Origin of the sequence: Paenibacillus polymyxa (genome assembly GCF_001719045.1) — a bacterium.
GTDB classification, from domain to species: domain Bacteria; phylum Bacillota; class Bacilli; order Paenibacillales; family Paenibacillaceae; genus Paenibacillus; species Paenibacillus polymyxa_B.
On the sequence record NZ_CP015423.1, the window covers coordinates 1,441,787 to 1,672,472 of the forward strand.

202 protein-coding genes, 2 tRNA genes, 5 pseudogenes, 2 riboswitches and 1 other annotated feature (1 of these 212 only partly in view) are annotated in these 230,686 nt (G+C 46.2%); of the genes and pseudogenes, 68 read left to right on the forward strand and 141 right to left on the reverse strand.

Going from position 1 to position 230,686, the window contains the following annotated elements:
- Positions 1 to 7: 7 nt before the first annotated feature.
- The 34 genes from AOU00_RS06485 to AOU00_RS06650 all read right to left on the reverse strand — a co-directional run bounded on the left by AOU00_RS06485 (position 8) and on the right by AOU00_RS06650 (position 39,136).
- On the reverse strand, positions 8 to 1,192 hold the full coding sequence (locus AOU00_RS06485; RefSeq protein ID WP_069290209.1) for an Rne/Rng family ribonuclease: 1,185 nt from the start codon (positions 1,190 to 1,192) through the stop codon (positions 8 to 10).
- 48 nt (positions 1,193 to 1,240) lie between these two features.
- Positions 1,241 to 2,119 carry a M50 family metallopeptidase gene (locus AOU00_RS06490; RefSeq protein ID WP_069290210.1) on the reverse strand — a complete coding sequence of 293 codons (879 nt, stop codon included), beginning with the start codon at positions 2,117 to 2,119 and terminating at the stop codon, positions 1,241 to 1,243.
- Positions 2,112 to 2,957 (reverse strand): peptidoglycan DD-metalloendopeptidase family protein, encoded by an 846-nt coding sequence (locus AOU00_RS06495; protein ID WP_069290211.1) that lies wholly within the window; start codon positions 2,955 to 2,957, stop codon positions 2,112 to 2,114. The genes AOU00_RS06490 and AOU00_RS06495 overlap by 8 nt, the downstream gene beginning before the upstream one ends.
- A 340-nt stretch (positions 2,958 to 3,297) precedes the next feature.
- Positions 3,298 to 4,095, reverse strand: a complete 798-nt coding sequence (minD, locus tag AOU00_RS06500; RefSeq protein ID WP_061828810.1) for a septum site-determining protein MinD — start codon at positions 4,093 to 4,095, stop codon at positions 3,298 to 3,300.
- Between the two features lie 3 nt (positions 4,096 to 4,098).
- A complete protein-coding gene (minC, locus tag AOU00_RS06505; protein WP_013311597.1) occupies positions 4,099 to 4,761 on the reverse strand; it encodes a septum site-determining protein MinC in 663 nt (220 codons plus the stop codon).
- Positions 4,762 to 4,843: 82 nt separating this feature from the next.
- Positions 4,844 to 5,374 (reverse strand): rod shape-determining protein MreD, encoded by a 531-nt coding sequence (mreD, locus tag AOU00_RS06510; RefSeq protein ID WP_069290212.1) that lies wholly within the window; start codon positions 5,372 to 5,374, stop codon positions 4,844 to 4,846.
- Positions 5,374 to 6,195 carry a rod shape-determining protein MreC gene (mreC, locus tag AOU00_RS06515; RefSeq protein WP_043882320.1) on the reverse strand — a complete coding sequence of 274 codons (822 nt, stop codon included), beginning with the start codon at positions 6,193 to 6,195 and terminating at the stop codon, positions 5,374 to 5,376. The genes mreD and mreC overlap by 1 nt, the downstream gene beginning before the upstream one ends.
- Positions 6,196 to 6,250: 55 nt before the next feature.
- Positions 6,251 to 7,285: a rod shape-determining protein gene (locus AOU00_RS06520; protein WP_013311600.1), complete on the reverse strand. Its 1,035-nt coding sequence runs from the start codon at positions 7,283 to 7,285 to the stop codon at positions 6,251 to 6,253.
- Positions 7,286 to 7,390: 105 nt separating this feature from the next.
- The gene (gene radC / locus AOU00_RS06525) at positions 7,391 to 8,083 is read right to left on the reverse strand and encodes a RadC family protein (protein WP_025722728.1); all 693 of its coding nucleotides are present in this window, start codon (positions 8,081 to 8,083) and stop codon (positions 7,391 to 7,393) included.
- Between the two features lie 13 nt (positions 8,084 to 8,096).
- Positions 8,097 to 8,705, reverse strand: coding sequence for a Maf family protein (locus AOU00_RS06530; protein ID WP_061828812.1), 609 nt, complete (start codon positions 8,703 to 8,705; stop codon positions 8,097 to 8,099).
- A 22-nt stretch (positions 8,706 to 8,727) separates the two neighbouring features.
- Positions 8,728 to 8,970: a DUF4321 domain-containing protein gene (locus AOU00_RS25675; protein ID WP_023989955.1), complete on the reverse strand. Its 243-nt coding sequence runs from the start codon at positions 8,968 to 8,970 to the stop codon at positions 8,728 to 8,730.
- Between the two features lie 121 nt (positions 8,971 to 9,091).
- On the reverse strand, positions 9,092 to 10,285 hold the full coding sequence (locus tag AOU00_RS06540) for an SPOR domain-containing protein (protein ID WP_069290214.1): 1,194 nt from the start codon (positions 10,283 to 10,285) through the stop codon (positions 9,092 to 9,094).
- A 166-nt stretch (positions 10,286 to 10,451) separates the two neighbouring features.
- Complete coding sequence (murC, locus tag AOU00_RS06545; protein ID WP_069292014.1) at positions 10,452 to 11,831, reverse strand: UDP-N-acetylmuramate--L-alanine ligase; 1,380 nt, start codon at positions 11,829 to 11,831, stop codon at positions 10,452 to 10,454.
- 6 nt (positions 11,832 to 11,837) lie between these two features.
- A complete protein-coding gene (locus tag AOU00_RS06550) occupies positions 11,838 to 13,214 on the reverse strand; it encodes a bifunctional folylpolyglutamate synthase/dihydrofolate synthase (protein WP_069290215.1) in 1,377 nt (458 codons plus the stop codon).
- 36 nt (positions 13,215 to 13,250) lie between these two features.
- Positions 13,251 to 15,917 carry a valine--tRNA ligase gene (locus AOU00_RS06555; RefSeq protein WP_069290216.1) on the reverse strand — a complete coding sequence of 889 codons (2,667 nt, stop codon included), beginning with the start codon at positions 15,915 to 15,917 and terminating at the stop codon, positions 13,251 to 13,253.
- Positions 15,918 to 15,970: 53 nt separating this feature from the next.
- Positions 15,971 to 16,255 (reverse strand) — a binding site (T-box leader).
- A 71-nt stretch (positions 16,256 to 16,326) separates the two neighbouring features.
- Positions 16,327 to 17,658, reverse strand: coding sequence for a LysM peptidoglycan-binding domain-containing protein (locus AOU00_RS06560; RefSeq protein WP_069290217.1), 1,332 nt, complete (start codon positions 17,656 to 17,658; stop codon positions 16,327 to 16,329).
- 126 nt (positions 17,659 to 17,784) lie between these two features.
- On the reverse strand, positions 17,785 to 18,699 hold the full coding sequence (locus tag AOU00_RS06565) for an RluA family pseudouridine synthase (RefSeq protein ID WP_069290218.1): 915 nt from the start codon (positions 18,697 to 18,699) through the stop codon (positions 17,785 to 17,787).
- Positions 18,696 to 20,000 (reverse strand): glutamate-1-semialdehyde 2,1-aminomutase, encoded by a 1,305-nt coding sequence (gene hemL / locus AOU00_RS06570; RefSeq protein WP_025722720.1) that lies wholly within the window; start codon positions 19,998 to 20,000, stop codon positions 18,696 to 18,698. Before hemL ends, AOU00_RS06565 begins: the two co-directional genes overlap by 4 nt.
- Before the next feature lie 30 nt (positions 20,001 to 20,030).
- Complete coding sequence (gene hemB, locus AOU00_RS06575; RefSeq protein ID WP_028541574.1) at positions 20,031 to 21,029, reverse strand: porphobilinogen synthase; 999 nt, start codon at positions 21,027 to 21,029, stop codon at positions 20,031 to 20,033.
- 47 nt (positions 21,030 to 21,076) lie between these two features.
- A complete protein-coding gene (gene cobA, locus AOU00_RS06580; RefSeq protein ID WP_061828814.1) occupies positions 21,077 to 22,633 on the reverse strand; it encodes a uroporphyrinogen-III C-methyltransferase in 1,557 nt (518 codons plus the stop codon).
- A 4-nt stretch (positions 22,634 to 22,637) separates the two neighbouring features.
- Complete coding sequence (hemC, locus tag AOU00_RS06585) at positions 22,638 to 23,564, reverse strand: hydroxymethylbilane synthase (RefSeq protein WP_061828815.1); 927 nt, start codon at positions 23,562 to 23,564, stop codon at positions 22,638 to 22,640.
- Position 23,565: 1 nt separating this feature from the next.
- Positions 23,566 to 24,237, reverse strand: a complete 672-nt coding sequence (locus AOU00_RS06590) for a precorrin-2 dehydrogenase/sirohydrochlorin ferrochelatase family protein (RefSeq protein ID WP_335582235.1) — start codon at positions 24,235 to 24,237, stop codon at positions 23,566 to 23,568.
- The gene (gene ccsA / locus AOU00_RS06595; protein WP_061828817.1) at positions 24,222 to 25,049 is read right to left on the reverse strand and encodes a cytochrome c biogenesis protein CcsA; all 828 of its coding nucleotides are present in this window, start codon (positions 25,047 to 25,049) and stop codon (positions 24,222 to 24,224) included. Before ccsA ends, AOU00_RS06590 begins: the two co-directional genes overlap by 16 nt.
- 16 nt (positions 25,050 to 25,065) lie before the next feature.
- Positions 25,066 to 26,460 carry a glutamyl-tRNA reductase gene (gene hemA / locus AOU00_RS06600; RefSeq protein WP_069290219.1) on the reverse strand — a complete coding sequence of 465 codons (1,395 nt, stop codon included), beginning with the start codon at positions 26,458 to 26,460 and terminating at the stop codon, positions 25,066 to 25,068.
- A 249-nt stretch (positions 26,461 to 26,709) separates the two neighbouring features.
- Positions 26,710 to 27,108 (reverse strand): adenosylmethionine decarboxylase, encoded by a 399-nt coding sequence (speD, locus tag AOU00_RS06605; protein WP_025365654.1) that lies wholly within the window; start codon positions 27,106 to 27,108, stop codon positions 26,710 to 26,712.
- Positions 27,109 to 27,375: 267 nt separating this feature from the next.
- Entirely contained in the window at positions 27,376 to 27,963 is a 588-nt protein-coding gene (locus AOU00_RS06610; protein ID WP_069290220.1) for a non-ribosomal peptide synthetase module, read from the reverse strand.
- 288 nt (positions 27,964 to 28,251) lie between these two features.
- Positions 28,252 to 28,863 (reverse strand): ribosome biogenesis GTP-binding protein YihA/YsxC, encoded by a 612-nt coding sequence (gene yihA, locus AOU00_RS06615; protein ID WP_061828820.1) that lies wholly within the window; start codon positions 28,861 to 28,863, stop codon positions 28,252 to 28,254.
- 18 nt (positions 28,864 to 28,881) lie between these two features.
- Positions 28,882 to 31,218 (reverse strand): endopeptidase La, encoded by a 2,337-nt coding sequence (gene lon, locus AOU00_RS06620; protein WP_061828821.1) that lies wholly within the window; start codon positions 31,216 to 31,218, stop codon positions 28,882 to 28,884.
- A gap of 110 nt (positions 31,219 to 31,328) precedes the next feature.
- Positions 31,329 to 33,056 (reverse strand): ATP-dependent protease LonB, encoded by a 1,728-nt coding sequence (lonB, locus tag AOU00_RS06625; protein ID WP_061828822.1) that lies wholly within the window; start codon positions 33,054 to 33,056, stop codon positions 31,329 to 31,331.
- A 215-nt stretch (positions 33,057 to 33,271) separates the two neighbouring features.
- Positions 33,272 to 34,390 (reverse strand): flavodoxin-dependent (E)-4-hydroxy-3-methylbut-2-enyl-diphosphate synthase, encoded by a 1,119-nt coding sequence (ispG, locus tag AOU00_RS06630; protein ID WP_025718670.1) that lies wholly within the window; start codon positions 34,388 to 34,390, stop codon positions 33,272 to 33,274.
- 110 nt (positions 34,391 to 34,500) lie between these two features.
- Positions 34,501 to 35,757, reverse strand: coding sequence for an ATP-dependent protease ATP-binding subunit ClpX (clpX, locus tag AOU00_RS06635; RefSeq protein WP_013311623.1), 1,257 nt, complete (start codon positions 35,755 to 35,757; stop codon positions 34,501 to 34,503).
- Positions 35,758 to 35,769: 12 nt separating this feature from the next.
- Positions 35,770 to 36,360 carry an ATP-dependent Clp endopeptidase proteolytic subunit ClpP gene (clpP, locus tag AOU00_RS06640; protein ID WP_016324659.1) on the reverse strand — a complete coding sequence of 197 codons (591 nt, stop codon included), beginning with the start codon at positions 36,358 to 36,360 and terminating at the stop codon, positions 35,770 to 35,772.
- A 410-nt stretch (positions 36,361 to 36,770) separates the two neighbouring features.
- Positions 36,771 to 38,084, reverse strand: coding sequence for a trigger factor (gene tig / locus AOU00_RS06645; RefSeq protein ID WP_028541569.1), 1,314 nt, complete (start codon positions 38,082 to 38,084; stop codon positions 36,771 to 36,773).
- 143 nt (positions 38,085 to 38,227) lie between these two features.
- Positions 38,228 to 39,136 carry a hypothetical protein gene (locus AOU00_RS06650; RefSeq protein ID WP_013311626.1) on the reverse strand — a complete coding sequence of 303 codons (909 nt, stop codon included), beginning with the start codon at positions 39,134 to 39,136 and terminating at the stop codon, positions 38,228 to 38,230.
- Positions 39,137 to 39,393: 257 nt separating this feature from the next.
- Here AOU00_RS06650 and AOU00_RS06655 point away from each other — a divergent pair.
- Positions 39,394 to 39,467, forward strand: a tRNA-Arg gene (locus tag AOU00_RS06655).
- Between the two features lie 403 nt (positions 39,468 to 39,870).
- Positions 39,871 to 40,635, forward strand: coding sequence for an exodeoxyribonuclease III (locus AOU00_RS06660; protein WP_069290221.1), 765 nt, complete (start codon positions 39,871 to 39,873; stop codon positions 40,633 to 40,635).
- A gap of 87 nt (positions 40,636 to 40,722) precedes the next feature.
- Here AOU00_RS06660 and AOU00_RS26975 read toward each other — a convergent pair whose 3' ends face one another.
- From AOU00_RS26975 to AOU00_RS06675, 5 genes and pseudogenes are all read right to left on the reverse strand, one after another.
- Entirely contained in the window at positions 40,723 to 41,658 is a 936-nt protein-coding gene (locus AOU00_RS26975; protein WP_237166293.1) for a hypothetical protein, read from the reverse strand.
- Positions 41,659 to 41,675: 17 nt separating this feature from the next.
- Positions 41,676 to 42,275, reverse strand: a complete 600-nt coding sequence (locus tag AOU00_RS26980; protein WP_237166295.1) for a hypothetical protein — start codon at positions 42,273 to 42,275, stop codon at positions 41,676 to 41,678.
- A 179-nt stretch (positions 42,276 to 42,454) separates the two neighbouring features.
- Positions 42,455 to 42,994 carry a hypothetical protein gene (locus tag AOU00_RS26985; RefSeq protein ID WP_231109394.1) on the reverse strand — a complete coding sequence of 180 codons (540 nt, stop codon included), beginning with the start codon at positions 42,992 to 42,994 and terminating at the stop codon, positions 42,455 to 42,457.
- A gap of 230 nt (positions 42,995 to 43,224) precedes the next feature.
- Entirely contained in the window at positions 43,225 to 44,571 is a 1,347-nt protein-coding gene (locus tag AOU00_RS06670) for a GH1 family beta-glucosidase (RefSeq protein ID WP_061828825.1), read from the reverse strand.
- A 23-nt stretch (positions 44,572 to 44,594) separates the two neighbouring features.
- Positions 44,595 to 45,095, reverse strand: a pseudogene (locus AOU00_RS06675) (carbohydrate ABC transporter permease); the annotation flags it as partial.
- 295 nt (positions 45,096 to 45,390) lie between these two features.
- Here AOU00_RS06675 and AOU00_RS06680 point away from each other — a divergent pair.
- Positions 45,391 to 46,431 carry a LacI family DNA-binding transcriptional regulator gene (locus AOU00_RS06680; protein ID WP_061828826.1) on the forward strand — a complete coding sequence of 347 codons (1,041 nt, stop codon included), beginning with the start codon at positions 45,391 to 45,393 and terminating at the stop codon, positions 46,429 to 46,431.
- Positions 46,432 to 46,515: 84 nt separating this feature from the next.
- On the opposite strand, the gene glpK is transcribed toward AOU00_RS06680, so the two are convergent.
- On the reverse strand, positions 46,516 to 48,009 hold the full coding sequence (gene glpK / locus AOU00_RS06685) for a glycerol kinase GlpK (RefSeq protein WP_061828827.1): 1,494 nt from the start codon (positions 48,007 to 48,009) through the stop codon (positions 46,516 to 46,518).
- 32 nt (positions 48,010 to 48,041) lie between these two features.
- Positions 48,042 to 48,866, reverse strand: coding sequence for an MIP/aquaporin family protein (locus AOU00_RS06690; protein WP_061828828.1), 825 nt, complete (start codon positions 48,864 to 48,866; stop codon positions 48,042 to 48,044).
- A 317-nt stretch (positions 48,867 to 49,183) separates the two neighbouring features.
- On the opposite strand from AOU00_RS06690, the gene AOU00_RS06695 reads away from it, so the two are divergent.
- From AOU00_RS06695 to AOU00_RS06715, 5 genes are all read left to right on the forward strand, one after another.
- A complete protein-coding gene (locus AOU00_RS06695; protein WP_061828829.1) occupies positions 49,184 to 50,665 on the forward strand; it encodes a PTS transporter subunit EIIC in 1,482 nt (493 codons plus the stop codon).
- A 196-nt stretch (positions 50,666 to 50,861) separates the two neighbouring features.
- Positions 50,862 to 52,145 (forward strand): ABC transporter substrate-binding protein, encoded by a 1,284-nt coding sequence (locus AOU00_RS06700; RefSeq protein ID WP_061828830.1) that lies wholly within the window; start codon positions 50,862 to 50,864, stop codon positions 52,143 to 52,145.
- 32 nt (positions 52,146 to 52,177) lie between these two features.
- Positions 52,178 to 53,053 (forward strand): carbohydrate ABC transporter permease, encoded by an 876-nt coding sequence (locus AOU00_RS06705; protein ID WP_061828888.1) that lies wholly within the window; start codon positions 52,178 to 52,180, stop codon positions 53,051 to 53,053.
- A gap of 22 nt (positions 53,054 to 53,075) precedes the next feature.
- Positions 53,076 to 53,903 carry a carbohydrate ABC transporter permease gene (locus tag AOU00_RS06710; RefSeq protein WP_061828831.1) on the forward strand — a complete coding sequence of 276 codons (828 nt, stop codon included), beginning with the start codon at positions 53,076 to 53,078 and terminating at the stop codon, positions 53,901 to 53,903.
- Positions 53,904 to 54,051: 148 nt separating this feature from the next.
- Positions 54,052 to 55,224, forward strand: coding sequence for an iron-containing alcohol dehydrogenase (locus tag AOU00_RS06715; RefSeq protein WP_061828832.1), 1,173 nt, complete (start codon positions 54,052 to 54,054; stop codon positions 55,222 to 55,224).
- Between the two features lie 57 nt (positions 55,225 to 55,281).
- On the opposite strand, the gene AOU00_RS06720 is transcribed toward AOU00_RS06715, so the two are convergent.
- Both AOU00_RS06720 and AOU00_RS06725 read right to left on the reverse strand, forming a co-directional pair.
- Positions 55,282 to 56,700 carry an alanine/glycine:cation symporter family protein gene (locus tag AOU00_RS06720; protein ID WP_061828833.1) on the reverse strand — a complete coding sequence of 473 codons (1,419 nt, stop codon included), beginning with the start codon at positions 56,698 to 56,700 and terminating at the stop codon, positions 55,282 to 55,284.
- 158 nt (positions 56,701 to 56,858) lie between these two features.
- A riboswitch (glycine riboswitch) is annotated at positions 56,859 to 56,953 on the reverse strand.
- 263 nt (positions 56,954 to 57,216) lie between these two features.
- Positions 57,217 to 58,674: a glycoside hydrolase family 1 protein gene (locus tag AOU00_RS06725; RefSeq protein ID WP_069290222.1), complete on the reverse strand. Its 1,458-nt coding sequence runs from the start codon at positions 58,672 to 58,674 to the stop codon at positions 57,217 to 57,219.
- 216 nt (positions 58,675 to 58,890) lie between these two features.
- Between AOU00_RS06725 and AOU00_RS06730 the strand changes: the two genes are divergently transcribed.
- From AOU00_RS06730 to AOU00_RS06745, 4 genes are all read left to right on the forward strand, one after another.
- Positions 58,891 to 59,862 carry a LacI family DNA-binding transcriptional regulator gene (locus AOU00_RS06730; protein ID WP_069290223.1) on the forward strand — a complete coding sequence of 324 codons (972 nt, stop codon included), beginning with the start codon at positions 58,891 to 58,893 and terminating at the stop codon, positions 59,860 to 59,862.
- Between the two features lie 233 nt (positions 59,863 to 60,095).
- Complete coding sequence (licT, locus tag AOU00_RS06735; RefSeq protein ID WP_023990001.1) at positions 60,096 to 60,938, forward strand: BglG family transcription antiterminator LicT; 843 nt, start codon at positions 60,096 to 60,098, stop codon at positions 60,936 to 60,938.
- A gap of 232 nt (positions 60,939 to 61,170) precedes the next feature.
- On the forward strand, positions 61,171 to 63,027 hold the full coding sequence (locus AOU00_RS06740; protein ID WP_069290224.1) for a beta-glucoside-specific PTS transporter subunit IIABC: 1,857 nt from the start codon (positions 61,171 to 61,173) through the stop codon (positions 63,025 to 63,027).
- Positions 63,028 to 63,165: 138 nt separating this feature from the next.
- A complete protein-coding gene (locus AOU00_RS06745) occupies positions 63,166 to 63,681 on the forward strand; it encodes a thioredoxin family protein (protein WP_069290225.1) in 516 nt (171 codons plus the stop codon).
- 197 nt (positions 63,682 to 63,878) lie between these two features.
- Here AOU00_RS06745 and AOU00_RS06750 read toward each other — a convergent pair whose 3' ends face one another.
- Complete coding sequence (locus AOU00_RS06750) at positions 63,879 to 65,237, reverse strand: sugar phosphate nucleotidyltransferase (RefSeq protein ID WP_069290226.1); 1,359 nt, start codon at positions 65,235 to 65,237, stop codon at positions 63,879 to 63,881.
- 159 nt (positions 65,238 to 65,396) lie between these two features.
- On the opposite strand from AOU00_RS06750, the gene AOU00_RS06755 reads away from it, so the two are divergent.
- Positions 65,397 to 66,092 carry a response regulator transcription factor gene (locus AOU00_RS06755; RefSeq protein WP_069290227.1) on the forward strand — a complete coding sequence of 232 codons (696 nt, stop codon included), beginning with the start codon at positions 65,397 to 65,399 and terminating at the stop codon, positions 66,090 to 66,092.
- A gap of 42 nt (positions 66,093 to 66,134) precedes the next feature.
- Here the strand turns inward: AOU00_RS06755 and AOU00_RS06760 are convergent, their stop codons facing one another.
- From AOU00_RS06760 to AOU00_RS06770, 3 genes are read right to left on the reverse strand one after another with little or no spacing between them, the layout of a single operon-like run.
- A complete protein-coding gene (locus AOU00_RS06760) occupies positions 66,135 to 70,565 on the reverse strand; it encodes a hypothetical protein (protein ID WP_069290228.1) in 4,431 nt (1,476 codons plus the stop codon).
- Positions 70,566 to 70,615: 50 nt separating this feature from the next.
- Positions 70,616 to 72,349 (reverse strand): ATP-binding protein, encoded by a 1,734-nt coding sequence (locus AOU00_RS06765; RefSeq protein WP_069290229.1) that lies wholly within the window; start codon positions 72,347 to 72,349, stop codon positions 70,616 to 70,618.
- Entirely contained in the window at positions 72,346 to 72,795 is a 450-nt protein-coding gene (locus tag AOU00_RS06770) for a hypothetical protein (RefSeq protein ID WP_069292015.1), read from the reverse strand. The genes AOU00_RS06765 and AOU00_RS06770 overlap by 4 nt, the downstream gene beginning before the upstream one ends.
- 45 nt (positions 72,796 to 72,840) lie before the next feature.
- Here AOU00_RS06770 and AOU00_RS06775 point away from each other — a divergent pair, with 45 nt between their 5' ends.
- Complete coding sequence (locus AOU00_RS06775; RefSeq protein WP_069290230.1) at positions 72,841 to 73,545, forward strand: response regulator; 705 nt, start codon at positions 72,841 to 72,843, stop codon at positions 73,543 to 73,545.
- On the opposite strand, the gene AOU00_RS06780 is transcribed toward AOU00_RS06775, so the two are convergent.
- Genes AOU00_RS06780 through AOU00_RS06795 form a run of 4 tightly spaced genes read right to left on the reverse strand, consistent with a single transcriptional unit; the run spans position 73,513 to position 77,985 of the window.
- Positions 73,513 to 74,424 (reverse strand): glycosyltransferase family 2 protein, encoded by a 912-nt coding sequence (locus tag AOU00_RS06780; RefSeq protein WP_069290231.1) that lies wholly within the window; start codon positions 74,422 to 74,424, stop codon positions 73,513 to 73,515. The two genes, AOU00_RS06775 and AOU00_RS06780, sit on opposite strands and share 33 nt — an antisense overlap.
- Entirely contained in the window at positions 74,384 to 75,610 is a 1,227-nt protein-coding gene (locus AOU00_RS06785) for a glycosyltransferase family 4 protein (protein ID WP_069290232.1), read from the reverse strand. Before AOU00_RS06785 ends, AOU00_RS06780 begins: the two co-directional genes overlap by 41 nt.
- Complete coding sequence (locus AOU00_RS06790; protein ID WP_069290233.1) at positions 75,594 to 76,859, reverse strand: polysaccharide biosynthesis protein; 1,266 nt, start codon at positions 76,857 to 76,859, stop codon at positions 75,594 to 75,596. Before AOU00_RS06790 ends, AOU00_RS06785 begins: the two co-directional genes overlap by 17 nt.
- Positions 76,860 to 76,863: 4 nt before the next feature.
- Positions 76,864 to 77,985: a glycosyltransferase gene (locus tag AOU00_RS06795; RefSeq protein WP_061828845.1), complete on the reverse strand. Its 1,122-nt coding sequence runs from the start codon at positions 77,983 to 77,985 to the stop codon at positions 76,864 to 76,866.
- A 397-nt stretch (positions 77,986 to 78,382) separates the two neighbouring features.
- Between AOU00_RS06795 and AOU00_RS06800 the strand changes: the two genes are divergently transcribed.
- From AOU00_RS06800 to thiE, 5 genes are all read left to right on the forward strand, one after another.
- Positions 78,383 to 80,104, forward strand: a complete 1,722-nt coding sequence (locus tag AOU00_RS06800) for an NAD-dependent malic enzyme (RefSeq protein WP_069290234.1) — start codon at positions 78,383 to 78,385, stop codon at positions 80,102 to 80,104.
- A gap of 92 nt (positions 80,105 to 80,196) precedes the next feature.
- A riboswitch (TPP riboswitch) is annotated at positions 80,197 to 80,299 on the forward strand.
- Positions 80,300 to 80,437: 138 nt separating this feature from the next.
- Complete coding sequence (tenA, locus tag AOU00_RS06805; protein WP_069290235.1) at positions 80,438 to 81,127, forward strand: thiaminase II; 690 nt, start codon at positions 80,438 to 80,440, stop codon at positions 81,125 to 81,127.
- A 74-nt stretch (positions 81,128 to 81,201) separates the two neighbouring features.
- Positions 81,202 to 82,044, forward strand: a complete 843-nt coding sequence (thiM, locus tag AOU00_RS06810; RefSeq protein ID WP_172828269.1) for a hydroxyethylthiazole kinase — start codon at positions 81,202 to 81,204, stop codon at positions 82,042 to 82,044.
- Positions 82,041 to 82,871, forward strand: coding sequence for a bifunctional hydroxymethylpyrimidine kinase/phosphomethylpyrimidine kinase (gene thiD / locus AOU00_RS06815; RefSeq protein ID WP_069290237.1), 831 nt, complete (start codon positions 82,041 to 82,043; stop codon positions 82,869 to 82,871). The genes thiM and thiD overlap by 4 nt, the downstream gene beginning before the upstream one ends.
- Positions 82,868 to 83,581: a thiamine phosphate synthase gene (gene thiE / locus AOU00_RS06820; RefSeq protein WP_069290238.1), complete on the forward strand. Its 714-nt coding sequence runs from the start codon at positions 82,868 to 82,870 to the stop codon at positions 83,579 to 83,581. Before thiD ends, thiE begins: the two co-directional genes overlap by 4 nt.
- On the opposite strand, the gene AOU00_RS25680 is transcribed toward thiE, so the two are convergent.
- The 3 genes from AOU00_RS25680 to AOU00_RS06830 form a co-directional block, all read right to left on the reverse strand.
- Positions 83,526 to 83,693, reverse strand: a complete 168-nt coding sequence (locus AOU00_RS25680; RefSeq protein ID WP_080682975.1) for an aspartyl-phosphate phosphatase Spo0E family protein — start codon at positions 83,691 to 83,693, stop codon at positions 83,526 to 83,528. The genes thiE and AOU00_RS25680 overlap by 56 nt on opposite strands.
- A 298-nt stretch (positions 83,694 to 83,991) precedes the next feature.
- Positions 83,992 to 85,428: a helix-turn-helix domain-containing protein gene (locus AOU00_RS06825; protein WP_420488437.1), complete on the reverse strand. Its 1,437-nt coding sequence runs from the start codon at positions 85,426 to 85,428 to the stop codon at positions 83,992 to 83,994.
- A 140-nt stretch (positions 85,429 to 85,568) separates the two neighbouring features.
- Positions 85,569 to 86,543, reverse strand: a complete 975-nt coding sequence (locus AOU00_RS06830; protein WP_061828852.1) for a LacI family DNA-binding transcriptional regulator — start codon at positions 86,541 to 86,543, stop codon at positions 85,569 to 85,571.
- Between the two features lie 185 nt (positions 86,544 to 86,728).
- Here AOU00_RS06830 and AOU00_RS06835 point away from each other — a divergent pair, with 185 nt between their 5' ends.
- On the forward strand, positions 86,729 to 88,072 hold the full coding sequence (locus tag AOU00_RS06835; protein ID WP_069290240.1) for a 6-phospho-beta-glucosidase: 1,344 nt from the start codon (positions 86,729 to 86,731) through the stop codon (positions 88,070 to 88,072).
- Positions 88,073 to 88,235: 163 nt separating this feature from the next.
- Here the strand turns inward: AOU00_RS06835 and AOU00_RS06840 are convergent, their stop codons facing one another.
- From AOU00_RS06840 to AOU00_RS06850, 3 genes are all read right to left on the reverse strand, one after another.
- Positions 88,236 to 89,138, reverse strand: a complete 903-nt coding sequence (locus AOU00_RS06840) for a PhzF family isomerase (protein ID WP_069290241.1) — start codon at positions 89,136 to 89,138, stop codon at positions 88,236 to 88,238.
- 333 nt (positions 89,139 to 89,471) lie between these two features.
- Positions 89,472 to 90,395, reverse strand: a complete 924-nt coding sequence (locus AOU00_RS06845; RefSeq protein WP_061828855.1) for an IS4 family transposase — start codon at positions 90,393 to 90,395, stop codon at positions 89,472 to 89,474.
- A gap of 413 nt (positions 90,396 to 90,808) precedes the next feature.
- Positions 90,809 to 90,882, reverse strand: a tRNA-Arg gene (locus AOU00_RS06850).
- A gap of 174 nt (positions 90,883 to 91,056) precedes the next feature.
- On the opposite strand from AOU00_RS06850, the gene AOU00_RS06855 reads away from it, so the two are divergent.
- Positions 91,057 to 91,350, forward strand: a complete 294-nt coding sequence (locus tag AOU00_RS06855) for a magnetosome magnetite crystal formation protein family (protein ID WP_016324668.1) — start codon at positions 91,057 to 91,059, stop codon at positions 91,348 to 91,350.
- 319 nt (positions 91,351 to 91,669) lie between these two features.
- Here the strand turns inward: AOU00_RS06855 and AOU00_RS06860 are convergent, their stop codons facing one another.
- Positions 91,670 to 92,029, reverse strand: a complete 360-nt coding sequence (locus AOU00_RS06860; protein ID WP_069290242.1) for a hypothetical protein — start codon at positions 92,027 to 92,029, stop codon at positions 91,670 to 91,672.
- A gap of 163 nt (positions 92,030 to 92,192) precedes the next feature.
- Between AOU00_RS06860 and asnB the strand changes: the two genes are divergently transcribed.
- Entirely contained in the window at positions 92,193 to 94,037 is a 1,845-nt protein-coding gene (asnB, locus tag AOU00_RS06865; RefSeq protein ID WP_069290243.1) for an asparagine synthase (glutamine-hydrolyzing), read from the forward strand.
- A gap of 169 nt (positions 94,038 to 94,206) precedes the next feature.
- Here the strand turns inward: asnB and AOU00_RS06870 are convergent, their stop codons facing one another.
- From AOU00_RS06870 to AOU00_RS06880, 3 genes are all read right to left on the reverse strand, one after another.
- Positions 94,207 to 94,839: an XTP/dITP diphosphatase gene (locus AOU00_RS06870; RefSeq protein WP_013311674.1), complete on the reverse strand. Its 633-nt coding sequence runs from the start codon at positions 94,837 to 94,839 to the stop codon at positions 94,207 to 94,209.
- Positions 94,839 to 95,600 (reverse strand): ribonuclease PH, encoded by a 762-nt coding sequence (rph, locus tag AOU00_RS06875; protein ID WP_013311675.1) that lies wholly within the window; start codon positions 95,598 to 95,600, stop codon positions 94,839 to 94,841. The genes AOU00_RS06870 and rph overlap by 1 nt, the downstream gene beginning before the upstream one ends.
- A 92-nt stretch (positions 95,601 to 95,692) precedes the next feature.
- Positions 95,693 to 96,751 (reverse strand): GerMN domain-containing protein, encoded by a 1,059-nt coding sequence (locus AOU00_RS06880; protein WP_069290244.1) that lies wholly within the window; start codon positions 96,749 to 96,751, stop codon positions 95,693 to 95,695.
- A gap of 152 nt (positions 96,752 to 96,903) precedes the next feature.
- On the opposite strand from AOU00_RS06880, the gene AOU00_RS06885 reads away from it, so the two are divergent.
- Positions 96,904 to 97,461 (forward strand): phosphatidylglycerophosphatase A family protein, encoded by a 558-nt coding sequence (locus tag AOU00_RS06885; protein ID WP_039272599.1) that lies wholly within the window; start codon positions 96,904 to 96,906, stop codon positions 97,459 to 97,461.
- Positions 97,462 to 97,538: 77 nt separating this feature from the next.
- The gene (locus tag AOU00_RS06890; RefSeq protein WP_069290245.1) at positions 97,539 to 97,973 is read left to right on the forward strand and encodes a GNAT family N-acetyltransferase; all 435 of its coding nucleotides are present in this window, start codon (positions 97,539 to 97,541) and stop codon (positions 97,971 to 97,973) included.
- A gap of 147 nt (positions 97,974 to 98,120) precedes the next feature.
- Here the strand turns inward: AOU00_RS06890 and AOU00_RS06895 are convergent, their stop codons facing one another.
- The 5 genes from AOU00_RS06895 to AOU00_RS06915 all read right to left on the reverse strand — a co-directional run bounded on the left by AOU00_RS06895 (position 98,121) and on the right by AOU00_RS06915 (position 102,408).
- On the reverse strand, positions 98,121 to 98,912 hold the full coding sequence (locus tag AOU00_RS06895; protein WP_061828858.1) for an SDR family NAD(P)-dependent oxidoreductase: 792 nt from the start codon (positions 98,910 to 98,912) through the stop codon (positions 98,121 to 98,123).
- Positions 98,913 to 99,017: 105 nt separating this feature from the next.
- On the reverse strand, positions 99,018 to 99,656 hold the full coding sequence (locus AOU00_RS06900; RefSeq protein WP_061828860.1) for a TetR/AcrR family transcriptional regulator: 639 nt from the start codon (positions 99,654 to 99,656) through the stop codon (positions 99,018 to 99,020).
- A gap of 220 nt (positions 99,657 to 99,876) precedes the next feature.
- On the reverse strand, positions 99,877 to 100,512 hold the full coding sequence (locus AOU00_RS06905; RefSeq protein ID WP_039272774.1) for an NAD(P)-dependent oxidoreductase: 636 nt from the start codon (positions 100,510 to 100,512) through the stop codon (positions 99,877 to 99,879).
- Between the two features lie 77 nt (positions 100,513 to 100,589).
- Complete coding sequence (locus AOU00_RS06910) at positions 100,590 to 101,600, reverse strand: MBL fold metallo-hydrolase (RefSeq protein WP_069290246.1); 1,011 nt, start codon at positions 101,598 to 101,600, stop codon at positions 100,590 to 100,592.
- Between the two features lie 22 nt (positions 101,601 to 101,622).
- A complete protein-coding gene (locus tag AOU00_RS06915; RefSeq protein WP_069290247.1) occupies positions 101,623 to 102,408 on the reverse strand; it encodes a class I SAM-dependent methyltransferase in 786 nt (261 codons plus the stop codon).
- Positions 102,409 to 102,751: 343 nt separating this feature from the next.
- Between AOU00_RS06915 and AOU00_RS06920 the strand changes: the two are divergent.
- Positions 102,752 to 103,096, forward strand: a pseudogene (locus AOU00_RS06920) (DUF72 domain-containing protein); the annotation flags it as partial.
- Between the two features lie 342 nt (positions 103,097 to 103,438).
- On the opposite strand, the gene AOU00_RS26215 reads toward AOU00_RS06920, so the two are convergent.
- Together AOU00_RS26215 and AOU00_RS06925 are read right to left on the reverse strand one after the other, a co-directional pair.
- A complete protein-coding gene (locus tag AOU00_RS26215; protein ID WP_155765230.1) occupies positions 103,439 to 103,606 on the reverse strand; it encodes a hypothetical protein in 168 nt (55 codons plus the stop codon).
- 1,026 nt (positions 103,607 to 104,632) lie between these two features.
- Positions 104,633 to 105,628 (reverse strand): DGQHR domain-containing protein, encoded by a 996-nt coding sequence (locus AOU00_RS06925; protein WP_069290248.1) that lies wholly within the window; start codon positions 105,626 to 105,628, stop codon positions 104,633 to 104,635.
- A 147-nt stretch (positions 105,629 to 105,775) separates the two neighbouring features.
- Between AOU00_RS06925 and AOU00_RS06930 the strand changes: the two genes are divergently transcribed.
- The 3 genes from AOU00_RS06930 (at position 105,776) to AOU00_RS06940 (ending at position 109,086) form a co-directional block, all read left to right on the forward strand.
- Positions 105,776 to 106,147, forward strand: coding sequence for a helix-turn-helix domain-containing protein (locus tag AOU00_RS06930; RefSeq protein WP_237166297.1), 372 nt, complete (start codon positions 105,776 to 105,778; stop codon positions 106,145 to 106,147).
- 1,143 nt (positions 106,148 to 107,290) lie between these two features.
- The gene (locus tag AOU00_RS06935) at positions 107,291 to 108,589 is read left to right on the forward strand and encodes a tyrosinase family protein (protein WP_069290249.1); all 1,299 of its coding nucleotides are present in this window, start codon (positions 107,291 to 107,293) and stop codon (positions 108,587 to 108,589) included.
- Positions 108,586 to 109,086: a hypothetical protein gene (locus tag AOU00_RS06940; RefSeq protein ID WP_069290250.1), complete on the forward strand. Its 501-nt coding sequence runs from the start codon at positions 108,586 to 108,588 to the stop codon at positions 109,084 to 109,086. Before AOU00_RS06935 ends, AOU00_RS06940 begins: the two co-directional genes overlap by 4 nt.
- A gap of 999 nt (positions 109,087 to 110,085) precedes the next feature.
- Here the strand turns inward: AOU00_RS06940 and AOU00_RS06945 are convergent.
- On the reverse strand, positions 110,086 to 111,873 hold the full coding sequence (locus AOU00_RS06945) for a S8 family peptidase (protein WP_237166298.1): 1,788 nt from the start codon (positions 111,871 to 111,873) through the stop codon (positions 110,086 to 110,088).
- 1,018 nt (positions 111,874 to 112,891) lie between these two features.
- On the opposite strand from AOU00_RS06945, the gene AOU00_RS06950 reads away from it, so the two are divergent.
- The 3 genes from AOU00_RS06950 (at position 112,892) to AOU00_RS06960 (ending at position 118,856) form a co-directional block, all read left to right on the forward strand.
- Positions 112,892 to 116,521 (forward strand): P-loop NTPase fold protein, encoded by a 3,630-nt coding sequence (locus tag AOU00_RS06950; protein ID WP_069290252.1) that lies wholly within the window; start codon positions 112,892 to 112,894, stop codon positions 116,519 to 116,521.
- 772 nt (positions 116,522 to 117,293) lie between these two features.
- Positions 117,294 to 117,764 (forward strand): hypothetical protein, encoded by a 471-nt coding sequence (locus AOU00_RS06955; RefSeq protein WP_069290253.1) that lies wholly within the window; start codon positions 117,294 to 117,296, stop codon positions 117,762 to 117,764.
- Positions 117,765 to 117,839: 75 nt separating this feature from the next.
- Entirely contained in the window at positions 117,840 to 118,856 is a 1,017-nt protein-coding gene (locus AOU00_RS06960; RefSeq protein WP_069290254.1) for a patatin-like phospholipase family protein, read from the forward strand.
- 650 nt (positions 118,857 to 119,506) lie between these two features.
- Here the strand turns inward: AOU00_RS06960 and AOU00_RS06965 are convergent.
- Genes AOU00_RS06965 through AOU00_RS06980 form a run of 4 tightly spaced genes read right to left on the reverse strand, consistent with a single transcriptional unit; the run spans position 119,507 to position 125,386 of the window.
- The gene (locus tag AOU00_RS06965; RefSeq protein ID WP_069290255.1) at positions 119,507 to 120,202 is read right to left on the reverse strand and encodes a hypothetical protein; all 696 of its coding nucleotides are present in this window, start codon (positions 120,200 to 120,202) and stop codon (positions 119,507 to 119,509) included.
- Positions 120,192 to 121,841 carry a hypothetical protein gene (locus AOU00_RS06970; protein WP_069290256.1) on the reverse strand — a complete coding sequence of 550 codons (1,650 nt, stop codon included), beginning with the start codon at positions 121,839 to 121,841 and terminating at the stop codon, positions 120,192 to 120,194. The genes AOU00_RS06965 and AOU00_RS06970 overlap by 11 nt, the downstream gene beginning before the upstream one ends.
- Entirely contained in the window at positions 121,838 to 124,144 is a 2,307-nt protein-coding gene (locus AOU00_RS06975) for a hypothetical protein (RefSeq protein ID WP_069290257.1), read from the reverse strand. The genes AOU00_RS06970 and AOU00_RS06975 overlap by 4 nt, the downstream gene beginning before the upstream one ends.
- 15 nt (positions 124,145 to 124,159) lie before the next feature.
- The gene (locus tag AOU00_RS06980) at positions 124,160 to 125,386 is read right to left on the reverse strand and encodes a hypothetical protein (RefSeq protein WP_237166300.1); all 1,227 of its coding nucleotides are present in this window, start codon (positions 125,384 to 125,386) and stop codon (positions 124,160 to 124,162) included.
- 183 nt (positions 125,387 to 125,569) lie between these two features.
- Between AOU00_RS06980 and AOU00_RS06985 the strand changes: the two are divergent.
- Positions 125,570 to 126,124, forward strand: a pseudogene (locus AOU00_RS06985) (DUF72 domain-containing protein); the annotation flags it as partial.
- On the opposite strand, the gene AOU00_RS06990 reads toward AOU00_RS06985, so the two are convergent.
- The 5 genes from AOU00_RS06990 to AOU00_RS07010 are packed head-to-tail and all read right to left on the reverse strand — an operon-like array spanning position 126,116 to position 131,155.
- Complete coding sequence (locus tag AOU00_RS06990) at positions 126,116 to 127,231, reverse strand: tetratricopeptide repeat-containing glycosyltransferase family 2 protein (protein ID WP_069290258.1); 1,116 nt, start codon at positions 127,229 to 127,231, stop codon at positions 126,116 to 126,118. The pseudogene AOU00_RS06985 and the gene AOU00_RS06990 sit on opposite strands and share 9 nt — an antisense overlap.
- Entirely contained in the window at positions 127,228 to 128,103 is an 876-nt protein-coding gene (locus AOU00_RS06995) for a class I SAM-dependent methyltransferase (RefSeq protein WP_069290259.1), read from the reverse strand. Before AOU00_RS06995 ends, AOU00_RS06990 begins: the two co-directional genes overlap by 4 nt.
- Positions 128,096 to 129,445 (reverse strand): nucleotide sugar dehydrogenase, encoded by a 1,350-nt coding sequence (locus AOU00_RS07000; protein WP_069290260.1) that lies wholly within the window; start codon positions 129,443 to 129,445, stop codon positions 128,096 to 128,098. Before AOU00_RS07000 ends, AOU00_RS06995 begins: the two co-directional genes overlap by 8 nt.
- A gap of 2 nt (positions 129,446 to 129,447) precedes the next feature.
- Entirely contained in the window at positions 129,448 to 130,428 is a 981-nt protein-coding gene (locus tag AOU00_RS07005) for a polysaccharide biosynthesis protein (protein ID WP_039272612.1), read from the reverse strand.
- A gap of 19 nt (positions 130,429 to 130,447) precedes the next feature.
- Positions 130,448 to 131,155, reverse strand: coding sequence for a glycosyltransferase family A protein (locus AOU00_RS07010; RefSeq protein WP_069290261.1), 708 nt, complete (start codon positions 131,153 to 131,155; stop codon positions 130,448 to 130,450).
- A gap of 216 nt (positions 131,156 to 131,371) precedes the next feature.
- Between AOU00_RS07010 and AOU00_RS07015 the strand changes: the two genes are divergently transcribed.
- Together AOU00_RS07015 and AOU00_RS07020 are read left to right on the forward strand one after the other, a co-directional pair.
- Positions 131,372 to 132,085: a GT-D fold domain-containing glycosyltransferase gene (locus tag AOU00_RS07015; RefSeq protein ID WP_069290262.1), complete on the forward strand. Its 714-nt coding sequence runs from the start codon at positions 131,372 to 131,374 to the stop codon at positions 132,083 to 132,085.
- A gap of 259 nt (positions 132,086 to 132,344) precedes the next feature.
- Positions 132,345 to 133,472: an SGNH/GDSL hydrolase family protein gene (locus AOU00_RS07020; RefSeq protein ID WP_039272615.1), complete on the forward strand. Its 1,128-nt coding sequence runs from the start codon at positions 132,345 to 132,347 to the stop codon at positions 133,470 to 133,472.
- Between the two features lie 218 nt (positions 133,473 to 133,690).
- On the opposite strand, the gene AOU00_RS07025 is transcribed toward AOU00_RS07020, so the two are convergent.
- A complete protein-coding gene (locus tag AOU00_RS07025; RefSeq protein ID WP_039272616.1) occupies positions 133,691 to 134,107 on the reverse strand; it encodes a hypothetical protein in 417 nt (138 codons plus the stop codon).
- A gap of 164 nt (positions 134,108 to 134,271) precedes the next feature.
- On the opposite strand from AOU00_RS07025, the gene AOU00_RS07030 reads away from it, so the two are divergent.
- The 5 genes and pseudogenes from AOU00_RS07030 to AOU00_RS07045 all read left to right on the forward strand — a co-directional run bounded on the left by AOU00_RS07030 (position 134,272) and on the right by AOU00_RS07045 (position 139,143).
- The gene (locus AOU00_RS07030) at positions 134,272 to 136,251 is read left to right on the forward strand and encodes a methyl-accepting chemotaxis protein (protein WP_069290263.1); all 1,980 of its coding nucleotides are present in this window, start codon (positions 134,272 to 134,274) and stop codon (positions 136,249 to 136,251) included.
- Positions 136,252 to 136,307: 56 nt separating this feature from the next.
- A complete protein-coding gene (locus tag AOU00_RS07035) occupies positions 136,308 to 136,484 on the forward strand; it encodes a YjfB family protein (RefSeq protein ID WP_069290264.1) in 177 nt (58 codons plus the stop codon).
- A gap of 190 nt (positions 136,485 to 136,674) precedes the next feature.
- Positions 136,675 to 138,030, forward strand: a complete 1,356-nt coding sequence (locus tag AOU00_RS07040; RefSeq protein ID WP_069290265.1) for a dipeptidase — start codon at positions 136,675 to 136,677, stop codon at positions 138,028 to 138,030.
- 243 nt (positions 138,031 to 138,273) lie between these two features.
- Positions 138,274 to 138,405: pseudogene (locus tag AOU00_RS27570) on the forward strand (putative RNA methyltransferase); the annotation flags it as partial.
- Between the two features lie 123 nt (positions 138,406 to 138,528).
- Complete coding sequence (locus tag AOU00_RS07045; protein WP_237166301.1) at positions 138,529 to 139,143, forward strand: methyltransferase domain-containing protein; 615 nt, start codon at positions 138,529 to 138,531, stop codon at positions 139,141 to 139,143.
- Positions 139,144 to 139,213: 70 nt separating this feature from the next.
- Here AOU00_RS07045 and AOU00_RS07050 read toward each other — a convergent pair whose 3' ends face one another.
- The 4 genes from AOU00_RS07050 to AOU00_RS07065 all read right to left on the reverse strand — a co-directional run bounded on the left by AOU00_RS07050 (position 139,214) and on the right by AOU00_RS07065 (position 141,129).
- On the reverse strand, positions 139,214 to 139,600 hold the full coding sequence (locus AOU00_RS07050; RefSeq protein ID WP_172828333.1) for a hypothetical protein: 387 nt from the start codon (positions 139,598 to 139,600) through the stop codon (positions 139,214 to 139,216).
- Between the two features lie 63 nt (positions 139,601 to 139,663).
- Positions 139,664 to 139,927: a hypothetical protein gene (locus tag AOU00_RS07055; protein WP_069290267.1), complete on the reverse strand. Its 264-nt coding sequence runs from the start codon at positions 139,925 to 139,927 to the stop codon at positions 139,664 to 139,666.
- Between the two features lie 85 nt (positions 139,928 to 140,012).
- Entirely contained in the window at positions 140,013 to 140,504 is a 492-nt protein-coding gene (locus AOU00_RS07060) for a hypothetical protein (RefSeq protein WP_013311697.1), read from the reverse strand.
- A gap of 142 nt (positions 140,505 to 140,646) precedes the next feature.
- Positions 140,647 to 141,129, reverse strand: a complete 483-nt coding sequence (locus AOU00_RS07065) for a hypothetical protein (RefSeq protein ID WP_069290268.1) — start codon at positions 141,127 to 141,129, stop codon at positions 140,647 to 140,649.
- Positions 141,130 to 141,620: 491 nt separating this feature from the next.
- On the opposite strand from AOU00_RS07065, the gene AOU00_RS07070 reads away from it, so the two are divergent.
- Positions 141,621 to 141,881, forward strand: coding sequence for a hypothetical protein (locus AOU00_RS07070; protein WP_023990050.1), 261 nt, complete (start codon positions 141,621 to 141,623; stop codon positions 141,879 to 141,881).
- Between the two features lie 175 nt (positions 141,882 to 142,056).
- Positions 142,057 to 142,278 (forward strand): hypothetical protein, encoded by a 222-nt coding sequence (locus tag AOU00_RS26990; protein WP_230585105.1) that lies wholly within the window; start codon positions 142,057 to 142,059, stop codon positions 142,276 to 142,278.
- 593 nt (positions 142,279 to 142,871) lie between these two features.
- Here AOU00_RS26990 and AOU00_RS07080 read toward each other — a convergent pair.
- Positions 142,872 to 143,099, reverse strand: a complete 228-nt coding sequence (locus AOU00_RS07080; RefSeq protein WP_007431813.1) for a helix-turn-helix domain-containing protein — start codon at positions 143,097 to 143,099, stop codon at positions 142,872 to 142,874.
- 306 nt (positions 143,100 to 143,405) lie between these two features.
- On the opposite strand from AOU00_RS07080, the gene efeO reads away from it, so the two are divergent.
- Genes efeO through AOU00_RS07095 form a run of 3 tightly spaced genes read left to right on the forward strand, consistent with a single transcriptional unit; the run spans position 143,406 to position 147,501 of the window.
- Positions 143,406 to 144,284 (forward strand): iron uptake system protein EfeO, encoded by an 879-nt coding sequence (gene efeO / locus AOU00_RS07085; RefSeq protein ID WP_039272625.1) that lies wholly within the window; start codon positions 143,406 to 143,408, stop codon positions 144,282 to 144,284.
- A gap of 4 nt (positions 144,285 to 144,288) precedes the next feature.
- A complete protein-coding gene (efeB, locus tag AOU00_RS07090; protein WP_039272627.1) occupies positions 144,289 to 145,653 on the forward strand; it encodes an iron uptake transporter deferrochelatase/peroxidase subunit in 1,365 nt (454 codons plus the stop codon).
- Between the two features lie 24 nt (positions 145,654 to 145,677).
- Positions 145,678 to 147,501 (forward strand): FTR1 family iron permease, encoded by a 1,824-nt coding sequence (locus AOU00_RS07095; protein ID WP_069290269.1) that lies wholly within the window; start codon positions 145,678 to 145,680, stop codon positions 147,499 to 147,501.
- Positions 147,502 to 147,590: 89 nt separating this feature from the next.
- Here AOU00_RS07095 and AOU00_RS07100 read toward each other — a convergent pair whose 3' ends face one another.
- From AOU00_RS07100 to AOU00_RS07155, 12 genes are all read right to left on the reverse strand, one after another.
- Entirely contained in the window at positions 147,591 to 149,003 is a 1,413-nt protein-coding gene (locus tag AOU00_RS07100) for a type III PLP-dependent enzyme domain-containing protein (protein ID WP_061828864.1), read from the reverse strand.
- 83 nt (positions 149,004 to 149,086) lie between these two features.
- The gene (locus tag AOU00_RS07105) at positions 149,087 to 150,175 is read right to left on the reverse strand and encodes a Gfo/Idh/MocA family protein (RefSeq protein ID WP_061828866.1); all 1,089 of its coding nucleotides are present in this window, start codon (positions 150,173 to 150,175) and stop codon (positions 149,087 to 149,089) included.
- On the reverse strand, positions 150,172 to 151,332 hold the full coding sequence (locus AOU00_RS07110) for a hypothetical protein (protein ID WP_061828868.1): 1,161 nt from the start codon (positions 151,330 to 151,332) through the stop codon (positions 150,172 to 150,174). The genes AOU00_RS07105 and AOU00_RS07110 overlap by 4 nt, the downstream gene beginning before the upstream one ends.
- 17 nt (positions 151,333 to 151,349) lie before the next feature.
- Positions 151,350 to 152,882 carry a hypothetical protein gene (locus AOU00_RS07115; protein ID WP_061828869.1) on the reverse strand — a complete coding sequence of 511 codons (1,533 nt, stop codon included), beginning with the start codon at positions 152,880 to 152,882 and terminating at the stop codon, positions 151,350 to 151,352.
- Between the two features lie 49 nt (positions 152,883 to 152,931).
- Complete coding sequence (locus AOU00_RS07120; RefSeq protein WP_061828870.1) at positions 152,932 to 153,744, reverse strand: ABC transporter permease; 813 nt, start codon at positions 153,742 to 153,744, stop codon at positions 152,932 to 152,934.
- Between the two features lies 1 nt (position 153,745).
- A complete protein-coding gene (locus AOU00_RS07125; RefSeq protein WP_237166303.1) occupies positions 153,746 to 154,570 on the reverse strand; it encodes an ABC transporter permease in 825 nt (274 codons plus the stop codon).
- On the reverse strand, positions 154,542 to 155,534 hold the full coding sequence (locus AOU00_RS07130; protein ID WP_061828872.1) for an ABC transporter ATP-binding protein: 993 nt from the start codon (positions 155,532 to 155,534) through the stop codon (positions 154,542 to 154,544). Before AOU00_RS07130 ends, AOU00_RS07125 begins: the two co-directional genes overlap by 29 nt.
- Positions 155,535 to 155,605: 71 nt before the next feature.
- Positions 155,606 to 156,691 (reverse strand): hypothetical protein, encoded by a 1,086-nt coding sequence (locus AOU00_RS07135; protein WP_231109395.1) that lies wholly within the window; start codon positions 156,689 to 156,691, stop codon positions 155,606 to 155,608.
- Positions 156,692 to 156,728: 37 nt separating this feature from the next.
- Positions 156,729 to 156,974, reverse strand: a complete 246-nt coding sequence (locus tag AOU00_RS07140; RefSeq protein ID WP_013311710.1) for an acyl carrier protein — start codon at positions 156,972 to 156,974, stop codon at positions 156,729 to 156,731.
- A gap of 17 nt (positions 156,975 to 156,991) precedes the next feature.
- The gene (locus AOU00_RS07145) at positions 156,992 to 158,368 is read right to left on the reverse strand and encodes a preATP grasp domain-containing protein (RefSeq protein WP_061828874.1); all 1,377 of its coding nucleotides are present in this window, start codon (positions 158,366 to 158,368) and stop codon (positions 156,992 to 156,994) included.
- Between the two features lie 55 nt (positions 158,369 to 158,423).
- A complete protein-coding gene (locus AOU00_RS07150) occupies positions 158,424 to 159,617 on the reverse strand; it encodes a radical SAM/SPASM domain-containing protein (RefSeq protein WP_061828875.1) in 1,194 nt (397 codons plus the stop codon).
- Positions 159,618 to 159,666: 49 nt separating this feature from the next.
- Positions 159,667 to 159,945 (reverse strand): acyl carrier protein, encoded by a 279-nt coding sequence (locus AOU00_RS07155; RefSeq protein ID WP_013311713.1) that lies wholly within the window; start codon positions 159,943 to 159,945, stop codon positions 159,667 to 159,669.
- Positions 159,946 to 160,302: 357 nt separating this feature from the next.
- Between AOU00_RS07155 and AOU00_RS07160 the strand changes: the two genes are divergently transcribed.
- Genes AOU00_RS07160 through nagA form a run of 3 tightly spaced genes read left to right on the forward strand, consistent with a single transcriptional unit; the run spans position 160,303 to position 163,116 of the window.
- Entirely contained in the window at positions 160,303 to 161,169 is an 867-nt protein-coding gene (locus AOU00_RS07160; RefSeq protein WP_069290270.1) for a MurR/RpiR family transcriptional regulator, read from the forward strand.
- Position 161,170: 1 nt separating this feature from the next.
- Positions 161,171 to 161,899, forward strand: a complete 729-nt coding sequence (gene nagB / locus AOU00_RS07165) for a glucosamine-6-phosphate deaminase (RefSeq protein WP_069290271.1) — start codon at positions 161,171 to 161,173, stop codon at positions 161,897 to 161,899.
- The gene (gene nagA, locus AOU00_RS07170) at positions 161,896 to 163,116 is read left to right on the forward strand and encodes an N-acetylglucosamine-6-phosphate deacetylase (RefSeq protein WP_081330687.1); all 1,221 of its coding nucleotides are present in this window, start codon (positions 161,896 to 161,898) and stop codon (positions 163,114 to 163,116) included. Before nagB ends, nagA begins: the two co-directional genes overlap by 4 nt.
- A 105-nt stretch (positions 163,117 to 163,221) precedes the next feature.
- Here nagA and AOU00_RS07175 read toward each other — a convergent pair whose 3' ends face one another.
- Complete coding sequence (locus AOU00_RS07175) at positions 163,222 to 164,217, reverse strand: YhcN/YlaJ family sporulation lipoprotein (protein WP_069290273.1); 996 nt, start codon at positions 164,215 to 164,217, stop codon at positions 163,222 to 163,224.
- A 195-nt stretch (positions 164,218 to 164,412) separates the two neighbouring features.
- On the opposite strand from AOU00_RS07175, the gene AOU00_RS07180 reads away from it, so the two are divergent.
- A complete protein-coding gene (locus AOU00_RS07180) occupies positions 164,413 to 165,990 on the forward strand; it encodes an esterase/lipase family protein (RefSeq protein ID WP_069290274.1) in 1,578 nt (525 codons plus the stop codon).
- Positions 165,991 to 166,105: 115 nt separating this feature from the next.
- Here AOU00_RS07180 and AOU00_RS07185 read toward each other — a convergent pair whose 3' ends face one another.
- Genes AOU00_RS07185 through AOU00_RS07190 form a run of 3 tightly spaced genes read right to left on the reverse strand, consistent with a single transcriptional unit; the run spans position 166,106 to position 167,367 of the window.
- Positions 166,106 to 166,771, reverse strand: coding sequence for a hypothetical protein (locus tag AOU00_RS07185; RefSeq protein WP_069290275.1), 666 nt, complete (start codon positions 166,769 to 166,771; stop codon positions 166,106 to 166,108).
- Between the two features lie 54 nt (positions 166,772 to 166,825).
- Positions 166,826 to 167,017 (reverse strand): helix-turn-helix domain-containing protein, encoded by a 192-nt coding sequence (locus tag AOU00_RS25695; protein ID WP_237166305.1) that lies wholly within the window; start codon positions 167,015 to 167,017, stop codon positions 166,826 to 166,828.
- Entirely contained in the window at positions 167,011 to 167,367 is a 357-nt protein-coding gene (locus tag AOU00_RS07190; RefSeq protein ID WP_069290276.1) for a hypothetical protein, read from the reverse strand. The genes AOU00_RS25695 and AOU00_RS07190 overlap by 7 nt, the downstream gene beginning before the upstream one ends.
- 192 nt (positions 167,368 to 167,559) lie before the next feature.
- Between AOU00_RS07190 and AOU00_RS07195 the strand changes: the two genes are divergently transcribed.
- Entirely contained in the window at positions 167,560 to 167,757 is a 198-nt protein-coding gene (locus tag AOU00_RS07195; protein WP_223822138.1) for a YvrJ family protein, read from the forward strand.
- A gap of 73 nt (positions 167,758 to 167,830) precedes the next feature.
- Here the strand turns inward: AOU00_RS07195 and AOU00_RS07200 are convergent, their stop codons facing one another.
- Genes AOU00_RS07200 through AOU00_RS07215 form a run of 4 tightly spaced genes read right to left on the reverse strand, consistent with a single transcriptional unit; the run spans position 167,831 to position 171,997 of the window.
- Complete coding sequence (locus AOU00_RS07200) at positions 167,831 to 168,769, reverse strand: DUF4340 domain-containing protein (RefSeq protein WP_069290277.1); 939 nt, start codon at positions 168,767 to 168,769, stop codon at positions 167,831 to 167,833.
- Positions 168,766 to 170,157: a GldG family protein gene (locus AOU00_RS07205; RefSeq protein ID WP_069290278.1), complete on the reverse strand. Its 1,392-nt coding sequence runs from the start codon at positions 170,155 to 170,157 to the stop codon at positions 168,766 to 168,768. Before AOU00_RS07205 ends, AOU00_RS07200 begins: the two co-directional genes overlap by 4 nt.
- Before the next feature lie 5 nt (positions 170,158 to 170,162).
- Entirely contained in the window at positions 170,163 to 170,885 is a 723-nt protein-coding gene (locus tag AOU00_RS07210; protein WP_069290279.1) for an ABC transporter permease, read from the reverse strand.
- Entirely contained in the window at positions 170,882 to 171,997 is a 1,116-nt protein-coding gene (locus tag AOU00_RS07215) for an ABC transporter ATP-binding protein (RefSeq protein ID WP_069292019.1), read from the reverse strand. Before AOU00_RS07215 ends, AOU00_RS07210 begins: the two co-directional genes overlap by 4 nt.
- 437 nt (positions 171,998 to 172,434) lie before the next feature.
- Here AOU00_RS07215 and AOU00_RS07220 point away from each other — a divergent pair, with 437 nt between their 5' ends.
- The 4 genes from AOU00_RS07220 (at position 172,435) to AOU00_RS07235 (ending at position 177,363) form a co-directional block, all read left to right on the forward strand.
- Positions 172,435 to 173,781 (forward strand): NTTRR-F1 domain, encoded by a 1,347-nt coding sequence (locus tag AOU00_RS07220; RefSeq protein ID WP_155765231.1) that lies wholly within the window; start codon positions 172,435 to 172,437, stop codon positions 173,779 to 173,781.
- Positions 173,782 to 173,972: 191 nt separating this feature from the next.
- Positions 173,973 to 175,064: a glycosyltransferase gene (locus AOU00_RS07225; protein ID WP_069290280.1), complete on the forward strand. Its 1,092-nt coding sequence runs from the start codon at positions 173,973 to 173,975 to the stop codon at positions 175,062 to 175,064.
- Positions 175,065 to 175,122: 58 nt separating this feature from the next.
- On the forward strand, positions 175,123 to 176,217 hold the full coding sequence (locus AOU00_RS07230) for a tetratricopeptide repeat-containing glycosyltransferase (RefSeq protein ID WP_069290281.1): 1,095 nt from the start codon (positions 175,123 to 175,125) through the stop codon (positions 176,215 to 176,217).
- 51 nt (positions 176,218 to 176,268) lie between these two features.
- On the forward strand, positions 176,269 to 177,363 hold the full coding sequence (locus AOU00_RS07235; RefSeq protein ID WP_069290282.1) for a glycosyltransferase family 4 protein: 1,095 nt from the start codon (positions 176,269 to 176,271) through the stop codon (positions 177,361 to 177,363).
- A gap of 83 nt (positions 177,364 to 177,446) precedes the next feature.
- On the opposite strand, the pseudogene AOU00_RS07240 reads toward AOU00_RS07235, so the two are convergent.
- From AOU00_RS07240 to AOU00_RS07255, 4 genes and pseudogenes are all read right to left on the reverse strand, one after another.
- A pseudogene (locus AOU00_RS07240) lies at positions 177,447 to 179,299 on the reverse strand (beta-glucoside-specific PTS transporter subunit IIABC).
- Between the two features lie 5 nt (positions 179,300 to 179,304).
- Positions 179,305 to 180,414, reverse strand: a complete 1,110-nt coding sequence (gene eutH / locus AOU00_RS07245) for an ethanolamine utilization protein EutH (protein ID WP_069290283.1) — start codon at positions 180,412 to 180,414, stop codon at positions 179,305 to 179,307.
- Between the two features lie 11 nt (positions 180,415 to 180,425).
- The gene (locus tag AOU00_RS07250) at positions 180,426 to 181,460 is read right to left on the reverse strand and encodes a Gfo/Idh/MocA family protein (RefSeq protein ID WP_069290284.1); all 1,035 of its coding nucleotides are present in this window, start codon (positions 181,458 to 181,460) and stop codon (positions 180,426 to 180,428) included.
- 33 nt (positions 181,461 to 181,493) lie between these two features.
- Entirely contained in the window at positions 181,494 to 182,774 is a 1,281-nt protein-coding gene (locus AOU00_RS07255) for a glycoside hydrolase family 140 protein (RefSeq protein ID WP_069290285.1), read from the reverse strand.
- A gap of 244 nt (positions 182,775 to 183,018) precedes the next feature.
- On the opposite strand from AOU00_RS07255, the gene AOU00_RS07260 reads away from it, so the two are divergent.
- Positions 183,019 to 184,047 carry a LacI family DNA-binding transcriptional regulator gene (locus AOU00_RS07260; RefSeq protein WP_069290286.1) on the forward strand — a complete coding sequence of 343 codons (1,029 nt, stop codon included), beginning with the start codon at positions 183,019 to 183,021 and terminating at the stop codon, positions 184,045 to 184,047.
- A 112-nt stretch (positions 184,048 to 184,159) separates the two neighbouring features.
- On the opposite strand, the gene AOU00_RS07265 is transcribed toward AOU00_RS07260, so the two are convergent.
- Both AOU00_RS07265 and AOU00_RS07270 read right to left on the reverse strand, forming a co-directional pair.
- Positions 184,160 to 185,065, reverse strand: a complete 906-nt coding sequence (locus tag AOU00_RS07265; protein WP_061830055.1) for an NAD(P)/FAD-dependent oxidoreductase — start codon at positions 185,063 to 185,065, stop codon at positions 184,160 to 184,162.
- A gap of 105 nt (positions 185,066 to 185,170) precedes the next feature.
- A complete protein-coding gene (locus AOU00_RS07270) occupies positions 185,171 to 185,575 on the reverse strand; it encodes an Rrf2 family transcriptional regulator (protein ID WP_061830056.1) in 405 nt (134 codons plus the stop codon).
- 158 nt (positions 185,576 to 185,733) lie between these two features.
- On the opposite strand from AOU00_RS07270, the gene AOU00_RS07275 reads away from it, so the two are divergent.
- The 5 genes from AOU00_RS07275 to AOU00_RS07295 all read left to right on the forward strand — a co-directional run bounded on the left by AOU00_RS07275 (position 185,734) and on the right by AOU00_RS07295 (position 191,329).
- Entirely contained in the window at positions 185,734 to 187,659 is a 1,926-nt protein-coding gene (locus AOU00_RS07275) for a BglG family transcription antiterminator (RefSeq protein ID WP_081330689.1), read from the forward strand.
- A 168-nt stretch (positions 187,660 to 187,827) separates the two neighbouring features.
- Positions 187,828 to 188,151 carry a PTS lactose/cellobiose transporter subunit IIA gene (locus tag AOU00_RS07280; RefSeq protein ID WP_043882570.1) on the forward strand — a complete coding sequence of 108 codons (324 nt, stop codon included), beginning with the start codon at positions 187,828 to 187,830 and terminating at the stop codon, positions 188,149 to 188,151.
- Positions 188,152 to 188,169: 18 nt separating this feature from the next.
- Positions 188,170 to 189,465 (forward strand): PTS sugar transporter subunit IIC, encoded by a 1,296-nt coding sequence (locus AOU00_RS07285; protein WP_069290287.1) that lies wholly within the window; start codon positions 188,170 to 188,172, stop codon positions 189,463 to 189,465.
- Positions 189,466 to 189,535: 70 nt separating this feature from the next.
- Positions 189,536 to 190,972, forward strand: coding sequence for a glycoside hydrolase family 1 protein (locus AOU00_RS07290; RefSeq protein ID WP_069290288.1), 1,437 nt, complete (start codon positions 189,536 to 189,538; stop codon positions 190,970 to 190,972).
- Between the two features lie 30 nt (positions 190,973 to 191,002).
- Entirely contained in the window at positions 191,003 to 191,329 is a 327-nt protein-coding gene (locus AOU00_RS07295; protein ID WP_061830059.1) for a PTS sugar transporter subunit IIB, read from the forward strand.
- A 68-nt stretch (positions 191,330 to 191,397) separates the two neighbouring features.
- Here the strand turns inward: AOU00_RS07295 and AOU00_RS07300 are convergent, their stop codons facing one another.
- From AOU00_RS07300 to AOU00_RS07310, 3 genes are all read right to left on the reverse strand, one after another.
- On the reverse strand, positions 191,398 to 192,330 hold the full coding sequence (locus tag AOU00_RS07300; RefSeq protein WP_069290289.1) for an NAD-dependent epimerase/dehydratase family protein: 933 nt from the start codon (positions 192,328 to 192,330) through the stop codon (positions 191,398 to 191,400).
- 131 nt (positions 192,331 to 192,461) lie between these two features.
- Positions 192,462 to 193,088 (reverse strand): DUF1796 family putative cysteine peptidase, encoded by a 627-nt coding sequence (locus tag AOU00_RS07305; protein ID WP_069290290.1) that lies wholly within the window; start codon positions 193,086 to 193,088, stop codon positions 192,462 to 192,464.
- Positions 193,081 to 193,728, reverse strand: coding sequence for a DUF1796 family putative cysteine peptidase (locus tag AOU00_RS07310; protein ID WP_069292021.1), 648 nt, complete (start codon positions 193,726 to 193,728; stop codon positions 193,081 to 193,083). The genes AOU00_RS07305 and AOU00_RS07310 overlap by 8 nt, the downstream gene beginning before the upstream one ends.
- 235 nt (positions 193,729 to 193,963) lie before the next feature.
- On the opposite strand from AOU00_RS07310, the gene AOU00_RS07315 reads away from it, so the two are divergent.
- Positions 193,964 to 194,311, forward strand: a complete 348-nt coding sequence (locus AOU00_RS07315) for a hypothetical protein (protein WP_069290291.1) — start codon at positions 193,964 to 193,966, stop codon at positions 194,309 to 194,311.
- A gap of 25 nt (positions 194,312 to 194,336) precedes the next feature.
- A complete protein-coding gene (locus AOU00_RS07320) occupies positions 194,337 to 194,732 on the forward strand; it encodes a hypothetical protein (RefSeq protein WP_069290292.1) in 396 nt (131 codons plus the stop codon).
- Between the two features lie 86 nt (positions 194,733 to 194,818).
- Here AOU00_RS07320 and AOU00_RS26545 read toward each other — a convergent pair whose 3' ends face one another.
- From AOU00_RS26545 to AOU00_RS07335, 4 genes are read right to left on the reverse strand one after another with little or no spacing between them, the layout of a single operon-like run.
- Positions 194,819 to 194,992 (reverse strand): hypothetical protein, encoded by a 174-nt coding sequence (locus AOU00_RS26545; protein ID WP_172828270.1) that lies wholly within the window; start codon positions 194,990 to 194,992, stop codon positions 194,819 to 194,821.
- Positions 194,993 to 195,024: 32 nt separating this feature from the next.
- Positions 195,025 to 196,245: a glycosyltransferase family 4 protein gene (locus tag AOU00_RS07325; RefSeq protein ID WP_069290293.1), complete on the reverse strand. Its 1,221-nt coding sequence runs from the start codon at positions 196,243 to 196,245 to the stop codon at positions 195,025 to 195,027.
- A 33-nt stretch (positions 196,246 to 196,278) separates the two neighbouring features.
- Positions 196,279 to 197,505, reverse strand: coding sequence for a sialidase family protein (locus tag AOU00_RS07330; protein WP_069290294.1), 1,227 nt, complete (start codon positions 197,503 to 197,505; stop codon positions 196,279 to 196,281).
- On the reverse strand, positions 197,505 to 198,779 hold the full coding sequence (locus AOU00_RS07335) for a sialidase family protein (protein WP_081330769.1): 1,275 nt from the start codon (positions 198,777 to 198,779) through the stop codon (positions 197,505 to 197,507). Before AOU00_RS07335 ends, AOU00_RS07330 begins: the two co-directional genes overlap by 1 nt.
- Positions 198,780 to 198,906: 127 nt before the next feature.
- Here AOU00_RS07335 and AOU00_RS07340 point away from each other — a divergent pair, with 127 nt between their 5' ends.
- Positions 198,907 to 199,293, forward strand: a complete 387-nt coding sequence (locus tag AOU00_RS07340; protein WP_237166308.1) for a hypothetical protein — start codon at positions 198,907 to 198,909, stop codon at positions 199,291 to 199,293.
- On the opposite strand, the gene AOU00_RS07345 is transcribed toward AOU00_RS07340, so the two are convergent.
- The 18 genes from AOU00_RS07345 to AOU00_RS07430 all read right to left on the reverse strand — a co-directional run bounded on the left by AOU00_RS07345 (position 199,286) and on the right by AOU00_RS07430 (position 215,746).
- The gene (locus AOU00_RS07345) at positions 199,286 to 200,488 is read right to left on the reverse strand and encodes a glycosyltransferase (protein WP_069290297.1); all 1,203 of its coding nucleotides are present in this window, start codon (positions 200,486 to 200,488) and stop codon (positions 199,286 to 199,288) included. The two genes, AOU00_RS07340 and AOU00_RS07345, sit on opposite strands and share 8 nt — an antisense overlap.
- Before the next feature lie 28 nt (positions 200,489 to 200,516).
- On the reverse strand, positions 200,517 to 201,233 hold the full coding sequence (locus tag AOU00_RS07350) for a glycosyltransferase (protein ID WP_061830068.1): 717 nt from the start codon (positions 201,231 to 201,233) through the stop codon (positions 200,517 to 200,519).
- Positions 201,230 to 202,228 (reverse strand): SDR family oxidoreductase, encoded by a 999-nt coding sequence (locus tag AOU00_RS07355; RefSeq protein ID WP_069290298.1) that lies wholly within the window; start codon positions 202,226 to 202,228, stop codon positions 201,230 to 201,232. The genes AOU00_RS07350 and AOU00_RS07355 overlap by 4 nt, the downstream gene beginning before the upstream one ends.
- Complete coding sequence (locus AOU00_RS07360; protein WP_069290299.1) at positions 202,189 to 203,043, reverse strand: dTDP-4-dehydrorhamnose reductase family protein; 855 nt, start codon at positions 203,041 to 203,043, stop codon at positions 202,189 to 202,191. Before AOU00_RS07360 ends, AOU00_RS07355 begins: the two co-directional genes overlap by 40 nt.
- Entirely contained in the window at positions 203,040 to 204,026 is a 987-nt protein-coding gene (locus AOU00_RS07365) for a polysaccharide biosynthesis protein (RefSeq protein WP_069290300.1), read from the reverse strand. The genes AOU00_RS07360 and AOU00_RS07365 overlap by 4 nt, the downstream gene beginning before the upstream one ends.
- Positions 204,019 to 205,110, reverse strand: coding sequence for a non-hydrolyzing UDP-N-acetylglucosamine 2-epimerase (gene wecB, locus AOU00_RS07370; RefSeq protein WP_069290301.1), 1,092 nt, complete (start codon positions 205,108 to 205,110; stop codon positions 204,019 to 204,021). The genes AOU00_RS07365 and wecB overlap by 8 nt, the downstream gene beginning before the upstream one ends.
- A 120-nt stretch (positions 205,111 to 205,230) precedes the next feature.
- Complete coding sequence (locus AOU00_RS07375) at positions 205,231 to 206,892, reverse strand: glycosyltransferase (RefSeq protein WP_069290302.1); 1,662 nt, start codon at positions 206,890 to 206,892, stop codon at positions 205,231 to 205,233.
- A 60-nt stretch (positions 206,893 to 206,952) separates the two neighbouring features.
- Complete coding sequence (locus AOU00_RS07380; protein WP_069290303.1) at positions 206,953 to 208,086, reverse strand: CgeB family protein; 1,134 nt, start codon at positions 208,084 to 208,086, stop codon at positions 206,953 to 206,955.
- Between the two features lie 33 nt (positions 208,087 to 208,119).
- On the reverse strand, positions 208,120 to 209,211 hold the full coding sequence (locus tag AOU00_RS07385) for a CgeB family protein (RefSeq protein ID WP_061830075.1): 1,092 nt from the start codon (positions 209,209 to 209,211) through the stop codon (positions 208,120 to 208,122).
- Between the two features lie 180 nt (positions 209,212 to 209,391).
- Positions 209,392 to 209,751: a FliH/SctL family protein gene (locus AOU00_RS07390; protein WP_061830076.1), complete on the reverse strand. Its 360-nt coding sequence runs from the start codon at positions 209,749 to 209,751 to the stop codon at positions 209,392 to 209,394.
- Positions 209,699 to 210,049: a hypothetical protein gene (locus tag AOU00_RS07395; RefSeq protein WP_013311763.1), complete on the reverse strand. Its 351-nt coding sequence runs from the start codon at positions 210,047 to 210,049 to the stop codon at positions 209,699 to 209,701. The genes AOU00_RS07390 and AOU00_RS07395 overlap by 53 nt, the downstream gene beginning before the upstream one ends.
- Positions 210,049 to 210,381: an alpha-helical endospore appendage domain-containing protein gene (locus AOU00_RS07400; protein WP_029518277.1), complete on the reverse strand. Its 333-nt coding sequence runs from the start codon at positions 210,379 to 210,381 to the stop codon at positions 210,049 to 210,051. Before AOU00_RS07400 ends, AOU00_RS07395 begins: the two co-directional genes overlap by 1 nt.
- A gap of 29 nt (positions 210,382 to 210,410) precedes the next feature.
- A complete protein-coding gene (locus tag AOU00_RS07405) occupies positions 210,411 to 210,698 on the reverse strand; it encodes a hypothetical protein (RefSeq protein ID WP_013311765.1) in 288 nt (95 codons plus the stop codon).
- Positions 210,699 to 210,817: 119 nt separating this feature from the next.
- Positions 210,818 to 212,278 (reverse strand): glycosyltransferase family 2 protein, encoded by a 1,461-nt coding sequence (locus tag AOU00_RS07410; protein WP_061830077.1) that lies wholly within the window; start codon positions 212,276 to 212,278, stop codon positions 210,818 to 210,820.
- Between the two features lie 72 nt (positions 212,279 to 212,350).
- Complete coding sequence (locus AOU00_RS07415; protein WP_061830078.1) at positions 212,351 to 213,082, reverse strand: sugar phosphate nucleotidyltransferase; 732 nt, start codon at positions 213,080 to 213,082, stop codon at positions 212,351 to 212,353.
- Positions 213,079 to 213,879, reverse strand: a complete 801-nt coding sequence (locus tag AOU00_RS07420) for a glycosyltransferase family 2 protein (RefSeq protein ID WP_061830079.1) — start codon at positions 213,877 to 213,879, stop codon at positions 213,079 to 213,081. The genes AOU00_RS07415 and AOU00_RS07420 overlap by 4 nt, the downstream gene beginning before the upstream one ends.
- The gene (locus AOU00_RS07425; RefSeq protein WP_061830080.1) at positions 213,876 to 214,811 is read right to left on the reverse strand and encodes a glycosyltransferase family 2 protein; all 936 of its coding nucleotides are present in this window, start codon (positions 214,809 to 214,811) and stop codon (positions 213,876 to 213,878) included. The genes AOU00_RS07420 and AOU00_RS07425 overlap by 4 nt, the downstream gene beginning before the upstream one ends.
- Complete coding sequence (locus tag AOU00_RS07430) at positions 214,808 to 215,746, reverse strand: glycosyltransferase family 2 protein (protein WP_069290304.1); 939 nt, start codon at positions 215,744 to 215,746, stop codon at positions 214,808 to 214,810. The genes AOU00_RS07425 and AOU00_RS07430 overlap by 4 nt, the downstream gene beginning before the upstream one ends.
- Before the next feature lie 560 nt (positions 215,747 to 216,306).
- On the opposite strand from AOU00_RS07430, the gene AOU00_RS07435 reads away from it, so the two are divergent.
- The gene (locus AOU00_RS07435; RefSeq protein WP_069290305.1) at positions 216,307 to 218,085 is read left to right on the forward strand and encodes a M4 family metallopeptidase; all 1,779 of its coding nucleotides are present in this window, start codon (positions 216,307 to 216,309) and stop codon (positions 218,083 to 218,085) included.
- Positions 218,086 to 218,549: 464 nt separating this feature from the next.
- Positions 218,550 to 220,349 (forward strand): M4 family metallopeptidase, encoded by a 1,800-nt coding sequence (locus AOU00_RS07440; RefSeq protein ID WP_069290306.1) that lies wholly within the window; start codon positions 218,550 to 218,552, stop codon positions 220,347 to 220,349.
- A 130-nt stretch (positions 220,350 to 220,479) separates the two neighbouring features.
- Here AOU00_RS07440 and AOU00_RS07445 read toward each other — a convergent pair whose 3' ends face one another.
- On the reverse strand, positions 220,480 to 221,259 hold the full coding sequence (locus AOU00_RS07445) for a WIAG-tail domain (RefSeq protein ID WP_069290307.1): 780 nt from the start codon (positions 221,257 to 221,259) through the stop codon (positions 220,480 to 220,482).
- Between the two features lie 113 nt (positions 221,260 to 221,372).
- Positions 221,373 to 222,536 carry a glycosyltransferase family 4 protein gene (locus AOU00_RS07450; RefSeq protein ID WP_069290308.1) on the reverse strand — a complete coding sequence of 388 codons (1,164 nt, stop codon included), beginning with the start codon at positions 222,534 to 222,536 and terminating at the stop codon, positions 221,373 to 221,375.
- Between the two features lie 205 nt (positions 222,537 to 222,741).
- On the opposite strand from AOU00_RS07450, the gene AOU00_RS07455 reads away from it, so the two are divergent.
- Positions 222,742 to 223,869, forward strand: a complete 1,128-nt coding sequence (locus AOU00_RS07455; protein ID WP_069290309.1) for a YheC/YheD family endospore coat-associated protein — start codon at positions 222,742 to 222,744, stop codon at positions 223,867 to 223,869.
- An 88-nt stretch (positions 223,870 to 223,957) separates the two neighbouring features.
- A complete protein-coding gene (gene asd / locus AOU00_RS07460) occupies positions 223,958 to 224,755 on the forward strand; it encodes an archaetidylserine decarboxylase (protein ID WP_061830087.1) in 798 nt (265 codons plus the stop codon).
- A 169-nt stretch (positions 224,756 to 224,924) separates the two neighbouring features.
- On the opposite strand, the gene AOU00_RS07465 is transcribed toward asd, so the two are convergent.
- Positions 224,925 to 225,710: a helix-turn-helix domain-containing protein gene (locus AOU00_RS07465; RefSeq protein WP_061830088.1), complete on the reverse strand. Its 786-nt coding sequence runs from the start codon at positions 225,708 to 225,710 to the stop codon at positions 224,925 to 224,927.
- Positions 225,711 to 225,889: 179 nt separating this feature from the next.
- On the opposite strand from AOU00_RS07465, the gene AOU00_RS07470 reads away from it, so the two are divergent.
- Positions 225,890 to 227,188 (forward strand): aminotransferase class I/II-fold pyridoxal phosphate-dependent enzyme, encoded by a 1,299-nt coding sequence (locus tag AOU00_RS07470; RefSeq protein ID WP_069290310.1) that lies wholly within the window; start codon positions 225,890 to 225,892, stop codon positions 227,186 to 227,188.
- 101 nt (positions 227,189 to 227,289) lie between these two features.
- Here AOU00_RS07470 and AOU00_RS07475 read toward each other — a convergent pair whose 3' ends face one another.
- On the reverse strand, positions 227,290 to 228,567 hold the full coding sequence (locus tag AOU00_RS07475; RefSeq protein ID WP_061830091.1) for a sensor histidine kinase: 1,278 nt from the start codon (positions 228,565 to 228,567) through the stop codon (positions 227,290 to 227,292).
- Between the two features lie 206 nt (positions 228,568 to 228,773).
- Here AOU00_RS07475 and AOU00_RS26770 point away from each other — a divergent pair, with 206 nt between their 5' ends.
- Complete coding sequence (locus AOU00_RS26770; RefSeq protein WP_216637468.1) at positions 228,774 to 228,890, forward strand: YjcZ family sporulation protein; 117 nt, start codon at positions 228,774 to 228,776, stop codon at positions 228,888 to 228,890.
- Positions 228,891 to 229,006: 116 nt separating this feature from the next.
- Here AOU00_RS26770 and AOU00_RS07480 read toward each other — a convergent pair whose 3' ends face one another.
- Both AOU00_RS07480 and AOU00_RS07485 read right to left on the reverse strand, forming a co-directional pair.
- Positions 229,007 to 230,230 (reverse strand): ABC transporter permease, encoded by a 1,224-nt coding sequence (locus tag AOU00_RS07480; RefSeq protein ID WP_061830125.1) that lies wholly within the window; start codon positions 230,228 to 230,230, stop codon positions 229,007 to 229,009.
- 2 nt (positions 230,231 to 230,232) lie between these two features.
- On the reverse strand, positions 230,233 to 230,686 hold the 3' portion of the coding sequence (locus AOU00_RS07485; RefSeq protein WP_013311782.1) for an ABC transporter ATP-binding protein. Its footprint extends 293 nt past the window's final position; the window shows 454 of its 747 coding nt (coding positions 294-747); its start codon lies beyond the right edge, outside the window — the gene reads right to left on this strand; the stop codon is at positions 230,233 to 230,235.

Sequence of the window (230,686 nt, forward strand, 5' to 3'; positions counted from 1 at the left end):
CATCGCTCTACACGAGCGTCTTTTCCTCACGCACTTTTTTGCGGGTCATTTCCAGCAAACCTAACCGCGTCCAACCGACAACATAAGATTTGGTCCGATCCTTCTTCAATCTTGCTTCCAGCACAGAGGATACTTCCCGACGGTTCTCCTCTTGTTCCATGTCAATAAAATCAATGATGATGATACCACCAATATCACGCACACGTACCAGGCGGGCAATCTCTTCAGCTGCTTCAATGTTAGTCCGGGTCACCGTTTCTTCCAGATTACTGCCTCCCGTAAACTTCCCGGTATTCACATCAATGACGGTTAATGCCTCCGTATGATCAATGACAATGTATCCGCCGCCCTGCAGCCATACCTTTCGCGCAAAATCGCGTTCCAGCTGCTCATGAACGCCATAAGCTTTGAAAATTGTTTCTTCTGGACCACGAAATATACTTACATGAGCTTTCGCAGGACCAATCTGTTGTAGCATTATTTCTGCATCCTTTGCTTGCTCTTCACTGTCAATGACCAGTTCATCCTGTTCAGGTGTAAACACATCCCGAATCAACCGCTGAACAATACTTAAATCCCGGTGTAATTCGCACGGAGCCGAGTGTTCACCAGCTTTACGCTGAATAACCACCCACTGCTTACGCAGTTGATTTAAATCATTTTCAATCGCCTCTATACTCATGTCCTCCGAAACGGTACGGATTATGAGTCCTTCCTCACTTGTGCGTAGCTGCTCTCCCATTGCTTTCAAACGGGTACGTTCGCCCTCACGTTCGATCTTCTTAGATACGGCCACATAATCAGCACGGGGCATATATACGATCCAGCGACCCGGAAGTGAAAAATGAGTGGTGACCCTGGCTCCTTTACTACCAACAGCCTCTTTTAATACCTGCACTACAATTTCCTGCCCTACCTTTAACACTTCAGAAATGGATGGCTTTACCTCCGGCTGCTTGTCCAAATGAGCATGAAGTACGTCATCTACATACAAAAAGGCATTCTTTCGCTGTCCAATGTCAACAAAGGCGGCTTGCATACCTGGTAGCACATTGACCACCCTCGCTTTGAAAAAAGAACCTAGAATTCCCCGTTTTCGCGGTAGTTCAGCCGCATATTCAACCAATCGTCCCTCTTCCAACAGCGCCATTTGGGTCATCTGCTGCTGGCATTGTACAATCATTTGCTTCATGGTTTTTCAACCTCTCTGGATACAGCCTCTTCCTTAACTCATAAAACATTATTTGGGCTTGGGTTCTCCACCATCTGGCGGGCGTGTCGCAAAATAAGAGCGAATAAGACGTTGCTCCGGCAGTACGGCTACAATCCGTCCCTGTTCATTCATAACATAAACCATATGATACCGATCTCTTCTGAAAAGACGCAAAATATGCTCCAAATGTTTCACTGGCAGGGATACAATAGGTAAGGAAATACTTCCCTTAGCTACTTCGCGGTAAAAAAGCTCGTCCCTCCCCAGCAAAAACCGTATAAAACGGTAAGGGATATTCCGATAATCCACAATATTAGAATAAAGCAAAAAAATCCCTACCGCCAGCAGATTTAAATGGATAGGTCCATTTTGCCTTAACAACGGCGAAATACCATATATACAAAATAGCAAACTCGTTAAGATACTGGCTCTAAAAGTCCACACTAATGTGCGGTGATAAGAACAAGATAAGCTAATCAGTGCCTGCAATATTTTCCCACCGTCAAGTGGTAAAATGGGCAGCAAATTAAACAGTGCAATAACTGCATTCCCCTGAATGATATAATTTACATAATCATACTCCAGCCCACTCACATTTCTGAACCACAAAAGGATGATGATCATGATTCCGTTTTGTAGGGGCCCCGCTAGCGCAATGACAATCTCCTTCCACGCATTGAGCTTCCCCTGATCCTCAATGACCGCCACTCCTCCAAAGGGTAACATCTGTATGGAAAGCACCCGCGCACCCAACAACGAAGCAGCTGTCGCATGGCCTAGCTCATGAATAAACACCAATGTAAATAAAGTTATGATCTCGATAAAATGTCCCGTTAATATAGAGGTCAGCATAACCAATACAAACAGTGGATGTAGTGATAAGGTCACCCCTCGGACATTAATCAAGGGCTACCACTTCCGACGGGTCAATGTATTGCTCCCCTCTCTGAACTGCCAAAAACAAAGTTGCCGCCTCGCTGCCGCTGTGACTTGCTGGCAGTACACCGATCTCATCTCCCTCCTGAACCCAGTCGTTCACTTTTAAGGTAGAGCGGGAAAGCCTTCCGTAAGTTGCTGTGATACCGCCAGTGTGTCGAATTGTAATCGAAATCCCGCTTTTGGGATGATTTAATATGTCTAATACTCGACCTGCATCTATACTTTTAACAGCGATTGCCCCGTTATCGGTAACATTCGGCGTAATTTCTACCCCTTTAAGGCTCAGTACAAAAGGCTGTGTTATATTGCCTTCAATCGGTGGAGAGCCCTTTCGACTTGCGTCTACCTTGTGCGTTTCATGCTCCTCGCCAAAAATCGGCAAAAAGGAAGGTGCTCCGTCAAAATAAGTTTCATACCATTGTCCGACGGCTGCAAAATCCATATCCTTATTCAAGGCATCCGCAATAAACATTCTCAAATTCACTGCATAGGGAATATCCCAACGAAACATTCCCCATACCATTCCAAATAACACCGTTGCTATGACTGATCTTCGCCAAAAGGAAGTCCAAAAAGACGGACCACGATTCGTCCCAAAAGATTGCTGCCAGCGTTGCCGCTCATTTTTCCACTCAGTTTCTGGGTCTCTGGGCGAGTTGGCACTGACTATAGGCATCGACTTCATATCTTTATCCCCGTGCCTGTTCTGATATATGCCAGAGGGATACGTCTCCGCTTTGCTTCCCGCGATTAGCTGCTGTATACGTTCTTCTCTGCGCTGCTTGATTCCGGAATTTTTATTCATCCTGTTCAGCCCCCTCAGCGAGGTATGTTTGATACATCTTATGAGGACGGGCTTCAACTTATGTTGTCCGGTTCGGGATTACGCACCTAAAAATCAAAAAAACCGGCGCTAGCGCACCGGATATGTTTTGTATTTATGATATTTATGTAGTGACTCTAAATTTTGAGAAACCGTATTATAGGAACTTAAAAAGATAAACCAAAAACACTTAAATAAGATTATCACTTATTTAAGTGTCTAATATTACAAATGAATACGACTACAGTTCCTACCTTAGAACCAATGGAAAATTATGTAGGAAGTGTGGAAGCAATTTACCAGCCATAACTTCCTGTTTTCCTCATCCACCCATACCAAAAAACTTCTTAAAGCGTGTCATCACGCTTTTCTTTTGGTCCAGCTGCATGAGGGGCACTGTATCGCCTAAGATTCGTCTCGCAATGTTACGATAAGCAATCGCGGCCTGTGAATCTGGATTCATAACGGTAGGCTCCCCTGTATTAGCGGCTTTAATTACCATTTCATCATCCGGCACAATCCCAATAAGGTCTATGCTAAGCACTTGTAAAATCCCATCAATATCCAACATATCTCCGGATTTAACCATGCTATTGCGAATGCGGTTAACCACCAACTTGGGTGATACCACATGTGAGCTTTCCAGTAAACCAATTACCCGGTCTGCATCGCGTACGGCTGCATTTTCCGGGGTGGTCACAACAATGGCCTGATCGGCCCCGGCAATGGCATTTTTAAAGCCCTGTTCAATACCCGCAGGGCAGTCGATCAATATATATTCAAAATCCTTTTTAAGCTCCAAAATAATATCCTTAACCTGCTCCGGCGTAACAGCACTCTTGTCCTTGGTTTGAGCGGCTGGCAGCATATACAGCTCCTCAAAACGCTTGTCCTTAACCAGTGCCTGATTTAAACGGCAACGACCTTCCGCTACATCAACAAGGTCATAAATAATCCGGTTTTCTAGACCCATCACAACGTCTAGATTACGCAAACCGATATCCGTATCCACCAAACATACCTTTTTGCCGAGCAGTGCAAGTGCTGTTCCTATATTGGCTGACGTCGTCGTTTTGCCGACGCCGCCTTTTCCTGAAGTGACGACGATAGCCTCTCCCATGTGCTACACCCCTTTGAACACGTTAAAATCGCGGCCCAGACGCACAATATTGCTCATTTTATCTATTTGCATAGCGCCATCCTTGAGATACGCAAATTCCATACCGGATTCACGTGTCTCCCATTCGTCTGGTGGACGGCTGATCATTTCGGAAATTCGCAGCTGTGTCGGTGCAAAATAGGAAGCCGCAATAATCGCTTCACTATTCCCCTCCATCCCTGCATGCGCCATGCCTCGCAAAGCGCCGAGGACATAAATATCACCAGTACATGTTATAATTCCGCCCGGGTTTACATCTCCCAAAAAGAGTAGGTTCCCATTGTGATGAAGCACTTGACCAGAACGGATAATCCCTGTCACCGTGTGAATAGGGGGCTTTCCCTGCACTTCCACAGGCAGTCCAGGTGATTCTACAGACCTGATGAGCAGATTCCCCTTTTGCTTCAAGATCTCCAGAATACTTTCCTTCTGTTCCTCTGTCACTTCTCGGCTTCCCAGCTTAATATCCACATGAATGATCGGGCCTGTTAAAATATTTTGATGACTGTGCTCCAGCTTAAAACGCAGCTCACCTAGCAAATCCTCAAACTCGCATTGATCGTCCAGCAGGAATACCAGGCCATCTTTGATGCCTTTAATCGTGACATGATTCGATTTCACCGCCATTAGCCTGTCCCTCCTATCTCAATCATTTCGTCCCCGGGACGTCAAATCCCTGCTAACCCGGACAAAATGTGTGTAAAAAGACCTAGACGGCCTCTTCCTTTTTCACACGGGTACCCAAACGCTGCAATTGCTTGCGAACCGGGACATAAATGATGAGGGCGAACAGAAAATGGATAAATAAATCAGGAATCATATACTGAGCAAGTGCCCAATTGAAAGTCTGATGATTCAGCTGGAACAGCTGATCAATAGCAAAAAGCATAGAATCCAGCAGGAAACTACCAATCAACACGGCTGCCATCATAATAGGCATCGGCGCACGTCGAGCTGTAAAAACAAGCCCCAATAAGTATGCAGACAACCCCATTGCAAAAGAGTAAGGCCCAATGATAAACCCGTAGAACACTACATCATGAATAAGTCCAAAAACAATACCTAGCACCAATGCTGTATGACGACTGTAATACACAGACACAAACAAGATCACGACATATACAAAATTCGGAACCATTCTTGAATGCCAACTATCCGGAAGAAGCCACGGAAGAATCGTCCCTTCAGCTATAAACAGTACAAACAGCAGCAGTATTAGAACCTGACCGCGCATCTTCATTATTCCGGTACCTCAGGAGTATAAAGGATGAGCAGTTCTTTCCAATCCACAAAGCTGGCTGCCGGTTTAATAATCGCTGTCCGTGTTTTGCCAAATTCCCCAACCTGAATCTTCTCTACCGTTCCAATCATTAGGTTTTTGCGGAATTTCCCACCTGCACCAGATGTAATAATCTGATCGCCCTTTGCGATTGGGTCTTTTTCTTCAATGCGAGTCATTTGAAATCTGTTCGTACCCGGATCATAGCTTTCAATCATACCAAACGATTGATTCTCCTTGCCCAAGACTGTCGCTGCAATGGCATAAGAATTCGGATTTTTAGGATCCAATGTAGTCAACAACGTAACGGTGGACGTAAAATTCCCCGTACGACTAATGACTCCTACAAATCCTTCAAGCGAACTGACTTCCTGACCAACCTTCGCTCCGTCCTTCTCACCAATATCGATCACAAGCGTTTTGGAATCATTGCTGACGCTGTTCACTTGAGCAACACGATAATCATAATTATTTTTCGCCTTTTGCGTTTGGGTGAACTTCAGTTCATTCTGCAGTCTGGCATTTGTTTCAACATAATTATGGGTCTGAATCTGGTCACGAGTCAGCTTTGCCACAGCAATTTTTAATCGTTCATTTTCTTCGTAGATGCTGCGCATATTTCCGATATCTTCAAAGAAGCCCGCTATTGCTGAAGCGGGCCTGTAAAAGATACCTTGCACAAAGCCAATTGAATCTCTGGCGAACTTCTCGGGCCAGGTTAAGGAATTTCTCTGTCCAAGTGTAATCCCCATAAGGGCAATAAACAGAACGATTCCGATCAATAGAACAAATAGTCTTTTATTGCCAAACAGCTTAAACAGTTCCTACACCCCCGATTCAACGTTTGGAACGGACGGCAGAACTGCTGCGCGATTTGAACAAATGAATATTTTCCAGCGCTCTGCCTGTACCGATTGCCACACAATCCAGAGGATTTTCTGCTACGATCACCGGCATTCCGGTTTCACCTGCCAACAGCTTGTCCAGATTACGCAGAAGTGCTCCACCACCCGTCAGTACGATTCCTCTATCCATGATGTCCGCTGCCAACTCGGGAGGGCATTTTTCCAGTGTTACTTTGACCGCATCCACGATTGCATTGACTGTATCCGATAATGCTTCGCTAATTTCATCAGAAGTAATCGTAATCGTCTTCGGCAAACCTGTTACCAGATCACGTCCGCGGATTTCCGAGGTTTCCACTTGCTCTAATGGCATAGCTGAGCCAACTTCCATTTTCAGTTGCTCTGAAGTCCGTTCACCAATCATCAGATTGTATTGACGCTTTACGTATTGGATGATGGACTCGTCCATTTCATCACCTGCCACACGCACGGAGCGGCTTGTTACAATCCCGCCCAGGGAGATGACTGCCACCTCGGTTGTACCACCACCGATATCGACAACCATACTTCCTGTTGGCTCCCATACAGGAAGATCAGCGCCAATTGCTGCTGCAAACGGCTCCTCTATCGTATATGCTTCTCTTGCACCTGCTTGCTTCGTCGCATCTTCAACAGCACGCTGCTCCACTGCAGTAATGCCTGAAGGCACACAAACCATCACGTTCGGATGACGTGGAAACAAAGAGCGTTGGGCTTGCGCCTGACGGATAAAATATTTGATCATCGTTGCTGTTGTATCAAAATCAGCAATGACACCGTCCTTCATCGGACGAATCGCACGGATATTTCCCGGTGTGCGACCGATCATTTTTTTCGCAGATTCACCAACAGCCTCAATGGTTTTTGTATCTGTACGCAAAGCAACTACAGATGGTTCACGAACCACAATTCCTTTACCTCTTACGTATACAAGCGTGTTTGCCGTCCCCAAATCTATTCCCAAATCTTTTGTAAAGCCACCCAGCATGATGTAATCTCCTTTTCTCTTCCCTGAAATCTGTTATCCATGTATAAACGGTTTATTCAGGCCGGATTATCCGGTCGTGTTTAAATGTTTGATTTAAATATTATATTATATCAGACCTTGTTCCTTCAAACTTACAAAGGTCCCGTCCCCGATCACAATATGATCAAGCACGTCGATACCCACGATGTTGCCCGCTTCCATCAGGCGGCGAGTCAACTGAACATCCTCCGGGCTTGGCTTCGGATCACCGCTCGGATGGTTATGAGCGCAAATTATTGAAGCACTGCTGCATTTGATTGCTGCCCGAAATACTTCACGAGGATGCACGATGGCAGAATTCAGGCTACCCATAGATAGTGTTTCCTGAGCAATGACATGATTTTTAGTATTAAGGAACAAGCATACAAAATGCTCTTTCTGCAAATAACGAAGCTGCTCAAACAGCAGATCTGCCACATCCCGCGGGCAACTAATCACCGGGGTCTCCAAATGGCGAGACAATGCTAATCGACGCCCCAGTTCGATACCCGCTTTTAGCTGTATCGCTTTAGCATCCCCAATGCCCTTAATCTGGGTCAACTCGCTCAAGCTCATATCCACCAGTTGACGCAAATTTCCTGCCTGCTGCAAAATACGCTGCGCTAAATGCACCGAAGACTCATTTTGCGTTCCTGTACGCAGCAGTATTGCCAGCAACTCCGCGTTGCTTAAGGCATCCGCCCCATATGTCATCATGCGCTCTCTTGGTCGTTCTTCATGGGGGAGGTCGCGAAGCATCAGTATTGGCGACTCCAGCATATGTTTATCCCCTTTATGGACGCAACACATTCACTCCAAAATCGGACAGCATGTCCGACAGCAAGGAAAGCGGCAATCCTACGACGTTAAAATAACAACCCTGAATAGATTCCACCAGCGTAGCACCCATGCCTTGAATGCCATACGCTCCTGCTTTATCAGACGGTTCACCAGTATTCACGTATGCCACAATTTGCTCTTGACTCAGAGGCTTCATTGTAACCTCCGTTTGGCGATGTCTGACAAGCATTTCGCCGGTTCCGGTATGTATGCAGGCTACCCCGGTGTACACACGGTGTGTTCTTCCCTGCAATGCAGTCAGCATGCGAACCGCGTCCGCATGGTCGGCAGGCTTGCCCAGTACCGAACCATCCAGCACGACAATGGTATCACTGCCAATCACCAGTCCGGCTTCCTTCGACTGAGTGGCGGTGTTCACGACCGCTTCGGCTTTGCGTGCCGCAAGGGTCTCCACGATTTGCTGAGGCGTCCAGCTCTCAGGCGTGCTCTCATCCGCATGACTCGGCACCACCTCAAAGGGGAGTCTCAAAAATGCGAGCAATTCCTTCCTTCTTGGTGAAGTCGATGCCAGAATAATGCGGGGCGTAATTTTCCCGTCCATAAGGGAAGCTCCTTTTCATCAGTTAGAGCCTGCGGTACAGCCAGAACGCGGCAATGATGCCGATCAGACTAAGCAGGCTCAATTCAAAATTTATCGTTATGTTGTAGCTGATAATATCCAGGTCCGCTCTCGGCGACCAAGATATCCTAGTGGGGTGGGTCAGAAAGGAAAGGAATTTGATCGATTGAAGGGCTTTGGCAATCCATGCACCCAAGAGCCAACCGAGCAACAAAAACAGTATAAGCATTCCTACATTTTTTTTCATCCTGATCTTCCCTCGCCATTTTTTGACACCTTCATTATTATACGGTGATTTGTACTGCAATACAAACAGAAATCCGGCATGGGGAACTATTTCCAGTTCCTTGCCGGAAAATATGGCTAGTCTATTGTTTTATGAATTGGATAAATTCCTTCTCACGCAAAACATATTCCATCATGGAGGACTGAATCTCCCAAATGTGTTCCTTGGCTGTATTCTTATTATATTCCCCAAGTGCAGAGATCGCGCTGTTCATCGCCTTTTCAAGTGAGGTTGCGGAAGCAACCGCTTCCTTTGGAAGACCGGTAGGAAGTGCAGTGATATTTTGTGTCCACTGCTGATGCAGGTCGTTCAGCTCCTTCATGTCGGAGGCTGGCACCGTATTCGCACCTCCTTCTCCCAGCAAGGTTGAGGAAAGTCCGCTCAACTTACCCACCAATGAACTACTTAACTGAAAAAAGCCAGTGAGTTTATCGCCTTCGCCTCCGTAAGCCGCTTTTTCGAATCCAGGCAATTCAAGCTCACGAACATACAATTCGACTCCTTGTGTTTTCAACTGATTGCTGAGTAACTTAGCTTGCTCCCTATCCGGTGATATTCCTGCATATACCCGGTTTTGGTCCTCGGTATCCCCTCCTGCTGCAATGCCTGCCTTCAACAGTTCTTCTTTTGCTTGTAAGGCCCGTTCTGGAGTGCTGAAAACCCCATATTGCAGCAAATAGTAGGTTTGTGGAGGTACCTGAGCCTCTATGACAGTGACAGGGACAGAATTCTCTTTTGCAGATATTGCATCCACACCAACGGATTCTTTAAAGACCGGTACAGCCTCCTCTACTGAGGGATCTGCTCCCGGGACCATGCCTCCTCCGTTAAACAGTAACAACATAATATATCCAAACATCCCCCCGGTCACCAGTGCGCTGGCTACAGAACCAACCAGTTTCCATCTAGAAGGGTGGGGCGGACGTTTTCTGTACTCTTGGCCAGAATGATAAGCTTCCTCATTCTCTTCTAGGCTATCTGGTAGAACGTCCACATCTGACCAAGAAGCCGCCGAACGGCCAAAGGGGTCATCCCATCCCTCTTGTACTCTTAATGTCGGAGCAAAGTGCCGACTTGAAATACGTTTATTCAGATCCTCAGGCTCATTGAGCTCGGTTTCTTGCGTAGTTACAGCATTTTTATTCATTCCTCTAATCGTTTCACGCTGTTCGTTCGTAATCGACTCGTTTTTGTACGGAAGCACCTGTAGCTTATCCTCCCGGCTTGTCTCCGGCAACTGTTGGTCGAACCGGAATGTCATCTTGGTCTTGTTCATGGATGCACTCCCTCCTTGTCCCATACTTCCTCATAGTCTGTTGTATGAGTCAAGCTAAGAATATATGCCCCAGCATTACAAAAAAAGGTATCCCGAAACACAATCGTGTTCGGAATACCCTTGAATAAATGTAATTCATTGGCGTAACAGCTCTTTTTTATACGTATTACACTTGCTGTCCGCGAAGATGGCGCGCTAACGCGTCACCTGCTTTCCAGATATCTCCCGCTCCCATCGTCAGCACAAGATCACCCGGCTGTAATCGATCTTTCAACTCCTCGATCACGGCTTCTTTGGTCGGCAAATAGATTGCATTAGCATTGCTGTTTTGGACGATTAAATCCACGAGCTTGGAAGAATGCACGCCTTCAATCTGTTTTTCTCCCGCTGGTGAATAAATATCGGTAATGATGACTTCACTAGCCTCGCTAAACGCGCGGCTAAACGCATCGAGCAGGAAAAAGGTGCGGCTATAGCGTTGCGGCTGGAATACAGCAATAATACGCTTGCCAGTCGCTCTCGCTGCGCTAATCGTAGCCTCAATCTCTGTTGGGTGATGCGCATAGTCATCAATAATCAGTATGTCATTGCTTTCACCTAGTACTTGAAAACGACGCTTCGCTCCGTGAAATTCTACAATAGTAGCAGCGATTTGATCGAATGGAATCCCTGCTTCCAAACAGGATATCACAGTAGCCATCGCATTATACATGTTATGTTTACCCGGCACTGATAGTTCGATCGTTCCGAGTGCTGTTCCTTTACGGCTCATAGTGAAGCTTAATCGACGGTCACCTAATTGGATATCTGTCGCCATATAATCCGCTTCATGCTGCACTCCATAAGTAATGACCCGAGTCTGGAGCTGAGGCAACATTTCCCGGATGTTCTGATCATCTGCACATACAATAGCCGCCCCATCCGGTCGAATTTGACTCAAAAACTGTACATAGGCACTTTTCAGACGATTAAAGTCGCCATCGTAATTTTCCAAATGATCCGCTTCAATATTGGTTACAATGCCTTGCCAAGGATGATATTGCAGGAAAGAACCATCACTCTCATCCGCCTCAGCAACGACAAACTCGCTTTTACCTGCTTTGGCATTCGTCCCCAAATTCGTGATTTCGCCGCCAATAATATACGTTGGATCAACGTTACATCTTTCCATAACCAGAGCGATCATGGAAGAGGTTGTCGTTTTACCGTGCGCACCCGCAACAGCTATTCCCTTACGTTCGTTAAGCAAGCGAGCCAGCATCTGCGAACGATGCAGAGTTGGAATATTCAATTCCTCCGCTGCCACCCGCTCCACATTGTCACGTGACAATGCTGTTGAATAGACGACGATATCCGCGCCTGCAATATGCTCAGGTGTGTGTCCAATATATATTTTTGCGCCTTTTGCCGCCAGTTTTTCTGTCAGCTCCTGTGATGCCACATCTGAGCCAGTCACGGTATAACCCATCTCCAGCATGACCCGAGCAATCGCGCTCATCCCGTAGCCGCCGATACCGATAAAATGAACATGTTCCGAAGTAATCAACAAATTTCACCAACCTTTTTCCGAATCGGTTTGATACATAAGGGTAGCCCGTACATCCGCAATAAGGTACAGCGTGCCGGACACCACCCCCAGATCTTCCGCTTCCGTATGTGACTGAAGCAGGCCAAGAGCCTTTTTCCAGTCACCTTCTACAATTATTTTTAAATCCGTTTTGGCATAAGACGGCCGCAGCTTCTCCACGAGATGAGCCAATTCAGCGGCATTCATTTTGCGGCGAAAATCGGGCTCGGTCAGGATAAGCGTATCCACTAGTGGCAGTATATGCTGCAAGTATGCTTCATGATGCTTGTTTGACAGCATTCCCATCATTAAAACCAATTTTTTGTACGAATACACTTGAGGAAGACTCTTGGCCAGCGTCTGTGCTCCTTCTGGATTATGAGCTCCATCAAGGACAATCCTCGGCGAGGTACTGACTTGTTCGAGACGCCCTGCCCAGGCAGTTTGCCTAAAACCCTCCAGCAATTCTGCATCATCCAACACAAAAGCCATATACTGACGTAGGACCTCAAGTGCCATCATAGCTCCTGCCGCATTAGAACATTGGTGCTCGCCTAACAACGTGATGTCAATTTCCATATGTCGGAAGGGCCCCGCGAATGAAAAGGTCTGAGCTGTTTCATCCCCATTTAGCCGTTCATACGTAAACTGTTCTCCTGCCAGGTACAAGGTAGCTCCTTGCTTTGTCGCCGTTTCACGTATGACCTGAATAGCCTCGGGTTGGGAAACACAACTGACGACAGGTACACCCGGTTTGATGATACCGGCCTTTTCCCTTGCAATCTGTTCGAGCGTATCTCCCAAAATATCCGTATGGTCATAGCCGACATTCGTAATAACTGAGACGATTGGATTCACGATATTAGTTACATCCATCCTTCCCCCGAGACCTGTCTCCCATACCACAACATCTGGGAAAGATACCGTAGCATAGTATAAAATAGCCAATGCTGTCGATACCTCAAACATCGTAGGTGATCCCAATTCACTATCTGCGATTTCTTTCACCAACGGATACAAGCGATTGGCAAGCAAAACCAGCGTTTCATCGGGAATATCGGTCCCATTAAATTGAAAACGGTTCGTAAATCGGCTGATGTACGGAGACGTAAAAGTTCCGACATCGTACCCACATTTCAGTAGCACAGAGGTCAGAAAGGCACAAGTTGAGCCTTTACCGTTGGTTCCCGCAATATGCACAAATTTCAGATGTCGTTGCGGATCACCCAATTTACTCATTAGCTGTTCAATTCGTTCCAATCCAGGTCTGATACCAAACGGAATCAAGCCGTTAATCCATTCCACTGCTTCATCATAGCTTTGTAAAGGAGCCGTGTCTCCGCCCCTGATCGTATCTGACATCCTCTTCACCTTCAGGTCATTTTATTGTGAGTGAAATTATCCCTTGAGTTCTTCAATACGTGCGATAACTTTAGCGCGCTTATCTGAGTAATCGGCTTGCTTGGCCTTCTCTTCGTCGATTACTTTAGCTGGTGCCTTCGCCACAAAGCCTTGGTTAGATAACTTTTTCTCCACGCGCTCCACTTCACTGTTCAAATGCTGAAGTTCTTTTTCCAGTCTGCTAATTTCCTGGGCAATATCAAGCAGTCCGGCCAGCGGCAGGTAAAGCTCTGCGCCGCTAACTATAGATGTCATCGCTTTATCTGGAACGGTGAATTCTAATCCCGCGTCGAATTCAGACGTATTACAGAATCTACGTACATATTCCCCATTGCGGTTAATGATATCGAGAACGGCTTGATCACCGGGTTTTATGAGTAATTCAATTTTTTTACTCATCGGCACGTTGACTTCAGCACGGATATTGCGCACAGCGCGAATTACGTCGATCAGCAAATTCATTTCTGCAACTGCATCCTTATCCTCAAAAGAAGGATCATAAACAGGCCAAGCGGCCAGTGTAATCGTCTCTCCCTCATGCGGAAGATGCTGCCATATTTCCTCAGAGATAAACGGCATGAACGGATGAATCATGCGCAGTGTCCGATCCAATACATATGCAAGTACGGACTGCGTTTTCTTTTTCGCCTCTGCATTTTCGCCATATAGGGAAAGCTTCGCAAACTCGATGTACCAGTCGCACAAATCATCCCAAATAAAGTTATACAGAAGGCGGCCTGTCTCGCCAAATTCATAAGCATCTATTAGACGCGTGATGTCGCGTGAAGTTTCGTTTAGACGATGCAAAATCCAACGATCAGCAGTGCTTAAGTCACCAGTAATGTCTATATCTGCCGAAGTGACGCCTTCCAGATTCATCAGCGCAAAGCGTGACGCATTCCAAATTTTATTGGCAAAGTTACGGGCCTGCTCTACCCGCTCCCAGCGGAAACGAAGGTCTTGCCCAGGCGTGCTACTGGTGGAAATCATATAACGCATGGCATCGGTACCATATTGGTCAATCACGTCGAGCGGATCAACACCGTTGCCGAGGGATTTGGACATTTTTCTACCGTCCGCATCACGAACCAACCCGTGCATAAGTACGTCCTTGAACGGAATCTCTTCCGTAAACTCCAACGCGGTAAAAATCATACGCGATACCCAGAAATAAATAATGTCATAGCCTGTAACCAAGACATTAGTCGGATAGTAGCGTTTGAGGTCCTCTGTCTGCTCAGGCCAGCCCAGTGTCGAAAACGGCCACAAAGCCGAGCTGAACCAAGTATCCAGCACATCCTCATCCTGTTTTAGCTTTCTGCCAGCATACTCAGGCAAAGTTGTAGGGTCCTCCGCCGATACAATAACTTCTCCGGTCTCTTCATCGTACCAAGCCGGAATACGGTGTCCCCACCATAATTGACGGGAAATACACCAGTCACGCACATTTTCAATCCAATGCAGATAAGTACGTTCAAAGCGATCCGGTACAAAGTTTACCCCGTTGCCAGCCTTCTGCACTTCAATCGCTTTAGCTGCCAGAGGCTTCATTTCCACAAACCATTGTGTGGACAGATAAGGTTCAACAACTACACCTGTACGTTCGCTGTGGCCTACTTGGTGTACGTGCTCTTCAATACGAATCAGTACGCCCTGCTCTTTCAGATCAGCGACGATTTGCTTACGGCAATCGCTACGATCAAGACCCTGATATTTGCCTGCTTCGGCATTCATCGTTCCCGTTTCGTCCATCACCGTAATTTGTGGCAGCTGGTGACGTTGTCCCATTTCAAAGTCATTCGGGTCGTGAGCCGGTGTAATTTTAACCGCGCCGCTACCGAAATCTTTATCAACATAATCATCCGCAATGACCGGAATTTCCCGTCCGATGATTGGGAGCACAAGTGTTTTGCCGATCATTTGCTTGTAGCGTTCATCTTCCGGGTGTACAGCTACAGCTGTATCGCCCAGCATCGTTTCAGGACGTGTAGTGGCTACCGTAATAAATCCGCTACCGTCTTTCAGTGGATATTGCAGGTGATACAGATTTCCGTTCACCTCTTTGTATTCCACCTCAATGTCCGATAATGCAGTACGTGCAGCAGGGTCCCAGTTAATGATGCGTTTACCGCGATAAATCAGACCTTTCTTGTACAGTTTAACGAATACCTCACGTACCGCTTGGGACAGTCCCTCATCCAGCGTAAAACGCTCACGAGAATAATCGAGAGAAAAGCCCATCTTTTCCCATTGGTTATGGATATTATCTAGATAAAGATCCTTCCACTCCCACACTTTCTCCAAAAACTTCTCGCGGCCCAAATCATAACGTGTCAGGCCTTCTTCACGCAGCTTTTGCTCTACCTTTGTTTGGGTAGCAATACCCGCATGGTCTGCCCCTGGTAGCCACAAGGCATCATACCCCTGCATCCGCTTAGCGCGAATAATAATATCCTGCAAAGTAAAGTCAAGAGCATGTCCAATATGCAACATACCTGTAACATTCGGTGGTGGAATAACGATTGTAAAAGGCTCTGCCTCTGGATGTTGTCCAGCGCGGAAATAGCCCTTCTCCATCCACGTTTTGTACCATTTTTGTTCTGCTGATTTTGGATCGTACGTTGTTGGCATTTCCAAGGTTGTCTTGTTGTCTTGTTCTGACATATCAGGATACCTCCATGATTTTTCAATTGGCAAATAAAAAAAGCCTTTCATCCTCAAAGGACGAAAGGCTGTTCTCTCGCGGTACCACCTTTGTTTCACCCCTTGTGTATGTATCCACTGATCCATTACACATGGTGTGACACTTTATGCAGATAACGGTTGCGGACCGGCCTTATTCTACCGTGAGCCTCTTATCTTCCGTAGGAATTAAATGAGGAACCGTTCAAACAGGCGACTCCCGGGTGACTTCGGCCAGTAGCTTCCTGCGGAACCTCACAGCGCTGCAATTCCACTCTCTGAAGGGCTTGCTGCCTACTCTTCCCGATCTCAGTCTTTCAATAACTATACCACATCATACATTTCCCATTGACTATAGTCAACACCCGCCGTGCATTTTTCAGCAACCGGATCAAGGGATATACAATACCTGTCCTTCTTCCACATGATGCTCCGCCAATCTGTTATACAGTTGAAGCTCACGTGTGCTGAGCTGATAACGGTCAGCTATGGTTTCCAGTGTATCCTCGCGCTGTACAATGCATAACCGCACCTTGCGAAAAGGTGTTTCATCTTGTGTATGAAAAAAAAGGTTCTTCCACTTGGCATTCTCTCGCTCTTCTTCGGCTTTCTGATCCTGATTCTGCGGCTCCTGCTCCAACTGCTGCTGGTATTCGGCTTCCTTCACCGAACGGCTGGATTGGAGCAATGATGAGTAGACAACCGGGTCTGGCTCGTCTGCCCCTTCATCCTTTTTACTGTTGAGCGCTACACGCATCTCTGGCTTATCCTCAGTAAAGGTGTCATGGGCCTCGTGGTTAACCTGTTCTGACGCTTCAGGCCTGAAGTCGAAGTTATCTACTTGACTCGCTTCCAACTGTGTCTCCAGATAGACCTCGGACTCCGTGCCAGGATGCGGTTCAGACAGCAAAGGTTCATATACTATATTAGGAGATGCGGAAGATACTTTGGGCTCATTTCCCCCTGCCCATGCTTCCTCTTGCTGAAATCCCCACACTTCCGGAGACCCATGCTCATGCTTGACCTCGGGAGAGCTGTCTTCAACTGCTTTGCCCGTCCAAGGCTCATAGAATCGGTTAGGATCTACTGCCGACTCATAAGCTTGCTGTTCCGACAATGACTTCTGTTCCTCATGGTCCTCAGACGGCTGTTCCCAAGAAACGGACTCCTGTTGTGATGGCACTCTGTAGGAAGTTTCAGGATCTGTAACGTGATCGGAGGACGAGTCATTGGTAGAATAGGCCTCTGCATGATGATGCTCTCCATCGGCGGAAAGGGATTGAACCGGATGCTCAGGTGCATGCACTACGGTAAATTCCTCATCCAGCCAAACCGCCGTCTCCTCCGCGTGCGAGCTTTCCACGCCATGCAAAGAAAGAACGCCTGTAATGTTTAGACTACGTAAAGAAAGCAGGTCCACATCAAAATTTTCAATCTCGACAGAGATATCTTCCAATCTCCCTACGCGGTTTAGCGGAATGGTAATTTCCACAGGGATCAAATGATGAAGCTCGCTCGTGATCTGTTCAGGTGTGCGGTACACGCCCTCCAGCAGCAAATGCCCTCGCAAAGCGGCATGGTCGCCGTGGGTTACAACCTGAATGCGTGGCAGAAGCTCAATTTCCTCCAACTCAGCAATCCCGGCAGCTTCCTCCGTCAAATGAATGCGTTCATAAATATCAAAACGCAAGCCTTGCGGCTGATCATTCTGTTGTTTGTTCAAGGATGGCATCCTCCTTTGGGCAGTCTCCGCACATCCTCTGACTTCTGGTCAGGCGCACGGAAACTCCATATTGCAAACCGTTTCTAGGTTCAAGTATATGCGCCAAAATAGAAGGCATGCCATCTTTTATAGCTGTTTGTGTAGCTTTTGAAAATCATCCGGCCAAGCATCCTCCACGGTAATCGTTTCGCCACTCAGCGGATGACAGAAGGTAAGACGCTCTCCGTGCAGCGCCTGCCTGCCAAAATCAGTAGCCCGCCCCCCGTATAATACATCCCCAAGCAACGGGTAGCCAGCATGACTAAGATGTACGCGAATCTGGTGCGTCCGGCCTGTCTCCAGCGTCAGATATACGAGACTCACTGCACTTGGACCGCTTCCCCATACTTCCCCGAGTTCAATATGGGTAACCGCCTTTTGCCCAGTTGGAGATACACGACGGCGCTGCTTATGATGCCTGTCCTTGCCAATCGGCCAATCCAACGTTCGCAGCGATGGGGGTACTTTCCCTCGTACCAAAGCTACATACCTGCGGCCTATATCCTTAGCTCGCATTTGCTCGTCCAGCTTGAGCAACGCAAATTCATTTTTGGCATATAGCACTGGGCCCGTCGTATCCACATCCAGACGATGTACATGCCTTACCGCCGCATGAATGCTATTCATCTCATAGTAGGATGCGACAGCATGATCCAACGTCAGCGGACCATCCTGCACAGCGCCGTCCGGATGTACTGCCATACCTGCCGGTTTATGCACTACCAGGCAAAAATCATCTTCATACAGTACCTTCAAATCATACCAACGAGGGGTGATTCCAAGGTTCATTACAGGAAAAAGGGCCAGCCGCAGCCGGTCCCCTGTAAGTTCAATCTCTTTTGCATGACGCAGTCTGCGCCACAGCTTTTCCGGTAATTCCAAACAATTCAGCAACCACTGATCTACAGCATCAGCATTGTTTTTTTCCCCGTCTGTGATTTCCCGTCCTGGCGTGACTTCCAGCCACGGTCCTCTTCTTGTCCAGCCGCCTTGCCAGCTCATAGACGTTTGAGCGCGCGATAGTTCGCCTCAATGGTGGCATCAATATCCTCTACCGTATGCACGCCCGACACAAACATACCCTCAAATTGAGATGGTGCCACACTGACTCCCTCATTCACCATTTCAGTAAAGTAACGGCGGAAGTGGTCCTGATTACTCGTTTTAGCTGTGTCAAAATTGACAACCTTTTCTTCTGTAAAAAATGGACAAACCATGGAACCCACGCGATTGATCGTGACAGGGATACCCAGCTCGCTCGCATTACGTTCGAATCCGGCTTGAAGTCTTGCTGCCCTCTCTTCCAGGCGATCGTATACTTCTGGCGTCAGCAATTTAAGTGTCGAATAACCTGCTGCCATAGCCAGCGGATTTCCGCTAAGCGTACCCGCTTGATAAATTGGCCCCGATGGAGCAATCTGCTCCAGAATATCGCGACGTCCGCCGTAAGCACCTACAGGGAGTCCACCACCAATCACTTTACCCAGACAGGTAAGATCCGGCGTCACACCAAAGCGACCTTGAGCCGAATGAAGTCCAACCCGGAATCCAGTCATCACTTCATCAAAAATCAGCAGACTTCCGTACTGCTGGGTTACCTCACGCAAACCTTCCAAAAATCCAGGCTGTGGCGGTACAACTCCCATATTGCCTGCTACTGGCTCGACAATAATTGCGGCAATCTCTTCGCCAAATTTCTCAAAAGCTAGCTTCACCGAAGCCAAATCATTATAAGGGACGGTGATGGTATGGGTGGCTACGACTTCAGGTACGCCCGGACTATCGGGCAAGCCTAATGTCGCAACCCCAGAGCCTGCTTTAATCAGCAAGCTGTCTGCATGACCGTGATATGATCCCTCAAATTTAAGAATTTTACTACGGCTCGTAAATCCGCGTGCGAGTCGAATCGCACTCATAGTCGCCTCAGTTCCGGAGTTAACCATACGTACAATGTCCATAGAAGGAACACGCTCACATACGAGCTTGGCCATTTCGGTTTCTGCCAACGTTGGTGCGCCGAAGCTGGTTCCTTTTACAACAGCAGCCTGTAAAGCTTTAACCACTTCGGGATGTGCATGGCCCATAATAAGCGGTCCCCATGAACATACATAGTCTAAATAGGATTGACCATCAATATCATATACACGCGATCCTTCGCCATGGTCAATATATACAGGTGTAATCCCAACAGATTTAAAAGCCCGTACCGGGCTGTTAACGCCACCCGGAATGTATTGTTTTGCCTCATCAAAGGCTACTTTGGAGTTCGTATCCTTGCGCACTTTCCGTTGTTCGTCGATCAATCTGACCACTCCTATCTTCTGAAAATAGACTTATTGCTTCAACCATCTTGCCGCATCCTTGGCCGAATAGGTAATAATCATATCTGCACCCGCACGCTTCATGCTTGTCAGAATCTCCAGCACCATTGCTTTTTCATCAATCCAGCCTTGAAGAGCGGCTGCCTTGACCATGGCATATTCACCACTAACGTTGTAAGCCACCATAGGCAGATCAAATTGATCCTTAATCGTGCGCATCACGTCCAGGTAAGAAAGAGAAGGCTTCACCATCAGCATATCCGCACCCTCTAGCACATCAGACTCCGCTTCTCGCAATGCTTCACGTGCATTGGCAGGGTCCATCTGATAGGATTTGCGGTCACCAAACTGCGGCGCAGAATCTGCGGCTTCCCGGAAAGGACCATAAAAAGCAGACGCATATTTGACGGAATACGACATAATCGGAATATGTGAAAAGCCTTCCAGATCCAGCCCCTGCCGAATCGCTTGTACAAAACCGTCCATCATATTAGATGGCGCGATAATATCCGCACCAGCTCTGGCCTGAGAAACGGCTGTACGTACCAGCACCTCCAGAGATTCATCATTCAATACTTCACCGCATACCTCACCATCATGCTCATGCATGTGTACCATACCGCAGTGTCCATGGTCCGTAAACTCACACAAACAAGTGTCAGCCACAACCAGCAGTTCGGGATAACGAGACTTGATCAAACGAGTAGCTTCCTGAACAATACCATCGTCCACAAAAGCCGAAGTCCCTACACTGTCTTTTGTTTCCGGTATGCCAAACAGGAGCACGGCGGGAATGCCAAGCTCACTAATCTCTTTCAGTTCTTCCTCCAGCCGATCCAGAGAAAAACGGTATACACCTGGCATAGAGCTAATTTCCTGTTTCACCCCAGTGCCAAATGTTACGTAGATCGGTTGGATAAAATCAGCGGGATTTAATACCGTCTCACGCACCATACTGCGAATTGCAGCCGACTGGCGCAAACGACGATGTCTAGTAAAAGGAACACTCATGAATACAAACCTCCATTTTTTATACATTCATTAGCAAAAACAAAAAATTATAATGTCATAAGAGTACTTGATCGTTTCCAGTCACATAACGATTGAATCAGACTTTCAATGGTTGCCTTCTCTGACATAAAACTCACAGTCAAACCGGCTTGGGTAGCTGTCTCACCGGTCAAAGGACCTATCACAGCAATCGTAACTCCCTCCAGCAGCGACAACGGATCATGGATTCCCATTTGTCTGAGCGCTTCCAGAAAAAAGGTGACGGTTGAGGAACTCGTAAACGTAATCGCGTGAATGGCTCGTTCCTCAAGCAGCTTGAGGAGCTCGTCATCCTGTGTGTTGGCTGCCAGCACAGTTTGATACAAATCAGCCTCGGTCACATGAAGCCCCATCTCCCTCAGCTTTTCTGGCAGCCAAGGCCGAGCTAGATCACCTCTAGGTAGAAATACATTCTGCCCTGCCTGCAAATCCTGCTCAAACCCTTCGAGCAAACCTTCTGCCTGAAAAGGGCCTTCGATCTGTTCTGCCACAATTCCGTGTGTCCGAAGCGCAGCTGCTGTAGCTGGTCCGACTGCGGCAATACGAGCTTTGAACAGCATGCGTACGTCCTTGCCCTGTTCCTTTAAGTGCGTGAAAAAGTATTCAACTCCATTAACGCTAGTGAAAAACACCCAATCATATTCAGGTAGTCGCGCAAATGCCTCTTTAATCTCCTGTTTGGTTGGCTCGTCCGAGGGGGCGACCGTCTGAATAACTGGAAATTCATATGGCTCGCCACCAAGCTCCTCAATCCGGCGAACCAGACTGCTGGCCTGCGCACGCGCGCGAGTAACCAAAATCCGTTTGCCAAACAAAGGCATGTCCTCAGCCCATTTTAACTGTTCACGTTGATTGACCACTTCTCCGACAACGATGACGGCGGGAGGTTGAAAATTCGCGGCCTTCACCTTAGCTTCAATATCTGCCAGCGTACCCACCAGCGTATCCTGCTCGGCACGGGTCCCCCAACGGATCAAGGCAACAGGAGTATTTGACGGCTTGCCGTGTTTTATCAGCTGTTCACTGATATAGCCGATCTTGGCTACACCCATCATAAAGATCAGTGTGCCCGTTGCGTTCGTCACTTTATCCCAATGAATACTTTTGTCGAGTTTATCGGGACTTTCATGACCTGTAATGATAGACAGCGATGAGGCCATATCCCGGTGTGTGACTGGAATGCCCGCATAGGCGGGCACACTGATTGCTGATGTGATGCCGGGTATAATTTCATAAGAAATACCATGTTTACGCAGTAGCCCGGCTTCCTCGCCGACTCGTCCAAATATAGTGGGGTCTCCCCCTTTAAGACGAACAACTGTTTTTCCTTCCAAGGCCAAATCCACCAGCAGCTGATTAATTTCCTCTTGCTTCATGGTGTGACGATCTGGCAACTTGCCGACATAGATTTTTTGGGCACCTGGCTTCATCAATCCCAAGAGGCGCGGGCTTGCCAGTCTGTCGTATACAATGACATCGCCCAATTGAATGCATTCCCAACCCTTGACCGTAATTAATCTTGCGTCTCCGGGTCCTGCACCTACCAAATATACTTTTCCTGCCATGCTATCATCCCCTCACCTGCGCAAGAATCTGTTCCGCTCCTTTGGCTATCAAACTGGCCGCCACCGCTTCTCCCAGCTTTTGCGGATCATTTCCCTGGAGCGTTTCCTTCAAAATAACCTCGCCATCTGGCGAGCCTACCATGCCCGTGAGGCTGATTTCTTGACCAGCCCAGACCGCATGAGCCCCGATCGGCACTTGACACCCCCCATTTAACACGCCCAGAAAGGTTCGTTCTGCCGCAACGGTAGCCGAGGTATCCCGGTCGTTGTAAAGGCGCAGCAAGGCCAATAGTTCTTCATCGCTCGCACGACATTCAATACCTAGCGCTCCCTGCCCAACCGCCGGCAAACAGTCTTCTTCCGGTATATAGGATGTAATTCGCTCTTTCCAGCCCATCCGATGCAAGCCTGCTGCCGCCAAAATGATAGCGTCAAAACCTTCCGTCTCCAGCTTTTTCAGACGGGAATCAATATTACCCCGCACAGGCTCCAATTGTAGATCAGGTCGCATGGACTTGATTTGACTGGCTCTGCGCAGGCTACTCGTGCCCACCTTTGCCCCTTGAGGCAAATCCTCCAGGCTCTTGGCGCCCAATGTGATCAGGCAATCACGTGGGTCCTCACGGCGCGGCACAGCGCCGTTGACAAGCCCTTCCGGCAATTCGGAAGGCATATCCTTCATACTATGTACTGCCATATCAATCTCACCAGCCAGCATGGCCTGTTCAATTTCTTTGACAAAAAGCCCTTTGCCACCCACTTTGGACAAGGTTACATCCAATATTCGATCACCCTTGGTCAGGATTTTCTTTACGACAAATTGCAAATCCATTCCATGCTTCGCGCACAGCGCGTTCAAATCTTCAATGACATGCCCGGTCTGAGTTAACGCCAGCGCACTCTGTCTGCTGCCTACCACAATTGTTCGCATGTTATTCCTCCTGATTTTGCGCAATCCATAGGTCTATTTCTTTTTCGGTCCAAGCCATGAATTCATGACGCCGTATTTGATCCAAAATTCCGCTACTCGCCAAGCGCCTCAGTAGTTTGGTCCTTTGCTGTGGGGAACTTATCTTACGTTTGATGATCTGTCGCATATCGTGCATGAAATCCAGATATGGCTCGTATTCGCTACCAAACAACGTATTCAAAGCTGATGTAATATCAGTGGTCACAGCAGGGCCAGCCCCTTCTGTGGAAATACTAATCGTCAGTCTTCCTCGTCGAATGGTACCCGGCGTTATAAAGTCTCCCTCTTCCGATCGATCCGCCACATTTACCAGTATACCCCTTTGTCTGGCCTCATGCGCAACCTCATAATTCACTTCTCTCTGGTTCGTCGCCGCATATACAAGAAAGGCTCCCTGGAGGTCACCCTCGCGATATACGCGATTTACCCAGTGGAGCTGCTTGTGATCCGCCAGAACCTGTAAATCCGGCGTTATATTCGGGCTAATGACGGTAATGAATGCCCCACTTTCCATCATCCCCTTTACCTTTCGTTCCGCAATCCTACCGCCACCTACAACACAACAGATCTTATTCTTACAATTCAACGAAATCGGGACAAAATGCTGCAAAAGGCTTTTCACTCTCCCGTCCACTGATGAAATACAGACCAGGAATTCAGCAAAAAATTAAGAATCAATAGCGTGTAGCCCACCAATGCCCACTTTGCCATTACAAGCCCTGAACGCTGATTCAATCTTTTGCTCACTAAAAATATAATATACACGCACAAGGCAATCGCTGTCATCAGCACCTTGGTATCCAGCAAGAGACGCCAGCGTTCCTCGGCAATAATAGAAATAACGGCAACTACAATAGAGACTCCCAACAAAGGAGTACCAATCAACAGCGCCATATGCGTATACCGGTCCATCATTTCCAGACTCGGCAGGCGTCTGATCGTGTCATTCCATTTCTTTACTTTCAATTTACGATGCAAAAACAGATATAACCCCGAAAATACAGCTGCTACCGTCATTGCTACAAAACCAAGATTAGCCAGCGCAATATGAATCAGGAGCAGACCATGCACTGTATGCCAATTTCCAAGCGGGTTGTCGAGAGGCTCCATCCATATATTGTTGAGCACTAGCACTGCAAAACTAATAATATTAAGCAACAATACCGCAAATTCGGATCGCTGATAACGTGTCAGAATCAAAGAAATCAGTACCAAAATAACTGAGAACAGAAATAGAAAATCGTAGGTCACGAAAATAGGAAGATGCCCTTCATTCCAGGTTCTTATCCCCATATAAGCAAGCTGGAGCACCAGAACGACAACAAGAAGCCCTGTACCTGTCCGTTTAGCATTCGCATTGCGACGAATCCCATCCGAGAATACAAACAGAAGGCTCAGGGCAAAAACATAAATCATTGAATCATATATAAGCATGCCTGAAGCCACTTCTGTTCACCCACCTTTACAGGCTGGCCGGCGCAAACGACGCTGGCAAAGCCTGAGCCTGAACGGTTTTTTCATGAACACCGGCTTCCGGTTTCATTAACGCAGATGCATCGCTTTTATCTACTTTCTGAGCGGCGTCATCCAAACGATCCTCCAGAGCAAAAATATGGCTAAACATGTCTAGGGCCTCATTTCCCTGCTTTTGAACAGCCAGTTCTTTTACCCGATTGATCGGATCATGCATCATCTGATTCAGCATACTTTTCGTCAAGCGGCTAATCACTTTGCGTTGCCGTTCATCCAGCTCAGGAAGCTTATTGAACAAGCTTTCCAACGTATCCTGATGTACAGACTCCGCTTTTTCCTGTAATGCACGAATCACCGGACGCACTCCCATCGTTTTCAACCATTGATAAAACTCGCTAAGCTCATCTTCGATCATATGCTCGATTTTTGTAGCTTCAGTACGGCGCATTTCCAAATTGCTCTCCACGATCCCTTCCAGATCATCAATATCGTACAGGAAAACATTCTGTAATTCACCAATAGCCGGGTCGAGATCACGCGGAACCGCGATATCAATCATAAACAAAGGACGGGACTGTCGACGTTTCATACTTGCTTCAACCCGAGTCCGATCCAGAATATAACCCTGGGCACCTGTCGAGCTAATGACAATATCCACATCCGCCAACCGATTCATGCCTTCCTCCATCGTAACCGGCGTTCCATGGAACTTGGAGGCAAGGTCTTCCGCACGGGACAGGGTTCGGTTTGCTACAATAACCTCAGCTGCTCCACCGCTGTACAAATGCTTAACAGTAAGCTCACTCATTTTACCAGCACCGAGAATCAGTACCTTTTTATCGGTAAACATCCCGAAAATCCGTTTGCCCAGCTCAACTGCTGCATAGCTGACAGATACGGCACTTTCTCCAATAGACGTCTCCGAATGGGCACGCTTGCCCAATGTGACGGCCTGCTTAAACAACATATTAAACCACGTTGCCGTAATTTTCTGGGATTGAGCCTGAAGAAAAGCGTTCTTTACCTGTCCCAAAATTTGTGTTTCTCCGATTACCATAGAATCAAGGCCACAAGTCACACGGAACAAATGCCGAATCGCCTGCTCGTCCTCATATATATATAAATGTTGTGTAAATTGATCACGTGGAATGCCAAACCATTGCTCCATAAAACTGCGTATAAAATAACCGCACATGTGAAGGCGGTCCACCACAACATATATTTCAGTCCGATTGCAGGTTGCGACAACTACGCCCTCCAACACACTTTTGGTAAGTTTGAGTTGTTCCAGCGCTTTTGGCAAATCTTCTTCTGCAAATGTAAAACGCTCTCTGACTTCCACAGGCGCCGTACGATAATTCAACCCAACAACGACGATGTGCATTGCAAATTCACCTGCCTAAACTGTAATAAGAATAACCACTGTTATCATAAACTATGTTAATTATATCACAGAAGTCCGAATGTCCTCCGGCTGTTTTATGAATTGTTTATGAAAATTGGATGACGTTCATGAATATCTAGCACGTTCTGTATGATTTGATTTAGTGTAAACCACTTTTAAAACAAATAACCATGGAAATGTTCCATGGTTATAATATAGGACGCACAAATGGCTCCATAAAAGAACGATTTACACCAACTCGGCCAGCTTGCACTCCGGTGATTCCACCTGAAGTTCTCCCAAGCCGCGAATCAGCTTCTTCGCATATGTTTTTTTCGGTTTTAGAACGGATACCAGGTAATCAATAGCCAGCTGCGGATCGACAGTCTCACCGCAAGTATAACAATCAATAGCGGCAAATCCTCTCTCAGGATACGTATGAATAGAGAGATGACTCTCCGACAACAGTACAAGCACGGTAGCTCCCTGTGGTTCGAATTGCTTGGATTGAACGGACATCACCGTTGCTCCGCAAGCTTCAGCTGCTTCAACTAATTGAGCCTCCAAAAACTGCGCATCATTCAGTAATTCAAACTCAACACCCCAAGTATCTACGGCAACGTGTCTTCCGAAAGTTGAGTACTCCAATTCCATCTTTCGGTTCCCCCTTCCTAGGAATAAAATGTTTGAAAAAATTTCATCCGCTAGGACCTACGTCATTCACTTCCCGAGGGAATAACCTCTCGCAACATTCAATGTCCTGAGTGAATCCTGGTTCCTATATTCATTTTCAACGAGATTAAAAATAACATCTATGTGCAGCAAATGCAATCATTTTTTTGGAATAAAAAAGCCCCTTTCGGTAAAGAAAGGAACTACACTGCATAACGATTCATTCCATGTATTCATGCCTTATTAACCTTCCAGTGCAAATAATTTCGAGCAACTCATTCGAAGCTTGTGGTCAATCTGTTCCAACTCCGAGAAAGTACGCGCCAAATTTCGCTGGTCAAGCAACGAATTAATGAGATGATATACGTCTGATATTTCATTTTCGACGTTCTGATGCTGAAAAAGCTGTTGCAGTTCCTGAACCGTATTTTTATATTCAAATACCAGCCTGGAGCCTGCGGCATTCTTCTCCATAATTTTACGAACCGTACCTTCATTATAAAAATACACCATAGTGAATCCTCGATACATTCGGTAAACGATGCCTTCGCCCTTAAAACGAACAAAAAGTTTGCGTATAAACAAGGTTAATTGCGGATGAATTAAGCGGCAAGTCAATTCACACACAAACGCTCCCTCTTGGGCCTCAAAAAACAAATGAACTTCCTCACCCGCACTATGCTCCAGAACGATTTCCTGTCTTCCGTTATCTAGAACTTTAATATAGTAATGCACCTGGGAATCATCCACTGCCCGCAAAAATTCGTCCATTTGAGTTTCCGACAAGGTCAAAGTGGTTTTAACATACTCTGTGGCTAACCGCTGAGCCATACCAATCTCCTCAATTCTTTCCTGAACCTATAAGTTTAAGCTTTATGCTTTATTATACATCAGACCTACAACGCTTTTCTTGCACATCAAATCATAAATTTCCGCCATACATCGGAAATAAACGGAAAATGATAGGGTTGAGACTGCATTATCCCTCATATCCTCACTCTTCTGCTTAAATTCCACGAGTTCCTCTTTTTTTATATATTATTCCCACCAATTTAGTGAGTTTAATTTTTCAAAAGCCCGAATCATGAAAAAAGGACGCCCTTAAGGACGTCCCTAACCTTACAATTCCGTCTGCTCTTCGTCGTCATTCTCTATATAGCTGGAGATGACAGACCACAGCTCTTCCTTGCCCATACCTTCTTCGGATGAAAAGGGGATAAACAATCCCCCGGGAAGTATTCCGAGTTCCTGCTTGATTACCTTATAATGCTTTTCTCGCCGCGTTTTAGGGATTTTATCTGCCTTAGTGCCTACAACGCAGACTGGAAGCCCGTGATGGCGCAGCCAATCGTGCATCATGATATCGTCCTTGGATGGCGGATGACGCAAATCCACCATTTGAAGCACCAGCTTAAGTGGCTCACGCTCCAGCAAATAAGACTCAATCATCTGCCCCCAAGCCTTGCGGGACGTTTTGGATACCTTGGCATAACCATAACCGGGAAAATCGACAAAATAGAGGTCATCATTAATCCGGTAATAATTGAGTTGCTGGGTTTTACCTGGCGTAGAACTGGTACGCGCCAAATTTTTACGGTTAATCAACCGATTAATCAGTGAAGACTTTCCTACATTGGAGCGCCCCGCCAGAGCAATCTCTGGCAAAGCGTCCACAGGAAACTGATCGGGGCCAACCGCACTTATTATAAATTCTGCTTTTGTTACTTTCATTGTGTTCTTAATTCCTCTCTAATGTACCCTTGCCTGCTCAACCAAAGCATGCTTTAGCACCTGATCCATATGGGCAACGGGGACAAATTCAACATCCTGCCGGATACTGTCGGGAATATCCTTCAAATCCCGTTCATTATCTTTGGGAAGCAGAATTTTTTTGTAGCCTGCCCGATGGGCAGCCAGCGACTTCTCTTTCAAACCACCAATCGGCAATACTCGGCCGCGCAAAGTAATTTCGCCCGTCATAGCTACATCCTTGGATACATGACGGTTGGTCAAAGCTGAAATTAATGCGGTAGCAATAGTAATTCCCGCAGATGGACCATCCTTCGGAATCGCACCCTCAGGAATATGAATGTGGATATCATTTTTCTCATAAAAGTCCAGTTCAATGCCCAGATCAACTGCTTTCGAACGAGTGTAGCTGAATGCCGCCTGGGCAGATTCCTTCATAACGTCTCCCAGTTTACCCGTAAGAATCAGTTTACCACTACCAGGTACGACCGTCACTTCAATCATCAGTGTTTCACCACCGACCTCTGTCCATGCCAAGCCTGTAACCGTACCGATCTGATCCTCCAGTTCTGCAACACCGTAACGGAATTTAGCGATACCCAGATAATCCTTCAGATTATCCGGTGTGATTTGAATCGGCCCTTCGCCACCAGATACAACGGACTTCGCCGCCTTGCGGCACAGAGAAGCCATTTGCTGTTCTAGATTCCGCACACCGGATTCACGGGTATATTCACGAATGACACGCAGGAGCGTATCCTCCCCGATGACCAACTGTTCCTCGTTCAAGCCATGCTCTCTCTTCTGCTTGGGCAATAGGTACCGGTTGGCGATTTCCAGCTTCTCCAGTTCGGTGTAGCCTGGAATATAGAGTGTCTCCATACGGTCCATTAGCGGACGCGGGATGTTGTGTGCAGCATTGGCTGTCGTTACAAACATCACATTGGACAGATCAAACGGCAGCTCGACAAAATGGTCACTGAACGTATTGTTTTGTTCAGGATCAAGCACTTCGAGCAATGCTGCCGATGGATCCCCCCGAAAATCGGAAGCCATTTTATCAATCTCATCCAGCAAAAATACCGGATTAGACGTTCCTGCAGTCTTCATCCCTTGAATGATCCGTCCCGGCATCGCGCCAACATAAGTCCGGCGGTGACCACGGATTTCCGCTTCATCCCGCACACCTCCGAGAGAAATGCGGACAAATTCCCGACCCATGGATTTGGCAATCGAACGGGCCAACGAGGTCTTGCCGACCCCTGGCGGGCCTACGAGACACAGAATCGGTCCCTTAATGGTCTTCACCAGCTTACGCACAGCCAAATACTCCAATACACGTTCCTTGGGTTTATCGAGTCCGTAGTGGTCGTTATTGAGTACCTCTTCAGCTTTGACGATATCCAGATCATCATCGGTAAACTTGTTCCACGGCAAGCTTAACAACCAATCAACATAATTACGGATGACGCCACCCTCGGCAGAGCTTGCCGGCATTTTTTCCAGACGATCGATTTCCTTTTCGACCTTCTCCTTTACCGGAACAGGTAGCTCCAGTTCACTTAGCTGGTTGCGCAGTTCTTCAACTTCTCCTGCGCGGCCTTCCTTCTCGCCAAGTTCCTTTTGAATCGCCTTCATTTGTTCACGCAGATAATACTCCTTCTGCGTCTTCTCCATTTGCTTCTTCACACGCTGGTTGATTTTACGTTCCAGCTCCAATACTTCACGCTCATTGTTCAAAATATCCAGAAGCTTCTCCAGACGCTGAGTAACGTCGACGGTCTCCAGTATATCCTGCTTTTCCTTAATTTTGAGCGTAAGATGACTTGTGATCACGTCTGCAAGCCGTCCCGGCTCCTCAATATCGGATACCGCAGCTAGAGTCTCCGGTGTTACCTTTTTGGACAAGTTGATATAATGCTCGAACTGAGTTAATACAGTACGCATAAGCGCATCCGTCTCAGGCTGTACGTTTTCTGCCTCGTGCAGCTCCTTCGCCATTACCTCGTAATATTCTTCATTGTCCGTATATTGAATAATCTCGGCGCGTTCCAGCCCTTCCACCAATACTCGAATAGTTCCATTAGGAAGCTTGAGCATCTGGCGTACCTTGGCTACCGTGCCGACTCGAAAGATGTCCTCTTGTGTGGGTTCTTCAATATTTACTTCTGATTGAGAACACAGGAGAATCAAATTGTCTTCAACCATCGCTTTTTCCAAAGCCTTGACCGATTTTTCCCGGCCCACATCGAGATGCAGAACCATGCTCGGGTAGACCAGAAGTCCTCTTAAAGGCAGCAAAGGAAAACGACGACCTTTTGTCTTGGTGGGTCCCATCGCTTTCGCACCTCCAGTGATTCTCAGGTTCCGGATTTTACAATCCTCACGTTGTTATCTTTCATATTTTATCAAATGTTTTATGAAAAAACCAATGAAAGGGTGGTTCATCAGCAAGATCCTGTATCTGATATCGTCCCGTTATGCGTTCCATCAGCCTGTAACAAGGAAGATTGGGATGGGCGAAAAGTCTCAATTGGCGCATGCACAGGCAAATCTGACGTCATTTCTTCCCCAAACACATGTCGGAACACTTCGGTGACTGACTGTACAGGAATGACTTTTAAACCCTCAATACCGTCAAAAAGAGCTTGCCAGTTGTCCTGCGGAATGATCACCTTTTTGGCTCCAGCCTGAAAAGCGGCTTCAACCTTGGCTAATACACCACCAATCGGTTTGACACGACCATGGATGCTAACTTCGCCAGTCATAGCAATTTCATGATCCACCGGAATTCCCCGCATCGCGGAAGCAATGGCTGTTGCCATCGCAATTCCTGCGGACGGGCCATCTACTGGCGTACCCCCAGGGAAATTGATATGCAAATCGTAATTCGATGGAGACAATCCGAGCGTACGCAAAACGGTTAAAACATTTTCCACAGAACCTTTAGCCATGCTCTTACGTCGCAGCGTGCGGGACCCACCTCCAATTTCTTCCTCATCCACGACCCCCGTAATATTATAAATTCCCTTTCCCTCAGGAACCGGAACTGCTGTAACTTCAATTTCCAGCAGCATCCCCATGTTCGGGCCATATACAGCTAATCCGTTAACGAATCCGATTTGCGGCAAGCCCGGTATTTTTCGGTCAGGACGTGGTTGAATTTGACTGCTGCCCGCTACCCATTCCACGTCGGAAGCATTGAGACGTTCCCTTTTCTCGGTAAGTGCCAAACCAGCAGCCAGCTGGATCATATTGACCGCTTCCCGACCGTTCGTTGCGTAACGCTGTACAACTTCTACCGCCTCAGGGCAAGGGCCAAAGCCTAGCTTGTGGACAGCATCCTCTGCAATACGAGCAATCTCCTGTGGCTGCAAGGCACGGAAATAAATCTCCATGCACCGGGAGCGAATCGCAGGTGGCAGTTCATGCGGCGAACGGGTCGTCGCACCTACCAAACGAAAATCGGCTGGCAAACCGTTTTGGAAAATATCGTGGATATAAGCAGGAGTGTTCGAATCTTCCGAGTTGTAATACGCACTCTCCAAAAATACCTTGCGATCCTCCAGTACTTTCAACAGTTTATTCATCTGCGTTGGATGCAGCTCACCAATCTCATCAATGAACAGCATCCCCCCATGCGCCTTCGTCACAGCTCCGGGCTTAGGCTGCGGGATTCCCGCCACCCCCATCGCTCCTGCCCCTTGATAGATTGGATCATGCACTGAACCTATCAGCGGGTCCGCAATACCGCGCTCGTCAAAGCGGGCCGTCGTAGCATCAATCTCCGTGAATTTGGCATCTCCCTTGAACGGGGAGGACAGATTCTTCTTAGCCTCTTCCAGCACCACGCGTGCAGCAGCCGTCTTCCCTACACCCGGCGGGCCATAAATAATGACATGCTGCGGATTCGCACTACATAACGCTGCCTTGAGTGCGCGCAGTCCGTCCTTCTGACCCACGATATCCTGTAATGTGGCAGGACGTGTGCGTTCAGCCAACGGCTTGGTAAGTGAAATAGAGCGTAATTTGCGCAGCTTATCCAATTCCTTGCGGGATTCCCGATCCACCGCACTACGGTTCGTTTTCTGGCTCCGCAGGAGGTTCCAGAAATACAGACCAATTACAATCCCGAAAAACATTTGCACCAATAACAAAATCATAGTCAAGTCCATCGTATTTCCTCCGTTTCTCATCTCAGCAATTTGAAAAATGCCGCTCTATGAAAAACAGTATTTCCTTTTCCGCGATAGCTAAACGGCGGTCTTTCAAAAGATCAGAGAGAAATACATAAACGCCGTGAAGAACAGTTCTGTAGCAGAGCTGCTCTCCACGGCGTTTAAATGATGACAATAGATTATGACTATGCCTCTTTATATAACTGCTTTGCCTACACCTTCTCGGCGGTATGACGTTCTTCACGTCCAGGGATTTTCCCTGTTTCCTCATATGCCTTGACGATGATATCAATTTCTTTTTTCAATTCGTCGACCATATCAGCCTCAGGTACTTTACGAATCATTTTTCCATAACGGAACAAAAGGCCTTCACCGCGTGCCCCAGCAATTCCGATATCAGCTTCCTTCGCTTCACCCGGGCCATTTACTGCACAACCCAGTACTGATACTTTAATCGGCACCTTGAGTTTCGCAATGTAGTCCTCCACCTCGTTGGCAATAGAGAACAGATCTATATCCAGACGTCCGCACGTCGGACAAGAAATCAGTGTAGCTGCGTTTGTGATCAATCCAAACGTCTTGAGCAACTCACGTGCTACCTTCACTTCTTCCACCGGATCGGCACTGAGCGAAATACGCATTGTAGAGCCGATGCCTGAGGCCAGCAAAGCACCCATACCTGCCGCGCTTTTAACCGTACCAGTAAAGAGCGTACCCGCTTCGGTAATACCCAGATGGAGCGGGTACTTAATAATTTCAGCGGCCTTCGTATAAGCTGCAATCGCCATAGGAACGTCAGACGCTTTCAGTGACACAATAATGTCATGGAAATCAAGTTCTTCCAGTATCCCGATATGATACAGTGCGCTTTCTACCATCGCTTCTGGCGTAGGGTAGCCATACTTATCCAGTAAATGCTGTTCCAGTGACCCGGCGTTCACACCAATCCGAATCGGAATCCCTTTTTCCTTACACGCCTTCACGACAGCTTCCACTTTTTCACGTCGTCCAATGTTACCTGGATTAATGCGAACCTTATCAATTCCATTTTCAATTGCCAGTAGAGCCAGCTTGTGATTAAAGTGAATATCTGCAACCAACGGAATATGAATCCGTTTTTTTATTTCCTTAATGGCAGCGGCAGCTTCCTCATTGTTGACGGTAACCCGCACCAGTTGACATCCAGCTTCTTCCAAGCGAAGAATCTCGGCTACAGTCGCTTCTACATCTGCTGTTTTGGTTGTACACATACTTTGGATGATGACTTCATTGCTGCCGCCAATCGTCAGATTCCCGACTTTAACGGGACGTGTGTCTTGTCTTAAGAACATGTACTTTTCTCTCCCATTAACGCCAAACCTCCACCCCTTAAAACCTCATACAGGTTTAGTGAAGTGGAGATCCGGCTTCTCATGTTTTAGAGATCGCGAAGTATCAATCCTTAGGCGCTCTCTTCTTGTTTTTTATCCTTATCTGTACCACCGAGTTCCGGTGCAATTTTGTCTTTTACAACCTGCTCATTGATGACGCAAGTAGTCACATCCTCACGGGAAGGAACCTCATACATTACGTCCAGCATAATACCTTCGATGATCGCACGAAGGCCACGGGCACCCGTGTTACGCTTGATCGCTTCACGAGCAATGGCTTCCAGAGCATCTTGCTTAAACTCCAGTTGCACATTATCCAGTTCAAGCAGCTTCTGGTATTGCTTGGTTAACGCATTTTTCGGTTCGGACAGAATACGAACTAATGTGTTCTCATCAAGCGGCTCCAGCGTAGAAATTACTGGCAAGCGTCCTACAAATTCCGGAATCAGGCCGAATTTCAAAAGATCCTCAGGCAATACCATTGAAGTATATTCGCCTGGTTTCAGATCTTTTTGTTCGCTAGTAGCGTTGAAGCCGATAACCTTTTTACCGATACGGCGTTTGATCATTTGCTCCAGACCATCAAAGGCACCACCGCAAATGAACAGGATATTCGTGGTGTCGATTTGAATGAACTCTTGATGTGGATGCTTGCGACCGCCTTGCGGAGGTACAGAAGCAACTGTGCCTTCCAAAATCTTAAGCAACGCCTGCTGTACACCTTCACCCGATACGTCACGCGTAATGGACGGGTTTTCGGATTTGCGGGCTACTTTATCAATTTCGTCAATGTAGATAATGCCACGTTCGGCTTTTTCCACATCATAATCGGCAGCTTGAATCAGTTTCAGCAAAATATTTTCAACGTCTTCACCCACATAACCTGCTTCCGTAAGGGAAGTGGCATCTGCGATAGCAAAAGGAACGTTCAAAATTTTAGCCATGGTTTGCGCAAGCAACGTTTTACCCGAACCAGTAGGTCCAAGCATCAAAATGTTACTTTTTTGCAGTTCCACATCATCAATTTTGTTTTGAGTATTAATACGTTTGTAGTGATTATATACCGCTACAGACAACGATTTTTTCGCTTGATCCTGACCAATGACATATTGGTCCAGAATGTCACGGATTTGCATTGGTTTCGGAATGTCTTTCAGATCTACTTCTTCTTCATGACCCAATTCCTCTTCTACAATCTCCGTGCACAACTCAATGCATTCGTCACATATATATACGCCCGGTCCAGCGACAAGCTTGCGAACCTGATCCTGAGATTTACCGCAGAAAGAACATTTCAATTGTCCTTTTTCATCATTAAATTTAAACATAGAGCCACCCCTTTACAGATTAATCGGTTTAGACAGCACCTGGTCAATGATACCGTATGCTTTTGCCTCTTCCGCTTCCATGAAGAAATCCCGGTCAGTATCACGTTCGATTTTTTCGAGGGGCTGACCCGTACGCTCTACATAGATTTGATTCAGCTTAGCACGTGTTTTGATAATCCAGTCCGCATGAATCAGCATATCGGAGGCTTGCCCTTGAATGCCACCGAGCGGCTGATGGATCATGACTTCACTGTTGGTAAGCGCGTATCTCTTGCCTGGCGCACCCGCTGTGAGCAGCAACGAACCCATACTTGCAGCCATGCCTACACAGATCGTCGATACGTCCGGCTTAATGAATTGCATTGTATCATATATACCCATGCCCGCAGTTACAGAACCGCCTGGCGAGTTAATGTACAAATTAATATCCTTCTCTGGATCTTCCGCAGAAAGGAACAATAACTGTGCAATGACGAGATTGGCGACATCGTCATCAATCGGGCCACTTAGGAAAATAATACGATCCTTAAGCAACCGCGAGTAAATATCGTAAGATCGTTCTCCTCGATTCGTTTGTTCCACAACCATAGGGACGAGACTCATCACGACCAACCTCTTTTCTTTATTAAAATGAACACCTGTATTCATCCGCTTCCTTATGTCCCATTAAAACGGAAGCAGCAAGCATGAAACGTGAACACCTTACAAAATATTTTAACATGTTCAGAGTCTCGTGTCATATTTGCATGCGCTCATATATGCAGTGCGGGCTGTTTACAGTACACTCTGCCGAGACCTTCTCATATTTAACCATGTTTCGTATGTATGTGCAAATATACGGTAGTGACTTATGTAAAACAAAAAACACGACTCACAGCACTTTCCATAAACGACTAAAATTTGGGTTACCAAAGGTAAAAATAAGGCACGTAACTTTCACTACGTGCCTTATCCCTATCTAATTGCTACGTTGCAGCTTGTTACAGCATACTCCGTATATTTTATCGTCTGAATTATTCAGCAGCTTCAACTGGCGCTTCTACTTCTTTGCTGTTTTCCACCAACAAAGCAATCGTTTTGCGCAGTGAAATTTCTTCTTTCAGGTTAGCGAACGAGCCGTTACCTTCCAGAATGCTGCGGATTTCCTCAACTGAACGTTTGTAAGCTTCAGCCATGTTTTTCAGTTCTTCATCAATTTCCGCTTCGGAAACTTCGATGTTTTCTGCTTTAGCCACTTGCTCCAGCACGAGGTTGTTACGTACGCGCTTCTCAGCATCAGCTTTCATTTGCTCTTCCAGGTCTTCCTTGCTTTGACCAGAGAATCCGAGGAACATTTCAAGGTTCATACCTTGGCTACGCAAACGGTTGTCGAAATCGCGAACCATGTTTTGCACTTCGCTCTTCACCATTGCTTCAGGAATGTCGATTGTTGCATTCTCAGCAACTTTCTCCACTACAGCACCCTCGCGGGCTGCTTTAGCTTCGTTTTCCTTACGATCCAACAATTGCTTTTTCAAGTCTTCCTTGAATTCAGCCAGTGTATCAAATTCGCTTACATCTTTAGCAAATTCATCGTCCAGTTCAGGAAGAACTTTGCGTTTCAGTTCGTGAACTTTCACTTTGAATACCGCTTGTTTGCCAGCGAGGTCAGCAGAATGGTAGTTCTCAGGGAACGTTACTTCAACGTCCTTGGAATCGCCAGTGTGCAAACCAACCACTTGCTCTTCAAAACCAGGGATAAATGTGTTAGAGCCCAGTTCCAAAGAATACTTCTCAGCTTGTCCGCCTTCGAATGGTACACCATCCACGGAACCGTCGAAGTCAATAATAGCTGTATCACCGGATTGAGCAGCATCTTCATCAACGACAACCAATTCAGCATGACGTTGTTGCAGGCGCTCCAGTTCTTGAGCCAGTTCTTCGTCGCTTACTTCGAGTTTGCTTACAGGCACTTCTACGCCTTTGTAATCGCCCAAAGTCACTTCAGGTTTAACAGTAACCTTTGCTTTGAATTTGAAAGATTCGCCTTTAGCAAATTGATCAATTTCAACGTCAGGGCTGTCAACCGGGAAGATGTCTGTTTGCTCTACAGCTTGGCTGTAAGCTTCTGGCAACAGGATGTCAATTGCATCCTGGTACAGACTTTCAATACCATAGCGTTTTTCAAAGATAGGACGTGGTACTTTACCTTTACGGAATCCTGGTACACTTACTTGTTTTGCCACTTTATTAAAAGCTTTGTCGAGTGCAGCGGCTACACGATCCGCGTCAACCTCAACTTCAAGAACCCCAAGGTTCTTCTCTATTTTCTCCCAAGTTGCTTTCATTTTATGCTTTCCCCTCCAACAAAATCTTCACTTAGTTTTCATTACAATCAACGCACACAAAATAACCACTATAGTATATCTAACATTACTGTCTTTTTCAAGAGCAGCCCTTTGAATGCTTCACAGGTAAACGTTTCCGGTCATTAAGGAGTGTTCATTCCCGCCGCTACGAATAGTCGCATCGACCGATACGCCTGCTCAAAACGGAAGCGCAGCGCATCTGTAATACCATATATAGCACGGGTTTCTTCCTCATTATTATTTCCGTTCAAACTTTCCGAAACCGTCTGATGGAGTGCTGCAGCCCAAATATCCGGCATTCCGTCCTCTTCCACCAACATTGATCTATAATCTTTCGTACCGTATACTGCCATCACAAACTGTGACCACAGCTCCTGTGCAAAATAGAATAGTGTAGGCTCGTGTACCTCAGTCTGATCGGCCACCCGTTCCAAAATACGCATAATCGATTCTGGGAAATCACCTGGCTGTAACGGAACCGTTTCAATGTCGATTTCCGCTTGTTCATCACCCCGTCTGATTTCTATCGTCCCTTCCATTCCACGTCGTCGCATTGTCTGTAGAACACGGAATTGAAGTAAAGGATGGATTTCCCGTTCCGTAATCCAGCGAAGCAAGGCATCGTCGATTTCTGGCAGTTCCAGATAGGACAACTGCTCCAACGCTAAAATCGTCTGTTCGGATAAGGGTTCATCCATAGCCATCCGCAACAGCTTGTTGCCGTAGCCTGCATCCTGCTCCTGCTTAAAGCGTGCATGACGGCGAGCTAACTCTACTTCACTGACCTCTTCTTCCACAGCGTCCGTTACCGCCCCGCTGTCAGCGTACTGTGGAAATGCAGCTTCCAGCCATTGTAATAGAGCGTTCCATTCATCGTATTGCTTCTGCTCCTGTCCCTGACACTGCATTAAAAAACGCAGCATCGCCATCGCCTCTCCGTAACGTTCGTTTTCAAGCATTACAGTAAGTTGAATTTGATAATAGTCCAGTGTCTTCGGAAACAATACAATATTATTTTCTTTTGTCGTCACCTTGGAGTCCTTTATTCAAGGCACCCCCTCTCCTTCGCAAGCTCAAGTATTTGTAGATTATATGAGAAACAGTAGCCGAAGTCCAACCACTCGTCTTACACATATTCACCTGTATTCTAACATACCCTTTTATAAGGCAAAAAAAACTACGTCTACTCAGAATTTATGCTGTATAAAGCCTAAATAAGCGATATATGCAAAATAAGACTTGAATTTCTTTTATCCATATGATATATTAATATTCGCTTGAATTTTATGTCCCAGTAGCTCAGCTGGATAGAGCAACGGCCTTCTAAGCCGTCGGTCGGGGGTTCGAATCCCTCCTGGGACGTCATAACAAGAAGCCTCCATAATGGAGGCTTTTTTTGTTCTCATGAGATAAACCACGGGGGAACGTCGGGTCATCGGTATCGTTAGCCTATACTTCGCAGCCGACCATAGGGAGAGTATCTCTCTTGATAAATTACACCAAAAATAGCTTCCGCAAGGGAGCCTTTTTCATTATAAATAATGTAGAAAGATTAGTCTGCCCATCACTACTTTAGGCGCTGGTTTCAAGTCTCTACTCTTTCAAAAAAACGCAGAAATTGCTATCATCTATCATGTTGCACCATTTCAGGACCATTTTGATAAAAAGCCTATGAAGTCCAGATAGAAGATTTTATAAGCTTATGTCAACAAAGGATATCAAATTACATCGCTTGACTGCGTGAATTAGCAAGGAGATTAATCAAATGAAATTAATATCTTGGAATGTAAACGGCTTAAGAGCCTGTGTGACCAAAGGGTTTTATGCTTATCTAAAAGAAACAAATGCCGATATTTTTTGCGTACAGGAAACGAAGCTTCAAGAAGGCCAAATCCTCATGGAGAACATGGAGGAATACACACAATACTGGAATTACGCTGAGAAAAAAGGATATTCCGGCACGGCTATTTTCACCAAAATCAAGCCGCTCTCTGTGCATTATGGACTTGAGGAAAACGAAGAACCAGAGGGCCGAACCATTACTCTGGAATTCGAAAAATTTTATCTCGTCAATGTGTACACACCGAATACCAAACGGGACTTATCCCGACTGCCCTACAGACTGGAATGGGAAGACCGTTTTCGCAGCTACCTGCAACAACTGGATGCTTTGAAGCCTGTCATCATTTGTGGAGATTTGAACGTAGCTCATCAGGAGATCGACCTCAAAAATGCCAAAGCTAACTACGGAAATGCCGGATTCACGCCTGAGGAACGGGAACGCATGTCACAGCTACTAGACGCCGGATTTATAGATACCTTCAGATCCTTTTATCCTGACCGGACGGATGTTTATTCCTGGTGGTCCTACATGCCGAAGGTGAGAGAACGGAATATTGGCTGGCGGATTGATTACTTCCTCGTCTCGGAGAGACTTCGTCCGCTATTGATGGATGCGAGCATTGATTGTCATATTACAGGCAGTGACCACTGCCCTGTGATATTGGATTTGCAAGATATTTCAGCATAGGTCCCCCCTGCCCTGACACAGGATTTATGAAATCTTAAAAAGCCGTTATGCTCTGTTATGGCAGCATGACGGCTTTAATTAATGGAGCTATGTCCCCAAATATACCTCGATACGGGAAATCAACCGATCTCTCACATCTTGCGCTTCTTTTTGATCTAATACAGCCTGGCATATCGTCTTCTTTTCGCCACTGACGTAATGCAGTACATATTGGGTCACTCTGCATTCCGGTGCATAAGTATCCTTACGATCCGTATTAAAATAAGTCACCTGGCAGCTTCCGAGAAAACAGAAAGATAGCTCACCTGTAGCTGTGAACAGCCAGCCTGGCAGCTTGGGCTTCAGCCTCAAGGATAGTCCCCTATGATCATAGCCAAACGGCTGCCCGCCCGTCATCATCCATAACCACATATGAATAAATTCTGCCGTAGATCCGCTCAGCCTCGCAATATATCCCGTTCCATGCAAACTTGCATCAGGATTAGCAATACTAGCAATAAAGGAGCTGTTCTCCAGCGTGCTTCTTCCGTAGACCTCTGGGTCCATAAAAGGCGGAAACGCTTTTTTAATGTCTGAAAAAAATTCAGTGTATAGACCCGCTCTTAAGCATTCAAGTAAATATTTAAATTCCATATGCATAAATATAGATTCATTTTCCAGCCAACCCGGCGTAAAAGCTGTGGAACGACCGAGTTCAAACGGCTGCCCCGCCAGACTTTCATTCACCTTATACATGCCCAGCTTCCTGTCGTAAAGCCCACTCTGCCTGATTTGCCGATATAGCTCCTGCCCATTTACAATGTCGCCAACCACTTTCATAGCCCGGGTCGGTCCCTCTAGAAAATATGGTGTATCCTTACGTTCGAAGGAATGTATGTTTACGAGCTTGCCCCCGCAGTCATCCTCCTGTACCTCGAATTCTCTGGCTTCATAATAAAAGAAGGTTGGGTATATCCCCTCACCGATAAGCAGAGCCTTATCCATCCCCTGTTGGAGTTTACGTTCAGCTTGGCCCAAAAACACCAGTACATCTTCAAACGCTAATGGTGTTTCTGCCCCTTCAATCCAAAACGAACCGTTTCGCGATACGCTTCTCTAGCATCCGAAATCCGTGACCAGAAGCTGTAATCCTTACTTTCATCCCTGCAATCAGCCTCATCCGAATCGTGGTAGTATTCCTCCATTGCGAGCTTCAGCTGTTGGATCAACTTAGCAACTTCTCGCGGCAACCGTAGCACAGAATCGCCCGAAAGCTTCACCTGTGCATGTATTAAAAATCTTACAAGTCGCTGTAATTCACACAGTTCACTGAATCCAGAAGCAAACAGCCCCGGAAGTCCGTTCATGGAATCATTCCATCCCGGCTTGCCCGCCTCCATCTCAATTCCCAAGCCCTCTGGGTCCAGCGTGGACAGCTTGATGGCTGCTAATGACAGCAGCTTTTCATATAAATTTGACTTATAAATCTCTCCGCTTCCATGTTCGGTTCGAACCCAATGAACATCGCGATCCCGGGCGTGCAGCTGAGCTTCTTTCTCCTTGCTCTCTACGACCGCCCCGTACTGACAGATACGTCCGTCCTTCATCTGCACGCATTTGTTTCGACGTGGCTGTACCCATGCCGGACTGTCGTAATACATGTACTCTCGGGTCGCGAGCAAGAGTTCCTCTTGTTTGTCTGGATAGATACTTAGATAACTTTCGATTAGATCCATGTTATATGTCCAATGGTCGATCCAGAAACCTTCACCAAAATCAGCCTCATAGCATTGTTCGGAATGCTTGAGAGCTTCGGTTACAAACGTCTCAACCGTTTGCTTTAGCGCGATGTTGTCATGAATGATATGTTTAGCTCACCCGGGGTGAACGACAATTGGAAAAAAGCACGCAAAGACGAATGATCTGCCACCTCCACCTGTCCCAGCAACGGTTCCAGCTCTCGTATTTGAAAGCTACACCCCTTTACAACAAGCGGATTATAGCCGTCCGGCTGAATCAGGCTCATAAACAAACGGATATTGAAATCTCCTATGCCGGGGTTAAACCACACATCATTTCTCCGGTTCTGGTTTGCATCGCGAAAATTACCATTTCCTTGAGAATAATATCCCGCCTGGAGCTTAAAGAAATTATAGTCCCGCTCCAGATCCCCATGCTTGCGTGAAAATACATGATATACAAACGGTTGCTCAGTGCCGTTGTCCAGCAGCAATGGATAACCACCACGTAACAGGTTATCCAGATAGTTCTGACGGCAGTATTCGTCAAATAACGGAATGGATGTCCGCGTTGCCATTTCATCCGTCAACTCTTCGATCAACGCTTTGGCTTCCTCCGGCTTCCGCTCGATATAAGGCATGGTTGCGATTTCCGTAATCCGTTATTGATAGAGTGAATATCATTCACATACCCGATGATCGTACAGTGATTGACGGCAGTACCTGCCGCCAGTCGTGCTGTGTAGCCGCTAAACCCACAAGGCACTTTATTCGTCGTCACAGGCTGCTGTGAAACCAAGTCTTCGACGCGTGTTTGGATAAAGCGATCCGGGAAGGTCAGTGCCGTATTTATCGTGCACCCCTTTTCTATTTAAAACCCGTTATTCGCCATCACTTGCTTGAACCACAGCGCACTTTGTTTGGGTGTCCGTTCCTGCGTGTCGTAATTGATGTGTATAATACCAAAACGTTTGCTGTATCCCCAGGCCCATTCAAAGTTATCGAGGAATGACCAGACAAAATAGCCCTTAAGCTGACCTCCCTCCCCAATAAAGCGATGGCATGCCTTTAAATGTTCCTCAATGTAATACTGACGTCCAATGTCCTCAATCTTTCCATTCACCAGTTCGTCCTTCATCGCTGCTCCGTTTTCCGTAATCAGGATGGGTAATCCCTTGGAAAAATCCTTCTCAATCCGCGTTAGCAGCTTATAAAAGGATTCAGGGTGAATCTCCCATCCCATATCCGTTACCGGTTCCTCTATGGAAACCTGCTCGACCTGAAGCAACGAAGCGTCTGTAGTCGCTCGAATGATACTGCGGGCGTAGTAGTTGATGCCCAAAAAATCCCCTGGCTGCTGAATCAGCTCCATATCACCAGGCTGTACAAAATCCAATCCATTCAAGTGCGCCCCGTACCATTCCACCATATCCTCAGGGTATTTCCCGTTAAACAATGGTTCGGCAAACCATCGATTAATAAAACCATCCCGCCGGACAGCAGCGGCTACATCTTCGGGGTGTTCAGAGGCTGCATCGACATGCTCCATGTTCAGCGTAATACCGATGTTGCCCGTCAGGCCCTTTTCCTTGTGTAAGTTCATGGCTATCCCGTGACACATCAGAATATGATGAGCGGCAGTAAAGGCTTCCCTCCAGTTCTCATGGCCGGGGGCATGCTCTCCTGTGCCATAGCCCAAAATAGAGGCGCAGTAGGGCTCATTTATCGTATTCCACCAGCTTATACGCTGTCCAAATCGATCCATGATTACAGAAGCATACGTTTTAAAATGTTGGATAATCTCTCGCTGCGTCCAACCGCCTTCGTCCTCAATCCACTGCGGTAGATCCCAATGATACAGCGTCAGCATTGGAATTAGCCCGGCCGACTCAATCTCATCCAGCAGACGCTCATAGAAGAGCAACCCCTGTTCGTTAACCACGCCGGGTGCGGGAATAATGCGCGGCCAGGCCACGGAAAAACGGTAATGTAAAAAGCCAAGTTGCTTCATTAATTGCACGTCTTCCTTAAAGCGGTGAAAATGGTCACAAGCCACATCTCCGCAGTCCCCTCCTATCACCTTTCCAGGTGCTCGACAGAAAGTATCCCAAATAGAAGGCGCTCTTCCTTCCTCATCCACGCCACCTTCAATTTGATAAGAAGAGGTCGAAGTTCCCCACATAAACGCGGTGGGGAATGTATAGGTATTCTCACTCATACTCGGTATCATCCTTTCAGGAATCAAGACTTCACAGCTCCGGCCATTGCACCGCCGACAATAAAGCGCTGGAGGAAAATATACAAAATAACGAGCGGTAGTGTAACAATCAGAATGCCGCAAGCGAGCAGCGGCCAGTTGTTCATGTATTGTCCGTAAAAGGAGAACAATCCCTTGGTCACTGGCTGATAAGCAGGATCAGACAAATAAATAGTAGGACCTATAATGTCATTCCACGCCCCTATAGCTGTCAAAATAATGCCTGTTGCCAACACCGGCTTCATCAGCGGGACAAGAATCGTAAACAAATATCGTGAATATCCGCACCCGTCCATGGCAGCCGCTTCATCCAGCTCTCGGGAGACAGACTTGATATACCCCACAAACATCAGAAAAGCGATGCCGGTACCTGTTGTTTTCAGCAAAATAAAACCAAGCTGGGTATTGTAAAGTCCCAGGCTATTAATGAGAGCAAATTGCGGAATCAGCGGATTCGGGAGATACATGGATATCAGGAAAAACACTTTTTCAGCATTGCAAAATTCCCCCTATACTCTTAGAATAAATGCATTTACTTTTACGAAAGCGGTTTAGTTAATTACAGCTACTATTATGTATCGGATAGCCTGTATTTGTAAATAGAGAGTTGTAAATTATCAAATAAAACATAAATCACCGTTATTACTCCTTAAAATATTAGGAAACATCCTTTATTTACACGGTTGACTCACTTCTATGAGGTAGCATAGAATACGAGTAATCATTAAGTTTGAAAAGAAAAGTCAATTTAACTAAATCAGTTTAGTTACGGAGGATTCCATGAATATAAAAACAATAGCTAGCATGGCAGGCGTTTCAGTGGCAACGGTTTCGAAAATCATTAACAATTACACAGACATCAGTGAGGAAACCCGACAGCGGGTACTTAAAATCATGGAGGAAACAGGCTATAGACCCTCCTCCTCGGCTAAAACGCTTGCTACCAAAAAATCTAATCTGGTAGGCGTTATATTTGCCGGCAAGCTGAATGTTGATTTTAGTCATCCTTTTTTTGTAGATATCATTAATGTCTTCAAAAAACAGATTGGCTTGCTCGGTTACGATCTGCTATTTTTCTCAAATGAGAAATTTCTGGATAATGGAGAGGACTATTTGGCTCGCTCGAAATATTTTTCAGTGGACGGGTGCATTATTATTGCTGGAGATGAGGTGGAGAAGAGTGTTTTTGATCTCGATGCCAGCCCTATCCCCTGCATCGGTGTCGATATTGAGCTAACCGGAGCTAGTTCCTGCTATATCATGTCCGACAATCAGAAGATTTCAATGAAGGTTGTTGAGCATTTTTACATGAATGGATACCGCGAAATGGGTTTTATGGGCATTGAACGCCCCTCTTTGGTTATTAAAGAGAGAGAGGAAGCCTTTATCGCCTCACTAAAACGGTTTAGTCTTGACGTTAGACCTGAATGGGTCGTGTATGGTAAGGACTACGCGGCAGAAGATGGATACCAGGTCGCGAAGGCGTGGATACAGCAAGGAAATTTACCAAAAGCTATTTTTGCGGCGACCGACCTGCTTGCTTTTGGTGCCATACGTGCTTTCAAGGAAAGCGGCTTGAGGGTACCCGAGGATATTGCTGTAGTGGGATGTGATGATATAGAAGCCTGTCGTTATACCGAACCTCCACTGACGACTGTAAAACAAGACAAGCAAAAAATAGGCCGTCTAGCCGCTATGGTGCTGTTTGACCTGATGAATAAACAAATGGATACGAAATGTATTAAAGTAGAGCCGGAACTAGTCATTCGTAGCTCCTGCGGAGCCCGGCAACATTGGAACCATACGAAGGTCAAGAGTTAGCATATGCCTTAAAAAAGATGACTCCTGATAAATTCAGAAGTCATCTTTTTGCAGTTTAATATTCATAGACCCATCGCTTATCTATTACTTGTAGGCCATCGTCGCATTCACGGCCTTTTTCCAGCCTTCATACAAGCTTTCACGTGTTGCTTCATCCATATTCGGGGCAAAAGAGGTTTCCACTCTCACCCGCTTGCGAAGTTCATCCGTACTCTTCCAATATCCAATAGCCAAACCTGCCAGACATGCAGCCCCCAGTGCCGTCGTCTCATGGATAACTGGCCGCTCCACTGTTGCATCCAAAATATCGCTCTGGAATTGCATCAGAAAATTGTTCAATACAGCTCCTCCATCCACCCGCAGCAATTTCACTGCAATACCTGAATCAATCTCCATGGCTGTAAGCACATCCTTGGTCTGATAAGCGAGTGACTCCAATGTGGCGCGGATAAAATGCTCCTTCGTGGTCCCGCGTGTCAAACCGAACATCGCTCCGCGCACCTCGCTATCCCAGTAGGGGCTGCCCAGTCCGACAAAAGCGGGTACAAGATACACTCCTTCCGTAGACGAAACACGGGCGGCATAAGGTTCACTGTCCTTCGCTTCACGGAACATACGTAGCCCGTCTCGCAGCCACTGGATCGCCGACCCCGCTACAAACACACTCCCCTCGAGTGCGTATTGCACTTTGCCTTCCTCCAGTCCCCAAGCGATGGTCGTAATCAGGCCGTGCTTGGATTCCACTGGTTGATCCCCCGTATTCATCAGCATGAAGCAGCCTGTGCCGTAAGTGTTTTTGATCATCCCTTTTTCGTAACATGCCTGACCAAACAAGGCTGCCTGCTGGTCACCTGCTGCACCGGCGATCGGTACATTCTGACCAAAGAAATGATAATCCACAGTGTGCGCATATACCTCGGAAGAAGGTCTTACCTCAGGTAGCATGATTTTCGGAACACCCAGAATGTCCAGCAGCTCTTCGTCCCACTTTAGTTCATAAATGTTGTACATCAGCGTCCTGGCTGCATTGGAGTAGTCCGTTACATGTGCCGTTCCGCCGGATAGTTTCCAGATCAGCCACGAGTCAATCGTACCGAATAACAGGTCACCTCGTTCCGCCTTTTCCCGCGCGCCCTCCACATGGTCCAGTATCCACTTTACTTTAGTGCCTGAAAAATACGGGTCGATCAACAGCCCTGTTTTGCTGTGAAAAAGCTCCTCGTGCCCTTGCCGCTTCAATTCTTCACAGATGTCCGAGGTTTGGCGTGATTGCCATACGAGTACGTTATACACGGGCACTCCTGTATTTTTGTCCCATACAGCCACCGATTCTCGCTGATTGGTAATGCCGATGGCAGCCACTTGATTTGCTTTTACACCGGATTCGGAAAGACAGGAGGCAATGACCCCGAGAATAGAGCTCCAGATTTCATTCGCATTCTGCTCTACCCAGCCGGGATGAGGAAAATACTGCGGAAATTCTCGCTGAGCCGAGTACACTACATCTCCTTCGCTATTGAACAAAATTGCTCTTGAGCTTGTCGTTCCCTGATCTAGTGACAAAATATATTTTCCCATTGTTCATCTCTCCCCGTGTAAATCCATCGTTTTTACGCTGTAAGTTTGTGATCCATTTTATGATTTTTATAAGTTCGACTCATACGGAAGGTAATCAAGAGTACAATCACGATGATCCCTAGTAAAATCCAAAAAGCCGGAGTCACACTCCCCTTAAAAACGGCCTGATAAAATGGCCCTGCGAAAGATCCCCCCAATAGCGGTCCTATAACGGGCACCCATGCATATTTCCAGTTGGACGCCCCCTTACCGGGAATCGGTAGTAAATAATGCATCAGACGCGGCCCAAAATCCCTCGCTGGATTGATGGCATAGCCCGTTGTGCCTCCAAGGGATAAACCGATACTGACAACTAAAAAACCAACAATCAACGGTTTCAGGCCGTCTGTAAATGAATTGGCGCCAAACGACAGTAAAGCAAGAACAAAGATGAAAGTACCTATCATTTCACTAAGCACGTTTCCAAACGGATGATCAATAGCTGGTCCTGTCGCGAATACACTGAGTTTGGCTGCTGTGTCCTCCGTCTCTTTCCAGTGGGGCCAATAATGCAAAATAACGATCACTGCACCCGCCATGGCCCCGAGAAGCTGAGCCACAATATAGCCGGGAACATCTTGCCATGGAAAACTACCCTGAAATGCCAACGCCAGTGTAACTGCCGGATTCAAATGCGCTCCGCTGATTTGACCCACTGCATACACCGCAATAGCTACCGCGAGCCCCCAACCCATTCCGACCACAATCCAGCCGGAAGCGTGGGCAAATGACTTTTTCAGGGACACCCCTGCGCACACTCCGCCACCTAGGGCAATAAGAATCATTGTCCCTATGAATTCGGCTGCGTATGGCGACATACAACCTACCTCCTCAATAGATCATCCGATTTTGATCGTTTTCATCGCACAAAAAAAGAAAAGCCATCACAAACCAACCCTGTGCTGTACCATGGGATGTCTGCGTGGCTCTCTTGTCTCCGTCACGATTATTAACTTAAATTTGATACTATATAAGCATGTAAGCGATGTCAACTGCGGATTTACGTTTCTTCATAGCTTAAAATAATCGTTGACCATGTTAGATTCTCCGATTTATGATGTGAAAAAATGGTTTAATGTGAGGATTTCAGGATGAATACGACACTCCCAAACTCGATGAAGAAGGGAAGAATGTTATGCTGAAATTTCTGCAAAAAATCGGCAAGTCGTTAATGCTTCCAGTAGCCACTCTACCCGCTGCAGGGATCTTGCAAGGATTAGCTCTGATTAATTATGAAACGGATATACCACTTGGTCCCGGAGTTGGCGGATTTCTGAATCATTATATCACTCCTTTTCTGAACGAGGGGGCGGGGGCCATCTTCGGTAACCTTGCGCTCATTTTCTCCATTGGTGTTGCCATTGGTCTGGCAGGCGACGCAGTAGCCGCATTATCGGCAGTCATTGCCTATATGGTGCTGACCCGTATTTTGGCGGCAGTGCCGGGTATATTTGCATATATTCCAGACGACGTCAAGCTGGACATGGGCGTATTGGGGGGTATTTTTATCGGTGGATGGTCTGCTTTTCTGTTTAAAAAATATCATAATATTCAGCTCCCGGATTGGCTTGGCTTCTTCTCAGGCAAACGCTTTGTCCCCATGATCACCGCCTTTACGACCATGATTCTGGCCATTCTGCTCGGCATGATCTGGAGTCCGATACAAGATGGGATTGCAGTCTTCGGCAACTGGATTGTCGGCTTTGGCGGAATCGGATCAATGGTATTCATGATTGCCAATCGGCTGCTGATCCCGCTCGGTTTGCATCATGTGTTGAACTCGATCGCATGGTTTCAAATTGGTGACTACACCAATGCTGCCGGTGAGGTCGTTCATGGTGACCTGACGCGTTTTTTTGCAGGCGATACATCGGCGGGTATATTCATGTCCGGCTTTTTCCCCATTATGATGTTCGCGCTGCCAGCAGCAGCCCTCGCATTCATCCATACCGCCAAACCGGAAAAACGTAAAGCCGTCGCTTCCATCTTCATCGGTTCTGCGCTGGCATCGTTCCTGACCGGAATTACCGAGCCCCTCGAATTTTCGTTTATGTTCATTGCACCATTGCTTTACGGCGTTCATGCTCTGCTGACAGGCCTGAGTGGCCTGGTCGTATACCTACTGGATGTCAAACTTGGCTTTTCTTTTTCAGCAGGACTCATTGACTATCTGGTCAATATGAAACTCTCCACCCATCCGTTGCGAATGATCCCGGTCGGACTTGTCTTCGCCCTCATCTATTACTTTCTGTTCCGATTTATCATTCTCAAATTCAACCTAAAAACTCCTGGGCGTGAAGACGATGTAGAAGACAGTCTCCTGTCTGAGGCTAACGAATCTGTACCCAATGGAAAGGCAAGCACCACATCCAACACTCAGTCCAGTCAGGCAGGCAGAATACTAACCTATCTCGGCGGTTCAGACAATATCCAAAGCATTGATGCCTGCATCACGCGGCTGCGTCTTGTCGTCAAAGACGACAAAGCGGTTAACGATCAAGCTCTCAAGCAGCTCGGAGCGTCGGGAATCATCAGGCTTGGTAATGGTACCCTGCAGGTTATTTTCGGGACTCGGTCCGAAATTCTGAAAGATGAAATACAGCGGCTGATGTCATAGCTGAATCCCTAACTTAAACACGTGCGTTCTTCATATAACAGACGCGCGTGCTTTTTTTTAGTAATAAACGTTTCAAATTTTTTGTTTTTGGTTAAGGCAATGCACATAAATGGGTAACAGCTTCATATGATGGAGCTAAACCATTTACAACTTGTTTAGCAGGCAGATTATCTCAGACAGCAAGGAGGGAAATGATGTGAAGACAGTACAATGGCTGGTATTATGTCTTGCTTTTCTCACGATGTTCAGTGCTTGTAGTGAACCCTCGTCCTCTGAAAGTCAATCATCTGAAACTAATTTGTCAAACAGAAAAAAGATAACGCTTACATTGTGGTACTGGAACCGTTCCATTGACGATGAACTACTCGCCCAGGCGGAAAAACAATTTCCCAACATTGAATTAAAAACTCAAAAAATAGGCGGTGACTTCAAAGCCAAACTGAAGACAACGCTCGCAGCTCGTTCCGGTGAACCAGACATCGTAGCTCTGAACGATTGGATGGTGGAGCTGTTCCCCAGTGCGGATCGTTTTTATGACTTAAGGGAACTCGGAGCAGACCGCTTGAAGGATCAATATTTGGAATGGAAATGGAATCAAGGGATCACTCCTGATGGTAAAATGATTGCATTTCCCATGGATACTGGGCCTACCGCCCTCTTCTATCGAAGTGATCTGTTTGCACAAGCAGGCTTGCCTAGTGAGCCTGAAAAGGTTAGTGCCTCCATCCGCACATGGGATGATTACATGGCAGCCGGAGAACAACTTCAGCAGAAATTCGGAAGCCGTTCATTTTTGGCTGATAATATTGTAAACGTTTACAATCAGGTACTCGCTCAGCACACAAACCTTTACTTCAAGCCGGATGGCAGCTACATCGGCAATCAATCTCCTGACATCCGTCTGGGCTGGAAAACCGCTGTCGATTTCCACAAGAAGCATCTGCTCGCCAATGCGGATGGCTGGACTCCCGAATGGAACGCTTCGGTCAATAACGGCAAAATTGCCTCTTTTGTAGGGGCTATCTGGATGAAGCAAGTTCTCACAGAGGCCGCGCCGGATACAGCGGGCAAATGGAGAGTCGCCCGTGCTCCTGGAGGAGACGGCAACCTGGGTGGTTCTTTCATTTCTATCCTCAAATCCAGCAAACATCCCAAAGAAGCTTTTGAAGTCCTGACCTGGCTGCAAAACCCGGAACACCAGCTGGAAGCCTACCACAAAATCGGACTGTTCCCGTCCACTCCCGGCGTCTATGACGATCCTATCATGGAGACACCCGAGCCTTTCTTTGGTGGTCAGGCCACCGGACTCATCTTTGCCACTTCCGCACGTCATGTGAAAAGCAGCTATTTCGGCGAGCGCTATCCTGTCATCCACGGCATTGTGACCCGTCGCCTTGCTAATGTCGCCAAGCAGGATGCCAATCCCGATGCATTATGGACGGAAACCATGGATCGAATCGAACGGGAATTACAGCGATAAAAAACAAAATTCAAAAAAGGCGTGTGGACATTATGCTGAGAGAAATCTGGAAGCACCGTGTCGTTTATGCTGCGATCTCGCCGTTTTATCTGCTGTTTGGCATCTTTGGACTGTTTCCGATTGGCTTTTCATTATATCTAGCGTTTCACAAATGGGACGGGATCGGAGACATGACCTACAACGGCTGGGGCAATTTTCGCTACCTTGTGACAGACAATGAATTTTGGCAGGCTGTAGGCAACACCTTTGTGATCTGGGTGTATGCAACGATTCCGATGCTATTCTTCGCACTGATTATTGCCTTTCTGCTTTATGCCCCTTTTGTGAAAATGCGCACCTTATGGCGAGTTGGATTCTTCCTGCCCAATGTGACGTCTATTGTGGCTGTTGCCATCATATTTGGTGCCTTATTTGCCAACAATTTTGGATTTCTCAACTACCTTCTGCAACTCTTGGGACTACCCATGGTTCAATGGTTGAATGTGCCATGGGGTATCCAAATTGCCATTTCTTCTATGGTCGTATGGAGATGGATGGGCTATAACGCAATCATCTATTTGGCCGGACTCCAGAGTATTCCGCATGTGCTGTATGAGGCCGCCAAAATAGACGGGGCAACCGGAGCGCAAGCTTTTTTCCGCATCACTATCCCCATGCTGCGCCCAGTCATTCTGTTTACGGTCATTACGTCCACCATCGGCGGTATGCAGCTCTTCACCGAGCCACAGGTCCTGGTCGGTAATGACGGCGGTTCCGGGGCAAGTGGCATGACCATCGTTTTATACCTGTACCGCGAGTCGTTCATTAACAACTATTTTGGATATGGTGCAGCCGTCGGATGGGGCATGTTCCTCATCATTGCTCTATTCTCCATCATAAACTGGAAACTCGTTCAAGGTAAAAAATAACGATGGGAAGGAGCTTCACAACATGATGCAGACACGCGCAAAATCCTTTGTTTTATATGCCGGATTGTTGGTGGGAATCATCCTGTCGATGTTTCCATTTTACTGGCTGATCGTCATGGCAACTCGTACCACTTCAGACATCTACCGTTTTCCACCGCAATTGTGGTTTGGCAGCCACTTCTTGGATAACATAACGAGAGTATTACAGCAGATTAATTTTGCCGGAGCCTTTTTTAATACCCTTTTTGTAGCCAGTTCTGTTACCCTATTGGTTCTGTTTTTCGATTCACTGGCAGGTTTTGCATTCGCCAAGTTTGATTTTCCGGGCAAAAAAGTGCTATTTATCGTTCTGCTAGCTACAATGATGGTCCCTTCACAACTTTCGCTTGTCCCCTCCTTTGTCATGATGGCCTCCTTTGGATGGGTAGGTACGTTCAAAGCGCTTATCATCCCGGGGATGGTTAATGCCTTCGGCATTTTCTGGATTCGTCAATATGCGGAAGAATCCATCCCAAAGGAGCTGCTGGATGCGGGCCGGATGGACGGATGCAGCTTTTTTCGACTGTACTTGAATGTAGCACTGCCTATTCTACGTCCTGCGTTCGCTTTTCTCGGCGCGTTTACCTTTATAGGAGCTTGGAATGATTATTTATGGCCGCTAATCGTCTTAACGGATGAGCGTAAATTCACGCTCCAGATTGCACTGTCACAATTGAACGGGATTTACAATACGGATTATGCGATGGTCATTGCGGGCACCCTGCTGGCTGTACTGCCACTTATTATTTTGTTTCTTTTCATTAGCCGCCAGTTTATTTCCGATCTTGCCGCCGGAGCGGTCAAAGATTAGATTTACTTGAATTCCCTTATTCATTTCATGTATAATAGTTAATCGTCATTTCAAATAGCTTACATGATGAAGTTAGGTATCCAACAGGCAATCAGGTTAAGCGATTTACGATTTGAACATGAACTATGAACTGAGGGGAACTTTCCAGATGAACAAATTCACATATTATAACCCCACCAAATTAATATTTGGAGACAATCAAATTGAAGAACTGCAGCAGGAGCTGCTGAATTACGGCAAAAATATTTTACTGATATACGGAGGCGGAAGTGTCAAGCGAAATGGTCTGTATGACCAAGTATTAAACGCGTTAGAGCCGCTACATCTTAACATTCATGAATTGTCCGGCGTAGAGCCGAATCCGCGCTTGTCCACCGTTAAGAAGGGCATCGACATTTGCCGAAATGAAAACATCGACTTCTTACTTGCAGTAGGCGGCGGAAGCGTTATTGATTGCACCAAAGCCATCGCAGCAGGGGCTAAATATGACGGCGATGTGTGGGATATTATCAACAAAAAGCACATGCCGACCGAGGCTCTACCATTCGGCACCATCCTCACACTCGCCGCCACCGGTTCAGAAATGAATCCGGATTCTGTTATCACCAACTGGGAAACGAACGAAAAATACGTATGGGGCAGCACGGTGACGCATCCGAAATTTTCGATTCTGGACCCAAAAAACACCTTCTCTGTGCCACGTGATCAGACGGTATATGGCATGGTGGATATGATGAGCCATGTGTTTGAACAGTATTTTCACAATGTTAAAAATACACCGTTGCAAGATCGTATGTGCTTTTCCGTGCTGCAAACCGTGATCGAAACTGCACCTAAACTGCTGGAGGATTTGCACAACTACGAGCATCGTGAAACGATTTTATATGCCGGAACGATTGCTCTTAACGGAACACTGCAAATGGGCTACTTCGGGGATTGGGCTTCGCATACGATTGAACATGCATTATCCGCTGTATATGATATTCCTCATGCTGGCGGTCTGGCAATTCTGTTTCCCAACTGGATGAGACATACAGTGGATCAGGATGCTGCACGCATGAAGCGGCTGATGCTCAGCATGTTTGACTTAGACACCGTAGGTAAAACAGATAGAGAAATCGCCTTGGAAGGTATTGATCGTCTTAGTGCATTCTGGACAAGTCTCGGTGCCCCTTCTACGCTGGCCGATTACAATATTAATGATGAGCAATTGGAAAAAATCGCGGACATTGCAGCCCGTGAAATGGAGTACGGAGGCTTTGGTAATTATAAAAAGCTGAATCAAGAAGATATTTTAGCTATTTTGCGTGCATCGTTATAACATTTAAAAGGGAGTGTCCTCAAGCCTGTGATGGCTGAGGGCACTCCCTTTTGGAATTTATGAATTAACCGTGTGTCCCTTTTCTTCTACTTGAATAGCTGCCCCTACACTGGCACCTGCAAGAATGCCCTTTTTCTTATTAGGATACAGAGAATCCATATAGGTTCGGGTTTCCGCAACTACAATTCCTGATAAGCCGAGCAGTGCAATCAGGTTCGGGAAAGCCATCATTGCGTTAAAGATATCTGCCAGCAGCCAAATGGCTTCCAACTTGATGAACGCACCTCCTGCCACAAGTGCGATGAACAAATAACGGTATGGTTTAATCCATTTGACACCCAGTAAATATTCAACACAACGTTCCCCGTAGTAACTCCAGCCCAGTATCGTTGTGAACGCAAATAAAATAAGGCTAATCGTCACGAGCTCTGCACCAGCCGGAAAGGCACTGGAAAACGCATGCTGGGTCATCAGACCTCCATCGTCATTTCCACTCCATATTCCCGTAACCAGCAACGTAAATCCCGTCAGATTACAAATAATCATTGTATCAATAAATACGCCTGTCATGGATATCAGCCCTTGTTCTGCAGGCCATTTCGTCTTAGCAGCAGCTGCTGCAATTGGCGCACTTCCCAAACCGGCTTCATTAGCAAAAATACCTCTGGCAACTCCGCTTCGCATCGCCAACATAATCGTCGCTCCGGCAAATCCACCCGTTGCAGATGTGGTCGAGAAGGCCCCTTGTAATACTAAAGCAATCGCATGAGGAAGCTCTCCTGCAAACTTAATGAGTACAATTAAGCAAACTACGATATAGAGCCCCGACATGAATGGAACAATCTTTGTGGATACCTTGGCAATACTTTTGAGTCCTCCAATCGTAACAACAGCCGTTAACACGGAAATAATGATCGCTGTAACTACCGTTGGCACTCCAAAGCTACTTTCCGTCGAAGAAACGATAGCCTTTACTTGCGGAAAAGTACCGATTCCAAATAGGGCTACAAGAACACCAGAAAAGGCAAACAACATCGCCAACGGCTTGAAACGGCGGCCAAGTCCGTTTTCAATATAATACATCGGACCACCCGAAAATTGTCCGTTCCGGTCTTTAACACGGTATTTAACGGATAATAATCCTTCCGCATATTTGGTTGCCATCCCGAAAAAAGCTGCAACCAGCATCCAGAATAATGAACCGGGCCCACCCAGTTTGATTGCTGTTGCCACGCCGACGATACTTCCTGTACCTACAGTAGCTGCCAGTGCCGTGCTCAATGCTCCGAAGCTGCTTACATCTCCACTACCTTCGTCCGGCGCTTTACCAATTAGCTTGAGCGCCAAAGGCAATCGAATAACCTGGAGCAGCTTCAAACGGATCGTTAGCCACAACCCAGTGCCCATTACGAGAATAAGAAGCGGTGCTCCCCATATCCAGCTGTCAATCGTCTCTAATACATGTACCAAATTCATTTCAACCCGCTCCTCCAGCATATTAGAAAACAAAAAAGAGTCAAATCCGCTGATTCGACTCCTGGAGAGGTTAAAGGCACGAAAAAATACAACCATCTTGTGCAGGTTTCTACCTCAATAGCTCATAAAAAAGCCTAGGGCATTCCCTGTCACAGGTTATTCGCGTCTCTGTCCTTTTGCCTGAGAGTTTAAGCAGATGTTATCTGCGGTGCACCTTCGGCGCCCAATTAAGGGTCTCTCCAGAGTTCTGTCCGTTTACGGTCCCCGCTTGTTGCTGTAATCAGCCTAAGCACCTGAGAGTTTTGCCCCTTCGGTCGGAACCTTCGTTCCATCTCCCGCAAACATCAACCAGACATATGAAATTTTTATTCATTATACAGAAAACTTTCAGCTTATTACAAGTGAAAAGTTTGTGAAGCCCTCTGAAATATTATTATTGTGTCTATCGAAAAAGCGGGTACAGCAGATTGCATCCTTAGAATGTCCTCTGCTATACCCGCCCGAGACGATATGGAATTACAATTCTTCACCATTGGTTGCTATCACATTTTTATACCAGTTAAATGAGTCCTTTTTGGAGCGTTTGAGCGTTCCGTTACCGTCATCATCCAGATCAACGTAAATAAATCCGTAGCGCTTGGACATTTCGGAAGTAGACATGCTCACAAGGTCGATAGGACCCCAGCTGGTGTAACCAATCAGATCAACACCGTCGGCAATCGCTTCCTTCATTTGGGCAATATGCTGACGCAAGTAATCAATGCGATACGTGTCATGCACAGAGCCGTCTTCTTCCACCTTATCATACGCACCCAAACCATTTTCCACGATGAACAGCGGCTTTTGATAGCGGTCATAAAACGTATTCAGCGTAACACGCAGGCCGATCGGATCGATCTGCCAGCCCCAGTCGGAGGACTGCAGATACGGATTTTTCACGCCACCAATCAGGTTTCCTGCTGCTTTTTGGCCTTCTGGACCTGCAGATACGGTCAAGGTCATATAGTAGCTGAATGAGATAAAATCAACCGTATTATTTTTCAATATTTCGGCATCGCCTGGTTCTGTGTGTATTACAACATTATTTTCTTCAAAATAACGATTCATGTAGTTAGAATATTCCCCACGGGCATGCACATCCGTAAAGAACAGGTTCATCTGATTTTCATGCTGGGCTTTCAGTATATCCTCTGGGTTACACGTATGTGGATAGCTTTCAATACGTGCCAGCATACAGCCGATCTGAGCGCCCGGGATGATCTCATGTCCCCGTCTGGTCGCCAGTGCACTAGCTACAAATTGATGATGCAATGCTTGATATATCGCTTGTTGTTTGTTTTCTACACGGTCAATAACCACACCGCCACCGGTGAACGGACTCATGGTCATTACATTGATTTCATTAAAGGTCAGCCAGTATTTTACTTTATCCTTATAGCGTGTAAACACCGTTTCGGCATAATTTACGTAATGCTGTATGACTTCACGTCCCAGCCAGCCATTATACTTCTGCGTCAGACCTAGCGGTGTTTCATAATGTGACAATGTTACCAGCGGCTCAATATTATACTTTCGCAGCTCATCAAATACATTGTCGTAGAATTGCAATCCTGCTTCATTTGGCTCGGCATCATAGCCATTCGGGAAAATCCGCGACCAGTGGATGGACATACGGAATACTTTAAAGCCCATTTCAGCGAATAATGCAATATCTTCTTTGTAATGGTGGTAAAAGTCTACACCTTCACGCTTTGGAAAACGTGCATTGACTTTGCCTGCCAAAATGTCTTCGAGTCGTTCGGACGAAATCTCTATAGCGTGATCGTTCTTGCGCTCTGCTTTGGGTACATAGGCAACCATGTCTGCGCTGGACAATCCTTTTCCATCTATGTCAAAAGCACCTTCCAATTGGTTGGCTGCGGTTGCCCCGCCCCACAAGAAGTTTTTCGGAAACCCTTTTAGCGTCTTCGTCATAGTATAAAAACCTCTTTCCGTATTTAAGATTTTTACTTTGGTCAAGTCATCCCATCAAGTGCTGCAAATATGAATCAATACCTAACGATAACCGTTCTCCTTTGAAATGCATTGACAGATACTTTAAAATAGACGTAATGCCTTCATAAGCATCCTAATCGTTGTAACGCGTTTCATGTCAAGAATTTATTTTTTTCTTATGTGAGGAGAAGCACCATGTCGAATCTTGATCAAATTGCAAAACTGGCGGGCTTTTCCAAAGCTACGGTATCCAGAGTATTAAATCAGTCCCCCCATGTTAGTCACGAAACAAGAGCTAAAATTTTGAAAATCATGCAGGAATTAGATTATGTTCCTAATCGAAATGCCATTTCTCTATCCAAGGGTCAGACGCTTCAGATCGGTATCATTACTTCAACTATTAATGAAATTGTTCTCGCTTTTCTGGACAGCTTTGTGGAAGTAGCGGGCCAATATGAATTTCAAACCATTATTTATACTTCGGGAGAAGACAAAAAGAAAGAGCTTCAAGCCTTTGAGGATTTAAAAAGAAAAAGAGTCGATGCGCTGGTCATCATTTCCTGCGTGAATGACACTGATTTTTTGAGCACCTATTGCAAATATGGCCCGATCGTGTCGTGGCAACGAATGGAGCATACCGATATTCGCTCCGTCGCTATGGATCAGTATGAAGGATATATGTTAGCGCTCAAACATTTGATACAAAAAGGCTATACTCGTATAGCCAATGCTTTTGGCCGTCCGAGCAGTATTAATACCCATAGTAGACAACGAGCCTACGAACAGATCATGAGTGAGCACAATCTGCCCGTGTTGCAACACTGGAATCACTCTTCTATTTATAATATCCGTGATGGCGAACAGGTCGTACGGGATCTGTTACAGCATCCGGACGAATTTCCAGAGGCTATTTTATGTGCTAACGATTATGTAGCAGTGGGCATTCTCTGCGAAGCACGCAGACAACAACTGAACGTACCGGAAGATCTAGCAATTGTTGGATTCGATAACACGGAGCTGGCGCATACGCTGGGGATTACAACGATTCAAAATCCTATCATGGCTCAAGCACAAAATGCCTTTTTCATGCTTTCCCCTCAGCTGATTGGACGCCAAATGAAGCTTCATTCGCTAGAGTACAGCCTCATTGAACGTACGACTACATAAGGTAACGATGTACTTGCAAATTAGGCAAAAGGGCCTTGATATGAAATATTTTTTGTCGAAAGAGAATAAAATATGTTGAAATCGCTTTTTTTTGTGCTACAATAGCACTATATCGAAGGATTGTGACCGGTGATGCGGGCAATGCCTGAGTTCAATTGAGTGCTATTGCTAACAATAGTATTGAATTGTGCTTAGGCATTTTTTATTGGTAAAGGATGGGAGGGGGAACTTCAATGATTATTGAGAAGGTGCTCAATAACAACGTCCTATTGACTAAAAACGATAAAGGCAAAGAGGTCATCGTGATGGGAAGAGGTATTTCCTTCAAAAAGGTGGCTGGTGATCAAGTCGATGATGATAAAATAGATAAGATTTTCATGTTAAATGAAAACGAGTTCACGGCCAAACTAACCGAGTTGCTGAACGATATTCCTGTATCTCATCTGGAGGTCGTGAATGAAATCGTAACCCATGCAACGGAAGTGTTGGATACGGAGTTAAGCGATAATATTTATTTAACGTTGACCGACCATATTCATTTTGCCATACAACGGCAAGAAAAAGGACTGGCACTCCAAAACGCGATGCTGTATGAAATTAAACGCTTTTACAAAAAAGAATTTGCAGTTGGGCTGGATGCTCTCCAAAAAATTGAAAATACGCTCGGAGTAAAATTAGGCGAAGATGAAGCGGGATTTATTGCATTGCATATGGTGAATGCACGGATCGACGGTAACGAAATGAAGTCCACACTGAAAATGACTGAGATTGTCCAACATATCTTGAACATTATTACGTATCATTACGGAATTGTGCTGGATGAGTCTTCTTTTAGCTACTCGAGATTTTTGACACATTTGCAATATTTTGCGATGCGAGTGATTCGCAAAGAAGTCATTCACAGTGGTGAAGAATTTTTGTACAACCAGGTAAAGCAGACGTATACCGAAGCTTTTGCTTGTGCTCAAAAGATCAATGAGTATCTGGAAAAAACATACGATCAATATTTAAGCAAGGATGAATACGTATATCTAACTATCCATATTCATCGCGTAACTGAACGTAATAACATATAAGACTAACAATTTCATACTTTCATCGTTCATGGATTGTGACTGGTAAGGCAGGCAAAACCTAAACTGATGGTGAAATCGACGTTCCCTTATAGGAGAGAGTGCGTAGTTTTCACCACGAGTTTAGGTTTTTCTTGTTTACAAGTTTAAAAAGATGCACGCCGGCGTATCTTAGCAACAGCTGTAAACAGTAAATCCTATCAGTAGCAAGAATAACCCATAAGGAGTTCTGAACATGAGTGATAAAGAACTATCTAAAAAAATAGTGACCCTCGTTGGTGGCGAAGAGAATGTCAATTCGGTATTCCATTGCGCTACACGCTTGAGATTTAAATTAAATGATCGTACAAAAGCAGACAAAGCCGCACTGGAAGCAACCCCTGGTGTCATTACAGTAGTGGAAAGCAGCGGCCAGTTTCAAGTTGTTATCGGCAACAATGTAGGTCAAGTGTTTGAGCATATGATGGCAGAAACAAATTTACAGGATGCTGACAATCCAAATGCGAAAAAGGAAGAGTCTTCCGAAAAAACGAATTTCCTTGGAAAAGCGGTCGATATCATTTCCAGCATTTTTTCTCCTCTTTTGGGAGCTCTTGCAGGGGCGGGTTTGCTCAAAGGGATTCTGGCCTTAATTTTGTCGCTCCAATGGATTGATAATACAAGCGGTACGTATCTGATTCTGAACGCCGCTTCAGACAGTGTATTTTATTTCTTGCCTCTATTTCTGGCTATTACATCGTCCCGTAAATTTAAGACAAATGCCTTTGTATCTGTCGCAGTTGCTGGAGCCCTTGTCTACCCGGATGTTATTGCAGCGGTGGACAATCCGGCAAAACTGGCTTTTCTCGGGATTCCAATCATTTTAATTAAATACAGTTCCAGCGTAATCCCAATTATTCTCGCGGTATGGGTACAGTCCTATGTGGAGCGCTGGTTCAATTCCTTTATCCATCAATCGGTTAAAAACATTATCGTACCTATGCTATCACTACTGGTCGTTGTTCCGTTGACGTTTTTGGCCTTTGGTCCAGTCGGTAACCTGATCAGTCAGGGCTTGGCGAACGGTTTTACATGGGTATACAATTTAAGCCCATTGATCGCCGGAGCTGTTGCCGGAGCATTCTGGCAAGTATTTGTTATTTTCGGCGTACACTGGGGCTTTGTTCCTATCATGCTGTCCAATATTGCAACATTGGGTTATGACACGATGCTTCCGATGCTTACAGCAGCTGTACTTTCTCAAGCCGGTGCAACACTGGGGGTATTCCTGAAATCCCGGAACACCCAGATGAAGGCTTTGGCTGGTTCCTCTACACTGGCAGCTGTATTCGGGATTACTGAACCAACGATTTATGGTGTAACTTTGAAATTGAAAAAGCCTTTCATTTATGCTTGTATTTCCGGTGGTATTGGGGGCGCCATTATCGCTTCTGGCGGAGCGACTGCAAAATCCTTCTCCCTGCCTAGTTTGCTGGCGTTGCCAACTTATTTTGGAACTGGATTCTTGTGGGTAGTCATCGGTTTGCTCGTTGCCTTTGTACTCGCAGTTGTGTTGGTTATGATTTTGGGCTTTGAAGATCCAAAAGAAGAAACTGCAAAAACAGAAGCTGCACCCGTAAAGAAAGAAGTGGCAATCGAGAAAGAAATTCTCGTAAGCCCACTGCAAGGTAAAGTATTGCCTTTGGAACAATCTTCTGATGTTGCTTTTGCTTCAGGTGCTATGGGAAAAGGAATCCTCATTGATCCTACAGAGGGTGTGCTGACATCTCCTGTCAATGGAACGATTACGACAGTATTCCCGACCGGACATGCAATCGGTATTACTTCCAATGACGGAGCAGAAATTCTGATTCACGTGGGTGTGAATACAGTGAAACTAAAAGGACAATTCTTTGACAAGCGCGTTAAGGAAGGCGATGTGGTTAAGCAAGGACAACTGTTGCTTGAATTTGATATGGAGCAAATTAAGGCGGCAGGCTATATTACAGCTACACCAATTATCGTAACAAATTCCGCTCAATACCTGGATGTGTTGAACACAATGGAAACTGAAGTGAAGCGTGAGGATTACTTGTTGACTGTTGTGGTCTAACGTTTTAACTATCAGACTAAAGAAGCTTTCCCAACAATGGAAAGCTTCTTTTTTTATACATAATGAGACAAGTGTTACAGCTAGAAATGGAAATATCATTTACTGTAAGTGTAAGATTGTAAAAAAAGGAGGATTTCTGTGAAAAAAGGATATATCGCCGGGTTAAGTGTCATTGTATTACTTATCATTGGTATCGCTATTTCAGCTGTAGCTAAATTTCAAGACCTAGAGCAGGTTGTTCAACAAAAAGACAAAGAAATCCAAGCGAGCAAAAGCAATTACCCGGAAATATATGACCACTTGAATGCGGTTACATTCGAAAATTTTAAGAGTTTAATTCAACAGGATCGAAGTGTACTTGTCTATGTCGGCAGACCCAGTTGTGGCGACTGCAACCGGTTTGAGCCTAACTTTAACAAGATGATTGAGCAGTATAATCTAGGCTCTAAAATTACTTTTTTGAACGTACACAAAATCCATAAGGACAAGTCCCAATGGAATAAATTCAAAGAGGATTACAACATAAAATACACCCCCACCATTGCAGAATTCAGAAACGGCAAACTGGTTGATAAAATAGAATGGACACCTAAAAGAGACCTCAGTACGGACGCCGTAAAAGAGTGGCTGACTTCCAAGAAAATTATTTTATAAGTCTCTTTTCTATTCATTTCATTACAAACACAAAGAACTGTTTATGCAAAAAAAGGTATTCATGTCTATAATGCATGAATACCTTTTCTTAGGAATGCACAGGTCATCTAAGCTCTAATAAAAAATAGTTCCTCCTACTCTTTACTGCCTTCTGATAAACCTCGTTCGTATCTATCAGTCCCTATAATGGTAGGCACTTATAGAGTATGGTCGTCAATCGAATCAGGCAATTCATATCGGATAATATCTGTTTCGGATACGATATGTCCGATTTGTGACTCAATGAATTCTAAATCTCCCTCTACTGCCCCTATAAAATGCTTTGTACCGGGTTCTACGACAATAATCTCACCTGGGCTGACTATCTGTGTCACGCCATTGATAGAGACACTTCCGGTTCCAGAAACTATGGTCCATACTTCTTTACGGTACTGGTGCTCATGATAGCTGATAAATCTTCCGTTCGATATGACCACGCGTTTGGTCACTGTCTGCAATCCACTTGACGCCTGCTGATGGGATAATACAGTTTGCTTTCCCCAGAAGCGCTCCTCAAAACGCGGGCCGATTTCAATTTCCGCCACCATATCCTTAATTCCTGTTGACGACTGTCGATCCGTAACCAGCACGCCATCTGGACCAGCAACGACAATAATGTCCGGGACATTCCAGATGCTAACCGGAATCTCCAGTTCATTGATGATATGCGAGTCATGTGAAGCTTCTGAAATATATCCCGGGCCACTTAGCTTCGAACTTACTTCCCGCACCAACGAATCCCATGTGCCCAAGTCTCTCCACTCTCCATGATATGGAAGCACGGAGAGCTTATGAGTATGCTCTACTACCGCAATATCGAAGCTAGTTTTAGGCAAGTCTGCATAATTTGTCGAAAGAGAATTGTAGTCGGCTGGTAAACCCATTTGCTCCAGAATATCCAACAAAAAGCCCAGTCTAAAAGCAAACACCCCGCAATTCCATAAGGCCCCTTCGCGGATCAACGCTTCTGAACGGATCAGATCCGGCTTTTCTACAAATGAACTAACTCTATAATATGGCTGGTCAAGTGAAGAAGAGGCTGAAGGCACAATATATCCGTATTTATCAGAAGGCTCCGTTGGCGCAGCCCCCATTAATGCGATATGGCTTCCTGATTGCTCTAATATTGAAGGAAGCCTGCGCAGATGTTCAAAAAATTCATCCCCCGCATACCCGTCCACAGGCATGACCCCTACGATCTCGTCGCGTGATGCACCTGCAACGTCATGCAAGTAGGCTGTAGCCAGGGAAATGGCCGGGAAGGTATCCCGCTGAGTAGGCTCCTCAATGACTACAGCACCTCCGCCAATTTGCCCCCGGATCAGCTCGGCCTGAGTTCCACTCGTCGAAAAATAGGCCTCATCTACCAAATTCGCCTCATCTAATTGCCTCCATATTCGTTGCAGCATACTTTCGGGCCGTTCGTCGTGACGTAGTATCGAAAGAAACTGCTTGGGACGGTTCACATTGGATAAGGGCCACAGACGTTTACCCGAACCTCCAGATAATAAAATCATTCGCAAAGATGCAACCTTCTTCCTGTAAATTAATACTTTCTTACATTATAGGACTGTTCAATTTTCGCATTTCTGCCGAATACATAAGTATGTATTATCGTGGCAAATACATGATTATGCAATGCTATTGTATCTTTGTCTGTACAGGAGATGTCAGTCATGCCCATAAAAATACTCGTCATTGAAGATCAAAAAAGTTTGGCAGATATGATTGCTCTTCATCTTCAGGAGGAAGGCTATCATACCGAGCTTATTTATGACTCTAAACTTGCAATTCCTACACTTATGCGTTTTAAGCCGGATATTATTGTGACCGCTCTGATGTTTTCCGGTAAAGTCGAATGTGCGCTGATCAGCCAAATCCGTCAATTTACCACAGTCCCTATGCTGGTCATCTCTAATAACAACGTGCTGAATATAAGAATAAAGGCTCTGGATGACGGAGCAGATGACTTCTTATGCAAGCCGTTCAGTCTGATAGAGTTAAATGCCCGCATCAAAGCCCTGCTGCGCCGCTGCGGCCGCAACATGCTCACTGAATCGCAAACGGTAACTCAAAAGATTAAAAAAGTAAGGGTTTGGGTGAATGATTACCGTCATTGTCTGTTAGTCGATGACCAAGAAATAGAAGTTACTCAAATCGAATTTTCTATTATAAAAGAGATGTCCTGCTATCCAGGTAAAGTCTTTACCCGCAGTGAGCTGATGGATCGGATCAAAGGCGGAGATGGCGCTTATCTGGATCGCACTATCGATGTACATATTTCCAGCCTCCGCAAAAAAATAGAACGTGACCCTAAAAATCCTCAGCACATCCGTACTGTATGGGGCAGAGGCTACAAATATGAGATGTAGCTGTATCATGGCTACCCATTTCCCCACAGAGCAGCTTGCTTTTTATGGAAGTTTTCGCTTCTTCCACCGCCGATAAGGAAGAAAACAAGCTGCCCCACCCAGTATCCCTATGAGGAACAGCACCCAGCCGAAACGGTAGGCGGAAGCCAGAATAACGACGACCTTCCCGTTTCCGTTACCATCGGTGATGAATCCGGTAGTCACTCCATTGACGGACAGACGGGCTCGCTGATTTTCGCTACCCAGCCTGAACTCCCACAGTGGATTGGGTGATTCGGTCTCCCGGATCAGCACCTGTTGATGCGTTGGATTATATAGCGTAAAACTGCGTTCCATGGAATTTTCACGAGTAGCCTGAATGCTTTCCGAAGCATGGGGAGCCATAAAAAAGGTATCCATATCCGTTCCCTCAAACAACGTAAATTGATCCACAGTGATCATCGCTTGATAAGGGATGATGGAATATTGCTTCATCTGAAATAAGCCTGACTGCTTCTTGTGCGCATGCGCTAAAATCTGAAACTGCATCATGGCGGTTCCTGCCGGAGCCTTCACAATTTGATCATAATGATTCCATTGTTCCTTATCTCTTTCCTCCACCTCATCAATATAGGAGGTTTGGAGAACCTGTGACGCTTTATTCAAAAAAATGACCTTCATATGCCGACTTCCAATTTGTTCTGATCGCGCATCCAACTGCACGGCATACTCTTGCAGCGGCTCTGCCTTCATTTTCTTGGACGCATAAATATTCCAGTCACAGGAATAGCTAGGTGCGTAACGAATAGACAGTTCTTTGTCCTTGATTGACATATTCGTCTGACCAGGTCGAATATCCGCCACACATCCGACATCCGTCGTGCTCAATGATTCCTTCGTATCCTCCCCAGGCATCACCGTCACTTCCTGCCCGCCCATTCGATGAATATCTCCAAAACTACTTAATGACGGTACTTGGCTGTCCAGCACAAGGGTTAAGTGATACTTTCCCTTGGTTAGGAACAGATTTTTGAATTCCACTCGACCATAGTCATTCAGCAGACCGGGAATTTGTATGATTTTCTTGGCAAAACCATCCTGATTGGGCACCGTTTCAATAACCTGTGTTTCGGATAAAGAGGTAGCGGGTAACCGCTTATACGACTCCCCCGTATGAATCGTTCTGGTCAACACCTCTCCAGTCTCTTCATTCGTCCACTTCATCGTTAATGACCCCTGGTACCCGGCGGGGAGATTAGCCAAAATAGCTGTGGCATAGGTTCCCGTTTTGGCGACTTCCACATCCCTGCTTAACGCCCCCTTCTGATAGCTGATTCCCCGCCCCATACTAAGTCTTGGTGAAGCACGCTCCGTCTGCACATTTCCTTCGGCGTTAAAATCGTTCTCTGCCTCCAAGGTGAAAAAGAGCTTGCCCCGCTTTAATGCCTGCTCCACGGGAAAAGATAGCTGATCTAGCTGATCCACAGGCACAATCGCAAATTGATTGACCGCATTAAAGCCTTGCAGGTTATTAACCGTGACCGGGGTATCTCCTTTGGGAAAGGCATGCACTCCCAGATCGACCCATTGGAATTGGTTTAAACCATCATCCTGAGTTTTGATATTAACCACTTTGTCGGGCAGTGTGACTTGCAATTTCCCGCCTGCCTTATTCATAAACACTCTAGCATATACATGCGAGGTTTGAGGCTGATCCAGTTTTTTGTGCATCGTAAACGTGTTAGGCTTGCTGTATTGCCCCAAATCACGCAGCTGGATATCATGAATCCACCAGTAATTTTTTTGCTGTGGACGCTGTAAGGTTAACAAATCCATTCGCATCCAATAGCTGCCTGGCGGCGAAACGTATTCCCCGTAAAATTTCACACTGTCAAAATTATATCCCTCCGAGGGCGCCACAACATAGCTAACCCCCAGCTCACGCATTTGCTTATCGTAAAATCTCATTTTTACATGCATTTTGTTCGTCCCGCGGCCAGAAACAGTAATTTGGAACTGATACGGATTATTTTCCTTGGCTTCCAGCAAACCCGATCTAGCGACCTGCCATATATTACTCGGGTCTCCCTTCATAATTTCGCCGTGCAGAGTGGGCACATCATTCAATTCCTCACGGGGATTAGCCTGCACACTGAACAACTGCGGATTATCCGGCTTGAAGAAGGTTTCTGTTCGCAACATGGAATCAAAGTCCACGACCGTCTTCCCAGCGATGCTGCTCATCTGATACGGGGCCACATCCAGCTTCTTACTGGCAAAGGTAACCGCAATCCCTGCATCCATTTCCATATCGAACGGAAAGTTCCGTATATTTTGGGAGGATAAATACCATAACCAATCGTTGGTCGAGGCAAAGGTTTTGGACCATTTTAAAAAGGCATTACCATCCTCAATGGCATCAAAAGGCCGTAAGTAATCCTCTGCTGGAAGCTGTGACAACAGCAAGTCATTAAAGGACGCCGCTTCCACATAATCCCCTTTGTTAATCGTCTGGATGGTTTTTAGCTCAGGCCTTAACGCACTGAACAGCACTCCAAAGCGGTTAAAATCAAAACCAGGCAGATGACTGTAGCTCTCCAGTCGGCTAAAACCGTAAGGTGTTACAATTTTACTCGCAAGGATGTTCATATAGGGCGGTGTCTGATCGAGATTGAATATGGAAAATAACCCGTTTTGGTACGTACGTTTCAACCCGGTCTGACCTTCCAGCTGAGACAGGTGGAAATCCTGCCGCTTCTCCTGGCCCACATATTCATCATGGTAGACCAACTGGTTGACCCCAAAGGTAGAGAACAGCCAGCCTAACCGGGAGCTTAATCCGTTGTCCATAACATACTGCAGAAAATTCATATAGTATGTAATGCCGGGATCATTCCCCTCATGATGAAAGATCGTATTTTTAGGAGAAGAGTATACCTGAAAGTCTCCGGTTGCCTTCTCGTTTGCGGTCTTCCCTTTATTCCATTTGGGTGTGGCTACTCCGTTATAGCTCTGAATCATATTGTCAGCAATCGGAAAGTATAATGCCTTGCTATCGAAACGATCCGGGTCAGTCAGCTTTTCAGCCATTTGACTATAAGCCTCCGGCACTTGTACCGGCTTGTAGTACCCCTCTATGAACTGAGTACGCAAGGGAGCAAAATACACCCCCAGGCACAAGACGACGATAACAACCGCCAGCCTTTTATATACACGTTGCAATGGGGATGATCCGAACCATTCCATAAATTGAATGACACCAAAGGTCAGCAACACCCCGAAATTAAGGGCAATCAGTCCAATAAATTTGTTAGGATCACGGAAAACCGAACCAATCACAGGGGTTTTCGTAACCAAAATGACAAACCACTTGGCAATGGATGGGAACGTCGTCCCAGTAGCTGCAACCAGAAACAGCAGCGTAAGTAGCGAGAAGATCAGAATAATCGGATTTTTATGTGAACGTGTCACCATCGCATACCCGATCAATAGCAACAAAAATCCCCCTCCTATATAAAACATGCTAGGCAGTGAGGACAAGGAAAACATGGGCCACCAATAGCTCAGTAAATAACCTACGTTATATAAACTGCTGTTGCGGCTGAACAGAGACAACGTATCCACAACGTTGATATTATGCTGAGACGCTTGAGCGTCCATCAACATGCTACCGACATATAGAGACAACCAATAAAAACTGAGCAGACCAAAAAAGACGCCAAAAATGATCCCTTTACGCAAAAAATTGCCGTATAACGGCTGCAAATAGCTGCGACCAGCCTTTCGGTGGGTCCAGGTTAGTTTGATCAGTAGCAACAAGGTGAACAATCCCAAGTAAATCATGCCGAAGAAAAAATAATGAATTGCCGCAGCACTAACGGTGAATACCGTAGCCAACAGGAACAGGTCGATCCAGTTCCGTTGATAAAGCTTGTGGGGATGATAGTTTTTTATTTGTTGAATTTGAAACTTGGGGTCCACCGCACTAAAGAAGAATCGCAGCATTAACGGAAACAAACTATATCCACAGAGCAAATAAATATGCTGAATGCGGAAAATAACCCACGGATTCAGCGCATAAAACAACGAGCCGACCATGATGGCAAAAATACGTGTCTTCGTAAAGCTTGGTGAATAATACACACTGACCAGTCGCTTGGCAAAGGCATACATCGAAAATGCCGAAACAAATAACAAGCCTGTAATAAACGACTTGAGCAAGACCGGGCCGCTTTCGTCAAATAAGAGTGACAGTCCATAGAAGGGCAAGATGTACAGGATACGTGGAGCATTGAACAAGGTCGAGGTAGACCATCGCTCGTTCCATACTCCGGTTATTTCCTCCAGATACCGATGAGAGGTGGCTCCAAAAGCAATGTCGCTAAACACAATTTGCCCTGGTCCATAGATGGGTGCAAGATATGCAACAATCGCAATCAGCATCAACATCATTGCCGCCATATCGTAGCGGTAGCGAAATATCCATTTTTTCATGCTTGTCCCCCTCTCTTGAACTTCTCGTATATCTGTCGGTTATCTTGGACCTATCTTCTCAAACGAACGATTGCCTGCAAGCCCTGATCGGTATTACGCAGCTTTAAACGACCGCCTATGGTCTTCAGGTATGCATCCATATGGTACAGGCTGAACGCATGCTCCTGCGAGTTTTGGGAATAGTCTGGCTGGAAATAGCTCCAACGCATTTTATCATCAATCCCGCCGCCCGTGTCTTCAATGTTAATAATAATTTCTCCTTCTTCCAGCCGTGAACTAACCTTAAGCACTTGAGATTGCCGCTTGGACCGCAGACCTGTTCGGCCCTTTTCCTGCTTCTCAGGCTGCTCCCCACCTTGGCCCATGGCCTGCACTGCATTTTCCAGCAGCCCCTGAATCGTTTTGTACAGCATGGGTGCTTGTGCTGCAATTGATGGAACAGGCTCTTGCCGCAAGATCACTTGAATGTTCTTCATGTTCAATGAACGGTTCGCCCATTTCAGCGACTCAGACAATACTTCATTCATATCTGTAAAGCTAATTCCACTATTATCATGCATCTTCTCTTCCAGCTCATCGCGCAAGCTACGAACTCCCGTCAGTAACTCTCCCAGTGAGGATTCCTGTCTGAGACGACCCTGGATGAAATTTTCATTCAACTCGCGAAAATACTCCAGTTCCTCATGAGAGGCTCCTTTTCCCTGACTCGAAGCCGCTTCAAAGCGGTTTGCTAGATCATGATAAAATCCCAGTAGCTTCAAATCATCACCGCCTGTGAGACGGCTAGTCTGCTCTTGCAGCTCTTGTAGTTGCTGCTCAATCGTCTGCATTAACGGCAAATAATAGGTGTCCTGCTGCTGTCGCATATCTTCATCTCGCCGTTGGTCACGCACCTGATTGTTCACGATGGCATCCTTTACAATCCGTTTGCGGAACTGTACGAGCATGGCCCACAGAATGAACAATATCAAAACCATGACCATCCATAACTGTTTACGAAAGGAGCTGATTCGCTGAGCTGTATCCTCACTGGCATCCTTAACCGATATGTAAAGGGCCTCTTCCCCAAGGCGGCTGAATCCTATTCCGTGTTTCTCTCCGCCATCTTCGATGATACCTGTATTGCCTTCCAGCAGCCTACGGGTTACGCCCGTGATGTCCGTTCGGTTAATATCCGAAGTACTTCGGGAAGCTACGACCTTAAATTGACCGTTATAAAATAAAGTCTCATGCTGGTTAATCGGTTTACTTTTAATAATCCCGCTGAGCATATCAGCGTCAACCGTGCGCACCATAAAACCGCTCATCTGTGCCCCTTGAATCCTGCATGCTATATACTGGGCAGGCTGATGATCCTCTGTCACAAAAGAGCTTACTGCACAACCATTTTGCAGCCATTTAATCTGCTGGACTACACTTTTCATCTCACGATTGTCTCGTCCGACCATCACATGATACTGCTCATCCAGCACATAAAAGGCCCCGCTTTCACGCTTAAAACCCTCAGGATACTGGCGTGTTCCCTGATTCAGCATATCTCTGCCCAGACTGGACGACAGCTCCTTCAGTTCAGCCTGCCATGCGGCATAACGCTCGGTTATGCTGCTAGAAAGTTCCTGTACCTCATACTGGAGCTGTTCGTTCTGAATCTCCGCCAAGTGAACACTGAATTGTCGCACGACAAACCATTGAAGCACAGCGGCCAGAAACACTGTCACACCCAGGACGATCAGGTACAGGATCAGCTTTTGCCAACCTGGTTTCAACAAAGCCCATTGTTTCATGCTTCCCTGTCCCCTCCATTTTGTTCAAGACGGCTCAAAATAGCCTGCATCAGGCATTCCAGCTCGTAGCTGACCAGCGGTAGCCGTGCGCACAGCAACCGGGGAGTGCGACGCTGGAGGGCAGCAAACCTCGCAGCGGTTTCCGTTGCCCCGTTCGTCAGTAGGATCAACTCGCATGTTTTTGCGATATATAAGCGATCCAGCTCTTCCTCGCCGTATTCTCGCAGATCAACAACGTAAATATCATGACGATCGTCCATATGCTGAAGTGCGCTGGAGACAGCCAGGGTCACCCCTGTATGCCGTGCAGCATGATACTGATGAAGGAGACGCATACCTTTTTCCCAGAGGGCATGTTCAGCCGAATCAAATCGTTCACAAAAAAGACGCAACGCCCGTTCTGTATTGACATCTTTCAAAAATGCCAAAACGCTGATATTATACATGTAGTTCCTCATTTCTTACTTCCTGATTGGAGTTGCGCAGTTCTTATGACACCCCAAAACATTCTATTTGTTGACGACAGCCCTATGGTTCTGTCCCTGCTCGAACGGACCTTGACGCAAGAAGCATTTACCTTACATACCGCTCACACGCCCAAAGAAGCCTTACAAGTGCTGGAACAGCACCCGATTGATGTGGTCGTTTCCGATCTGCTCATGCCTGGTCTGGATGGGATTACCTTCCTTCGCATGATTAAGAAGGATTATCCACATATCGTACGAATCATTTTGTCTGGTCACCTGCATACGCAGTCCATTTTATCGGCAATTAATCAAGTCGGTGTGTTCCGTTTTTTGACGAAACCGCTGGAGTTGGATGATGATACGCTAAAGAAAATACTGTATGAGGCGCTTGATCAGGCCAAACTCAACCGAAATAGCCTGCATGCAGAACAGAACGTAGCTTCCGACCTGTCAGCATTTATAGACAGCATTTTGAACGCTCCGTACCGACCCTATGTGCTACTGAATGAACAAGATATCGTAACCGCTGTACACATTGCACTCGCTGAGCTGTATCCTGTCGGCTGCTCACTACGTCATCCTGACGGGGAAGGTATTCAGTTAACCACGCATTCATTATATATACCGTATGAGGAGTCGGAATCTTCCGATCCCGACCTGTACACGCTGGATACGCTGACCCTTGGCCATTCATCGTTACGCCTTATCCGCCTTAGCGAGATCGCCTGAGTGACGGGTGCCGCCCTTTAACACGGCGGCTACCCCAATCACAGTCAGGCATACATACATCCACAACATCCCCATCGTCAGCAAGGGGTGACGGATATAGTTTTTCAAATTCCCCCATGTATACAGCACCGGACGGAAGAAGTACCAACGTTCCAGCGCCTTTCGCAATCCGCCCTCTTCAGATGACATCGTACGATCCATCACCGAAAAGTAGTAAGCTTTTTTACGTAATACATCGTGCAGATACACCTGTTTTTCATCATGGTATACCCGTGTAAATACCGCCCGGCGAATAACTCCGCCAGACTCTATATAACGCAAGGTTGGCTGTATTTCTTCAAAAGCAATCTGCTCCGCATTAAATCCGCCCGTCGATTCATAAGCGCTCATTCGCCAGAAGCGTGCCGCTTCAATGGAGCGTTTTCCCAAGGTCTCACCCGCGTTATTAATCACATTTCGCTCAAAAACTTTCACTTTGGAAAAAAAATTGTCCGCTTCCGAATACGCCTCCTCCGGAATGACCAAGGCGCCAATATCCTGATGATCGTCAAAAAAGTCGATGCTCTGCTGAATCAGATGTTCGGCTAAAATCATATCGGAATCCAATACAAATATGTATTCGGCCCCCAAGTGTTTTGCTTCCTCAACCGCCCTGACCCTGGCGACTCCCCGCTCCCCATGGGGAAGCTCCAGTACCGTTACGGGTACTGAACTCCCTGCCGACAGCATACGAATCGTCTCGACGGTCCGGTCATTGGAGCCATCATCAGCAATTACAATATGCAGATCCTTGTAATTTTGCCCCATACAGCTTCGCAAACAAGGCTCTATCGTCCGCTCATTGTTGTACGTGGAGAAGAGTATGACCACTTTGTCCACTCTGTTCTGCCTCCTCTACCCAATCTTCCATCAACTGCTCAAACGTAGCAGCCGTATGATCAAAATGGAATCTTAACGCATATTGATACGCCCGCTCACGGATGGCCATGTAATCTTCGCCGCCCTTCGCTGCTCTTTCCATTTGTTCAGATAATCCCCGGATGTCGCCGTGAAAGCATAGATACCCGCTTTTTCCGAAATCCGTTGCATCCACCAGCCCCGGTGAATTGCTGACAATGCTGGGCGTTCCAACGGCTGCGGCTTCGGTAATCGTCAATCCCCAGCCTTCACGCAAGGAAGGAAACACCAGCGCGTGGGCACGACTCATCAGCTCCAGCTTATGCTCTGCTGAAACAAATCCGTAAAAGGTAATATCGGCTTGCGATTGCCCCTGTTCATCCGGTTCTCCGTATGTTAATCCATATCGTTTCATAATCGGCAACAATTGTTCTGCCACATAGGTTTTATCGGTTTTTCCGGCAATCCATAACATAGCCTGAGGGAACTTTTCCTTGAGCTGCCCAAAGGCCTCAACGACCAGATCAATGCCTTTATATTTGACGAAGCGCCCAGCATACATGAAGGTCGGATTAGGCTCCTTCGTTAAAAATTGTTCGCGCGGCCAATGATCAAACTCAATGCCTTCCGGTAAAAGATGGACACGATCCGGGTGAAAGCCCAGCTTAAGTAGATCGTATCGAGTAGACGGAGATACCGTAAGCGTCCGATCCTTACGAGCCAGCTTAAGCATCAAGGGCTCCATATGAAACCCAATAACATTTAGCGGGAATTTGGCGTTCTCAAACCATATCTCCCTTGTTAGCTGATGTATGAAAAAAATCCGCTTGGATGCCTCCACCCAAAATCGGGTAAAGAATTGATGCGTATTCGCCTGGTTAATCACATAGTCGATCTTCCTTCGATGACGACGGTAATAGCGCATCGCATAATAAATAACACTGTATATGTTCCCTTTTCGAATATACGTAATACCGTCAATAACTTCATGCTCAGGCATCCCCTCAAATTGAGGTGAAAAATGAATGAACTGGAAGCGGCCTTGCTGTGAACGTTTAAGCATTTCGTGGGTGAAAATTTCTGCTCCCCCGCTTTTAGGTGAACGAATGTCACGCCAGGAAAGCAATAGAACTACGGTTTTACCGTCCTGTTCATGTATGGTATTCATGGGGTAAATCCCCCTTTATCTTTATTTTGAACAAATGCACATAGGCGTCTATTACAAAGTAGAGAGCCATAGCTCCGTAAACAATGAACTCAGATAGCAAAAAATCTACCGGGTCTGTGTGGGCTATATGAAAGGCTACTAATAAGGCCGCGGCTCCTGCCATCAGACTGAACATAAATTTGCGTCTGCCCACCAATACGTGCACATGTACAAAAAACAGCACGATGGAAAATAGCCAGTACACCCAGCCCCCCCATGGAATATAGGCCTCGGCCGATTGGTAAGAGGCTCCGAATAATATGGGAATAGAGGATGGGAACACAAAGGTCGTGCCCACATATACACAGATTGCAGCTACAGCCATTAATCCGGCATAGACGGCAATCAACTTGCCCAAAGCTTGGCGGTCATGCCCCTGTGCACCGATCTTTGGAATAAAGGCAGCAATGAGGCTATACGAAACGTAATAGACCAATTGGCTGTACTTCAGTGCAATGGCATAGCTGCTGGCCTGCTCGGGAAAGTAATGCTGTACATACAACATGTCGATGGAGATACAAAACAAAATAAATAAATTCGTCATAAGGCTATCGGTGAAATCCTGACTCAATGATTTCCATAGCCCAGAAGGGATATGTTCTCTACCGTATGTGAATAAGGACAAGCCACGAGCAGAAACGATCCAGCCGTGGAGCAGCGACAGTAACATTCCCCCACAGCTCGCTAACAGTAGGGCTTCCAGCTTTAACCCCAGTGCAGCCAGGACAAAAAACAGGCTCAGCTTCCCTAGTACCTCAATGTAATAGTTCACATTGAGCGCCAACATGCGTTCCCTGCCCTGTAAATCTCCGCGGCACGAACTCACAAGAATATGCAGTCCGATCAAGCCATACAGCATGAACAGCGGGTCGGATTCGACGCCTAATAACGAACGCAGTAACGGATGAAAGATGAGTAAAATGATCATGGCAAGCACGGTTAGCACCAAAGGTGCTTTGAGTAATAGAGAACCGAGCGGTAAGCTTCGTAGCGCAAGCTTTTGGTCTCCCTTAGAGACCAGTTTGGCAGTTAATAGCTGGATGGATAAACCCAAAACGGATAAAAGCGCAAAAAGCGCCAGCAGCGCATTCGCCTGGCCATAAGCTTGTCCGGTAAGATACCAACTCGCTGCAATGTGGAAGAAAAAATTAAATCCGTTAAGCAGCACATTAAAGAGAGGAAACATCAACGATCGCAATCGGTTGTTCACGTTGTTATCTCACCCGCCGATCCAGTCGCCAAATATCAATGATGGAGCGCAAAAAACGAATAGAATCCTTCCAGACATGGATGTGCGAGCCATCCCGGTCAATACATTTGACGGGTAATTGCAGCACACGAAGCTGGAGTCGCTTGGCAATAAACATCATTTCCAAATCCAACGCCAGTCCGAGCTGTTCCTTTAAATGCGGAAACATTCGCTTCACTGCAACCGAACTCATCACTTTAAGCCCAGTCTGGGAATCCACCACACCTGTGGGTAAAAAAGGACGGGAAATGACTCGCTTACCAAAGCTGACGACAGATCGCAATAAAGATCGATTCTCAGCGGTCATATCCTTGGTTCCGATCACGACATCATAATAGCCCTGCTGAACAACATTAATCATTCTGGCAATATCCTCAATAAAAAAGGAGTCATCTGCGTCCACAAATACGTAGTAATCCGCACCAATGGTCCGCATCCCTTCCAGATACGTCCCTGCCTTACGTGTATTGCGTCCCAATTCCCTTGTTTGAAGCAGCGGGCTAAGATTCTGATTAATCCGGTTTACGGACAAGTCCGTGGCTGCCTCCAGCGCTTTAATCAAGGCATTCGTACCATCGTAGCTGCCATCATCAATGAGATAAATCGAACCTTCAATAATATGGCTGCGGATAAAGACCTGCAATCGTTCAGCAAAGGTTTTGACATGAACAAAACGTTGCTCTTCGTTATATACAGACAAGATAAATGCAATATGTTGGCTTTTGGTCGAATACTCGGGATAGAGCAAGCTTTGTATTTCCGAAAGCATTTCTTCGTTGTCATTGGCTTGCCAAAATAGTAGCCGCAAACGACCTACTCCGATGATTTGCACCATATGCTGATCACTGAACGGAAATGTTACATCCGTCACCAGTAACAGTGGCATTTGCGGAAATTGGCTACGGATCTGATTGGCTTTCCGCACTGCCTGCCCCGGCTCCCTATAATCAATCAGGCAACAACATGCGTTCTCGTAGACTGAAGCTGCCTCCGTGTCCTCGCACTGTATATATTGGTAAAAACAAATCACATTGGGATAATCAATAGCCCTGTCGTTATCGCTAAAAATGGCTATAGGTCCCTGCACACAAACCTCTCCTTTTCCTCCGAATAGTTCTATTTTGTTGAAAAAGAATTAAGAATGTTTGCTTATAGGAGTTAAATTAATGTCCAAATACTTCATATTTCCTTAACAAAATAACTGACACTCCATGATATATATGGAGATAAGAGAAGAAAAACTAATTTTCATATTTGATAAAAACAGAGCATTTAGACCTGATTCATTAGAACCAAAATCATCAGGAATGGTTAGGGAATCTATATTGAAAGTTAGTTCTTTTATATCATTAGAAAGAAACAAATATGGTTATTTTGTCATAGATAAATGCAAGAATAAAACATATTTGCACGTCCATACTATGGACAACATGTCATCTTTCGTTATGAATAGTTATGAAAATGAAGAGAAGGAAGGTCTTTCTATGGAAGCATTTTATGTCAATCGCGATGGGTCATTATCTACTCCATTACGGGGAAAGGATGTGTTGGCAAATCCCCTTTTGAACAAAGGTGTCGCTTTTACAGAAGAAGAACGCAAGGAGCTGGGTTTGGAAGGAATCCTTCCTCCAACCGTCCTTTCATTGGAGAAACAGAGCGTACGGGCATATCAGCAGTTTCTAGCACAACCCACCATGCTGCGAAAAAATGCTTCTCTCAACGACCTTCACAACCGAAATGTCGTACTCTACTACCGGCTGCTAACCGATCATTTGAGTGAAATGCTGCCCGTAGTCTACACGCCGACTGTAGGAACCGCGATTCAAGAATATAGTCACGAGTACAACCGCCCTGGAGGCATATATTTGTCGATAGATAACCCGAACGGTATTGGACAAGCATTCCATAATTCTGGTTTGAGCGGCCATGATGTGGATCTGATCGTCGTGACAGATTCCGAAAGTATTTTAGGGATTGGTGACTGGGGCGTTGGGGGGATTAACATTGCTATCGGCAAGCTTGCAGTGTATACGGCTGCGGCAGGTATTCATCCCGGGCGGGTGCTGCCAATTGTACTGGATGTAGGTACAAATAATGAAAAGCTGCTGAATGATCCACTGTACATCGGAAACCGCCATAAACGGGTTCGCGGAGAAGCCTATAACCAGTTTATTGATACTTTTATCAGCAAAACGTTAGCGCAATTCCCAAAGGCGCTTTTACATTGGGAAGACGTGGGTAGCGTAAATGCACGCCATATTATAGGAAAATACGGTCAAAGTATACTCACCTTCAACGATGATATACAAGGTACAGGAGCGGTGACCTTGGCTGCGATTCTTTCGGCGGTGGGTGTCACCAAGACTCCGCTGCTTGAACAAAAAATACTTGTTTTCGGCCCAGGGGCAGCAGGAATCGGTAATGCTGATCAAATTCGGGGTGCTATGATCGAGGACGGCCTTTCCGCAGAACATTCCTTCAAGTCCTTTTGGGCCTTTGATTATCGCGGGCTGTTAATGGAAGATATGGAAGACGTATTGGAGTATCAGAAACCGTATGTGCGCAATAAGGATGAAGTCAGTTCATGGACCCGGTCGGGTGACGGCAAAATACCACTGCTGGAGGTCATCCGTCAGGTGAAGCCTACGATATTGATTGGAACTTCCGGTGTAGCAGGTGCCTTTTCTGAAGAGATCATCAAGGAGATGGCGAAACATGTAGAACGCCCGATCATTATGCCCATGTCCAATCCTACAAACCTTGCAGAAGCAGTACCCGAGGATTTGATCCGGTGGACCGATGGCAAAGCACTGATTGCAACCGGAAGTCCTTTTGAGCCCGTCACCTATAACGGTACGAAATTTGAGATTGGACAGGCGAACAATGCCTTTGTTTTTCCGGGACTGGGTCTGGGTGCGATTGTGGTTAAAGCCAAAAGGATTACCCCTGCGATGTTTACAGCGGCAGCAGTTGCTGTTGCCAATGGTGTAGATTCGAATACGCCTGGCGGTGCACTACTCCCTCATATCCGAAAATTACGCGAAGTTTCGTACGCTGTTGCGATTGCGGTTGCAAAAGCCGCGATACAGGATCAGGTAGCTCAGGCGCACATTTCAGATGTGGAACAAGCTATACGAGATGCAATGTGGAAACCGGAATATGCCAAGGTCAAAGCTGTGGAAAATGTAATTCATCACCCTCACTAAGCCCAAAACACCTAACTAGAGGAAATTTCATATTTTGCACACTATGTTTGACATAGCGTATGAACGTATGTACAGTAATAGTCAAAAGAATAGAAGTCCACTAGGGGAGCCGCTATGGCTGAGACAAGAACGTATCTTGGACCCTTTGAACCTGATCTAGTTCGTACTAGCGTAGGAAAGTGGAGCCTTCGTATATAAGGTTTCAAACGTTTTTTTGCGTATTGGGCCTATTGTTGAAGCCGCTCCCATTTTTCCGGGGCGGCTTTTTAGCGTTGTTCCGGAATTATATTCTTACAGGACTTCTTGCTCTTCAATTTGATGGAGGTGGGGAAATTGAGTTTTACAGAAGAACTCCGTCGGCAGGCGGACGGCATTTTTCAAGCGATTTTTGAGCACCCCTTTGTGAGAGGTATTGCTGAAGGAAGTTTGACAAGGGGACAGCTGATTCATTATGTAAAACAGGACTTTGAATATTTGAACGCCTACATGCGGATATACGGCATCGCAATCTCCAAATGCACGAATCGGGAGGACATGGCTGTATTTAATGAACAAATCTCTTTTATTCTCCACAGCGAGGTTCATCCGCATCAAAATTTCTGTGCTGTCGCAGGGGTGACCTATGAAGAGTTGCAGGGATATCCGCTCGCTCCGTCGGCTCATCACTATATCCGTCACATGCTGACGGTTGCGCATGAGGGTAGCCTGGGCGAGATCTTGGCTGTGCTGCTGCCATGTATGTGGACGTATGCCGAGATTGGTCGCAGGCTGCTGGATGAAGTAAAGCCGGATGAGTCTCATCCGTTCAATGAATGGATTGGCTTCTATGGAGACCAGCTTGATGATACAACACTCAAGTTCCGAGAACGTGTAGATGCTTGGGCGGAAGACGCAACGACTGCTGAGCAGGAGCGGATGATTGAGCATTTTATACTGAGCTGCCAGCTGGAATATAAGTTCTGGGATATGGCTTATAAGCAGGAAGAATGGCCGGTCCAGATGCAGGCAGCGGTCTTGGAATAGTCAGCCTGGCGATTCGATGCGTGAAGTACGGTTAATGCCCTGTTGAACCACCAACTATAGAGAGGATAATCATTATGAGTACATGGGAAAAAAGTTATTCGGATCTCCTGACGAAGGTACAAAACAGCAAACCCCTCGTTCACAATATGACCAATGTGGTAGTCACCAACTTTACGGCCAACGGTCTGTATGCATTGGGCGCCTCCCCGGTGATGGCCTATGCACCTGAGGAAGTAGCAGATATGGCAAAAATAGCAGGCGCCGTCGTGTTAAACATCGGTACACTGAACCGCGAACTGGTGGATGCCATGATCATTGCTGGACAATCGGCGAATGCACACGGTGTTCCGGTGCTGCTAGATCCGGTCGGTGCGGGAGCAACAAGCTTTAGAACTGAATCGGCACTGCGAATCCTGAGTGAAGTCAAAATCTCATTGGTGCGGGGCAATGCAGCCGAAGTCGCACATCTTGTTGGAGAAGCGCGTGAGATTAAAGGCGTAGATGCCGGTGACAGTGCTGACAGCGGCCATGTCGATCTGGCAATTCGGGTTGCTCGAACGCTCAATACGATGGTTGTCATTACTGGAAAAGAGGACGTCATCACTGATGGGGCCGAAGCACGAATGATTAGCGGCGGAGACGCGCTGCTCACGAAGGTAACCGGAGCAGGCTGCCTGCTGACCTCTGTGTTGGGTGCCTTTGCAGCTGTTGAACCCAACCTGCTGCTCGCAGGTACAGCAGGTTTGGCATTTTACGGTGCAGCAGCTTCTCGAGCCGCAGCACGTACCGCAGAGCTGGGGCCCGGCAGCTTCCAGATTGCCTTTCACGACGAGCTGGCCAAACTGCATACAGGTTCACTAGAGGGGCATGTCTCGATCCATGAAGCCGGAACAACAGCAGCAGGTGGTGCGCGATGACAGACGTTCGTGTACCCAGAGCGCTGACGATTGCTGGTTCGGACAGTGGCGGCGGGGCCGGAATTCAAGCCGATCTCAAAACCTTTCAAGAACTTGGCGTATACGGCATGTCGGCTATTACGGCTATTACCGTACAGAATACCTTAGGAGTCCACGGCGTATATCCGCTACCAGAGGAAGCAACAGCGGAACAGATCGAAGCCGTAGGATTAGACCTTGGAGTGGATGCCCTGAAGACTGGCATGCTGTTTAATGCCGGCATCATCCGTCTTGTGAGCGAGCAGATCCGAAAGTTCGGCTGGAAAAAGGTCGTCGTCGATCCCGTGATGATTGCCAAGGGAGGCGCTGAACTGCTGCAGCTGGAAGCGGTGCAGGCTTTGAAGGACGACCTGCTCCCCTTGGCCCTGGTCGTTACACCGAATATCCCGGAGGCGGAAGCCCTGACAGGGATCAGTATCGATACGATGGAGGATCGCCGCGAGGCTGCGAGACATATTAGCAGTATGGGACCAAAATTCGTTGTGATCAAGGGTGGCCACGCTGACGAGAGCGAGAGCAGCGGACAGATTGTTGACCTGCTTTTTGACGGAACCGCCTTTATAGAGCTGAGCGGCAAGCGAGTACGGACTGTCCATACACACGGAACAGGGTGCACTTTCTCGGCAGCGATTACCGCGGAATTAGGGAAAGGGATGTCTGTACCGGAGGCTATCTCGAATGGTAAAGCCTTCATCCAGGCGGCGATTGAGGATACGTTGTCTCTGGGACAGGGACACGGCCCAACCAATCATTGGGCCTACCGACGTCGTCAGGAGATGCTTCTATGAGCGGCAGAATATTGTCAGAGGTGGTGCGCCGCCATCTACAGATATACCTGGTGCTTGGAAGCGTGAATTGCCTCGCGGAACCAGTCTGGGTCGTGCAAGAGGCTCTGGCTGGCGGGGCAACCATGGTCCAGTTCCGAGAAAAGGGTCTCGGCGCGTTAACGGGCGTTCCTATGTTCGAACTCGCGCGCCAGCTACAGGAACTGTGCCGTCACGCTGGTGTCCCCTTCATCATCAATGACGATGTGGAGTTGGCTCTTGAACTCGACGCCGACGGTGTTCACATCGGTCAGGACGATGAATCCGCCGATTCCGTCCGCGAGCGAATCGGAAATCGAATTTTAGGCGTCTCCGCCCATACCATTGAGGAAGCACGTCGAGCCATCCTGCAAGGTGCTGATTATCTCGGCGTCGGGCCAATCTATCCCACCATCTCGAAAGATGATGCCCATGCCGTACAGGGACCGGCAATTTTATATGAGATGCGTAAAGCGGGAATTGATGTGCCGATTGTTGGGATCGGAGGTATTACAGTGGACCGTGTTGAGGAAGTCGCACGTGCAGGTGCAGATGGTGTAGCGGTGATTTCAGCCGTGACACAGACAGAGCAGGTTAGAGGTGCGGTCAAGGATTTAAAGAAAAATATGGTCTCATTTCTCAATGATCCGATCTACATGTTTGATATTGATTCAACAGATCATCCAGCTTTTTAGATTGTTCTATTACTTTGGGATGCGTTAAAAATCCATACTTTTTCTGGACCTGGTACAGTTTCTTCCTAGCCCTTTCGACACAAAGTAAAGTCACACTTTGATTCATCAGCATGATCCCTCCTATATGTCATATTTTATAACAAAAAGACGTTTTTTGGATTTTCGAATGATGCGCCTAACAAAAAAAGAACATCACAAAAGTTTGCATAAACAGCAAAGCCCCAAAATCCACGTAAAAAAGCCTCCGTCCCCCCTAATAAAGCGGGACCGAGGCTCTTTTTCATAAAAAGATTCAATGAATATTAGAACATACAACCTAACCGTTTTAAGCACCTCCAATTTGTACTTGAGGCGTTATTCTTTGATTTTGGTTATGCGACTGAACAGGCATTGATAAAATAAACAAGAAGCTAGCTGCGATGACCAGCAGAATCATTTTTTTCAACATTGTCTAACCACACCTTTTCTAATAGTTTGAAATACTCTTCCCTTGTTTCGGGAAGCGCATGTGCTTGGAAATGTGCAAAAAGTCCCGTACAGTTTATAAAATAAGTCTCATTATTTAGTATGTGAGCTTTTACCAATGCATATATTAAGTGTTTAAAGCCATCATTGAACATTCCCCGTCTTAAATAGTAATAAGCCAGTTCGTAACCAAACCATGCAAAATAATCCGGCATCACTTGTTGGGTGTACATATCAGTAGATTGTGATAGCAGAGCAAAAGAATTAATCTCCACTTCAAAACGTGAAAGGACATCATTGATATCTATTGCATATCGGTTAGCAGCTATCATAACGTTCAGCAACTTGGATAGCTTTTCATTCTCGGAAGTGATTGATGTGGATGCAATATATTCAACATAATGAGGAAGCACATTCGTATCTCCAGATAGGAGTTTATTTACATAAGTATTACCTTCTGCCCAATGCTTGAACAAGTTGACCCAGTGTTGAGTTTTCTGGTCTGTCTCGATCACCCAATCTAAATCTGCGTAGGCATTTGTAAATTGTAATGCTTGCTGATAATCGCCTTGGGCTTCACAGACACTCGCACACAGTAAATCAGCATAGGTAATGTACACAAACATCGGGCGACTCAGCCTCTTTTCAGACTCCTCCCACTCTCGCTTTTTCTGTTGATGTTTCAAAGAATATTGGATCTCCGCTTTGGCTCTCATTTTCCGAGCAGTTGCATCGAGCTTGTCCCATTCACGCAGAGAACGATACACATTCGCCAAATCTTTTAACGCATCGAGTTGATCTATTTCATTCAGACGTTCGACAAAGGGTTCAAATCGTGTAGCCGCCTTGAGATTTCGAATCTGATTGTTACCCACCTGAATGGTAAACATACGATACTGACAGATAGCCAAACGTTCAGAATGCTGGTACTTCTCGCCTTCCGCAATCCCTTCGTAGAGCAACAATGCAGCATTGTGCTGACCTTGTGCGAATAATTTTTCTGCTGCATCAAATAACTTTGGGGAATATAGAAGGTTGTCCATAATATGTCCCACTACAAGCTGGATAGCATCCAACTTGTCCAGTTCCGCACAGCGAAACAATAACGGCTCAATTCGCCTCCAATCCGGGGAACGCTCAATGATGTAGTTATCTATGTATAGTTCGTAAAAAAAACCTTCTGGTAGTCCCATAGCCCAAGTGATTCGATCAAGCTGATGTATAGCAACAGGACGATGCTTGGCAATCCAATTATTAAGTGTTCTTTGGTGAACACCTGAATGTTCGGCAAATTGTGCCAGCGTCAAATTGTTTTCCCCTAAATAATCCTCTAACTTCGTCAAAATCGTAGGTGTATGTCCCAAGTCATAACCACCCTTCATACAAAAAATCCAAATTTTATACTTTCACCTCAAATTATTCACCAAGTTTTAACATGTGTCAACATTTTTCTTCCATTATTCCTACTATATAAACTTTAATATGGAAATTAATAACCACTAACATGAAGTCCCTTTTGGAATCAGGTGGTCGCTCGCTCTACTAATTTGAATTCCAGATGATGTATCGTTTCATCCAGCCCTTCGAGGGCATTTCGAATCATAATGAACGCATTCTCAGCTTGCTTGTCTATCGGGTAATGAATCGTAGTTAAATCAAGCAAATGCGAGATTTCGGTGTTATCAAAGCCTACTACTGCAAAATCACTCGGTACAGAAACACCTAGCCTACGCGCTTCAGTCAAAAGACCTGCTGCCAAATAATCCGTAGAACAGGCAAAGGCGTCCGGCCTGTCTGTTTGTGCTCGTTCTGCCCACCAATGAGCTATTTGTTCACCAGCTGCTATTGAATTTAAATCATAAAAATGCGGGAAGGCCTCAGCGTCCAAATCATATTTTTCGCAAAAGTCATGATAAGCTCGAATGCGTTCTTTTGTATTCAACCCCCGCATGCTGCCGTACACATTCACAATTTTCCGATATCCTCGGGCGTACAAATGTTCCAATGCCAGCGTATAGCCCTGATACTGATCCATAAATACAGACGGGATTGCCTCAATGTTTACACGCTGCCAGGTCACAATCGGACCATATTTTGTATAATGCTCAATCACACTCCACTCATTAACACGAATCATACAGACCAAAGCGTCCAGTTGCTTTCTCCGCAACATTTCCAGCGCTTCAAGTTCTCGACCTTTCTCCCCATTCGTAATAAACAGCGCTATATTAAAGCCATGCTCCTGGGCATACATTGTAAATCCACGCACAAATAAACCCAATGAATCATTAAAAGAAAGTGAAATAATCCCTATGAGCTTGGTCATGCCCTTTTTTAAAGATACCGCATTTAAATTGGGAACATAATCCAGCCGATCTATGACCTCCTGCACACGCTGCCTTGTGGGTTCACTCACGTACGGATGGTTGTTAATGACACGGGACACCGTAGCCGAGGATACCCCCGCCAGCTTTGCAATTTCATGAATATTCGCCATTTTTCTCACCTCGTTCTTTCTATTTTAGCATGTTCGTGTTTAGCATGTTCGTCGTGTCCGCCCTATAATTGTCACCTCCCAAAATAAGTTTTTTAAAAGCGCTTGACCTGTAATGCATTACAGGGATTACAGTGAATTTGTGCTTAAGAAAGCGGTTTACAAAACATACTTAGGAGGCACTAACTATGAAAAAAGGCATAAAGATTGCAACCATTGGCGGAGGCTCCAGCTATACACCAGAACTAGTAGAAGGCTTCATCAAACGTTATGCAGAGCTTCCCATTCGGGAATTGTGGCTGGTAGATATTGAGGCAGGACGTGAAAAACTGGAGATCGTAGGTGCTATGGCCAAACGGATGGTGAAGGCCGCAGGCATTGATTGTGAGGTACATTTGACGCTGGATCGTCGGGAAGCGTTGAAGGACGCCGATTTTGTAACGACCCAATTTCGGGTAGGCTTGCTGGAAGCCCGGATTAAGGATGAAAGTATTCCGTTAAAACATGGCATGATCGGTCAGGAGACCAATGGGGCCGGAGGAATGTTCAAAGCGTTTCGCACCATACCCGTTATCCTCAGTATTGTGGAAGATATGAAAGAACTGTGTCCGAATGCATGGTTGATTAATTTTACCAACCCTGCGGGTATGGTCACCGAAGCCGTGCTTCGTTATGGTCAGTGGGATAAAGTCATCGGATTATGTAATGTTCCAATCGGCGCGATCAAGAGTGCATCAGCTGTGCTGGACAAACCGGAAGAAGAGCTGTTCTTTAAATTTGCAGGGATTAACCACCTTCATTGGCACAAAATTTATGACAAAACAGGGACCGAATTAACAGAGCAAGTTATTGAAGGACTGTACGCTCCGGGTGCAAAGCCAGAGAAAGTCGTTGAAAATATTAAGAACATGCGCTTCCTGTATGATCAAGTTCGTCAATTGAAAATGCTGCCTTGTCCTTACCATCGGTATTACTATATGACGGATAACATGCTCAAGGAAGAATTAGAGGAAGCCAAAAACGAAGGAACTCGGGGCCAAGTGGTCAAACGTCTGGAAGAAAGTCTGTTCGAACTGTATAAAGATCCGAATCTGGATTACAAACCAGAGGAATTATCCAAACGCGGTGGTGCGCATTACAGCGATGCAGCCTGTGAAATCATTAATTCCATTTATAACAACAAAGGCACATTGATGGTGGTTAGTACACGTAACAATGGTGCGATTGATGATGTTCCTTATGATAGCGCCATCGAAGTGACCAGTGTTATTCGCGCCCACGGTGCCGAACCTGTCAACTTTGGCAAATTCCCACCTGCACAGCGGGGCTTGCTGCAAGTAATGAAGGCAATGGAAGAGCTGACGATTGAAGCGGCGGTCACCGGTGACTATGCAACAGCACTGCAAGCCTTCACCCTGAATCCGCTCGTACCAAGCGGGGACATTGCTCAAACCGTGCTGGATGAATTGCTGGAGGCACACAAAGAGCATCTGCCGCAGTTCTTTGCTCATAAAGAGAAGGCGACGGTATAAAAAGGTAGGTCGCTATCATCCTGCTGGAACACAAAAAAGCTTCCTACATGTAGGAAGCTTTGCTATACGTCCCAGGAGTACTTGCTGGGACGTTGGTGTTATTGGGTTTGTACTTGGCTTGACAATCCGTCATTAAGCTTATTGATAAATTTGTTAGACTTTTTTAAAGTATGATCTCCGTTGAAAAAGCAATAACCGCTTTCCCCGTAATTTGAACTAATACGGGTTTTCCCTGTTCCTTTTTCACATGAACATGCATTGTTCCCTCTCTTTTGATTGCCTCACCTTGTAAAATATCAAAATCAAAAGACTGCTCATTCTCATTTTGCAAAATGTTATAGTGTACCAAATAGGCTCCAAGCGGTCCGTTTGCATTTCCTGTCACCGGGTCTTCAGCTATTCCAATTGCAGGAGCAAACATTCTTCCGTGAACCAATATATCCTCTTGTGGATTTAATGTAAAAACATAATATCCATTACATCCAATATGCTTGCTGATTTCTGTAAGCTTCTGCAAATCAGGTTTTAAACTATGTAGTATTTCATTGGAGTAAATCGGAACCATTACCTTAGAATGACCTGTTGAAGATATTGCAACTGGATATTCCATGCAAATATCTTTACAAGAAATACCTAACGCATTTGCAATCTGACTTCTTATTTCATCATTTAAAGGCTCTGATACAGAAGGTTCTCCCTGTGTCATTACAATAGAATAGTCATCTTCATACTTTATAACATCAACAGGCAATATACCTGCTTTTGTTTTTTGGATAATTCTTCCAGTTTCAGCTTTTCTCTCAATTGCATAAATATAATGCGCTGCTACTGTTGCATGACCACAAATTGGAACCTCAGTTGTTGGAGTAAAAAATCTTACTTCAACATCATAATTTGAAGAATCTGTTTCAAAAATAAATGCAGTTTCCGAATTATTTAATTCTCTTGCAATTCTCTGCATCTGCTCATCTGTAAGTCCATTTGCATTTGGAACAACTCCAGCAGGGTTACCATGAAATCTATTTTTTGTAAATGAGTCTACTTGATATATTCTATATTTTTTCATAATTTCGCCTCTATAAATACTAGTTTGTCTGTCTGTTAAATCTGATATTAACATACTTTTTAGGCAGTTTCACTTAAATTAAAAGATATAATATGGCCCTTTAATGAAAACGAACTGATCCTTATTATAGAATCGCGCTCTTTTATGGAAGATTGTTATTAAACTAAAGCCGCAGTTAGCTGAAATGGTCTTCTCAATCCTTATCTAAAAGCGGAATAAATCTTTTATGATTATAGATACTTTTAGATTCTGCCACGCCTGTTGAATAACCAAAATAAGTAACTCAATTCATGAAACAAGAGGTGCACTGAAGAAGAACGCGCCGAATCTGAATCAGCCATTCAACAGGTAGTTTTGAAGAAGAAATAGACGAGAAAATCGCGCAAAGGAAAGAACGGCATGTTGGGGCCATGAAGTCTGAGCAGTAACAAATAGCCAATTGAGCAGGACATAGACGATTAGAGCACAGAATAATTGCCCATAGACCGCATTTTCAGTCGTACCAAACAGCGTTGGAATATTCAAATGTTGCTTGATCCAACGAAAGAAGACTTCAATCTGCCATCGAGCCTTATAGATCTGTGCGATTTGTTCTGCGGTCACCTGCATTAAATCGGTAACCACCCGAATTTCCCGACCTTCAAAATCCCGAAACATCACCACACGATGACGTTGTCTGGAACGACACTGAGGGGTCCCCAACTGGCAAGTGATATCCCGAATGACGGATGAATCTGGCTTCGTAAGGCGACGTAGCGCATGAGGCTTTTCCAAATGGACGTTATCGCGAAGCCGAATGACAAACGATTGTCCATGGGTTTTGAAGTGATCCAGACGCTCCAGTTTCCCATAAGCACGGTCCATCACCAAAATGTAGTCCGGTTGAGCCAACGCTTCACTCATGGGGCCATCATGCTTGGAGCCCAGCGTTTCGACCACCTGAAGGGGTTGCCCATTTTCTGCTCGTAAAGCGAGTAGATGGAAAAGTTCCTTAAATACGGAAAACGGGACTTCGGCGGCTTTGGTTGAAAAGCGTGAGTAGTGGACGACGGACAAGCCACAGAGAGCCGCATAATCTACGCTGGATCGATAGCTACCCCATTGTTCCAACGCAGCCATGCACCAGTATTGGAGTAAATGGTACACCGTAAACTTGCGGGCTTTGTCTTCATAACCTATTAACTTCACAACCCTTTGAACTTCTTCAGGAGTCAGCATAGATTCAAGGATAGATGTAATCGTGATAGAATTTTTCATGAGATCGTCTTCTTTCGGATTCGTTTGGATGGTACCAACGATTCTACAGAAAAGACGATCTTTTTTCTACCATTTTGTGGTTATTCAACAGGCGTGCTACTATATAAAGGTATTAGTTTACTGTATGTTTCGGAGCGGCTTGGTCACGCCTCATTAGATATCACTACCTCTACATATGCCCACCTTATGAAAGAGCTACGTGAACAGGATTCAAAACAACAGACATTTTTGAACGTTTATATAGCGTGTAAAAATCGTGTGTATAATTTGAGTAAACAGGTGTATTGATCACACCTTTTTCTAACGTTTTCTATCGTAACCCCAATAAAAGAAAAAACGCCCCAAACCCTTATATATCAAGGATTTGAAGCATTTTTAATTTCGTTCAAACTTTACATATCTGAACACTTCGACGTCCCAGGAGGGATTCGAACCCCCGACCGACGGCTTAGAAGGCCGTTGCTCTATCCAGCTGAGCTACTGGGACAAGATGCTGATCAATAATACCTTATGTATTCAGCGCATTGATTATTATATCACATTTCGAGCAACTGTCAAAAGCATTTTTTCATGATGTAGGGAAGTGGGCTGCAAAAGGAATCATTTGGACGCTAACGGGGTATTATGTACAAAGAACCATGCATAAAGGAGGGGTTGAGCCGTGAGAGGTCTTTTGTCGTCACTTTGTTATTTCAGCATTTTCTTCGCACCTTTTCTAGTGCCTGTCATTGTGTGGATTGCAGTACGGGACGAATATGTTCAGGGACATGCAAAAAAAGCCATTTTATCGCATATTTTCCCCATTATTGCGGCAATTCCGCTAGTGTATTTTATTATTACCGCGAATCATGCAGGTTCAGTGATCGGTTTTGTACTGCTATTCGTAGTGGTCTATCTCGGAGTTTTTGTTTATAACATCTACAAAGGGATTATGACGCTGCGTGAAGCGGCTTAGTTCAAAAAGAAGCCTCCTACATACCGCTAATTTGGCGGGATACGGAGGCTTCTTTAGGTTCATTTTTGATGAGTTGCTGTTGCTATTTGGTTCAATGGCTGCTTATTTATTCCCAAAGCGTTTAGGACTTCTCCGTACTTCATGTCTTACGTTTTTCTCCAGCACTTCTTCCGCGAACTCATTGTTATGAATATAACTGCTGCCTTTATTTTTCTTATAATTCGCTTTGCTGTCTATGATTTCCCCCTCCTTTCACGCTGATCCGGCGATGGCGCCGGGGCCCAAATCAACAAAAGCCGAGGCATAGCACACCATATCCTCATGCCCCAAACTCCTTGGCGAACTCTGTGCTGAGCTGCCCATAGGAGAGCAATTCTTTTTTAAACTTCTCTCGCTCCTCACCAGCAGTAATGTGTGTAGAGTCGGTAAAAGCCTTGTCTGTCACTTCCTCAAATGCCGAATGCAGATTATTGTCGTACCAATCCAGCTCCAGATCGGCGTCATTGCGGATGATCCGTATCATGTCATAGTCATGCTGACCATCCGTCTGATCCTTGGCCGTAATATAGACCAACAGTTCCGGGTCATCTGCGGCACCGGGCCGCACCTCTACCTCAGCGCAGCGCACTCCGTCAAGTTCAGTGAAGCGGCGTATTTTGGCATCCTTGATGTAGTACATGGTCTCCCTCCTTCCTTGCGAGTAGACGGGTTGCCCCATCTGTAGTTTTCGGAACGGACAGACATTTTATGCTTCTTTTCGGCATATATACTGATGAACTGGGGATTTAGTTTTTGATTCATTCCAACACTGGATGAACACGACAAAGAGAGGATGAACAGACATGTGCGGAATTACAGGTTTCATACAGTGGAACGGAGACTTAATGCATCAATCTGAGCTGCTGCTGAATATGACACAAACGCTCTCCGATCGCGGACCGGATGCTGCGGGTACCTGGATATCCAACCCGTGTGCCTTCGGACACCGAAGATTGAGCGTTATGGACCCGGAAAATGGCGCTCAGCCCATGATCCGGCAGCTGGAGGATATCACTTATACGATTGTATATAACGGGGAAATATATAACGCGCCTGAGCTGAAAAAAGAGCTGCAACAGCGCGGGCATTTTTTCCGTACACAATGCGACACGGAGGTGCTGCTCGAATCCTATATCGAATGGGGCCCTGAATGTGTGGATCGGTTAAACGGCATTTTTGCGTTTGCGGTCTGGGATAGCGAGCGGGAGCAGGTATTTCTGGCACGGGATCGGCTGGGAGTGAAGCCGCTATTTTATAGCCAAACCGAAGAAGTATTCGTATTTGGCTCAGAACCCAAAGCACTGCTCCAGCATCCAGCGGTAGAGGCAGCAGTGGACGCCGAGGGATTGGCCGAAATTTTTATCATCGGGCCTGCACGTACCCCCGGACACGGCGTCTATTCGTCTATGAAGGAGCTACGCCCCGGGCATACGTTAACCTACAGCCGCGACGGCGTGCGCATCCATGCCTACTGGACACTGGAAAGCATTGCGCATGAGGATAACACCGAAGAAACGGCACTTAAGGTAAGAGAACTGTTGCTAGATACGGTGGAGCGGCAGCTCATTTCGGATGTTCCAGTGTGCACCTTATTGTCTGGCGGGCTGGATTCAAGCGCTCTATCCGCATTAGCTGTCGATTATTACAAACGTACCGGGCAGGGACAAGTTCATACGTATTCGGTCGATTATGTGGATAACGACAAGCATTTTAAAGCCCATGCGTTTCAACCCGGAGCCGATGCCCCCTGGATTCAGCGGATGGTGGATGAATTAGGGACAAATCATCACTGGATTGAATTCGATACGCCAGAAGTCGTAGCAGCTCTGAACAACTCCACACTAACGCGGGATTTACCCGGAATGGCGGACGTGGATTCGTCGCTGTATCTCTTTTGCCGGGAGATTAAAAAAGGAGCTACGGTCGCTATTTCCGGCGAGGCTGCGGATGAAGTTTTTGGCGGATATCCTTGGTTCCACCGGGAGGATATGCTGAATTCGGGTACATTCCCGTGGGCAGTTGCACCCGATATGAGAGCCAGTCTGTTGTCTCCTGAGGTACGGGACTGGATCAAGCCGCTGGAGTATTTGAACGATCGCTACTCAGAAGCGGTAGGAGAAGTGCCGAAGCTACCGGGGGAAACAGGAAAAGCTGCGCAAATGCGCGTCATGTCCTATTTGAACATCACCCGCTTTATGCCTACTCTACTGGATCGCAAGGATCGGATGAGTATGGGAGCCGGACTGGAAGTGCGGGTGCCGTATTGCGATCATCGTTTGGTACAATATGTATGGAACATTCCGTGGAGTATCAAGATGACAGGCGGACGTGAAAAAGGTATTTTACGCAAGGCGCTGGAGGGTGTATTGCCGGATGATGTGCTGTATCGCAAAAAAAGCCCATATCCCAAAACGCATAACCCTTCCTATCTTGAGGCTGTGAAAAAGCAGGCGCTGCAGCTGCTGGATGATTCCTCTTCCCCACTGCTCAAGCTGATCGATGCGCAAAAGGTACGTGATATTGCCGCCTCACCGGAGGCATCCACCAATCTGCCTTGGTTTGGTCAGCTGATGTCGGGTCCCCAGTTGTTCGCCTACTTGGCTCAAGTGGATAACTGGTTACGCACTTACAAGGTTGCTATTCGATAAGCTACGCTGAATGCTGAAGCAATAGAGCTTCTAAGCGGCAGCGGCAATTTTTCGCTGTGTACTATATGGGGAACAGAAAGTACCAAAAAGGCTATCCGCAGCTTATGACTGACGGATAGCCTTTTTTTCGTTATGTGAATGGGGGATGATTTCGCCCCTGTTACCAATGCTATGCCTGTGGATTACCCAGCTTTGTTGCCAAATCACGCAGAGCTATCCCTCGGTGACTGATAGCCTGCTTTTGTTCCAACGTCAGCTCGGCCATTGTCTTTTCAAACTCTGGCAAATAAAACAGCGGATCATACCCAAACCCGCCGCTGCCGGCGGTTTCAGTAGTAATCCAGCCCTCCACAGAGCCTGTCGATTCCAACGTCTCGCCAGTCTGCGGATTATATAGAATCAAGGTACAGACGAATTGAGCCGGGCTTAGCAAAGGCTGTCCCGTATCATCACCCAGCTGCTTCGATTCTAGAACGTCGAGCAGCTTAATATTGTTTTCGTGATCGCTGGCACCTTCTCCAGCATAACGGGCAGAGTATACCCCCGGTGCACCGTCCAGCAAGTCCACGCAGAGGCCGGAATCATCGGCCAGTACGGGCAAACCGAGCACATCTCCTACCGCTTTAGCTTTTTTCAGTGCATTTTCGGCAAAGGTTTTGCCATCTTCAACGACATCAGGAATGTCGGGATAATCGTACATGCTTCTGACTTCCTTGCCAAACGGCGCAAAAGCATGCGCAAATTCCCGCACCTTTCCTTTATTTTTCGTAGCGACAATGACGACCGGACCATCCAGCCGCATTAGGCGCCAGCTCCTGTACGTCCAGCACCGATCTTATCAGCAATCGGTCCAAGCACTTCTTTTTGGCGCTCAATCATTTGCAGAATCCCTTGTTCGCCCAAGCTAAGCAGTTGATCCAATTCGTTACGGTCAAATGGGCTTTCTTCACCTGTACCTTGCAGCTCAACATATTTTCCACTGCCAGTCATGACAAGATTCATGTCCACTTTAGCCTTGGAATCCTCTTCATAGTTCAGATCCAGCAACGCTTTTTCACCAACAACCCCTACGCTGACGGAAGCCAGAAAATCAGTAATTGGAAAAACAGGCAGCTTGTGCTGGGTGGCAATTTTATTAACCGCAATCGCCAACGCTACGAAAGAACCGGTAATTGAGGTTGTGCGTGTTCCGCCGTCCGCCTGAATGACGTCACAATCCAACGTAATCGTCCGTTCACCAAGCGCCTGCAAATTGACCACCGAACGCAACGCTCTTCCAATCAGACGCTGAATTTCCATGGTACGGCCTGTCAGCTTCCCACGCGCAGCTTCACGCTGATTACGGCTATGAGTCGCACGCGGAAGCATGGAATACTCCGCGGTCACCCAGCCCTTTCCTTGTCCCTTCATAAAGGGGGGTACGCGTTCTTCTACAGTAGCCGTGCAAATGACTTTCGTCTCGCCAACCTCTATAAAAACAGACCCCTCCGCGTATTTATTTACTCCTGCTGTCAATTTCATCGGGCGCAGCTCATCACCGTTTCGTCCGTTAGATCTACTCATGCTTTTTCCTCCTACGTCGTATGCAACCTGTTCTTATATGTTTATTTTACCAAAGTGTGCAGGCAAAAGCACCCCAAGGACGATTCCCGCCCTTAAAGAGGGATTTCGTTAATATGTTGCGGCTTGGCTACAGGCTCTCCATAATTTTGATTATTTTGTCCAATTACGCTTTTTTCACCATTCAGTTCAATCCGAATTTTTGTTTTGACCGCATCATCTGAATTGTCTGCCGCTGTCAGCACAACCGATTCCAAAAATTCAGCAGGCACAGCTTCTCCTTTAGCAAACATATCATCTGAGAGAGATACCGTAATTACGTTGTCTTTGGAGCGTTCTACCGATTTCAGCGCCGTCTCCCCTGTCATCACTTCTTGTAACCCATCTTTGGTCTGCGGCCCTTGAATCAATTGATGCAGTGCTGACTGGACACGATCTTTCTCAGGGCTAACCAACCGTGTTACAGGTACATAGTATTGAACTCCAGCAGGAGAAGAGGAAGAGAAATACACAGTGACTGGACTGGAATCCAGGGGTGTCACGCCATGACCAATTTCCAAATTAATACCTACTGCACGCGTCAATGGATGATCCAGCGGTGTGCCGCCAACAGGCATTTCGTTCAGTTTTTTGCCCTCCACCCAGATCTGTACGCTCTCAATATCGGGACGGTCGGTTAGGGTCCAGGTCAAGCTCTCCATTAATTTGCGTTCTTCCTGTGGCTTATAGTTGGCGAAAGATTTGTTGAATTCGACAACAGCCAGCTTGTTGTTCTTGTCCACTGTCACACTTTTTACTTCTGTACCCTGGGGTATTACCCCTTTAAATCCCTCTGGTAATAATCCAGCATATGGCCCGCCCTCAACCAATGTTTCCAGCGCTGACTTGGCATCTGCCTGCACATCACCTGTAGCAATCGGTAAAGATACCGGGGCCAGCAAACCGTTATGATCTTGCAAAAAAACAGCCCTCAGTTGCCCTGTACTGGCAGGTGCTTTTCCCGTTACAGCCTTAATCATGGACTGCTCTGTCGTGGACGGCGGGGGGTCAATAGATGCCGATTCGTCGCCGAAAAGGCTGCAGCCTGACAACAACAGGGGTAGGGATAGCAGTCCAGCTACAGAGGTCATACGCCATGGGTGTTTTATATTCATAAGTGAAGTTCCTCCCTAACAATTTTGTACAGATTGTACTAATATGTATACGAGCCTCGCGTAAAAAATAACTACTTTTTCAGCAGACTGGACACACTGATCATAATTGCAGTGGAAATCAGGATCTATACGAGGAGGGGAATTTCAACTTTATGGACAAGAAAAAAGCACCATACAGCTTGAATAGTAAAAAGGTAGCCGATGCCACCCGCGAGTTGCTGCACAAGCGTGGTGTACACCTGACTGAAATCGCAGAACTGGTCATGCTTTTACAAAAAAAATATTACCCGACCCTAACGATGGAAGAATGTATTGAGAATGTGGACAAGGTGCTGATGAAGCGCGAGGTTCAAAATGCAGTGCTCACGGGCATCCAACTCGATATCCTTGCCGAACAGGGCGCCCTTCTTCCCCCATTGCAGGACATGATTGAGAATGATGAGGGATTATACGGAGTGGATGAGATTCTGGCCTTCTCCATCGTAAATGTGTACGGCAGCATTGGATTTACCAATTACGGTTATGTTGATAAACTCAAACCCGGTGTTCTGGAACGCTTGAATGATAAAAGCCTCGGGCCGATCCATACGTTCCTGGACGACATCGTGGGCGCTATCGCAGCTTCGGCCAGCAGCCGTATCGCCCATCGCAAACAGGCAGAGCGCGAGCAGGAGCTTGGGGAAGAAAGTGCACCGAATACAACACGTTAAAAAAACAACAACACCCTAAATTATAAACAACACGTTGGAATATAACAGATATAGACAAGCTTAGAGGAGAACTAGACATGGCAAACGTAACTGAAGGATATACATTCCGTACGATGCAGGCTGACGATTATGATCAGGCCATTGAGCTTTGGAATGGCTTAGACGGATTAGGATTAAGCGAGGCCGACTCACCGGAGCGGATTGCACGCTTTTTACAACGGAACGAAGGACTTAGCTTTGTCTGTGAGTACAACGGAAACATTATAGGCACGATTTTAGCGGGTCACGATTCTCGCAGGGGGTTTTTGTATCATCTCGGTGTAGCCACAGCACATCGTGGTCAAGGGATCGCGCCCAGACTGGTGGATAAGGCGTTATCTGCTTTGCTGAGAGAAGGCATTGATAAATGTCATCTGTTTGTAATGGAGCATAACGCAGGGGGTCAACGCTTCTGGTCAGATAACGGCTGGGAGAAACGGGATGGAATTTTACTATATTCCCGAGGGCTTTGAATAGGGTCTAAGTGCTTGATCTATACAAATAGGAACGCCGGGTCTGATTCAAGTCGAGTTAGAAACGATCAGACCCGGTGCATAAAACTCACAACATATTGATTAGCAATCCTGACATTTCAAGCCCAGATTACCTTCATTCATAAATTACAATCCATTTTTTGGACGCAGTGCACGTTCTACAATTCCCAGCGTGGATTGACGAGAGAATAACCGGGATACCTGAGCTACCCAATAGTTCTGGCGACCGGAAATGATGTGACTACGCCCCTTTTCAAATGCTCTCAACGCGTTCTTCACAACGGTTTGGGGAGTTTCCCTAATTCCAACTGACGCTTCACTTGCGCCAACAATATCAAAAAAAGGCGTTTCTGTTGAGCCTGGACAAAGGGCCAGAACTTTAAGCCCCCGTTTCCGATTTTCGGCCCATAGCGCTTCAGTAAAAGAAAGCACAAATGCTTTGGTTGCTCCATACACCGCCATATAAGGATCGGGCTGAAATGCAGCTGTGGAAGAAACATTGATTAATCCACCATCCCGCTTACGCAATAAATCAGGCATAAATGCATGTGTGATGTCGACTAAAGCAGCCACATTGAGCATCACTTCCTCATGCTGTCGTTCTCCTGAAACCTGCTCAAAGTATCCATAGGTGGCAAAACCGGCGTTGTTAATCAAGAGATCTACCTTCAGCTGTTGCTTTTGAACCTCCTGATGCAATGCTTGTGGTGCTCCTGGTGTGGAAAGATCCATCGCAATCACCGTTGCTTTTACGTTAAATTTAGCTGAGAGTTCTTTAGCCAGCGTCTCTAATTTGGTTTCATTGCGTGCTACCAAAATGAGATTACATTTCTTAACTGCGAGCGAATAGGCAAAGGCCTCGCCAATCCCGGATGAAGCCCCTGTGATCAGAGCTGTTTTGTTTGCGTACATAAACATGATGATAACCTCCATAGTATCATAGTTTTATTTTAGAAACATTGTTACCGCTACTCTATAATGAACTGAAGTCATCTACTATGACGACCTCAGAACACTTCATATTTACGATGGGGATGAGGATGTTTTAAATGCTACGAGCGTATTCTTCAGTGTAAATGTATACACTCCTTGAGCCATATCTACATCTGAAAAATGACCTGCAAACTGAAGATGTATGACTCCATGTAAAGCAGACCACAGCATTCGGACAACCAACAGCGGATCTTCCTCTTTCAGTGCCCCTATCTCCATAGCATGTGTGACGGTGTGCAGAATTCGTGACAATGCCGTTGTGGTACCCTCCAAGCTCTGTTCATCCGGCTTGAAATCAGATAATGCACCGCCAAACATCATTTTGTAATAAGCTGAATGAAGCTGCGCAAATTCCCAGTACGCCCAGCATAGAGCTTCAAGATCAGCGAGTACGCTTTCGGTAACAGGTACTTGCTGGAAGGATTCAGCCAATAGCCGACATCCATCCAGGTACATCTCATTGGCAAGACCGTCCTTACTGCCAAAAATACTGTAAATGATCTTGGTGGAACAGCTTAATTTCTGCGCAACTCGCCGCACGGTCACGGCCTCTGGCCCTTCTTCCGCAAGAAGGATGCATGCCGCATCGATGACATTTTTACGTAGCAATTGCTGCTGCTGTAGCTTCACTTCCGAATAGGTTTTATAGGGATGCGATGGCTCGGACATGATTCAATACACTTCCTTTTGCTTATTAAGAACTGTCGCTTGATGCTACTATAATAAATTAAAGATCTACACAAGATTTCAGGAAACAGCGTTTCCGTTAAGAATCATAGTATTCTAAGCCTGAGTGTTTGTCAAATGAAAAAAAGAACGCAATGAGTAGGTACACTTACCGCGCTCTGGTTGAATACTTAAAAATGAAGCTATGTTTGGCGTTCCATGATTAGTAGGCAATGCCTACTCGTGTACGGACAAATTCGTAACTCTTGCATTGACGATAGGTAAAATCAGCCGTATCCGCGGTGGTAATTTGTGAGCCACCTTCAGGCAAAAAATCTTTTTCCACACGATAAATCCCTGTCCGCGCTCCATCCGGCAGATAGGTTGGACATACGATTGTCCAGTCTAGTGCTGATTCACGCAGCAATTCGTACACTCGCCGATGTTCCTCAGCCGCACGAGTGCTGCGTCGCCGGGTCTCGGAGGACTCGTACCGATACAGGTCCGGTTCGGTCTGGCTTTGTAAAATCCCTGCCGTTCCTACCGTAATGAGCCGGGAAATGGACTGCTCCTGCATGAGCCGGATCAGCAGGGCTATATTAGCGGATAAGGTAGTCGTTCCACCCGTATTCAGCGCACTGATCACAGTCGTCGCCCCACCCTTCAGCGCTTGTGCTACGTTCTCTGCATTAGTGGCATCGCCTTGTACGATTTGCAGCTGATTCCCGTATCCGGGTGCGTAATCCTCCAGCTTGTCCGGTGAACGAACAAGGACCGTAACGGCATGACCGTCCGCTAATGCATAATCTAATATGTACCGTCCTACGCGTCCGGTAGCTCCCAGCAGCAGCAAATTCATAAAATCCTCTTTTCCGGCATGCATGCCGCTTGTCATGTTGCTCTTGTCATGTCACTTTGTTGGTTAACTTTCCGCGACTATTGGCGGCAAAGGGGATAGAAGCGCGTGATTGAGTCCGTCTCGCTCATAGAGGCCCGTTCACGGCGTACCAGTTCCACCAGATGAGCCAGCGTCTCGGACATGGCAAACCTTAGCTGGTGAATACCCAGCTTGCCACCGAACATGGCCATGCACAGCTCATAGGCTGTGCTGCCCTCCGGTTGGATCAGCTGCTGGAATTTCTCCAGCCGTTCTTCATGATGCGCCAGCAACGCTTGCGTCCGCTCCCGAAAATAACCAAACGGATTGCGGTGCCCCGGATATGCCCACGCTACCTCCAGCTCGCCTAGACGCTGCAAGCCGTCTACATAAGACTTCAACGGCTGGGCATCACTGTCTGGCAGCAGACTGATATTAGGAGAAATCTGCGGCAAAACTGCGTCACCGCAGAGGATAACGCCGCTATTCGGGTCATATAAGGACACATGTCCGGGCGCATGTCCTCCTGTCTCGACGGGGAGCCAACTGCGTTCACCCCATTCCAGACGAGCGTCCATTCCGGTAGGAATAACGGTAATCTCAGGCTGTGGATTCACTTGCAAATATGCCTGCCGCATATGTAATTCCAAGGCCGACACTTGCTCCAAAGGAAAGCCATGCTGGACAAAAAAGCGGGGAAGCCTGTTCTCCATAGCGACCGTCGATTCTGGAGCGTCCCACATCATCATCGCTTCCTTATGGCTTCGAGCTGACATATGAACACGAGCCTGACTTTGCTGCTGCATCCAGCCCGCCAATCCGTAATGATCGGGGTGATGATGAGTCACCACAATGTCAGAGATATCCCCAAAGGACATCCCCAGCTGTTGGAAGACATGCGCCCATTCTGCCTCAGTGTCCATATTGCGCGGCCCCGGGTCTACAATCGTAAAACCGTGCTGTCCCTTGAGCACATAGCTATTCACCCAGCGCAGCGGAAAGGACATGGATATTTTGACCTGAAAGCCTCCGTCTATTCGCTCACACGGTGTAAGCTCTGGCATTTTCATGGCTTCCATCCGCCTTTCTGTTTCAAGCCCGCACGCCGACAAAAATCATTCGAGGCGAAGCATCTTCAATATATTGATCTTCATTATAGCTTCCGTGTACCTGCTCTATAGATAGTCCGGCTTGCTCTAGCAATCCACGAAACTTTTCATATGGATATAGCTTCACTCGTTCATGATACACGCGCGCAGGTTCTCCCTCAGTAGGAGTCGTGCCCAGAGCAGAGGCTACCTCAGTGCCCGCAACGGATGCACTTGACCGAATCGCAATTTGTTTTTTCACAAAGCCATCTTCAATGACCCGACGCTCCTCAATCCAATTCCCTTCATCCTCCCGTGACGAATGCGGTACCAAATGAGCGGTTACATAAGCAGGGTTCAAATAATCTATGATAAAGCGTCCTCCCGGCTTCAACAGCCGATATATTTCCTTTAATACTTTAAGCTGCTCCTCATCCTTTTCAAAATAACCGAAGGAGGTGAACAAATTCATCACCGCGTCATAGCTTTCATCCAGCGGCACCTCTCTCATATCCCCTTGATGCCAACTTACCCGCCCTTCGGAATCAGCTGCACGAGCCTCTCTTAGCAGCACATTGGAAAGGTCTACACCTGTCACCTTATAACCTGCATCTGCGAGCGCAAGCGAATGACGGCCCATCCCACAGCATAAATCCAATACGCTGGAGCCTTGCGGTAATTTGAGCCAGGAGATCATTTTTTGCACTTCCTGATAGGCTCCCTGAAAGTCGCGATGCTTGTATACCAATAAATAATCTTCCCCAAAGCTTTGCTCGTACCATTCTGCCATATCGTTTCTCCTCCATGAACTCATTTCGCTCTATTACATACTATATTAGCTTTTTCAAACTGGAAACTCAAAAGCATTACGAATAAGGGTTTTACAAAAAATCCTGAGCAACAAACATGTTACAATAATCGTTATTTGAATCCATTTCATAATACCTTCAGTAGCTTTAATAAAGAGTACATATAGATCAAAATGGTTTAATCATTTATGAAATGGATTCATTTGAGCTTAAATATTCATAGGAACTTCATACCAACTTCATGTGATTCACCCCATTTTATCATTAAAATGATTCATGGGAACGCCTTTAGAAGGATTCATAAGAGAAAGGAGCGGGGAAGTTATGATTCAAATTGGACTTACGGGTTGGGGCGATCATGATGACTTGTATCCAACCGGCACCAAAGCTAACCAAAAACTAAGCGTCTATGAAAGCCATTTTCCGGTAGTAGAGATGGATAGTTCTTTCTATGCGGTGCAGCCCACAGATCGTATGGCACGCTGGGCGGCGGAAACCCCTGACTCTTTTTCATTTCTCGTCAAAGCCTATCAAGGCATGACTGGACATACCCGCGGCAAGCAGCCTTACTTCAAAACAATAGATGCCATGTACGAAGCACTGCATGCATCTATACAACCTCTTCGAGAAGCGGGCAAGCTCAAAGCCGTGCTGTTTCAGTACCCACCTGTATCTATATAAAAATATATGTTCATAAATCTATTTTTTATATAATCCCTTGATTTTCATGAACGAAATGAATATTTTCTAAATGTACATAAATCTATATGTGTACATAAATAACTGGTCAGACATATAAAATGTACATAATTAAAGACAGTTCGTTTAATGAAACAAAAAATCAAACGTGGCGCGCTGGCCATTTTACGCAGTAAATAGGAACTTCCTGAAATCAAGCAAATTCCTACAAAACAAAAAACATGAGACCGGTAACTGTACCGAGCTCATGCTTTAAAAGATGCTTTTTGTTTGGTCTTTTTTTATAAACTCACTACTAATTTCATTACTCACTCACTCATCACCTGAACAGGGAAGCCCAATGTTAACCCATTGCCCGTTATTACAGACAAAAGTTGTTCCAATATTATCATTTGATCCGCCGATACATTTACTTGAACCTTCGCTACAACTTCTTAGAGATTTATTATTTTGTTTATTTTTTGATTTCATTTTTGCCAAAATAATCACCTCATAATTAGATTTGTATTAGTCAGTCTGGGGCATCAGTATCTGTATCGGTGGGACCTAATGTTACTGAAGCTGAAGTTCCAGTTACATCTCCGTCAACTATTGGGGCGGATTCACGAAAATTTATACCGAAAGGGAATAATTCGAGTTCATACTGTACTAATAAAATCACTTATTGCCTTATTATCTATGTTATCCCCAATATAAGGATTTGGCTTGATTCTCCACCATATCTTAGATATATCATTAAAATTTAATGACTTGTCGTTTATTATGAATTTTCCATGAGGTTTATCCGGTTTCATGATTAGGGCGATTTTGTGGTTTTTATTGTAAATATCAAAAATTTGGACTTTAACTTCTTTGCTATTAAACCGGCTCGAACAGCTAATAAATGTGGATCATTTTCGTGTCCAAATAACAAAACGTTCTTCATTATTATTTATCTCCTAAATCGATATTTATCCAACTAATTCAATTTGAATCTGAATTTCTACTGCTCATTTAAGTATTATTCTCTAAGCATATCTTAAATATACCCATCTGCTTGCTAAGCGGGCTATTCTGTTTTATTGCGGTCTTGAAAATAGAGAATTTAAATTTTGTTCAAATTGTACCTTGACGTCTGATGAGCGGTTTTTTTAGAAAGATATGATAAGAGAATTTGCAAGGGGTAGATGCTTTTGAAAAACAAGGAATTATGGACGGACAATAAATAGACGTTATGATTATGGAAAAATTGATCTAAGCCGAAAGAAGCAAGACCCATTCAAAGGGGCTTGCTCCTTTTTTAAAAAAATAGTTACATAGAAATGCAGCAGAATAAGGTCTTCTTTATTTCTATATAAAGGCTCATACTCTCATGGTTGGTCCTTTATGGCTTTGTTAGTAGTCAAAACATCCGATTTATACATAAACTTGAACCTGCTAGTACTCAAATCGTCTAATATGACTAGCAACTGACATAGATAAAGGAACTCCTATTGGTTACATCGATAGCTTAATACCATTTCCTTGTTATGAAGACAGCATCATCATATCAATTAAATCAATCGCCAAAGATTTAGATCCACTAATACCTTTAACATATTTTAAAGGACCTTCTGAGGACCAGTTCATTGAGGTGAGTTTTTTTAGATGTTTGTGCATCAGATTATAACCCAATCTCCCACGTTCATTTATACTCTTTGTTAAAATCTTAGCCCCGGCGATAGAAAGGGCATCAAGACAAACAATATGGGTTATACGATAATCCCCATAATCTATCCACTCTTTTGAAAAAATATCTTTGATGTAACGGTAATAATTTAAAGCTATTTGATATTTTTCTTCGCTGCTCATTCCTACCAGTTTTTGTTCTTTGAATAGAAACTGGAGTGTTCGATACAGGTTTTGAAGAGTAATATGGCGACCACGGGTACGTTTACCAACAATGCTGCCGATGTTGTGAAAGGGACTCTCAGGACGAGTGATTAGCTCTGTTGCAATCCAGCTATATTCATCAGAATTTCGACGTAGGTATTTACTTAATGAAGTCCCAATACCTTTAGCTTTAGTATTAATAGTATCAAATAATTGTATTTCTTCGTCTTCATCTAGATAGTGAAAAGCTAGGAAAGGTATATTTAATTCAGCATTTGTTTCTTGAATATAACGTTCAATACCACCAAGACGATGTTGTCCATCCATAAGGGATGCTTTCCCTTTACACACAAGTCTTCCGTAATTTGTTCTTATATTATCGTAAGCTGAAAACTCCCAATTCCCAGCAGCATTCAACAAAACAGGGGTAAATAAAGCATCGTCACCTTTAGATAAGTATATTGCAAAATCAGTACTTCTTTTAGAATCTATAGGCCGTTGATAGCCTTTACCAGCAGGATGATCGTAATGCTTAACAAAAGTAACATTTAGTGCTGTTGAAGCAGGTAAGTAACTTTGGTAGGCAACTTTACCACGCATTTTATATTGAAGAACATTTTCAATAACAATGGGCTTAGGCAAGCTATTCATAGTTTATTCACCTTTTCTGTTAATTTCTTCGTAGTTGTCATTAGATAATATAGACCTTTAATTGTATAATTTCAATTAGCAATATATAACATGAATATCTGTAACATGAACAGCAACTTACCTAATCTGTAAAGAGAGGTGGTTGCTGTGGAAATTCATATTACTGATTATGTAGGAGAGCGAATAAGAGCTATCCGAAAAAGTAAAAATTACACTCAGGAGCAGCTGGGTGAAAAAGTTGGCTTGCCTCAGCCCTATATTGGGGGAATAGAGCGAGGTGAGAGGAATATTTCTTTAGAGACATTGGAACGAATTTTAGAAGCTCTTGAAACCTCTCCTGACGAGTTTTTCAGATTTTACAATGACAAGTACTTCTCTGAAGATGAAAGGACTAGAGAAAGAATTCTAGACAGCTTGAGTGAATTATTATCAAAAAGATCTGTTAATGATATTCAAATGATTCAACAATTGGCGCATAATGTTTTAGTCACAATAGATTCTCATATAGAAAAAAAATAACCTATCCAAACAAAAGTTTGGGTAGGTTATTTTTTTGATCTACTTAGCAAATATGGAATTTTCTTAGTACACCTCATTAAATAAACACAAGCTTGTAACTGAGACAGATGAACACTATATAATTTTTGAGTATTATACTCCTTATATTTCTATGTCCATTGAATAAAGGCTGTTAGAGGATGAACTATCGTTTTCCCATCAAGCTTATTATTTATACAATAACTGCATGATTTCTAGTAGCTCGTTCTTTCTGTATCCATTACTCTGCTAACGCTATATAAACACTAAAAGAAAAAATTTCAGTATTCATATCCTACTTCAATTTTATCGTGCATTTTCAATAGTATTTCCCCTTAAAACAACTTTCTTTCAATATACAATCTCCACATTTTGTACACAACTATGATTTATGTACAAAAGAATTACGTATATATCCAGAATAACAGCTCATTTTGCCCGCATCGGAGAATGACTATGATCGAGATGTTGCCAGAACGTCGATTCAGAACTTAACGGAAAATAAGCACCCATTTCAGCAGGAGGGGTACATGGGGTGTGTCGTGACCGTTAGCTGCATGTATAACCCATATGAAGCACAGACCGGATTTTCACAACAGATGAAGTTGCCTGATCCAGCTAAATATTTGAAGCAACCAAAAAGATTTCTACAGGTTTTGGGACACATAACAGTCGGCCGCCTAGGTGTTAGCATAAGTAACTGATGCGAAAAGTTATAGTAGTGATAAATTGGGAGTGCATACTGGAACATATTTTCGTGCAGCAGAAGCCAAAAGTCCTTAAGGAGCATTCTCCATATAACAGATTGCCCAACCAAGCGTGATATTTTAGCCATGAACTTCGTGAGCGGACTTCCAGTCTAGACATTTTCGCGTATGAAAGTTAATGAGGTGAATCACTTTTTCCATTTTCTCATTACAATCCCCTCTTCGTCGGGGTTCCTGTCTTGTAACCGATTGGTTATATGTAAAAATTCGATTTTTAATATCTTAATACATTCCTAAATGGAAATATTTTCGATTATTTGGGTAAAATATAATCGAGCTAAAAATTGATTGTTAGTCCCATAAGGGAAGGGCAAAGTCTAATAAAATTCCAGAAATTGAAAGGATAATCTAAAAAGTCATGGTTAAGAAACGTAGAGACATCAACGAGCTGGACGAGAATCAGATTTCAGACTACATTCACGCGTTGAACATCTTGAGAGCACGGTCAGAACAGGCTCCCGACGATGAGTCAGGGTATGCTTTTCAAGCAGGCCTTCATAATGATCCATTCATTGGTCCATGTGAACATGGCAATGATCTTTTCCTTGCGTGGCATCGAGCACACCTGCACTACTTCGAGAAGCTCCTTCAGGAGGCCGACCCGCCTCGTACAGCCAACGTAACCATTCCTTTCTGGGACTGGATTCACCCGGAGACGAGTGGTAAATTCCCTGCTGCTTTTACGAAGCCAGGCCTATTAATGCCCGACCGGAATAACAGTCCTACAGAACTACCTCCCGATACACTCCAGATCGTGACCGAGGAGACGGACTGGAACGAATTTGGTGGCTTTCCCAAAGAGCACTCAACAAGAAATTACGGAAAGCTCGAACTTGGTCCACATAACTACATGCACTCTTTTTACATTGGAGGAAGGATGGCTAACCCCAGCACTGCTGCGGAGGACCCAATCTACTGGAGCTTTCACGCCTTTATTGATCTGCTGTGGGCAGAATGGCAGCGGAGGAATAGCATGCCATCCTCGACCTCTCCTGACGCGGACCTAAGAGGTTTCCTCACGAAGCCGAAGCACAAGGTCCGCGATTTTCAGAAAACAACCGATCTTGACTATGAGTACGAATACACAAACAAATTGGATCAGGCATTCGGAGTTGATCAGCCAGAACACATACGGTACGAGCTTCTTGCAGCAGAATCCTTGCAGCCCCTGTTTTCCGATGAGTTGGATTTAGAATTAAGAAGGGAGTTACGGGCACAGTTCACTTTACCATCGCCGCCTGCTGCTACTGAGATGGCTATCGTTCGTCTCCAAGATTTGAAGGTTCCTACGAGTGGAAGCTATATGTTTCGTGCCTATGTCCATCCCAAGGAAGTACCGTTCAACAAAGACGATCCGGGCTTTCAGCACCAGTATGGGGTCGGTTATGTAGCTTTGTGGAAGTCCCATGCGACTAGTAATTCCCACGGCGGACATGGCGACCACAGACACCATGGTCCATCCCATCATCCTTCCTCCTGCATAGTCGGTTTCGATGTATCGAGACAACTTGTTATCCATGGGAATGCCTCTGATCTCGTATTAACACTACAATACATCCTGGCCCCTAACCCAACAGGGGAGCCTCAGTCTAACCCTGATCTCGTCAAAGAGGTACAAATTGAGGACATTCTACTGGAGGCTTATGCACAGTCATGAGAACGCCTGTTTTTGAACTCCACATCCTACCCATGATCCGGGTCATGGATAGGGAGCATATGCGATTTGCATTCGATCTTTGGGACTACGATCAGGTCGTTCAGCATGCGGACGATGTTGCAGCACGAATAGCAGTGGACATGCCGCCAACTAATTCTGGCGGTCCTTGGCCGGATGAATGGGTTCAACTCTTCCGCCGCTGGATAACCACTGGCTTCAAACGACTTGAACTCGGTTTCGCACAGTATACTTGGAATCAGACCACAACAGCTTCAACGCTTCAGGCTACCGGAACATATCCTGCCGCCGGGTACAAAGGTTGGCTCCAAATGGAATCTGAAACAGATACGAAAAAGACCTACATGCTCTACTTTGAAGCTCCAGACACTCACCTAGGAGGCACACCTGAAGACTTCAATATCCGCGAGCGCTACAGCGCGGCAGATAACCGATCAATTTTTATTCGCGATAATGCGGGAATCCATCAGATTCACTGAGATTCGTTTCTTGCAGTTGGGCCTAACCGAGTCAGTTAAGCAATAGCCGGTTTCCTTTACAATGTTACGGAAGCCGGTTACTTTTTTTATGAATGCACCCTGAATAGTTTTGGGCTAATATTTCGTTTGGCTTGATGGACATGTGACGTGATCCTTATTCCAGTTCTTCGTTCCCATCATACTCAGCAGCAATCTATGCATAAAAGATTATCCATTTCAATTTTATGGATAGTGTCTTCAAAACTATATAATAAGTTATAGGACGACCGTAAATGATAAATCTACGTATCCTCCTTAGAATTTATCTCATCTTCTTAACGAACGCGAGGCTTTGTTCGGTACTTATTAATTCGGCTTAACTATACTGAATAGTTAAAAATGTTTTTAAATAGGTTGATAGAATGGTTTGACATGGGTCTCAATGGGCATGAGTACTGGCAAAAGCCGCAAAAAATAGGGACTTCGGCGATGCTAACCAGCTTATTATGTTCACCCCTCCATAAAAAATCGTAGGCTATTTTCCCCATATCGAGTATCGAAGAGGCCTTTTTATTCGAATATTTTTACAATCGTGTCGGGCTGAAAATCGTTTCCTCAATCAGCAAATCGGAGTGCAAAAAAAGTACAAGGAGTTGGAAAAGAGATATCACCTTAGATCGTAGTCGGTTGGATCGAATCAATTCGAGAAGAAGTACATGTTGCCAAGGCACTGACCTGGTTGGGAATTGCCCTTGCGACGTACTATTGCTGGAAAGCGAAATATGGAGACATTACCTGTAAATCTAAACATCGTCACGTCGAGACCACCGCTATACTACCTTATTTGTGGATGTAGATACCAAAACGGTACTGTCTGCACCAGCTGGAAAGAATAAGGATAGCTTTTTAAGCAACAACTGATTCATAAAGAAGATACAACCACTACGTTAAAGATAGAAAGAGACTCGTGAATCAGTAACTTTTTCACGAGTCTTGCCATTTTTGCTATTACAAACTTTTCTAAGAACCTACTAAAGGAACAACCATCGCCTTTATCGCTTCCACGGCTGCCTTAGCGTCGATCCGTCCATAACCATATCTGTCATGCCATCCTTCTGTAGCTGGAGGATGAGGTCTTGCTGTTTGCTTCAATATACTGCGTATCTGGTCTACAGTAAGCGTTAGTCCACGAGCTTTAGCCTCAGCTAGCATCAGTGCAACGACTCCAGTTACTGCGGGAGCTGCCATGCTTGTACCTGCCATTCCAATCAGTTTTTCGCGTGTACGGGAAGAAGCTGCTTGTACGGGTTGTTCTCGAGTACCTCCAGGCGCACTTATTTCAGGCTTTTGACGTCGGTCACGTGTTGGACCAGAACTGGAAAACGATGAAATAGGCGTACCGATAAATTTCGCGTCGTATGAACCAACCACAATACTCTTATGACCACAACAAATGGAACCCAATGTATGTGTATTATTATTTGGTGGAGCAAAACTGGATTGATCTGATTCTGTTTGGAAATTATCACGTTCAATCCAAGCATGAAATTCTCCATTTGTCACCCTAACTCCGTGAAGGCGGATTGTCCAAGTACTTTTAGATATGTCCCCTCTAAGAGGATAAAAAACCATTGCTACATTGTCGCCATTTTCCTCATCATTTTTTACTTGGGTAGCAAATATTTGACCTTCATCAAAACTTTTATTTTCTCCAAGTCCTATACTGCCAATACTCTCGTTTTCAGTATTTAGAATCTCAAGACGGAACTCATCATCGCCGTCGTACCATATTTCAAGTTCATTAGTTGTAAAGTCTCCATCTTTAAACATCCAATGAAGATCGACAAATTCCCCTTGTGATATAGATCCAGTGGCATGAATGTTATCATCAAAGGAATTACCGGCAGCGATAACGACTGCACGATTGGGTTTTTCAAGGACCAGTCCGTCAATTCCCTGTTCAACATGTGAAGTTCCATCATGAGGACCGCCATTTGTCCCAAGACTAATGTTTACTACACAGGGTTGATCTCCAGCCTGACTGAAAATAAATTTAATGGCTTCAAGAAGATTTGAGGAATCCCCGAAATTACCCTCCTCGCTAACATCAAAATAAGCAGGCTCCACAAAAATTAAGTCAGCATGTGAGGCTACACCCCGATTACCCGTACCAAGTCCATTTCCTGCGGCAATATCCATTACATGGGTTCCATGCTCCGCACGAGTTCTACGTTGCGGATCTTCTTTACTAACATCGTATCCAAGAGTGGCATAAGGATTAGGAGTTTGGAGCGCTTCATTGATTTTTTGCTTGCTGTAAATTTTACGGTTTATCTGATCATATAGTGCAATCAATCGAGTTGAACCATCTTCCCGACGAAAATTTCGATGAACAAAATCGCACCCATGATCCACAATTCCAACAATAACTCCTTCTCCTCCTCCACTTTCGTTACCAAGAAGAGGGGGGACACCAATTTCTCTTACAGTATCTTTAAGTAGAGGTTTTAATGGTTGAGCACCTTTTAGACTTAGTACAACAGGAGATTGTCGTACTTTCTCTAATTCAGTCACTGACACTCTTGCTGTTACAATTCTTCCAGATTTATCTGGAGCCATCGTAATATCCTCTCCTTGGTGAACACCAGGAATAGCATAAAAGGCATCGACATTAGTTACCTTGGCAATGACAGGAACTAAATTATTCTCATGGGCAATTTCATGTAAGGCATTGGTTTCTCTAGTCTGATTTATTACAATAGCCTTTTGCAGACGTGGGTCAAGATTTGGTGAAATTTTATTTTTCATCGTCATCCTCCTACTGTAACGTTAAAACTTAAAATTTAGAGTAACCATTCTGATAATCTTTATGTAATATTCAAATAAATTATATTTCTCCTAAGTTAATTACTCTCAACAGAAACTATCCTCGACAAGAGGTGAATGTAAAAATCACATAGTATCTTCTTGGTATTATTATCCCTCAAATCACATAAATCACTTAATTTCTCATCTAGTACTCCATCAATGCTTAAACCGTGGATATAGAACATCTCCATTTAACACTTGATTTGCCCGTAGTTAACCTGCCAGTCGCGCCTTTTGGGTCAGTGTTGCAACCTCGGACAGTTTAGTTCACCTGCTAACTCGAAGATGAAAGGAATACGACGTCCTAGTAGGCATTGCCGTGTCATACCCCAGTTCAATCTCACCATATTGAGCCAATCGCTATGTTTGAGCGTGTAATGAAATCACCAACTTGATTTTGAGCACGTCAGGATAGCGGACTTCAAGGAGTTCACGGACCTCGTCCGTCCAATCGACTCGGCTTCGTTTGTGGACAGACGCAGAAATGTCAAGAGACGGCCAGTTGCTCTGTGAAGATAAGATGCTGCAATACCTTAACGAATATATTCACTGTCTTCAAGGCTGAGGTGGCCAGTTTCATGGGATAGGGTCTCTAGATTATTCAGAAGCTGGTGGGGCTTAAATGTTTTATACAATTAAATAGAATGTTGTTCTCATGCGTTGTAAATAAATATAAGTATTACTTATTATCGTAACTATTATAGTATTCTAATTACGCAAAGATTTAGGTGTAATTTTATCTATGGCTTATCATTAAAGGTCTTAAACTAAACTACATAGTTGACAATCCACATAAAAAAGATTGGGGACATTATAAATGATCCTCCCTGCTGCAAATCTTCACTTCTAGTTCAGATAACTTGGGACTTGAGATAAAATAATAATGTTTTTTATCAGTCTGAGGAATATAATGGATATCAGTTGGTTATTCTCTAAAAGATGAGGGCGTATAATATTTATGAAAAAAATACTTCGCAATTTAAAAAAGATCATTCCTTTTCAAAATCCCGTTGCACGAAAAAAAATATTGGCCCAAGAACCTCTTTATCTCAAGGACTCGCCAGTCACAAGTAGAAAAGAGGATAAATTTCAGTATGGCCAAATGGCTGACATAATTTATGAATTACTAGAAGAAGGACAGCTACCTCTTCATATTGGTTTAATGGGCTCATGGGGAACGGGAAAAACGTCAGTTTTACGACTGCTTGAAACCAAGGTTAATGCGGGGAGAAAAAACAACCGTAAATATTTGTTGAAATTTATAAATGTGTGGAAATTCGCGGATGATGCGCCTTCTTTGCATCGAAAAATTGTAAGAGAAGTGGAATCGGAACTGAATATTAAAAAAAACGAAGGTATCACACATGAAACAACTACACTAGACATGAGAAAAACCACGGGAATTTGGTCGCTATTGCAACGAGAACTTTGGAAAAGACACGGATTTATTGTGATTCTCTATGTTATAGCACTTATAGTTATAACAGTTTTGTATGAATGGTTATTTAATTTTAAAGATGCTTGGGCACTATCTTTTATGAGTTCAACCTCTTTGTTGATAATCATGATTGCCAGTACAATTATTAACAAGAATGGAATTGAACTAACATATCAAATGACACAAAAAGAATTAGCTCTTCAGCATGGAGATCAATTCGAACATCGTTTTGAAAGTGCTGTAAGTGAATATCTGAAAGCCAACAAAGGAAAAAAACTTATTTTGGTTTTTGACGACTTAGATAGGCTTCCCCCAAAGCAACTGGTTGCGGCTTTAAATACAATTAAGACTTTTTTACGTTCAAACCAGTGCGCCTTTATAGTTCCGTGTGATGAAGAAATTTTGTTAGAAGGAATATCTTCAGCCTTTACGGAAAAAAAGATGTCTAATTTCTCAGTAAGTGAATATTTAAATAAAACATTTGATCTACAGCTTCACCTGCCCCATGTAGAGAAAGTGAATATGAGAACATATGCAAAAACCTTGCTTACGGAACAAAAGGTAAAATGGACATTGGACGAAAATATTTCGGTAGAAAGACTTCTGGGTATATTAATTCACTCAGGTGTGCGAACTCCAAGACAAGTAAAAAAAATTCTAAATGCATATGCTTTTGACTGGTACTTGGCTCTTAAACGAGATGCTGAAGCCGGGGTAGAATTTCTAAGCAAGCAGCCAAATCATATCGCAATTTTTACTGTTTTAAAAACTGATTTTCCTAACTATTTTCATATCATTAGCCAAAACCCATTTATAATTCAAAAACCTGTAGAAGAACAAATTAAGAATATCAATAAGGAGAAAGATCCATTACCAGAGGAAGATCCGGATGAATTCATTCAGTATCTTGAAGCATTTCTTTCCAGAGTCAACGGTCATATGCCAACAGATCCCCGTCCATTTATTTACTTTAACAATCAGTTACTTAATCCTTTAACAGGGCGACCTGAGCTTGAGACCACGAAGGAATATATACTAAACGGGCAAAATGAAAAATTCTCTGAAGAGTTCTTTGTGCTTTCACCAGAAGATAGAGAAGTAGTTATATCTTCAACATTAGAAGATATTGATACTACAAACAATATCTTTGCAAATAACACTTTAAAAGTACTTATTCAAAATAATGATGCGCTAAACCACACAAAAGAAATGGACTTAAATCGTTGGGAAAAAATCATTGTAGAAAATATAGATGCTGTATCCGAATTTGAAATATTTGAAGTATGTAGAGGGTTGGAGAACATAGGGTGTAATAATTTTGTCTGGGAAGTATACGGAAAAAAAATTGATATAGAGGATAACCATCAGGAGCTTTTTGAGTTATGGGTTGAAAATCCAAAGTTTTTGGAGAATCTCGCGATCCCGGACATTGGTGAGAAAATAATTTCAACACTAAAAAATATAGGAAAGTCGCATATTGCCACTAATGAATTAACCAATATTAACTCAGACAATTCTATTCTGAAAAACGAAAACTTTGATTGGATCGGCAATTTAATCAATTCGATGTCCTCCGACAATTTACCAAACGGACTCTTATCTACTTGGCTCCCTACTTGGGCACAAAAAACTGGTGGCGATTTAACATCTGATCTCACTAACGGACTACTTGATGAATTTAATTTTAAGCATGAGTCCTTTTTAAAGGGCATTGGGGATCTGTGGTGTGCATTGTACGAATCATCCAATTCTAAACAAGCGGATATGAACACACTTCTAGATTTAATGAATACTAATGATTTTACTGGATTCACAGAGGATAACTTCAAGCAACTTGTTATGTTTTTTGAGGAGCTTGATTATAAATCAATTTCGGATCGTGTTCACAAAATTTTTAGTACATGGTGGGAAGAGGATGAGGACAAAACATTTGATTTAATGAATTATTGGAGATCTGCTCCAGGAGTTGTTGGGTTTTCATCCAAAATCTTTTCATTTGAATTAGGAGAAGAGGTACTAAAATTAACAACAGAAATTTTAACGAATCGTGCAATATACATCAAGGGTAAACTTGATGAAATTATATCTGTTATTAAAGATGAACTTAACAGTGCTAAAAACAATAACAGAAAAACAATAGCAACAAAAATTATTGATACGCTTATCACTAACTCTATGTGGGCTGAGCAAATGCAACCCCTAACTACTGAAATTTTCCCGTTAAATAACAAACTCATTTGGCTTTATTGGCCACAAGTTGTAGTGCAAGATCAGGCTGAACTCTTAGTATCTTTCATAAATATTAATAAGGCGCTAGCTGATTGGGTAGTAGATTCAATTTTTGAATTGCTTAAAGTAAAACGGGGTCAGACACCAATGAATACTATTTATAGTAACCACCACACCACTTATATCAATATATTAATTAAGCAGTTAGCGAACAATGAGAATATCGATTGGGAAGGCTTCTTGGAAAGAGCACTAGATGAACAGCTACTTGATAATCTTGATTCAGCTACAGTTGATATTCTGATTATTACATTAGGCAAAAAATTGGAATTATATAATAATAATTACCATGAATTCCTTGTTTCAAATCATACTTTAGAAAGTGAATATCACCAGGATATTGCCATCGAAAGATGGGATTTCCTTGATGTCTCTGAAAGAAAAAGGTATCTGGAAAAATATGATTCATCTGAAGAATTGAAAGATGAATTTGGAGAAAAATTAGTTGAGAGCTTTAGATTGAAGCCGAATATTAAATATATCAGCGAGCTAAGTGCCTGGAAATTTAGTAATACTATTTCTCAAAAAATTGTTCAGACTATTATTCAATCTGTTGATGCACCGAAACTTAATACTTGGTTCCAAGAGTCGCTTGTAAAAATAATAAAGGGAATAGATCGCTGGACTATGACTGCTTTATTTACAGCAGTACATTCTAGAAAAGATCTTAAGATCCCTAAAAAAGAAACGCTAGATGAACTGTTACTTCTTCAGGATGAGAGATCTCTCCTCTCACTAGATATTGTTAAAAAGGACAAAACCGTTGCAACTGCTCTTAGAAAATCTATTATGGCTTTAAAAGAAGCTTATCCGGAGCAAGTTGAAGAGGTTAAAAAATCATTTAGATGGAGAAAAGGTTAATACTCTCCCCCTTATCCTTGAGGGGATTCTTCATAGACAAATCGGTATACAAAATGCTCGAAAACAGAAACTTTAAGTGACCGCAACGAATTTAGGGACGTATTCTGAGCGATTCAGAGGCGTTTGAAGCTCTTGTCACTGGATTGGTAGTCTCAAGGCTCACTTAAGGGCATGAATGGGGTGAGATAGCTTGCTACGGACTTAAGAAGTACAAATGCTTCCCACAATGTGGGAAGCATTTGTTATTTGTTGTCCAATGAAAATAAAGTTGTAGAAAATAAAGTGATAGACTGTCGACGCTTTATTAACTAACAGGCAGGATTCTTAGAATGAATAGAAGGGTATATGTGGATCGTGTCGAGTCATATTTGAGGTCTATCTGGCGGTATTATCCCGCTAAGATAGCTCTTCATCACATCGGCGTGAGTGTGAATAGGGTTCTTCAATTCTTTGATGACCGTATAATTCAGCCGTTTCGTTAACTTCGTATGAGCAAGCAGGGCACCGACAGTAGCTAGCCTTGTATGAGTGGTCAGTATGAGTTCCTTGGATCGAACAAATTGAATTTGCATCGTGCACCTCGGAGGTGAAGTTTAGGATGTTGCGATATCCCATTATTTGCTAATCAGAGCGGTGAGTTCCTTCACTTTTCTCACAATCTCGTCATTACAAAATCACAGATTCAAGTATATGTTCTGTTTCACCAACACATGTATGAAAATTTTCATCAAGGAAATCATAAATCCGAAATTAAAATTAGGAGGGTTTAATAATGCCAGATTTTCCATTAAAGGGATCACAGCATACTGAACTTGGAGATCACCGCAGGATGAACACCGATATTACGATATCCTCTAGTGGAAGAATCGATGGTCTGACTGATATCTGGACGAGTAAAAAATGGATTGGGTTTCACGGAAGTGTGGTTGTCTTTATTACGGACAGTGATGGGAATATCTTATACGCAACGAAACCCCAAAAATGGGGAGTCAGCGGCACAGCAACTGGTCGAGATCACAAGAGACTTGATCTAAGATGGGAAGACTCGATTCCATCCGAAGTTATTGACAAAATTGAAGGCTACATGATTCATCATACGTACACGCCGATAACTACTGTAAATCCCGAAGAGTTCCAAAGATGGGCAGAGGCCATAGCTCCATTGATTAAAGCGTTCAATTCGCAGGAAAGACTGCTGCGCAGAACGATGGAATCCGAGGAACTAGAGGAAGTGCTTGTCTAAAAGCATCATCCAACTGAAAGGTCGCTCTCATCGCGACCTTTTTATTCAGTTCATCTAGCGAATGGAGGAAAGATTGTGACGTATCATTTTAAAAACCTGGTGTTTGAGGGTGGAGGCGTATTAGGGTGCGCTTACGTAGGGGTCGTGGAGATTTTGCATCAGAAGAATATATTGCCGAGCATCACCAGGGTGGGCGGTACATCGGCTGGCTCAATTGTGGCTCTGCTTATTAGTCTCAATTATTCGGCTTCAGAAATTATGCAGGAGCTTAAAGAGCTGGATCTGAAGAAGTTTGCCGATGACGACTGGGGACTAATCCGGGATACCAGCAGATTCTTTAACAAATATGGGTGGCATAAAGGCATAGCCATGTTGAAGTGGCTGGAAGAGAGAATCAACCGCAAAACCGGCAGCCCGGACACTACATTTGGCGACCTGCAGAGGCTTAAAGAAGAGAAACCATTTAAAGACCTCTACATCATCGGGACCAACACCAATACCCACTTCTCCAATGTCTTTTCACATGAGAAATACAGCGATATGCGTATAGCGGATGCAGCTCGCATCTCGATGTCCATCCCGTTATTCTTCGAAGCGGTTGAATTCGATAACGATACTTATGTGGACGGAGGCGTGCTATTGAATTATCCCATCAAGTTATTCGATAGACAAAGCTATCTGCATAATAACAACAATGGGATCGTCACTAGGATGTACGCAGAATATCAATTGGAAAATGCCGCGAATCCTTTCGTCTGTAACACGGAAACGTTAGGGTTCAGAATTGAAAGCAAACTGCAGCGGGATATCCTGATAGGACTACCTCCCAAAAGACGGGAAATTAAAAATGTGTATGAGTTTACCAAAAATTTAATCGGCACAATACTAGACTTTCAACAGAATGTTAGTTTACAAGATCTTGATTCTGATCGCACCGTGTATGTGATTAATACCAACAATACTTCAGCGATTAACTTTAGTATTACGGATAAGGAAAAGGATGATTTAATTGAATCTGGCCGCGTTTCAACAGTCACCTATTTCGAGCATTTTGAGAACCCCGAGATAGCTATGCTTAATCGCCCCCGATAAACTTTGGCATGGTACATGTGTAGCGGTGTCCTCCGCCACCACAAAAACAAGATTTGGCTCACCCGTTACACCGGTGTGGGCCTGTTTGCTATTTCGTTTCAATGGAATATCCGGGTCGAGCGTACGGCATAGCTGAACCATGTCGGCCGCCGGGCATGCAAGAATGATTTATCTCTTGCTGGAACATCAGCGCTCCCGGAGACAGACCATTGCCCTGATAAACGGATGTTGCCCCTTGTAAATCATGAATTTAGCAGCTAGCATCTCTCTTGTTTCCTTGCTCCTTTCTCTTAGTAAGGATTTTTCATTATACCTCCCACTTTTATGGAGAAGGAGAATTACTTTGGTAGCTTGTGGATTAAACTAACGAGGAACGTTAGTTTAATAAAACAGCGGTTGTCTAGGACTTTATTTTCTCGTCCAAGGTTGCAGCTGTCTTTTTTGTTGGGGCCAGTCTAATACTTATTTTATGGGATCTGTCGGTTTTTAAAATTGAAAAGCCGCATGGAGCAACATATCTAGTCTAATACTATATTATCTTCTGACATTTGTTCTTCTTTACTAGTACATTTGACTATTCACCTTCTGGGCATATTTTGAAAAACCTTAAATAAAAATAAATCAATCTTGAGTTAGCCTATAATCTGTTTTCAATTGTTTGGCTCATTATCATCAAATAGATTAGGGTATTTAGCTTTAATCTTTATCATCGGATTTAAAACCTCTAGATCATCCTCATCTGACACATTACTTTCTCTAAACATATCATCCATATTTCTTAGTGAACTATGCTTAGAGACATGTTCTTTAAAATTAATAATTGATTTTTCCAGTCCCATTTCTTTACGTTTATCGGCATACAAACTATTTACAACAGTGGTCTCATAAAGATTTTTATAAAAATGGGCTTGATCTTTATATTTTTTCAAATCAGCTTGAAGAGTTTCGATTTGAGCTTTATACGTTTCGACCTTTTCAATTCGTTTATTTGCCTCAGTCAACTTTTCAAAAACTTCATAGAAGGTAATCTCCAGGGAGCGCATCTCCGATAACATTCTTTTGGGATCAAGTCTAAATGCCTCATAAATCTTTTCAAAGTTCGGGAAATACACTGCGTCCTTATCACTGATTTCAAGTTCACGTACTATGGGAGTATTCAGTTCTGTAATATAACTGTTAATTCGTCTTTGAAAAGTATTACGGCTTATTCCTGTTTGCTTCTCTAAAACACTAAACGTTAATTTCGCTCCTCCCAGCTGGTACTTAACGTCTAAAGCTATTTGCTTAAGCTGCTCATCAGTATATTGTTTCGGTTTTCCTCTAGATTTTTGGGCTTTATTTGTCATAAGTACTCGCCTCGGAATTGATAAAAATCTCTAACAATTGCATATCGACGTTGATTTTCTGATCCATATGATGTTGAAGATTCCTAGAGGCTTGTTTTAATTCATTTTGAACTTCTTCAGCATTTAATTCTGTTGATTTCCCAAAAATAATCTCCATCATTTTTACTTGTTGATTCATTTTTTGAGTAATAGCTTCGGAATGATCTTCAAGCCATTTTATCCCTTCGGTGTATTGATTAATGGGAGGGAAGAAAATATAACTGGGACAATGCCTACAATCTTCAATACAGTTATTAGGAAAATCCTGATCCTTACACTTGCCAAATTCAACGTCGCGCATACGGATTAATTCTTCCTCGTGATACATATTTCCAGCATCATATGCCTTCCTTCTAAGGCCAAAAAAACCAGCAGAAAGTTGTTTCTCCACGTTTACTTCTTTCATGCGAAGAGATGCTAAGCGATATGTGTATGTTTCTGCTAATTTTTTCATATGTGAATAATAATGTTCAGGAGATTCAATCCGTGTTTGTCCGGCCATTCTAGATATAGATAACATATTATATCCCTGTAGGAACATATTTATAATTGCAAAATGTCTTGTGTCTCCCCCTCTTATTTTATGATGAACATAAACTCCGTATCTTTGTTCTACAATTTCTCGATAGAACCTATCAATCCAACCATTCAGTTGTGTAGTAGTAAGAAATTTAATGTCTCTGTATATCTTCTTTTTATTGCATTGCTTAACAAATTTATTGTGTATTTCGCTTGGGAAAAGGTACAAAGAATTAGGAACAAGTTCATCCAACTGATTTACATATTGATTAAGGATAGCAAATGTTTCGTAGTTAATTTGAATCCATTGATACCATATTTCCTTTTCAAGTGTTTGACTCAGTGATTTAGATCTCGGGATCTCCATCCAGTAAGTTCCATCTCGTTTGTGCTCCATACACTTTTGGCGCATTCTAAGGAACTCATTAGGTCTCATAGGCACAATATTGGTAACATACCACCATAACTCTACAATATAAAAATATAACTTCTGTGGTGAGTTCTTAGGCTCAATTTCAGTAAATTCATTGATGATATCATTGAACTCAAAAACTTCGTTAAAAGGCGGTAAGCTTCTATTTGTGTTCTTTGGATATTCTAACTTTGATAATATCTGCAAGCAAGAATCGGATTCAACTAATGAATAGAAGTCAAAAAAATAGCGTAATGCTAAAGCTGTCACATAAGCGGAATTTGTGGATAAGCCATGGAGGTATATTTCAAAAGCATCTAAATCATGAAAAGCATTGGATTGAATAATGGCCTTCTTCAGTAAATTGATATGTGTGACTATTGTTTGTTTTGATGATCCAGACATCCGCATAATTAAAGCGTATCCCTTTAAAGCATTATTTAAATCGCGGTATACTTCGATGTCAAATACAAGCTTTTGTGGAGTTGCTTCTAGTTCATCTTTGATAAACCAAATGATCGAATTATACGCCTCAGCAATTAAATAGCCCGATGTTTTCATCGATTGAAAAAGATCTTCGTAATAGTCCAATTTAGTAGCGTCGAATTGTATTTTTTGAATGACTTCAATATTAATCGATCCGCTGTTAATAATACTCTTCACTTTCATTTTTTCGCATTTTCTCCTTCCGTAAGTAGCAGTTTATCGCTGATCATCTGGATCATCTCATTTAATTCAGCCTTCGAAACAAATGAACTTAACTTTTCTTTTCCTAAGTATTTTGCTGCCTCCGAGAGTAAAAGCAAAATTGAATTAATAAATCTACTTTCACGTATAACCACAGATTCCAGAATTGCATTTTGCAGAATTGGCACTCGTCTTTTCAGTTCATCAATCGCTTCGAATAAAATAAACTCTTGTGGAATAAAAAAACTACAACCAAAGCAGGATTTCTGATAGGGAGTTCCACAAGTAGGATACGTGAAACATTGTCCTTCTCTATGCTTAGACGGCATTTTCCCCTTAAATATGTTATAGATTAAATTTATTAATTGTTCTTCTGAAAGTCTTGATATTTGAATGATTGCATTAGTATCTTTTTTGTGTTTGTTTAGTAAATATTCTGACCAACCTTCAATTTGAAGAGGGGAGAATTCATTTTTTACATTAATAATTTGCGCAGTACGTTCTTCTAGGGATTGAAATTTTGAACTCGTCATTAAATTGATCATGTAATTATACAACCATCCAAAATGTCCCCTACTAAAAAGATTAATTGAAACTCTGTTAATAGCCCCATCTTGATTGGACGATTCGACATAAATGGCTGTTGTGTTGTTTTCAGTATGCGATCTAACCATTTTCGTTAGCTCCAATGCAACGTCTGTATCGCCATTTCGTCCTTCTACAGTATTATGAAAAAAATAAACCATGGTACTTCTGTTCATGGCTAGACTACTAAAGTTTTTTAGGTCTTCATTGTTCCCAAAAAATTTTTTATGCGTGTGAAGCCCTGAACTAAATAGATAAACACCTCTTTTCCCTGAGATGAGTGTGCCCAACAACTCTTCTCGGTGTATACGAATAGATTTGGGTGGAAATCTGCTATGGATTTCACAAATAACAATAGCTGTTGCAAAACTCAATAAAAGAGTGGGGTCTAAGTAAAACCTAAGGATATTGAGATTCTTGTTGGCGAATTTATTCTGAAAATGAAGGTAGACCTCATTAGCAATGATTTGTGCTTGTGTTGTATTAATTGTATTATTCTCAAACCATTGAAAGTCGCATATACCCACATTTTCGATGGAGATCCGTGGCATTTGATAAATAATATCATTCGCTCTCCAAACATTCGTTAAATGCATGATGACAAAGAGCCACATATTGGCATAAGTACGGGTTTCTAATCCCTTTCTCGTATGAGTTTCTATATCCTGCACATAAGCATAGTATTTTTGATATGTTTCAGGATGATAGATAGTTTTCGTTTGACTTTGGCTATACTTCATTTTCTTATCACGTCTGGGTCTCTCAATTCTAAGTTGTTTATCTGGTAAGGCAGATGTAGAAGCAAGTGAATAGTTGTAAAATAAAACGAACTCCTTTTTTAGCCTTACATTTGTATCTAACGAAGCTAAGGATTCAACTATTTTGTAATCAAGATCATATATTTGAACACCCTCTGGTAAATGCTCTAATAAAAATTCATATAGCTCAATTCCAAATATGGATATATGTTTAATTGTTGTCGATCTACCATGTGATTTAGATATTTTCGAGGTAATCCATGTTTCAAAAAGAGTATGCGAGTGGATGGGGATACGCTTTAGAAGGTGGTTCAAATAGTTCTTTATCTCCCAAAGAGCATCTTCTTGATTGTAATTTTTTATAGGGGATGCGACTTTGGTAATCCACTTTTCCGCTTCTTTAATAGATATATATTTTACGCCAGCAACCTTCTTGATATCTTTAAAAAATCCATTTTTCACTCTTCGTTCTACTACATGACTCCCTAAATTCATTTGGCGCGCTAATGCTGCTGGACGAATATATTCACTAATATCACCGCATTGCTGTAAGTCAAACACTAATTTTTTAGGGATCATTTCAACATTTTTATATAAAATTACATCTAAAGAACTTTTATCATCAGCTAAGCCTAATATCACACTTTTAGTATAGGGAGTGTTTGTGAGGAGGTTAGCTGCCTCTTGGAAAGTAAAATAATTTTCTTTTATATAGTTAGGATCAAGGTGATAGTTCCTTTTTCTAAAATAATCAGATATCACAAGTAAATCTTGTTCTGTAAATTCATTTTTTTCTCCAGTCTTTTGGTTCGTAATTCGCTTTTCTTTTCTAAGTTTGCTGATTACATTAGTTAAATTAGCTTTCGTAAAATTGTGAAATTCTTTGTTCAATTCTTTGAATATGCTGTCTATTGTTTGGTAAATAGCATTCCTATGTTCCAAATAAATTCCCCCTCTCTAATATCGATCAATTAATTTAGGAATATAGGTCCCATGCATCTCTTTAAACTTATTCTCAATCTTGATTCTCATTCGTTCAGTGTTTGTCATATATGCAAGAGAAGAGAGTAAGTTACTATCCCCACGCATGAAAGCCAAATCAAACGCATTATCTACCTCATCCGCAAGTATATTCGTGAATGTCCCCCGTCCAATATGTGTACTCCAACTCGAGGAATTTAAGTGGTACGCTACAATTTTATCTTGAGGAGATCCGTGAGCTTGTAGAAAGTCCACCATTGTTTTTTTCACCTTAGTAAAGTACTGTCTGTAACTCTCCGCAGTCATGGCTCTTCCATCTCTATTAACAAATAGCGCACCTGAACCATCAGTATCTTTATAAAACTTGATATGATTAAGAAAGAGAGTATTCCCCCAATCATGAACTTGTAAGACGATTTGGGTTCTATTTTTTTTTGTATAATTAGAACCAGAAGTATTCTTTAAATCTGACCTAAGATTGGCTGACTCTAATTTCACTAACAAATTTCCGTTTTTAAAATTCCTCAAAGTAGAAGCTCTTCTCGAATTCATCAATTCTCCGACACGTAGCCCTCCAAATATTTGCATGTATATACCAAGTGCGATCGGCTTTGCACTTAATATTGCAATTTCTAAAAGCAGAGGGATGTACTTAATCGGAAGCATGTGTTCCGTATTTATTGGTTGTCTTTGTGGATAACTAACGTGACCAAATGGAGATTTATAATAAGCACCATATGGTCCTTCAACCTTTATGAACTTATCTTGCTGAATATTAAGCACTCCTTTTTTGGATAACCATAGAAAGAAATGAGTTAACGTCCGCTCATATGAAATGACTGTTTCTCTCTTTTTATTGTTCTGTGAAAGCCAATTCAGAAACAAAGTACCGTGCTCCAAGGAAAGATCACGATAATGAACGATTCGAAGGGTATTCATATTTGAAATAATGTAATTTAAAAAATAAACTAAGTTGTTCGCATGTTTTCTCTGGGTGTTGTAGCTTCTTCCCAACCAGTTCTCTACAATAAACTCTGTTATGGGATGAATAATTTGCTTTTCCTGTACGATATTTTTCAACCCTATCATGCAGTGCTGCTTCTTTGTCGTTTCCTTATTACCTCTATTAATCCAAATAGGAACGATAACGAACTTATAGCCATAGTTATCAAAGGGGGTAACATTATCGACTATTCCCGTCAAAAAATAACCTCCTCCTTGGAATAATTATGTACAACCCACATAATGTTAGAAAATGTTGGATACTGTCACAACTATATATTATAATATATGGGAATAATGTACAAAGGTCTTTCTAGTGAACATTGCTATAAAGCTTAACATCATGTCTTCATTAACTTATTATGTACATATTATTTATGAGATCTTTTATACAGATTCCCACCCTGGTTCGACTGTACACGTGAGAATGTCGCTGTACTGCGAGACACGAAAAAAAGGATGGGAGAGGTCCCATCCGTACTTGAATTCAGACATCAAAGCTGGTTCACACCTGATTTTCGGAAACAAACGCTGGCTTTCATGCGTGAAGAAGGCTGGATACACAGCGTATGCGACGAGCCGCAGGCGGGACCGGGGTCGGTTCCCATTGTGCCGTTGGCTACAGACGGCAATCTGACAGTTGTACGTCTCCACGGACGGAACATATCGGGCTGGAATCAAAGCTCCGCGCCTAATTGGCGGGAGGTTCGTTATCTGTATCGGTACAATGAACAAGAATTGACCGAATGGAGAGACAGATTGCTGGAGCTGGAACAGCAAAGCCGTGAGGTGTGTGTTATTTTCAATAACAATTCAGGTGGAGACGCCGCTGCTAACGCCAAGCAGCTCATGACCATGCTTGGCATGGACCCTAAACCTTTTCCCCTTCGCAAGCCACCCGAAGAGGATAACGGACCGGAACAGCTTGAACTATTTTGAGGAACGGGCTGAGGGTAAGGAGTTGGAAATAGCCTCCTTGAGCTTGCGTGCATTATCCAGTAAATGCGGGTCGTCGGGCAAATAGCGTAAAGCGGTTTGGTTATGCTCATACGAAGCGTCCAGCTGACCTACATGGGCATAGCAATGGCTAAGCCGCACATGAGGTAACCAGGAGTAGCATGGTAGTGGAACAGGTCGCATACCCGAAAGGTGATGCTGTTGCTCCAATGCCTTTTCATACCAGTATGCGGCGGTGGTCCATTCGTTTCGTGTGAAAAACCAGTCACCGATCATGCAGCACAAGTCTGATTGCGGTACACCGTATCGAAAGGAGCGTAACAGACTATCCAGCTGTTGCTCCGGCTTCCCGAGGTGAAGATAGCATTCCGCCGACCGCGCACAAGCGGTAATCCGATCCTCACGGTAGCCGCTTGGCTCCTCCAACAGATGGCTGAACGCCTCTGCCGCCTCGGAATATTCTTTACGGTCAAAACATTCATTGGCGTGCAAATACAGCAGACGCCCCTCCAGCTTGCCGCTTTCGCTGATCCACCGGGCGAGAATACGTTGGTTACGGAGCGTGTGGTCTTGCATTCGGCGGTGAGTTACGGCCACATCCGAATGCACGATTTGCCCCTGAGGTATCACCAGATCCTCATGCAGACGCCCTTCCCAGCGGTATTGTCGCTCACGCTTCACGAGACGGATACGGCGTGAGGTGAACAACAGTTCACCCTGCTCCCCCTCTGCCAAATGAAGTGGCATTACCACTGCGTCGATATCCATAGACAAACGCCGCTTCAAGGCACGCAGGCGCTCACGGTCCGGCTCCAGCAGCACATCGTCCGCATCCAGCCACATGATGTAGGAACACGCCGCCTTGTCAAACGATTCATTACGGGCGGCTGCAAAATCATCCCTCCATTCAAACGTATATAGCCAATCCGTATAGCGGGCTGCTATCTTCTTCGTCTGATCCGTCGATCCTGTGTCCACAATGATGATTTCATCCATCAGGTCTGCGACCGAATCCAGACAGCGGGCCAGAGTCTGCTCCTCATTTTTTACGATCATACACAAGCTGATAGTCATTGGATGCTCAGTCATGACTTCACGTCATCCCCTTTACCTTTGGCTGAATCTGCCGTCGTTTTTCCGGTAGACTCGCCATCAGTATATGCACCTCTCCTTTCAGCCTGCGTCTTGTCTAGCTGTTCGACACGTGCATACCTGTGCAACGGCAAAAGTTGTTCCTCCATATGCCGGATTCGCTGTACCGCCTTATCGAGTGCAGCCTTTCGCTGATTCATTTTGCGAACATGCTGCTGCTCCACCAGTCGAAATTGCTCCTCGTCCAGTTTCATCCATTCATTCAGATGCTCTACCCCTGGTTTGGCCTCACGCAGTTCTTTCGACTTCTTGCGGCCGGCAAAGCACAAATATTTGTGATGCACCTCCAGCGCTTGTTCATCAAAATAAGGATACAACACACGGGAGAGGCTCCCGGCATAGTAAGTCCGCTTGTGATCATGAAACGGATGGTATCCATAAGGTACAGACAAGACGAGCGTTCCCTTTTTATTCAACAAGCGATAAGCATGAGCCAGCAGGGTGTCGGGATGCGCAAAATGTTCCAAAATCTCCCCTAAAATAATGGTGTCAAATCCACCGGGAGGACGCTCAAATTGTGAAATGTCCTTTAACTGAAAGTGAACTCTTCCCCGGACGGGTGCGGATTCCTGGCGAAGTTCTTTTTTTGCATAAGAAATGCTGCCCTCTTCCAAATCAATGGCTGTTACCTTAAATCCTTCCCGCCCAAGCAAAATGGACGTTATGCCCTGACTGCACCCAACATCCAGCACAGTATGGCCCTGTACATGGCGGCAAATCCAGTGAATTCTATTGCGGGTGGCTTCATGGGACTCTTCCGAATTGATTTGCCCGTAATAACGTTCATTTACCTGATCACGGTTAGCCAACAGCGGCGCCCCCTCCATCACCGGGATGCCCCAAGATGACGACATGTCCACCTGTACAATGTGCAGTCGCATTACGTGTATCGAATACCAGCAGGGCATGGTCGACCAGCTGTTGGTAATCCACCACAGAATGGTCTGTCGTGATGACTACGATATCTGCACTTTCCCATAACTGGGTATTTGCCGTTCGAGAGGAGATTGCTTCACCGTTCAGCTTAAAGCTCGATACATACGGGTCGGTGAAGCTCACCGAAGCTCCCAGTTTTATTAGATGTTCAAACAGGACAAGAGCTGGGGATTCCCGAACATCATCAATGTCCTTTTTGTAGGCCACACCTGCCAGAATAATTTTGGCTTTGTTTATGGCTTTACCTTTCTGAGCGAGCATGGCTTCAATTCGCTCCGCGATATACAGCGGCATACGCCGGTTCATGCGATCTGCCAAGTCCACGAATTCCAGTGGAAAACCATGCTGCTCGGATTTCCATGACAAGTATAGCGGATCAACCGGGATACAGTGCCCCCCGATCCCAGGTCCCGGATAAAAAGGCATATAACCGAATGGCTTGGTTGCCGCCGCATCCAGTACCTCCCATATATTGATGCCAATTTTCTCACAGGCGGCTGTCAGCTCATTAACCATTCCAATGTTGACGCTGCGGAATGTATTCTCGAACAGCTTGGCGGCTTCCGCCACGGTTGTCGAGCTGACTGGTACAATCTGGTCCAAAAAGGACCCATAAAAACCTACTCCCGCTGCCAGACAATCCGGTGTGCAGCCGCCGATCACCTTGGGTGTGTTGCGAATGTTAAAATGAACGCTGCCCGGATCAACACGCTCCGGTGAAAAGCACACATAAAAATCCTTACCTACTGTCCAGCCCCTGCGCTGCTCTATCACCGGCCGAATCAGTTCCTCGGTCGTTCCCGGATAGGTGGTGCTTTCCAGAATCAACAGTGTTTGTCTACGCAAATGAGGTATGGCCTGATCAATAGCCGTTTCAATATAGGACGTATCCGGCTGGTGTCCGTCCGTCAGTGGCGTAGGCACGCAGATGACAACGACATCCGCATGCTCCAGCACCTTGATATCCGTAACCGGATGCAATTGCTGCCCGATCAGACCTTCCAATGCATCATCGCCAATGTCTATGATGTACGACTTTCCTTGAAGGAGCTTGGCTACTTTGACGGGATCGGAATCCACACCATATACATCATAACCAGCCTTTGCCATTTCCACTGCCATGGGCAGCCCTACATAACCAAGGCCGATTACCGCAACCTTTACAGTTCCTTTAGTTATTTTTTCCATAAGCTGCAAAATACCCACCTCTTTCATCGTTACTCCATGCCTCTCAATAGCTCAGCAATTCCAGCGCGGTTCATCAACTCATCGTCCGAGCGATATTGATCGAAGCTCACTCGTTCCAATCCACCATATTGGCTCAGTAAGCGTTCGTCTGCTTGCTGGGGAAGAATAACAAAATAACGATCATCATAGCGATACGTGTGCGGCACCTCATAGGGCGAAATCAGCACCTCATGCAGCTTTTCTCCACCACGTATACCAATCTCCTTCACTTTCAACGCAGGCTGTCCCGCCTGTTCTTTCATCACTTCTGCCAGATCTGCAATATTGCAGCCCTTCATTTTCATCACAAGTGTCTCTCCCCCAATCGCCGTGACAGAAGCCTTCAGCAGCAAGCCAATCGCCTCTCCTAGCGTGAGGAAAAAGCGTGTCATATCTGGACTCGTCAGCGTTAAATCCTGCCCTTCCGCGATCTGGCGCTTGAACAGGGGCACGACACTTCCACTTGTTCCGAGCACGTTGCCGCCACGAATACACACAAAGCGAGTACGCTCACTTAAAGTGTTGGCGCGGATCATCAGTCTTTCACCTATCGCCTTCGTCATGCCATATACATTCACCGGGTCTACCGCCTTGTCTGTAGAGACATCAATTACCTTGGCGACTCCCTGTTCAATACTGGCCCGGATCACATTTTCCGTACCGTGTACGTTCGTCTTAAAAGCCTCTTCCGGCTGTCTCTCACACACGGGGACATGCTTTAATGCCGCCAAATGGAATACATAGTCCACTCCGCGACATGCCTCCTGCAATGCCTGAAGATCTCGAATATCTCCAATCATGAAATTCAGGCGCGGATCAGATTGAAATTGCCGCTGCATGGCAATCTGTGCAAATTCACCGCGTGAGAAAATACGAATTTCTGCCGGTCCCTCCTTCAGCAATTCAGCCGTTAGGCGTTGCCCCCAAGATCCTGTTCCTCCGGTCACCAGCAGTTTTTTTCCTTTGAACAATATAATCTCCTCCTGACCGTTACGAATTGGCAATGCCTGTTCCCAGAAATTCAGCCAGCACAGCATTCATTTCATTCTCTGACAGCCGATCCTTCTCTGGCACTTTTTTCACCGAAGTATTGGCGGCATGAATGACGTTCACATAGTTGCGAAGCGGAATGACCTCATGCGGCAGCTCCGTTACATATCCGTGCGTACCCTTCCCAGGAATGACGACACGGTAATCATTTAGATAATCCTCCACTTGATAGCGAAACACATAAAAAGAAGGCGAACGGTGAAACACCGGTGCCATCTGCCCCTCAACCGCATCCCACAGGTAACCCATCTGATTCACCAACGCAACCGTCTCCGGTTGAAACTTGTAATCATGCAACTGTTGTACAAATGACTGGTGATACAAATCGTCAGAATCAATTCGAGCAATGAGCAGTTCGTCCGCGTCTTCGATATACGCATTGATACGACGTTTACTTTCAATGCTCGTACCAAAACGAATGTGGTCGGGAATGGGCTCATGCTTGGCCAGTTCCTCTTCCACAATGTCACTGCATCCGCCCGCCAGCTTGACGACAGATAAGAAATCCGTATTTGTCTGACTGAGTAAACTACGCAGCGTAAAGGTTCTGAATATATCCAGTCGCTCGCTGATCCACTCACGTGTCAGGCGGTTGGGGTTCATCCCATAGTTATTAAAATTAATTTCAATTACAATCTTGCGATTCATTGATCTTCCTCCCTTTCAACCGTCTTCTCTCAAGTTATGAAGACGCTTTTGAAACGGCACGTACAGATGCAACGAATCTTGTAAAAATAGGTAGAATCCAAAAAGAATAGCCGTTCATACAAAAACCTTTTCGCTTTCGACATATGATAGAATACAAAGTTTTTTACTCCATCTGAAAAGTTGAACAAGCAGGGAACGACAGGGAGGTAACATGATATGACGAATCCAAGGTATCTGGAGATTGACGAGGTACTGAAACGATTGAAGCTGGCACTCGATCAGCACCAGTCCTTTTCGCTCATTCGTATTGGGGATGGTGAAAATTTGGTGTTGTCGCAGGACACCGTCTGGCCGATGGAAAAGGTATTACAGGAACGTTGGGCGGTCAAAGCCAATCTCGGTCAAAAGGGACTGTTTCTACCGAATACGGAACTACGGGACGCGGTGGCTGAGGCAGTGAGCAAAGCCAGCATTGCTGGCATTTTGCCATATGATGACGAATCTATTAAAGCACCATCCTATATGAAGCGGGAGCTGACCGATCAGGTTTTTGCTCACTATGCTCTTTCCCCCACGCTGACTTGCCATGCCTGCCTGAATCGGTATTTGGCTGAGACACCCGCTTTCTGGGACATGCTGAAAAATCGACGCATTCTGCTAGTCACCCGAGCGGCTGCTGAAGTAAAGCCTGTTCTTGAGGCCGATCCGTACAAGCTGCATATCGCGCACACGCTGGCATTTCATCAATATGAACAAATGCCCGAAACACTCCAATGGATCGCAGCACATAAAGATGACTTTGATATTGCGCTGTTCTCTTGTGGTGTCAATGCAGTCGTGTTAGCACAAAAAACAGCAGAGTTAACTGGCAAAATAGGTATAGACTTCGGCAAGGCGATTAATATCGTCATGTTTGGCAAAGCTAATTAATAGATAAAATAATATTTGTGAAAAAATCCACTTAGCAAGTAATCTTTGCTCCGTATATCAAAGAAGCACCAGCAAAATTCAATGGGCTGGTGCTTCTTTGATATCATATGTTGTTCTAAAGTCCGTGATCGAAAAGAATAATCCATATAAAGCCTTGGACCCTTGCTTGTTTAGAAATAGAATTTGAGATTCCCTGTCACTTCTTTTACAATATTACAGAAACTAGCATTCATTTATATATCATGAGGAGGGTGTTGAAATGTCACATAACAAGAGATTGAAGACATACCCACTTACAAAAGCAAAGCATGTAAAGGTTCATGGTCGAACTACGCACACACATACACCTCTTACTCTGTTTTGGACAGGCAGTGGCATTGAATTGAATATCAAAGGCTCAGAGCTGTGGATTGAAATTGAGGCCGATTACCAGGTGTATGAACCCTGGATCAGTATTGTCATCAATGGTGTTCCGATGAGTCGCCTGATGGTGACCGCAGGACGGCATTGGATCTGTGTTTTGAGAGGGTTGAACCCTGAAACGGTCAAAAATGTCCGTGTGGTCAAGGATGTCCAGCCTATGAGTTCGGACTCGCGCTGCTTGTTGCAAATCCATGCCCTGAAGGTGGACGGGGAATTGCTGCCAGTCACTGATAAGTCCCTCAAGGTGGAATTTATCGGTGACAGCATTACCTCGGGAGAAGGAACGATTGGAGCGAAGGAGGAGACAGACTGGGTTCCCATGCTGTTCACAGCACTACGCAATTATACAGCCATAACAGCCGAAGCACTGAATGCGGACTACCGAGTGTTATCACAAAGCGGATGGGGTGTCCTAACAAGCTGGGATAATAATCCGCATGCAAACATACCCGCATATTATGAGCAGGTATGTGGTGTGCTAACCGGTGAGAGAAATGAAGCATTAGGGGCATTTTCAGATCATGATTTTACCTCATGGCAGCCGGACGTGGTCGTAGTGAATTTGGGGACTAATGACGGAGGAGCCTTTTATTCTCCTGCATGGACGGACCCAGCAAACGGGAAAGTGTACAAGCAACGATTGAACGAGGACGGTACATTCAATGAAGAGGATTTACAAGATTTTGAAAGCGCTATCGAACGTTTTCTTGTCAAGCTTCGGACCTGCAATCCTGCTGCCCATATTGTGTGGGCCTATGGGATGCTGGGTATTCCGATGATGCCCTCAATCTACCGAGCGGTAGACGCATACAAAAAAAGAACGAGGGATCGGAATGTGTCGGTATTCCAACTCCCTAACACGACGGAAGAAACGATAGGATCTCGCAGCCATCCCGGGCTCTCCGCCCATGCCAAAGCAGCAGATGAATTGACAGTGTATTTGCGAGAGATTCTAAAGAGATAGAATCCGAGAAGCACAATCAACTCTGTAGAACACGCTCATAAAGGAAATTACGACAACTAGGTCATTTGTGCTCTAGGTGTTGTTGAGAATTATAGCCACGAGTCTGCAGCAGATGTCTGTCTATGCTCGTGGCTAGATAGCTTGGGCGCAGCGGCCTATCTTAGGAGAACCACGAACAGGCAGCGAGCATTTCCTAAAGAAATATTCACCTGATATATTTACAAAAACGGAGTCGAAGCGATGCCCGTGAACACCTCTGGACCATTACGAACAGTGGTCGATACACCAGAAATATAAGAAGAATATACGGTTTGTATTGCCCAGGGAGCGGACAGATCCTGTGCATTAAAAGCTTGCGTTTCATTAGATCCAGTCACGCCCAGTACCCCCTCGGCGCGGTAGACTACCTCGCTCGGATTATAGTCGGCTCCACGCACGATTTCAACCGCATACGTATCACCAAGCTCACCGATCAGACCAATGGAACCACTAAAAGTTACAATCGGACCCGGTACAAGAAAGGTTCGCAGGGTGATCAAACCGAACCGCTCCGGTATAGGACCCAGCTGTATATCGGGACCCTCACCTGTTTTTGATGAATTGGTGGAGCTTCTCATATCCAGAAAAAAACCCATACCCTATCCCTCCAAATTGCAAGATACTCCATGCTATGCAAGAAATTCTTTAGCGTATTGGACAAATTAGTAATAAATCTATCAATTCAGCTCAAAATAACCGATAGTAATTACATATGGTATAAATATCAGAAATGAATATGTAGATAGAAAGCAGGGGTTTGATGAAACAACTGAAACGACTGAAAACATTAACACTACGCAAGAAATTGACAGCAGCATTTCTACTGGTCATGCTTGTTCCTAGTATTATTGTGGGCTCTTTCTCCTATCAGGCAGCGTACAACCAGACAGATCGCCAATTACTGGACAGTGCAACGTCTAGCGTTACCGCATCTGATCGTGCTGTTACTCAAACGATTCAGGCCAAAATTGCTGATCTCGAATATTACTCTACAACGATGACGGTTAGTGATAACAGTGCTGAAGCAGATGATGCCATTCTGAAAAAATTACAAGTATATTTAAAAATGCATGCAGAAGCTGTTGATATGTTTGTCGGAACCCCCGAAGGTAAACTCATTATTGGTAAAGCCGTAGGCTCCACAAACGATCCTCGTGAGCGTCCGTGGTACAAACAGGCCATGGAGAAACCCGGACAAACCGTAATCAGCCCTGTTGGACTCAATACGGCTAAGGTCCCCGTTGTGTATATTTCACGCACACTTCCCGACAACAGCGGCGTTCTTGGTCTTTCCCTGAACCTGAATAATTTAAAAGAAATCACCAAGTTAAAAATAGGACAAAATGGTTTTATTATGATATTGGATGGTACCAAACGTATCGTAACCCACCCGACAGAAGTCAGCGGAAGTACCAAAATGGGGGAAACGATACCCCAACTGTTTGCATCCGAGGAAGGTAGCTTTAGTTACGATTTTAATGGCGTAGACAAACACCTGATTTTCAAAACTAATGCGCTGACGGGCTGGAAAATTGCCGGAACGATGGACAAAGCAGAAACCAGTGCCTCCGCCCAGCCGATTCTTATCACGACGATCATCGTGTTGGTGATTGCAGCCATCATCATTGGTGTACTCGCAATGTGGCTAATCAGCAGTATACTTAAGCCCATCCAAAGATTACGTAATTCTATGGATGCCATCAGCCAAGGTAATCTTTCGATTAACGTAGCTACGACCAGCACAGATGAAATTGGTGAATTATCAAGATATTTTCAACAAATGGTAGATAACCTGCGTAACATGATTAAAGAAATTCAAGCGATGACAGGCAATTTGTCGGCATCCTCGCAGGAGCTTGCAGCAGGTGCAGAACAAACGACCCGGGCTATCGAGCATGTGACCATAGCCATTCAAGATGTGGCCGCAGGCAGCGAACGCCAAGTGGGCAGCGCTAAAGCTAATCAGACACGGGTTAGCGACATGGCAACAGACATCACCGCGATGACTGAAACTATGGCTGAAATGACCACTTACTCCACACAGGCCATTCAGGCGTCGGATGCAGGCAGTGAGCATATCGGCAACAGCGTCGTCTCCATTGACGGCATTCGTACTACCGTGGAAGAACTGGATACGATTATCGGTGCTTTGAGTGACCGATCTGGACGAATCGGAACGATCGTCACTGTCATTACGGAAATTGCCAGCCAGACTAATCTGCTCGCATTGAATGCTTCCATTGAGGCAGCACGTGCAGGAGAGCATGGCAAAGGTTTTGCTGTCGTGGCGACAGAGGTCCGCAAGCTGGCTGAAAACTCAGCTCATTCCGCACAACAAATTCGTGAACAAATTCAAGGGATACAGAACGGTGTGTCTGAAGCTCTGGTTGCTATGGAATCAGCGAAGGAACGCGTAAATGATGGTATCAATTCCATTGACCTATCCGGTCGCTCCTTCTCTCGTATCCGTAGAGCAGTAGCCAAATCAGCGAAGCAGCTTGATAACGTCGCAGCTTCTACCGCTGGCGTCGCAGATGGAACGAGTACAGTCGTCAGCAGCATGGAGGAAATTACACGCATCGCTGAAGAAGCGGCATCCCATACAGAGACCGTGTCCGCAGCCGCAGAGGAGCAACTCGCCTCCATGGAAGAGATCGGTTCGTCTGCCGCAGATTTGACCCGTCTGGCAGAGCAGCTTCAAGATTTACTGACACAATTCCAATTGGATGAAACAAAATAACCGTTCCAACCGATAAATACAGAGAAAGAGTCTTCACAATGAAGGAGGGTTGGAACATGGATATCGCAGCATTATCAACAGGTATGAGTCAGGCCAGCTTAGCTCAAGCCGTAAGTGTGAAAGTATTAAGTATGGCTAAAGATCAGGCCGGTGAACAAGGACAGGCTTTAGTGCAGATGATGGAAAAAAGCGTACAGCCTCATCTCGGGGGTCAACTGGACATTCGCACATAAGTGCATCCATATGCTTGGTTAGGGGCGATTCTGCTCAGGTCTGAACAGACCCGGGTAGAATCGTTTTTTTATCTCCCTATTTTTCGTTCAGCACAAAACGTAGTAAACTAGACATATCGTCCACAACCTCGGTTCGGAGGATAGCGCAACATTCACACGATTTACATTGAAAAAGGAGGATACATAGTTTATGAGTTATTCCGAATATTTTGAAAAAGCCAGAGAGCAACAACTAGGCGAGTTACAGGAGTGGTTGTCCATTCCGAGTATCTCAGCATTATCGGAGCACAAAAAGGACATTAACCAAGCAGCTGATTGGCTGGCTGCCAAACTGACTGCTGCCGGTCTGGAAAACGTTGAAATCATTCCAACCAAAGGGCACCCGCTGGTATATGCCGATCATTTGCACGCACCTGGTAAACCAACGATCCTCGTGTATGGACACTATGATGTACAACCCGTAGACCCGCTTCACCTGTGGGAAACGCCGCCGTTTGAGCCATCCATCCGTGATGGAAAATTGTATGCGCGCGGAGCGACAGATGATAAAGGACAGGTTTTCTTGCACATTAAGGCAGTTGAGGCCATTTTGAAGCAGGAAGGCAAATTGCCGCTGAACATCAAATTCTGCATTGAAGGCGAGGAAGAAGTGTCCAGTCCGAACTTGCTTGAGTTTTTGCAAACTGGAGCTGAACGTCTGGCTGCCGATGCTGTACTGGTGTCCGACACTTCCTTGATCGAAAAAGGGAAGCCTGCCATTTGCACAGGTTTGCGTGGACTATGTTCACTGGAAGTCGCCATTCACACGGCGAACACAGATCTACATTCCGGCTCTTTCGGTGGCGGCGTGCCGAATGCCCTGCATGCTCTGGTGTCCTTGCTGGCAACCCTGCATGACGACAAAGGCCGCGTTAGCGTCGAAGGATTCTACGACGATGTCGCTCCATTATCGGCAGAGATGAGAGAAGAATTCGTGAAGCAAGGCTTCAATGAGAGCAAGCTGAAACAAGATCTTGCACTTGATTCCCTCTATGGCGAAGAAGGATTCAGCTTCGTTGAGCGTGTTGGGGCGCGTCCGACACTGGAGCTGAACGGCGTATACGGTGGCTTCCAAGGGGAAGGCACGAAAACGGTCATTCCGAAAGAAGCTCATGCTAAAATCACGTGCCGCTTGGTGGCTAACCAGAATCCGCAAGACATTCTGGACAAAATCGAGCGCCATTTACGCGCTCATGTTCAGGCAGGAGCTACTCTGGATATTGAGCAAGGTGAAAAAGCAAACGCCTTTAACATCGACCCGACACACGCGTTTCTGCAAGCGGCAGCCGATGCTTTTGAGAAAGTATACGGTGTGCGTGCCCTCTTTACCAAGGATGGAGGCTCCATCCCAATCGTGGAAACCTTCTCCCGTGTGCTGACTGCCCCAGTCGTGCTGATGGGCTTCGGCTTGCCAGATGAGAACCTGCATGCGCCTAACGAGCATTTTAACTTGGATAATTTTGATAAGGGTCTGCTGACGATTGTAGAGTTTTTGAAATCGGTGTAAGCACATGACAACTTCTTATGGCTAAGTTACAATAGAGAGGGCGAAAGCCCTTTCTATTTTTTTTGAGGAGCGCTACATAATATGATTATTCAGTTTATTCGTTTGCGGTAATGTGAGGTACAGTTCATGAAAACTCAACCATTTTTCCGAAAATGGGTTGGGTCTATTTGGCTGTGCCTTTTTTCATTCACCAAATACGAATGAACGGGGTGCTTTTCTGTGTCCAAATGGAATAAACACGAGATGAAGGCTGGCCTGATTGGTAAGCATGAACATCTCTTTAGGTGTCCTCTATGCTCTCAACCGATGCGTATGGTGGAAGGTAAAAGCCTCCTATGTACGAGTCAGCATTGCTATGATCTTTCAAAATACGGGTATTTACATTTAGCCGCCCGGTCCTATAAGACCAAATATGATAAACAACTATTTTCCTCCAGAAGAATGATGTGCAATAGCGGATTTTTCGATCCCTTAAATGAAGCGATAAGCAGCACTATAATGAAATTTATGAAGCCGCTGTTTGATCAAAAATCACACCTTTACTTGCTCGATGCAGGTTGCGGGGAAGGCACTCATTTGAGCCACATTCAGGATAAGCTGACTTGGAAGGGAATCACCGAGCTAACAAGCGTAGGTATGGATTTGTCTAAAGAAGGTATTATGGCCGCAGCCAAAGAATATCCTCATCCTCTCTGGTGTGTTGCTGATCTGGCTCATTGTCCATTTTCAAATCAACAATTTGACGGTGTACTCAATATTTTATCCCCTTCTAATTATGCTGAATTTACAAGAATTCTTTCGGAGGACGGCTGCGTCCTGAAAGTTATTCCCGAACGATATTATCTTCGGGAATTGAGATGCTTGTATGAACAGAAAAAGAATAAGCCTGCTTATTCGAATGACAATATATTAAGCCGATTTAAAGATCATTTTAAACTTCTATCCGCCGAACGGGTAACCTATCGTTTTATGTTAAATGCCGACCTCTTGAAACCTTTGCTCCATATGACTCCCTTATCGTGGGGAGCTACGGAAGCAGACTGGCAGCGAGTGCAGGAAATAAATTTACCGTATGTCACAGTAGATTTGCTCATCTTATGCGGTAAAAAATAGATACTAAAAAGCATTCACAGCATGGAACCATCCATACTTCGTGAATGCTTTTTTACGTTAGTTCCGTCGCTTAAGAAAAACGGGTGTAGCGCAACAGGTGAGCCAGCCGATTGAGCCGTTCTATCTCCCGATCCAACTCATGCAGCGGCTGTCCAGCCAAAGCAGCGTTTGCTCTCAGATCCCGGAGCGGGTTCATTTTCCGACCCATGAGTTTGAGCACCGTGGCCTTCCCCGTGTTATTCACCACCACATATTGCGTTAGCTGGTCAAGCTCAATCCACAATACATGATGCTGTTGAAAAAACGACAATAGTTGCTCTTTTAACACCTCCAGCTCTTCAAGCTCACCTGTGATTTGCGGATGATGATGAAAAGCCACATAGCCCATCACCCGCAGGTCACTTATGATTTGTTCCATATGGAGCGTTTCGTGTATGTACACATTGTTCGTGCTCATGCGGTTTCTTGCACCATTCGTATGATCTTCCCGGATGACGTTCACCACCTGACTATCGTTATATCAAGATTTATCTTTCCCCTTTTCCAATAGCTGCACAAGCCAGCAACCTCCAAACCACAATGCTCCTACAGCAAAAAAAACGGTATACACCGTATATAACGTGGTCAGTTCAAACAAGCTATTGTACCGATTAAGCAAGATCCCCCACAAGCATAGCAGAAAACTGCTACCATTTTGCTGATGAAAGCGATGCTTGTAGATCCGTTGAATCAAAACAGCCACAAATCCTATCAACAAAACGTGATTCAGCAAAATACTCCACATTTCCATAAGCCCCCTTTTTCACTATAGCGCAATCGGCTTTGAAAAGTCAGGACGTATACAAACCTTTCGAAAAAAAACAACCGGCTTATACGCCAGTTGTTTCTCTTTCTACAAAATACTTATTGGTCATATAATGGGCCTTGCCTCTGGAAGTATCCACCATTCCCTTTTTGTTGTCGAGAAAAACAATCTCCCGGCATTTGGTGCAGTACCACTTGGTCCGCTTAAAGGGAGATTCTGTTACATACGATGTACCACATTTGCAATCTACTTTAATTAAGGTTTCAGTTGATTTGTAAGCCTGGGACAACTCTTTTAGGCCAGTATCCGGCTGTTGAATCGGGATAATAACCTCCTGATAGCTTGAATACTGATTATGCACCTTAAAATCAGCCACCAGTTCCGCATGCAGTCCAAAGTACTCTTTGCCAATCTCGGTTACAAATTTCTTGCCGATTCTGTAACACTCAAGCCATTCCTGTATCTGTTGATTAGACAAAGGCACTGTGCCCTTGATACCACTATTTAATGTGTAAGTCATGATGTATAAAGTATCATCTTGTCTATGTCCGTACATGAGAAGCCTCCTTATAATACACTTGATAATGTACTACAAAGCGTAAAAAACATCAATTTTATTATTTGGCAAAAGACCTAATATCATTTTGGTAGGCACACCAGAGGTGTGAGTGTATAGTTAGAAAGCAACTGACAATCAGTCAGTTGCTTTGTCTTTCCACATAGTATTTGTTGGTCATGTACCATGCCTTGCCTTTATCTGTATCCACCATGCCCTTTTTACGATCCAGGAACACAATGTTATTACACTCCTTGCATGACCACTTGGTTCTTTTGTGCGGTGACTCTTCTATATAGGAAGCACCACATTTACATTCTACCTGAATTAATGTTTTATACTGGCTGTACGCTTCTACCAATGGGTCCAGATCTACAGCTTTGCGTTCCATTACAGGCTGTATTATGGATATGTGTTCTCTCTGCTCCGAGTATTCATTATGTACCTTGAAATCTGCTACCAACTCAGGGTTTAAACCAAAATATTGTTTGCCCACAACTGTTACAAATTTGCTGCCAATTCGATATGCTTTAATCCATTCCTGCACCTGTTTACTGGATAGGTCGACCGTTCCCTTTATACCGCTGTTCAGCGTATAAGTCATCAAGTGTTGGTTGGGTGTCATATGTCTTAACATTCACCTCCGATCAAGAATATACCACAGGTAGTCCTAGGCAAAGCTACTTCCTACTACCTGAAGCAATGAGCTTTTTCTGCCTTGTGATTCTTCTTCAACACCTATATATAAAAGTATAGCTCAAAACCTGATCCATCTTCCATCCTGTCGTCATGCTGAATACTGCTTTTGTAGGGATTTATATTCTTAGACTATCACCAGATGCATTTCTATCTTAGTATAACTTTGTGGTACAGTCTTATGTTTTGATCACTCCTGTTAGTTGCACCATGATCCCTAATGGTAGTTTCTTCCTTCTATATATAGTACATCATTTACACGCAAATTCCCACATATTTCAGTGGTTATTCTGTAAAACAAAAGCCTTCATCCTTTTTAAAAGGGTTACGGGACTGATCACATGGTAGAGGTTACTGCTTCCTTGCCGTCCCCCCGATTATGTTATAATAAAATAAAGCAAAAAGAGCGAGGTGAAGTCGATGAAATGGGAAGAAATTGCCGAATCACATCCAAGGCGATTTGTGTTGGTTGAGGCTATAAAAGCCAGTTCCAATAACCGCGTGCGCAATCTTGAAGACATGGCGGTTATTCAGGATTACGATAACCCAAAAGATGCATGGAGCGGGTATAAACATTTTCACAAACTGTATCCGTCACGCGAACTGTATGTGTTCCATACCAGTCGATCCGATGTCGAGGTTGTAGAAGAGTTTTTCTCAGGAGTACGGCAGCGTACATGAAGATTAACCTTCATAATGGTTTGCCCATTGTTTCCTTAACATTGAGACATCACGACCAAACTGCTCTATTACCAAACGTATTGTTCGATACAGGGTGCGCTGCAACAGTGTTTGATACGGATTTACTTGCCCAAATGGCATTCACATTGATTTCATTAACGGGAGAGCAAAGCGGATGTACGGCGTGGGCGGTACAAGTGAAATTTGCTACGAACAGGTAATTCCTCATCTAAAAATCGGTCATATTCAATTAGATACATTTCCAATTCAACTAAGCTCTATTCAAGAGCCGTATGGATTTGATGGCATATTAGGCATTGATTTTATGCTAAAAACAAAATTAATTGTTGACTTTGATTTAATGAACATCCACTCCCCACTTTCACCTTTAAAATAATTCCAAGCAGGTGGTCACATGTCTCTTCCTTTAAATCTGATTACCATCATGCTCAGCCCGTAGAAGTATTACTTATACCCTTGGTTTCTCCTGCGGGCTGAGCCTTTGCCCAAGGGAGCGTGATGGTAATGAAACCTAATCAAAAAAATCGTAATCGAGCTTATTTTAGGCACCACAGAAAATGTGTTATTCAGCGTAAAAAACGGCTTTCAGCACACCGGGGATGGGTCGTCAAATTCGATGGTGTATTCTCCAAAGGAAAAATCCATTGTTCCTGCTGGATGTGCAGTAATAAAACAAAACGACTGGGCTATCCCAAATCAGAGCTAGCAAGAATAGATAACTGCCGGGAACAGCTTCAGAATTATCGTTTCTAAACTAAAAAACGCTCAAAACAAGCGAATGTCCATTGCTATGACACTCGCTTGTTTTACGTTTACAATAGATTTTCCAGCTTCTTTCCTCAATTTGAAATATAGAATAAACTTGCTAGATTTGATCAGCTAACATACCACAAAACAAAAGCCTTCCCGACCACCCTTCACTGTCGAAGGATCATCGAGAAGACTTTGTACCCCGCAAGGAACAAGAGGTCAGATTTTTAATTCTCCAAGCCTGATTAATTCCACGACCGCCTGTGAACGACCTTTTACGTTCAGTTTCTGCATTACATTGGAAATATGGTTTCGGACCGTTTTTTCGCTAATGAATAGCTGTCCGGCGATGTCACGTGTTGTTTTGTCCTGCACGAGCAGTTCAAATACTTCACGTTCACGGTGAGTTAACAAAAACTTGTTTTTGTGGTCGTTACCCTTCGTCAATTTCACCCCTCCTTGCTCGGGTTTTGTGTGGTGTAACAAGGTTAAGGGATACAGTCAACACATTTTATGTCATGTGCTCAGGTATGGTTCAATATGCGGATAAAAATGGGCATAGGCACCTTACTAACTCCCTTCGATGGAGGGTTGGACTCTGCGTCTAATTTATGTATTGACAGGCATATGGGCCAGCCTTATGATAAGAAAAACCGCGACTGATAATCATTATCAAAATAAAAATTCGATATAGATATCGCGCAACAGACTATGGTTCAAGGCCAGTTTGGCCAGAAAGGGTGTTCATTGATTATGAAACTACGTTATGCCGTACCGGCCGGAGTGCTGGTCTCTTCTATTCTGTTCGCAGGTTGCGGACAAACCGGAACTGCTACTCAGCAGCCTGCCGCAACGACCAAAGATGCAGGAGCAACAACACAGACAACGACTCCTGCCGCTTCTGCTCCCAATTTTGATCAAGCGGTAACAGCTTACCGCACCTATGCCATCGAGCAATGCGATACGTTTGTGAAGAAGACAGAAGAATTCACGAACGCAGTCAAAGCTGGCGAGCTGGATAAAGCCAAGGCGCTGTATGCTCCTGCACGTATGTACTATGAACGGATTGAACCGATTGCAGAAGCGCTGGGTGATCTTGACCCGAATATTGATGCACGTGACGGTGATGTGGATGCAGCGGATTGGCGCGGCTTTCACCGGATTGAAAAAACATTATGGGAAGAAAACACAACCAAAGGAATGGACGAGTTTTCCGAGCGACTGCTGAGTGATGCCAAGCTGCTGCGTGCCAAAGTAGAAACAGTTAATATTGACGCCAGCCTGATGGTAACGGGTGCAGTCGAGTTGTTGAATGAAGTCTCTACCTCGAAGGTGACGGGTGAGGAGGAGAGATATTCCCATACGGATTTGTACGATTTTGCTGCCAATGTAGAAGGCGCACAAAAGATATATGACATTTTGAAAACAGATCTGAACCAAAAAGATGCGGCGTTGGAAAAACAAATTGGTGAGCGCTTTACGGCCTTGCAGCAGGAGTTGGCTCCTTTTAAGGACGGAGAAGGTTATGTATCGTATACAAAACTGAAACCGGAAGAAGTTAAAAAGCTGAGCCAAAACCTCGATGCCTTGGCAGAACCGTTGTCCCAAATGGGGAAATTGTTAGGAGTGTAATGATATGAAAGGCTTTAAGCGGCAAAAAGGGCAAGAAAAGCCGCAGTATGCGGAATCCCATAATGAACAGGACGATCTGGTAAAAAAGGATGCGAAGCTAGTGGAAGATAAGCCGTCAGGAAAAAGCAAATCCGTATCACGCCGAGACCTATTGAAGCTGGCCGGGGTAGGTGGACTAGGCCTCCTGCTTGGCGGCGGGGGCGTGGGAGCCGTGCTGTCAGCCGGTCAACGCCTCGAAAGCATGATGACGGATGCGGATACCAAAGATGTAATCCCTTTTTACGGTAAGCATCAGGCTGGTATTGTGACTCCGGCGCAGGATTTCATCTGCTTCGCCGCTTTCGATCTAACAACCAGCGACAAGGAACAGGTGCGCAGCCTCTTCAAAGCCTGGACGGAAGCAAGCGCTACAATGACTTCTGGCGTGCTGCTTGGCAACGATAATGAAAATCTCAACCTCCCTCCTTCCGATACGGGCGAGGCGGCAGGATTGTCGCCATCCCGCACGACGATCACCTTTGGTGTGGGCCCATCCTTTTTTGATGGACGATACGGCCTGGCAGGGCTTAAACCTGCCGGGTTCCGTGAGCTGCCCCGTTTTCAAGGGGATGCCCTGGAGGAGCAATGGTGCGGTGGCGACATCGGAGTGCAGGTATGTGCCAATGACTTGCAGGTAGCTTTCCATGCCCTGCGTAATTTGGCACGTATCGCCAGAGGAACGGCGGTGCTTCGCTGGACGCAGGAAGGCTTCCAGCGAACAGCACAGGCTGATCCTGCGGGAAGCACACCGCGCAATTTGCTGGGCTTCAAGGACGGTACAGGGAACCCCGACACCTCCAAGGCAGACGAGATGAATCGGCTGGTGTGGACACAGGCCAGTGACGGACCAGCATGGATGGGCGACGGCAGCTATATGGCTGTTCGCCGTGTACGCATGCGAGTAGAGGTGTGGGATCGCTCAACATTGGGCGACCAGGAGGATACTTTTGGACGTCATCGCAGCAGCGGGGCCCCACTCGGCAAGGTCAAGGAGTTCGACAAGCTTGATCTGGCGGCCAAAAATCCGGAAGGCAAGCCGGTTACACCTCCCACCTCTCATGTCGCTTTGGCTCATGGGGACGGGAGCATTAATATTTTACGGAGGTCTTATTCGTATTCAAGCGGATTGGACAAGCAAACAGGACAGCTGGATGCTGGGCTGCTGTTCATCAGCTACCAGCGTGATCTGTTCAAGCAGTTCGTTCATATTCAGGAGAAGCTTGCACGCAATGACAAGCTGAACGAATACATTGTACACAAAGGCAGTGCGGTGTTCGCCTGCTTCCCAGGTGTATCGCAAGGCGGCTACATCGGGGATACGTTATTTTAACAGCAGGCAAGGAAGGGGATTTATATGAATCGGCGCAATAAAAGCTTGGGATGGGTGTTTGTGCTGGTGGCAGCTCTGCTGCTGACCGTAGCTCCGTTCATTTCCGGGTCGGTCGCTTTTGCACAAACAGATGCCAAAGCTGTCACCAATGATCAGCTAATGCCTGTAGTGGGCGGAGCACTAGTGGAGGCGGGACAAGCCCAATGGACGGAAGCCTCCAAGGATCTGAAAGAATTCCGCACGCTGTGGGAGGCCGCCAAAACAAATGGCGGAGATTCAGCTCACATCGCGGCTGTAGATCAAGCACTCACCGATGCGGAACAAACACTCGCCAGTGGTGGCGGGGAACCAGCGAAAGCTGCCTTATCCGTGCTGGCGCGCTCGGTCAATGAGTACGTCACTGCTGCCGAAGGGGACAAACCAGCCCCGGCTGGAGCCAAAGCAGCGGAAAAACTGCTTCCCATGGCGAAGGGCAGTCTGGCCGCCATGCAAAAAGGCGATTGGGCTGCTGCCCGGGTGGATTACGATCGAATCGTCAAAGACTGGTATCAGGTAGAAACACCGATTCGTTTGGACAATTTCCCGGTATACAGTTCGCTCGAAACTAAAATCAGTCTCATCCGCATCTCCATGCAAGCTGAGCCTATTCGCCAAGAACAGGCTCTCAAGGAAATGCAGGAATTAACGACTCTGCTGTCTGATTATAGTCAGGGTAAATCTATGAACACAGGTCAAGGAACGAATGCAGGCAATACGGCTGCCAGAACGGCGAATGGTTCGGCTGCTTCCCTAGGCGATGCAGTTACCTTGCTCGAATCCGCACGCCAAGATGCTGTAGCTAATCAATCAGAGCAAGCGGCTGACAAGGTAGTGCAGTTTATCGCTCTGTGGCCTTCTGTCGAAGGACATGTACAAATTGCCGATCCGACGTCTTACACTGCAATTGAAAATGAAATGACCGAGACTTCAGGATATCTGCTGTCTTCTCCACCGAATACGGACAAAGCCATTCAGACTCTTGATCAAATGCTGGACAGGCTCCGTCCGTTGACGGAAGAACGTTCTTACACTGCGTGGGATGCTGCGCTGATTTTGCTGCGTGAGGGCCTGGAGGCCATCCTCGTGCTCGCAGCTCTGCTGGCGTATGCCAAAAAAAGCGGCGAAGCCGTGGCTGGACGGTGGATATGGGCAGGAGCCGGAACGGGGCTGGTGCTGAGCGGAATTCTGGCAGTACTGTTCACCACACTGGTGGCAGCTGCCGCATCAGGCAGCATGCGTGAGTTGCTGGAGGGTGTCACCGGGCTGGTGGCGGTCGTGTTGATGCTGACCGTTGGTAGCTGGCTGCATAGCAAATCCAATGCTGCCGCGTGGAACCGCTTTGTGGAAAACAGCGTGGGCAACGCGCTGGCACGGGGAAGCCTGTGGTCGCTATTTGCGGTTTCTGCGCTCGCAATTCTGCGTGAAGGAGCCGAGACAGCTATCTTTTATGTCGGTATGGCTCCAGCCATCGAAACCTCGCAATTGCTGCTCGGCATTAGCTCGGCGACGGTTGTTCTAGTCATTCTGGCGTTTGCGATCATTAAGTTCAGTGTACGATTGCCGATTCGTGCCTTTTTCCTGACTGCGACTGTACTGATTTACTATCTCGTATTCCGATTTCTGGGCGAAAGTATTCATTCGCTTCAGGTGGCTGGCAAGCTTCCGGGGCACACTGCCTCCTCGCTTCCGTCCATTAGCTGGCTGGGAATGTATCCAACTTGGGAAACCTTTGTCCCACAAATCGCTGTACTGATCTTTATGGTATGGCAGCTTGTGCGTCAAGAAATGCGCAGCTCCAAGCAACATTGAGTCGATACTACCCTACTCATCATGTAAAAAACGCCAAATCACAGGTCCGATTTGTATCGGTTCCCATGAGTTTGGCGTTTTTTACATACTTACAACGCATCCTCAGGCAACGGAATCATGCGCTGATGATGCAGCAGGTCTGTGCGGTCACCGTGTTCACGAATGACATGCACCTCCCCACGAAAATCGAGCAGCTCCGCCGGGGTAGCATGTCCCAGAAATTGTAGCGGACTATAGCTTAATCCATAGGCACCTGCATTCGGAAAGGCAATATAATCGCCCTCGTGAATCGGAGGAAGCTGCGCTTTTTTCACAATACAATCCTCGGGTGTACAAAGCGGACCAACAATACTTACCGTTTCAAGCTCCAAAGATGCTTCCTCCGGATGCTCCCCTATTCGGCTTGCAACCTCTTCTAATGATTGTTCGACAGTAACAGCCGTTTGAGCAGAAGCGTCTCTCTGCCCCATCCGTAGGGTTGCTTCCACTTCTCGTTCTTTGGGTTCTTTCGATTCTCCCGCTTGCCTACGCATAATTCGCACCGGGTAGTTGTCCCTAATGCGGCGTCCTCGAAAAGTAGCAGCGGCGTAGTGATTCATGCCACCATCAGCCACGACAAACTTCTCCCCCTTGGATTCCTTTGTATACAATGCTCGGCAGACATACATGCCCGATTGAGCAACCAGATACCTGCCGCTTTCGATGATTAGCTTAACCCCGGGCATGCGGGTTCGGGTCTGCTCCGCGAGTGCGTTCAGTCCGTCAATGACGTGATCCATATCAAGTGGTTGCTCATGAGCAAAATAAGGTACACCAAACCCGCCGCCCAAATTGACCGTATGCATTGCCACACCATACTGAGCCTGTACCCGTTTTGCCAGCTGCAGCGTATTCGCAAATGAAGCTAAAATCTGATCCGATTTCAACATTTGCGTACCTGTATATACCTGAATACCTTGAAAATGGACATGTGGGCAATCTTCCAGCACCTTAAAAAAGTGATCCAGCTGCCCTTCATCCACTCCAAAGGGGCGCGGAACGCCGCCCATTTTAATCGTTGCTCCAGATAGGTCGTTATCGGGATTGATGCGAACCGCTGCCCTGACAAGCTGGCCCGCTTGGGCAGCAATGTCCTCCAGCAGACGCAGCTCCCTCACCGATTCGACATGAATACAGCCGATTCCATAGGCTATCGCCTCGTTCAGCTCAGCTACTGTTTTTCCCGGTCCGGCGTACAGCACGTCTTCCGCAACATACCCGGCCTCCATAGCGACGAACATTTCTCCAGCAGAAGCAATCTCAACACCACAACCTAACGATCGCAGCAACCCAGCCAAGGCTACGTTACCATTAGCCTTGAGCGCGTAATGTACACGCACGGCCGGGTGCAATCGGGATAGCAACGAGCTGACGTGGGCATGCAGCGCGTCCCCGTCATAATAGTAAAATGGCGTCGGATGCTCGCCGAAACGCTCCAGTAAGGCTTCGTCCTTTTTATCCATCACCTGAGTTCCCCTCCTCTCTATGCCTTGATACTCAGTATTTTGCATTATTCGCTTCCCTCCGTTCGAAAACACAATCATACTCATACTGCATAGATCGTCTCGCCCGAGCGTGCTGCTTCATGAATGGCTGCCAGCAGTCTGACGCGTTCAGCAGCCTCGCGAAATGGAATGGGCTCCGCTTCTCCCCGGATGATGCTACAAAAGGTATTCAACTGATTGACATAATAGTTCATAGGCTCGAAAACCGTTTTGGTATGCGAAGATGTCTGTGATAACCCAGGCAGTGCGTCCACATCTGTTATATTCGGCATGATATCCTTCTTTATTTCCGTCCTGAGTGTCATTTTATAAAAACCTAAATTTGCCCGAAAGCAGTCCTTCAAGGTGACCACTGCCGAATCAAAGGTCAGTACATGAGCACAGCGATAAGGCCGCTCGAATGAAAAGAGGGCAGATGCCTCCAATCCACTTGGATAACGGGCTTGCGCACGAAATGTCCAGTCACAGCCATGAGGACCATCGAAATCCGATTGACTGTGGAATTCCGCCTGCTCTAATCCAACGACGGCTTGAAGCAGCTGGAGCCAGTACACGCCCAGATCCCAAAAGCATCCCCCACCCTGCTCCGGACGAGATCTGTAATTGTCCGCATGTCCTTCTTTTGCCGGAATGCATAGACTCGTCTCTATGGAGCGTAAGCGACCATAACACCCCGATTCTACGATCCTCCGCAGCTCATGCTGCCAAGGATGGTGCTGCACCATGACTCCCTCCAGCAGGTAAGCACTGCTCTGTTCGACTGTTGCTGCCAAGGGAGCCAGATCAGCCGTATTCAGGCATAACGGCTTTTCCACCAGCACATGCTTATGAGCCCGTAGTGCTTTGTCAATCCACTCGGCATGTAAATCGTTGCTGAGCGCAATATATACAGCATCGATCTCCGGTTCCTTTAGCATATCCTCAGCATGCCGATAAACGACACTGACGCCAAAACGATCTGCCATTTCTCCTGCCTTGGCAACCGTGCGGTTCGCAAGCGCGGTCACGCGTGCCCCTGCAACATGTCGGATCGGTTCCAGCAACGCACGGGGAGCAATGGCAGAACAGCCAATGATCCCAAAGCGAATATCTCGCATCGCAGGCTCTTGCGCAGCCGCGGCAGCGTTCATAATCCCTGCTCCATTCCCGATGCGCTTGCCTGCATTTGTATGCTATTCACATACGACTCTATATAACGCGGCGTCCGACTACGCAGCTCTACGATCCTGCGATGCATATCCTCTAGTACCTTAGCGCCACCATCATAGGTTTCAATCCATGTCTCGTAGCGCATACCTAATCCCAAACGTTCCCACAGATCCGCATTATGCTTTTCATGCACACCAAATGGCTCCAGCATAATGAGTGGAGTGGCCGTTGCGAACGAATCGGTTAGGCTGCCACCACCTGGCTTGCTGACAATGGCCTGGACACGACATGCTTGGTCCAGCATGCTATGGTAATCCGGTCCGACCTGATACACTGTCTTCTCGCCTCTTTTTACCTCTCCGAAAGGCGGAAATGTATGCTCCCCGGCTTCATTACGCTGCCATGTCCTCCACTGCGGGTCCATCTGAAAATAGCGTATACTGTCCCGCTGTTCATCCGGTTGATCCTGATCATACAACAGCAGATCCAGCTCCCAGCCCGCTTCTTCCAACCTTCCAACCTTGTCACGATATGTGCCCATCCCCCAACCGCCGCCATGTACGAATAAGCGGGATTGCCGTGCTTCAAACGGTACATACTCCACGGCCGGCACATCAATATAGTGGCTGACTCTATTCTTATCATTTTCAAAAAAGGTCATTTCTCCACAGCCCTCCGCAAAACGCGGGTTATGCTTGGCTAGATTTTTCCAGGAAGGAGAAGGTGTCGAATCCATGTACACGATGTCCACATGCACCGACTCCGGTTCTCTGCGCTTACGATACTCCTCCAGTACATACATCCAATGACCGGATAAGCATATAAAATATCGCCGATCCTCCTCCATCCATTGGTTCAGCAGCACTTCCATCGCAGCGAGATCCAGTGAATTACGCATATCCTGCGGAACCTTCTGTGACATTAAGGCCACCGCAAAATTGTCATGGTAAGCTTTGCGGCTTTTGTCGACATTGAGACGAGCCGATTCTGGCAGCACATTTTCAAATACATGAATCGCCGTATCCACGCCCAGCCTGCGAAGACCCGCTTGCAACAACAAGCCAGGGGTATAAAAGCCCAATCCGAAACCAGAACACAAAATCGTTACCTTCATAAGCTGATCCGTACTCTTACGCATGCTCATACGCCTCCCGTTTAATTCAGCACTGTAAAATGATGCTCTGCCAAAAAACGCTCCAGCTTTGTAGTCAATCGCATTTTATCCTCATCGCTCGCAGCAACCAGCTCTAAATAAAGACGTCCCTTACCTCGTGCCCGTTCGCTTCCAGCAGTTTCTTTTTTACCATTCAAGTCCGGCTTAGCCACGCCGTTCCCTTCTGATCCGCCATCGCTGGCCCCAATCCCGCTCACACGAACCTGCTTGGCAGGCGATCTGCCTCCGCGCCCGGTTGCATTTCTGCTTGGCGTGCTTGTATGGCCCACAATCTTGTTCTCGCCATCTCGTCCACCTGTGTTCACATATAATGTATTGGCACCCAGAGGCATGACACCTTCTTCCCGTTCACCTGTGAACAACAATCCTTCACCTTTCAGCCCTTCCAGCAGTTCTTCATAGGATAGACTGCCATCATGGGACAGTGAATAATTCGTCAGCGTGCCACGCATATTTTTCCCGGCCAGAAAGGTATCGAGCTGATGCTTGATCAAACTCATCGACTTTCTGGCATTAATTTCGATAATAGGCTCCAGCTTCCCACCACGAAGTGTCATGGAATCAATGCATACATCGCCGTAATAACCATCCTGATACAATTGCCGTCCCACATCCTGCATTAAGCTAAAATAGCCCTCGCGCTCCAGCCGCTCTAAAAAAGCCCCGTCCGGCGACAAGGATTCCCGATAAGAGAATTGAGTATTAGCCAACCATTGTACAGATAGGATATCGACACTTCCATCATCACCAATCGTAAATTGGCATGAAAAATCCTGCTCTTTCTCCTGAAAAGGCTCCAAAAGGAAAAGCACCCGTTTGCCTTTGCGCTCCTGTCCACGCAAATACGATACGATCCGGTCCAGCATTTGTGTCGAGGTAATGTGCAGGTTTCCTTTGCCCGATACGCCAAAATCATCCTTGATTAAAAAGCTTCCATCCCGCAGCAGCTTACGCCCCGCCTCAGCGACATCTGCAAACGAAGTCACGATATAGCCCGGGTTGCGCAGACCAAGGCTGCGTTTCAGATCAGAGGAATACGTTTTGGCATTTACCTTGCGAATCGTTTCCAGCGGCGGCTGATGCAGTGTTATACCCCAAGCACGTGCAGCCTCCTCCACATGCGGTAAACCCGCAAACGGGCTAAGCACACAGCCTTCCAGTTGAGGAAACCCCTCTCCGGCATCGGCCTTGCGACTGCCCAGCAGTTCAAATACTGAAGCGGCCGATACGTTGCCTGCACGCTCCATGCCGTCGGTCAAATCCCGTTCGTTGACAGCCGGATGAAAGCCCAACTGCGCGATATACTGACGATGTACGGGCGAAATGGCATAACGGGTCAATAACGCATCTCCTGGCTGGCAAAAGCTGAACAGCAGTTCATCCATGGCTGCTACAATCGCAGAAGAAGCCCGGTCAGGCAGGGCTGGCAGGGAAGCTAACTGGGCATCCCGCCAGTAAGCCTCCGCTTCGAACGTTCCCATATACAAATGACGCTGATTCGGTATCGCATTCATATGATTCGCTTCCTTTCCTGCTTCATTATTGGCCCACTACACGGTAGCGCTACTGGCTCGCGCTCGTATAATCACGTAGAGCAAACTGCCATATCAGGCGGATGATCGCCAGCAGCCAGAGAGGTGCGAGAAATGCCCATACCACCAACCCGGTATCCATTTTGCCGAGAATGAACATGGGCGGAAAATTACAAATGACAAACACTGGAAGCACGAACAAACCGATACGCTGAATCAGATTACTGTACACGGCCATCGGCACATAGTTTGTCTCGAAAATGCTGTTGGACAGCTCCGTAACGCCGTTCGTGCGGATAATCCAGAAGGCCAGCAGTTGGGGGAGCAAAAATACGGAGTATGCCGTAAGCACTCCGCATCCGAGCAGCACAGAGAACCCTCCTGCGGTTTCAAAATTAAATGGCAATCCGAGCCGATACCAGCCGATACCTGTCATAATTCCGCCGCCAATTACATTCGGCACGGTATAGCCCAGCTCAAATTGACGCAGTGTCACCATAAATTGCAGCGATACGGGTTTGGTCATGAGCACATCCAGTGAGCCGGTACGAATTTTGTCAGGCAGGCTTGTAAAATTACTGTAGAACAATCCACTATAAAATCCGCTCATCATCGTAAACACGCCGATATATAACAATATGGCGTCAGGAGACCAGCCATTAATGTCCGTCCCGGCGCGGTATGGAACCGATGCGTACAGCAGCTTGATAAGCAAATAAGCTGTTTCAACCAGAAATGCCGTTATAAAATTAATGCGGTATTCCATCTGCGACATGACGGAAAACTGGACAAACTTCCAGTACAGTCTGATGTAGCGCCTAACGTTTCGGAAAACATTTTTCATGTTAACCCCCCACCGAGACAAAGCGTTTGACCCCGGCTTGCCACACCCAGCGTGATACGGCCGCCAGCACTACAATCCAGAGCCATTGCACGCCAATGCCTTTAGCGGCTTCCAGCAAAGTCAGCTTGCCCGTTAACGCATTCACCGGAAAAAATACGGTGTAGCTGAACGGCAGCAGACTGAACAGACGGGCCAAAACATCTCCAAAAATCGTCAGCGGAAACACGGTACCGCTAGCTACGTAAATGACAAGCGACAACGTATAAAATAGCCCCGCCGATTCCGTCACCCAAAAGGCTATGCCGCTCAGCGCATAATAGACCACAAAATTAAGCACAAGCGCTCCCGGCAACGCCAATATGTAAAGCAAGATGTACGATAGCCCGAAGCTGATTTGTCCTTCCAGGCTAAGACATAACAGCAAAATAGCAGCCGCCAGCAGCACGACCGCGGACTGTATGACTTTGCCTCCGATAAACCGGCAAAAACGGTAAGCGAAATAATGCACAGGCTGTACCATGAATTTTGCCAGTCCACCTTCCTTGATATCTGTAGCAATTTCGTATTCAAAGCCCGTAGCAATCAGTTTTCCAGTTACTCCCGCCATGACCACATACACCAGCATTTCTGGCAGAGAATAGCCCAACACTCTTGCTTGTCCCGAAGAACCGAATACAGCTAGCCAGAGAAAAATTTGCGTCATGATCGGCAGCATAAATCCCGCCATTTGGAGCCAATAATTAGCCCGATACTCCATTTCGTTTTGCATGCCAAGCTGGAGTACCTTCACATATTTGTTATTTCGCATCGGCCAGCCTGCCCCCATCGTACAAATTGGCTATCCCCTCTTCCAGCGGGACGTCCTCAATCGTAAAATCAACGACAGGCAGTGCGTCCAAAATCTTTTTGGACCAAGCCAAGGTATCTTCTGCATCCAGCTCAAATACCGCCTCTATCTCCGAGTTGGAGCGAAGTTTGCCGAGGCTCGCCAATGTTAGGTTGGATACGGGGATCTCCAGTCGAACCTTAAGTAATTTACGGGCACCGATGACCTCATTCACCTTGTGTAAGTCTCCGTCATACACCAATCTGCCCCCGCTGATAATGATGGATCTACTGCACAAATCCTCAATATCCTTCATGTAGTGGCTTGTCAGCAGGATGGTCGTCCGGTGCGTGCGGTTATAGGCTTTGAAAAACTCTCGAATCCGCCGCTGAGAAACAAGGTCCAGTCCAATGGTCGGCTCATCCAGCAAAATGACCCGTGGACGATGCAGCAGCGCGGCGATCAGTTCCATTTTCATACGCTCGCCGAGAGACAACCGCCGAACCTGCACATGAAGCTGCTCCTCCACCCCAAGCAGAGTGACCAGTTCATCCAGCGCCTCTTTGTAACGGTTTTCATCAATTTCATAGATAAGCTTGTTCAGCTCGAATGACTCGCTTGCAGGCAAATCCCACCAGAGCTGGTTTTTCTGTCCCATTACAATGGAAAACTGACGTTTAAACTCTTTTTGTCGTTTCCACGGGGTAAAGCCGAGTACGGATGCCTCCCCGTCCGTGGGATGGAGAATGCCAGACAGCATTTTGAGCGTCGTTGTTTTGCCCGCTCCATTTGGACCGAGAAATCCGACAATTTCGCCTTCCTCAATGCTAAAGCTGACATTTTGTACAGCCTCTTTGGTCAGCTGCTGACGCCTGAACAAGTTTTGTAACGATTTGCGCACGCCCGGCTCCTTTTTGTAGTACGTAAATGTTTTCGACAATTGGTTTAATGTAATGGACGGCAATCAATTCCCCTCCTCTTTCCTCTGCGCGTAACCCCTGGATGAACGTGCCTGATAAGGCCGAGTGCTCTGGACTACTCGGCTGCTTGCTCTGCTAAAATCATCAGTTCCTCCAGCATATGCCGCTGTCTTTCAATTAAATGCAAAGCTCGTTCCATAATCTCAGGCATCCGATGCTTGCGCAGTTGAAGCCCTGTTTTGTAAATATGCAGATTAAGCTTGTGCCAATCCGCGTACAGCCCCTGTGCCAATTCAATTACATGCTGTGTTTGTGGCCCCAGCGTGGCTTGATGCAGCAGGCAATAATCAGCTGTATAATCCGTCAAATGAAGGGCACTGCCCAATCGCAGATTGTAATAGATTTCATGACAGTACGTCCGAAAATCCTGATCCGCCATGTCTGCCAACAGACGGAAGTCACCGACAAATGCCTGGTACCCCTCATCTCCCCGCTTGACCTGTTTGCCTGTTACAGCTTTCCCCGTTTGGCTTTCCGACTCATTAGACGTAGGTACGCCTCTCCAGATGGCTTCGTGTCCAGTCAAATACTGTCGAATATGATGAGCACACGCAGCATGCATCTCACTTGGCGAAAGCGGGGCAGGCTGCTCCACCAGCCATGCATACTCAATAATGCCCTGCATCAGATCGTCGAGCCGGGCTGAGCCCACATAAGTCATGGCATGTCCCGAGGAATCGAGCAGGAAGCTATCATTCACCTGTGCTGTACGTTCTCGCAAGTCCAACCCGCACAACTCAATCACGTGGCCCCTTGGGTAATTTTTCACATATACATCGTGATAGGTTAAAGCGGTGCTCGACGTATGCAGCATGGTACCGTAGCCCGATGTGAGTACCCGCAACAGGTCGGTTTCATCGCTGACACCTGCGACCCACGGTTCCACCCGAATAACAGGTCCGCCACTAGCTGCCATTTCTTGAAGCTGCTCTGGATATTTCTCAGGTCCGAAGCGCTTCAAATCTCCACCATACTCTGCGCACATACTCCCACACAGCATGAATAGCTCGGATTCGGCCATGGTCACCCCGTACCTCCGCAACGAGGTACGCAGGGAAGAATATACACAATGCTTCCCTGGAAGAGCGTTTGCCACTTCTTCTGCACCATAGTCCACAACGGAATCATGACGAGTCTTCATATCGGATTCCTGCATCAACCTTGTCTTTTCAGCGCCCTTATGCATATTTGCTCAGCAGACGCTCAATGCCTTGCAGTGTAGATAGATGCTCCAGCACTAGATCGTCGTCCTCCATCGTAATATCAAGCTCATTTTCCAACTCTACAATTAATTCCACAGCGGATAAGGAATTCAGCCCCAAGGTTCGCAGATCCTGATCCGGAGTCAACTGTTCCAGCTCTCCCGGAGCCAGCTTCAAAACCTTTTCCAGCAAGGGTACTACATGGTATACATCTGTTTTCATTTTTGATTCCCTCCCATTTATGAGCATCCTAATCCAGCAATGATACCTTCCAATTTGTGCGCATAAGCATCAGCTTCCTGCCAGCTGTCTGCCAAAATAAGTGTGAAAATCCGGTTCACATAGCCCCGCTTCACAGGAATACCAGACAATGTACCCGCCGTATATACAAACACCCCTTCTGGACGTTCGGGCGTATAGAGCAAGCCCTCCTCCGCGAGCAGCCCGCACAAGCGGCTGTAAGTGAGAGGCGTAGCGGTAACGTTGCGGTAATAACGGGATAATGTTTTATGCTGTTCTCCCAGGACGGATGACAGGAATGAAATATAGGTAGACAACGTAAACCTACCGTTAATCTCAATGACTGGAACCAGCAAACCTTCTTCGTCAACAAAACCGTCAATAGAGGCCATTCCTGTGTACCCAATGGAATAAAGATACGTACCCAGCTGGTAGGCGCAACGTTTCACTTCTTCCTCCAGCGCATCGCCAATCTCAGCCGGCACTTGAGATCCGATATATACGGTGCCATCCACGTTTTGTCTTTTTAGCGAAAACATCGTCACACCACCGCCCTCGTCAATGCAGAGCTGGTAGTTCAGATCCATCTGCTTATTGTGCCAGCGCTCCACCAGCCAGCCGCCGGAAGATGGCGACGAGCCGCCAAAGCGCCTCATCACACTCAGCAGCGTGTCCAGCTTGGACAGCTCGTCCAGCATATACATGCCTTGTCCCGAGGCACCGTGCGGCTGCTTGATAATCAGCTTCACAGGTCCATCCGATAAGTCAGCCAGTCTAGCACACTCCCTGCGGATCGCCGATTCGTCTGCACATACGGCGCCTTCGCTGACAGCAAAACCAAGCTTTTGCGCGGTCAGGCGGCTGAATATTTTATCATTCACCTGAGCACTAACCGCGGATGGAGCGCCGATCAGCTCTAGCCCGCAAAGCTCCGCAATCGCTTCCTCCTGCGGTGTGACCGCATAGGGGACGAGCCACGCTTTGGCTCCGCCGCTGCTGTGGCCTGCATCTGCAACCGTACGCAGTCGTGCCAAAAGCGCCTCATCCGCCAGCACCAGCTCTGAAATCGGCGTTAGCGGATCAGAAGGCTCCGGCACCTCAATACGCGGCAGGCTAAAGCCCAACCGTTGAAGCATGTCCAGAAACGCCTTATCCGGCTGTTCCCGAAGTACAATGACATCCTGACTTCGACATAGCAGGAGATTCATTTCCTCCATCCGGTTTACGACTTGCTGTTCATCCCGGTCTACCATGCCCCCCTTGCGGGGGGATGGATGCCACACTTGCTCTGCACCGATATTAAACAGCCAAATCAGGACTCCATGGTCTCGTTCATGCGCAAGCGCTTCCACAAGGTTAATCGTTTTAGTCGTCACGTCTTGTCATCATCCCTCTCTCTTCCATCCAGTAACAAACAACATCCATAGAAAACTAAATGTACTTCAGAGAGCCTGCCCCATGCAGATACAATACGCTGCATTTGGAGCACACCGGAGTCAATCCTTCATGATTAATCTTTTGACGAGTTTTCTCATACGCATCCGAGTTCCATATCTCCTTCAGACTGTGCTCACGCATGCTTCCAATCGTGAATTCACTGAAAAATTTGCAAGGCATGACCTTCCCGTCTGGTAAAATATCTGTTCTGGAGGTGAGCGCCAAACAATGATTGGAACAACGACTGACCATTTCCTCGCCATGGATAAATTTATCAATTTCCTCATAATCCAAACCGGGCTGATAGCGCACGCGAATGTTCCATACTCGCTCATTGATCCGCTGTAGTTCCTGCATCAGAGGATCGATGTTATCCGGGTTGATTTTATATTTGAAAGCATGCCAGCTACTAATATTTTTTTCTTCAAGTTGTCGGAGCCAGGAGAAATTACGTGTAAAATATTCATCCATTTTGAGGGAGGTTTCTTTGGAAATGTACCAGGGGAACGTCAGCAGCACCAGATCCAGCCTTTTGTCCTCCAGCATTTGCAGAAATTCGTACATCCGTCCGATCATGTTATCGTTAATGACCGCATGGACAGTTACCCGTCCCTTGTACAATCCCTGGTCGCGCAGTTCAATCAGCTTATCCATCTGCCGCATTGTTTTTTGAAAAGTGCCTTTACCGCGGATTAAATCGTGTTCTCTTTCAAAACCTTCAATCGCTATTAATAACTCCAGATTTTCGGACAAATCCAAAATCCGGTCCAAATATTTATCAATAAGTAACCCATTTGTACAAAAGGTCATTTCGCGCCGATCTTCCGCCAGCACGTCCAAAATTTCATCAAAACGTCGATGAAACATCGGTTCGCCGCCCCACATGTACAGTCTGGACTTGGCTTCCTTGGTTTCGCTCAAAATTTGCCGGAGCATGTCCGGAGCAAGATCCATGTTTTGTTCTTCTTTATCCATTTGGTGATGGTAGCCTTCCTCGTTCCATTCAAAGCAGTGTGTACATCTCAGGTTGCAGCGGTTAGTCAGCTTAATGCCGATCGTCTGGGGCATGTCCGTTTTGAAAGTAGGGTCCTGTGTGGCGTTACGGTAAGATACAGAAGCGTTTTTCAGGTTACGCTTGATGAGCTTGAACGCTTTCTCATCAATCAGCACATTGCTTTTGGGCTGCATGCTAACACCTCGTTTAATGGATTTTCAGGCACATGTACCTAGCTGTACGTCAGACCGTCTCCATTCCCTCCAGATGCGGCGCTTGTTCCGCATCGCTGATCCCCTGAATGTAGCTGCAAAACGCATCTACCGAGCTCAAATGCTCTAGCTCAAAGGAATCAAAATCAATCTCCACATCAAACGCATCCTCCACTTGCAGCATGAAATGAACCAACTGCAACGAATCCAGTCCCGCATCATGAATAATGTCCGAATGTCCATCCAGCTTAGCGACCAGTTCAGGATCTTCCTTAACCGCGCTGATCATTTCAATCACTTGGCTTTGCATAGCAAACTCCTCCTTGTGAATGAGATTCTGTTCGTTCCACCCAACGATGCCCTCTGCAAAGAAAGCTCCTAGAAAAATTCCTTCACTGGAACTTTATTCAATTATACTCCTCCAATGAAGAGACAAGTCAATAGGTTGTTTTGTAAGTAAAACTCGCAATATGTAAATTAATGTATGATAACTTCTACAATTTTCGCTGGCTATTTTTTCGCAAAATCTAATAAAAATTCTTCTCACATCTCTTGCATGAGCAGCAGAATTATTTTACAATACACGTGAAAATGTTTTTCTTTATATACTACTTATTTACGATACTTATTTTCACACAAACACTCTACAGCCAAAGGAGCACAGCTCATGTCCCCCATTCTTCATACATTAGCCCATAGACTGGAGCAGCTTCCCGTACAGGAGCGCAAGCTGGCGGAATCCATCCTGCAATCCCCGGAAGATGTGTTGCATCTGGGTATTCGGGAGCTGTCAGAACGTTGTGGTGTAAGTGCGGCGACCGTTACGCGGTTTTGCAAATCACTACATTTTAAAGGCTATCCCGATTTCAAAATGAAGCTGGCCGCCGAGTTGTCTCATTCCAACCGTAATGGTGAAGAATCCTATCAGGATATTGTCGCCGGAAATTCACTTTCCCGAATCGTGCAGGCTATTCAGGCGAACCATACCGCATCCATTGCAGACACGACCCGACTGCTGGATTTCGACAAGCTGGAGCAGGCCATTGCATGGCTGTCAGCCACGAGCCGCATTGATCTTTATGGTATGGCGACATCGTCGATTGTGGCCCAGGATTTTTACCAGAAGCTCATCCGTATTGGCAAGAACAGCACTGCCTTTGCAGATTCCCATATGCAAATCACCTCTGCCTCCTCGCTCGGAGCGGAAGATGTCGCCTTTGCCGTCTCTTATTCAGGGGAAACCCAGGAGACCATTGCGGCTCTACGCTGTGCAAAGGAACAGGGGGCCAAGACACTATCCCTAACCTCCTTCGGAAACAATACGCTGGCAGGCCTTGCGGATATTGCGCTATTTTCCTCTTCATTGGAGGAAGGAATGCGACGTGGGGATATGGCCTCTCGCATCGCCCAGCTTCATATTATAGATATTCTGTTTACAGGTATGGTGAGCGCGGATTTTGACAAATATATTCCAAGATTGGAAGGTTCATATCAACAAGTGAGCAAGCTCAAAAAACAACCAGGGGGTCACTAAGATGAACATACGCATTTTGAACAGCCGTGAAGACCTGAACGCTACTGCCGCCGCTGTGATCGCTAGCTTGCTGCTATCCAAACCACAGGCCATGCTTGGCCTGGCCACCGGTAGTACGCCGATTGGCATTTACCAACATCTTGCAGATATGTACCGCAAGGAACAGGTCAGTTTTGCACGCGCCTATTCCGTGAATCTTGATGAATATGTTGGTCTTCCCCCAGAACATCCGCAGAGCTATCGAAGCTTTATGAATGAGCACTTGTTCCAGCATATCGACATTCCCATATCCCATACACGTGTTCCTGACGGGAATGCACTAGATCTGGCAGCAGAATGTGCAGCGCACGAGCAGGCTATTCTGGATCATGGCCCTGTGGATTTGCAGTTGCTTGGCATTGGTCATAATGGGCATATCGGCTTTAACGAACCCGGTCACAGCTTGGCTGGAGCCACACATGTTGTAGATTTGAAAGAAAGTACGCGCTCGGCGAATGCTCGATTTTTTGGCGAAATAGATGCTGTACCCAGGCAAGCAGTTACGATGGGAGTAGGCACGATTCTTAAGGCGAAGCAAATTATACTGGTGGCTTTTGGTGCGGATAAGGCCGACATTATAAAGCAGGCTTTAACTGGACCTGTCACGACTGAGTGTCCGGCTTCTTTGCTGCAATGTCACCCCAACGTACTTATTTTACTGGATCAGAAAGCGGGAGGATGGTTCAATTGAAGTCAGATGAAATGAGTGGTAACATACCCCAGCTACTGTATGGGCAAGTTGTCGTTGGAAATGACATCATTGAAAAAGGGGTTGTCGTCATTGAGGGGCAGTCCATTGTTTATGCTGGTTCCGAGGGAAATTTGCCCGCCGATTGGACATCGGTAGTCTTGGCAAATCAGGAAGAAAGTGCAGCGAGAGCGGTAGAAATTGTACGTCTGGAAGGAGGCTATCTGCTACCAGGCTTTATTGATATTCATGTTCACGGCGGTAACGGTGAGGACTTTATGGACTCCAGTCCAAAGGTGCTGGATACGATCACCTCCTTTCACGGTTCACAAGGAACGACGGCCATGCTGGCTACCACCATGACCGCGCCCAAGGAACAGATTGACCGAGTATTGAGTGAAGTTCACGCTTATATGGCACTACCTATGCCCTATGCTCAGTTGGAGGGCGTACATCTAGAAGGGCCGTTCATAAGTCCGAACTGGCCGGGAGCGCAAAACCCGGAACATATCGTGCCACCGAATCTCTCATGGGTGGCAGAATGGGAGCAACGCTATCCAGGCCTTGTTCGCCAGCTCACGCTTGCGCCCGAACGGGAAGGAGCGCTGGAACTGATTGCATGGCTTTGCAGCCATGGCATTACCGCGGCTCTCGGTCATACAGATGCTACGTATGAAGAGGTTGAACAGGCAGCGACGGCGGGGCTGAACCATGCGGTGCATGCGTTTAATGCTATGACTCCGCTGCATCATCGCAAGCCGGGAGCCGCCGGAGCCGTACTTGCTGATCCGCGCATTGAAGCAGAAATCATCGCGGACGGCATTCATGTGCATCCCGCCGCCATTTCCCTGCTCGCTAGGTTAAAGCAGGATCATAATCTCATTCTCATCACAGATGCCATGTCTGCTGCTGGTCTGGAAGACGGGAAATATACGCTCGGCGATTTGCCGGTGATCGTGCAGGGCGGTGTAGCACGACTGGAGGATGGGGTCACTTTGGCAGGAAGCACACTAACGATGATTGAAGGCTTCCGCTATTTGGTTCAACATGTGGGTATGAGTATTCCCGCGGCATCACAAATGGCCAGCCTGAATCCGGCTCGATCCTTGCACATTGCTGATCGTACAGGTTCGCTTGAAGCAGGTAAACAAGCAGATATCCTGTTACTGGATGGAGACTTGAAGCTGCAAGGCGTATGGATTAAAGGATTGCGCAAATAATTCAGTTATAGTTATCATTCCCCAAAACTAAAGAGCTATCCACCAGCGTATTCGCTGAGATGGATAGCTCTTTCTTTGGCATTGCACACACTTATAGGGTTTGAATTAGCGATGATTCATCGGCGCGGGCGTATGATTTTGTGGACGTGTGGGTGCTGTATTTTCCATTGGACGGTTTGTATCAGCCGCCGAGGTCGGGAATACACGTTCAATCACATCCACCATTTCATTGCTCAAGCCTCTAATCGGATGACCGTTTTGCACACTGTGTGTAAAGTCAGTGGCTTGTTCGACAAAGTCCGGGTTAGCGGATACATGTACCTGTTCAATCGAAGGTGCAAATTGCTTAACTTTATTCGCGATACGGCTCTTGACTGCATCACTTGGTTCATATGCAGTTCTTGCTCCCTCGATTGTGGTGTTTCCGTTATCTCCGCGATTGTTGTCCGTCAAGCCACGCAACATACCGTACGAGCCTGTACCCATCGTACCGAATAAACCGTCATCACGACGCGCAGGTGTTCCATTCCCGGTAAGTCCATTTCCGGCAACTCCATTGTCTGTCATTCCAGGCGTCGTAGTATCCGTAGTACGGTTTCCTCTAGTGCCATTAACGCCATTCACACTCGGTACATTACCGTTACGTCCAATACTATTAGCACCTGGAGTACCATCAATACTTGGAGTACCGTCAATACTTGGAGCACCGACACCTGTTCCGTTGGCTTGGTCTTTCAAGGAAACGGCTACATAGGCATGTCGTTCACCGACCAGCACTGTCGCAGACTTTACATCCGGCATCTCAGATATACGTTTGGACAAACTGCGATCGACTTGCAGATTACGGACTGGATGTCCGGTTCGGTTGCCATTTTCATTCAATGACATCCCGTCCATACCATTGGACTTAACCCCATAACGATTCACACCATCCATACCATTACGGTTCACACCATCCATATGATGTGTGCTTTGCGCGTTATAGCGTGTACTGTTCGTACGAACGTTATGATCGCCATTTCCGCACCCGGTCAAAGCAGCCATACTGGCGAGTAAAGCAGCAGAAATCGTAAAACTGATGACCTTCTTAGTTCCTGGCATGAACTCATCCTCCATACATTATAAAATGTGTGACGAGATTATCATGCGCTATGAATCATAGGGATATCCTGACTAAAAAATGACTAAAAAAATAAAATTTTAATGTAAATATGAAATAGAATTGATGATTTACCACAAGATGGCATGTATAATAAGCTTGAAAAATACTTTATTTTACAAAGGAGGATTTTCAATTTGAAAAAGATCACTGTTTTGATGCTCATTTTTATGTTATCCGTTACTCTTGTACCCGTCGGCGCTTTTGCAGGCTCCACTACCCCCCAACCCCCGAAAGATCCCGCCGGAAGCTGGGCAGAAGGCCCACCACCTAATCGCGTTGATCCTGCCAAACCTGCATTATTATTCGTACATGGTTTGAACAGTAGCGCTGAAGTCTGGACCAAAAATAATAACGACATGCTTCATCGCGCACGTGACGCCGGATACCAGACGGCCACCATTAATCTGTACGATACAAATGGTACATCCCAGGATATGTGGGACAATGGTAAGCTTTTAGCCGACAAAATCAAGGTCATCAGTAATCACTTTGGAAAAAAGCTCATTGTCATCGCCCACAGCAAAGGTGGAGTGGATACTCAAACCGCTCTCGTATATAACGGAGCTGCTCCTTATGTTCAACGTGTCATCACCCTTAGCAGTCCCCATCATGGCTCACAACTTGCAGATCTCGCCTACAGCAGCTGGGCCGGATGGCTGGCAGACATCGTCGGCTCACAAAATCCCGGTACCTCCACTTTACAAACATCTTATATGAAGTATTTCCGATCCAAGACCGATGCACTCAGCAACGCAACTACAATTCCATTCTTCACGTTTGCTGGTGATAACTGGTCTGACGGCACTGCTTCCTACATACTCGGCGGACTTTACCTCTCAACCTTTGGTAAAAATGATGGGGTGGTCACAGTCGACAACTCTAAGCTCCCCGGCGGACGTGTAGTTAAAATCGGATCTTGGGATCATGCCAAGGTTCGTACCGGTTCTTACGTCTTCTCCCTGATCCAACCCTACCTCCAAGCGAACACTCCAGCATTGAATCAGGAAACTGAAGCACTTTCAGCATCTTCCCTGACTGCTTCTGCTGTACAATCCACCTATAACGAGATCGATAATTCATACTTTATCCGAGGCGGCGATTATAATGGAAAAGCCTCAGAAACCCTCACTGTTGAAAATGGTGTCAAATCCATTGATCTGGACTGGATCAGCGATAAACGTGTGAGTAAGCTGGAACTAACCAAGCCTGACGGTACCAGTGAAATTATTAATCTGAAAGCAGGCTATGATGACGATATTTTCGCTGGTGCCTGGCATCATAACGCCGTCATTCAAAATCCAAAACCGGGCACCTATAAACTGAACGTCACGGTTCCTGATCAAGGAGCATATCTCCTGATTGCACGTTACCAGGCTGTTCAAGTTCCTGAGCTGAAATACAATCTGAATGCAGTGGGCCCGAAGCTAAACCTGAAACCACAGGATGCCCCGGACAGCGTTACACAAGTCACCTACCAAGTTCAATATTATGGTGATCCGCAGCAAGGAGTCACTTCTGCCTCCAAAGGTTTGACGGTACAGCAAAAAACCGTTAACCCTACCGGACAAATAGAGCTATCCAAAGCGGACAAGCCCGGCATCTATTCTGTAACCTATGAAATTAGCGGCACCACAGAGGCAGGTTATCCGTACCGGCGCACAGCTGTTCAATCCATCTATATTGATGCTGACGGCAATAAGTATGTTGACTAAATAAATCTACAACCTAAAAAGCCTGCGAACCCCTACATATATGGGGCGTTTGCAGGCTATTATTCATTACAAAACTTCTTGATAGTGGTAATACTTTGTAATCCCATTCTTGTGTTCAATCGGTTGTTTGATTCTGATTCCTCAGCTTATGAAGCCAATAGTAGCGGTGTAAATCCATAATAAAATGGAAAAGAACAAATGCCAGCATGGAGTATACACTGATCAATACTGTGGCAACTAATTGTTGTGTAGCAAATCCGAGGGAAACATTAGCTATCAGATAACCAGCCCCAGTAAATGTGGTGATCGTCACTACAGGCGCTCTCTTGTTTTTTTCCTTAACTTTTGGTTTCTTCTTATGTTCTGAAGGATCTTTGAATTTCGCCAAATTATATTTTATAAAGGAATACAAGGCGATTCCATAAAGGGCAAAGGAACCTATAAAATACCATGAAGTATCCAGACCCAACATGCCATAAGCAAACTTTTGTGTCATGATCATGAAGCCTATAGAACAAATCAAACCAAATACACCACGGAATAAAATGTAATTCAACTGCAATTTGCGTGGCATGATGACCAGTACTAGAGCCCAAATGTTTATCATAACAATCGGTGGCAACAGTACATAAACGTAAACTGCAATGTATGGATTTCCCACTAAGGGGATAACCAGAAACAGATCTAACAGTAATAAAACAAGAATGATGACATTGGAACGAATACTGTTGACTGGGTACATCTTCATACTTTTCTCAAAAGAAGCCCTGTTATCACTCATAAACTTATAAGCCCTCCGTTAAATAAGTAAACCTACGGATAAGGATAGCCAAGGCTATATCCATTGTCCACTTTTTACTGTCTTTAACTCTTGTCGCAGTTCTTCTATAAAATCAGTCACAATGCTTTGGACAGCATCTTCACGGGACATACGGATATACCGACTGGTCTTTTGAATGTCTTCCTCGAACAATTGAAGTATCCTATACATGGCCTCCTGATCTCCACTTCGTACTAATTTTAGCAATTGGACGAACTCAGCATCCGAAATAACTCTTTGAGCATTTTCTTTTTCCATTTATTCACCGCCTGTTGGGATAGCTTTAACTCTTTTGCAATCTGTGCTTCGGTTTTATCTAGTATGTAAAGGTCAAAGATGATCATTTTTCCGATCTCAGAAGATAGAGAGTTGATAAGCTGTAATGTGTACATATTAGAGTTTGAAGATTCTGTAAAAGATGGGGCGCTGACGGCTTCGTTCTTTTCCATTACAAATTCATGATTGGTTTGTACCCGAGCACGATACTGGATTCTCCAGGCAATGCGGTACAGCTTCTTTCGATATTGTTCTACCAATGTTAGCTGAGACTGATCCATTGTAAATCACCCTTTCTCTTTGGATTTGACTTTTTCTAATCCTCATACTATAGGGTAATTTTCAAACCTATTTTACAACCGAAATCAGAACACTTGTTCTTATTTATTATACTATTTTTACAATCAGTTGTATATGGTTCTTTTAATTTACCTTCCTTTATATATGGCTAAAAAGGAGGGAATACATTGCAAATGGATGATGCTCTTTCTCTGGTTACCAACGTAGGCTTTCCGGCTGGACTTTGTTTTATTTTGTTGCGGCACATCCTGCACACGATGGAGGAAAAGCTGGACAAGCTGGATCTCTCACTTCATGAGCTGATTCAGGTTATCCAAGAATTAAACGACACTAACAATTCTTCTTCCAAAAGCAGCAAACCTGACGAGTAACGAACACAAAGAAGCTCCAGACGACGATCATCCGCCGTTGGAGCCTCTTTGTGCGTTAATTTAATTCTAATGATTATTTTCCAGTCTGAGCTTGGTCGTGTCCATTCTGTTCAGCACGGTTCACGTCAGATACTGACAGACCATAAGCCCAGTTACTTTGTGGCGGTACAATCCATACGGTATCTGGATCATCGTTAAGCGTCCAGCCCTGATAAACCAGCTGGGAATCATCCTTACCCAGCGATATGCTCAGCGTAAAGCGGTGAACAGGCTTGTTCAGCTCAGAGGCTTTGCGCAAGGCCTGACTGCTGGCCAGGTTTTTGATTTGCTGCGAGAGGGAAGTCGCCGTGTCACTGGCTACTGACTTTCCGTTCAGCGTCCAAGATGTGGAAGCACTGTCTCCGGTTCCGCTGTTACCGGAGGATTTGAGCATCCATGAAGCATTTTGGCCTTCCCACTCTATTCCGCTCAGCTTGGTATCGTCCCAATCGAACGGCGTTGTATCTATAAAATCATCAGCACCCAGCAACAACCCTGAAAGTGTATCGATAGGTACAGAAGCTATCTCTTTTTTGTCTGATAATACATAAACAGCCTCTCCGGAAGGCAACGTTTCACCGAAGGCAAAGGTACGAACGTCACCCTTCTTGGTCTTAATCTCAATCTGATCATTGGTAGCGCTGATCCCATATTTGGCTACATCTTTAGGAGAAGATTCGACCACTTCACCCAACTTTACATTTTGAATCGCCGCTAGCCAATTGTCTATTGTATATTGGTTTAATGGGTAAGTCCGTGGCTTGCTCATACTCCATTGACCATCATGTTGTTCAAGTTCCACCGACTTGCCGTCCTTTCCAGTGATCGCGAAAGACGTAATATCCCCTTGCGTAAGCTGAACCAGCTGGCGAGCCGCCGGCGCTTGTTCACGAAAGAAGTTTTGGCTCTTTGCATAGATTATACCCGCTCCCAATACAACTAACAGTAGCACTGTGGGTATCCATTTTCTCATGCTCTTCTTCGCCTCCACCATAATAAGATTCCGATGACCGCGAACAGCAACGGCAATCCGATGACAGATATGGTCAATATCGTTTTCGCTTGTGCAGGAGTCAAGTAAGCTACCTTATAATCCTGCTCCTGACGAGGACGAATGGTGAGTCCATCAGAGTGTTCCTGCACATAATTCAGACTGTTCAGCACAAAGTCTCGATTGCCTCCTGTGCTGATCTCAGTGTCGCTTAAGAGGGCGGACGTTCCGAGAATAACGGCTTTGGGCTTGCCTTCTTTCCCTTCTACCGCATAACCGAGATTCAGCGGCCCCTGCGGGTCCTTGTCATCCTTCTCCGTTTCGTTGTTCAGCAGTCCTTGGATATTCGTTTCACCATAGCTGGCTGCAGAAGATTTCATCAAAAGCGTCGTCTTCCAATCCTTCTGCTCTCCTGCCTGCAAAGCAATAGACAGTGAAAGAACCGGGTACAGATTGGAAGCCGCCAACTTATCGGTGATCGCATGACTGCCGAAGGTAGGAACCGTCCATAGAGGTCCAAGTGTATTCGTCTGTTCCTGATCCACCACGATGGCATGAGTGTCCTTCACTCCATAATCAGCTGCTAATGCATCAAGGTTTTTCCAATCGGACCCCATGTTCGGGTGAAAGCCTAGTGCCATAAAAAGCTTTCCTCCATCATTCAGATACGTACGAATACTCTTCAGTTCCGTTGCACTGATATCACGTTCTGGTCCGACAATAGCCAATACAGACGTATCTTTGGGCACGCTACCCGCCTGATTAAGCTGAACTTCCTCTGTTTTCACATTATCTTGTGACAGTGAGCTGCTTAATTCAGTCATTTGGGACAATGGGATTTCCTCATGTCCAGTTAGAAAGACCACTTTCCCTTGACGGGTAGATGATAATCCCAGCAGTCCACTAGTCAGCTTTTCTTCCCCGGTAAATTGGTATGCCCCTTCACCACTCCCCTGAGCTTGCGTAAATAGACTCCCAATATCTATAACCCGCTTCTTCTCCCCCTGCACCAACACAATAGATGCTGAAGTAACACCATATTGCTTGGCCAGTAACGGTTCCTGATTCAGATCGTATTGTTCGACCTTGAGCTTGTTGTTACGCTTGGCATATTCATTCAGCATGTCCGTAACATCCCGGTTCAGCTTCTGATTTTGTGAAGTAGATACGGTAAAAGCAATGAGCCGTACGTCTTCCTTTACACCTTGGATGGTCGTCAACGTTTGGTCAGACAGCGTATACTGCTTGCCTGCCGTCAGATCCAGTTGAAAGCCACCCAACGACCGCAGAAATAACGTCAATAAAATAAAAATCCCTACAGCAGCAATCGATAGTACCACACTATTGGTATGACCCAGCCATTTTTTCATATTCATTACCTCCACCGTTTCCGTTCAACCACTTGGATGCTGAACAGCAAAAAGAGCACCGCCACCGTCACGTAGTACATCACATCAGCTCCATTCAGCAATCCTTTGGTGAAACTGTCAAACCGTGCGGTTAGTGAAAAAGGTTCCAGCCATTGCTGCACCGCCGCAGATGCACCCGTCTGTCCACCAAACGAATCCAGCATCCAGAACACAAGTAAAATAATAAAACCGACGACCGACGACATCATCTGATGCTGTGAAAGCGTCGAAGCGAATAAGCCGATCGCCATCATGGCTGCGCCAAGCATAAATAGACCGATCACAGATGTAAATACCAGTGTCCAATCCAGCGACCCATAAAAGGACATCACGACCGGATACGCTAGACTGCACAGCACTAATATGAGCAACATGCCCAGCGACGCCAAAAATTTACCCACGATCATTTCCGTCACACTCACAGGGGAGGTAAGCAGCAGTTCATCCGTACCTTGCCTGAATTCCTCCGCAACCAGCCTCATCGTGAGTAATGGGACGACGAACACCAGCATGGACAAGGTGTCACCGAGTACCAGCCGATAGTCCAGAATGCTAGGCTGATACATAACAAAATTTGTATAAAAAAGTAAACCCGTCAGCAGCATGTACACTGCAAGTGCAAAATAGGTCGTTGGTGTCCACAGATAGGCTTGCAGCTCTTTTTGACAGACCGCGAACAAACGCCTCATGACCGATTACCTCCTGTATCCTTATCTTCTTCAGCCTTATCGTCGCCGGATGCAGCATCTCCATGCTCCACCGTGATAGCCGTAGGGGCTGCATTCTCCGAGGAATGTAGATCTTGTACTGCTGGATCGCTGACCTGACTTTCTTCCGTCTCGCGGGTCGTTAACTGCTGGAAGATATTTTCCAAGCTAAGGCTTTCTTTTTTCATCTCCAAAATCGGAAGCTTCGCATCAGACAGCACATAAAATAGTTCTTCGCGAAAATCCTCACCGGAGGCTCCTGTGAGTAGCAATTCGGTCATATCTGGCTCTGCGGCAGTCAGCTTCGTGTTCGCTGGAGGCTGCGTGGCCGCCATAGATTCAACCTCTACTTTTCCCCAAGTACGCAGGACATCCAGCACCTGCTCACGCTTCCCTCTGACCTCCACCTTCACCTTGAATCCATCTTCCATCGAACCGCCGAGCGCGTCAGGGCGCCCATCCATGACCAGTTTCCCTTCATGAATGATGAGAACACGATTGCACAACGCATCCACCTCAGGCAATATATGCGTGCTAAGCAATACCGTATGATTTTCGCCAATTTCCTGAATGAGCTGACGAATCTCCAAAATCTGATTGGGGTCCAAACCCGAAGTCGGTTCATCCAGTACCAGTAAATCCGGGTTATGAATAATCGCACCTGCCAGTCCCAAGCGCTGTTTATACCCTTTGGACAAACTGCGGACTAATTGTTTTTCCCGCCCATTCAGTCCTAGCCTGGACATCATCTCCGAAATACGCAGCTTCTGCTCTCTCGCAGGCACGTCCCGAATACTAGCTACAAACTTCAAATAGGATCTTACGGACATATCCTCATACAAAGGGGGAGTCTCCGGCAGATAACCGATTTTGGAACGGGCCTGTCTGCCCTTATCCTGAATCGGGATACCATCAATCGTAATCACTCCCTCGTTGGGTTGAAGATACCCTGTAATCATGCGCATCGTCGTCGTTTTACCCGCACCATTCGGCCCCAGGAAACCAACAATTTCACCGCGCTGCATTTCAAAATCCAGCTTATGTACACCCCGGTTGCCCTCATACCACTTGCTCACCTGCTGCACTTTGAGCACATGTTCCACCCTTTCCTTTATCGTAATCTTCTCCCTGCTGCTCCCCTACTTCCCTCCCACCTAAAATGTTGCATCAGTAGTGGGTAGCAGCGGAGCGGAGGATTTGGAGCTGGAGAAGCGCCAGCGTTCGCCTTTGCCTTGGGATTTTTACCTCTACATATCTTACTTAATCACAGAAAAATCCCACGGCAACAGCGATCGGAAGACCAAAGCCTTCGCGGAGCGGTCTCCTCGCACCTTATGCTACACTTTTAAATTCTAATAATAATCCCCCACATATAACTCCAGCTTAACGTCACTTAAATAGAAGCTTAAAATAATGTGTCTGAAATGTGAACACAAAATTACACATCTACCCTCAGAAACTTGTACGGTTCGCTAAGGTATGGATTCGCATCTACTATCATTACAACGTGTGAAGGGAGTGTATAAAAGCGATGAGTGTATTGTTTACCAATCTAGTTTCTAACGGCGACTTCGAGATCGGATCCACCCTTTTTTGGAGCTCTGTCAATGTGACTGTCACTAACTTATCTGTAAAAAAGACAAACTTTTATAGTGCGATCCTGACAGGAGGCGCAGTAGATGCATCTCTTTCCCAGGTCGTTTTTGCTGCACCAGGCGAAAGTTATACGTTAAGCCTTTCAGCTGCAAAAATAGGAAGTCTGTCCAGTCCTCAAGTTAACATTTTTCTGTATTACTATGACGCAACCTTTGGCTTCCTTGGCACGGGGCTAACTACCTATTTGAGTGCAGGTACATTGCCAGACGCTGTGAATGGGACATGGCAAAGCCTATACGAAGTAACAGCTCCTGTACCAGCCAACGCAGCCTATGCCTTTTTGGTTATTAGTAAAAACGCCTTGGCTAACACCGCTGATGTAGCTATTGATGCCGTTGCTCTTGTTAAAGCAAGTGCAGCTGGAGCTGTGGGTCCAGCCGGACCTGCCGGCCCAACTGGTGCTACAGGCGCTAGTGGCGCTACAGGTGCTACGGGGCCTGCGGGTGCCACAGGCGCTACGGGCGACACTGGCGTTACCGGACCTGTCGGGCCTACGGGTGCCACGGGCGACACTGGTGTTACCGGACCTGTCGGACCTACGGGTGCCACGGGGGACACAGGTGTTACTGGACCTGTCGGACCTACGGGTGCCACGGGGGACACTGGTGCTACTGGACCTGTCGGGCCTACGGGTGCCACGGGCGACACTGGTGTTACTGGACCTGTCGGACCTACGGGTGCCACGGGCGACACAGGTGTTACTGGACCTGTCGGACCTACGGGTGCCACGGGGGACACTGGCGCTACCGGACCTGTCGGGCCTACTGGCGCTACGGGCGACACTGGCGTTACCGGACCTGTCGGGCCTACGGGTGCCACGGGCGACACTGGTGTTACTGGACCTGTCGGGCCTACGGGTGCTACGGGCGACACTGGCGCTACCGGACCTATCGGGCCTACTGGCGATACCGGGCCTACGGGGCCGACTGGACCGACCGGACCATTTGGCCTTGGATTTACCGGACCTGTCGGACCTACAGGCGCCACGGGTGATACAGGACCTGCTGGACCTATCGGGCCTATCGGGCCTATCGGCGACACAGGCGCTACTGGACCTGTCGGACCTACGGGCGACACGGGCCCTACAGGGCCGACTGGACCTACCGGACCGTTTGGATTTACTGGCCCGATTGGACCAACAGGAGACACTGGTCCACAAGGACCGATTGGACCTACCGGACCTACGGGGCCGACTGGACCTACGGGGCCTACCGGACTCTAACCTCCTTTTCTACCACATCATGTTTAAGCGATGTACCATACCTTATCGACAAAGCCGCACAGCATGTTAAAAGCTTTATTATCCTTGCCCTGCCGCGATTGTGGCAGGGCTTCTATAAATCAGACCTCTTTTAAATCCAACTTTATGTTTGACCTGAACCCTTAGATGGTTCCCAAAGGAGTGATGCTCAATTGATCAGTATCAGCCTGTGCATGATCGTCAAAAATGATCAAAATACGATTGGCCGTTGCCTGGAATCGGTCCATCCTATTGTGGATGAAATCAACATCGTGGACACAGGTTCACAGGATCGGACCATTGACATATGTCGCAACTTTACAGATCGAATTTTTCCATTTGAATGGGTAGATCATTTTGCCCTTGCACGTAACTATTCGTTTGAGCAAGCTACGCAGGAGTACATTCTCTGGCTTGATGCCGATGATATTTTGAAGGAGCAGGATGCCGTCAAGCTGCTTGAGCTGAAGCAAACCCTTGATTCCTCAGCCGTACCAACCGTCGATTCCGTGTCTATGAATTATCATTATGGCTTTGATGATCATGGCAATGTCACCCTACATTTTCGCCGAAACCGCTTGATCAGAAGGTCAGCCGGATTCCGTTGGCACGGAGCCGTGCATGAGTACCTCGCCGTAGACGGGAATATTCAACATGCCGATATCGCCATAACACACACCAGAACACATACAGTCTCTCCAGGAAGAAATCTGCGAATTTATGAGAAGTTGCTCGCCCAAGGTCATGCCTTCTCTCCTCGTGACCTCTACTATTACGCTAACGAGTTAAGAGATAATGAAAGATATGAGCAGGCCGTGCAGGCTTACCAGAATTTTCTGGATACCGGGCAGTGCTGGGTAGAGGATGCGATTAGTGCATGTAGCAAAATGGCCGACTGTCTGCAAAAACTTGGCAAGCTGGAGCAAAGTATTACCGCGGCTCTCCATAGTTTGACCTTCGATACGCCCAGGGCAGATCTATGCTGTCGGATAGGTCATTATTTTTTGCATAAAAATGAGATCTCCAAAGCTATTTATTGGTACGACATAGCTACCACTCTAAATCCTCCCGACACGATGGGCCCGGTGCAGGACGCGTACCAAACGTGGTTTCCTCATATCCAGCTATGCATTTGCCATTTTCGAATGAAGGATTACACACGTGCGAATTGGCACAACGAACAAGCTGCAATGTACGTTCCCAACGACCCGCATGTCCTGCATAATCGGCAATTTTTCAGCTCAATCCTGAATCCTCCCCAATAGAGATGTCTCCCATACTCACCCCTCAATCTTTAAGTAAGTCAAAGGAGGAGCAAGCGGAATGCAACAATCGAATCGGTACAAGATAGCTGTCTATGCCATTAGCAAAAATGAAGCCCGATTCGCCAAACGCTGGATGCACACCATGCGTGAAGCCGATGTTGTCATTGTAGCGGACACCGGCTCTACAGACGATACTGTTTCCCTGCTACGCGAAGCGGGTGCAGAGGTGCATCGTATCGAGGTAAATCCTTGGCGTTTTGACAAGGCTCGCAATGAGTCCCTGCGGCTGGTCCCTGACGATATAGATATTTGTGTCTGTACGGATCTGGACGAAGTCTGGGAGGAAGGTTGGCGGTCGCGGCTGGAACGTAACTGGAAGGAAGGAACTACCCGGATGCTATATGCCTTTACGCATGGACAGCCTGGGCAAGATACCGTTTATACATGGTTCTGGAAAGAAAAAATACACACTCGTCACGGTTACCGCTGGGTACGCCCGGTTCACGAGGTGCTTGAATATATCGGGGAGGGTGAAGAACGTAGCATTCGATCCGATCAGCTCCGCTTGTATCATGATCCCGATCCGCACAAATCCCGCAGCCAATACCTTCCGCTGCTGGAGCAGTCTGTGCGCGAGTTTCCCGAGGATGACCGCAACATGCATTACTTGGGGCGAGAATATATGTATCATGGCCGCTGGGATGAGTGCATTACTACATTGCAACAACATCTTGCCATGCCGCAGGCACGCTGGGCAGATGAACGCAGCGCTTCGATGCGCTTTATTTCTAGAGCCTATAAAGCAAGTGAACAATGGCAGGAGGCAACACGTTGGTTATACCGGGCTATTGCGGAAGCGCCGTATTTACGTGAACCTTACACGGAAATGGCTCAGCTGGCTTATCATACACGGAACTGGTCCGCCGTCTATCATATGGTTGAAGAAGCGTTGCGTATTTCAACACGACCCGATACGTACATGCAAGAAGATTTTTGCTGGGACGCCACACTGTATGATCTTGGTGCCCTCGCTTGCTACGAGTTAGGCCTTTTACACAAAGCTTGTGAATTTGCGAGAGAAGCAACAGAGCGCTCCCCGGACGATTCTCGCCTTAGCCATAATTATGCGCTAATTCAATCTAGGCTTCCATAGAAACCCACACCCCGTTCTGTTAGTTGAATAACTTGGTATAGGAGCTTTTGATTGGCAAAGGAGGTTATTGAGATCAAAGTTCTATTTACTTTTTATATACCGAGCGGCGGCGTAGAAACCTTGAACCGCCAACGCTGTAAAGTGCTCATGCAGGACGGGATTGAATGTCATCTTCTCTATTATCAGCAAGGTACAGGGATGCAAAACCTGAACGGCGATATTCCTGTATTCATGACTTCCTCTGAAGAAGAAATTCGAATGCTGGTAATGACTAACCGCTATGATGCAATTATCGTCTCATCGGATTATCCTATGCTCCCCAGACTGCGAATGTTGGGCTATCAGGGGGTATTAATCTATGAATCGCAGGGCTTTGGTTCTCACGAAGAGGCTGCTTGGGTGGTCGCGGATGCAGTTCCGTATCTTCAGAGACATGCCAACGCGGTGCTCTTGCCCAATACAACTCATCTGGTGCAGCTATTTACCGACATGTGTCCATGGCTTAATCGTTATGTATTTCCAAACGTACTGGATACCAGCGTATTTAATTATGTACCTAACACTCCTCCGATCAATCCGATTATTGCCTGGGTTGGGCGGTTGGAGCCCAACAAGAACTGGAGGCATTTTGTCGACATTTCTTACTGGATGCTGCAAAACCGAGCGGATCTTCGAATCTGGATGTTTTATGATGACACCTTGTCTCAACCGGAGGATAAAATACAATTCGAGAACATGCTTGCTCAGCTTGGTATGTCCTCCCTTATCGAGCGTTTTAAAAGCGTCCCTCATGCCCAAATGCCCCTGTACTACTCCATGATTGGCGACTCAGGCGGCTACCTGCTATCGACCTCGCTGGTAGAGGGCTTCGGCTATGCGGTTGCTGAGGCGATGGCCTGTCGTTGCCCGGTATTAAGCTCTGATTCAGACGGAGTACGAGCATTCATTGACCACAACGAAACAGGTAAATTTTATCAGCAGGGAGACATCTTGCAGGCGATACTGCAAGGACTAGACCTGATGAACAACGTACCTCAACGCGAATCTATCCGCAGGAAAGGGCTGGAGCGAATCGTTAGTCTGTTGGCACCGGATAAATATGTGCGCTCCTTCCGGCAGATGATGAACACGCTGGGTGTGAGGTAACTAAAAAACAGCTGACGACAACCCTTTTTATATACGGGCCATCGTCAGCTTTAACTTGCCTTTTTATTATGGAATATTGTAATCTATCTAATCTTTAGTAAGCGGTCTCCTGCATGAATATCCTTGGAGCCTTCAACTAAGATATCCGTGTACACGGCTGTATTGGTTACAATGACGGATGTGGTAATATCATATCCTTCATCCCCTATAGCTTTGGGATCGAATTCAACCAGCTTGTCCCCTTTTTGAATCGTATCCCCTTCAGACACAAAGGAAGTGAAATGTTTTCCTTTCAAGCTGACCGTATTAATCCCAATGTGAATGAGCAGTTCAACTCCATCCTCAGAAATAAGACCGATGGCATGCTTGGTTTTGAAAACGGTAACAACAGTTCCGTTAAATGGTGCATAGGCTACTCCTTCTTTCGGAATAATTGCGGCCCCCTGGCCCATCGCACCGCTGGAAAAAGCTTCATCTTTTACTGTGGTTAAAGGAATCAATTCACCGTGTAGAGGACTGAATACCGCTTTTTCTTCTTCTTTGTTTTCATCTGCAATTTTAATCTCAACGCAGGTTTTGCATTTTTATAACCGAAAAGATAGGTCAAAATAAAAGCGACTACAAAAGCTACTACCAAAGATATAATAAAGCCGATGAAGCCTGCATCCATGCCTTTTGGATTAATGAATAGAGGTATACCAAAAATGCCGCCTGAGGCAAATCCATATGCCGTTGAGCCGAGTAAGCCTGCAGCAGCTCCTCCTATACCTCCAGCGATCGAGGCTAAAATAAACGGTTTTTTGGCGGGTAAAGTAACCCCGTAAATAGCTGGTTCAGTAACCCCCATCAAACCCGCAATTGTGGCAGAAGTGGCGATAGGTTTTAATTTAGGGTCCCGTGATTTCAAAGCGATGGCAAAAGCCGCACCTGTTTGCGCAAAAGTCGTACAGAAGAGCATACCGTTAATCGGATCAAACCCGTTTGTAACTACATTATTCAGGAGAATTGGAATGAATGCCCAATGCAGACCAAAGATAATAATGCCCTGCCAGAACCCGGCCAGAACGAGGCCAGCTACAGCCGGACTTAACTGGTAAATCCACATAGAGACTTCGGCTAACCCATCGCTGACTATAGTTGCTATCGGTCCGACAACCAGAAAAACAAGCGGTGATATGATGACCAAGGTCAGAAAAGGCACCATGAACATTTTAATGGAAGCAGGTGCATACTTACTTATCATTTTTTCGACCTTAGCTGCCAAGAACGCTCCAATAATGATAGGTATAACAGAAGAAGTATAATTAATCAGAACAACAGGTATGGTCAAAAAAGACAGCGCCGTTTTATCCGTAAAGGCGGAAGTAATGGTCGGGTACACCATCGCTGCTCCCAAAACGGCAGACAGATACGGGTTTCCTCCAAATTTTTTACCTGCTGAAAACCCTAGAATAACCGGAAAGAAATAAAACATTGCGTCTGCTGTCGCATATAAAATTTTATACGTGCCCATCTGATCAGTCATCCAGCCTAGGGATGTGCATAAGGCCAATAGTCCTTTTAGAATCCCCACAGCAGCGAGCACACCTACAACGGGCATAAACACACCTGAAATTACATCGACAAATCGGCTGAATAGGCTCGCTTTTTCATTCTTTTGATCCTCTTCAACCATCTGATCTCCATGCTTTACTCCCATTGTATCCAAAAGAGCTTCATAAACTTTGGGAACCTCATTCCCGATGACCACCTGAAATTGGCCACCACTTTCCACGACGGTAATGACACCGTCAATCTGCTTGATCTTTTCTTTATCTGGCAATTGATTATCCTTCAGTTTAAATCTTAATCGAGTGACACAGTGAATGACACTGTTCACATTTTCATTTCCGCCCACGGCACTCCATACTTCTTTGGCTGTTTTTTTATGATCCATCATGTTCACTCCTTCTTGGATGCGCTTTCTATTTTTCTATTCGTAGTAGTCGGATGTGCAATAACTGCGACAATTACGGCACTGATTCCGCCTGCAAGTTTACCCACGATCATGGCAATCACCATATTCTTGTCCATTCCTGCTACAAAGCCAAGATGTCCCCCCAGAACGAAAGATCCACTGACAGCAAAAGCAATACTAATCACTTTGCCTCTGGGCTCCATCTCTTTGACTAAAGTGAACGTAGGAATATTATGAGCAAGACTAGCTACCAGACCCGCAGTAGCCGATGGATCTATGTTTAGCAAACGTCCTGCCCGTTGAAGCGGATTTTTAAATATTTTTGTAATCCAAGCAACCAACGGAAACGCACCAGCCAATACAATAGCAATCGTTCCAACCGTTTGCACACCGACAGACAACGGAGCCATATTGGGAATGATCACAAATCCAGTTAAGGTTTCGACCCCAATCGCTGCCAAACCGACAAGGGATAGAAGCCTAATGCCGTTACCAAACCACTTGAACAATCGGATCGTAAGCTCCGTAAATAGACGTAAACCCAGCATAATGATTATTGAAAGGAGCATGGGAATAATCAGATTTTTTAAAATCATCATCACGTCAAATCCGGCGGTCATTCCCCCTATGAAACAGCCAACGGGAATTGTACTGATACCGATCAAGATTCCTTTTGCAATATATGGATGATCCTCTTTTCCCAAAATGCCGAGGGCAACCGGAATCGTAAATACGAGCGTTGGGCCAAACATGGTCCCTAGAAAAACCCAGGAAAATAAACCCGCTTGCTGGCTGTGCGCCATTTCTGCCGCAAGCGCGTATCCTCCCATATCTACCGCCAATATCGTATTGGCAAAGGATGCCGGATCGGCACCCATTGCCACATATAATGGTGAAACAATAGGAATCAACCATGAGGCGAGTACAGGAGCCAAGGAAACAATTCCTATCATGACCAGAGCAAGAGAACCCATGGTCATGAGCCCATTGTTGAAGGCTTGTCCCAACCCCCAGCGATTTCCCAAACATTGATCCAATGCACCCAGCACTAAAAAAAGAGCGATAACATACATCACAATATCGTTAATGGACATCCTGTTGCCTCTTAATACACATGAACTTTATGATTTTCTGCGCTGTCATAGGTGTCGAATACAAGCTGAAGGGTCTTGATATTGTCGTGACCACTCGTTTGAAATTCTTTTCCCGTGTTGAGACAATCTATAAAATGAGCTTGTAGCTTTTTATGGCTTTCCTCATAGTTTAATTCAGTCTTTTCAACCAATACTTTTTCGACTCCCTGATTATTAATGAGAGATAATTTACCTGTGTTATACAGTTTTAGGGTAGCCTCATCGCCATCAATCACCAGCTGTTCTTTATGATCGGGAAGGACCTGCTCCGGCAGCTGCCCATTCAGTTCCCTACGAGTCGCCCAGCTCATGTCCATAAGACCAAAATAATGTTCATAACCTAACATAATAATGCCCGTGTCTTCTCCCTGTGTGTATGGGCTGACTCGCTTGGTTTCCGCATACAAACGCTGAGGTTCACCGAATAAGAAACGCCAAGTATCCAGCCAATGAACTCCCATTTCATAAAACAAAAGCTTGGGCATATCTCTGAAAAATGGCTGCGGCAGCTCTTTTTCCGGAGCAAACCTCGGAGAATAAAAATCCGTATGCGTATAACGTATAACATTCATATTCCCAACGATATTCTCTGCCAGCAATTTTTTTATAATTTGAAAAGGCTCAAGCCAACGCCAATTTTCGGTCACCATAAGTCTGACTCCTGCTGCTTCAGCAATACCTACAATTTGCTCAGCTTCCTCCACAGAACGTGCAAAAGGTTTTTGACACATCATATGTTTTCCGGCTGCGGCCGCCAGTCGAACCAGTTCCAGATGTGTCTCAGGAGGTGTAATGATGTCCACGACATCAATATCCGCTTCGCTTAGCATTTCCTCCAGACTGGTATAGCAATATTCAGTAGGGATATGGAATTGAGCTGCTTTTTCAAAAAGTAAATCTTGATTCCGATCACAAAACCCTGTGATTTCTGCATCCGAGATAAACTGCCATGCTTTAATATGTTTTTCCGACCAATATCCCGTTCCAATGACGCCGATTTTCCACATGTTGCTTCACTCCATCCACATTCTTCTCTGTTTTTATTTCGTTCCGATGATGACAACATCACTTTCAAAGCTGTGCATATCTAGCACCGATTGATCCTTTTGGACGGACACGTCGGTTTGGGCAAACCGCTTCCCGGCTAAATCAATCGTTGTAAACTTGTAATCCTGCACGTTGATACTTAGCCGTACCTTCGTGTTAACCGGGACATACAAGACAATGGTATTCTCGTTCCCCGCAGCTCTGATTTCCTCTGTCTTGTTTAAAACAATATCCAACGGTTTTACGCCAATCAGGTTATACATTTCAAACAAATATTTAATAAAGGAGTAATCCCATGCGCCCTCAAATCGTAATGCTGTTCTCCAATCATAGGGACTATCGAATCCTTCCCCTTCTACAATGCCGAATTTCTTTCCTTTTTTGTGCCAGCTCCAAATGCCATGTGCTCCGTAGGTAATACCCGCACCCCCGCCTGCAAGGAGGCTTTGCCATGCTACTTTTCTGGCATCCAGTGCTGTGTATCTGCCATACACATTGCGGCTATAACTAATTTGTTCATAACATGGCTCTCCATTAATGACAGGCCGTATATCCGGCTTATGGTAGAAATGTTGAGCAATCTCATGGCCCACATGCTGAAACTCGGAATTATGTCCTGATTGATACATATAAAATCCAAGACCCTGGTGTTTCTCAAAGGCTGGAGGAATTTCTCTCAATCTTCCTTGAATATGCAGCGTAGTTAAGCTTGCAGGGCTTAATTGTTGTACAATTTCCAGTGCTTTTAAATAATAGGAATTGGCACGTTCGGTCGGAAAATCACTATCCCCGCTGATCAGAAAAATAGGATCAAATGGAGAAAAACGGTTTACGACGTACGTTACATAGGGTTCAACGCATTCAAACGGCATTTTATTACCCTTTTGGAACATTTCAGCCCATGTATCCGGCACATAGTTACACCACAATAGAACCAGGGCCGGAACAAATCCACGCTCTACAGCCATTTTCAACATGATTTCTGCCCGGTCAAAATAAGCTTCGTTTAATGTATGGTAGTCGAAATCCCCATTTTCCAGTAATGCAAACGGCTGTAGATTCAGATCCGATTCACTTGCATCCCATTGTCGGAGCATGTTGATTTGCAACACATTGAAACCTTGCATCTTCCGATAGTCAAGATAATCGCTCCACTCCTCTATCGTCGCGTTGGTAAATACACTCCAAACCGTATCTGCCAAATAAAAAAAAGGTTTTTCCTCTTTTGTAAAACTTCTTTGATTTTCAGCCATGTTTAAACTCAAATAAATCACCGTTCCTCTCTTGCTGTATTCACAAAATTCTCTAAACAAAACTAAATAAATAACTAAATTTATATGATTATTTCGCAAAATAAGCTAAATTAAAGCGTTTTACACTTGAATATTAACACTATAAATCATAAACGGTCAACAAATTTTTATTTTTAGTTATTTAGTTTAGTTTAGTTTATTAGCTAAACTTTCTTGCAGATTAATGATATAATTTATGTAGTTTAGTTCAATAGGGGGTTCCACATTGAAAATTGATGATATTGCAAGGCTTGCAGGTGTTTCAAAATCTGCTGTCTCTCTTGCTTTTAATAACAAACCCGGAGTGAGTGAAGAAACCAAGGAGCAAATTCTAAAAATAGCCCAAGAGCATGGATATAAACCACGCACCATGAAGACAAGCAAGGAAGTTATTAAAAATCATCATGTGATACGCTTTGTGGCCTGTAAAAATACAGACATCGTAACAGAACATTATGATTCACTTCCATTTTTCAATGAGTTAATTCATCATATTACCAATCAGGTGAGAGAACATGGAAACACCTTGATTTTTTCGTCTTTTGATAGCCATAGCCTCGAAGAAGAATTATCTGCTTTGGAAAAAGATCAGCCTTCTTCAGGCATACTTCTGCTTGGTACCAATTTAACTTCTGAGACTATTCATTCCATACAATCCATTCATTCCAATATTGTGATTCTGGATACTTGCTTTGAACACGTCGATGCCAGTTTCGTATCTATTAACAACTATCTTGGTGGGTATCAGGCAGGCCAATATTTAATTCAGTCAGGACACAGAAAGATAGGATACGTACAATCCAGTACGAGGATTCTTAACTTTACAAAACGAAAGGAAGGGTTTATGGCGGCTTTAGAGGAGCACAATCTTTCCATAGAAAATGGGCTTACATTTGATATGCATCCCATGCTTGTGATGTCACAGGACGCATTTAAAACAGCTATTCATGAACTGAATGAGCTACCTTCGGCCCTATTTTGTGAAAATGATTATATGGCGATCAGTGCCATTAAAACGTTTCAAGAAATGAATATTCGAGTGCCTGAGCAAATTTCCGTCATGGGATTTGATAATATACATGAAGCCAAGGTGATTAGCCCGGAACTCACAACCATTCATGTGAAAAAGGATATTTTGGCCCGAACTGCTGTAAACTTGCTTATGGAGAGGCTTAACCATCATCAGGGGCATCATACCCAGGTTCTTGTGAATACGGAGGTTATTGAAAGAAGATCTTGTGTAGCCTTGAAATGACCTATGATCATTGGTTTATTATTGCTTGCTCTCTCTATGATTTTAGAATAAAGCCGCCGTGTTGGCGGCCATTTCTATTTTCGGACTCCATATGGGATATTCAAATTTATCGTTATTCGTTGAAATCTTCCTCTGTCAAATCCATATTTACGCTCGCAGCGGTTCGACTGCCGTCGGCCGCGGCAAAAATCAACTGAGAAGGCATGAAGTACGATGAATCCCCGGCAGCATATACACCAGGTATGGAGGTTCTCCCCGCTTCATCCGTCTTGATCCCACCCGATTCCGTTCTTTCACAGCCCAAACGTTCTCCAAACGGTGCACTTTGTACAAACTGGGGAGACACAAAGCCGCCGACCCTCGGGACTTGAGTGCCATCCGTAAAGCGCACATGCTCAAGCTTTCCATTGTGACCGATGAACGCCGCAACAGGTTGCTCCATTACGATGATTCCTTTAGAATAGAGCCGTTCTTTTTGCTCGTCCGACAGGGATGCCTGACCATTCGTACAGACGATCAAATCCTTACTCCAGTTAAGGAGTAGTTTGGCTGTATGAAATATAGCTGCCGATTCAGAGACGAGGACAAGCGGTTGATCCCGCAACTCCCAGCCGTCGCAATAAGGGCAATTAAATAAACTTTTCCCGTATAACGGATAAAAACCTTCAATCTCGGGGAATATCTCCTTTACGCCCGTCGCCAATATCAATTTCCGCGCTTGAACGCGATGGCCTGACGAATCAAGTACCTCAAAGCCAGATTCGTTTTTTGTAATCGAAACAACCTCGGTTTGCAGATGATGGACAGACGGATAACGCAACACTTCCTCATAAGCTACACGGCGGAACTCGGCCGGCGTTACGCCGTCTCTCGTAATAAAACCGTGCGACGCATGCGTAACCGCATTTCTGGGCCGATTATTATCAATCAAAGCCACACTTCTTCTGGCCCTGCCAAGCACGAGGGCTGCATTCAATCCGGCGGGCCCTCCGCCAATAATAGCGCAATCGTACAGCATAACACCCAACTCCTTTTAAGAGATATTAAAGACTCTTTATGTCTGCAATAAAACAAAAAAAAGCTTTACATAACTGGCAACCACTCTCTTTCTATATAAAGTCGCTTACTTTGAAACTTGCGTTTGCTTTTGCGCCAAATCGGACAATTTCGTATTTTTAAGATGTCGTTCCATTTTCTCCTCTGCTTCCCTCATTACAGCTTGAATCAGGCACTCGGAGCCGTGGACAAAATCACATTCAAACAAAGAATTGGTTCCTTCAATGGCATGGATAATATCCAAAAAGGTAATGTCCTCTTTATGACGAGAAAGTCGATAGCCTCCATTGGCTCCAGAAACCGATTCGATCATCCCAGCCTTCACAAGCCTTGTCAAAATTTTCGAAAGATAAGTTGGTGAAACATTTTGGGATTCGGCTAGTTGCTGAACACCTACCGGCTTCACCGACGAATCAGTAACGAGCATGAGCATAGTGTGCAGAGCATAATTCGTTGCTTTTGTAAATTTCATAACTACACCTCAATCAAAGACTTATTGTATCCACTATATCCCCGAATCTGCTAGTGTGTCAAGGTCATCTAGCATTCACGCTGCTGTTAATCCTTCTTTTGGTTACGCTCTAACCGTTGTATACTGTTCATCAGAACAGCTAAGAAAGGGGGCTCGTTGTGCGTATTTTTGATATTCTTCGTATACTGGTTGCAGAACAGATGGTCAAAGGAGAACACTTGGCAAATGCATTGAAGGTATCTTCTCGAACGATACGAACGGATTTAAAGGAATTGGGTGCGTTATTGTCAAAGCATGGAGCAGCAGTTAAGCCCCTTAAAGGAACAGGATACAAGTTAGAGGTTCGGGACGAACAAGCATTTCATCATCTACTGAAGCAATTAAAGGATTATGATCATCATGTGCCCTATCCATTAGCGAGTTCTTCTGAAGCTAGAAACCGTTTTTTAATGAAAAAGCTGTTGCTTACCAATGCATATGTCAAACTTGATGATTTAGCCGAGATCCTGTATGTTAGTCGATCTACTTTACAGAATGACCTCAAAGAACTGCGCAAGTTACTGGCAACTTACGGACTATCTCTGGAGAATAGACCCTATCATGGTATTCGAGTCAAAGGTAATGAGGCCAAACTGCGTTATTGCATTTCCGACTATATATTTAACAGGTTAGATGAAATAGGCGAGCAGCAGGTGTCACCCCCTCTTCTGATCTCTAACGAAGAGATGGAATTCATAAGAGAAGTGATTCTGGATCGTATTGAAATCCATGATATTCAGTTGTCAGACATTGCCCTGAACAATCTGGTCATTCATATTGCTATAGCATGTAAGCGTATTCGCGAAGAAAGGTATGTGTCGTATTATCCGCAAGAGATGAAAAAAATTGAAGCGCAGAAAGAGTTTAGGGTGGCGACTGAGATCGTATCCGCCTTGGAACAAATCATGAAGCACTCCTTTCCACTTGTTGAAGTTGCGTACATTGCTGTTCACCTGTTGGGTGTAAGGACCGTCGTTAGTGCCCGTATGGATGAGGTGGAGATTAAAAAGATCATTGATAAAGATATCTACGAACTGACTATCGAAATACTAGACCAAATTGATCAGCAGTTGAAGATGAACATTCATAACGATCAAGAATTGCTGATTGCATTTTGCCTTCACCTCAAACCGGTGATCAACCGTTATCAATACGGAATGAATTTGCGTAATCCTATGCTGGATGAAATCAAAGCCAATTACCCGCTTGCCTTTGAAGCAGGTATCATTGCTGCGGAAGTCATCAAGCAGCGGCTTCATATACACATCGAGGAAAATGAAATTGGGTATTTAGCCATTCATTTCGGAGTCGCGATGGAAAGAAAGAAAATGGAGGACGCGCCCAAAAGATGTATGATCGTATGTGCTTCTGGACTCGGCAGCGCTAAGCTGCTGTATTATAAGCTTCAATCGGTCTTCGGTTCCAGGTTGGATATCGTAGGAACCACTGAATTTTATAAGTTGAAACAAATGCCGTTGGATACATTGGACTTTGTCATTAGCACGATCCCCATTTCAGAACCGCTTTCTATCCCCATGATCCATGTGAATACATTTTTAGGCGGTTCCGATATTACTAAAATTGAGCAAGCCATTTCTGAGGCCAGACTTCCTGCTGTGCAGTATGTACGAAAAAAATTGGTCTTTCTTCAACAGAAGTTTGAGAACAAACTCCAAGTGCTTGAATTTATAGCCGAAAAAATACACGAAGCAGATCTTGTAAAAGGCCCCCTGCTGCAATCTGTAATAGAGCGTGAAGCCGTTTCCCCCACTTCATTTGGCAACTTGGTCGCGATCCCGCATCCGATGGAACCTTTCGCAGATTCTACGTTTTGGGCCATCTGTACATTACAAAAAGCAATCGATTGGGATGGCAAGCCGGTACAGTTTATTTGTATGCTCTGTATACAGCGCACCAAATCAGAAGATTTACAGACTATGTATCATATTTTGCTTGAAATATTAAATAATGAACAGCTCGTCCAGCAGCTTATTCGCTGCAAATCATATACAGAATTCATAGAAGTGTTGCATAAAAATTGTTGAACATGAGGAGTATGAAGAACAATTTATTTCCGTTAAGAAGAGGAAATAATGTGCGTTATGTTGAAAGCGATTCCAAATTATAATAGCCATACGACGAGGATGATTGAAAGGAGAGAGGATCACGTGAATAATGATGAATCTACAGAGCACGACGTGAACATGGAGGACATGGATGATACAGAGATTGTATTCCAAATTATATTATACGCAGGGAATGCACGCAGTTCGGCCATGGAGGCGATTGAGCTTGCAAAGGCGGGGAAATTTCAGGAAGCCAAAGATGAATTAGCTACAGCAAAAAAAGAACTGGTGTCTTCCCACAAAATTCAAACCAGAATTATCCGCAAGGAAGCAGCGGGTGAAAAAACAGAGATGTCCGTCATGATGGTACATGCTCAAGATCATCTGATGAATGCCATCACCATTCGCGATATGGCCTCAGAGTTTGTAGACCTGTATGAACGCATTGATCAATTCGTACCGAAATCGTAGAGGGAGGGACGCTATCCCATGGCATTCAAAGACAAACTGGTCGATGGCCTCACATCGGTAGCAAATGCAATCAATAATTTTAAATATATTATAGCGATCAAATCAGCTTTTATCACATTGATGCCTGTTATTATTGTCGGTGCCTTTGCTGTATTGATTTCTAATATGGTCATGGACCCGGTCAATGGCCTTGCGCATTTTAAGCCGTTCTCATTCCTGGCTGAGTACAAACCGATTTTCTCGGGCATTAACTATGCCAGCTTGAATATCCTTACCATTCTGGCTATTTTCATGATTGGTCTGGAGCTAGGAAAAATTAACGGTGAGAAAAATCTCTTCCCCGGTTTGCTTGCTTTAATCTGTTTTATCTCTGTGACACCAACCACGATAGAGTTGATGGTTAACGGTGACATGCAAAAAGTAACAGACGTCTTAGCCCGTCAATTTACGGATACCAAGAGCTTGTTTTTAGGTATTTTCATAAGCATCCTATCCGTTGAGCTGTACAGTAAGTTGGGCAAGTCCGATAAGCTAAAAATCAAAATGCCTGAAAGTGTTCCCAGCAATGTGGCCGTTTCTTTTTCTGCATTGATACCAACCATCATAACGGTGACAGTCTTCTCAATGCTCGGATTTTTCTTTCATAAGTTTACAGGTCTCTACCTGTACGATGCCGTCTATAATGTGGTGCAAAAACCTCTGGAGACCGTAGTACAGGGACTGCCAGGTATACTGGTGCTGATGCTGGTTGCGCAAATCTTCTGGGTGATCGGTATTCACGGGAACCAAATGGTAAAGCCCATTCGTGAACCCCTGCTGCTTGGCGCGATTACCGTCAACATGACTGCTTATGAGCAAGGACTGCCCATTCCGAACATTATTACGATGCCTTTCTGGGACGTATACATGAGTATCGGTGGTTCAGGAATTACGCTGGCTCTCTTGATTTGTATTATGATCGCTTCCAAGCGTGAAGATATGAAGGAAATAACAAAGCTTTCGTTGGGTCCGGGTCTGTTTAATATTAATGAGCCTGTCATTTTTGGACTTCCGATTATGTTGAATCCATTGATGGCTATCCCTTTCATTATTACTCCGCTCATCACAGGAACGATTGGTTACTTCTCGACGTTGCTTGGATTTGCAGGTAAAGCCGTCGTCATGGTTCCATGGACTACTCCGCCTATTATTAATGCCTACCTGTCTACAGGTGGAAGCATTGGCGCCGTCGTAACTCAGATCATTTGTATTGTGGTAGCCATTATCATTTATTTCCCGTTCGTCAAAATTGCCAACAAGCGAACGGCTGAATAATCCGTTACTATAGAAATACATCAATTAATTGAAAACGCATTCTTTATACAATGAAAAGGAGAAACATGTCATGGCTAAACATACGATACAAATTCCGTCGAATTTCATCATGGGTGCAGCGGCTTCCGCTTGGCAGACAGAGGGATGGAGCGGTAAAAAAGAAGGTCAGGACTCATACCTAGACCAATGGTACAAAAATGACCGCTATGTCTGGCACAATGGATATGGACCCGCGGTTGCAACCGACTTTTATAATCGCTATACCGAAGATATTGCGCTGATGAAGCAGATTGGACTAACCCATTATCGGACTTCTATTAATTGGTCCCGCTTCTTAACGGATTATGAGAATGTAGTGGTGGATGAAGCGTATGCGGATTATATGGGCCGGGTCATTGATGAGCTGATTGCAAGCGGAGTCGAGCCGATGATTTGTCTGGAACACTATGAGGTACCCGCTTATTTGCTGGACAAATATGAGGGCTGGTCCTCCAAGCATGTAGTGGAACTGTTTGTAAAATATGCGGAAAAAGTGTTTGAACGGTATGGCGATCGGGTCAAGCACTGGTTTACGTTTAATGAGCCCATTGTTGTACAAACGCGTGTCTATCTAGATGCCCTCCGCTATCCCTATGAACAAAATACGCGGAAGTGGCTGCAATGGAACTATAATAAAACGCTGGCTACCGCGAAGTGTGTACAGCTTTTCAAAGCAAAAAACTATAGTCAGCACGGGGCTAAAATAGGCGTTATTCTGAATCCCGAAGTCACGTATGCCCGATCAAGCGCCCCTCATGACCAACACGCGGCGCATGTGTATGATTTATTTTACAATCGAGTATTTCTGGACCCGCTTATTAAAGGCGAATACCCACAAGAATTGTTCGATCTCATGGGCAAGCATGATATTGCATTTGAAGCTACAACGGAAGAACTGACCGTGATTAAGAAAAATACCGTTGACTACGTCGGAATCAATCTCTATTATCCCCACCGGGTCAAAGCGCAGAGTAAAGCGTGGAATGAAAACACACCCTTCCACCCCTCTTACTACTATGAGCATTTTGATCTTCCGGGTAAAAGAATGAACAAATCACGGGGCTGGGAGATTTATCCGAAAATCATTTACGATATGGGAATGCGTATCAAGAACGAATATCACAATATCGAGTGGTTTGTCGCAGAAAATGGTATGGGCATTGAGAATGAGGTTGCCTTCAAAAATGAGGAACACATCATTCAGGACGACTATCGTATTGACTTTATAACTGAGCATTTATACTACACGTTACAAGCTGTAGAAGCAGGCTCCAACTGTACAGGTTATATGCTGTGGGCCTTTACAGACAACGTTTCTCCCATGAATGCTTTTAAAAATCGCTATGGACTGGTGGAAATTAACCTAGACAATGATCGAAGTCGGCATTTGAAGAAATCCGGCTACTGGTATCAAGCTGCTATCAAGGAACGCTCGTTTGTTGCTGATCTGGATGAAGAGTATAAGTAGTTAAAAATGAATTTCTGGAGGCGCTCAACGATGAAAAAAATTATTCTGGCATGTGCTGCGGGTATGTCCACATCCATTTTGGTTTCTAAAATGAAAAAAGAAGCAGCAGCAAGATCCATAGAGCTGAACATCGAAGCCATCCCCGAAAGCACCATTAAGGAAGAGCTGGAAGGCATTACAGATTCTGTGATTGCTATTTTGCTCGGACCTCAAGTACGGATGCGTAAAAAGGCAGTAACCGAAATTGCTGCTCCCTATAGCATTCCTGTAGATGTCATTGACACGTTGGCTTATGGTAGAGGAAACGGTGCAGCAGTCCTGGATCAAGCCTTGAAGCTGGCTGGCGAGAACATCTAATTGCTATTCAAATGAAAAAGAGGCTGAGTATTTCCTCAGTCTCTTTCTTGATATCCGCGCGCTTTTGATCAAGACATACCTTCTTTGCCTGAGCCCATACTGCTCACATACGTTTCCTGTAAACCGGCAGAAATGCCGTATAGCGGTTCCCAACGAAGCCAATGTCTGGCGACTGCGTTACTAAGACAGCTATGGTGAATGTCTCCCGCTCGCGCCGGTGAATATACAGGGCGGACAGACGAACCATGCAGCTTTAGTAAATCGTAGGCCAGTCGATTGATGGACGTCGTTCGTCCCGTACTTACATGTACTGTGCGTTGGTCCGCTGCATGAATAGCCGCCATATTCGCTCGAACGACATCCTTGACGTACACAAAGTCGCGGGTTTGTGTCCCATCGCCGTGAATGAGCAAGGGGCTTCCTTTTTTCAGCCGCTCCATAAAGAGAGCGACTACACCACCCTCTCCCTTCGCAGCCTGACCGGGACCATACACATTTCCATAACGCAAAATCGTGTAGTTCAACCCGTACAGCCGATAAAAAAGTCGAATATACGATTCTGCGGTCAGCTTGGACAGTCCGTAGCCTGAAATCGGCTCCACGGGATCGTCTTCCTGTATACATTGCTTTTGTAGCTCTCCATATACACCTGACGTGGACGCAAATATAAATTTTGACACACCGGCTTCATGACAAGCCTGCAACAAATGAATCGTCCCCAGCACGTTCACATCCGCGTCCTCATCGGGTTGATGGATGGATTGCTGTACATCCGCCTGTGCGGCCAAGTGAAACACAATATCCGGGCTTTCCCGAATCAGCAGCGTCCTAGCTTCAGAGCTGCGAATATCCGCAATATGCATGACTGCGCGCGGGTCCACATTTGCGATATTCCCGGTCGTCAGATTATCCAGCACATGCACTCTGATGCCCGAATCAGCAAGCGCACGTACCAGCTGAGAACCAATAAATCCGGCTCCCCCGGTGACCAAAGCCTTCACTAGCTCACCCTCCTTTTGAACCGAAGCATATGACTTCCCTTCGCATCATGTTATGCGACTCCCTATAGCTTGGCGCAGGCACAAGCACAGTCCGAAGACAATCTATAATGTGTCTCTGGAATCTCAGCACCTCAGAGATGCAGCCTGACATTTTCCAGCATATAACGCCACATCTCATCCTGACCGTTCCATATATCCTCAGGCGGTAGCTCCACTGAAACCAGCCGCTCCAATCCCCAATCCAGCTCCGTCACACCATCATTCCCTGTATAATCCACGTATAACAAGCGAAAATCGTGTGTAATCCTCTGCAATAACACATCATGTAGTTCCACCGCTTGCTCCCGACTGCCCCCGAGACGAACCAGTAGCAGACGGGACGCAAGCGTGAATTGATCCAGTAGACGTGCGGTGCGGCGATCAAGCGTCGTTTTGAATGCAGGATAGGAAGTCAGCTGCTCCGATGTATTCTCGCTAACCGGAAAATGGTGTGCCGCTGTAATCCCATAGTTTGCATCCTCGACCATGAAGTTATGCTCGCCGTAATCGTGCCCCGTGACACGCAGACTATCAACATCCATAAAACCGGCAAAACGGGCGTCCAGCAAGCGACTGACCTGTGACAAGTTACCGGAGATCATCCAGTCCAGCGGACCCGCATAGGGACGCAGTCCGTTTTTATCCAGCTGAATGGAAGGCAAGCAATGTCCACCCAGACTGAATGCAGCATCATAATCCCCCTGCAACCGCTCAAGCACGACGCCCTCCCCTTTCCGAAGACAAGGTCATCTCTTTAAAAAGGGTACGCCAGTGCGGATCACTTTTGTAATTCCATACATCGGCAAAAGGCATTTCCACCGCGCATACATGTGGAAGCTGCCAATCCACCTCCGTCAACTCCGTTACACCGGAACAATTCACCACCAACAAACGAAATTCATTCGCTACCATACCTGACAAGATACGTTCCAGTTCCTCTACTTCTTCATAGGTTCCCAGCATACGGACGAACAAGCTGCGCTTCGCCATCTGTGTTTTTGCAAAAAAACGTTCGATACGACGGTCTATCTTTTCCCTGAACTCGGGATAGGTCACCAGATCTGAGGACGTATTGCGTTCCTGTGGAAAATCATGCACCGAGATCACATTATAAGCGATATCTCTGACCATATAATTCAGTTGGCTCGTACCAACGACACTTAAATTGGGCAAATCCATAAATCCGGCAAACCGATTTTCTAGCAAGCGGTTCACATCGGACAGCGTGTCAGACATCATCCAATCCAGTACCCCGGCAAACGGCCGCAAACGGTTCTTTTCCAATTGAATGGCAGGTGTACAGTTTTGTCCCAGACTGAAGACCGCTTCATATTCCCCTGCCAGCTGTGCGAGTCTCATAGCCGTGCCTCCTTTTTTAATACGACCCATCCCTCAGCGCCCTTCTTCTGTAGTCGAAAAGGGACTTCAGGCCGTAGTATGTTCCACTCTACATTACATGCACAGCACGGCGAAAAGGGTTGGACACCAATGCGCTTTTTGTCAAAGAGGCGTACAACTATCCAGTCCAATCTCGGTTATTTTTCATATCATATTAAGGCTGATAACCTAACGGAATTCAAGGAGGCATCATCATATGTCCGTGTTTCTTTTAACCGTCGATCATCATCTCGCTTACCACAGCGCCCATATAGAAAGCTGCCATGTGACCTTTTTCAATCGCGAAAAGAGAGCCGTCGATGTGTTGCTGGAAATGGGAAATGACAGTGGCGTTTTCCGACGGCAGCTCCTTCGATTGAGCCCTTCTCCTGAAGCTGACTCCGTGCTAGAACTCAAGGATATGGAGACCGCCCAACATCCTTTTTACCTGCGAGTGGTGACGAGTATTTACAATCCGGAAACGCTGTTTATCCTGGCTGAATTTTTGGAAAACGGGAACGTTGTCGCTAAACGTACAGCCAGTCATTTTACCGTGACGCCCTAATGAACGGGCAGAGGAGGAAGAAGGTATGTTGAAATATTCAGTTCAAAATAAAGCTGAGCCAGGCACATATGCACTGCCTTTTCAGGTCACCGAGCAGGAGAGCGTGCTCTCTACATTAATCATTCCTGCAAGTGAATCTGAAGGACATATTGTCATTGAAGTCTCTTTGGCATGGGAAAATCCGCTGCTCAACTGGGATATCGGGGAGCTAGACATTCGATTGCGTCGCAATGATGAGCGGGGACCTCTGCTGGATTGGTTGCAGGATTCCTGTTATCAGGAGGGATTTGCCGAGTTAAGCTATGAGGAAACGGGAAAACAGGCAGAGCCTTATGTATACTGCTTGACCGTACAATCAGCTGACCGCCGTGCTGTTGTTACGGGACCGCTCATAATTCGAGGCTCCGTTTATGAAGATTGACGAAAACTGGATGACAATGAGCTGAAATAAACTAAAGGCAGGTGGGAGTTTTAAGCCCGACCTGCCTTTTTATATGGTCTGTGCCCTCATGGTGCGGATTGTCTCAGACGTTCCAAAATGTCAGCGTCTGGCAGCTTATAATCTTCCGGCAACGAGGTGTTAATTCGGTTCCATATTGCGTAATCGACCTTCATATCCGGGTGCGACTGCTGGATTTCAAAAATACGGTTGTACAAGTCTCCAACGACAGGAAAAGTCATGCTCTCCCTCCTAACTATAAGAATCAACGTATTCAACGTACTTGATTCAGCGCTTGCCCATAAATATTCACGAGCCGCTCAATCATAACATCCAGAGACCAATGCGCGGTCCCCCATGCTTTGGCACGTTTCCCCATAGCTATCCGCACTTCATCCTGAGCCAGCAAATGCTGCAAATGAGCTGCCAGTGCCTCCACATCGCCAACCGGGGAGACCAGTCCGGTGTGTTCATGCTTGACCATTTCCGGCAGTCCACCCGCATCCGATACCACTGCCGGAAGCCCCAAAATCTGCGCCTCCATGACCGAAAACGGCTGATTGTCCTGTATGCTCGGATGAACAAAAAGATCCGCCAGTTGTAAAAGAGCAGGTACATCTTCACGATGCCCCAAAAAAACCACATCTTCCTCCAGCCCTAGCTCCTTCGCCTGTGTTTGAAGCTCTTCCCTTTTATCTCCCTCCCCGACAATCCAGCAAACCCAATCCGTACGACTTGCTTTCAGTAGGCCAAGAGCGCTTATTAAATAATGCAGCCCTTTGATATAGACTAGCCGTGAAGGACAAATTATAACTTTTTTCCCCTCAGGTCGTACGACGTCCGTTCCCCGGGCGTGGACTTCCCAGAAGTGCTCGGTATCCAATCCGTATTGGAAAGTAGCAATCTGCTGCTCAGGCACTTCGAACTCACGCACGAGCGTCTGTTTCATCCATTCTGTAGACGTAATGGTAATATCCGCGGATAGAGCGCCATAGTGCTCCAGCGCCCAATAATATTTCCACATCAGCGTCTCACGGTAACCCTCCTCATGATCCCGCTCCAGAGCCATCATGACTTCACGAGCCAGCGAGCCATGAATATTCGCTACCAATGCACTGTCCTTACGTTTGACCCGACTTAGAGCACGCGTCGCAATAACATCTTGCGTGTGAATAACATCATACTGCTCAACCCCGAAATACGCCGCTGCCAGTTCCATACAGTATCGATCCTTTTCCACCGTCTGCACCCATGAATCCAGATGTAATACAGGGACAGCCGATTCATTCAGCTTCGTATGCAGCAGGGGCAGCAGTTGATCCTTCAGCAGCTCCCTATCTTCAAAAACAATATGGTATTTAGGTGTATCCGGTCCGTTCCCCATCAAGTCTACCGTGTGACCCAGTAGCTCCAGTCTCCGTTTAATTTGCAGCATAAAGGGCCATACGCCACCCAAATGAGGAATCGGCCAGTACGTAGCCAACAAAATTTTCAAAACAGCCTCACCTCCTCTGTCTCGTACGCTGAGCTACATTCCGTTACTTCCGTAAATTTGCTGGAAACCCGATAACGCATCTGTCCAGACCGCAAAAAATCCATTATTCGGCACGATCGTTACATCAATAAAATTACCGATCGTAACGACGGGAACCGGACTAATCCCGTTAGGATTAAAGGAGCTGTCTGTTATTCTGAGGTTCGTAAATGTATTCCCTCCGTTCGTTGATTCGGCCACAAATACGTCTAATAAAGAGGTCGTTATTTGATTGGTATAATATACGATCTTAATCACGCCGGTCACAGGCGAAACATCAATAGCCGGGAAAAAATGCTGTGCCCCGGCACTGGCTCCTGTCACCGATTGCGGTGCAGTCCAGCTTAATCCACCATCCACCGACCGGGCGAGCAGTACATCCGCATATCCTGCCCGATTATCCTGCCAGACCGCATAAAGTGTTCCCTGATTCGGGCTAGTAGAGCGATCCACCGCAATGCTGGCCATCGGCAGCACATTGAAGCCAAAGCCGGCCACGGGCAACGGACTCGGAACCGGGACAACAGAAGACACAGGCAGCGAAGAACTGAATGCTGTCCCCCCATTGAAGGACACAATGACCTGATATTGGTTAACCGGATTCGTCACAATATACCCGACATAAATCACCCCTGTAATGCTCACGGTGATTTCCCCACGCGTAATCTGATTGGAGCCAGGGGTGAGCACCACGGGTGTATCCCACGTGATCCCTCCATCCCGCGAGCGCTGGAAAAACATGACAGACCCGCCGAAAAAGTTAGGATTGTATTGATGCGTATAACATAAATAGATGTTTCCGGTATAGGAGCTGACCTGAGAAGTATCAAATTTCACGCTGACCTCAACATTGTTGACAAATGTCCCATACCCTCGCTGGGCAATCACGGGTGGATCAAATGTATTACCGTTATCTCTGGATACATAGGTAGCGATGGTACCGCTCAACCCATCCGAGGTAAATACATGACAGGCTATGACAAACAAGTTGGGAAAACCGTAGCTGACGCTATGGGATTCCGCCCCTACATAGCCGGCTGGTAGCGGTAAAATCTGCTGGGTGAAAGAGACACCGCCGTTACCTGAACGGTATACCGCCGTCAACGGCGGCCCTGTCGTAAAATCAGTCGCCGCAGACACAATGGTACCGTCGAGCAGGTTGAAAGCTACACTCGGTTCCTGCGCCAGCCTTCCGTTAGGCGTGAGCTGTACGTTCGGCATCAGGCTTCACCTCCCGGTACACCGGCAAAAATCGTCAGGCTGCCTGTACGCGTATCCGTCCAGACGGAAATGTAACTATTCGGCGGTACGATGGCGACATCAATATAGTCGCCGATCAGCTCTGATTCGCCTCCACCGACATTCGGATTAAAGGAGGTCGTCGTGAGACGACTGTTCGTAAAGGTGTTGCCTCCATCTAACGATTGGGCGGCAAACACATCCAGATTAAAGCCGTCCAAGCGATTGGTATAGTACACGACAACGACCAGTCCCGTCTTAGGCGACACCGAAATCGCAGGAAAGAAATTTTGCGAGCCTGGCGGGCTGTCCGTCACGATGATCGGAGCACTCCAGGTACCGCCGAAATCGCTTGATTTGGACAACAAAATATTACTGTATCCCTGACCAAAATCCTGCCAAACGGCATATAGCGTATTTGTTGTGGAAGGCACACCCGAGCAGTCTGCAGCCAAGCTGGGGAAGTTCAATATCCGAAAGTCATATCCGGGGACGGGCAAAGGATTGGGCACCAGCGTTATATTGGACACAAGAATATCCCCGCTGAAAGTTGCCCCTCCATCAAAGGATCTCCGAATAAAAAAAGCCGGTGTTTGTGGCCCCGTACGAATCCAACTGACATAGACACTGCCAAATTTGTCGACCGCAGGTTCAGGTCGCTCTGTAGAAGATTGGATATTCGAAAGCAATAACGGTTGATCCCAAGTTAGTCCTCCATCGGTGGAACGCTGGTAGAACGCCGCAGAACGAGCATTAAAATCCACATTATATTGACGGTTATACGTGACATAGACATGCCCGAGATAGGGACTTGCCCCGTTGTTATCCGTCGTAATATTGGTCCAGTCATTATTAATGTAATCTCCATAGCCCGGATTAATAACCACTGGGGGATCAAAGGTGGCTCCATCGTCCGTAGAGCGATAGATCACGACAGCCCCGTTCTCATTTCCCGGAAACACATGTGCGGATATGATGAAAATATTCGGGAACAGATAGGCTACCATTCCTGCCTCAGCTCCTGTATATCCCGGTGGAATGGGCAGTAAAGTATCAGTCCAGTTCGCCCCAGCGTCCAAGGAACGATACAGTCCAATCAGCGGGGGCCCGCTGCTAAAGTCAACAGCGACAGCCACAACAATATTCGGATTCAACAAATTAACGGCGACACTGGGCTCAAATTTGGGCAACCCGCTGGGTGTCACCTGAAAATTCAAAGGCATCGCGAGCATTCCCTTCATTATATAAATGGACATGCTATTTCTATCAAAATGTACTTTTTTCAGCACAGCATACAGACAACCATACAAGCTTTCTTTTCAATAGATTCATAGTATAGAAGCATCCCTTCAGGGGTTTTCCAATATTCTGTTTTTTGAGAGGATGATTCGATTGGCTTTTACAACCGGATATATGACCAACACTAGAGATTTTGGTACTGCCTGCTCCAATGTCGTTGTAAATTTGGTCAACGAGGATACAGTGAATGCGGCAACCGTGACCATCCAAATTTTTTTCTCGCTTGTACCGGATACCAAGACACCACTGTATGTGACATCGGTTAACTTACCTGCAAACTCCATTGCCCGACGTACCTTCTTTATACAAGGGGTTCTTGCCTATGAGGTACAATACAACGTGGCCTCCGCTGCACCTTCCAATGTCGTGCTCTCCAACTTTGGACTGGATCAGTTTGGTAATGTTGTACAGGAGCATCGTGTTCTTCAGTCGGAGCTGACCACAATCCCAGCGCTGTCTCCTGTTATTTAAAGTTGCCCTGCTCCAGTGCTTGGTGCAATCTGTGGGTGTAATACACGTAATTCCATTCCGGCGGTACGGACTGAACTCCTCGGCCGCTGCCGATGGTTGAGTGGTCATCTGTATAGTAGGAAAAGGCATGTGTATCCTGTAATGGGCGCAACAAATCCGTAAGATACAGCAAATCCGTCACAGCAATATATGGTTTGACACCGAAGCATACTACAAAGCGGGTCGTTGTTTCACCAATAGCCTGAACCAGTGCTTCTTGGACCGAATAATGCTGACGTGGCGTTACGATTAACCGAGGATCGAGCATCATCGACAGGAAAGCGCTGGCTCCCTGTTCTGGCGTTAAATCCAGCAACCGTACCACACAATTGCTGTAGTGCTGCTCCAGCAGATTATCCAGCAATGATTCAGCTTGAGCCATATCCGTGACAGGCATTAAAATGGTCATTTCAAGTGGGATGCCCCGGCGTGCTCTTGCCTCATACTTGGCGATTTGGAATGCGCGCCGCCAGCGTCGGTGCTCCTTCTGGCTGTGCAAACCAGCCGATACACTAAATGTGGAATTCACCCGGTAATCCATCAGGATCTCCGGGATGAATTTCATGCTGCACGTCTCGGTCAGCCGCAGCCAGTAATCATAATCCTCAACTGGTTGCAGCCGATAGCCGCCAATCTGGCGGGCATATTTGCTTTTGTACATAAATGAAACCCCGACAATGCTGGCATTCAGCAGTTCATGATGCGGCTGGCCTTGGTACCGGATCAAAGCTTGTTGATGCTGCTCGTCATACAACGGGTTCCCATATGCATCAACCTGGCGGAAGGTAGAGAACACAAGGCCGAGTGAGTCCGGCCCCTGCTCCAGCTCCTGCCGTAATCGTTCAATAAAGGAAGAATTATAAACATTGTCGCTGGATACCCAGGTCACATATTTGATCGCTGGATCTTTAAACAACTCATCGAATCCCCAGTTAAGGGCGTGGGATACTCCTTTGTTCTGAGGGAGTGTAACCAACTGAACGCGCGGGTCTCCCATTGCTGCGTGGAGCGCTGGTCCCACCATTTCCGGCGCTCCGTCAATAACAATGATGAAGCGAAATGCCCTGTAGCTCTGGGCTAGTACGGATGAGATCGCGGCTTGCAGATAGCCGATATCCTGTTTGTACAGTGGCATAACAATCCCCGTATCTACCATATCAATCCCCCCTGACAGACTTTCGGCTTCATGAGGATAAACCACTCAACACCTGACTGAAGCGATCTCGATAACGTGCTTGGGTTATGTTGTACTCCCGCTCCACAGCGGGCCAATGTTTTTTGGTTCCCATTTCATCATGCCAGCGGTAGTTAACCAAGGACTCGTTCAGAAAAGGAAATGGATATCCCGCCAGCATCACTCGGTACCACATATCCAGATCATGTGTGTACGGCAGCAGTTCATCAAACAAACCGATATGTGCAAACAGCTCCTTTTTAAACATAACCGTGCATCCATTGACCGGATTTCCTTGCTGAAAAAAACGGTAAAACTCCGTCATAGACGGAAACACGGCGGCTGCCTGGTAACTTGTGACTTGGCTGTATTGATTAATGAAATTGAAATTGGTATGGGAGATGTACGCACCGTTTTCCACCATAAAAGAAACCTGATTATTAATTTTGTCCCTATGATAGGTATCGTCGGAGCTGAGCCAGGCAATATATTCCCCGCTGGCATGTCGGATACCATGATTCAGGGCGCTGGCTGTTCCACCGTTGGATTTGCCCAAATAATGTATATATGGACGATAGGGCTGAAGCATATCAACATGTTCCGTGGACCCGTCATCGACGACAATAATCTCGAGGGGTCCATAAGTTTGCTCTAGTGCACTTTGCAAAGCCTGATCCACATATGCACAGTTATAAAAGGGAATGACGATCGTTACTTTCGGTCTCATATCGTTCCTTCCTTTCCAGCTCGGCGGTATTGAATCATATCCTCCAGCGATTGCCCCAGCTGTATGGTCGGCTTCCAGCCCATGTCCTCCAGCTCTTTCGCACGGTATGCCTCGGTGGATGCTGACTCTGCCACATCCCCCCATTGTATAGGAATAGATGTTTTGGCCAGCCCAACCATACGTTCTACGATATTGCCAAGTTCCACAATGCGGCCTGTGCAGACCGAGTAAACTCGGCCTGGCACACCCTGTTCCAATAGCACCCCGTATGCGCGAACGGCATCACGAACGTCGAGGAAATCACGTTGTGCATGTCGGGAAGATACCCGAAACGGGGCAGTTTCAGTTACGGACTGCCCCTCCAGACGTTCCGTCTGAACGATATACCCCGCGAGTAATGCACAAAATCCGGTAGATGGACCCGGACCGATCAAGTTGCAAGGCTCTGCCAGCATGACGGATTGTTCGAACAGCGCGCCCCACGAGAGCGCGACTGCCTCTTGAAGGCTTTTGCTAAGGCTGTATGGATGCGTTGGATGATACGGTGCTTGCAAAGCTGTCTTTAGCCGAGAACCCGCCACGACAATTCTGGCTTTGGGGAAAGGTCGCAGTACATCGAGCAGATACAGAGTGGACAGTACATTGGATTCCATGTATAGCAGGGGGCTTTGCCAAGATTCAGGGACAGAATTTTTACCACCTAGGTGAAGCACGTAATCTGGAGCAATCTGTCTAAATACTTCTTCTAGACGTTTCTTGTCGAGCAAGTCACACACATAAGGCGTAATACAGCTACGGGTCTCCGCCTCTGGGTTGTTATTTTCATCATCGTGAGCCAGTAAGATCAGTTCTGGGACGGAAGCGGCAGTGCGAGTCAGCGCCGCTACCTCCCAACCGAGCTTTGCAAAATGGCGGCAGGCATGCATCCCGGTATAGCCCGCCGCTCCGGTAATGACTATGACAGGCCGACGTTGTTCCGCTGTGCTTCCGTCCATTCCAGCAGCTCCTTCAGCATGATGCTGTAGTGAGGAACATCGTAGAGCAGATCGGCCCGGGTAGAACGAAGCGTCCGGTCCTGCACCGGCTCATCTTTCGGCACGATCCGAATATCCTCCCTTTTCCAGATGTCTTTGAACAGCAGCAGCAAATCATGCTTGCTGATCGGTTCAGGGTGAACCAGATGAATGAGTCCGTCCAGCGGCTCATTCATCTGCACCTGTATCGCCTTCGCTAATTCCAACGTCGTAACCCCGTTCCAAAAGACTCGGCGATACCCGTTAACGTCTCCGCTCTGCTGCAAGAACCAGTGCAGCAGACCAATGCCTCCCGGCCGAATTTCCGGCCCGATAATGGAGGTACGGATAGTCAGATGCCCTGCGGCCTTTACTTCTCCGAGTATTTTCGTCAAAGCATAGGCACTTGTCCCATCGGGTTGATCCGTCTCCTTATATAAACCAGGTATCCGATTTCCTTCGAATACGCAATCCGTGCTGATATGAATCAATCGGGCACCAATACTGTCCGCTGTCCGCCGGAGAAGATGTGGCAGCAATCCATTGATTTGGTATGCTGCAATCTGATCCTCCCCGGCATGCTGATTCAGTACGCCTACCGCGTTAATCATAACGTCTGGCCGTACACTCCGTACCAGTTGCTCCACCATAAAGCTGTCCTTTACATCCAGCAGCAGGCCGCCTTTATTTTCGGGATCACGGGTGGTGTAGAACACGTTATACCCGCTCTGATTTTGGAAATACTTAACCAGAACATGGCCCGCCATGCCGTTACCACCCAAAATAAGCAGCTTCATTTGATGAACCCCCCGCTTTGGAGTATGCTGCGAATCTCCTCTTTCGACATCAAATTAAACTCCGAACTAAAGCTGCTGAATGACACGGGAGGGCACTGATTATAGCGGTCCTTTAATTGAGGAATATTCAGCGTTGGGAGAATGACCAAATATTGCTCGTCATAGACTACCGTCGTCAGGCTTTCAAAGTCACTCATCAAAATCTCATGAATTTTCTCGCCGGGACGCACACCTTTTTCTACAATTTCTACGTTTTCCACACCTGAATCCTCAATGAGCACCTCAGCCAAGTCCAAAATACGGCAGGTTGGCATGGTCATGATAAAAATTTCCCCGCCGACACTTTCCACCGAGGCTTTGAACAGGAGACTGATCGCATCACGCAAGGTCAGGAAGAAGCGGGTCATGTTCATATCTGTGATCGAAACCTTGCCTTTTTGGCGAATCTGGCTTTGGAACAGATGCACCACGCTTCCGTTGGTGCCCAAAACATTACCGCCGCGCACCGTCACGAAACGTGTATCACTATTCAGCAGATTGGCGTAAACAATCAGTTTTTCTCCAATCGCCTTCGTCATACCGTAAAAATTGGACGGATTCGCGGCCTTGTCAGTCGATATATAAATGACTTTCTTTACCTGATTGGCAACAGCGGCCTCGATCACGTTTTGGGTGCCTACGACATTGGTTTTGAGTGCCTCGTAGGGCTGATCTTCACAGACGGGAACGTGTTTGAGCGCTGCCAAATGAAATACATAGTCTACTCCTTGACAAGCGGTGGTCAGCGCATCCTTATCCCGAATATCTCCAATACAGAAGCTGAGCCGTTCATCCTCAAACTGCCTGTTCATTGCAACCTGACTGGATTCTCCGCGTGAAAAGATAATGACCTCTTTGGGGTTACGCGGCAGTAACTGGGTAACCAGCTCATGCCCCCAGGAGCCGGTACCGCCGGTAACCAAGATACGTTGGTTTTCAAACATGCCGTTTCCCTCCAAGCAGAAATTTAACTACCTTATCCGACACATCTTCCGCCAGATAGCCCGTGGGACATTGCCACTTATGGGTCATCCCGGTCATTATGGCTACCGCGTTTGCTATAACCTCGCCATCAAGACCAGACACGATATTGCTACCGCAATCTACCGTTTCCGGCCGTTCGGTCGTCCGGCGCATCGTAACCGTCGGCACCCCCATGACGCAGCATTCTTCCTGTACGGTACCACTGTCCGTCAAAGCGCAGCGGGCATGCCGCTCCAGCAGAACGAAGTCAAAAAAACCGAACGGTTCGTGAAATTCCACTAGCGGATCAAGCTGGATCGGCGGGTGGCTTGCGATTCGGGCGGCAGTGCGGGGATGAATACTGCAAATGACCCGCTGCCCGAACTGCTGGGCTACCCGGTTAAGACCATCTAAAATAGCCAGCAAATGCGGTGGATGGTCCACATTTTCAGCTCTGTGGGCAGTGACCAGGAAATATTCTCCCGGCGACAGTCCCAACTTTTTCAAAATTCCACTGCTCGATACCTCTTTCTTATAGTGCTGCATCACTTCGTAGATCGGATTTCCAGTCAGTATAATTCGTTGGCTTGGGAAGCCTTCGCGTAGTAGGTGCTGCTTGCTTTGCTCCGTATAAGGCATATTAATGGTAGATATCGCATCAATGACACGCCGGTTCTTCTCCTCCGGCACATCCAGATCATAACAGCGGTTCCCCGCCTCCATATGCACGACCGGATAACCCATACGTTCCGCAAGTAAGGCACATAAAGCGCTGTTCGTATCACCGAGCAATAGCACATGATCGGGGCGTTCCTTGTTTAAAATATCCTCCATCTGCGAGTACATGGCGGACAACTGTTTGCCCAGTGTCCCCGCTTTCTCCTGAAGTACATAATCCGGGGCACGCAGTCCCAGTTCGCGAAAGAACTGCCCGCTCAGGCTTTCGGTGTAATTTTGGCCCGTATGCACAAGCACATGTTCATCTGCATGGCGGTCCAGCTTCGGAATGATCAGGCTGAGCCGTATAATCTCCGGTCTTGTGCCGAGCACGGTCAATATTTTCATGGTTTTGGAACCCACCTTTGCTGTCGTTGTTTCATTGAATTGTGGCGTTCAATGAAGGATAGCCATCCAGCAGACTGGCTGTGCTCCAGCTTAACGTCATCTCAACGGTCCGGCGTAGGTTCACCCGGACCGTTGTTTTGTATGCTGTCCAGCCTTGAGCGTGACTCGCTTCTGCTTGTGCGTATTGTGTCGCCGTGACCGGTGCTTGAATTTCCGCTTGAGTTTCTGTCTGGACTTGGTTTTCGGATAAAGTCCCTTCGACAACGGGGACCCGTGAATTTTCTTGAGGCGACTCTTGCCGCCGCTTCTCTTATACCTGCGATTCCGCAGTCGGGTACGCTTGCGGCCCTTTGGCCATCTCGCCCGAATACTACGCTTGCCGCGGGGCAATTCGGGTGGTGAGTCAGGTAAAGGGGATACTGGTTGTGGCAAGCCTTGAATAGCTGCATATTCGATTGGCGGCAGGCCCAGCACAGGCAGTTGACACACCACCGATTCGGGAAATTCTCGAATCGTGCTGGTATATCCCTCCGGTATAGCGGTGACCTGACGCAACCCTTCTCCTTCCCTCGTCCATACAGGTCCACCCGGCTGCTGAATCAACGGGAACCAATGCGGATGATGACATACCCATTGACTGACCATGAGGTGTAAACTACCTCGGTAGGAATCAGGTCCGTATACACGTGTAGCCGCACTGTTGTTACGCACACCAATCCGTTCCACTTCTTCGGGATGATCGAGCAGATAGCCCACTTTTTGCGCCAGCATGTCGCTGTTCCCCGGCTCTACCAAAAAATCTGTATTTCCGGTCGCCTCCATCAACTCCACAAGTCCACCCTGCGCAAAGGCTACCACGGGCTTACCGTAAACCAGCCCTTCCAGGGCGGTCAGGCCAAAGCCTTCCTCCACCATACTTGGGATTACAACAATATCCATTGCGCTATAGGCCGTTGATACGGATTCCTCGAATGAATTGAACTGGAAGCGGCGGCTATAACGAGATTGGCGGATTAAAGAGACACATTTTACGTAATATTCCGAGTCCACCGAGCTGCCGATGATCCAGAAACGACACCGTGAATTGGTTTCGCACAGCTTTAGAGCCATTTGGACAAAAGGCAACAGCCCTTTGGCTTCGTAAATAAAGGAAGAAATATAACCAATGCAAATATGGAAATCCCGCAGCCCCAGTTTTTCACGTTTCCTTTTCCGTTCCAGCACATGCTCTTTGGGAGATGGCATATCCATATCCCGGCAGGGAGACAACACCGTATGCGGACGTGTCAGTCCCCCACCATGCAAAGGACGCATTACAGCTTGCGAAATGCCGATGACCCATTGGCTATAGCGCTCAATGATAGAAACAGAAACTGGCGTATACGCATTCTGGTTAATGACCTCGGTTATTTTCCAGATCACCGGAATATTAAGCTCTTGGGCAGCCATTGCAGGCATGACGTTCACACAGGTATTGACCAGCACCACATCAGGTCGAGCATGCCGAAGCATCTGGAACAATGGTGCATACGCCACATGGGTCCGCAAATTCTCCGCATCCTGCGCCAATCCCTCATATGGGGTATACATGCCATGCAGCATGAACAGGTTCTGTGTCAGAACGGTGATTCCGCGCTTGCGGGCCATTGAGGTCAGCCGCCCTTCACCAGGCGTTACGAGAATACAATCGAAGTACGTACGCATGTCTAGACAAAATTGCAATAGCAGCTTCTCTGCCCCCGTAATACTGCGGACATTGCTAACATGGCTGAATAGCATCATTTTCGGCTTGATCGGAGTTCACCTCCTTTAAAATAGCAACCATCGGACGTGTGAATCACCTTATGGAAATATGACCGACAACAGTTGGTCAATCCGGTGACCATACGTGTGCTCCCGCAGGGTTCGTTCCAGAGCACGTAGGGCAATTTCATGGCGCTCTTTTTCATGCGTCAAATAAAACTCAACCTTCTCCAGCAATTCCTGCTGAGAGCTGTAGGTCTCTATCTCTTCCCCCGGCTTATAAAAACGAGCCAGATCATCTCTTGTATCTGTCAGTTGCAACGTGCCACTGGCAGAAATTTCAAACGTGCGCGGATTGGGCGAAGCCCCCGGAATTTTCAATGAGTTGTTGTTCACCGAATCATCCTGATGGGAACGATGAAGATTAATTACGATTTTGCTGCCGTTATACGAATCATTGGTTTCGGCCGGAGACATCCAGCGACCCAGCTCAATTTTGTCACCGTACGACTGATAATCCGGGAGACGATCCCACCAGATTCCGTTGATTTTAATGTTACGAGCCATGAGCTGCGGCATAATCGGATTGAAGAAATAGATGCGGTTCCAGTAGGCTGAGCCTGTAAACCCAATCTCACGTCGTACCGAAGCGGGCGAGCTGAGTGGGAAATAGTGAGTCAGAAATGCTCCAAAGGGCAAATAGTGCACAGACGTGCAACCCAACTGACGGTACAGCTCCATGCAGTTCATCTCTAACGTGAACACATAATCATAATTCGTAACAATTTTAGTCGTCGTGTCGGTGTAATATGGATCATCCGTTAGCCAGATGGCGGTGGGGATGCCCAACTGGCGTACCGCAGTAACCTGCTCCAACGGAAGATCCATTCCATCCAGTGCCAGCATCAGATTCGGACGGAGCTGAGCGGCAATATCTCCTACCGGCTGACGTGGGTCTGTTACGGTAACCTGAGCCGTCATGCTTTGCAACGTGGTAATGACCGCCTCATCCAGCGGAGAATACGGAAGGCCTTTGCCTGAGACGACATACAGTACATGGATTTGTCGAAAAGAGAAAACTGCTTTCATCCGTGCAACAATTGCGTTAGCACGTCCGCGCAGATATCCTTCGTCATATCCGTCATGCACTCCCGCAATTCTCCCCCTTTCCCAGGAGGCTGCCGCCGTCTGGTGAACAGCCGGGTCATACGGTCCTGTCGTAGATATCGTCATCACTTTCACTCCTCACTGTTTATGGTGTTTACTTTAGGCCATCGCCTTGTCCAGCAGTTCTTCCATGCGATTGGAGTACATATGCTTTTGCATAGTCGTGTACAATGCGCGCCAGGCCATGCGTTCGCGTTCCCAGTCATGCTTGAGATAGTAGTCCAGCTTCACTTTCAGTTCCTCTGCTCCAGAGAAGGTTTCAATGTCATAGCCTGGTCGGTAATAACGGCTCAAATCCTTCCGAACATCCGTCATTTGAAGCGTGCCGCAAGCAGAAATTTCGTATGTCCGAGGATTGATGGACTCCGCTGAAAGCTGGTGTGTATTCCGATTATCCAGTCCGGGGTCTGTCGGGCGGTGCATATTGATGACAATTTTGGAGCCGTTATAATATTGAGCGGTCTCTTCCGGCTCCATAAAACCCGGACGGATAAAGCGTTCCAGCACATCCCGCCGGGTCAGCCGATCCCAGTGCCCACCTACGATCAGCACTCTTTTGTCCGCCAAGAAGGGAGCAAGGTGGTCGAACAGCTTCACACGGTTCCAGAAGGCATTTCCAATGAAGCAAATATCATGCTGATGCTCCCGCTCTACTCTTCGGGGATAAAAGATACGAGCTGACGCAGCCAGCGGCAAATAGTGAACCCTCGTTACTCCCTGATCGCGATAAAACGGCAGGCAAGAAATTTCGTGCGTAAATACGACATCGTAGGATTGACAGATCAACGCCGTATCCTCCGTAAAGTAAGGATCATCTACAAACCATATGGCCGTCCGAATGCCTAGGGCTCGTATTTGTTGCACCTGCTCCAGATGATCCGCCGGAAAAACATGCAGCCCGTTCATGACCAGCACGAGGTCTGGACGTTGAGCCTCGGCGTCAGCTAGCATCGTAGCAGGCGTACCGATGACGCAAGAGCTGCATATTTGGCCTAATGCCTCTTGCACACCTGTGTCTATAGCTGCGAAACCTTGCGGAATATACAACACTTTCAAATGACGAACAGCAGGCTGTATTGCCACGACCTGTGACAGAGCAGCCGTGCAACCGCCCATTCTGCGTCCTTCCCGATAGCCGCATCGGTACGCTTCGCGTTCATTTCCGCTTTGTTGATCGTTCACATCCTTCACCCTGTCCTGTTGTAGGATAAACTTCTGTCACTCCTAAACTATATGCGGAGGGGTCAAACGCATCATGGACGACTGCCACTGCCCGGACAAAATTGGCGTTTGCCCGTCCAACTGCCGAACCGCAAATAACCCCAAAGCTGTTAGCTTCGGGGGTGAACAGTAATAGATGATTTGCCCAGTTTACTGAGCTTTGTAAGCGAGCTGGTGTCCATCTTCATAACCTTTGGCAAAACCTGAATTGAAACCCTCGTTGTAAGCTGCATCATATCCCTGCTGAAATGCCTGCGGATCATGCTCCAATGCAACAGTCCCGGGCTGTGGATTCTCCGCAGAAGGGGCTGCCACCGGGTTAGCTTGAGGTTTTTTCCGCCGCCGCAAATGAGGATGTCTTCTACGTGCAGAATAAAGTCCCCTTTTACGGCGTCTTAGAGCAAGGAGACGTCTTCTTCTTCGTTTTAATCTGCGAATGCTGGAACGCCGGGCATCTTTACGTCTTTTGCGGGCTTTGTCCCGAGTGGCGCGTTCCCACCTTGTACTCATTTTCATTCCTCCTTTGCTTTCTCGTGGTGGTTTCATTTTTCTGAACAGGCACATGGAGCCACGGCTTAGTCGGTTTTCCATATACCTGTCGTCTTAATGGAATACCCGCCAACATTTGCGTGATTTCTCCCTGGTAGTTGCTGAGTATACGGATGGTTTCTTCCAGACGGGTAGCCGACATATCCGCATGGGGCGTCAAGTCCGCAAGACTGGTCAGCATCCGAGCAACGGCGTGCTGGCTGGCAGCAATAGACTCCATCATATCCAGCTTGATCTCACGTTCACGCCTCATGCTCATTAGTTCATATCCCCCGAGCCCATTCCTCCCATCATCCCTTCCATGCCGCCACCCTGCTGCTCATCCTGATCCAGCAATGCTTTGAGATTGCTGCAAAGTCCAGTCTGAAGCCGCGTTAATCCCTCCAACATTTCCACCATCTGCTCGTGAATTTCCAAAGGCCGTCCCAACTGCTCTTCATCGGTGTCAAATGCGTGGGGGGCCAGATGGTTCAACGCCCAATTACGCACTTTTTCTGCTTCGACCGCCTTGGCCTCCAGGATCATAGACACATTCCGCTGCATTTTGGAGGCTGCGTCCAGCATGTGAATCATTGCTTGTTCCCTACTCATGTGTTCACTCCCTGCCCTCGGTTGGTACGTTACTCCTCTTCCGGGTATGCCGTCTCTTTCACGACACGAACGAGCATTTCAGCCATTGCTTCCTGAAGATCGGCAATACCGTTCAAGTAGGCCACAATGCTTTTGTTTACTTGTCCCGAGCTGTCGAGAATGCCCGGAATTCCGTCAAAACGCGGCTCCTCATCTGGCAGTTCATGTATGATCTGCGCCATGCGCACAACCACCTGCCGTTCCGCATCCAACAACCTTGACATCTGTTGCTGCGAGTGCGAAATGTGGATCAGCAAATCATCTAACTCGTTATGCATAAGCCCCTCCTTTATGTGCTCCGCCGTGCGGAACGCACGAATTACCTACGGGCTTTCCGCTACTACAGCGTATGCCGCAGCGAGTAGTCGGTTCCGCCTAAAAGCGCCTATTCAGATCATTACAGATGCCCGTGCAGCACTGGTGGAGCAATAATAGGCTGCTTCTCCACCAAAGCCGACAAATCTCCGGGAGACAAAAACTGAATTCGGTAGTCCTCTGCCCGCCAGCTCATCGCAGCGTACAGGGTATGGAACGGCCTTTTCCAGCCGTTACCGATTTGATACAGTTGCCCGCCCTCAGCATACAATACCTCGATCCATCGCTTGCGTTGAGCCGGTATATTCAGTGTGGGCAGCATGGACATGTTCTCCAGATCGGGAGCCGCCAGTACAGGAATGGGTTCCTCTGGCAGCTCAGCTACAGGTGCATTAATGCTGCTGGAAACTGTGGCCTCCGGCTTCCCTACCAAGGGAAGCACCAACAAATCCAGCTGAGACACTCTAACAGGGCGCACATTTTCACCTCTCGCAGCGCTGACTCCATGCAGATACCGCCTTCTTCCCGGCTCTAACCGAAATACTGCACCGGACGGTCCCTGAACAACCGCTCCGATGGGATAAAAGCTTGCCGCTGATACGTGTGTTCCCTTACCTGTTGATATCTGGCCGTCCGTCTCCGCTGTACTGAATTCCAGATTGCGGAACAGCTTATCCGCGTCTCCCCACTTTTGTACAAAAAAGGATCGGTTCCGGCTGCTTTCCTCCATTGAACCGCTTTTTTCGGTCGTTTGAGGAAAACCATACACCGTATCCCGATCTCTTTCTTCATAATGGATAAAAGCATCTCCGGCAATTGCCATACGTATCCCCAACAAACGCACACGCAATAGCCAATCTACATGGGCTTCCTCAGTACTGTGGCAGCCTTCGTCCCAGTAGCCCGTTTTTTCCAATGTCTCTCTGCGCAGCAATAAACAAAATCCGGCTAAGCTTTCGGCCTTTCGCCATGCATCCGGATTGGGAATATTGAAGCTCATGGCAAATTGACGGGCTCCATTTTCGTTCATATAAGGAACCTCAATCTGCTGTTCTTTGAATGGACCATTCGTTACAGGCCCGACAACACCAATACGCGGATCGCTGTATAAACACCCTAATAACCGATCCAACCAGCCGGGGGTCACCATAGAGTTTTGATCCAGTACCACAATAGTTGTACCTTTTGCCATCATCAGCCCCTGATTCAGACTGCCTATCATTTGAACATCTTTTTTTAACAGCGCATAACGCACAGCGATGCTTTTACGGAGCAAATAGGTGGATGTCCCGTCCGTCGATCCGCAGTCCACCACAATAATTTCGTGAGGATGGCTCGTATTCTCCTCAATACGGTGAATGCATGCACGGAGTTGTTGAAGCTGATTGTAGGACGGAATGATAATACTGACACCTTCAAAAACCTTGCCGAACGAAGCCTGGCCCAACCTGTTGCCCTGCTCCTGGCCCCTTTTATATCCTGACCAATAGCCTTTCTTTCCGAGCCGCTTGCTGTGTTTCCTTTGCATACTCAGGCGTTTCATGCCGTTCACTCCTCCGGGTGGCATTATGCCTATACTATATGCCTGGCCCGGCCGGATGGTGTTTCGTTGAGATCAGGGTAGAAGTCCTTTCATTTTCACTCCAGCTTCCTGAAGGGAATCGAAGGTTCCTGCGTCGCTCCAATAGCGCCGTAAAATATCATATTCCAGCTTGCCTTCAGCGGCATAACAGTTGTTAACATCCGTGATCTCAAGCTCACCGCGTGCCGAAGGTGTAATTTGCCGGATCTTATCGAACACGGCAGTATCGTACATATAGATACCCGTAACGCAATATTTGGATTGGGGATGCTGCGGCTTTTCTTCAATCCGCGTAATGCTCTCCGGGCGCTCAGGATCAAATACGGGTACCCCGTAACGACGAGCATCTGCCACCTTTTTCAACAACACTCTGGCGCTCCCTGGGGACTGTAGCTTGAACCGTTCGATCACAGGTCCCAAGTCTTCCTTGAACAAATTATCACCTAACAAAACAGTGAATTTCTCTTCTGATTGCATATAGCTTCTTGCCAGTTCGAGTGCTTCCGCAATGCCGCCCGCCTTTTCTTGAATCCGGTATGTCAGTTGGACACCATAATCACTGCCACTGCCCAAAAAATCGGTATACAGCCCGGCCGATTGTTTACCAATAATAATAAGCATATCGGTGATTCCAGCCTGTCGTAGCCTCTCGATACCATATACGATCATGGGATACTTGCCGACCGGAAGCAGATGCTTGTTGAGTAATGTAGTCAACGGATGAAGGCGCGATCCGGTTCCTCCTGCGAGAATAACCCCTTTCATATCTTCCTTCCTCCTTCGACAGCATGTTCAGTGCATGCAACCCCAGTGTTCCCAGTTTCGATGAACATTCTGGGATCTATGCTCCATTTCTCTATAAACAAACGATAGTTCCGCTCGATCAGCTCTTCAATCCAGGAAGTCTCCGAGCGTGAGAAGCTCGCATTCCCCTCGTGATAGACAAAACAGTCGTTGCACATGAGCAGCTTGTAGCCATGCACGCGTGCGCGCAGACAATAATCGTCATCCTCATAATGTCCGGGGCTGAACCGTTCATCCAGCAATCCGATCCGTTCCATCAGATCGCGCCGGAACAGCAAACAAAACCCGACCAACCGCTTGACCTCTTGCCATCTGGCGGGATTACTTGCATTATTCTGCTCAGCATATCTCAGACAACTGGCCAAATCTCCTTCCAATCCGTGTATCTGCTGAATACCGCTGACGTAATTCGTCACCGGTCCCACCAATCCCACCATGCTTTCGCTCTGCAATGCAGCCAACATAATCGATAGCCATCCCCGCGTAACCGTCACATCATTGTTTAAAATAACGAACTGATCACCCGAGGCCAGCCGGAGCCCCATATTACATGCTGCTGGAAAGCCCCTGTTTTCAGGAAGACGTATGCTGATCAGCCGCTCGGATGCACAAAAATCATCCGTTCCGTCATTCGAAGCGTTGTCCACAACAATGATTTCATACGGTACATCTATCGTATGTGTCCGAATTGCCTCAATACACGGCTTTAACAGATGTAGGCCGTTATAAGTCGGAATAATAATGCTCGTCAGACTCATTGTGCATTCCTCCCTTTGGCAACGTCTACCCGTGTTGGAACAGGCCCGAGCGGGGAATACCCGGCTACCTGAAACACCGTCGTCAGTGCCTCTGCATGATCACCGACGATCAGCTGTTCCATAGCGTTCCCTTTGCCAACATTGAAGGTCCGCTTACGGTTTGTTTTAATGACATCGACAGCATGTACTGCCGCCACGATCATGCCATGCAGAATTGCCAGGGCGTGGGCTTTTGGCGGTACGGCAAGCACGGCTGAGCCAAGCTGATCCAGTAAACGCCGAGATAATGCATGCGGTACGGCGGTCAATGAGCTTGCTCCCAAATCCGGCCTGCGCAGTACGCGATTCAGGAATGCTTTGCACCGTGTCACGCTGTCCTGCTGGGCATAGGGCGGCAAATGTCTGCCCAGATCATTAAGCGCAACATCCGTTCCCTGATCCACCGCGTGGAGAAAAGGCAGCAAATCAGATGCTGGAATCGGCAAATCTCCGTCCACGAACAGCACAATATCAGCCTGCGTCATACGCGCACCTACCGCCCGGCCAACATCATGCCCCAGTCGATCCGGCACGTTGACAAGAGTCACACTGGGATGATGTTTGGCTACGGTGGAGCGCGTGCCGTCCGTGCAGCCGTTCAATACGACAATGATATCCGTAAGCGGAAGTTTTTCCAGCTCGCCCAGTACCCGGTCAATCGTTGACTCTTCATTACAGGCGCTGACCACGGCCGCTGCCGTTCCCTGTAACACAATATCTCCCGGAACTTCGCGTTCCACAGGCGGAGTCACTTCGGTCATTCCTTTCGCCCGAGGTGTGGGCTTTCTCATCCTACGGCTATGCATTGAAGTCGTCGTTCCTCGTTTTCGCTGAACACGTCTCATGCCCCAACTCGGTTCTTCACGCTTCCCTCTGCGATACTGTCTATTCACAGTTTCACCTCGTCTCTGATCCGTTTGCGCTCCAAATCCGTATATCCCGCACGCGTTCCCAGACGCGATGTAAGCCAGGCAATGGCATCCAGATGATCCTGAACAATTACATCTGCCAGCGGGTCCTTGCCGTTCTGTTTTTTACGTGTCGCATTTATTTTTCCGACAGCTATTCCATATACAGTCACCACTCGTAACTCGGAGGCGATGGACATAGCTTGAAATAAAGGAGGCTTCTCCAAGGGCTTTAGACCTATTTTCTTTAGAGCCTTTTGACTTATGGCGTGTGGAATGCCAGTCATAGATGCTCCCCCTAAATCAGCACGATTCGACAAGATATTCAATACATGCTTTGCCTCCACTACAGGGTGTACGGGCGTACGATTCACAGGTCCATGGTAATCATTCAGCACCACATCCGCCCCTGCACATATGGCGTGTATAAACGGCCGGAGTCTAACGCAGGGAATGACGATATCCCCATCCAGGAAAAGCAGGATCTGTCCGGATGCCGCCTCCGCTCCAATACGACGGCCAACATCATGTCCGAGCGGTTCCGGAAAGGAAAGCACACGAGCTCCCGCCGCTGCTGCCACCTTCGCCGTTCTATCGTGTGATCCGTTCTCAACGACGATAACCTCTGTATGTGGATGGACACGGCGCGCTTCGCGAATCACAGCTCCGATTGTTTTTTGCTCATTCATGGCCGGAATAATGACAGATACGAAAAACTTTCCCACTGATGACGGTTCAGATGGTCGCTCTTCGCCGATCTGTGCCCCTCTCTCCGTGTCGAGTACCTCCCTCATGGTAGGGGCTACCGGATTCTTATGCATGTTCGGCATTCGTAACGGCAGCCACATCTTAGAATGATAGTAAGCGCCGGAATGCCGCCTCCGTTTGATCTTGTATCCAGCTCTTCCCTGCTTCTTCATGCTCCCGTCTCACCTCCCTTCCTGCTGTATAGATGGACAGCATGATTAGGACAGTTCAACATAACCTATGCGGTCCAAAAGCCGTGTGTAACGGCAATCGTGGAGTCTTTTCGACACAGCAATTTTCGACTTTATTTTACATAACTTATTAATCCTATTAAATAAATGAGTTATTAGGGTCTAAAGAATCATTTTGGATAAATTTGTGACATAGATCTTCTCGTTCGTCATTCTCTGTGCTAATATCAGAGCCAGATGATGGGAGTTCAAAAAATCAACATTTGTTTTTTTTGCATAAGTCAATATTTTTCCATTATCCACCATTTTTCTATTTTCTTTTTATACGACAGGAAAGGAGGAGTTTGTCACCTTTTTAAGCTACATGCTTCATACTGCAGTACCCTCTTTTCACGTACGCTTCATGAATAACACTTCGGTATTTCTCTTCATGTTCCATTTTCTTCTATTCCAGACGACAACACGACCTACATAAATGGCGCAATGCCTTATTCAAGACAGGATGATTCATCCTGACAATAATCGAGGAGAGTGAATTTTTAATGAAAAAAGTATGGGTTTCGCTTCTTGGAGGAGCTATGTTATTAGGGTCTGTCGCGTCTGGTGCATCAGCGGAGAGTTCCGTTTCGGGGCCAACTCAGCTTACACCGACCTTTCACGCCGAGCAATGGAAAGCCCCTTCCTCGGTATCCGGGGACGACATTGTATGGAGCTATTTGAATCGGCAAAAGAAATCGTTGCTGGGTGCGGACAACTCTAGTGTACGTGAACAATTCCGAATCGTTGATCGCACAAGCGACAAGTCCGGTGTGAGCCATTATCGGCTGAAACAGTATGTAAACGGGATTCCCGTATATGGAGCTGAACAGACTATTCATGTGGGCAAATCTGGTGAGGTCACCTCTTACTTAGGAGCGGTGGTTACTGAGGATCAGCAAGCTGAAGCTACGCAAGGTACAACTCCAAAAATCAGCGCTTCTGAAGCAGTCTACACTGCATATAAAGAAGCAGCTGCACGGATTGAAGCCCTCCCTACCTCCGACGATACGATTTCTAAAGATGTTGAGGAACAAAGCAGTGTAAGCAAAGACACTTACGCCGAAGCAGCTAACAACGGAAAAACGCTATCTACTGATAAGGACGAGCTGAGTCTTGATAAAGCATCTGCCCTGAAAGATAGCAAAATTGAGGCGGTGGAGACAGAAAAAAGTTCCATTGCCAAAATCGCTAATCTGCAGCCAGAAGTAGATCCTAAAGCTGATCTGTACTTCTATCCTAAAGGGGATGACCTGCAGCTAGTTTATGTAACAGAAGTCAATGTTTTAGAACCTGCTCCACTGCGTACTCGCTACATTATTGATGCCAATGATGGCAGCATCGTATTCCAGTATGACATCATTAATGAAGCGACAGGCACAGGTAAAGGTGTGCTTGGTGATAGCAAATCATTCACCACGACGGCTTCCGGTAGTAGCTACCAGTTAAAAGATACAACACGCGGTAATGGTATTGTGACCTACACGGCCTCCAACCGTCAAAGCATCCCAGGTACCCTTCTGACCGATGCCGATAATGTATGGAATGATCCAGCCGGCGTGGACGCCCATGCGTATGCTGCCAAAACATATGATTACTATAAATCCAAATTCGGACGCAACAGCATTGATGGACGCGGGCTGCAACTCCGTTCGACAGTCCATTACGGTAGCCGCTACAACAACGCCTTCTGGAATGGCTCCCAAATGACTTATGGAGATGGGGACGGTAGCACATTTATCGCATTCAGTGGGGACCCCGATGTGGTAGGTCATGAACTTACTCACGGTGTCACAGAGTATACTTCGAATTTGGAATATTACGGAGAGTCCGGTGCATTGAATGAGGCTTTCTCGGACGTCATCGGCAATGACATTCAGCGTAAAAACTGGCTTGTAGGCGATGATATTTATACGCCAAACATTGCAGGCGATGCTCTGCGCTCTATGTCCAATCCTACGCTATATGATCAACCAGATCACTATTCCGACTTGTATACAGGCAGCTCCGATAACGGTGGCGTTCATACGAACAGCGGCATTATCAATAAAGCCTACTATCTGTTGGCACAAGGTGGTACTTTCCATGGTGTAGCAGTAAATGGAATTGGCCGCGATGCAGCGGTCCAAATTTACTACAGTGCCTTTACGAACTACCTGACTTCTTCTTCCGATTTCTCCAACGCACGCGCTGCTGTGATTCAAGCAGCAAATGATCTGTACGGTGCAAACTCGGCACAAGCAACTGCAGCTGCCAAATCTTTTGACGCTGTAGGCGTAAACTAAATCATATACGCTATAATCCTCATATCCCGTCCATAGACCTTTGCCGTTGTGCAACTGTCACTTAGGCCTGCTCATAATGGACGAAAAAATAGGGGTGCAGTGTACAAGTCTGCGCCCCTTCCCCCCTTATTATGGCGTCCCCTCAAAGGGGCGCCCTTTTCTTGTTCATTGAGTCCCTCTCGATCATTTTCGACCAAATAAGACAAATAAACAGTAAATCAGGGACTAAAGATTCATTTTGGGGTATTTTGTAAAATTAATCTTCTCGTTCGACAACCTCTGTGCTAATATCAGAGCCGAGACGATGAAATTGCAAAAAAATAAACCTTAATATTTTACATAAGGTCATTTTTATCCAGCTTCTTCACGTTTCAAAAGAGCAACAAGACTTACATATATGGCGCAAGACTTCTTCAAACAGGGTGTTTTTTACCTCAACATTAACTAGGGAGAGTGAGTATGAATTGAAAAAAGTATGGGTTTCACTTCTAGGAGGAGCTATGTTATTAGGATCTATAGCGCCTGGGGCCTCCGCAGCTGAAAATTCTGTTCCCGATCCGACTCAGTTTACACCAACATTCCAAACGGTGAACTGGAAGTCTCCTTCAACGGTAACCGGCGACAATTTGGTCTGGAGCTTTTTAAATCGACAACAAAAAACATTATTGAGTCTGGACGATACCCACATCGGTTCCCTTGTGCACGAGCAATTTCGTATCGTGGATCGCACCAGTGACAAATTTGGTACAAAGCATTATCGGTTAAAACAATATGTAAACGGAATTCCCGTATTTGGAGCCGAACAGACCATCCATGTGAACAAGTCTGGCCAAATCACCTCTTATGTGGGAGCGGTCATTTCGGAAGATCAACAAGCCGATGCCAAAGAAAATACAACTCCAAAAATCAGTGCTACTGAGGCTGTATATACCGCATATGAAGATGCAGCTATACGGGTTCACTCTCTCTCTTCCTCCGTCCAAATCGTTCCTGAACCTTACGAGGATACAAGTAGTGTAAGTAAAGACACTTACGAAAAGGCATCTAACAATGAATTATCAATCTCTGTCGATAAGGACTCCTTATATTTGGATAAAGCAGTTGAACTGGAGAACAGTAAATTGGAAGTGGTAGAGCCTGCATCCTCTATCCCCAAGATTGCCAATCTGGAACCAAGTGTAGACCCTAAAGCAGAATTGTACATCTATCCCGATGGAGACTCAACACGTCTCGTCTATGTAACCGAAGTTAATACTTTACAGCCCGCTCTGCTGCGCACACGTTACTTTATTGACGCTAATGACGGAAAAATCGTATTCAAGTATGACATTCTTAACGAAGTGATCGGCACAGGGCGCGGTGTATTCGGTGATACCAAAACATTTGACACAACAGCTTCGGGTAAGAAGTATCAACTAAAAGATATGACTCGTGGTAAAGGAATCCTAACTTATAACGTCCATAACACCGAGACGCTCCCCGGCACCCTGTATACAGATTCCGATAACGTATGGGAAGATCCGGCTGCAGTGGATGCCCACGCTTACGCTATCCGCACTTATGATTATTACAAGGATAGATTTGGACGCGACAGCATTGACGGGCATGGCATGGCCATCGCTTCGGCAGTCCATTACGGCGCAAAGAACTACAATAATGCCCACTGGGGCGGCACTCATATGCTTTATGGAGACGGAGACGGCACGTTATTTGCCCCTTTTAGCAGCGACCTTGAAATTGTTGCTCATGAGCTGACACACGGTGTGACCGAGCATTCATCAGGGCTTGTGTATTTCGCTGAATCTGGTGCATTAAGTGAAGCCATCTCAGATATTATAGGCAACGACATTGAGCGTACCAATTGGGATTTCGGCAAAGTCGCTTATACCCCTAATATTAAGGGCGACGCCATTCGCTCCCTTTCCGATCCTGTCAAATACGGTCAAGTCGATCACTACAGCAATCTCTATCCTGATCCTAACAACGAGGATTATGGTGGAGCCCACATTAATAGCGGTATTATTAATAAAGCCTACTATCTACTGGCACAAGGAGGCACTTTCCATGGTGTCAAGGTAGATGGAATTGGACGTGATGCAGCCGTATATATTTATTATAATGCCTTCACCAATTATCTGACTTCCACGTCTAACTTCTCCACCGCGCGTGCCGCTGTGATCCAAGCGGCCAAAGATAGTTATGGTGAAAATTCAATAGCCGTAACCTCTGCTATGAAGTCTTTTGACGCTGTAGGTGTGAGATAAGTAAAATAATATAAATTTCCCCGGTATTACAAGTCTCCCCCCTTGTCTCTTATGTATACGGCGTCCCTCTATGGGACGCCTTTTTTCTAGTATAAAGTTGATTATTGGTAATTATATTTCCGGCTTCTTATTATTGCCCCATCGCAATCCAAAGGACCAACCCTTCACATAGCGGACCTGAGTGTATGCGTTCCACAGTAAGTACTGCTGAATACCTCTGACGTTGTGTGACGGATACCATCACTCCCGGTATACTCGCATTGGCAGTGATTACATACTGTGTATCTATAAAAGGCTTCTCAAATACAACGCTCACTTCACCCCTATCCGCTTGTGCGGGGAGGTGAAAAGAAATGCTCCCATATTGAGGTGAAGCTATATGATCGTCAGAAGCCTCGTCACTGGTCGCTGATCCGTCGTGAATGGCATTCAGGCTTAATTCTTTCTCCGTATCGAAAGCGAGATCGATATCTTGCTCAGACAAAACCACGCGTTGCTTTGGGCGCGGTCTTCCTTCAGCAATGTGAATACTGGTTATGGAACAATCCAGTAACGAATCTTGCTCTGACTGATCTTCCGTCGTAATAGACGATATGTCGTTATCCATCCTGTATTCCGTATCTGACTCAGGCACAGACAACAGCAGTACAGATGCTCGATTCATCTGCATCGCTTCCTCTAGCGTTTTGGGGAGCTTATGCTTCTTCCATGCCGCTTCCTCTATAGCTTGAACCGATGTGTCCTTCTCTACGGGGGCAGGGACCGTTGCCGTTCCACGCTGGTTCGATTTATGACTGCCGGAAGTCGAAGCCGCTTTCTCCTTGTTAACACGGGGGGAGGGAACCGCATGGGAAAGGTTACGCCGTGCTGTTCTTTTATCCTTAGGGCTATGGTTCGTACGATGGTTCATGGTGACCGCTCCTTTGGCACAGGAGTGAACCAGCGGTCGCTCCGCTTCATTCACCCGGCTGGGAATCATGGCTAATGCCTATAAGATAGCCTATGCGTGTAACAGCACCTACGTCACTCCGCTACGCAGTCCGTTATGATTTGTGCCCAGCGTTGTGCTGAGTGTTGCCATAAAAATCGTCTCCGTACCTCGCCAAGCCCGGCTTCTCCCATCCGTCGTCGCAAGCTTGGTTGCTGGAGCAGCCTGATGATGGCATCGGCCATTTCCTGCTCACCGTGAGACGGATACACAAGCCAGCCTGTCTCGCCGTGTTGTACAACCTCTGGAATACCGCCGATTCGTGAAGCGACCACAGGCACTCCTGCCGCCATGGCTTCCAGATTGACCAGCCCGAAGGCCTCATCCTTCACTGAAGGAACAACGGTCACATCGGCTAGCTGATATAGCGAGGCCAATGCTGGATGCGGAACATAGTCCAGGAATTGCACATGCTTCCCCAACCTTAGTTTACGCATCTGCCGATGCAACGACGCCGTGTATGGCGTGAGACGGTCATGCCCGTAATAGGCACTACCTGCAATGAGCAGCAGTACGTCTGGGCAGGCGCGGACCACATGCCGTAGGGCCTTCAGCAGCCGGTGAACGCCCTTCCCTGGCATCAGTCTGCCCGCGAATAACATGATTTGGCGGCCTGACCAGCCGAAATCGTCCAATCGCGCCGATCTGGCTGCTTCTGCTGCTGGAGTCCACCGTGGCAGGAAATCGCCAGGATGGATACCCAGCTTGTTTATGACGATGCGCTCTCTGACGCCCTCGGGACAGTCAGAAGCTACGATTGCCCCCAAATATGCACTGTTCACGATAATGCGATCCATCGACAACAGCAGCCTGCCCATATCCTTCCGTTTGAGGTAAGGCTCCCGGATGAACGTGGTCGAATGCAAAGTCAGCACAACTCGGCTATCGGGCAAAGCCTCGCGAATTGCATACGCAACTGCCGGACGGTTGTGTACATCTACTACCGCAGGTAACCATCTCTTTAAATCGGCAATCACCTCAGAAATATAACCTGTTCCCCGCGTATAACGCATGCAGGGAATTCCGTCGACATCGCCATGATCCGGTGCCTCAGCTCCCTTTATGCCATAGATCTGCGCTTGAAGCTCATGACTAGCCAGCGGTACCATGCGGGCAATTACCCGCTCCACAGAACTGCTGCGGGGCGAAGGTATAACAAAGGAGCCCGGTGTAACGACTGCTACCTTCGGCCTCTGCATCACCTCACCTACTTTCTGAGCTTATTCCAACACTCTTCAACACTCATCCTGTATCATATCGTCTGCCTCGCTGAAATGTGCCTCGCTTCTAACTTTGGGCTTACCGCAAGGCAAGCGTCCATGCCTGGCCGATCTTTGATACATATGATGGACTAGAATCACAGTATGATCAGTTGGAGTGACTACAAGGAGGGCGGACATACTCATGTTGCATGTCGGCGTCATGCTCAACCCGGCAACCTACCGGGGCATCCCCGCCATGAGGACGCGATATGAATCTATCGCCAATTACGAGGACGCCGGGTTAAGCTACGAGCTCATCCCCTGCTTTCTTCGTCTGGAGGATATTCATATAGCGACCGGAACATGCCGGGCTTATGTTAAACACGGCAACGAGTATCGGCAGATGATTCTTCCGTTGCCGCCGGTCATCCACAATCGGACTCTCTATCGGCAAAATGAAAATGCTAGAGATATCAGCAAGCTTGTACAAAAGGGGTTCTATATTTTTAATGAACAAAACCGTTTCCACAAAGACCATATACATGCAATTCTGCAGGAAGACCCTTTGCTACGAATCCATCTCCCCAAAACATTGCAAGGCAACCTTTCCTCCATCCATACCTTGTTGGAAGAAACCGGAGATGTTGTAATTAAACCCAGTAGCGGTAGCGTGGGTAGAGGAATTATGCGTCTGCGGCATTCCCGCGGAGGCTGGACTTTGCAATGCGCTCATCCGGCTATACCTGAGCGTTGGTCCACCCTACGTTTGAATGTCGGAGAACTCCCATTATTTCTGCACAAGCGACTGCTGCAGGTGCCTCATATCGTACAGGAAACCATACCGCTTGCTTTGTACAACAATCGTCCCTTTGATGTCCGTGTGTCGGTTCAGCGCGGATATGGCGGTATCTGGGGTGTGACAGGCATGTATGCTAAAATTGCTCCTTCCCACACCTTCGTCTCCAATGTGGCACAGGGCGGTACGGCCCGTTCCTTACTAGAAGTGTTATCACAAACAGAGACAGTTCAGACTTCGAACGCAGTCCGGCTGATGAATGAACTGGAGCGACTCTCATTACAAATCGTGCACCGACTGGCACAAACCCTTCCCCGTCTCGCCGACGTCGGTCTGGATCTGGGAATTACCCATGAAGGCAAGATTGTTTTTATTGAATGCAACGGTCGTGACCAGCGCTATGGCTTCAGCCAGGCGGGCATGCACAATGTCTGGAAAGAAACATACTCTCAGCCGATGGCTTACGCTCGTTGGCTTCTCGAACGGATGCCTTCGTCAGACACCGAACGTTCACCAAGCCGTCCACTGTATTGATTTACGTCACATTCTGTGTCAATATAGTTCAGAGCGGCCGGACAGGTTCCGGCCAAGACGGCTCGGAAATGAACAAGGGGGATCTGTAATGGCAAAACAGTGGCTGCGGCTCATGACGGAGCTATCATCGCGCAAGTGGGTGTGCCGGATTGTAGGCTCCTTCGCGCAAAGCGGTGCAAGCCGACTTTTTATCCCCACCTTTATACGTACGTACCAGATCCAGACGCATGAGGCGGAACAGGAATGGAAGGAATACCGTTCTCTAAACGCCTATTTTACACGCAAATTAAAAGCGGGCATGCGCCCGATTGATACGAACGCCGAGGTGATGACCAGTCCGGTAGATGCACGGATTACTTTCACTGGCCCAATTACGTCCGGTACTCTTTTAAATGTCAAAGGGCAGGACTATACCCTGGAAGAGCTTCTTAACCGCTCTCCGCGTCTTGAAAAATACACACACGGCTATGCTTTTGTGCTCTATCTCAGCCCGACGGATTATCATCGCATTCATGCACCAGTATCCGGTACGCTGGTAGAAAAAGAGCATCTGCGCGGCAAGGTATACCCAGTGAATGACTTCGGCTTGCAACATATGCGAGCAGTTCTTAGCCGCAATGAACGACAGATTACGTACATTGCCCACGAATATGGTGAGGTGGCGGTCGTCAAGGTTGGCGCAATGAATGTGAGTAGCATCAAATATACGGATGATAAGGCCGTCTCATGGACAAAAGGGGACGATCTCGCCTATTTCGAATTTGGATCAACTGTCGTTTTGCTAACTGAAAACGGCACGTTTGAGCCAGACCCCGCATTGAAGCTGGGGGATGCGGTAAAAATGGGGCAACGTCTGGGTTGCTTTCGACATGATCCCAAAGCATAAGTGAATTTATCATAACAGGATTATAGCTACACATATGAGCATTGGGATCGGATGATGTTAAATTGCTCATATAAAAAAGGACCCGGCGTAACTGCCCGGGTCCTTTTTTGGATTATCCATTATATTCTTCACGCCTAAATCCGAAACAGCTCGTCCACCGTCCATAGCATTACCGGATCTCAGACGGACTTTTCCCCGTGTACTGCTTGAATTGGCGGCTGAAAAAAAAGATGTCACGGTACCCCAAAGCCTCTGCCACCTCGGTCACATTCATTCCGGCATGTAGTAATAGATGCTGTGCACGCTCAATCCGCATGCTGATAATATGAGATTGCGCGGAAACACCCAGCAGCTCCTTGAATTTAATTGAAAAATAACGCGGTGACAGCCCCGCTCGTGCAGCCAAATCCTCGACGCGATGAGGAAGTCCCGGATGCTGACGCACGTAGTTGGCCGTTTCTCGAATGACCTCGGTGAGCTGGTTACTGGCTTGTTGCTCCTGAGGCTCCTTACGGTCCGCACGCAGCAGATGAATCATCAGTTGTTTCAGGATCAGCTTGCCTTCCTCGTCAGCTCCGTAAGCACGCTCTAGGCGTAGTCTAACGTATCTGGCAAGCATATGCTCTACCTCGAACGTTTCCTCCAGCATACGGTAGCTTGCAGGAATTAGCTTTGGTTGTTCGATAAGATCAAAATGAATATAGGTAAGTATGAGCGGCTTTTGCGGGTTATGTGTGGCACGGGTATCATCCCCCGGCTTGAACAGGAAGCAGCTCCCCTTGCTCACCGGATACGACGTCCCGTTTAAGACCACTGTGCCTTCTCCGCTCCATACATAAAATAAATCATAGTTTGGCATCGGCTTCTCGCGTACCTGCCACTTCCAGCCCGGCTCGCACACAATTTTGGCGAAGGCCGACAACAGGATAAACGATGACGCAGATGTATCCAGCAAAATCTGCACCTCCTTTTGTTAATCTTTGGTTGTCCTCTATCCCGTTAATTTATAATATAAGCTCAGCGCCGTCATTAAGCAAAAAAATGCGCTTTTATGTTCCAGATGCTTTTGCGTGACGCTTACCGTGTGTAATGCTATAATATGTAATCAAAATGACTTGGAAGGATGAAACGGGAATGAATCCACTGGCAGCGCAGTTAAACCAAAACATTCAGACAGGCAACGAGCATGTATATCAAATGCTTTCTCTTTTAGGGAAAGAAATTTATTTCCCAAAAGAAGGGATTTTGAGTCAATCCGCAGAAGCAGGGAAGCTTGCTAAAAAGTACAACGCTACGATTGGCATTGCTACAGAAGGCAATGGTCCTATGCATTTGGAGGTCATTCAGGAAAAGCTGTCCGCTTACAATCCCAAGGATTTATACCCTTACGCTCCCCCTGCGGGCAAACCTGAACTACGTAGTGTATGGCGCGACAAAATGCTGAAGGAAAACCCTTCGTTGGCTGGAAAAAGTTACAGCCTTCCCGTAGTTACGAACGCGCTGACCCACGGTCTGAGCATCGTTGCCGACCTGTTCACGGATGAAGGGGATGCTGTCATTTACCCAGACAAAAACTGGGAAAACTATGAGCTGACTTTCGGTATTCGCCGTCATGGACGTTTGGTGAATTTCCCGTTGTTCACAGAGGATCAACGTTTTAATAGTGAAGGATTACGCGACGCTCTACTGGCACAGAAAGAATACGGCAAAGCGATCGTTGTGCTGAACTTCCCGAATAACCCGACGGGCTACACACCGGGAGTCGAAGAGGGTAAAGCGATTGTTGCTGCCATCCAGGAAGCCGCGGAAGCAGGCATCAATGTCGTAGTTGTGACGGATGACGCTTATTTTGGTCTGTTCTTCGAGGACTCCCTGCACGAATCACTATTCGGTCAGTTAGCTGGACTTCATCCGAGAATTCTACCCGTCAAAATTGACGGAGCTACCAAGGAAGAATTTGTTTGGGGCTTCCGTGTCGGATTTATTACCTTTGCTTCGGAACATCAGGATGTACTGAGCGCACTGGAACAAAAAACATTAGGGATTATTCGGGCAACGATTTCGAGCGGTCCTCACCCATCTCAAACCTTCGTCCTGGATGCCCTCAAGTCAACAGACTTTGAACAACAGAAGAAAGAAAAGTTCCAGATTATGAAGGGTCGGGCTAATAAAGTCAAAGCGTTGCTCGATAGTGGAAAATACGGAGATGTATGGAGCTACTATCCTTTCAATTCGGGTTATTTTATGTGCCTCAAGCTGAACGGCTTGTCCGCTGAACGACTGCGCACACATTTGCTGGAACAATATGGGGTAGGGACGATTGCGCTGGGTGAATATGATCTCCGAATCGCATTCTCATGTATCGAGGAAGAGTATCTGGAAGACCTGTATGACATTGTTTACCGTGGCGCACAAGATTTGTTGAACGCCTAATATGTAACAGATTAAATATAGCATCATTAGCGGTATGCCGGATGTTGCGGCATACCGCTTTTTAATGAGCTGAACCATTGTAAGTCACACTTCGCAACAAACTATCCTTCAGCAGCGAGCAAAGATTTCTGTGCGAGTGGCAGCAGGATGACTACCTCGGTTCCGACTCCCGGCTCACTCTCATAGTGTATACTTCCGTTCATAGCTTCAATGATTCGAAAGGAGACGACCGTTCCCAGTCCCGTTCCTACCTCTTTGGTTGAAAAAAACAAAGTACCCACTCGCTCCAGATGCTCCTGACTCATGCCTTTTCCCGTATCCCTAATATGCAGACATGCCTTCTCTTCCTGAATCGCCAGCTTTATGTATACCCTGCCCCCATCATCCGCAGCTTCGATCGCATTTTTCGTCACATGTATTAACGCCTGTAACAGCTGATTACGATCCATATGTACGTATATTTCATTCCTTAGCTCAGTATACAGTCTTACGCCTTGCTTGGTCGCCATCGGTTTCAAAAGCAAAACAATCTGTTGAACCATGCCAGACAAATCCATCAGCTCTGTGTTCCCAATCTGCGGTCTGGATAAGTTCAGATAGTCGCTAATAATTCTTTCAGCCCGATCGACCTCTGCTAGTGCCAAAGCAATATATCTGCGATTTTTCCCTTCTAGCCCTGACTGAACCATTTGCAGGAACCCTTTAACCACGGTCAACGGATTCCTTACTTCATGAGCCATAGAGGCAGCCAGTTCACCTAAGGTATTCAGATGCTCAGCATATTTAATCTTTCTTCTCATTTCTTCCCGTTCCAAACTAAACTCCATCCAGAAAGAGGAGGCTCCAATGCTTAGGAATTGAATCACACCGAACCAGAGTATTGCCCGGATCAGCTCGACCTCATCCTTATCCAGCCTGCCATTGGCCCAGGAATGTATTAACAAAAATATAAGCATGGCAATATTGGTCCATATACTCATTAGCATATTCATACCCACCCGAAGCAACATACTATTGAGCTGCATAAACTTTCTTCTCACCAAGAGAGGCCCCAAATAACACAACATCATGCTGGGAAAGCTCACCACCATAGACTCTGGATCTATATACATACGAGCCATCACCATCAGCGTTATATTCAGAAGCCCTGCCTTTGGACCAAAATATAAAACAGAAAGGATCAGAGGAACATATCGAAGGTCCCAATATAATCCATACCAAATGTACGAAAACATAATGCAAAGCACAGAAGACACACCCAGCACCCCTCCCATAAGCAACGGGGTATGTTTCCTATGCCGATGATCTGACAAAGCGCTATATACCAATAACGGTACAAACACAAGAAATATGTTCACGAGCAGCTTATCTACCAGCATCTCGTCTTTCCCACTTTCCAAGTGATAATGACTACGTACTTCTTCTATTCTCGATAATACGTGTCTTTTCCTCTATCCCCCCCTACATCTGATGAAAAATATAAGGCGATTCAGCAACATACCTGAGCATTGGCCCACGCAATCTGAAAATCCAATTCATAAGATACGATGTATCCTTTATCACAATGACCGAGAGGAGAATGAGCATGGGAGCAGAAGAAACAAGAGGCGGTTACGGTGGTTACGGCGCATTCACAAGCACAGGAACAATTCTGGTACTGTTCATTTTATTAGTTATCATCAGCAAAACGCTCTTTATATAAGCAGGCGGAAATCTGCACCCATGGCTACGATAACAGCGAGCGTACAAAAAAGGCTAATTCGCAGACAGCTCTTGCTGCTTGCGAATTAGCCTTTACTTTATTCACATAGATACAAATTACACTTCTTCCTCATCCTGACCGTCCAAACGCCATTTTTTGGCTTGAGCGCCTCGTAACAAGAACACTACTGCAACTCCCCCAAGCAGCGTGAGCAGTGTAGACAGTAGATCTTCCGTTCCTTTTGCCAGAAAAGGAAGCCACAGAACCACAGCAGCCGGCAACGTCAACCGAACAACAAAGTCGAGAAAAGACGCACGACGACTATGCGCAGGAATCGGATATAACTGAAGCCACAACGAATCCTTGTGATACTGCTTTAGTGAAGTAACCTGTACACCAATGAGGAATATGAAAAATAAATATACTGCAATCCCAATCCAGCTAGCATGGGTGATATATATAATTAACAACCCCAGAATTCCAAGCCGAATGACAATACCTGCTGGCTCTGTACGCAGGAATGTCTTAAACAGCAGGTAACGATACGCTCCCCTTCTGTTCCAAGGTATGTTACCTCCCAACCAGGACAGCCAACGACGTGGCGTCACTCTCTGCGTAAGGGCGGGCACATCGACAAACCAGCCCAAAGTGCGCATCACCCGAGCAGCCTGCATACCCTCTGTACGAATCAGCTTTTCCCAAGCCACTAGCAGCTTGACCGGAAAACGCAGAACAAGCACGTACACCACACCGACCAATATGATAAATGGCACGCTGTGTAGTGGAGGCTGCCATAGCCATGCGGCTACCATCAGCACAGCCAACACCCACCGAAGCAGACGATAGCCTACACTCCCGCCAATCGATACCATGCGAAGCTCTTGCCAGCCGCCGTAGCTGAATAGCAGCTTTAACAGCACAAACAGTAGCAGGGTCAGTAGCAACGGCTTAGGCGCCGCATCACTGCGAATATACAGCGGCCACACGATAATAGACAGCAATAGCAAACCGAATATTTTATACACCACACCCCGAATCCGGCTGGCCTTAAAATAATGGTGCATCGCGTGCTCCTGTGGACGGAGGAAAACAATATCCGCTGCGTTTAAATACGTACGAAAGCTCGCATGAGCAATCGGAATAGCCACAATAAGCATGATCCAGCGGATGGGCAAATCCGGTGGAGTATGCATCAGTAGCGACGTGTACCATGCGGCAAAGGCAATCAGCGCAAAGCCGAAGACCACCGCCAGACCGCTCTGAATGACATAGCCCAGATAGGGCAGCACCTGTCCCCAGAACGCTACACGTCTTTCTTTATGCAAACGTTGCAAATCCATGCTCATTCCCTGCCTTGTACCAGCTCATAAAATGCATCTTCCAGCGGCATGCCCGGCTTACCCGCCTGTGCTGTCACTTCGTCCAGCGTACCCTGTGCAATGATGGCACCCTGATGAAGTACAATGAAACGATCACAATAATTTTCAATCGTGGACAAAATATGAGAACTGAGCAGAATGGACGAACCCGAACGCTTCATCTCTAACATAAAGTCAAGCAGGGAACGAATACCCAGCGGGTCCAAACCCAAAAAAGGTTCATCTATGACATACAACGGCGGTCCCGCTAAAAATGCGCACATAATCATCACTTTCTGGCGCATCCCTTTAGACAGGTGCATCGACATACTCCCACTTTTATCCCGCATACGGAACAAGTCTAGCATTTGATCACTGCGCGTGCGGAAATCTGCTTCGCTAACTCCGTACGCTCTGGCCGTGAATTCCATATGCTCC

Excerpts from the sequence above, each read along its gene's own strand:
- AOU00_RS07000 (WP_069290260.1), bottom strand. The coding sequence starts at position 129,445 with ATGAAAGAGGTGGGTATTTTGCAGCTTATGGAAAAAATAACTAAAGGA.
- AOU00_RS07355 (WP_069290298.1), bottom strand. The coding sequence starts at position 202,228 with ATGGACGGAAGCACAGCGGAACAACGTCGGCCTGTCATAGTCATTACC.
- AOU00_RS06900 (WP_061828860.1), bottom strand. The coding sequence starts at position 99,656 with ATGTCCGAGCCATCGCATCCCTATAAAACCTATTCGGAAGTGAAGCTA.
- AOU00_RS06830 (WP_061828852.1), bottom strand. The coding sequence starts at position 86,543 with ATGGCGAATATTCATGAAATTGCAAAGCTGGCGGGGGTATCCTCGGCT.
- AOU00_RS07420 (WP_061830079.1), bottom strand. The coding sequence starts at position 213,879 with ATGAGTCTGACGAGCATTATTATTCCGACTTATAACGGCCTACATCTG.
- AOU00_RS07110 (WP_061828868.1), bottom strand. The coding sequence starts at position 151,332 with ATGCGTAAGAGTACGGATCAGCTTATGAAGGTAACGATTTTGTGTTCT.
- AOU00_RS06770 (WP_069292015.1), bottom strand. The coding sequence starts at position 72,795 with ATGTATAATATCAGCGTTTTGGCATTTTTGAAAGATGTCAATACAGAA.
- eutH (WP_069290283.1), bottom strand. The coding sequence starts at position 180,414 with ATGTCCATTAACGATATTGTGATGTATGTTATCGCTCTTTTTTTAGTG.
- AOU00_RS07285 (WP_069290287.1), top strand. The coding sequence starts at position 188,170 with ATGGCATTCAAAGACAAACTGGTCGATGGCCTCACATCGGTAGCAAAT.
- AOU00_RS06990 (WP_069290258.1), bottom strand. The coding sequence starts at position 127,231 with ATGACTGAGCATCCAATGACTATCAGCTTGTGTATGATCGTAAAAAAT.
- AOU00_RS07310 (WP_069292021.1), bottom strand. The coding sequence starts at position 193,728 with ATGAGACTCGCACAGCTGGCAGGGGAATATGAAGCGGTCTTCAGTCTG.
- AOU00_RS07410 (WP_061830077.1), bottom strand. The coding sequence starts at position 212,278 with ATGAAACGCCTGAGTATGCAAAGGAAACACAGCAAGCGGCTCGGAAAG.
- AOU00_RS07365 (WP_069290300.1), bottom strand. The coding sequence starts at position 204,026 with ATGTTTGAAAACCAACGTATCTTGGTTACCGGCGGTACCGGCTCCTGG.
- AOU00_RS07030 (WP_069290263.1), top strand. The coding sequence starts at position 134,272 with ATGAAACAACTGAAACGACTGAAAACATTAACACTACGCAAGAAATTG.
- AOU00_RS07105 (WP_061828866.1), bottom strand. The coding sequence starts at position 150,175 with ATGAACGCTGCCGCGGCTGCGCAAGAGCCTGCGATGCGAGATATTCGC.
- AOU00_RS06725 (WP_069290222.1), bottom strand. The coding sequence starts at position 58,674 with ATGACGAAGACGCTAAAAGGGTTTCCGAAAAACTTCTTGTGGGGCGGG.
- AOU00_RS06945 (WP_237166298.1), bottom strand. The coding sequence starts at position 111,873 with ATGAAAAATAAAATTTCACCAAATCTTGACCCACGTCTGCAAAAGGCT.
- AOU00_RS07100 (WP_061828864.1), bottom strand. The coding sequence starts at position 149,003 with ATGGATAAAAAGGACGAAGCCTTACTGGAGCGTTTCGGCGAGCATCCG.
- AOU00_RS06670 (WP_061828825.1), bottom strand. The coding sequence starts at position 44,571 with ATGAGTGAGAATACCTATACATTCCCCACCGCGTTTATGTGGGGAACT.
- AOU00_RS06905 (WP_039272774.1), bottom strand. The coding sequence starts at position 100,512 with ATGAATTTGCTGCTGCTGGGAGCTACCGGACGCGTAGGACGGTACATA.
- AOU00_RS07390 (WP_061830076.1), bottom strand. The coding sequence starts at position 209,751 with ATGAGTACAAGGTGGGAACGCGCCACTCGGGACAAAGCCCGCAAAAGA.
- AOU00_RS07405 (WP_013311765.1), bottom strand. The coding sequence starts at position 210,698 with ATGCATAACGAGTTAGATGATTTGCTGATCCACATTTCGCACTCGCAG.
- AOU00_RS26985 (WP_231109394.1), bottom strand. The coding sequence starts at position 42,994 with ATGCCTTATATCGAGCGGAAGCCGGAGGAAGCCAAAGCGTTGATCGAA.
- AOU00_RS06870 (WP_013311674.1), bottom strand. The coding sequence starts at position 94,839 with ATGCGGCTGGATGGTCCGGTCGTCATTGTCGCTACGAAAAATAAAGGA.
- AOU00_RS06800 (WP_069290234.1), top strand. The coding sequence starts at position 78,383 with ATGGAAGCATTTTATGTCAATCGCGATGGGTCATTATCTACTCCATTA.
- AOU00_RS06765 (WP_069290229.1), bottom strand. The coding sequence starts at position 72,349 with ATGAAACAATGGGCTTTGTTGAAACCAGGTTGGCAAAAGCTGATCCTG.
- AOU00_RS06965 (WP_069290255.1), bottom strand. The coding sequence starts at position 120,202 with ATGACAAATAAAGCCCAAAAATCTAGAGGAAAACCGAAACAATATACT.
- licT (WP_023990001.1), top strand. The coding sequence starts at position 60,096 with ATGATTATTGAGAAGGTGCTCAATAACAACGTCCTATTGACTAAAAAC.
- AOU00_RS06715 (WP_061828832.1), top strand. The coding sequence starts at position 54,052 with ATGAACAAATTCACATATTATAACCCCACCAAATTAATATTTGGAGAC.
- AOU00_RS07020 (WP_039272615.1), top strand. The coding sequence starts at position 132,345 with ATGTCACATAACAAGAGATTGAAGACATACCCACTTACAAAAGCAAAG.
- AOU00_RS06825 (WP_420488437.1), bottom strand. The coding sequence starts at position 85,428 with ATGAAGGGTGGTTATGACTTGGGACATACACCTACGATTTTGACGAAG.
- AOU00_RS07480 (WP_061830125.1), bottom strand. The coding sequence starts at position 230,230 with ATGGATTTGCAACGTTTGCATAAAGAAAGACGTGTAGCGTTCTGGGGA.
- AOU00_RS07015 (WP_069290262.1), top strand. The coding sequence starts at position 131,372 with ATGACGAATCCAAGGTATCTGGAGATTGACGAGGTACTGAAACGATTG.
- yihA (WP_061828820.1), bottom strand. The coding sequence starts at position 28,863 with ATGAAAGTAACAAAAGCAGAATTTATAATAAGTGCGGTTGGCCCCGAT.
- AOU00_RS06530 (WP_061828812.1), bottom strand. The coding sequence starts at position 8,705 with ATGGACGGGAAAATTACGCCCCGCATTATTCTGGCATCGACTTCACCA.
- AOU00_RS06740 (WP_069290224.1), top strand. The coding sequence starts at position 61,171 with ATGAGTGATAAAGAACTATCTAAAAAAATAGTGACCCTCGTTGGTGGC.
- AOU00_RS07340 (WP_237166308.1), top strand. The coding sequence starts at position 198,907 with ATGATTCGATTGGCTTTTACAACCGGATATATGACCAACACTAGAGAT.
- AOU00_RS07155 (WP_013311713.1), bottom strand. The coding sequence starts at position 159,945 with ATGCAAAGCCAAGTGATTGAAATGATCAGCGCGGTTAAGGAAGATCCT.
- AOU00_RS06730 (WP_069290223.1), top strand. The coding sequence starts at position 58,891 with ATGTCGAATCTTGATCAAATTGCAAAACTGGCGGGCTTTTCCAAAGCT.
- AOU00_RS07200 (WP_069290277.1), bottom strand. The coding sequence starts at position 168,769 with ATGAGAAAATGGATACCCACAGTGCTACTGTTAGTTGTATTGGGAGCG.
- hemA (WP_069290219.1), bottom strand. The coding sequence starts at position 26,460 with ATGCACATCGTCGTTGTTGGGTTGAATTATCGTACGGCGCCTGTGGAA.
- AOU00_RS06680 (WP_061828826.1), top strand. The coding sequence starts at position 45,391 with ATGAATATAAAAACAATAGCTAGCATGGCAGGCGTTTCAGTGGCAACG.
- AOU00_RS06690 (WP_061828828.1), bottom strand. The coding sequence starts at position 48,866 with ATGTCGCCATACGCAGCCGAATTCATAGGGACAATGATTCTTATTGCC.
- nagB (WP_069290271.1), top strand. The coding sequence starts at position 161,171 with ATGAACATACGCATTTTGAACAGCCGTGAAGACCTGAACGCTACTGCC.
- AOU00_RS06750 (WP_069290226.1), bottom strand. The coding sequence starts at position 65,237 with ATGATTTTATTATCTGGAGGTTCGGGTAAACGTCTGTGGCCCTTATCC.
- minC (WP_013311597.1), bottom strand. The coding sequence starts at position 4,761 with ATGGCGGTGAAATCGAATCATGTCACGATTAAAGGCATCAAAGATGGC.
- AOU00_RS07250 (WP_069290284.1), bottom strand. The coding sequence starts at position 181,460 with ATGTGGAAAATCGGCGTCATTGGAACGGGATATTGGTCGGAAAAACAT.
- thiE (WP_069290238.1), top strand. The coding sequence starts at position 82,868 with ATGAGCGGCAGAATATTGTCAGAGGTGGTGCGCCGCCATCTACAGATA.
- hemB (WP_028541574.1), bottom strand. The coding sequence starts at position 21,029 with ATGAGTGTTCCTTTTACTAGACATCGTCGTTTGCGCCAGTCGGCTGCA.
- efeO (WP_039272625.1), top strand. The coding sequence starts at position 143,406 with ATGAAACTACGTTATGCCGTACCGGCCGGAGTGCTGGTCTCTTCTATT.
- rph (WP_013311675.1), bottom strand. The coding sequence starts at position 95,600 with ATGAGTAGATCTAACGGACGAAACGGTGATGAGCTGCGCCCGATGAAA.
- thiM (WP_172828269.1), top strand. The coding sequence starts at position 81,202 with ATGAGTACATGGGAAAAAAGTTATTCGGATCTCCTGACGAAGGTACAA.
- lonB (WP_061828822.1), bottom strand. The coding sequence starts at position 33,056 with ATGGACTTGACTATGATTTTGTTATTGGTGCAAATGTTTTTCGGGATT.
- efeB (WP_039272627.1), top strand. The coding sequence starts at position 144,289 with ATGAAAGGCTTTAAGCGGCAAAAAGGGCAAGAAAAGCCGCAGTATGCG.
- AOU00_RS07350 (WP_061830068.1), bottom strand. The coding sequence starts at position 201,233 with ATGAGACCGAAAGTAACGATCGTCATTCCCTTTTATAACTGTGCATAT.
- AOU00_RS07035 (WP_069290264.1), top strand. The coding sequence starts at position 136,308 with ATGGATATCGCAGCATTATCAACAGGTATGAGTCAGGCCAGCTTAGCT.
- clpP (WP_016324659.1), bottom strand. The coding sequence starts at position 36,360 with ATGAGTCTCGTCCCTATGGTTGTGGAACAAACGAATCGAGGAGAACGA.
- AOU00_RS06495 (WP_069290211.1), bottom strand. The coding sequence starts at position 2,957 with ATGAATAAAAATTCCGGAATCAAGCAGCGCAGAGAAGAACGTATACAG.
- AOU00_RS07190 (WP_069290276.1), bottom strand. The coding sequence starts at position 167,367 with ATGGATCAGTCTCAGCTAACATTGGTAGAACAATATCGAAAGAAGCTG.
- AOU00_RS07265 (WP_061830055.1), bottom strand. The coding sequence starts at position 185,065 with ATGCTGTACGATTGCGCTATTATTGGCGGAGGGCCCGCCGGATTGAAT.
- AOU00_RS07175 (WP_069290273.1), bottom strand. The coding sequence starts at position 164,217 with ATGCCAGGAACTAAGAAGGTCATCAGTTTTACGATTTCTGCTGCTTTA.
- asnB (WP_069290243.1), top strand. The coding sequence starts at position 92,193 with ATGTGCGGAATTACAGGTTTCATACAGTGGAACGGAGACTTAATGCAT.
- thiD (WP_069290237.1), top strand. The coding sequence starts at position 82,041 with ATGACAGACGTTCGTGTACCCAGAGCGCTGACGATTGCTGGTTCGGAC.
- AOU00_RS07045 (WP_237166301.1), top strand. The coding sequence starts at position 138,529 with ATGAAATTTATGAAGCCGCTGTTTGATCAAAAATCACACCTTTACTTG.
- AOU00_RS06520 (WP_013311600.1), bottom strand. The coding sequence starts at position 7,285 with ATGCTGGGTGGCTTTACAAAAGATTTGGGAATAGATTTGGGGACGGCA.
- AOU00_RS26770 (WP_216637468.1), top strand. The coding sequence starts at position 228,774 with ATGGGAGCAGAAGAAACAAGAGGCGGTTACGGTGGTTACGGCGCATTC.
- tig (WP_028541569.1), bottom strand. The coding sequence starts at position 38,084 with ATGAAAGCAACTTGGGAGAAAATAGAGAAGAACCTTGGGGTTCTTGAA.
- AOU00_RS25675 (WP_023989955.1), bottom strand. The coding sequence starts at position 8,970 with ATGAAAAAAAATGTAGGAATGCTTATACTGTTTTTGTTGCTCGGTTGG.
- AOU00_RS06710 (WP_061828831.1), top strand. The coding sequence starts at position 53,076 with ATGATGCAGACACGCGCAAAATCCTTTGTTTTATATGCCGGATTGTTG.
- AOU00_RS07435 (WP_069290305.1), top strand. The coding sequence starts at position 216,307 with ATGAAAAAAGTATGGGTTTCGCTTCTTGGAGGAGCTATGTTATTAGGG.
- AOU00_RS06890 (WP_069290245.1), top strand. The coding sequence starts at position 97,539 with ATGGCAAACGTAACTGAAGGATATACATTCCGTACGATGCAGGCTGAC.
- AOU00_RS07050 (WP_172828333.1), bottom strand. The coding sequence starts at position 139,600 with ATGAGCACGAACAATGTGTACATACACGAAACGCTCCATATGGAACAA.
- AOU00_RS07205 (WP_069290278.1), bottom strand. The coding sequence starts at position 170,157 with ATGAAAAAATGGCTGGGTCATACCAATAGTGTGGTACTATCGATTGCT.
- AOU00_RS06950 (WP_069290252.1), top strand. The coding sequence starts at position 112,892 with ATGAAAAAAATACTTCGCAATTTAAAAAAGATCATTCCTTTTCAAAAT.
- hemC (WP_061828815.1), bottom strand. The coding sequence starts at position 23,564 with ATGCGAACAATTGTGGTAGGCAGCAGACAGAGTGCGCTGGCGTTAACT.
- AOU00_RS07450 (WP_069290308.1), bottom strand. The coding sequence starts at position 222,536 with ATGCAGAGGCCGAAGGTAGCAGTCGTTACACCGGGCTCCTTTGTTATA.
- asd (WP_061830087.1), top strand. The coding sequence starts at position 223,958 with ATGGCAAAACAGTGGCTGCGGCTCATGACGGAGCTATCATCGCGCAAG.
- AOU00_RS06860 (WP_069290242.1), bottom strand. The coding sequence starts at position 92,029 with ATGTACTACATCAAGGATGCCAAAATACGCCGCTTCACTGAACTTGAC.
- AOU00_RS06550 (WP_069290215.1), bottom strand. The coding sequence starts at position 13,214 with ATGTCAGATACGATCAGGGGCGGAGACACGGCTCCTTTACAAAGCTAT.
- AOU00_RS06485 (WP_069290209.1), bottom strand. The coding sequence starts at position 1,192 with ATGAAGCAAATGATTGTACAATGCCAGCAGCAGATGACCCAAATGGCG.
- clpX (WP_013311623.1), bottom strand. The coding sequence starts at position 35,757 with ATGTTTAAATTTAATGATGAAAAAGGACAATTGAAATGTTCTTTCTGC.
- AOU00_RS07470 (WP_069290310.1), top strand. The coding sequence starts at position 225,890 with ATGAATCCACTGGCAGCGCAGTTAAACCAAAACATTCAGACAGGCAAC.
- AOU00_RS07375 (WP_069290302.1), bottom strand. The coding sequence starts at position 206,892 with ATGATGCTATTCAGCCATGTTAGCAATGTCCGCAGTATTACGGGGGCA.
- AOU00_RS07415 (WP_061830078.1), bottom strand. The coding sequence starts at position 213,082 with ATGAAAGGGGTTATTCTCGCAGGAGGAACCGGATCGCGCCTTCATCCG.
- AOU00_RS07280 (WP_043882570.1), top strand. The coding sequence starts at position 187,828 with ATGGATGATACAGAGATTGTATTCCAAATTATATTATACGCAGGGAAT.
- AOU00_RS06610 (WP_069290220.1), bottom strand. The coding sequence starts at position 27,963 with ATGGCTCAGCGGTTAGCCACAGAGTATGTTAAAACCACTTTGACCTTG.
- AOU00_RS07230 (WP_069290281.1), top strand. The coding sequence starts at position 175,123 with ATGCAACAATCGAATCGGTACAAGATAGCTGTCTATGCCATTAGCAAA.
- AOU00_RS07380 (WP_069290303.1), bottom strand. The coding sequence starts at position 208,086 with ATGACGATATCTACGACAGGACCGTATGACCCGGCTGTTCACCAGACG.
- AOU00_RS07040 (WP_069290265.1), top strand. The coding sequence starts at position 136,675 with ATGAGTTATTCCGAATATTTTGAAAAAGCCAGAGAGCAACAACTAGGC.
- AOU00_RS06775 (WP_069290230.1), top strand. The coding sequence starts at position 72,841 with ATGACACCCCAAAACATTCTATTTGTTGACGACAGCCCTATGGTTCTG.
- AOU00_RS07010 (WP_069290261.1), bottom strand. The coding sequence starts at position 131,155 with ATGAATCGCAAGATTGTAATTGAAATTAATTTTAATAACTATGGGATG.
- AOU00_RS07430 (WP_069290304.1), bottom strand. The coding sequence starts at position 215,746 with ATGAAGAAGCAGGGAAGAGCTGGATACAAGATCAAACGGAGGCGGCAT.
- AOU00_RS06845 (WP_061828855.1), bottom strand. The coding sequence starts at position 90,395 with ATGAAAAATTCTATCACGATTACATCTATCCTTGAATCTATGCTGACT.
- AOU00_RS07150 (WP_061828875.1), bottom strand. The coding sequence starts at position 159,617 with ATGCAGCCCAAAAGCAATGTGCTGATTGATGAGAAAGCGTTCAAGCTC.
- AOU00_RS06935 (WP_069290249.1), top strand. The coding sequence starts at position 107,291 with ATGGTTAAGAAACGTAGAGACATCAACGAGCTGGACGAGAATCAGATT.
- AOU00_RS06880 (WP_069290244.1), bottom strand. The coding sequence starts at position 96,751 with ATGAATATAAAACACCCATGGCGTATGACCTCTGTAGCTGGACTGCTA.
- AOU00_RS06705 (WP_061828888.1), top strand. The coding sequence starts at position 52,178 with ATGCTGAGAGAAATCTGGAAGCACCGTGTCGTTTATGCTGCGATCTCG.
- AOU00_RS07160 (WP_069290270.1), top strand. The coding sequence starts at position 160,303 with ATGTCCCCCATTCTTCATACATTAGCCCATAGACTGGAGCAGCTTCCC.
- AOU00_RS06785 (WP_069290232.1), bottom strand. The coding sequence starts at position 75,610 with ATGAATACCATACATGAACAGGACGGTAAAACCGTAGTTCTATTGCTT.
- AOU00_RS26545 (WP_172828270.1), bottom strand. The coding sequence starts at position 194,992 with ATGACTTTTCCTGTCGTTGGAGACTTGTACAACCGTATTTTTGAAATC.
- AOU00_RS06840 (WP_069290241.1), bottom strand. The coding sequence starts at position 89,138 with ATGAAAAAATATAGAATATATCAAGTAGACTCATTTACAAAAAATAGA.
- AOU00_RS07270 (WP_061830056.1), bottom strand. The coding sequence starts at position 185,575 with ATGAAATTTACAAAAGCAACGAATTATGCTCTGCACACTATGCTCATG.
- AOU00_RS07210 (WP_069290279.1), bottom strand. The coding sequence starts at position 170,885 with ATGAGGCGTTTGTTCGCGGTCTGTCAAAAAGAGCTGCAAGCCTATCTG.
- AOU00_RS07135 (WP_231109395.1), bottom strand. The coding sequence starts at position 156,691 with ATGAAGACTCGTCATGATTCCGTTGTGGACTATGGTGCAGAAGAAGTG.
- AOU00_RS06895 (WP_061828858.1), bottom strand. The coding sequence starts at position 98,912 with ATGTTTATGTACGCAAACAAAACAGCTCTGATCACAGGGGCTTCATCC.
- AOU00_RS07290 (WP_069290288.1), top strand. The coding sequence starts at position 189,536 with ATGGCTAAACATACGATACAAATTCCGTCGAATTTCATCATGGGTGCA.
- AOU00_RS07220 (WP_155765231.1), top strand. The coding sequence starts at position 172,435 with ATGAGTGTATTGTTTACCAATCTAGTTTCTAACGGCGACTTCGAGATC.
- AOU00_RS06915 (WP_069290247.1), bottom strand. The coding sequence starts at position 102,408 with ATGGCAGAATGGTACGAGCAAAGCTTTGGGGAAGATTATTTATTGGTA.
- AOU00_RS07185 (WP_069290275.1), bottom strand. The coding sequence starts at position 166,771 with ATGAGTGATAACAGGGCTTCTTTTGAGAAAAGTATGAAGATGTACCCA.
- AOU00_RS06760 (WP_069290228.1), bottom strand. The coding sequence starts at position 70,565 with ATGAAAAAATGGATATTTCGCTACCGCTACGATATGGCGGCAATGATG.
- ispG (WP_025718670.1), bottom strand. The coding sequence starts at position 34,390 with ATGTTCTTAAGACAAGACACACGTCCCGTTAAAGTCGGGAATCTGACG.
- AOU00_RS07295 (WP_061830059.1), top strand. The coding sequence starts at position 191,003 with ATGAAAAAAATTATTCTGGCATGTGCTGCGGGTATGTCCACATCCATT.
- AOU00_RS26990 (WP_230585105.1), top strand. The coding sequence starts at position 142,057 with ATGTACGGCGTGGGCGGTACAAGTGAAATTTGCTACGAACAGGTAATT.
- AOU00_RS06540 (WP_069290214.1), bottom strand. The coding sequence starts at position 10,285 with ATGAACAAGACCAAGATGACATTCCGGTTCGACCAACAGTTGCCGGAG.
- AOU00_RS07330 (WP_069290294.1), bottom strand. The coding sequence starts at position 197,505 with ATGCCGAACGTACAGCTCACGCCTAACGGAAGGCTGGCGCAGGAACCG.
- AOU00_RS07095 (WP_069290269.1), top strand. The coding sequence starts at position 145,678 with ATGAATCGGCGCAATAAAAGCTTGGGATGGGTGTTTGTGCTGGTGGCA.
- wecB (WP_069290301.1), bottom strand. The coding sequence starts at position 205,110 with ATGAAAATATTGACCGTGCTCGGCACAAGACCGGAGATTATACGGCTC.
- AOU00_RS06555 (WP_069290216.1), bottom strand. The coding sequence starts at position 15,917 with ATGTCAGAACAAGACAACAAGACAACCTTGGAAATGCCAACAACGTAC.
- AOU00_RS07400 (WP_029518277.1), bottom strand. The coding sequence starts at position 210,381 with ATGAGTAGGGAACAAGCAATGATTCACATGCTGGACGCAGCCTCCAAA.
- cobA (WP_061828814.1), bottom strand. The coding sequence starts at position 22,633 with ATGGCAGGAAAAGTATATTTGGTAGGTGCAGGACCCGGAGACGCAAGA.
- AOU00_RS07455 (WP_069290309.1), top strand. The coding sequence starts at position 222,742 with ATGTTGCATGTCGGCGTCATGCTCAACCCGGCAACCTACCGGGGCATC.
- AOU00_RS07025 (WP_039272616.1), bottom strand. The coding sequence starts at position 134,107 with ATGGGTTTTTTTCTGGATATGAGAAGCTCCACCAATTCATCAAAAACA.
- AOU00_RS07475 (WP_061830091.1), bottom strand. The coding sequence starts at position 228,567 with ATGCTGGTAGATAAGCTGCTCGTGAACATATTTCTTGTGTTTGTACCG.
- AOU00_RS07065 (WP_069290268.1), bottom strand. The coding sequence starts at position 141,129 with ATGACACCCAACCAACACTTGATGACTTATACGCTGAACAGCGGTATA.
- AOU00_RS07445 (WP_069290307.1), bottom strand. The coding sequence starts at position 221,259 with ATGAACCATCGTACGAACCATAGCCCTAAGGATAAAAGAACAGCACGG.
- AOU00_RS06695 (WP_061828829.1), top strand. The coding sequence starts at position 49,184 with ATGCTGAAATTTCTGCAAAAAATCGGCAAGTCGTTAATGCTTCCAGTA.
- AOU00_RS06565 (WP_069290218.1), bottom strand. The coding sequence starts at position 18,699 with ATGAGCTGGCAAGGCGGCTGGACAAGAAGAGGACCGTGGCTGGAAGTC.
- AOU00_RS06660 (WP_069290221.1), top strand. The coding sequence starts at position 39,871 with ATGAAATTAATATCTTGGAATGTAAACGGCTTAAGAGCCTGTGTGACC.
- AOU00_RS06910 (WP_069290246.1), bottom strand. The coding sequence starts at position 101,600 with ATGAAAATGCCAGAGCTTACACCGTGTGAGCGAATAGACGGAGGCTTT.
- radC (WP_025722728.1), bottom strand. The coding sequence starts at position 8,083 with ATGCTGGAGTCGCCAATACTGATGCTTCGCGACCTCCCCCATGAAGAA.
- AOU00_RS07055 (WP_069290267.1), bottom strand. The coding sequence starts at position 139,927 with ATGTGGAGTATTTTGCTGAATCACGTTTTGTTGATAGGATTTGTGGCT.
- mreD (WP_069290212.1), bottom strand. The coding sequence starts at position 5,374 with ATGAAGATGCGCGGTCAGGTTCTAATACTGCTGCTGTTTGTACTGTTT.
- AOU00_RS07120 (WP_061828870.1), bottom strand. The coding sequence starts at position 153,744 with ATGAAAAATGTTTTCCGAAACGTTAGGCGCTACATCAGACTGTACTGG.
- AOU00_RS06885 (WP_039272599.1), top strand. The coding sequence starts at position 96,904 with ATGGACAAGAAAAAAGCACCATACAGCTTGAATAGTAAAAAGGTAGCC.
- AOU00_RS06925 (WP_069290248.1), bottom strand. The coding sequence starts at position 105,628 with ATGAATAGCTTGCCTAAGCCCATTGTTATTGAAAATGTTCTTCAATAT.
- AOU00_RS07395 (WP_013311763.1), bottom strand. The coding sequence starts at position 210,049 with ATGAGCATGAGGCGTGAACGTGAGATCAAGCTGGATATGATGGAGTCT.
- minD (WP_061828810.1), bottom strand. The coding sequence starts at position 4,095 with ATGGGAGAGGCTATCGTCGTCACTTCAGGAAAAGGCGGCGTCGGCAAA.
- AOU00_RS07195 (WP_223822138.1), top strand. The coding sequence starts at position 167,560 with ATGGATGATGCTCTTTCTCTGGTTACCAACGTAGGCTTTCCGGCTGGA.
- AOU00_RS07335 (WP_081330769.1), bottom strand. The coding sequence starts at position 198,779 with ATGTCCATTTATATAATGAAGGGAATGCTCGCGATGCCTTTGAATTTT.
- lon (WP_061828821.1), bottom strand. The coding sequence starts at position 31,218 with ATGGGACCCACCAAGACAAAAGGTCGTCGTTTTCCTTTGCTGCCTTTA.
- AOU00_RS06755 (WP_069290227.1), top strand. The coding sequence starts at position 65,397 with ATGCCCATAAAAATACTCGTCATTGAAGATCAAAAAAGTTTGGCAGAT.
- AOU00_RS07315 (WP_069290291.1), top strand. The coding sequence starts at position 193,964 with ATGTCCGTGTTTCTTTTAACCGTCGATCATCATCTCGCTTACCACAGC.
- AOU00_RS25680 (WP_080682975.1), bottom strand. The coding sequence starts at position 83,693 with ATGCTGATGAATCAAAGTGTGACTTTACTTTGTGTCGAAAGGGCTAGG.
- AOU00_RS06940 (WP_069290250.1), top strand. The coding sequence starts at position 108,586 with ATGAGAACGCCTGTTTTTGAACTCCACATCCTACCCATGATCCGGGTC.
- AOU00_RS06720 (WP_061828833.1), bottom strand. The coding sequence starts at position 56,700 with ATGAATTTGGTACATGTATTAGAGACGATTGACAGCTGGATATGGGGA.
- AOU00_RS07115 (WP_061828869.1), bottom strand. The coding sequence starts at position 152,882 with ATGAATGCGATACCGAATCAGCGTCATTTGTATATGGGAACGTTCGAA.
- AOU00_RS07140 (WP_013311710.1), bottom strand. The coding sequence starts at position 156,974 with ATGAAAACAGATGTATACCATGTAGTACCCTTGCTGGAAAAGGTTTTG.
- AOU00_RS07345 (WP_069290297.1), bottom strand. The coding sequence starts at position 200,488 with ATGGTAGATACGGGGATTGTTATGCCACTGTACAAACAGGATATCGGC.
- AOU00_RS06955 (WP_069290253.1), top strand. The coding sequence starts at position 117,294 with ATGCCAGATTTTCCATTAAAGGGATCACAGCATACTGAACTTGGAGAT.
- AOU00_RS06835 (WP_069290240.1), top strand. The coding sequence starts at position 86,729 with ATGAAAAAAGGCATAAAGATTGCAACCATTGGCGGAGGCTCCAGCTAT.
- AOU00_RS07070 (WP_023990050.1), top strand. The coding sequence starts at position 141,621 with ATGAAATGGGAAGAAATTGCCGAATCACATCCAAGGCGATTTGTGTTG.
- AOU00_RS07060 (WP_013311697.1), bottom strand. The coding sequence starts at position 140,504 with ATGTACGGACATAGACAAGATGATACTTTATACATCATGACTTACACA.
- AOU00_RS06970 (WP_069290256.1), bottom strand. The coding sequence starts at position 121,841 with ATGAAAGTGAAGAGTATTATTAACAGCGGATCGATTAATATTGAAGTC.
- glpK (WP_061828827.1), bottom strand. The coding sequence starts at position 48,009 with ATGGGAAAATATATTTTGTCACTAGATCAGGGAACGACAAGCTCAAGA.
- AOU00_RS07320 (WP_069290292.1), top strand. The coding sequence starts at position 194,337 with ATGTTGAAATATTCAGTTCAAAATAAAGCTGAGCCAGGCACATATGCA.
- AOU00_RS07360 (WP_069290299.1), bottom strand. The coding sequence starts at position 203,043 with ATGAAGCTGCTTATTTTGGGTGGTAACGGCATGGCGGGCCATGTTCTG.
- AOU00_RS26980 (WP_237166295.1), bottom strand. The coding sequence starts at position 42,275 with ATGTATTACGACAGTCCGGCATGGGTACAGCCACGTCGAAACAAATGC.
- AOU00_RS07125 (WP_237166303.1), bottom strand. The coding sequence starts at position 154,570 with ATGGGGGCAGGCTGGCCGATGCGAAATAACAAATATGTGAAGGTACTC.